Annotated in this window: 197 protein-coding genes, 1 tRNA gene, 4 pseudogenes and 1 other annotated feature (1 of these 203 cut by a window edge); of the genes and pseudogenes, 96 read left to right on the top strand and 106 right to left on the bottom strand. The window is 56.7% G+C overall.

The genetic code is table 11. From position 1 onward, the window contains the following. Positions 1–834: the 5' portion of a 5-dehydro-4-deoxy-D-glucuronate isomerase gene (gene kduI / locus ACQZ51_RS17430; protein ID WP_448779108.1), read on the bottom strand. It extends 9 nt beyond the left edge of the window; 834 of the gene's 843 nt are visible here — the first part of the coding sequence; it begins with the start codon at positions 832–834; its stop codon lies off the left edge, out of view. 289 nt (positions 835–1,123) lie between these two features. On the opposite strand from kduI, the gene ACQZ51_RS17425 reads away from it, so the two are divergent. Together ACQZ51_RS17425 and pbpC are read left to right on the top strand one after the other, a co-directional pair. After that, positions 1,124–6,571, top strand: a complete 5,448-nt coding sequence (locus tag ACQZ51_RS17425; RefSeq protein WP_448779106.1) for an alpha-2-macroglobulin family protein — start codon at positions 1,124–1,126, stop codon at positions 6,569–6,571. Continuing rightward, positions 6,568–8,649, top strand: a complete 2,082-nt coding sequence (gene pbpC, locus ACQZ51_RS17420; protein ID WP_448779105.1) for a penicillin-binding protein 1C — start codon at positions 6,568–6,570, stop codon at positions 8,647–8,649. Before ACQZ51_RS17425 ends, pbpC begins: the two co-directional genes overlap by 4 nt. Before the next feature lie 50 nt (positions 8,650–8,699). On the opposite strand, the gene ACQZ51_RS17415 is transcribed toward pbpC, so the two are convergent. The 4 genes from ACQZ51_RS17415 to ACQZ51_RS17400 all read right to left on the bottom strand — a co-directional run bounded on the left by ACQZ51_RS17415 (position 8,700) and on the right by ACQZ51_RS17400 (position 12,875). After that, the gene (locus ACQZ51_RS17415) at positions 8,700–9,452 is read right to left on the bottom strand and encodes an ABC transporter ATP-binding protein (RefSeq protein ID WP_448779104.1); all 753 of its coding nucleotides are present in this window, start codon (positions 9,450–9,452) and stop codon (positions 8,700–8,702) included. Continuing rightward, the gene (locus ACQZ51_RS17410; RefSeq protein ID WP_448779102.1) at positions 9,446–10,513 is read right to left on the bottom strand and encodes a FecCD family ABC transporter permease; all 1,068 of its coding nucleotides are present in this window, start codon (positions 10,511–10,513) and stop codon (positions 9,446–9,448) included. The genes ACQZ51_RS17415 and ACQZ51_RS17410 overlap by 7 nt, the downstream gene beginning before the upstream one ends. Then, positions 10,514–11,647: an ABC transporter substrate-binding protein gene (locus tag ACQZ51_RS17405; RefSeq protein ID WP_448779100.1), complete on the bottom strand. Its 1,134-nt coding sequence runs from the start codon at positions 11,645–11,647 to the stop codon at positions 10,514–10,516. Between the two features lie 94 nt (positions 11,648–11,741). Then, positions 11,742–12,875 carry an ABC transporter substrate-binding protein gene (locus tag ACQZ51_RS17400; RefSeq protein WP_448779098.1) on the bottom strand — a complete coding sequence of 378 codons (1,134 nt, stop codon included), beginning with the start codon at positions 12,873–12,875 and terminating at the stop codon, positions 11,742–11,744. Between the two features lie 107 nt (positions 12,876–12,982). Here ACQZ51_RS17400 and ACQZ51_RS17395 point away from each other — a divergent pair, with 107 nt between their 5' ends. Next, complete coding sequence (locus ACQZ51_RS17395; protein ID WP_448779097.1) at positions 12,983–13,795, top strand: class I SAM-dependent methyltransferase; 813 nt, start codon at positions 12,983–12,985, stop codon at positions 13,793–13,795. 538 nt (positions 13,796–14,333) lie between these two features. Here ACQZ51_RS17395 and ACQZ51_RS17390 read toward each other — a convergent pair. The 3 genes from ACQZ51_RS17390 to ACQZ51_RS17380 all read right to left on the bottom strand — a co-directional run bounded on the left by ACQZ51_RS17390 (position 14,334) and on the right by ACQZ51_RS17380 (position 17,763). Further along, positions 14,334–15,521: a Gfo/Idh/MocA family protein gene (locus ACQZ51_RS17390; protein ID WP_448779095.1), complete on the bottom strand. Its 1,188-nt coding sequence runs from the start codon at positions 15,519–15,521 to the stop codon at positions 14,334–14,336. 15 nt (positions 15,522–15,536) lie between these two features. Then, positions 15,537–16,592 (bottom strand): sugar phosphate isomerase/epimerase family protein, encoded by a 1,056-nt coding sequence (locus tag ACQZ51_RS17385; RefSeq protein ID WP_192066209.1) that lies wholly within the window; start codon positions 16,590–16,592, stop codon positions 15,537–15,539. Between the two features lie 100 nt (positions 16,593–16,692). After that, entirely contained in the window at positions 16,693–17,763 is a 1,071-nt protein-coding gene (locus tag ACQZ51_RS17380) for an NAD(P)-dependent alcohol dehydrogenase (protein ID WP_448779093.1), read from the bottom strand. 133 nt (positions 17,764–17,896) lie between these two features. Between ACQZ51_RS17380 and ACQZ51_RS17375 the strand changes: the two genes are divergently transcribed. Continuing rightward, entirely contained in the window at positions 17,897–18,589 is a 693-nt protein-coding gene (locus ACQZ51_RS17375) for a superoxide dismutase (RefSeq protein WP_448779091.1), read from the top strand. 56 nt (positions 18,590–18,645) lie between these two features. On the opposite strand, the gene ACQZ51_RS17370 is transcribed toward ACQZ51_RS17375, so the two are convergent. After that, on the bottom strand, positions 18,646–19,380 hold the full coding sequence (locus ACQZ51_RS17370) for a metallophosphoesterase family protein (protein ID WP_448779090.1): 735 nt from the start codon (positions 19,378–19,380) through the stop codon (positions 18,646–18,648). 163 nt (positions 19,381–19,543) lie between these two features. Between ACQZ51_RS17370 and alkB the strand changes: the two genes are divergently transcribed. Both alkB and ACQZ51_RS17360 read left to right on the top strand, forming a co-directional pair. Next, on the top strand, positions 19,544–20,197 hold the full coding sequence (gene alkB, locus ACQZ51_RS17365) for a DNA oxidative demethylase AlkB (RefSeq protein WP_448779227.1): 654 nt from the start codon (positions 19,544–19,546) through the stop codon (positions 20,195–20,197). Between the two features lie 171 nt (positions 20,198–20,368). Then, positions 20,369–22,099, top strand: a complete 1,731-nt coding sequence (locus ACQZ51_RS17360; RefSeq protein WP_448779088.1) for a chemotaxis protein — start codon at positions 20,369–20,371, stop codon at positions 22,097–22,099. A gap of 65 nt (positions 22,100–22,164) precedes the next feature. Here ACQZ51_RS17360 and ACQZ51_RS17355 read toward each other — a convergent pair whose 3' ends face one another. Further along, a complete protein-coding gene (locus tag ACQZ51_RS17355) occupies positions 22,165–23,790 on the bottom strand; it encodes an ABC-F family ATP-binding cassette domain-containing protein (RefSeq protein ID WP_448779086.1) in 1,626 nt (541 codons plus the stop codon). Between the two features lie 148 nt (positions 23,791–23,938). Between ACQZ51_RS17355 and ACQZ51_RS17350 the strand changes: the two genes are divergently transcribed. From ACQZ51_RS17350 to iolB, 5 genes are all read left to right on the top strand, one after another. Further along, positions 23,939–24,754 carry a MurR/RpiR family transcriptional regulator gene (locus ACQZ51_RS17350; RefSeq protein WP_448779084.1) on the top strand — a complete coding sequence of 272 codons (816 nt, stop codon included), beginning with the start codon at positions 23,939–23,941 and terminating at the stop codon, positions 24,752–24,754. A gap of 110 nt (positions 24,755–24,864) precedes the next feature. Next, positions 24,865–26,787 carry a bifunctional 5-dehydro-2-deoxygluconokinase/5-dehydro-2-deoxyphosphogluconate aldolase gene (locus ACQZ51_RS17345; RefSeq protein ID WP_448779083.1) on the top strand — a complete coding sequence of 641 codons (1,923 nt, stop codon included), beginning with the start codon at positions 24,865–24,867 and terminating at the stop codon, positions 26,785–26,787. Next, positions 26,784–28,625 carry a 3D-(3,5/4)-trihydroxycyclohexane-1,2-dione acylhydrolase (decyclizing) gene (gene iolD, locus ACQZ51_RS17340; RefSeq protein ID WP_448779081.1) on the top strand — a complete coding sequence of 614 codons (1,842 nt, stop codon included), beginning with the start codon at positions 26,784–26,786 and terminating at the stop codon, positions 28,623–28,625. Before ACQZ51_RS17345 ends, iolD begins: the two co-directional genes overlap by 4 nt. After that, positions 28,622–29,521, top strand: coding sequence for a myo-inosose-2 dehydratase (iolE, locus tag ACQZ51_RS17335; RefSeq protein ID WP_448779079.1), 900 nt, complete (start codon positions 28,622–28,624; stop codon positions 29,519–29,521). Before iolD ends, iolE begins: the two co-directional genes overlap by 4 nt. A gap of 15 nt (positions 29,522–29,536) precedes the next feature. Continuing rightward, positions 29,537–30,346, top strand: a complete 810-nt coding sequence (gene iolB, locus ACQZ51_RS17330) for a 5-deoxy-glucuronate isomerase (protein WP_448779077.1) — start codon at positions 29,537–29,539, stop codon at positions 30,344–30,346. 51 nt (positions 30,347–30,397) lie between these two features. Here the strand turns inward: iolB and ACQZ51_RS17325 are convergent, their stop codons facing one another. Then, positions 30,398–31,054, bottom strand: coding sequence for a peroxiredoxin (locus ACQZ51_RS17325; protein WP_448779075.1), 657 nt, complete (start codon positions 31,052–31,054; stop codon positions 30,398–30,400). A gap of 454 nt (positions 31,055–31,508) precedes the next feature. Between ACQZ51_RS17325 and ACQZ51_RS17320 the strand changes: the two genes are divergently transcribed. After that, positions 31,509–33,326: an ABC transporter ATP-binding protein gene (locus tag ACQZ51_RS17320; protein WP_448779073.1), complete on the top strand. Its 1,818-nt coding sequence runs from the start codon at positions 31,509–31,511 to the stop codon at positions 33,324–33,326. Positions 33,327–33,368: 42 nt separating this feature from the next. Here ACQZ51_RS17320 and ACQZ51_RS17315 read toward each other — a convergent pair. After that, positions 33,369–33,587, bottom strand: a pseudogene (locus ACQZ51_RS17315) (LLM class flavin-dependent oxidoreductase); the annotation flags it as partial. A 192-nt stretch (positions 33,588–33,779) separates the two neighbouring features. Here ACQZ51_RS17315 and ACQZ51_RS17310 point away from each other — a divergent pair. Next, positions 33,780–34,094 carry a hypothetical protein gene (locus ACQZ51_RS17310; RefSeq protein ID WP_448779071.1) on the top strand — a complete coding sequence of 105 codons (315 nt, stop codon included), beginning with the start codon at positions 33,780–33,782 and terminating at the stop codon, positions 34,092–34,094. A gap of 22 nt (positions 34,095–34,116) precedes the next feature. Continuing rightward, positions 34,117–34,458 (top strand): annotated as a pseudogene (locus tag ACQZ51_RS17305) (ATP-binding cassette domain-containing protein); the annotation flags it as partial. A gap of 44 nt (positions 34,459–34,502) precedes the next feature. On the opposite strand, the gene ACQZ51_RS17300 reads toward ACQZ51_RS17305, so the two are convergent. The 4 genes from ACQZ51_RS17300 to ACQZ51_RS17285 form a co-directional block, all read right to left on the bottom strand. Further along, positions 34,503–35,525, bottom strand: a complete 1,023-nt coding sequence (locus tag ACQZ51_RS17300; RefSeq protein ID WP_448779069.1) for an LLM class flavin-dependent oxidoreductase — start codon at positions 35,523–35,525, stop codon at positions 34,503–34,505. Positions 35,526–35,613: 88 nt separating this feature from the next. After that, entirely contained in the window at positions 35,614–36,699 is a 1,086-nt protein-coding gene (locus ACQZ51_RS17295) for a quaternary amine ABC transporter ATP-binding protein (RefSeq protein WP_448779067.1), read from the bottom strand. Further along, entirely contained in the window at positions 36,692–37,579 is an 888-nt protein-coding gene (locus ACQZ51_RS17290; RefSeq protein ID WP_448779065.1) for an ABC transporter permease, read from the bottom strand. Before ACQZ51_RS17290 ends, ACQZ51_RS17295 begins: the two co-directional genes overlap by 8 nt. A gap of 98 nt (positions 37,580–37,677) precedes the next feature. Further along, positions 37,678–38,679: an ABC transporter substrate-binding protein gene (locus ACQZ51_RS17285; RefSeq protein ID WP_448779063.1), complete on the bottom strand. Its 1,002-nt coding sequence runs from the start codon at positions 38,677–38,679 to the stop codon at positions 37,678–37,680. A gap of 348 nt (positions 38,680–39,027) precedes the next feature. On the opposite strand from ACQZ51_RS17285, the gene fba reads away from it, so the two are divergent. After that, complete coding sequence (gene fba / locus ACQZ51_RS17280; protein ID WP_448779061.1) at positions 39,028–40,092, top strand: class II fructose-bisphosphate aldolase; 1,065 nt, start codon at positions 39,028–39,030, stop codon at positions 40,090–40,092. Between the two features lie 348 nt (positions 40,093–40,440). On the opposite strand, the gene ACQZ51_RS17275 is transcribed toward fba, so the two are convergent. From ACQZ51_RS17275 to ACQZ51_RS17240, 8 genes are all read right to left on the bottom strand, one after another. Next, positions 40,441–42,162 (bottom strand): ABC transporter substrate-binding protein, encoded by a 1,722-nt coding sequence (locus ACQZ51_RS17275; RefSeq protein ID WP_448779059.1) that lies wholly within the window; start codon positions 42,160–42,162, stop codon positions 40,441–40,443. Between the two features lie 78 nt (positions 42,163–42,240). After that, complete coding sequence (locus ACQZ51_RS17270; protein ID WP_448779057.1) at positions 42,241–42,522, bottom strand: DUF2160 domain-containing protein; 282 nt, start codon at positions 42,520–42,522, stop codon at positions 42,241–42,243. A gap of 14 nt (positions 42,523–42,536) precedes the next feature. Further along, positions 42,537–43,355 carry a carbohydrate ABC transporter permease gene (locus ACQZ51_RS17265; RefSeq protein ID WP_409233748.1) on the bottom strand — a complete coding sequence of 273 codons (819 nt, stop codon included), beginning with the start codon at positions 43,353–43,355 and terminating at the stop codon, positions 42,537–42,539. Between the two features lie 14 nt (positions 43,356–43,369). Then, positions 43,370–44,236, bottom strand: coding sequence for a carbohydrate ABC transporter permease (locus tag ACQZ51_RS17260; protein WP_192066236.1), 867 nt, complete (start codon positions 44,234–44,236; stop codon positions 43,370–43,372). 2 nt (positions 44,237–44,238) lie between these two features. Then, the gene (locus ACQZ51_RS17255; protein ID WP_243257848.1) at positions 44,239–45,309 is read right to left on the bottom strand and encodes an ABC transporter ATP-binding protein; all 1,071 of its coding nucleotides are present in this window, start codon (positions 45,307–45,309) and stop codon (positions 44,239–44,241) included. A 12-nt stretch (positions 45,310–45,321) separates the two neighbouring features. Further along, positions 45,322–46,407, bottom strand: coding sequence for an ABC transporter ATP-binding protein (locus ACQZ51_RS17250; RefSeq protein WP_448779054.1), 1,086 nt, complete (start codon positions 46,405–46,407; stop codon positions 45,322–45,324). Between the two features lie 71 nt (positions 46,408–46,478). Next, positions 46,479–47,987: a glycerol-3-phosphate dehydrogenase gene (gene glpD, locus ACQZ51_RS17245; RefSeq protein WP_448779052.1), complete on the bottom strand. Its 1,509-nt coding sequence runs from the start codon at positions 47,985–47,987 to the stop codon at positions 46,479–46,481. Between the two features lie 103 nt (positions 47,988–48,090). Continuing rightward, the gene (locus ACQZ51_RS17240) at positions 48,091–48,870 is read right to left on the bottom strand and encodes a DeoR/GlpR family DNA-binding transcription regulator (RefSeq protein WP_448779050.1); all 780 of its coding nucleotides are present in this window, start codon (positions 48,868–48,870) and stop codon (positions 48,091–48,093) included. Positions 48,871–49,082: 212 nt separating this feature from the next. Between ACQZ51_RS17240 and ACQZ51_RS17235 the strand changes: the two genes are divergently transcribed. The 10 genes from ACQZ51_RS17235 to ACQZ51_RS17190 all read left to right on the top strand — a co-directional run bounded on the left by ACQZ51_RS17235 (position 49,083) and on the right by ACQZ51_RS17190 (position 60,157). Beyond that, positions 49,083–50,681 carry a peptide ABC transporter substrate-binding protein gene (locus ACQZ51_RS17235; RefSeq protein ID WP_448779048.1) on the top strand — a complete coding sequence of 533 codons (1,599 nt, stop codon included), beginning with the start codon at positions 49,083–49,085 and terminating at the stop codon, positions 50,679–50,681. 137 nt (positions 50,682–50,818) lie between these two features. Then, the gene (oppB, locus tag ACQZ51_RS17230) at positions 50,819–51,742 is read left to right on the top strand and encodes an oligopeptide ABC transporter permease OppB (protein WP_112501497.1); all 924 of its coding nucleotides are present in this window, start codon (positions 50,819–50,821) and stop codon (positions 51,740–51,742) included. After that, positions 51,735–52,865: an ABC transporter permease gene (locus ACQZ51_RS17225; RefSeq protein ID WP_448779045.1), complete on the top strand. Its 1,131-nt coding sequence runs from the start codon at positions 51,735–51,737 to the stop codon at positions 52,863–52,865. The genes oppB and ACQZ51_RS17225 overlap by 8 nt, the downstream gene beginning before the upstream one ends. A gap of 1 nt (position 52,866) precedes the next feature. After that, the gene (locus ACQZ51_RS17220) at positions 52,867–54,477 is read left to right on the top strand and encodes an ABC transporter ATP-binding protein (protein ID WP_448779043.1); all 1,611 of its coding nucleotides are present in this window, start codon (positions 52,867–52,869) and stop codon (positions 54,475–54,477) included. Positions 54,478–54,621: 144 nt separating this feature from the next. Further along, on the top strand, positions 54,622–54,921 hold the full coding sequence (locus tag ACQZ51_RS17215; protein ID WP_448779226.1) for a hypothetical protein: 300 nt from the start codon (positions 54,622–54,624) through the stop codon (positions 54,919–54,921). A gap of 122 nt (positions 54,922–55,043) precedes the next feature. Beyond that, positions 55,044–55,583, top strand: a complete 540-nt coding sequence (locus ACQZ51_RS17210) for a DUF4334 domain-containing protein (RefSeq protein WP_448779041.1) — start codon at positions 55,044–55,046, stop codon at positions 55,581–55,583. Positions 55,584–55,687: 104 nt separating this feature from the next. Beyond that, positions 55,688–55,939, top strand: coding sequence for a hypothetical protein (locus ACQZ51_RS17205; protein WP_448779039.1), 252 nt, complete (start codon positions 55,688–55,690; stop codon positions 55,937–55,939). Positions 55,940–56,035: 96 nt separating this feature from the next. After that, complete coding sequence (locus ACQZ51_RS17200) at positions 56,036–56,695, top strand: ABC transporter ATP-binding protein (protein ID WP_448779224.1); 660 nt, start codon at positions 56,036–56,038, stop codon at positions 56,693–56,695. Further along, positions 56,692–59,097 carry an FtsX-like permease family protein gene (locus ACQZ51_RS17195; protein WP_448779037.1) on the top strand — a complete coding sequence of 802 codons (2,406 nt, stop codon included), beginning with the start codon at positions 56,692–56,694 and terminating at the stop codon, positions 59,095–59,097. The genes ACQZ51_RS17200 and ACQZ51_RS17195 overlap by 4 nt, the downstream gene beginning before the upstream one ends. Further along, positions 59,087–60,157, top strand: a complete 1,071-nt coding sequence (locus ACQZ51_RS17190) for a lipocalin-like domain-containing protein (protein ID WP_448779035.1) — start codon at positions 59,087–59,089, stop codon at positions 60,155–60,157. The genes ACQZ51_RS17195 and ACQZ51_RS17190 overlap by 11 nt, the downstream gene beginning before the upstream one ends. A 19-nt stretch (positions 60,158–60,176) precedes the next feature. Here ACQZ51_RS17190 and ACQZ51_RS17185 read toward each other — a convergent pair whose 3' ends face one another. Continuing rightward, a complete protein-coding gene (locus tag ACQZ51_RS17185) occupies positions 60,177–60,872 on the bottom strand; it encodes a Crp/Fnr family transcriptional regulator (protein WP_448779033.1) in 696 nt (231 codons plus the stop codon). A gap of 64 nt (positions 60,873–60,936) precedes the next feature. Between ACQZ51_RS17185 and ACQZ51_RS17180 the strand changes: the two genes are divergently transcribed. The 3 genes from ACQZ51_RS17180 (at position 60,937) to treY (ending at position 64,524) form a co-directional block, all read left to right on the top strand. Continuing rightward, positions 60,937–61,251, top strand: a complete 315-nt coding sequence (locus ACQZ51_RS17180; RefSeq protein ID WP_448779031.1) for a DUF6894 family protein — start codon at positions 60,937–60,939, stop codon at positions 61,249–61,251. Between the two features lie 196 nt (positions 61,252–61,447). Continuing rightward, positions 61,448–61,957, top strand: a complete 510-nt coding sequence (locus ACQZ51_RS17175; protein ID WP_052496772.1) for an RNA polymerase sigma factor — start codon at positions 61,448–61,450, stop codon at positions 61,955–61,957. Between the two features lie 71 nt (positions 61,958–62,028). Beyond that, entirely contained in the window at positions 62,029–64,524 is a 2,496-nt protein-coding gene (treY, locus tag ACQZ51_RS17170; RefSeq protein ID WP_448779029.1) for a malto-oligosyltrehalose synthase, read from the top strand. 21 nt (positions 64,525–64,545) lie between these two features. Here treY and ACQZ51_RS17165 read toward each other — a convergent pair whose 3' ends face one another. After that, entirely contained in the window at positions 64,546–65,859 is a 1,314-nt protein-coding gene (locus ACQZ51_RS17165; protein ID WP_448779027.1) for an MFS transporter, read from the bottom strand. Between the two features lie 131 nt (positions 65,860–65,990). Here ACQZ51_RS17165 and ACQZ51_RS17160 point away from each other — a divergent pair, with 131 nt between their 5' ends. Both ACQZ51_RS17160 and ACQZ51_RS17155 read left to right on the top strand, forming a co-directional pair. Further along, positions 65,991–67,031 carry an SHOCT domain-containing protein gene (locus tag ACQZ51_RS17160; RefSeq protein ID WP_448779025.1) on the top strand — a complete coding sequence of 347 codons (1,041 nt, stop codon included), beginning with the start codon at positions 65,991–65,993 and terminating at the stop codon, positions 67,029–67,031. A gap of 425 nt (positions 67,032–67,456) precedes the next feature. Next, a complete protein-coding gene (locus ACQZ51_RS17155; protein WP_448779222.1) occupies positions 67,457–67,678 on the top strand; it encodes a glyoxalase superfamily protein in 222 nt (73 codons plus the stop codon). 112 nt (positions 67,679–67,790) lie between these two features. Here ACQZ51_RS17155 and ACQZ51_RS17150 read toward each other — a convergent pair whose 3' ends face one another. Further along, the gene (locus tag ACQZ51_RS17150; protein ID WP_448779023.1) at positions 67,791–68,684 is read right to left on the bottom strand and encodes an AraC family transcriptional regulator; all 894 of its coding nucleotides are present in this window, start codon (positions 68,682–68,684) and stop codon (positions 67,791–67,793) included. A gap of 91 nt (positions 68,685–68,775) precedes the next feature. On the opposite strand from ACQZ51_RS17150, the gene ACQZ51_RS17145 reads away from it, so the two are divergent. Further along, entirely contained in the window at positions 68,776–69,720 is a 945-nt protein-coding gene (locus ACQZ51_RS17145; protein ID WP_448779021.1) for an alpha/beta hydrolase family protein, read from the top strand. A gap of 329 nt (positions 69,721–70,049) precedes the next feature. Here ACQZ51_RS17145 and ACQZ51_RS17140 read toward each other — a convergent pair whose 3' ends face one another. Next, positions 70,050–70,979, bottom strand: coding sequence for a LysR family transcriptional regulator (locus ACQZ51_RS17140; protein WP_448779020.1), 930 nt, complete (start codon positions 70,977–70,979; stop codon positions 70,050–70,052). A gap of 117 nt (positions 70,980–71,096) precedes the next feature. Between ACQZ51_RS17140 and ACQZ51_RS17135 the strand changes: the two genes are divergently transcribed. The 3 genes from ACQZ51_RS17135 (at position 71,097) to ACQZ51_RS17125 (ending at position 73,720) form a co-directional block, all read left to right on the top strand. Then, the gene (locus ACQZ51_RS17135) at positions 71,097–71,963 is read left to right on the top strand and encodes an aldo/keto reductase family oxidoreductase (protein ID WP_448779018.1); all 867 of its coding nucleotides are present in this window, start codon (positions 71,097–71,099) and stop codon (positions 71,961–71,963) included. Between the two features lie 380 nt (positions 71,964–72,343). After that, positions 72,344–72,925: a DUF1349 domain-containing protein gene (locus ACQZ51_RS17130; RefSeq protein WP_448779016.1), complete on the top strand. Its 582-nt coding sequence runs from the start codon at positions 72,344–72,346 to the stop codon at positions 72,923–72,925. Between the two features lie 342 nt (positions 72,926–73,267). Further along, positions 73,268–73,720, top strand: coding sequence for a GNAT family N-acetyltransferase (locus tag ACQZ51_RS17125; protein ID WP_448779014.1), 453 nt, complete (start codon positions 73,268–73,270; stop codon positions 73,718–73,720). 124 nt (positions 73,721–73,844) lie between these two features. Here the strand turns inward: ACQZ51_RS17125 and ACQZ51_RS17120 are convergent, their stop codons facing one another. Continuing rightward, positions 73,845–74,564 carry a hypothetical protein gene (locus ACQZ51_RS17120; protein ID WP_448779012.1) on the bottom strand — a complete coding sequence of 240 codons (720 nt, stop codon included), beginning with the start codon at positions 74,562–74,564 and terminating at the stop codon, positions 73,845–73,847. A gap of 113 nt (positions 74,565–74,677) precedes the next feature. Continuing rightward, entirely contained in the window at positions 74,678–76,144 is a 1,467-nt protein-coding gene (locus tag ACQZ51_RS17115; RefSeq protein WP_448779010.1) for an amidohydrolase family protein, read from the bottom strand. Between the two features lie 455 nt (positions 76,145–76,599). Between ACQZ51_RS17115 and ACQZ51_RS17110 the strand changes: the two genes are divergently transcribed. After that, on the top strand, positions 76,600–78,258 hold the full coding sequence (locus ACQZ51_RS17110) for a sensor domain-containing diguanylate cyclase (protein ID WP_448779009.1): 1,659 nt from the start codon (positions 76,600–76,602) through the stop codon (positions 78,256–78,258). Between the two features lie 886 nt (positions 78,259–79,144). Beyond that, positions 79,145–80,371 (top strand): tyrosine-type recombinase/integrase, encoded by a 1,227-nt coding sequence (locus ACQZ51_RS17105; protein WP_448779008.1) that lies wholly within the window; start codon positions 79,145–79,147, stop codon positions 80,369–80,371. 234 nt (positions 80,372–80,605) lie between these two features. On the opposite strand, the pseudogene ACQZ51_RS17100 reads toward ACQZ51_RS17105, so the two are convergent. After that, a pseudogene (locus ACQZ51_RS17100) lies at positions 80,606–80,979 on the bottom strand (transposase); the annotation flags it as partial. A gap of 24 nt (positions 80,980–81,003) precedes the next feature. Between ACQZ51_RS17100 and ACQZ51_RS17095 the strand changes: the two are divergent. The 3 genes from ACQZ51_RS17095 to ACQZ51_RS17085 all read left to right on the top strand — a co-directional run bounded on the left by ACQZ51_RS17095 (position 81,004) and on the right by ACQZ51_RS17085 (position 86,687). After that, on the top strand, positions 81,004–81,378 hold the full coding sequence (locus ACQZ51_RS17095; protein WP_448779006.1) for a glutathione S-transferase C-terminal domain-containing protein: 375 nt from the start codon (positions 81,004–81,006) through the stop codon (positions 81,376–81,378). Continuing rightward, positions 81,375–81,971 (top strand): NADPH-dependent F420 reductase, encoded by a 597-nt coding sequence (locus ACQZ51_RS17090; RefSeq protein WP_448779004.1) that lies wholly within the window; start codon positions 81,375–81,377, stop codon positions 81,969–81,971. The genes ACQZ51_RS17095 and ACQZ51_RS17090 overlap by 4 nt, the downstream gene beginning before the upstream one ends. A 294-nt stretch (positions 81,972–82,265) precedes the next feature. Then, positions 82,266–86,687 carry a hypothetical protein gene (locus ACQZ51_RS17085; protein ID WP_448779003.1) on the top strand — a complete coding sequence of 1,474 codons (4,422 nt, stop codon included), beginning with the start codon at positions 82,266–82,268 and terminating at the stop codon, positions 86,685–86,687. Positions 86,688–86,899: 212 nt separating this feature from the next. Here the strand turns inward: ACQZ51_RS17085 and ACQZ51_RS17080 are convergent, their stop codons facing one another. The 8 genes from ACQZ51_RS17080 to scpA all read right to left on the bottom strand — a co-directional run bounded on the left by ACQZ51_RS17080 (position 86,900) and on the right by scpA (position 98,965). Further along, entirely contained in the window at positions 86,900–88,111 is a 1,212-nt protein-coding gene (locus ACQZ51_RS17080) for a GIY-YIG nuclease family protein (RefSeq protein WP_448779002.1), read from the bottom strand. After that, positions 88,111–90,213, bottom strand: coding sequence for a DEAD/DEAH box helicase (locus ACQZ51_RS17075; protein WP_448779001.1), 2,103 nt, complete (start codon positions 90,211–90,213; stop codon positions 88,111–88,113). Before ACQZ51_RS17075 ends, ACQZ51_RS17080 begins: the two co-directional genes overlap by 1 nt. Beyond that, positions 90,213–92,879, bottom strand: a complete 2,667-nt coding sequence (locus ACQZ51_RS17070) for a class I SAM-dependent DNA methyltransferase (protein WP_448779000.1) — start codon at positions 92,877–92,879, stop codon at positions 90,213–90,215. The genes ACQZ51_RS17075 and ACQZ51_RS17070 overlap by 1 nt, the downstream gene beginning before the upstream one ends. 42 nt (positions 92,880–92,921) lie before the next feature. Next, positions 92,922–93,917: a restriction endonuclease gene (locus ACQZ51_RS17065; protein WP_448778999.1), complete on the bottom strand. Its 996-nt coding sequence runs from the start codon at positions 93,915–93,917 to the stop codon at positions 92,922–92,924. Between the two features lie 329 nt (positions 93,918–94,246). Further along, positions 94,247–95,359 carry a tyrosine-type recombinase/integrase gene (locus ACQZ51_RS17060; protein ID WP_448778998.1) on the bottom strand — a complete coding sequence of 371 codons (1,113 nt, stop codon included), beginning with the start codon at positions 95,357–95,359 and terminating at the stop codon, positions 94,247–94,249. Positions 95,360–95,550: 191 nt separating this feature from the next. Next, the gene (locus ACQZ51_RS17055; RefSeq protein ID WP_448778996.1) at positions 95,551–96,009 is read right to left on the bottom strand and encodes a hypothetical protein; all 459 of its coding nucleotides are present in this window, start codon (positions 96,007–96,009) and stop codon (positions 95,551–95,553) included. A gap of 562 nt (positions 96,010–96,571) precedes the next feature. Then, positions 96,572–96,661: transfer RNA gene (locus ACQZ51_RS17050), tRNA-Ser, on the bottom strand. A 162-nt stretch (positions 96,662–96,823) separates the two neighbouring features. Beyond that, on the bottom strand, positions 96,824–98,965 hold the full coding sequence (gene scpA / locus ACQZ51_RS17045; RefSeq protein ID WP_448778994.1) for a methylmalonyl-CoA mutase: 2,142 nt from the start codon (positions 98,963–98,965) through the stop codon (positions 96,824–96,826). A 214-nt stretch (positions 98,966–99,179) separates the two neighbouring features. On the opposite strand from scpA, the gene ACQZ51_RS17040 reads away from it, so the two are divergent. Next, on the top strand, positions 99,180–99,803 hold the full coding sequence (locus ACQZ51_RS17040) for a nucleotidyltransferase family protein (RefSeq protein ID WP_448778992.1): 624 nt from the start codon (positions 99,180–99,182) through the stop codon (positions 99,801–99,803). Here the strand turns inward: ACQZ51_RS17040 and ACQZ51_RS17035 are convergent. Genes ACQZ51_RS17035 through ACQZ51_RS17025 form a run of 3 tightly spaced genes read right to left on the bottom strand, consistent with a single transcriptional unit; the run spans position 99,786 to position 101,453 of the window. Next, positions 99,786–100,490 carry an XdhC family protein gene (locus ACQZ51_RS17035; RefSeq protein ID WP_448778990.1) on the bottom strand — a complete coding sequence of 235 codons (705 nt, stop codon included), beginning with the start codon at positions 100,488–100,490 and terminating at the stop codon, positions 99,786–99,788. The genes ACQZ51_RS17040 and ACQZ51_RS17035 overlap by 18 nt on opposite strands. Next, a complete protein-coding gene (locus tag ACQZ51_RS17030) occupies positions 100,490–100,831 on the bottom strand; it encodes an XdhC family protein (protein WP_448778988.1) in 342 nt (113 codons plus the stop codon). Before ACQZ51_RS17030 ends, ACQZ51_RS17035 begins: the two co-directional genes overlap by 1 nt. Before the next feature lie 46 nt (positions 100,832–100,877). After that, on the bottom strand, positions 100,878–101,453 hold the full coding sequence (locus ACQZ51_RS17025) for a DUF6030 family protein (RefSeq protein ID WP_448778987.1): 576 nt from the start codon (positions 101,451–101,453) through the stop codon (positions 100,878–100,880). 184 nt (positions 101,454–101,637) lie between these two features. On the opposite strand from ACQZ51_RS17025, the gene paoA reads away from it, so the two are divergent. From paoA to ACQZ51_RS16995, 6 genes are all read left to right on the top strand, one after another. Beyond that, on the top strand, positions 101,638–102,273 hold the full coding sequence (paoA, locus tag ACQZ51_RS17020; RefSeq protein WP_243257878.1) for an aldehyde dehydrogenase iron-sulfur subunit PaoA: 636 nt from the start codon (positions 101,638–101,640) through the stop codon (positions 102,271–102,273). Further along, complete coding sequence (locus ACQZ51_RS17015; RefSeq protein WP_448778984.1) at positions 102,270–103,220, top strand: FAD binding domain-containing protein; 951 nt, start codon at positions 102,270–102,272, stop codon at positions 103,218–103,220. The genes paoA and ACQZ51_RS17015 overlap by 4 nt, the downstream gene beginning before the upstream one ends. Before the next feature lie 3 nt (positions 103,221–103,223). After that, positions 103,224–105,422, top strand: coding sequence for an aldehyde oxidoreductase molybdenum-binding subunit PaoC (gene paoC / locus ACQZ51_RS17010; RefSeq protein WP_448778982.1), 2,199 nt, complete (start codon positions 103,224–103,226; stop codon positions 105,420–105,422). A gap of 329 nt (positions 105,423–105,751) precedes the next feature. Then, positions 105,752–107,518 (top strand): sensor domain-containing phosphodiesterase, encoded by a 1,767-nt coding sequence (locus ACQZ51_RS17005; RefSeq protein ID WP_448778980.1) that lies wholly within the window; start codon positions 105,752–105,754, stop codon positions 107,516–107,518. Between the two features lie 50 nt (positions 107,519–107,568). Beyond that, positions 107,569–108,570, top strand: a complete 1,002-nt coding sequence (locus tag ACQZ51_RS17000; protein WP_448778978.1) for a diguanylate cyclase domain-containing protein — start codon at positions 107,569–107,571, stop codon at positions 108,568–108,570. Between the two features lie 114 nt (positions 108,571–108,684). Beyond that, positions 108,685–108,740 (top strand) — a sequence feature (sul1 is cis-regulatory element that is thought to sense ions involved in sulfur or methionine metabolism; They are found in Alphaproteobacteria). Between the two features lie 67 nt (positions 108,741–108,807). Further along, positions 108,808–110,274 carry a SulP family inorganic anion transporter gene (locus ACQZ51_RS16995; protein WP_448778976.1) on the top strand — a complete coding sequence of 489 codons (1,467 nt, stop codon included), beginning with the start codon at positions 108,808–108,810 and terminating at the stop codon, positions 110,272–110,274. A gap of 63 nt (positions 110,275–110,337) precedes the next feature. On the opposite strand, the gene ACQZ51_RS16990 is transcribed toward ACQZ51_RS16995, so the two are convergent. Next, on the bottom strand, positions 110,338–110,715 hold the full coding sequence (locus ACQZ51_RS16990; RefSeq protein ID WP_448778974.1) for a PH domain-containing protein: 378 nt from the start codon (positions 110,713–110,715) through the stop codon (positions 110,338–110,340). Between the two features lie 179 nt (positions 110,716–110,894). Between ACQZ51_RS16990 and treZ the strand changes: the two genes are divergently transcribed. Next, positions 110,895–112,673, top strand: coding sequence for a malto-oligosyltrehalose trehalohydrolase (gene treZ, locus ACQZ51_RS16985; protein WP_448779220.1), 1,779 nt, complete (start codon positions 110,895–110,897; stop codon positions 112,671–112,673). Between the two features lie 152 nt (positions 112,674–112,825). Continuing rightward, complete coding sequence (locus tag ACQZ51_RS16980; RefSeq protein WP_448778973.1) at positions 112,826–114,910, top strand: carboxy terminal-processing peptidase; 2,085 nt, start codon at positions 112,826–112,828, stop codon at positions 114,908–114,910. A 58-nt stretch (positions 114,911–114,968) separates the two neighbouring features. Here ACQZ51_RS16980 and ACQZ51_RS16975 read toward each other — a convergent pair whose 3' ends face one another. Beyond that, positions 114,969–115,436 (bottom strand): DUF3597 domain-containing protein, encoded by a 468-nt coding sequence (locus ACQZ51_RS16975; RefSeq protein ID WP_448778971.1) that lies wholly within the window; start codon positions 115,434–115,436, stop codon positions 114,969–114,971. A 225-nt stretch (positions 115,437–115,661) separates the two neighbouring features. Here ACQZ51_RS16975 and ACQZ51_RS16970 point away from each other — a divergent pair, with 225 nt between their 5' ends. Beyond that, positions 115,662–116,375 carry an outer membrane protein gene (locus ACQZ51_RS16970; RefSeq protein ID WP_448778969.1) on the top strand — a complete coding sequence of 238 codons (714 nt, stop codon included), beginning with the start codon at positions 115,662–115,664 and terminating at the stop codon, positions 116,373–116,375. Positions 116,376–116,502: 127 nt separating this feature from the next. Here the strand turns inward: ACQZ51_RS16970 and ACQZ51_RS16965 are convergent, their stop codons facing one another. The 5 genes from ACQZ51_RS16965 to ACQZ51_RS16945 all read right to left on the bottom strand — a co-directional run bounded on the left by ACQZ51_RS16965 (position 116,503) and on the right by ACQZ51_RS16945 (position 121,011). After that, positions 116,503–116,838: a hypothetical protein gene (locus ACQZ51_RS16965; protein WP_448778967.1), complete on the bottom strand. Its 336-nt coding sequence runs from the start codon at positions 116,836–116,838 to the stop codon at positions 116,503–116,505. Positions 116,839–116,938: 100 nt separating this feature from the next. Then, entirely contained in the window at positions 116,939–117,967 is a 1,029-nt protein-coding gene (locus ACQZ51_RS16960; protein ID WP_448778965.1) for a hydroxyacid dehydrogenase, read from the bottom strand. Positions 117,968–118,014: 47 nt separating this feature from the next. Continuing rightward, positions 118,015–118,656 (bottom strand): ThuA domain-containing protein, encoded by a 642-nt coding sequence (locus ACQZ51_RS16955; protein ID WP_448778963.1) that lies wholly within the window; start codon positions 118,654–118,656, stop codon positions 118,015–118,017. A gap of 17 nt (positions 118,657–118,673) precedes the next feature. Further along, a complete protein-coding gene (locus ACQZ51_RS16950) occupies positions 118,674–119,774 on the bottom strand; it encodes a Gfo/Idh/MocA family protein (RefSeq protein WP_448778961.1) in 1,101 nt (366 codons plus the stop codon). Between the two features lie 37 nt (positions 119,775–119,811). Further along, on the bottom strand, positions 119,812–121,011 hold the full coding sequence (locus ACQZ51_RS16945; protein WP_448778959.1) for an ROK family protein: 1,200 nt from the start codon (positions 121,009–121,011) through the stop codon (positions 119,812–119,814). Positions 121,012–121,244: 233 nt separating this feature from the next. Here ACQZ51_RS16945 and ACQZ51_RS16940 point away from each other — a divergent pair, with 233 nt between their 5' ends. The 4 genes from ACQZ51_RS16940 (at position 121,245) to ACQZ51_RS16925 (ending at position 125,451) form a co-directional block, all read left to right on the top strand. Then, positions 121,245–122,504, top strand: coding sequence for an ABC transporter substrate-binding protein (locus ACQZ51_RS16940; RefSeq protein ID WP_448779218.1), 1,260 nt, complete (start codon positions 121,245–121,247; stop codon positions 122,502–122,504). A 79-nt stretch (positions 122,505–122,583) separates the two neighbouring features. Further along, positions 122,584–123,522: a carbohydrate ABC transporter permease gene (locus ACQZ51_RS16935; protein WP_448778957.1), complete on the top strand. Its 939-nt coding sequence runs from the start codon at positions 122,584–122,586 to the stop codon at positions 123,520–123,522. Beyond that, positions 123,515–124,363 carry a carbohydrate ABC transporter permease gene (locus tag ACQZ51_RS16930; protein WP_448778956.1) on the top strand — a complete coding sequence of 283 codons (849 nt, stop codon included), beginning with the start codon at positions 123,515–123,517 and terminating at the stop codon, positions 124,361–124,363. Before ACQZ51_RS16935 ends, ACQZ51_RS16930 begins: the two co-directional genes overlap by 8 nt. Then, positions 124,249–125,451 (top strand): ABC transporter ATP-binding protein, encoded by a 1,203-nt coding sequence (locus tag ACQZ51_RS16925; RefSeq protein WP_448778954.1) that lies wholly within the window; start codon positions 124,249–124,251, stop codon positions 125,449–125,451. Before ACQZ51_RS16930 ends, ACQZ51_RS16925 begins: the two co-directional genes overlap by 115 nt. A gap of 63 nt (positions 125,452–125,514) precedes the next feature. Here the strand turns inward: ACQZ51_RS16925 and ACQZ51_RS16920 are convergent, their stop codons facing one another. Further along, positions 125,515–125,919: a host attachment family protein gene (locus tag ACQZ51_RS16920; protein ID WP_311272942.1), complete on the bottom strand. Its 405-nt coding sequence runs from the start codon at positions 125,917–125,919 to the stop codon at positions 125,515–125,517. 107 nt (positions 125,920–126,026) lie between these two features. After that, complete coding sequence (locus ACQZ51_RS16915; RefSeq protein WP_448778952.1) at positions 126,027–126,536, bottom strand: 2'-5' RNA ligase family protein; 510 nt, start codon at positions 126,534–126,536, stop codon at positions 126,027–126,029. Between the two features lie 206 nt (positions 126,537–126,742). Between ACQZ51_RS16915 and ACQZ51_RS16910 the strand changes: the two genes are divergently transcribed. The 5 genes from ACQZ51_RS16910 (at position 126,743) to ACQZ51_RS16890 (ending at position 131,939) form a co-directional block, all read left to right on the top strand. After that, a complete protein-coding gene (locus ACQZ51_RS16910; protein ID WP_448778950.1) occupies positions 126,743–128,272 on the top strand; it encodes an ABC transporter substrate-binding protein in 1,530 nt (509 codons plus the stop codon). A gap of 82 nt (positions 128,273–128,354) precedes the next feature. After that, entirely contained in the window at positions 128,355–129,296 is a 942-nt protein-coding gene (locus ACQZ51_RS16905; protein WP_042616974.1) for an ABC transporter permease, read from the top strand. 13 nt (positions 129,297–129,309) lie between these two features. After that, on the top strand, positions 129,310–130,188 hold the full coding sequence (locus ACQZ51_RS16900; RefSeq protein WP_448778948.1) for an ABC transporter permease: 879 nt from the start codon (positions 129,310–129,312) through the stop codon (positions 130,186–130,188). A 1-nt stretch (position 130,189) separates the two neighbouring features. Continuing rightward, positions 130,190–131,395, top strand: a complete 1,206-nt coding sequence (locus tag ACQZ51_RS16895) for an amidohydrolase/deacetylase family metallohydrolase (RefSeq protein ID WP_448778946.1) — start codon at positions 130,190–130,192, stop codon at positions 131,393–131,395. Positions 131,396–131,441: 46 nt separating this feature from the next. After that, a complete protein-coding gene (locus ACQZ51_RS16890; protein ID WP_448778944.1) occupies positions 131,442–131,939 on the top strand; it encodes a RidA family protein in 498 nt (165 codons plus the stop codon). Positions 131,940–131,948: 9 nt separating this feature from the next. Here ACQZ51_RS16890 and ACQZ51_RS16885 read toward each other — a convergent pair whose 3' ends face one another. After that, a complete protein-coding gene (locus tag ACQZ51_RS16885) occupies positions 131,949–132,782 on the bottom strand; it encodes an IclR family transcriptional regulator (RefSeq protein WP_448778942.1) in 834 nt (277 codons plus the stop codon). Between the two features lie 102 nt (positions 132,783–132,884). On the opposite strand from ACQZ51_RS16885, the gene ACQZ51_RS16880 reads away from it, so the two are divergent. The 7 genes from ACQZ51_RS16880 (at position 132,885) to ACQZ51_RS16850 (ending at position 143,241) form a co-directional block, all read left to right on the top strand. Then, positions 132,885–134,081, top strand: a complete 1,197-nt coding sequence (locus ACQZ51_RS16880; protein ID WP_448778941.1) for an aminotransferase class V-fold PLP-dependent enzyme — start codon at positions 132,885–132,887, stop codon at positions 134,079–134,081. Positions 134,082–134,121: 40 nt separating this feature from the next. After that, entirely contained in the window at positions 134,122–135,966 is a 1,845-nt protein-coding gene (locus ACQZ51_RS16875) for an ABC transporter ATP-binding protein (protein ID WP_448778940.1), read from the top strand. A gap of 294 nt (positions 135,967–136,260) precedes the next feature. Then, positions 136,261–138,087: an ABC transporter ATP-binding protein gene (locus ACQZ51_RS16870; protein WP_448778939.1), complete on the top strand. Its 1,827-nt coding sequence runs from the start codon at positions 136,261–136,263 to the stop codon at positions 138,085–138,087. A gap of 41 nt (positions 138,088–138,128) precedes the next feature. Beyond that, positions 138,129–139,661, top strand: coding sequence for an ABC transporter substrate-binding protein (locus ACQZ51_RS16865; protein WP_448778937.1), 1,533 nt, complete (start codon positions 138,129–138,131; stop codon positions 139,659–139,661). A gap of 60 nt (positions 139,662–139,721) precedes the next feature. After that, positions 139,722–140,645 (top strand): ABC transporter permease, encoded by a 924-nt coding sequence (locus ACQZ51_RS16860; RefSeq protein ID WP_448778936.1) that lies wholly within the window; start codon positions 139,722–139,724, stop codon positions 140,643–140,645. A gap of 5 nt (positions 140,646–140,650) precedes the next feature. After that, positions 140,651–141,499, top strand: a complete 849-nt coding sequence (locus ACQZ51_RS16855) for an ABC transporter permease (RefSeq protein WP_448778934.1) — start codon at positions 140,651–140,653, stop codon at positions 141,497–141,499. A gap of 5 nt (positions 141,500–141,504) precedes the next feature. Further along, on the top strand, positions 141,505–143,241 hold the full coding sequence (locus ACQZ51_RS16850) for a M14 family metallopeptidase (protein WP_448778933.1): 1,737 nt from the start codon (positions 141,505–141,507) through the stop codon (positions 143,239–143,241). A gap of 25 nt (positions 143,242–143,266) precedes the next feature. On the opposite strand, the gene ACQZ51_RS16845 is transcribed toward ACQZ51_RS16850, so the two are convergent. The 5 genes from ACQZ51_RS16845 to ACQZ51_RS16825 all read right to left on the bottom strand — a co-directional run bounded on the left by ACQZ51_RS16845 (position 143,267) and on the right by ACQZ51_RS16825 (position 148,684). Further along, the gene (locus ACQZ51_RS16845) at positions 143,267–144,187 is read right to left on the bottom strand and encodes an SMP-30/gluconolactonase/LRE family protein (RefSeq protein WP_448778931.1); all 921 of its coding nucleotides are present in this window, start codon (positions 144,185–144,187) and stop codon (positions 143,267–143,269) included. Positions 144,188–144,216: 29 nt separating this feature from the next. Then, on the bottom strand, positions 144,217–145,164 hold the full coding sequence (locus ACQZ51_RS16840) for an ABC transporter permease (RefSeq protein ID WP_448778929.1): 948 nt from the start codon (positions 145,162–145,164) through the stop codon (positions 144,217–144,219). Further along, a complete protein-coding gene (locus ACQZ51_RS16835) occupies positions 145,161–146,102 on the bottom strand; it encodes an ABC transporter permease (protein ID WP_448778927.1) in 942 nt (313 codons plus the stop codon). Before ACQZ51_RS16835 ends, ACQZ51_RS16840 begins: the two co-directional genes overlap by 4 nt. Beyond that, positions 146,099–147,562, bottom strand: a complete 1,464-nt coding sequence (locus ACQZ51_RS16830) for an ATP-binding cassette domain-containing protein (protein ID WP_448778926.1) — start codon at positions 147,560–147,562, stop codon at positions 146,099–146,101. Before ACQZ51_RS16830 ends, ACQZ51_RS16835 begins: the two co-directional genes overlap by 4 nt. A 105-nt stretch (positions 147,563–147,667) precedes the next feature. Then, entirely contained in the window at positions 147,668–148,684 is a 1,017-nt protein-coding gene (locus ACQZ51_RS16825; protein WP_448778924.1) for a substrate-binding domain-containing protein, read from the bottom strand. Positions 148,685–148,973: 289 nt separating this feature from the next. On the opposite strand from ACQZ51_RS16825, the gene ACQZ51_RS16820 reads away from it, so the two are divergent. Next, the gene (locus ACQZ51_RS16820; RefSeq protein WP_448778923.1) at positions 148,974–150,206 is read left to right on the top strand and encodes an ATP-binding protein; all 1,233 of its coding nucleotides are present in this window, start codon (positions 148,974–148,976) and stop codon (positions 150,204–150,206) included. Between the two features lies 1 nt (position 150,207). Continuing rightward, positions 150,208–150,930 (top strand): response regulator transcription factor, encoded by a 723-nt coding sequence (locus ACQZ51_RS16815; RefSeq protein WP_042617044.1) that lies wholly within the window; start codon positions 150,208–150,210, stop codon positions 150,928–150,930. A gap of 21 nt (positions 150,931–150,951) precedes the next feature. On the opposite strand, the gene ACQZ51_RS16810 is transcribed toward ACQZ51_RS16815, so the two are convergent. Next, the gene (locus ACQZ51_RS16810) at positions 150,952–151,836 is read right to left on the bottom strand and encodes a LysR substrate-binding domain-containing protein (protein WP_448778920.1); all 885 of its coding nucleotides are present in this window, start codon (positions 151,834–151,836) and stop codon (positions 150,952–150,954) included. Positions 151,837–151,943: 107 nt separating this feature from the next. Between ACQZ51_RS16810 and ACQZ51_RS16805 the strand changes: the two genes are divergently transcribed. Continuing rightward, positions 151,944–152,960 (top strand): YeiH family protein, encoded by a 1,017-nt coding sequence (locus ACQZ51_RS16805; protein WP_448778918.1) that lies wholly within the window; start codon positions 151,944–151,946, stop codon positions 152,958–152,960. A 42-nt stretch (positions 152,961–153,002) separates the two neighbouring features. On the opposite strand, the gene ACQZ51_RS16800 is transcribed toward ACQZ51_RS16805, so the two are convergent. The 3 genes from ACQZ51_RS16800 to ACQZ51_RS16790 are packed head-to-tail and all read right to left on the bottom strand — an operon-like array spanning position 153,003 to position 155,577. Continuing rightward, complete coding sequence (locus tag ACQZ51_RS16800) at positions 153,003–153,530, bottom strand: flavin reductase family protein (RefSeq protein WP_448778917.1); 528 nt, start codon at positions 153,528–153,530, stop codon at positions 153,003–153,005. Beyond that, a complete protein-coding gene (locus tag ACQZ51_RS16795) occupies positions 153,530–154,420 on the bottom strand; it encodes an aldo/keto reductase (RefSeq protein WP_448778915.1) in 891 nt (296 codons plus the stop codon). Before ACQZ51_RS16795 ends, ACQZ51_RS16800 begins: the two co-directional genes overlap by 1 nt. Further along, positions 154,420–155,577 (bottom strand): LLM class flavin-dependent oxidoreductase, encoded by a 1,158-nt coding sequence (locus tag ACQZ51_RS16790; RefSeq protein ID WP_448778914.1) that lies wholly within the window; start codon positions 155,575–155,577, stop codon positions 154,420–154,422. Before ACQZ51_RS16790 ends, ACQZ51_RS16795 begins: the two co-directional genes overlap by 1 nt. 101 nt (positions 155,578–155,678) lie before the next feature. Between ACQZ51_RS16790 and ACQZ51_RS16785 the strand changes: the two genes are divergently transcribed. The 7 genes from ACQZ51_RS16785 (at position 155,679) to ACQZ51_RS16755 (ending at position 163,487) form a co-directional block, all read left to right on the top strand. Continuing rightward, positions 155,679–156,383, top strand: coding sequence for a GntR family transcriptional regulator (locus tag ACQZ51_RS16785; protein ID WP_448778913.1), 705 nt, complete (start codon positions 155,679–155,681; stop codon positions 156,381–156,383). Between the two features lie 202 nt (positions 156,384–156,585). Continuing rightward, positions 156,586–157,659, top strand: coding sequence for an ABC transporter ATP-binding protein (locus tag ACQZ51_RS16780; RefSeq protein ID WP_448778911.1), 1,074 nt, complete (start codon positions 156,586–156,588; stop codon positions 157,657–157,659). A gap of 57 nt (positions 157,660–157,716) precedes the next feature. Then, positions 157,717–158,952, top strand: a complete 1,236-nt coding sequence (locus tag ACQZ51_RS16775) for an ABC transporter substrate-binding protein (protein ID WP_448778910.1) — start codon at positions 157,717–157,719, stop codon at positions 158,950–158,952. Positions 158,953–159,081: 129 nt separating this feature from the next. Continuing rightward, positions 159,082–160,026, top strand: a complete 945-nt coding sequence (locus ACQZ51_RS16770) for a carbohydrate ABC transporter permease (protein ID WP_448778908.1) — start codon at positions 159,082–159,084, stop codon at positions 160,024–160,026. Next, complete coding sequence (locus tag ACQZ51_RS16765) at positions 160,023–160,877, top strand: carbohydrate ABC transporter permease (protein WP_042618746.1); 855 nt, start codon at positions 160,023–160,025, stop codon at positions 160,875–160,877. The genes ACQZ51_RS16770 and ACQZ51_RS16765 overlap by 4 nt, the downstream gene beginning before the upstream one ends. A gap of 43 nt (positions 160,878–160,920) precedes the next feature. After that, the gene (locus ACQZ51_RS16760) at positions 160,921–162,912 is read left to right on the top strand and encodes an alpha-glucosidase (RefSeq protein ID WP_448778905.1); all 1,992 of its coding nucleotides are present in this window, start codon (positions 160,921–160,923) and stop codon (positions 162,910–162,912) included. A gap of 116 nt (positions 162,913–163,028) precedes the next feature. Further along, positions 163,029–163,487: a phage tail protein gene (locus tag ACQZ51_RS16755; protein ID WP_448778903.1), complete on the top strand. Its 459-nt coding sequence runs from the start codon at positions 163,029–163,031 to the stop codon at positions 163,485–163,487. Here ACQZ51_RS16755 and ACQZ51_RS16750 read toward each other — a convergent pair. The 10 genes from ACQZ51_RS16750 to ACQZ51_RS16705 all read right to left on the bottom strand — a co-directional run bounded on the left by ACQZ51_RS16750 (position 163,459) and on the right by ACQZ51_RS16705 (position 173,866). Then, the gene (locus ACQZ51_RS16750; protein WP_448778902.1) at positions 163,459–163,899 is read right to left on the bottom strand and encodes a hypothetical protein; all 441 of its coding nucleotides are present in this window, start codon (positions 163,897–163,899) and stop codon (positions 163,459–163,461) included. The genes ACQZ51_RS16755 and ACQZ51_RS16750 overlap by 29 nt on opposite strands. A 499-nt stretch (positions 163,900–164,398) precedes the next feature. Then, positions 164,399–165,262, bottom strand: a complete 864-nt coding sequence (locus ACQZ51_RS16745) for an SDR family oxidoreductase (protein WP_448778900.1) — start codon at positions 165,260–165,262, stop codon at positions 164,399–164,401. Positions 165,263–165,377: 115 nt separating this feature from the next. Continuing rightward, positions 165,378–166,103 carry an SDR family oxidoreductase gene (locus tag ACQZ51_RS16740; RefSeq protein WP_448778899.1) on the bottom strand — a complete coding sequence of 242 codons (726 nt, stop codon included), beginning with the start codon at positions 166,101–166,103 and terminating at the stop codon, positions 165,378–165,380. Between the two features lie 60 nt (positions 166,104–166,163). Beyond that, positions 166,164–167,780 carry an FGGY-family carbohydrate kinase gene (locus ACQZ51_RS16735; protein ID WP_448778897.1) on the bottom strand — a complete coding sequence of 539 codons (1,617 nt, stop codon included), beginning with the start codon at positions 167,778–167,780 and terminating at the stop codon, positions 166,164–166,166. A gap of 24 nt (positions 167,781–167,804) precedes the next feature. Beyond that, entirely contained in the window at positions 167,805–168,536 is a 732-nt protein-coding gene (locus tag ACQZ51_RS16730; RefSeq protein WP_448778895.1) for an SDR family oxidoreductase, read from the bottom strand. Positions 168,537–168,572: 36 nt separating this feature from the next. Then, positions 168,573–169,550 carry an ABC transporter permease gene (locus ACQZ51_RS16725; RefSeq protein WP_448778893.1) on the bottom strand — a complete coding sequence of 326 codons (978 nt, stop codon included), beginning with the start codon at positions 169,548–169,550 and terminating at the stop codon, positions 168,573–168,575. Continuing rightward, on the bottom strand, positions 169,540–171,042 hold the full coding sequence (locus ACQZ51_RS16720) for a sugar ABC transporter ATP-binding protein (protein WP_448778891.1): 1,503 nt from the start codon (positions 171,040–171,042) through the stop codon (positions 169,540–169,542). Before ACQZ51_RS16720 ends, ACQZ51_RS16725 begins: the two co-directional genes overlap by 11 nt. Positions 171,043–171,111: 69 nt before the next feature. Beyond that, positions 171,112–172,017: an ABC transporter substrate-binding protein gene (locus tag ACQZ51_RS16715; RefSeq protein WP_448778889.1), complete on the bottom strand. Its 906-nt coding sequence runs from the start codon at positions 172,015–172,017 to the stop codon at positions 171,112–171,114. A gap of 97 nt (positions 172,018–172,114) precedes the next feature. Beyond that, the gene (locus ACQZ51_RS16710; protein ID WP_448778887.1) at positions 172,115–172,996 is read right to left on the bottom strand and encodes a helix-turn-helix domain-containing protein; all 882 of its coding nucleotides are present in this window, start codon (positions 172,994–172,996) and stop codon (positions 172,115–172,117) included. 432 nt (positions 172,997–173,428) lie between these two features. Next, a complete protein-coding gene (locus ACQZ51_RS16705) occupies positions 173,429–173,866 on the bottom strand; it encodes an Lrp/AsnC family transcriptional regulator (RefSeq protein ID WP_448778885.1) in 438 nt (145 codons plus the stop codon). 126 nt (positions 173,867–173,992) lie between these two features. On the opposite strand from ACQZ51_RS16705, the gene rocF reads away from it, so the two are divergent. Then, positions 173,993–174,913, top strand: a complete 921-nt coding sequence (rocF, locus tag ACQZ51_RS16700; RefSeq protein WP_448778884.1) for an arginase — start codon at positions 173,993–173,995, stop codon at positions 174,911–174,913. 13 nt (positions 174,914–174,926) lie between these two features. Then, positions 174,927–175,988: an ornithine cyclodeaminase gene (locus ACQZ51_RS16695; protein WP_448778882.1), complete on the top strand. Its 1,062-nt coding sequence runs from the start codon at positions 174,927–174,929 to the stop codon at positions 175,986–175,988. Here ACQZ51_RS16695 and ACQZ51_RS16690 read toward each other — a convergent pair. After that, the gene (locus tag ACQZ51_RS16690) at positions 175,983–176,867 is read right to left on the bottom strand and encodes a DMT family transporter (protein WP_448778881.1); all 885 of its coding nucleotides are present in this window, start codon (positions 176,865–176,867) and stop codon (positions 175,983–175,985) included. The genes ACQZ51_RS16695 and ACQZ51_RS16690 overlap by 6 nt on opposite strands. Before the next feature lie 229 nt (positions 176,868–177,096). On the opposite strand from ACQZ51_RS16690, the gene ACQZ51_RS16685 reads away from it, so the two are divergent. The 3 genes from ACQZ51_RS16685 to ACQZ51_RS16675 all read left to right on the top strand — a co-directional run bounded on the left by ACQZ51_RS16685 (position 177,097) and on the right by ACQZ51_RS16675 (position 180,558). Beyond that, complete coding sequence (locus tag ACQZ51_RS16685) at positions 177,097–178,245, top strand: mandelate racemase family protein (protein WP_448778879.1); 1,149 nt, start codon at positions 177,097–177,099, stop codon at positions 178,243–178,245. Between the two features lie 8 nt (positions 178,246–178,253). Beyond that, entirely contained in the window at positions 178,254–178,880 is a 627-nt protein-coding gene (locus ACQZ51_RS16680; protein WP_448778878.1) for an SGNH/GDSL hydrolase family protein, read from the top strand. 79 nt (positions 178,881–178,959) lie between these two features. After that, positions 178,960–180,558, top strand: a complete 1,599-nt coding sequence (locus ACQZ51_RS16675) for an ABC transporter substrate-binding protein (RefSeq protein ID WP_448778877.1) — start codon at positions 178,960–178,962, stop codon at positions 180,556–180,558. 56 nt (positions 180,559–180,614) lie between these two features. Here the strand turns inward: ACQZ51_RS16675 and ACQZ51_RS16670 are convergent, their stop codons facing one another. The 5 genes from ACQZ51_RS16670 to ACQZ51_RS16650 all read right to left on the bottom strand — a co-directional run bounded on the left by ACQZ51_RS16670 (position 180,615) and on the right by ACQZ51_RS16650 (position 186,136). Further along, positions 180,615–181,442 (bottom strand): sugar phosphate isomerase/epimerase family protein, encoded by an 828-nt coding sequence (locus ACQZ51_RS16670; protein WP_448778875.1) that lies wholly within the window; start codon positions 181,440–181,442, stop codon positions 180,615–180,617. Then, positions 181,439–182,866 (bottom strand): mandelate racemase, encoded by a 1,428-nt coding sequence (locus tag ACQZ51_RS16665; RefSeq protein ID WP_448778873.1) that lies wholly within the window; start codon positions 182,864–182,866, stop codon positions 181,439–181,441. The genes ACQZ51_RS16670 and ACQZ51_RS16665 overlap by 4 nt, the downstream gene beginning before the upstream one ends. A gap of 1 nt (position 182,867) precedes the next feature. Beyond that, positions 182,868–184,031 (bottom strand): dihydrodipicolinate synthase family protein, encoded by a 1,164-nt coding sequence (locus ACQZ51_RS16660; protein ID WP_448778871.1) that lies wholly within the window; start codon positions 184,029–184,031, stop codon positions 182,868–182,870. A gap of 10 nt (positions 184,032–184,041) precedes the next feature. Next, the gene (locus ACQZ51_RS16655; RefSeq protein ID WP_448778869.1) at positions 184,042–185,184 is read right to left on the bottom strand and encodes a Gfo/Idh/MocA family protein; all 1,143 of its coding nucleotides are present in this window, start codon (positions 185,182–185,184) and stop codon (positions 184,042–184,044) included. A 247-nt stretch (positions 185,185–185,431) separates the two neighbouring features. Further along, positions 185,432–186,136 carry a TetR/AcrR family transcriptional regulator gene (locus ACQZ51_RS16650; protein WP_448778867.1) on the bottom strand — a complete coding sequence of 235 codons (705 nt, stop codon included), beginning with the start codon at positions 186,134–186,136 and terminating at the stop codon, positions 185,432–185,434. A gap of 121 nt (positions 186,137–186,257) precedes the next feature. On the opposite strand from ACQZ51_RS16650, the gene ACQZ51_RS16645 reads away from it, so the two are divergent. The 6 genes from ACQZ51_RS16645 to ACQZ51_RS16620 all read left to right on the top strand — a co-directional run bounded on the left by ACQZ51_RS16645 (position 186,258) and on the right by ACQZ51_RS16620 (position 192,563). Then, positions 186,258–187,547 (top strand): ABC transporter substrate-binding protein, encoded by a 1,290-nt coding sequence (locus ACQZ51_RS16645; protein ID WP_448778865.1) that lies wholly within the window; start codon positions 186,258–186,260, stop codon positions 187,545–187,547. Between the two features lie 81 nt (positions 187,548–187,628). Beyond that, positions 187,629–188,507 (top strand): carbohydrate ABC transporter permease, encoded by an 879-nt coding sequence (locus ACQZ51_RS16640; RefSeq protein ID WP_431768250.1) that lies wholly within the window; start codon positions 187,629–187,631, stop codon positions 188,505–188,507. Next, complete coding sequence (locus ACQZ51_RS16635) at positions 188,500–189,375, top strand: carbohydrate ABC transporter permease (protein WP_042618724.1); 876 nt, start codon at positions 188,500–188,502, stop codon at positions 189,373–189,375. The genes ACQZ51_RS16640 and ACQZ51_RS16635 overlap by 8 nt, the downstream gene beginning before the upstream one ends. 18 nt (positions 189,376–189,393) lie before the next feature. Beyond that, positions 189,394–190,407, top strand: a complete 1,014-nt coding sequence (locus ACQZ51_RS16630) for a Gfo/Idh/MocA family protein (protein ID WP_448778864.1) — start codon at positions 189,394–189,396, stop codon at positions 190,405–190,407. After that, entirely contained in the window at positions 190,400–191,467 is a 1,068-nt protein-coding gene (locus ACQZ51_RS16625) for a Gfo/Idh/MocA family protein (protein WP_448778863.1), read from the top strand. The genes ACQZ51_RS16630 and ACQZ51_RS16625 overlap by 8 nt, the downstream gene beginning before the upstream one ends. Before the next feature lie 19 nt (positions 191,468–191,486). Further along, the gene (locus ACQZ51_RS16620) at positions 191,487–192,563 is read left to right on the top strand and encodes an ABC transporter ATP-binding protein (protein WP_448778861.1); all 1,077 of its coding nucleotides are present in this window, start codon (positions 191,487–191,489) and stop codon (positions 192,561–192,563) included. 3 nt (positions 192,564–192,566) lie between these two features. On the opposite strand, the gene ACQZ51_RS16615 is transcribed toward ACQZ51_RS16620, so the two are convergent. Continuing rightward, complete coding sequence (locus tag ACQZ51_RS16615) at positions 192,567–193,679, bottom strand: PLP-dependent cysteine synthase family protein (protein WP_448779215.1); 1,113 nt, start codon at positions 193,677–193,679, stop codon at positions 192,567–192,569. A gap of 349 nt (positions 193,680–194,028) precedes the next feature. On the opposite strand from ACQZ51_RS16615, the gene ACQZ51_RS16610 reads away from it, so the two are divergent. The 4 genes from ACQZ51_RS16610 (at position 194,029) to arsB (ending at position 196,491) form a co-directional block, all read left to right on the top strand. Beyond that, positions 194,029–194,382: an ArsR/SmtB family transcription factor gene (locus tag ACQZ51_RS16610; protein WP_448778860.1), complete on the top strand. Its 354-nt coding sequence runs from the start codon at positions 194,029–194,031 to the stop codon at positions 194,380–194,382. Further along, entirely contained in the window at positions 194,379–194,906 is a 528-nt protein-coding gene (locus ACQZ51_RS16605) for an arsenate reductase ArsC (RefSeq protein ID WP_448778858.1), read from the top strand. The genes ACQZ51_RS16610 and ACQZ51_RS16605 overlap by 4 nt, the downstream gene beginning before the upstream one ends. Then, the gene (arsC, locus tag ACQZ51_RS16600) at positions 194,903–195,337 is read left to right on the top strand and encodes an arsenate reductase (glutaredoxin) (protein ID WP_448778856.1); all 435 of its coding nucleotides are present in this window, start codon (positions 194,903–194,905) and stop codon (positions 195,335–195,337) included. Before ACQZ51_RS16605 ends, arsC begins: the two co-directional genes overlap by 4 nt. Positions 195,338–195,420: 83 nt before the next feature. Beyond that, positions 195,421–196,491, top strand: a complete 1,071-nt coding sequence (arsB, locus tag ACQZ51_RS16595; protein WP_448778854.1) for an ACR3 family arsenite efflux transporter — start codon at positions 195,421–195,423, stop codon at positions 196,489–196,491. Between the two features lie 38 nt (positions 196,492–196,529). On the opposite strand, the gene arsH is transcribed toward arsB, so the two are convergent. The 11 genes from arsH to ACQZ51_RS16540 form a co-directional block, all read right to left on the bottom strand. After that, positions 196,530–197,237 carry an arsenical resistance protein ArsH gene (gene arsH / locus ACQZ51_RS16590; RefSeq protein WP_448778853.1) on the bottom strand — a complete coding sequence of 236 codons (708 nt, stop codon included), beginning with the start codon at positions 197,235–197,237 and terminating at the stop codon, positions 196,530–196,532. Between the two features lie 120 nt (positions 197,238–197,357). Beyond that, the gene (locus ACQZ51_RS16585; RefSeq protein ID WP_448778851.1) at positions 197,358–199,298 is read right to left on the bottom strand and encodes a methyl-accepting chemotaxis protein; all 1,941 of its coding nucleotides are present in this window, start codon (positions 199,296–199,298) and stop codon (positions 197,358–197,360) included. A 358-nt stretch (positions 199,299–199,656) separates the two neighbouring features. After that, on the bottom strand, positions 199,657–201,147 hold the full coding sequence (locus ACQZ51_RS16580; RefSeq protein WP_448778850.1) for an acetyl-CoA hydrolase/transferase family protein: 1,491 nt from the start codon (positions 201,145–201,147) through the stop codon (positions 199,657–199,659). A gap of 35 nt (positions 201,148–201,182) precedes the next feature. Then, positions 201,183–202,208: an alcohol dehydrogenase AdhP gene (adhP, locus tag ACQZ51_RS16575; protein ID WP_448778848.1), complete on the bottom strand. Its 1,026-nt coding sequence runs from the start codon at positions 202,206–202,208 to the stop codon at positions 201,183–201,185. Between the two features lie 176 nt (positions 202,209–202,384). Next, positions 202,385–203,461 carry a catalase family protein gene (locus ACQZ51_RS16570; RefSeq protein ID WP_448778847.1) on the bottom strand — a complete coding sequence of 359 codons (1,077 nt, stop codon included), beginning with the start codon at positions 203,459–203,461 and terminating at the stop codon, positions 202,385–202,387. 308 nt (positions 203,462–203,769) lie between these two features. Further along, positions 203,770–206,211, bottom strand: coding sequence for a methyl-accepting chemotaxis protein (locus tag ACQZ51_RS16565; RefSeq protein ID WP_448778845.1), 2,442 nt, complete (start codon positions 206,209–206,211; stop codon positions 203,770–203,772). A 233-nt stretch (positions 206,212–206,444) separates the two neighbouring features. Beyond that, positions 206,445–206,564, bottom strand: coding sequence for a DUF2474 family protein (locus tag ACQZ51_RS16560; RefSeq protein WP_448778843.1), 120 nt, complete (start codon positions 206,562–206,564; stop codon positions 206,445–206,447). Next, the gene (gene cydB / locus ACQZ51_RS16555) at positions 206,564–207,568 is read right to left on the bottom strand and encodes a cytochrome d ubiquinol oxidase subunit II (protein WP_448778841.1); all 1,005 of its coding nucleotides are present in this window, start codon (positions 207,566–207,568) and stop codon (positions 206,564–206,566) included. Before cydB ends, ACQZ51_RS16560 begins: the two co-directional genes overlap by 1 nt. After that, the gene (locus ACQZ51_RS16550) at positions 207,558–208,970 is read right to left on the bottom strand and encodes a cytochrome ubiquinol oxidase subunit I (protein ID WP_448778840.1); all 1,413 of its coding nucleotides are present in this window, start codon (positions 208,968–208,970) and stop codon (positions 207,558–207,560) included. The genes cydB and ACQZ51_RS16550 overlap by 11 nt, the downstream gene beginning before the upstream one ends. Positions 208,971–209,299: 329 nt before the next feature. Continuing rightward, positions 209,300–209,908, bottom strand: a complete 609-nt coding sequence (locus ACQZ51_RS16545) for a J domain-containing protein (protein WP_448778839.1) — start codon at positions 209,906–209,908, stop codon at positions 209,300–209,302. 285 nt (positions 209,909–210,193) lie between these two features. Further along, positions 210,194–210,826 carry a hypothetical protein gene (locus tag ACQZ51_RS16540; RefSeq protein ID WP_448779213.1) on the bottom strand — a complete coding sequence of 211 codons (633 nt, stop codon included), beginning with the start codon at positions 210,824–210,826 and terminating at the stop codon, positions 210,194–210,196. A 224-nt stretch (positions 210,827–211,050) separates the two neighbouring features. Between ACQZ51_RS16540 and ACQZ51_RS16535 the strand changes: the two genes are divergently transcribed. Continuing rightward, positions 211,051–211,407 carry a cupin domain-containing protein gene (locus ACQZ51_RS16535; protein ID WP_448778836.1) on the top strand — a complete coding sequence of 119 codons (357 nt, stop codon included), beginning with the start codon at positions 211,051–211,053 and terminating at the stop codon, positions 211,405–211,407. Here ACQZ51_RS16535 and ACQZ51_RS16530 read toward each other — a convergent pair. Beyond that, entirely contained in the window at positions 211,404–212,300 is an 897-nt protein-coding gene (locus tag ACQZ51_RS16530; RefSeq protein ID WP_448778834.1) for an AraC family transcriptional regulator, read from the bottom strand. The two genes, ACQZ51_RS16535 and ACQZ51_RS16530, sit on opposite strands and share 4 nt — an antisense overlap. Here ACQZ51_RS16530 and ACQZ51_RS16525 point away from each other — a divergent pair. Then, the gene (locus tag ACQZ51_RS16525) at positions 212,299–212,706 is read left to right on the top strand and encodes a DUF2000 family protein (protein ID WP_448778833.1); all 408 of its coding nucleotides are present in this window, start codon (positions 212,299–212,301) and stop codon (positions 212,704–212,706) included. The genes ACQZ51_RS16530 and ACQZ51_RS16525 overlap by 2 nt on opposite strands. A gap of 264 nt (positions 212,707–212,970) precedes the next feature. After that, positions 212,971–213,138, top strand: coding sequence for a hypothetical protein (locus ACQZ51_RS16520; RefSeq protein ID WP_448778831.1), 168 nt, complete (start codon positions 212,971–212,973; stop codon positions 213,136–213,138). 342 nt (positions 213,139–213,480) lie between these two features. Here the strand turns inward: ACQZ51_RS16520 and ACQZ51_RS16515 are convergent, their stop codons facing one another. The 15 genes from ACQZ51_RS16515 to ACQZ51_RS16445 all read right to left on the bottom strand — a co-directional run bounded on the left by ACQZ51_RS16515 (position 213,481) and on the right by ACQZ51_RS16445 (position 227,368). Beyond that, on the bottom strand, positions 213,481–214,305 hold the full coding sequence (locus ACQZ51_RS16515; RefSeq protein ID WP_448778829.1) for an alpha/beta hydrolase: 825 nt from the start codon (positions 214,303–214,305) through the stop codon (positions 213,481–213,483). 13 nt (positions 214,306–214,318) lie between these two features. Further along, positions 214,319–215,101 (bottom strand): SDR family NAD(P)-dependent oxidoreductase, encoded by a 783-nt coding sequence (locus tag ACQZ51_RS16510; RefSeq protein ID WP_448778828.1) that lies wholly within the window; start codon positions 215,099–215,101, stop codon positions 214,319–214,321. Between the two features lie 2 nt (positions 215,102–215,103). Further along, complete coding sequence (locus ACQZ51_RS16505; RefSeq protein WP_448778827.1) at positions 215,104–215,952, bottom strand: fumarylacetoacetate hydrolase family protein; 849 nt, start codon at positions 215,950–215,952, stop codon at positions 215,104–215,106. Then, on the bottom strand, positions 215,949–216,377 hold the full coding sequence (locus ACQZ51_RS16500; RefSeq protein ID WP_448778825.1) for a cupin domain-containing protein: 429 nt from the start codon (positions 216,375–216,377) through the stop codon (positions 215,949–215,951). Before ACQZ51_RS16500 ends, ACQZ51_RS16505 begins: the two co-directional genes overlap by 4 nt. Positions 216,378–216,404: 27 nt before the next feature. Continuing rightward, the gene (locus ACQZ51_RS16495) at positions 216,405–216,800 is read right to left on the bottom strand and encodes a RidA family protein (RefSeq protein ID WP_448779211.1); all 396 of its coding nucleotides are present in this window, start codon (positions 216,798–216,800) and stop codon (positions 216,405–216,407) included. Continuing rightward, positions 216,793–217,212, bottom strand: coding sequence for an acyl-CoA thioesterase (locus tag ACQZ51_RS16490; protein ID WP_448778824.1), 420 nt, complete (start codon positions 217,210–217,212; stop codon positions 216,793–216,795). The genes ACQZ51_RS16495 and ACQZ51_RS16490 overlap by 8 nt, the downstream gene beginning before the upstream one ends. 22 nt (positions 217,213–217,234) lie before the next feature. Next, positions 217,235–218,020, bottom strand: coding sequence for an SDR family NAD(P)-dependent oxidoreductase (locus ACQZ51_RS16485; RefSeq protein ID WP_448778822.1), 786 nt, complete (start codon positions 218,018–218,020; stop codon positions 217,235–217,237). Between the two features lie 7 nt (positions 218,021–218,027). Further along, positions 218,028–220,340 carry a bifunctional salicylyl-CoA 5-hydroxylase/oxidoreductase gene (locus tag ACQZ51_RS16480; protein WP_448778820.1) on the bottom strand — a complete coding sequence of 771 codons (2,313 nt, stop codon included), beginning with the start codon at positions 220,338–220,340 and terminating at the stop codon, positions 218,028–218,030. A 265-nt stretch (positions 220,341–220,605) separates the two neighbouring features. Continuing rightward, positions 220,606–221,121 carry a MarR family winged helix-turn-helix transcriptional regulator gene (locus tag ACQZ51_RS16475; RefSeq protein ID WP_448778818.1) on the bottom strand — a complete coding sequence of 172 codons (516 nt, stop codon included), beginning with the start codon at positions 221,119–221,121 and terminating at the stop codon, positions 220,606–220,608. Positions 221,122–221,124: 3 nt separating this feature from the next. Next, complete coding sequence (locus ACQZ51_RS16470) at positions 221,125–221,808, bottom strand: ABC transporter ATP-binding protein (RefSeq protein ID WP_448778816.1); 684 nt, start codon at positions 221,806–221,808, stop codon at positions 221,125–221,127. Next, positions 221,808–222,557, bottom strand: a complete 750-nt coding sequence (locus ACQZ51_RS16465; RefSeq protein WP_448778814.1) for an ABC transporter ATP-binding protein — start codon at positions 222,555–222,557, stop codon at positions 221,808–221,810. The genes ACQZ51_RS16470 and ACQZ51_RS16465 overlap by 1 nt, the downstream gene beginning before the upstream one ends. Beyond that, positions 222,550–223,536, bottom strand: coding sequence for a branched-chain amino acid ABC transporter permease (locus tag ACQZ51_RS16460; RefSeq protein ID WP_448778812.1), 987 nt, complete (start codon positions 223,534–223,536; stop codon positions 222,550–222,552). Before ACQZ51_RS16460 ends, ACQZ51_RS16465 begins: the two co-directional genes overlap by 8 nt. Next, positions 223,529–224,452 carry a branched-chain amino acid ABC transporter permease gene (locus ACQZ51_RS16455; protein WP_448778810.1) on the bottom strand — a complete coding sequence of 308 codons (924 nt, stop codon included), beginning with the start codon at positions 224,450–224,452 and terminating at the stop codon, positions 223,529–223,531. Before ACQZ51_RS16455 ends, ACQZ51_RS16460 begins: the two co-directional genes overlap by 8 nt. 9 nt (positions 224,453–224,461) lie before the next feature. Next, positions 224,462–225,598 carry an ABC transporter substrate-binding protein gene (locus ACQZ51_RS16450; RefSeq protein ID WP_448778808.1) on the bottom strand — a complete coding sequence of 379 codons (1,137 nt, stop codon included), beginning with the start codon at positions 225,596–225,598 and terminating at the stop codon, positions 224,462–224,464. A gap of 144 nt (positions 225,599–225,742) precedes the next feature. After that, positions 225,743–227,368 carry an AMP-binding protein gene (locus ACQZ51_RS16445; protein WP_448778806.1) on the bottom strand — a complete coding sequence of 542 codons (1,626 nt, stop codon included), beginning with the start codon at positions 227,366–227,368 and terminating at the stop codon, positions 225,743–225,745. A 256-nt stretch (positions 227,369–227,624) separates the two neighbouring features. Here ACQZ51_RS16445 and ACQZ51_RS16440 point away from each other — a divergent pair. Beyond that, a pseudogene (locus ACQZ51_RS16440) lies at positions 227,625–227,839 on the top strand (spermidine/putrescine ABC transporter substrate-binding protein PotF); the annotation flags it as partial. Between the two features lie 75 nt (positions 227,840–227,914). On the opposite strand, the gene ACQZ51_RS16435 reads toward ACQZ51_RS16440, so the two are convergent. Continuing rightward, complete coding sequence (locus ACQZ51_RS16435; RefSeq protein ID WP_448779209.1) at positions 227,915–228,820, bottom strand: LysR substrate-binding domain-containing protein; 906 nt, start codon at positions 228,818–228,820, stop codon at positions 227,915–227,917. Positions 228,821–228,985: 165 nt separating this feature from the next. Between ACQZ51_RS16435 and ACQZ51_RS16430 the strand changes: the two genes are divergently transcribed. Together ACQZ51_RS16430 and ACQZ51_RS16425 are read left to right on the top strand one after the other, a co-directional pair. Then, a complete protein-coding gene (locus tag ACQZ51_RS16430; RefSeq protein ID WP_448778804.1) occupies positions 228,986–229,765 on the top strand; it encodes an SDR family oxidoreductase in 780 nt (259 codons plus the stop codon). Positions 229,766–229,864: 99 nt separating this feature from the next. Beyond that, positions 229,865–230,194, top strand: a complete 330-nt coding sequence (locus ACQZ51_RS16425) for a nuclear transport factor 2 family protein (RefSeq protein ID WP_448778802.1) — start codon at positions 229,865–229,867, stop codon at positions 230,192–230,194. The last annotated feature ends 492 nt before the right edge of the window (positions 230,195–230,686 follow it).

The following is a 230,686-nucleotide window of genomic DNA, read 5'->3' as shown; positions in this document are numbered from 1 at the left end:
GTCATCCATGGTCACGAGATCGACGTCGGTATAATCGACATTGTCACCGGCCATCGCCCAGATGAAGGAATAATTCGCGGTTCCAGCACCCGAATGGATCGACCAACCCGGCGAAAGAGCCGCTTCTTCGTTCTTCATCACCAGATGGCGCGTCTCGTTCGGCTCACCGAGGAAGTGGAAGACGCGGGCTGTTTCAGGCAAGTCGAAATAGAGATAGGCTTCCATGCGTCGGTCGTGAATATGGCATGGCATCGTGTTCCAGACCGATCCCGGTGCAAGGCTGGTCATGCCAACCACCAGCTGGCAGGTCTTCACGCCTTCGGGGTGAATGAACTGAAAGATTGAGCGCTCATTGCTGGTGGCCTGTGAGCCGAGATCAACGCGCTTTGCCTCGTTGATGCTGATATGCTTTGCTGGATAAGCCGCATGCGCAGGCGCGCTCAGCAGGTAAAATTTCGCAGGCTCATCCGATGAGGCAGACGAAAACGATACTTTCGCGCCAAGTCCGGCATAGACCATGTCGCGGGTGCCGGTTTCGAATGCTGTGCCATCGACAGTCACAGTGCCCTTGCCGCCAATGTTGACGACGATCAGTTCGCGGCGGTCGAGGAAGGATTTCGTGCCCGTCGGCTTGATGGCCTCCAGCTCCAGAGCGCCAGACACAGGCACCGCGCCACCCACGATCATGCGGTCGTAATTCGTGTAGTGCAGTTGAACGGTGTCATTCACAAACAGCGGCGGCAACAGAAAGTTTTCGCGCAGCTCCTCGGTGCCGAATTTGGCCGCGGTCTTCGGGTCAATTGAGAAGCGGTTGGTATATTGTGTCTGGCTCATATCCTGCCCAATCATATTTCTTTGCAAGTCATCATATCTATATGGCATGACAAGCGCATGTCAATCGGCATCAATTCGTCCGGGATTGTGACGTCGTCTGCTTGAATACGCTTTCGCGCCAGATGTTGGGCCATTAATTTCTATAAGTCGTAATATGAGTTGAAAGGCAATGGCAGAAATCAAGCTGCGCTCTGCCCACGCCGCCCATTCTTCGTCATCACTTTGCGTTGACTTTCGCTTATAAATCCCCCCAGAGTCGGCGCGGTCATGCAGACCGGGGGAGGGACTGATGTCCATGCGTGGTGTTTTGAAAAGCCTGTTGTTCGTTGTCGCGGCATTGACCGTTCAACCGCTCGCAGCGCAGGAAGCGACGCGCAAGGTCATCACCACCCAAAACGGCGATTATTTCGGTTTCGATTTGCGCACGGAGCAGAATGTCTCCCTGCCGCAATGCGAAGACATCTGCATCAATGACACCTCCTGCAAGGCCTTCACTTATAATCCCAAGGTGCAATGGTGCTTCCTGAAATCGGATTTTAATCAGCTCAATGCGTTTCCCGGTGCCGTTGCCGGTAAAGTCGTAGAGGTGGCCAGCGAGCCCGATATCGGCGCGCCGCAGAAACTCTCCTTCATCGATGACAGCCTTTATCTGCAAGCAAGACGCCTGAAGGCTGGCCTGCCCGACGCCGTGGACGGTCAGGATGTTGAAAGCCTGCTTTCGCTCGCCCAACAACAATCCGATGCGGCCAATCTCATAGCTGCGACTGAAAATTTTAAGGCAGCGCTTGCGCTCGACCCTGAAGCTGGCGCGGTCTGGGCCGACTTTGCGCGCACAGCGGCCAAAGTCGAGAATGATTACGAAGTGTCGGGCCAAGCGGCTGCCGCTGCGCTCAACGCCTATTCGCTCAGCCGCACCGTGTCCGCACGGGTGGATGCTCTCAACACGCTCGCATTTGTGTTTGATAAGACGCAGAGCTACCGCGCCGCACTCAGCAGCTACAAGGCAAGCCTTGCGCTTTCCGATAATGCCCAGACCCGCGCCACCTATGCCGATTTGAAGACCCGTCAGGGCTTCCGCGTCATCAACAACACTGTCGATACCGATAGTGTCAGCCCGCGTGCCTGCATCCAGTTTTCTGAACCGCTCGTCAAACAGGGTGTGGATTATTCCTCCTTCGTCACGCTGGATGGCGCAGCCCCCAAGGCCATGGAAGCCAAGGGTTCCGAGATTTGTGTTGAGGGACTGACCCACGGCCAGCGCTACAAGATCGCCCTGCGTGCCGGTCTTCCGTCCTCGGTTGAAGAGCCGCTGGAAAAGCAGGTCGATCTCGACATTTACGTGCGCGACAGATCCGGCTCCGTGCGCTTTACGGGTGAGAATTTCGTGCTTCCCGGCACCGCCCGCCGTGGCATTCCGCTCGTGTCCGTCAATGTCACCAGCGCCAATCTCAAGCTTTACCGCGTGGGAGATCGCAACATCACCGCGCTGCTCAGCAATTCACAATTCCTAACGCAGATGGATGGCTACGGCGCGGACCGCATTGAAAGCGAAATCGGCGAACTCGTCTGGCAAGGCGGCATCGATATTCAGAACGAGCTGAACAAGGATGTCGTCACAAGCTTCCCGGTGGATGAAGCCTTGCCGCAACGCAAGCCCGGCATTTATGTTCTGACCGCCGTCCCCCCCACAACGCCGGGTGAGAACTGGGATTCACGCGCCACGCAATGGTTCCTGGTGTCCGATACCGGCATCACCACCTATGCCGGAACCGATGGCCTCAATGTCTTCGTGCGGGCCTTGAGCACCGCAAAGCCGCTTGAAGGCGTCGATCTTCAGCTTCTGGCCAAGAACAATGAAATTCTCGGGGTAGCCAAGACGGATGCGGATGGACGCGCCGTGTTTTCTGCGGGGCTCATGCGCGGAACGGCGGGTCAGGCACCTGCCATCATCACGGCGCGCAACGGTGCCGATGACTATGTGTTTCTGGATATGACCCGCGCCGGTTTCGACCTGTCGGACCGTGGCGTCACGGGCCGCGCCGCCCCCGGTGCGCTGGACGTGTTCAGCTGGACGGAACGCGGCATTTACCGCGCTGGCGAAACCGTGCACGCGGCAGCACTCGCGCGGGATATCGAAGGCAATGCGGTGGAGAACCTGCCGCTCACCTTCATTTTCTCCCGCCCGGATGGCGTGGAAGATCGTCGCTTCGTGCGCAATGGTGAGGCCTTGGGCGGCTACGCTGTGGACTTCGGTTTGCAGGACAGCGCCATGCGCGGCACCTGGACGGTGCGTGTTCACACGGACCCAAAAGCCGCCGCTATCAGCGAAAAATCCTTTCTGGTCGATGATTTCGTGCCGGATCGCACCGAATTCACGCTGACCAGCGACGCCATTGAGATCGATCCCGCCGCTGATACGGCTGTGAATGTCGATGGCCGCTATCTTTATGGCGCGCCTGCATCCGGCCTTGAGCTTGAGGGCGAGGTGGCCCTCAAGGCAACGCCCACACGCGCCGATTTCGAAGGCTATGTCTTCGGCTTGGCAGATGAGGATTCACAGGAAGAAAGCCGCACCACGCTGGATGCACTGCCGGTTCTGGATGAAGAGGGCAAGGCGACATTCGATGTGGCGCTTGGCGATCTTCCATCCACCACACAGTTTCTGTCCGCCAACATCACCGTGCGCATGCGAGAGGCCGGTGGCCGCGCCGTGGAGCGTTCGTTGACGCTGCCAGTGAAGTCTGAAACGTCGATGATCGGCATCAAGCCGCAATTCTCAGGCGATCTGGCAGAAAATTCCATTGGCCGTTTCCATGTGATTGGCTTGGCCGCCGATGGCACCAAACAGCCGATGAGCGGGCTGACTTGGAAGCTCATCAAGGTTGAGCGGAATTATCAGTGGTATCGTCAGGGCAGTTCATGGCGCTATGAGCCCGTCGTCTACACCAAGCAGGTTGAGACCGGCACGCTGTCGGTCGATGCCAATGGCGGCGAGATTTCCGTTCCCGCCACATGGGGCCGCTATCGTCTGGAGGTCGAATCCGCAGAGGCTGGTGGACCGACGTCGAGCGTGGAATTCGATGCCGGCTGGTTCGTCTCCGCAAGCTCGACAGAAACCCCAGACGCGCTGGAAATCGCACTCGACAAGCAAAGCTACAAAATTGGCGATACCGCCAAGTTACAGGTCACATCCCGCTATGCGGGCCAGTTGATGGTGGTATCAGGCTCTGAAAAGCTGATCGCCGTTCAGAATGTCGATATCGGAGAGAAGGGCGGCGAGGTCGAAATTCCCGTCACTGAAGCCTGGGGCGCTGGTTCCTATGTCACCGCCACCCTGTTTCGTCCCGGTGATGCGCAGGAAAGCCGCATGCCCATGCGCGCCATCGGCGTGAAGTGGCTTGCGGTCGATCCCGGCGAGCGTAAGCTCGGCATCGCATTGGATCTGCCCAAGCAGACCCTGCCGCGTCAGTCGCTGGAAATCCCCGTGCATGTGTCGGGCGCCGGTGCTGGCGACAAGGCCTATGTGACTGTCGCCGCTGTCGATGTCGGCATTCTCAATCTCACCCGTTACGAACCGCCCAAGCCGGATGAATGGTATTTTGGCCAGCGCCGTCTCGGCCTTGAAATCCGCGATATCTATGGCCGGTTGATCGATGGTTCGCTGGGTGCCACCGGGCGTCTCAGAACCGGTGGTGATGGTGGTCAGGTCGCCCTTCAGGGCAGCCCGCCCAAGGAAAAGCTCGTGGCCTTCTTTGCCGGTCCGGTTGAACTGGATGGCGATGGCAAGGCAACGATCCGCTTCGATATTCCGCAGTTCAACGGCACGGCCCGCGTCATGGCTGTGGCCTGGACCAAGACCGGCGTCGGCCATGCTGTGTCGGATGTCGTCATCCGTGACCCCGTTGTGATCACCGCCAGCGCGCCAAAATTCCTCAGCCCCGGCGATGTCTCGCAGATGCGCATCGATATCGCCAATACGGATGGTGAGGCGGGTGATTATACGCTCGGCATCGCCAGCAACATGGCGCTGACGGTCGATCAGGGTGAAGTCTCGCAGACGCTCGCCTTGCAAAAGGGCGGCAAGACATCGCTCACTGTTCCGTTGACCGGCGAAAATCCCGGCGATGGCGCCATCACCATCACGCTTGCCAATGCAAACGGCATGTCGCTGGAGCAGGTGTTGAACATTCCGGTGCGCCCTTCCGTGCTGCCGGTCACAACAAGGCGCAATATCAAGGTCGCGCCCAATAGCACCCTCACGGTGGATGGCGCATTGCTGGAAGACAGCATGCTGCTCGGCTCATCCGTCGCGGTCAACGTCACCCGTTCGCCAGCATTCGATGTGCCTGCATTGGTCATGATGCTCGACAAATACCCCTATGGCTGCGCCGAGCAGACCACCAGCCGCGCTTTGCCTCTGCTCTATGTCACGGAACTGATGAAGCAGCGCGGTGGTGCGGAGGATCCGGATCTGCGCAAGCGGGTGCAGGATGCCATCTATCGTGTGCTATCCTTCCAGTCTTCCTCGGGAAGCTTCGGCCTTTGGGCGCCGGGCGAGGGCGATCTATGGCTGGATTCCTACATCACGGACTTCCTGACCCGCGCCCGCGAGCAATCCTATGACGTGCCAGAGGCCGCGATGGTGCAGGCGCTGACAAACCTGCAAAATGGTCTGGCCTATGACAGCAACGTCAAGGATCGCGGCAACGAAATTGCTTACTCGCTCTATGTTCTCGCCCGCAACCGCAAGGCCGCCATCAACGATCTGCGCTATTATGCGGATACGGCTCTGAAGGATTTCCCGACCCCGCTTGCCAAGGCGCAGCTGGCCTCGGCGCTGTCGCTTTATGGAGATGCGGCGCGGTCCAAGGCCGTCTTCGGTGCGTCGCTTTCCATGGCGGCGGCCACCACAAAGGTCAGCCTTGCGCGGTCCGATTACGGCTCGGTGCTGCGCGATAGCGCAGCCTCGCTCGCCCTTGCTGCCGAAAGCCGCCCTGTGCCTGCGGTCGTGCCGCAACTGGCCAGTGCTGTTTCCAAGGCATGGGATGCAAAAGCCTATACCAGCACGCAGGAACAGGCATGGATGCTTCTGGCCGCACGCGCGCTGAAGGGCGAAGACAAGGACGTGAAGCTCGATATCAACGGTTCGCTGGAGACGGGCGGATATGCCAAGACCATCGTTGGCGATGATCTGCTGCAATCTCCGATCAAGATCACAAATGTGTCGAAAGATCCGGTCACTGCTGTCATCACCACGGTCGCTCCACCCGCCCAGCCGCTGCCTGCGGGTGGGGACGGTTTCGAGATCACCAAGACCTATTATTCGCTTGAGGGCGAAGAGGTTAATATCAGTGAAGCCACGCAGAACGAACGCTATGTGGTGGTTCTCTCGGTCACGCCCAAGCATGATTGGCAACAGCGCATCATGCTAACAGATCTTCTGCCCTCGGGCTTCGAGATCGATAATCCAAGCCTCGTCAACAGTGCCGCTTTGTCGAACTTCGACTGGTTGCCGGAAACCGAAGCCGCCCACACTGAATTCCGTTATGACCGTTTCGTCGCAGCTTTTGATCGCACGGCTGGCGAAAGCGGCGATATCACGCTCGCCTATGTGGTTCGTGCTGTCACACCTGGCACCTATGATAACCCGGCGGCATCGGTGGAAGATATGTATCGTCCGCAGTTTTCGGCCCGCACGGCAACCGGTCGCATGGAGGTCAGCGCGGCGCAGCAATGATCAGGTGGCGGGCATTCATTGGCGGGTTCGTGGTCGCAGCAGCCCTCACCGGCGCTGCGGTTTACGGGCTCGACCGTCTGGACCGCGCCTTTCCGCCACCTTTGCAAAACGCCCGCGTGGTCTCGCAGGAAGTGCTGGATAAGGACGGCAAGTTGCTTCGCGCTTTCGCCACGCCTGAGGGACGCTGGCGGCTCCACACAGCTGCCGCCGATGTCGATCCGCAATTTGTAAAAATGCTGGTTGCCTATGAGGACCAGCGATTCTTTGAGCATGGCGGCGTGGATTTTCAGGCGCTGGCACGCGCCGGTTGGCAGTTGCTCACCAATGGACGTATCGTCTCGGGCGCATCGACACTGTCCATGCAGGTGGCGCGGTTGATAGAGCCTCGGGCCGATCGTTCGCTCAGCGCCAAATTTCTCCAGATGGTGCGCGCTATCCAGATCGAGCGACGACTGACCAAGAGCCAAATTATCGACCTCTATCTCAACATCGCGCCCTATGGCGGCAATCTGGAAGGTGTCCGCGCTGCAAGCCTCGCCTGGTTTGGCAAGGAGCCGCGACGGCTTGAAACGGCAGAGGCTGCCCTTCTCGTCGCACTTCCGCAATTGCCGGAAAAGCGCCGGCCAGATCGTTACCCGCAGGCTGCAAAACAGGCGCGGGAGCGGGTGCTGCAACGCCTTGCCGTTTCCGAAGTTGTGGGAGAAGGCGAGGCGGCGCGGGCTTCTATCGCCGCCATTCCGGCAAGGCGCATAGACCTGCCGTCTTATGCTCCGCATCTCGCGCAAGCGGCCCGCGCCAAATTTCCAACCTCTGTCACCATCGGCTCGACGCTGCGTCTGCCCGTTCAGAAAGAGCTGGAAGATATGGCCCGCCGTTCGGCAGAAAAATTGGGCGACAGGGTTTCCGTGGCCATCGTTATGGCAGACAGCACGACGGGAGAGATCGTCGCCGAGGTCGGCTCTTCCGACTTTCTCGATAGTTCCCGCCGGGGCTGGGTGGAAATGTCCCGCGCCGTGCGCTCACCCGGCTCGACGCTGAAGCCCTTTATCTATGGCCTCGCCTTCGAGAACGGCCTCATCGCGCAGGAAACCGTCATTGAGGATCGCCCTGCGGATTTTTCCGGTTATCGACCGCGCAATTTCGACATGCAGTATCAGGGCGATGTCTCCATTCGCCAGGCCTTGCAACTGTCCCTCAATGTGCCCTCAGTGCGCCTGCTGGATGCCGTCAGCCCCTCCGCACTCATGGTCCGGTTTCGCCGCGCCTCGGTGAAGCTCACCCTGCCAAAGGCCGAGGCTCCGGGGCTGGCCATTGCGCTCGGCGGTGCCGGTCTTTCCCTTGTTGATCTCGTGCAGCTTTACGCAGCCCTTGCCAATGGCGGTCAGACGGTTGCGCTGGGGGATGGAATTCGCAGCGCGCCAGAGGTGCTGGATGGCGATCCGCTGTTTTCGAAGGCGGCCATCTGGAACATCACCGATATCCTCTCGGACGTTCTGCCGCCGCTTGGCATGAAGCAGCGCGGCATCGCCTATAAGACCGGCACAAGTTACGGCTATCGCGACGCATGGTCTGTGGGGTTTGATGGCCGTTATGTCATCGGCGTCTGGGCAGGGCGCGCCGATAATGGCTCGGTTCCGGGCCTTGCGGGCTATGTCTCAGCAGCGCCCATCCTGTTTGAAGCCTTTGCGAAATCCGGCGTCGCCATCACGCCCTTTCCCGCGCCACCATCTGGCAAAACCCGGCTCGCCTATCGTGATCTTCCCGCAAACCAGCGCCGCTTCAGCGTCACCAGCAGCGGACTTTTATCCACATCGAGGCGCGAAGCCTCGCCGCAAATCGTCTATCCCCCGGAAGGCGCGCGCATCGAGCTCACAAGCCAGAGCGGCAGCCTATCACCGCTGGTTCTGAAGCTGCAAGGAGGCCGTGCGCCATTCCATTGGCTGGCCAATGGCAAGCCGCTGCCAGAGCCCTCGCGCCGCCGAAGCTCCGAATGGCTGCCGGAGGGGCAGGGCTTTTCGACATTGACGGTTATCGATGCCGATGGGCGGGCGTCAAGCGTTCGCATTTTCGTGGAGTAGGGGACGCCGGTGACATGCCGCCCTGTTCGGCGGCACGTCCATTGTTCACTTCAAGCCGTGCCATCCACCAGAATGAATGGCTGTCCCTTGGAGCACATCTCGATGCGCGCTTCCACCCGGTAGATTCGACGCAGCATGTCGCTGGTGATGACATCGCCCGTGCGCCCACTCACCGCCATCGCGCCACCGGCAATGACGAGTGTGTGCTCGCAGTAGCGAAGCGCATGGTTCAGGTCATGCAGCGCAATCAGCACGATCATGCCGCGCTTGCGGGCAAGCTTGGTGATGAAATCGAGAACCTCCACCTGCCGGTGCAGGTCCAGCGCCGAAGTCGGCTCGTCCATCAGCAGCACTTCCGGCTTGCGCACCAGCGCCTGCGCCAGCGAAACCAGCTGGCGTTGACCGCCGGATAATTCCCCAAGGCCACGGAAGGCCAGCTCGCCGATGTTGAGAGCCTTCAAAATGGCGTCGATTTCTGCCAGCTCGTCATCATGCACCTTCCAGCTACTGCCCTGCTTGGCAGACAGAAGAATGGATTCGTAGACCGTCAGAACCGCATTGGCACCGGTATCCTGCGGCATATAGCAGATGGTGCGCGGACCTTTGTCCGTCTGCGACAGGGTCACGATGCCGGGGCCTTTGATGAGGCCCGCAATGCGCTTGAACAGCGTGGATTTTCCAGCCGCGTTGGGGCCGATCACGGCAGTCACGCTTCCGGCTTCCAGCATGTCCATGGTGACATCGGCCAGCACCGTGACGCGCCCGTATTTGGCGCCAACATCCTGAAGGGCAAGGGCTACCATGCGCGTCTCCTGTTGGAGAAGATGAGAACAAAGAAGAAGGGAACACCAACCAGTGCCGTGATGACGCCGATGGGCAGAATGGCGCCGGGGATCAGCACCTTGCTGACCACAGATGTGACCGAAAGTAGCAGCGCACCGCAAATGACCGAGCCGGGCAGGAAGAAGCGCTGGTCTTCACCCACCACCATGCGGGCAATATGCGGGCCGACAAGGCCGATAAAGCCGATGGTGCCGACAAACGACACGGGAATGGAGGCCAGCAGGCTGACAGTCAGCATGGTGTGCAGCCGCAGGCGGCGCACATTGATGCCCATGCTGGCGGCCTTGTCATCACCCAGACGCAGGGCTGTCAGTGCCCAGGCATTTTTCATGAACAGCGGAACGGTCAAAACCAGAATGGCGGCGGTCACATAGACCTTGGCCCATGTTGCCTTGGTGAGGCTCCCCATGGTCCAGAACACAACGGCGGCAAGCGCCTGTTCCGATGCCAGATATTCCAGCATGGAAAGAGCGGCGTTGAACGTAAAGACCAGCGCGATGCCCAAAAGCACGATGGTCTCCACGGTCACGCCGCGCATGGTCGACGCGAAGTGAATGAAGAGAGCCGCAACCATGGCCATAACGAAGGCGTTGATGGGCACCATATATTCGACCGCACCGGGAAAAAGCGCGACGCCACCAACCAGCGCAAGGGCGGCACCAAAGCTGGCAGCAGCTGAAATGCCCAGCGTAAACGGGCTGGCCAGCGGGTTGGCCAGAATGGTCTGCATCTGCGCGCCTGCGACTGAAAGCGATGCGCCAACGGTCACCGCCATCAGCGCAATCGGCATGCGAATGTCCCAGATCACGACGCGCAACTGGTTGGCAACGCCAGCGGGATCAAGGATCGCGCTGACGACTTGCGAGAGCGTATAGCGTGCCGGGCCAAGCGCCATATCCGTTGCAAGGCTGAGACAAAGAGCAACGACCAGTCCGATCAGTATCAGAATGCGCCGGGCAGCAAGGGCGCGATATTGCGCGCCACCTGTCTTCTCAGCCACGGTTTCCACGATGGATGCCATTTACTGTGCGCCTCCCAGTGAAACGAAATATCCCGGCTTGTAGGTCACGGGCAGGAATTTTTTGTGAAATTCCTCGAAGTTCTTTTCCGGGTCGAGGTCTGCGAATAGCTCAGGGTGGAACCATTTGGCAAATTGCTGGATAGGCGCGAATTCATAGGGCGCGCCATAAAACTGGTGCCACACGGCGTGGACATGGCCCTTCTTCACGGCATCCAGCTCTGAAAACGGGGTGCGTTCCATCAGCTTTGCCAGCCTCTGGCGCGAAAGCGCCATGTCGGCACCGCGCCCTGCCGGGACGAACTGGTTGATGTCGGATTCTGCCGCCCAGTTGGAGCCGGTCACGATGACATGCTCCGGGTTGGAGACAACAAGCTGCTCTGGGTTCAGATCGCCGAACGTTGTCTTGAAGACTTCGGAGCCGATGTTCTTTCCGCCGGCCTCATCGATCATCTTGCCGAAATTGGCCGGGCCGAATGTGCGGCAGCAGTTGTTTTCGCCTGATATGCCCGGTGCACGCTCGATGAAGACAACGGGGCGCTTCAGGTCTTTGACGGAAGCCAGCCGGTCGGTGACCAGCGCGATCTGGTCTTTGCGGTAGGCCAGGAATTCCTCCGCGCCGCGCTCGGCACCGAAGATCTGGCCGAGGGTGCGCACCGAGTTTTCGCTGTTCTTTTCAGGGTTGAGCCGGAAATCCAGATAGACGACCTTGATGCCCGCGGCTGCTGCCTTTTCTTCAAGGCCGCTTTCCTTGGCACCCTTTTCCGCTTCAAGATTGAGCGTCAGCACATCAGGCGAAAGCGCAATGGCTTTTTCCAGGCTGAAATCGCCCTGCGGAATATAGCCGAAGCGCGGCAGATCGGCGATCTGCGGGAACCGTTCGACAAAGGCCTTGTAGCTATCCGGGTCCTTGGTCAGAAAATCATCGCGCCAGCCGACAATGGTGTCGAACGTCTTGTCGCCCTTGAGCGCCGCAATAACGTGAATCTGCCGTGCTTCGCCAACAATAACGCGCTTGGCTGGCAGGTCGATATCGACCTTGCGACCGGCGGCGTCGATGATCTCTGCTGAGAGCCCAGGTGTTGCGATGAGCACGATAGCGAGGGCGGCGATCCGCTTGAAAATGTGGCGAGACACGTGAAAATTCCTTTTTCTCAATACGCAGATTGGCAAAGCCGGTTAACGGCTTTGCCAGATGTCAGGACAGCGCTCCCCCTTCGCCGCCCCTGTTTTACTTGTCGTCCTTCAGGGACACGAAATAGCCGGGCTTGTAATCAAGAGGCAGGAAGCGTGCGTGCAGCTCCTTGAAGGTTGCTTCAGGATCGAGATCCTTGAACAGCTCAGGGTGCAGCCACTTGGCAATTTCCTGAATGGCGACGAACTGGTACGGGTTGTTGTAGAACTGGTGCCAGATGGCGTGGACATTGTTGTCCTTGACCGCCTTGACGCCGGTAAAGGCCGGGCGCTTGGTCAGGTTTTCCAGCTTGCGGTGGGCTTCTTTCAGGTCCGCACCGTAGCCAACGCCCACCCAGTTTCCGCCGGGAACATAAGCATCCCATTTGCCGCCGGTCACGATGATCTGGTCAGGGTCGGATGCGATGACCTGCTCAGGATTGACAGTGCCGAATGTGCCAGGAATGATGTCTTTCGCCATGTTGATGCCACCGGCGATCTCGACCATCTTGCCGAAATTCTCGTTGCCGAAGGACATGCAGCAATCTTCGGAATAGCCACCCGCGCGCTCAACGAAGACGACGGGGCGCTTGGGATTTTCTTTTGCCAGAACGTCGGTGACGCGCTTGATGCTGTCTGCGCGGAACTTGATGAAGTCTTCAGCCACATCCGACTTGCCCATCAGCTCGCCCATGACGCGCATGCTTGGCTCTGTGTTTTCCATGGGCTTTTCACGGAAGTCGACGTAAACCAAGGGAATGCCGACCTTGCCAAGCTTTTCAATATAGCCGGCTTCTTCAGTTGCGGTCTTGGCATCGATGTTCATCAGAATGACATCGGGCTTCAGCGCAACGGCCTGTTCGATATCGAATGTGCCGTCCTTCATGCCACCGAATGTCGGCAGTTTGGCGATCTCTGGGTATTTTGCGAGATAGGCTTCGTAGGACTCAGGGTCTGCCTTCGGGAGGTCATCGCGCCAGCCAACAACGTGCTCGAAGGGGTTGTTCTTGTCCAGCGCTGCCAGGAAGTAGATCTGTCGTCCCTCGCCCAGAATGACGTGTTTTACCGGGACATTGACCTCGACATCGCGACCGGTCACATCCTTGATCGTCACCTTTTCGGCAAAGGCGGGCAGGACGGTTGAAACGAGAAGACCCATTGCAAGAATGGCGGATTTGCCTCTAATGCGCATCGAAATTGTTCTCCAGTAAGACTATTTGCGCTTTAAGATTTTATGATTGCAATAGTCAAGTTTTATCTTTTAGACAGTTTCTAAGGCAGAGATTCGGGAAGACGGAAATGATGACGGGCGCTAACAAATACGGTAACAATTTCAGTCTTCGCGATGAGATAAAGGCCTATTGGTCGCAGCGCGCCGCAACCTTCGATCTTTCTCCCGGCCATGAAATATTCTCCGAGGAAGAGCGGGCAGCATGGCACCGTCTGGTGGAAAAGCACCTCGGGCGCGGTGAGGGCAGAAGCGCGCTCGACCTTGCCTCCGGCACCGGCGTTATCTCGCATCTGATGGATGATCTGGGCTACCGCGTGACCGGGCTGGACTGGGCAGAACCCATGCTGGAACGCGCCAAGGCCAAAGCCGCAAGCCGCAACCGCACCATCACATTTCGCATGGGAGATGCGGAAAACACCATGGAGCCTGAGAACGCCCATGATGTCGTCATCAACCGCCATCTGGTCTGGACATTGGTGGACCCGCAGGCGGCGTTCAAGGAATGGCTGCGCGTGCTAAAGCCCGGCGGCAAGGTGCTGATCGTTGATGGGGATTTCGTCAATGTGAGCACGACCGAAAAGCTGCTGAAGACACTCGCCAACTGGCTGCAAAAATATGGTGTGTTGAAAGCCGATCCGTTGCATGCGACGGCAGAGATGATGGGTATTCACAACTCCATCCTGTCACGGGTCTATTTTTCCCAAGGGGCGCGGGCGGAAGCCGTTGCTGCCCTGTTGCGGGATGCCGGTTTCGAAAACATCGTGATCGACACCGATCTTCGTGCAATCCACAGAACCCAGGCTAAAAACTGGAATATGCTGAAAGCGGCAGCCAGAGGTATCCAGCATCGCTTCGCCATTTCGGCAAACAAGCCGGTCTGACCGGCAAGCGGGCAGAGTAAATGGTCACGCGGCACAGGAGCGCCCGTGATCTGCTTTCATCAAACCGGAAGAGCACACGCAAATGCGGTGATGTCTCTGGTCTGTATGGTAGTCTGGCGTCCGCATTTGCGTGGCCATTGCTCTTTTCGGTCTTTCAAATGTTGGACGACTGGACCGGGGCGTTAATGACCCGGTCCTGTCGCTTGTATCTCGTTCCAACAGGATCTTCGCCCCACATTCGAGACCCGGAATAGCATCTCGGTCGAGCAGTCCAACCCATTGGTTACCTCAATCGACGCTTTGTTTCCCGACCGCACGTTCCGGTCTGGCATCAGCGCGCCACTTCTCTCACCAACCGTGGCTCGCGATCCACCCCGGCTTTGAGAAGCTGGGAGATTTTAGGCTCGGGTCGGGGGAAGATTGAGAAACTTTTTTTCGTGTTTTTGTAGTTTTCGATCAAGCCATTGATTGGCCGAAGATTTTTTCATTCGGGGCAAAACGGCCGGAGTGCGCAACACCCCGACCCGTTCTCGCAAACCTAGAGTTTGACCCAGTTGCCGTTCTGCTTCGAAGAGGCGATGCAGGCCTCGACGAATGCCACGCCTTTGACGCCATCATCGATAGTCGGGTAATGCACGGCGCTATCCAGTGCCGTGCCGTCGCGACGCGCTTCGATAGCGTTGGCGGCTTCGGTGTAGATGGTGGCAAAGGCTTCGAGATAGCCTTCCGGGTGACCGGATGGAATGCGGCTGACGCGACCGGCTGCGGCACCGGCACCGGCACCACCACGGGTAATGAGCTGCTTTGGCTCACCCAGCTTTGTGAACCAGAGATAGTTCGGATCGGCCTGCGTCCACTCGATGCCGGCCTTGGTACCGTAGATACGCACTTTCAGGCCGTTCTCGTTGCCCACCGCCACCTGGCTGCACCACAGCAGACCCTTGGCAGGTGCTTTGCCTTCTGCTGCCTTGAAGCGCAGCATCACATGGGCATTGTCATCAAGACGACGGCCTTCCACGAAGGTGTGCACATCCGCAGCCAGCTCGTCGGCTTCAAGACCGGACATGAAGCAACCGAGATTATAGGCGTGTGTGCCGATATCCCCTGTTGATCCGCCCGCACCCGATTGCGCCGGGTCCGTGCGCCACACGGCCTGTTTGGCTCCGGTCTGTTCCACCGGTTCGGCCAGCCAATCTTGCGGATATTCCATCTGCACGAGGCGGATATCACCCAGCGCACCGGTTTCCACCAGCTCGCGGGCATGGCGTGCCATCGGGTAGCCGGTGTAGTTATGCGTGAGCACGAAGAGGGCGTCCGCCTTGTCGGCAACCGCCTTCAGCTTCTTTGCATCTTCCAGATTGGAAGTGAGAGGCTTGTCGCAGATGACATGGATGCCACGCTCCAGAAAGGCCTTGGCCGCCGGATAGTGCACATGGTTGGGCGTGACGATGGACACTGCTTGAATGCCATCGGGCCGCGCCGCTTCCTTTTCCGCCATCTCCTCGAACGAGCCGTAGCAGCGGTCCTCGTCCAGACCCAGTTCCAGACCTGATGCTTTGGACTTTTCAGGCGTGGAGGATAGAGCCCCCGCCACCAGTTCGAACCGGTTATCCAGCCGTGCCGCCATGCGGTGTACGCCCCCGATGAACGCGCCGGAGCCGCCGCCCACCATGCCCAGGCGAATGCGCGCATTGGCCTTGTCGGTCGTTTTTCCTTCGATCGTCATTGTGTCTCCTGCAAATTACGAGAGGCCGAGCATGCGGCGGTTGGCGGCATCGTCGGTGCCTGAAGAGGCGAAGTCATCGAATGCCTTTTCGGTGACGCGAATAATGTGCGCCTTGACGAATTCGGCACCCTCTGCTGCCCCGTCTTCCGGGTGTTTCAGCGCGCATTCCCACTCCACAACGGCCCAGCCGGAGAAGTCATTGGCGGTCATCTTGGAGAAGACAGCACCGAAATCCACCTGCCCATCGCCCAGCGAACGGAAGCGGCCAGCGCGGTTGACCCAACCCTGATATCCGCCATAAACGCCCTGACGGCCGGTCGGGTTGAACTCGGCATCCTTGACGTGGAACATCTTGATCCGGTCTTTGTAGATGTCGATATTGTCGAGATAATCCAGGCATTGCAGCACATAATGCGATGGATCATAGAGCATGTTGGCGCGGCTGTGGTTCTTCACGCGCTCCAGGAACATTTCGAACGTCACGCCGTCATGCAGATCCTCGCCCGGATGGATTTCGTAGCAGACGTCAACGCCTTGCTCATCGGCATAGTCGAGTATGGGCGTCCAGCGCTTGGCAAGCTCGTCAAAGGCGGCCTCGACCAGACCGGCGGGGCGCTGAGGCCACGGATAGATGAAGGGCCAAGCCAAGGCGCCGGAGAAGGTCGCATGGGCATCGATGCCCAGATTGCGCGATGCTTTCAGCGCCATTTTCACCTGCTCGACGGCCCATTCCTGACGCGCCTTGGGATTGCCGCGCACATGCGGTGCGGCAAAGCCATCGAAGGCTTCGTCATAGGCGGGGTGAACCGCTACCAGCTGACCTTGCAGGTGGGTGGAAAGCTCGGTGATCTCGACGCCATTCTGGCGGGCGACACCGGCCAGTTCGTCACAATAGTCTTTTGATTCCGCTGCTTTTTTAAGGTCAATCAACTGGCTGGCCCATGTGGGAACCTGCACGCCGAGATAGCCTTTTTCAGCCGCCCACTTGGTAATGCCGTCCCAGGTGTTGAAGGGGGCAGCATCGCCTGCGAACTGACCGAGGAATAGACCCGGCCCTTTGATCGTCTTCATGAATTCTTCCTCCTGCATCGATACAGTTGAACGGTTCAAGCCTCCGCCCGTCAACGGCGATCAAGCTAACCGCTGTTAAATTTCGTGCAACCCTGAATTCTCAGCCGGGCATGATAATTTGCATCTTGACCTCACCGGCGGGTGCCGAGGCGGCGATATCGAACGCCTTGATGCTGTCATTGAAGTCGAATGTGCGGGTAATCAGCGGCGCAACATCGATGGCACCGGATGCCAGCATATCGACGCAGCGGCCAAACACATTGGCGTAACGGAAGACATGCTCGACGCGGGCCTCACGAACCTGCGCCGCCACCATATCATAGGCCACGAGCTTGGTCGGCATTCCGACGAAAACGACGGTGCCAGCGGGGCGCAGCGCTTCAAACACCCGTGAAATTGCGGCTTCTGCGCCAGAGCATTCGAAAATCACATCGGCACCCCAGCCGGAGGTCGATTTCAGCACCTTCTCGGCGAGGTTTTCGTCGCGCACATTGACGGTTTCGACGGGGCCGAGGGAGCGGGCCATGTCGAGTTTCACAGGATCGACATCCGATACGATAACGCGCGCGCAACCGGCGGCAAGCGCTGCCAGCACGGTGACGAGGCCGATGGGGCCGGCACCGATAACGACGGCAATATCGCCCGGCTTGACCTTGGCCTGCGTTGCCGCCTGAACGCCAACGGCCAGCGGCTCCACCATTGCGCCCGCTGCAAAGGACACATTGTCAGGCAGTTTGAACGTATAGGCGGCGGGATGCACGACGGATGCTCTGAGCACACCATGCACGGGCGGCGTTGCCCAGAAACGCACGGCAGGATCGAGATTATAGTGGCCGATGCGGCTGGCGCGGCTGATGGGATCGGGAATGCCCGGCTCCATGCAAACGCGGTCGCCGACAGACAGGTTTGTCACGCCGGAACCCACCTCGGTCACCGTGCCGGAGGCCTCATGGCCGAGAATCATCGGCTCACGAACCACGAAATTGCCGATGGCACCGTGGGTGTAATAGTGCACGTCGCTGCCGCAGATGCCGACCGTGTGGATGGCAATGCGCACATCATGCGGGCCCACCTGTTCTTCCAGCGGGAAGGGCCGTAGCGAAAGCTTGCCCAACTCCTCGAGAACGAGCGCGCGCTCCTCACCCGTGCCCGATATTCCTTGCGACTGCATGCGGTCCTCCTCGACCTTAAACGTCCATTTGGGGTAACAAAACCGGGAACTGCATCAATAAGCAAGGTCGAAAAGAAACTTTTCCGACGCCTACCGGTTTGCCTGACTTGGATATCAACCGGGAGAATGAGACATGTTAATGACGAGACGCGCCGTTATGGCCGCCACAGCAGCAACCGCTGCCGCCGCCACGCTTTCCGCTCCATCCATTGCAAAGGCTGCACTTCCGCTGAAACAGCCAGCCTTGCCTTTTGCCGAAGACGCTCTCGCCCCGCATATCTCCGCCAAAACGATTTCGTTGCACTATGGTAAGCATCACAAGGCCTATTTCGACAAGTTGAACACGCTGGCAAAAGACACGCCCTATGCCGATATGGAATTGGAGCAGATCGTCAAAAGCTCAGCCGGTAAGGCTGCAGACAAGAAGATTTTCAACAATGCGGCACAGGCCTGGAACCACGTGGTTTACTGGGAGCAGTTTACTCCCGGCGGCCCGAACCGGCCTGAGGGCAAGGCCGCCGATGAGCTCAACGCCGCATTTGGCGATTACGGCAAATTCATTGAGAAAGCCGTTGCCACATCGGACGAGGTCTTCGGGACCGGTTGGGTATGGCTGACCCGCGATGATGGCAACAAGCTGGCGCTGGTGGGATATGAGGATGGCAACAACCCGGTAGCCGTTGGCCGCCCGGCCTATCTCGGCATCGATATCTGGGAACATGCCTATTATGTGGATTACGAAAATCGCAAGCCTGAACACATCAAGGCCATACTGGAAAATCTCGTAAACTGGCGCATCGTGGGCGAGAAGATTTCAGCCGCATGAGGCGCTGACTTCTCGGCAGGCATCGAGGGCGCGGTTACATCCGCGCCTTCCTTGTTTCAATCCGCATGCATGACGCTGATCGTGCCATCGCGCGCAAGCCTTGCGGCAGACAGCCGACCGGTCATGAAGGCGCCGGTATCGACATTCAGGCGGTTGTCTGAAAGGGCAACAGTTCGCACAGGCGTGTGACCATGAACGGTGAGAAACAGGTTGTCAGCGCCTGAACCGACCTGGTCTTTCGGTCGTATCCATAAAAGATGCTTGTCCTCCTGCCTTTGCAGGGGAACGCCGTTGACCACGCCTGCATGGACAAAGCAGAAGCCGGGAACGGCCAGAAGCGATGGCAAATCGGTGAGAAACGCCACATGGCTTGCCGGAATGGCCTCCTGCACCAGCGCCTTCAGCCTGCGCCGGTCTTCCGGCAGTTCCGAAATGCCATAGGAGCGCAAGGTTTCCACGCCGCCAAATTGCAGCCAGAGGTGATCCAGACGCGGATCATCGAGAAAGTCCAGCATCGTCGCTTCATGGTTGCCGGCCAGGCAGAAGCGTTCGATGTCGCACGTCATCGGTTTCATCAGCTCATCGATGACGCCGCGGGATTTCGGACCGCGATCAACATAGTCACCCAGCATCACGATCCACTTCGAACCATGCTGCTGGGCAGCATCCGTCAGGATCTTGTGTTGCAGCCGCTCCAATTGATCAAGGCAGCCATGCACATCACCAACCGCATAGATGACATCGGGCCTTTCGTGCGAAAACAGCTTCCGGCGCATTTCGGTGGCTGGCATGGTAAGCTAACGTCCTTGCGGTGACGGCTGGGTGCGAATATTAGGTGGTAGATATGAACCATTATGCTTAACGCCACATTACGATGACCAGGACGGGCGGTCGACCTTCAAGAGAAGCCTGATCGCGTGTCCAGACAGCAATAGCAACGAGCCAGCACCCATGATGGATGATCTGTTTGCAGCATTGGAGAATGAAAAGCCGTCTCGCGAGATGATGGCGGAGGGTGCGTGGCTGCTGCATCGGTCTGCTTCTAGCGTCGCGGGGCAATTGTTGCGGGATATCGACAGCATTTCTGCGGTAGCGCCCTTTCGGCACATGGTCACGCCAGGTGGTTTCTCCATGTCTGTCGCCATGACCAATTGTGGTGAGTTCGGCTGGGTGACGGACCGCAGGGGATATCGCTATCAGGCGACAGACCCTGAAAGCGCAAAGCCTTGGCCGGCAATGCCGCAGAGCTTTATGGCGCTTGCGCTGAGCGCGGCGACAGAAGCCGGATATCCTGATTTCGTGCCCAATGCCTGCCTGATCAATCGCTATGAGCCGGCTGCGAAAATGTCTTTGCATCAGGATAAGGACGAGAAGGATTTCAGCAATCCCATTGTTTCCGTATCCCTTGGCTTAGCCGCCACATTTCAGTTTGGCGGCCTCAACAGGGCTGATCCCGTGCGCAAATTCATTCTCAGCCATGGCGATGTGGTTGTCTGGGGTGGTCCGTCGCGGCTGTTTTTTCATGGCATCCTGCCGTTGAAAAAAGGGGTGCATGATGACGCGGGCTCTGTGCGCTATAATCTGACATTCCGATACGCTGCATCGTAATGCGCCTTTTCGCGCTTGCCGTTAACCAGCTGTAGTGACTCAACTGTTAACTGTGTTTGGTAATAGTGCGGCGTGGGGCCGATGGATTTACCTGTCGTTTCCTAAATCCGCTTAGCGTTCAACTATAACGCAAGATCGGAAACGACGATGAATACTTTGCATAAGCCTAACATGGCATATACACTTGATAAGCAAGGCGAACTCAGCGCCAAGCTGACAGCTGCGCATGCAAAGATCGAAAAGCGCTTTCTCGATGGTGGCGCGGTGCTCGTTTCCGTGATGGAGATACTGGGCAACCTCACAGGCATTCTCGACGGCATGACCGGCACGCTGAACGGCAAGTCCGTGGAGCACAATATCAAGGGTTTCCACAACACCATCAACGATCTTGCCCAATTGCCAAAGACCGAGGAAAACCGCCAGGCCGGGTTCCAGTCGTTGGCCGATATGTGTGCCTCAACGGGTGGCCATATCGATGATATCTCCGAAACCATTCGCTACCTCAAGACCTTTGCCATCACGGTGAAAATCACCGGTGCCGGTCTTTCCGAATTTGCCGGTTTTGCCGATGAAATCCGCGAGCGAATTCAATCCGGTGCCGATGAAGTGGGGCGCTTTGCCAAGAACCTTGGCGTCATGCGCATGCAATTGATCAAGGCGCTGTCGTTCTCTTCGGGAACGAAAGCGGATTTTGACGACACGATCCCGCAGATCATCAAGGGTCTCAACGAAAACTCCACCCGCATTGCCCAGCAGCAGCAGGAAATGGCCGATACCGCCGCGCAGGCCAAGAAAATCGCCCAGGCCATTCAGGGCAAGATCGGAACGGTTCTGTCTCTGTTGCAGATAGGCGATATCACGCGGCAGCGCATCGAGCACATCCAGAGCATGCTGGAAGCACTGGATGATTTTACCGCTTCGCCCGAAGGCAAGACGCTCGACCACAATGAAAATGTGATCCTGCGAGAAGCTGTGCTGCAAATGGCCAGCGCACAGATGGACGAAACGGCGTCCGACTTCCAGCGTGATTGCGCCAAGATTTTCACAAGCATTTCCAGCTTCGCCGATGATGCCGCACGCATTCTTTCCCTGCGCGATGAGCTTGTGGACAAGACCAAAAACAGCGACAGCAACGTGCTGGCACTGATGGAGCAGGGCATTACCGAAGCCTGCGATCTGGTGGCCCGTGTGCAGGAAAGCAGCGCTGAAGCCGACGAAGTTGTAGAATCGGTAACGAACAGCGCGCAGGAATTGTCGCGCGGCATCGAGATCCTGCGATCCATCAAGATCGACATTCATTACATGGCGTTGAACTCGAACCTTCGCTGCTCGAAACTGGGCGACGCTGGTCGCTCCGTTAACGTGGTTAGCGGTGAAATGCGCGTGTTTGCGGGCAAGCTGGAAACGCCAGCCGACGCCATTGTGGACGAACTGCATCGTGTTGAAACGACAACGAAGGAACTGGCCCAGCAGGGACGCGGGCTTTCCGGCGATCTGGCTGCCCCACTGAACGAAGCATTGTCGACCATTCGCGAGGCAAAGACGCAGATGGAATCCGGCATCGATGCGCTGGCTGAAGAAGGGCAGGCGGTGTTTAGCCGCATCAGTTCTGCCGTCGTCAGCCTCGATTTTGAAAGCGAACTGGGTGACACCTTTAAGCAATGCTGCGAGATCGCCGCGCAGATGCCGCAGGGCTTCAACGCCGATGTGTCTGGCTTTGCTGACAAGATCAACCCGTTTACGAGCCGAGTGTTCAAGCTTTACACCATGTCTCAGGAGCGCGATATTCACCTGCGCTTCCTGCCAGCCAACGCTTCTTCGTCCAGTTCAGCGCCTGCCGCTGCAAGCCATTCAACGGCCGCTGCCGACGATGATGACCTCTTTGCCGATGCGCTGTTCTAGGCCGGAAAGACTGAATTAAGCGGACGATTCCAGATCAAAGAAAATGCGGCCAAGGGCCGCATTTTTTATGCCTTGAGCAGGCCCGGTGCTTCTGCACCCGTGCGCTCCACATATTCCACATAGCCACCGCCATATTGGTGGATGCCCTCAGGTGTCAGTTCCAGCACGCGGTTGGAAAGGGCGGCCAGAAAGTGGCGATCATGCGAAACGAAGAGCATGGTGCCTTCATATTCGCTGAGCGCCTTGATCAGCATTTCCTTGGTGTCGAGGTCCAAGTGGTTGGTCGGTTCGTCCAGCACCAGGAAATTTGGTGGATCAAACAGCATGGCGGCCATGACGAGGCGCGCCTTTTCACCGCCGGAAAGAACGCGACATTTCTTCTCGACATCATCACCGGAAAAACCGAAGCAGCCTGAGAGCGCGCGGAGCGGAGCTTGGCCCGCCTTCGGGAAGCGCTGTTCCAGCCATTGCAGAATGGTCGCATCACCATCCAGCAGATCCATGGAATGCTGGGCGAAATAGCCGAGCTTGACGCTGGCACCGACATTGACAACGCCCGTGTCCGGTTCAGACGTGCCCGCAATCAGCTTGAGCAGGGTCGATTTACCCGCGCCATTGACGCCCATAATGCACCAGCGTTCCTTGCGGCGGATCATGAAATCCAGACCTTCATAGATCGTGCGCTGGCCATAGGCCTTGTGGACCTGCCTCAGCGAAACGACGTCTTCACCGGAGCGTGGTGGCGCCTGAAAATCGAATGCCACGGTCTGGCGGCGCTTGGGCGGCTCGACGCGATCGATCTTTTCGAGTTTCTTGACGCGGCTCTGCACCTGCGAGGCGTGAGACGCGCGAGCCTTGAAACGCTCGATGAACTTTATTTCCTTGGCAAGCATGGCCTGCTGGCGTTCGAATTGCGCCTGCTGCTGTTTTTCGTTCTGGGCGCGCTGCTGCTCGTAAAAGCCGTAATCGCCGGTGTAGCTGGTCAACGAACCCGCATCGATTTCAATGATCTTGTTGACGATGCGGTTCATGAATTCGCGGTCATGCGAGGTCATCAACAGCGCGCCATCATAGGTCTTCAGGAAGTTTTCAAGCCAGATCAGGCTTTCAATGTCCAAATGGTTGCTCGGTTCGTCGAGCAGCATGACGTCTGGGCGCATCAGGAGAATACGGGCGAGCGCCACGCGCATCTTCCAGCCGCCGGAGAGTTTGCCGACATCGCCGTCCATCATCTCCTGACTGAAGCTGAGGCCGGCCAAAACCTCGCGGGCGCGGCCTTCCAGCGAGTAGCCGTCAAGCTCCTCATAGCGCGCCTGCACCTCGCCGTAGCGTTCGATGATCTCGTCCATCTGGTCGAGTTGATCGGGATCGACCATGCGGGCTTCCAGCGCCCGAAGCTCTGTCGCAACCGCGCTGACGGGGCCTGCACCTTCCATGGCTTCGGCGACCGCGCTGCGGCCTGCCATTTCACCGACATCCTGATTGAAATAGCCGATGGTGACGTGCTTGTCTGAGGCGACCTGACCCTCATCCGGCATTTCCTGGCCGGTGATCATGCGAAACAGCGTCGTCTTGCCCGCGCCGTTGGGGCCGACCAGACCCACCTTTTCCCCGCGATTGAGTGCCGCCGACGCTTCGATGAAGAGGATGCGATGGCTGGCGGATTTGCTGATATTTTCGATGCGGATCATTGGATATAGCCGATAATTTGGAGGTTTGGCGGTCCCTATGCCATGCCGGGCCCGCAGTGTCACCCGATGAATCGTCTTGGAATACTTGTCAAATAATTTGGAATGGATATTCCATATCGCGGGTGGGGACAAAAGTGAGGAGAAGGCCATGGGCGAGAACACGCCTCCGGCAACAGTGGAAGCCTTTCAGGAGCGATTGCTTGACGTATCGGACAGCTTGCCGAAACGGCTGCGCCAATGCGCTGACTATGTTGCTGCCCATGCCGACCGCATAGCGGTATCGACGGTGGCGGAACTGGCGGAAGGGGCGGGAGTTCAGCCTTCAGCCATCATGCGTTTCAGCCAGATCATGGGTTTTTCCGGCTTTTCCGAAATGCAGCGGCTGTTTCGCGAGCATTATACCGGTGGCTGGCCGGACTATACGACACGGTTGAGCAATCTGCGCGATAATCATGAGGATAGCGGCTCGCTGCTTCTGGCCGAATTCGTGGAGGCAGGCCGCGCTTCGCTGGAAGGCGTGCTGAACACGGTCGATCCGCAGGAGTTCGAGACCGCGATCCGGGTTCTTTCAGAGGCAAACATCATCCATATCGTAGGGTTGCGGCGATCCTTCCCTGTTGCCAGCTATCTGGCCTATGCGTTTGAAAAAATGCGCGTGCCCGCCATGCTGCATGCCTCGGTGGGGCAATTGCACAGCGATAGCGCCATTCGCCCCGGCGACGTGGTTCTGGCGATTACCTTTTCGCCCTACTCGTCCGAGACCATGGAGCTGGTTTCATCCAGCCTTGCGCGGAACGTGCCCGTGGTGGCGCTGACCGACAGCAGCGTCAGCCCCATGCGGAAACTGGGCGCAACCATTCTCTCGGTGTCAGAGGTGGATTTCGGCGCATTCCGCTCGCTTTCGGCCACTTTATGCGTGGCAATTGCACTGGCGGTGGGCGTGGGAACACACCGCAAGGATTGAATATTTATGTTGAAATCAGCCAAAATGGAATTTATAGTCCAAAAATAGCATGAAATGGAATGATATTGGAGTGTCATTCCAGCGTCGCATAAACGCGAAGGAGGACGGTCGTGAAAAAGCTTGATCTGATTACGATCGGCCGCTCGTCGGTTGATCTTTATGGTGCCCAGGTGGGTGGCCGTCTGGAGGACATGTCCTCATTCAACAAATATATTGGCGGCTCCCCCACCAACATTGCGGCGGGCGCTGCGCGGCTGGGTTTGAAAACAGCCGTCATCACCCGCGTCGGCAACGAGCATATGGGTCGCTTCATTCGTGAGCAACTGGTGCGCGAAGGCGTGGATGTGAACGGCGTGGTGACGGATGCGGAGCGGCTGACCGCGCTGGTGCTGCTCGGCATTCGCGATCAATCCCAATTCCCGCTGATATTCTACCGCGAAAACTGCGCCGACATGGCGCTGTGCGAAGACGATATCGACCCCGATTTTATTGCCAGCGCGGAATGCATCTGCGCCACCGGCACGCATCTATCGCATCCGCGCACCGAAGCTGCCGTGTTGAAGGCGCTGCGTCTCGCGCGTGAAAACGGTGCGAAGACGGCGCTCGATATCGATTACAGGCCCAACCTTTGGGGCGTTGCGGGCCATGGCGATGGCGAAAGCCGTTTCGTGGAATCGGCCAAGGTCACGGCCAAGCTGCAATCCACGCTGCACTTTTTTGACCTGATTGTCGGGACGGAAGAAGAGTTTCACATTGCCGGTGGTTCCACCGATACGCTGGAAGCCTTGAAGGCCGTGCGCAAGGTTTCCAAGGCGACGCTTGTGTGCAAGCGCGGCCCCATGGGCGCGTCTGTCTTTACGGGTGATATTCCGGCAAGTCTTGATGATGGCCAGTCCGGTCAGGGTTTTCCGATCGAGGTGTTCAACGTGCTGGGTGCGGGCGATGGCTTCATGGCGGGCCTGTTCCGGGGTTGGTTGCGCGGTGAAGACTGGCCGACCACGCTGAAATACGCCAATGCCTGCGGCGCTTTCGCGGTATCTCGCCACGGCTGCACACCGGCTTACCCGAGTTGGGAAGAGCTACAATATTTCTTCCGCACCGGCATTAAAAACAAGGCGCTGCGCAAGGATGCGGCGCTGGAGCAGGTGCACTGGGCCACCAACCGCAAGGGTGACTGGAACACCATGCGCGTCTTTGCCTTCGACCACCGCATGCAGCTGGAGGCGATGGCCGATGAGGCGGGCGTTGACCACGCAAGGATTGGTGCTTTCAAGCAGCTGTGTCTGAAAGCGGCCCTTGAGGTGGCCGGAGAGGATGCGGGTTACGGCATCCTGTGCGACAGCCGCTTGGGGCGTGATGCGCTTTATGAGGCGAGTGGCACCAGGCTGTGGGTTGGCCGACCGGTGGAATGGCCGGGTTCGCGCCCGCTGACGCTGGAGCCGGAACTCGGGCTGGACTTTGGTGGCCTGAATGAATGGCCGGCGAACAATGTCGTCAAGGTTCTGTGCTTCTACCATCCAGATGATGCCGAGGAGCTGCGGAAAGAGCAGGAAGATACGGTGGTGCGGCTGGCCCAGGCGGCGCGGCGCAACCGGCTGGAACTGCTTCTTGAAATCATTCCGTCCAAGGTTGGCAATGTCGATGACACGACGACGGCGCGGATCATCGAGCGTTTCTACGAAATCGGCGTTTATCCCGACTGGTGGAAGCTGGAGCCGATGAAAAGCGAGGCGGCGTGGAAAGCCGCAACTGACGCCGTGGAGCGCAACGACCCTTACGTGCGGGGCATCGTGGTGCTAGGTCTGGATGCGCCGCAGGCGGAGCTGGAGGAGAGCTTCCGGCTGGCGGCAGGGTTTGATCTTGTGAAGGGCTTTGCGGTGGGGCGCACGATTTTTGCGGATGCGGCCCGCGCATGGCTTTCGGGCAAGATGAGCGATGAGGAGGCCGTTGCGCAGATGACGCAACGTTATAGCGCACTCTGCCAGAAATGGGATGAGGCGCGCGCCGCAAGCAACAAGGGAGGTGCAGCGTGACCACATACCGTTTGACAGCCGCGCAGGCGATGATGCGCTATCTGGCCGCGCAATTGAATGAGGATGGCGAAACCTATATTGCCGGTATCTGGGCGATTTTCGGCCATGGCAATGTGGCAGGCATTGGTGAGGCTCTCTATGGCATCCGCGATGAGCTGAAGACCTATCGCGGCCAGAACGAGCAGACCATGGCGCATTCCGCCATCGCTTACGCCAAGCAGCTTGGCCGTCGTCGTGCCATGGCTGTGACCTCATCCATCGGCCCCGGCGCGACGAATATGGTGACGGCCGCGGCCCTTGCCCATGTCAACCGTTTGCCGGTGCTGCTCATTCCCGGCGATGTCTTTGCCAATCGCGGCCCTGACCCGGTGTTGCAGCAGATCGAGGATTTCGGCGATGGCACTGTGTCCGCCAATGATTGCTTCAAGCCCGTCAGCCGTTATTTCGATCGCATCACCCGCCCTGAACAGCTTTTGACCGCGCTGCCGCGCGCCATGCGCACCATGACGGACCCGGCCGATTGCGGGCCTGTGACGCTGGCTTTCTGCCAGGATGTGCAGGCTGAGGCCTATGACTATCCGGCCAGTTTCTTTGAGAAAAAAGTCTGGCGCCAGCGCCGCCCCGAGCCTGACCATGCCGAGTTTGAAGAGGCGGTCGCGGCGCTGAAGGCTGCCAAGAACCCTGTCATCATTGCCGGTGGCGGCGTGCATTTTTCCGGTGCGACGGAAACGCTCAAGGCCTTTGCCGAGATGCATTCCATTCCCGTGATCGAGACGCAGGCTGGAAAATCTGCGCTGGCCTGGGACCATGCGCTCAATTTCGGCCCTGTCGGCGTGACAGGTGCAGACAGCGCCAATGCGATTGCCGAAAAGGCGGATCTCATTTTCGGTATCGGCACCCGCTTTCAGGACTTTACGACAGGCTCCTGGGCGCTGTTCAAGAACCCGCAACGTAAGCTTTTGGCGCTCAACGTGCAGGCCTATGACAGTGCCAAACATGATGCAATCAGCCTGACGGCGGATGCGAAGGTCGGGCTTGAGAAGCTTTCCAACGCTTTGGGAAGCCATCGTTTTGCGACGCCTGATACCGCGCTGAAACAGGCGTGGTTTGCGAAAGCCGATGCGGTGACGGCGGCACCTTCAGAGGCAGGGGCAGAGCCAAACAGCCTGCCGACGGACATGCAGGTTATTGGCGCGGTGCAGCGTGCTTCGCGTGACAATACGGTTGTCATGTGCGCGGCAGGCACCATGCCGGGTGAGTTGCACCAGCTGTGGAAGGCCAAGCTGCCGCTCTCCTACCATATGGAATACGGCTTTTCCTGCATGGGTTACGAGATTGCCGGTGGCCTTGGCATTGCGATGGCGCAGCCTGAGCGTGATGTGATCGTGATGGTGGGCGATGGTTCCTATATGATGGCCAATTCCGAACTTGCCACCGCCGTTGCCATGGGCGTGAAAATCACCGTCGTGATTACCGATAACCGTGGCTATGGCTGCATCAACCGGTTGCAGATGGGCACCGGCGGCGCGGAGTTCAACAATCTTTACGCCCACACCAACCACACAAACCCCATCGCCATTGATTTTACCAAGCACGCCGCCAGCATGGGCGCGGATGCGCACAAGGTAACGTCGATTGCAGAGCTTGAAACAGCGCTTGAGGCCGCCCGCGCGGCGACGGTGACAACCGTTATCGTGATCGACACGGACCCTTACCCGACACCCGAAGCGGGTGGGTACTGGTGGGATGTGGCGGTGCCGGAGGTTTCTGAGCGCAAGAATGTTAACGATGCACGCACAGCTTACGAAGCGGCGTTGAAGGAAAGGCAGTCATCATGATCCTCTACGGCACAAACCCCATTGCCTGGAGCAATGACGATGACCGCACGCTGGGCGCCCATATCAGCCTTGAGCAGTGCCTGGATGAGACCTCGAAGATCGGCTTCGATGGCATCGAGAAGGGCCACAAGTTTCCGCAGGAACCGAGTGCGCTGAAGGCGGTGCTTGAGCCGCGCAATCTGCGCTATGTTTCCGGCTGGCATTCGCTGAACCTTTTGACCAACTCCATCGAGGACGAGAAGGCTGCGATGCAGCCGGTGCTCGATCTTTTGAAGGCCATGGGCTGCAAGGTCATCATCGTCTGCGAAACATCGAATGCCATTCATGGTGACGATGAAAAGCCGGTGAATGACCGCCCAAAACTGGATGATGCTGACTGGAAGTCCTTTGGCGAAGGCGTGGAAGCACTGGCGAATTTTGCCGCCGATCAGGGCATTGCGCTGGTTTACCACCACCATATGGGCACCATCATCGAGAGCGAGGATGAGATCGACCGGCTGATGCAGCATACCGGCCCGCATGCCAAGCTGTTGCTGGACACCGGCCATTGCCTGTTTGGCGGTGGAAACCCTGAGCGCCTTGCGCAAAAGCATATGGGCCGCGTCGGGCATATCCACGCGAAGAACGTGCGGCCAGAGATTGCACGCCAGGTGCGCGACGAGAAGCTGTCCTTCCTCGAAGGCGTGCGGCGCGGCGTTTTCACCGTGCCGGGTGATGCCGAGGGCGGGGTGGATTTTCCGCCCGTTCTGAAAGTTGCCGCAGACCATGGTTACAGTGGCTGGCTGGTGATCGAGGCCGAGCAGGATCCTGATGTTCGCAACCCCTTCGAATATCAAAGCCTCGGGCTGAAATCGCTGCGGGCATTCGCCAAGGAAGCCGGGCTCGATAAAGCCTGAATGAGGAGATGAGTGATGGCAAATCTGCTGCGCAAGCCGACCGGCCAATCCGGCAAGGTCCATGATATCACGCCTGAAAGTGCGGAGTGGGGCTATGTCGGTTTCGGTCTCTACCGGTTGAAGCCGGGCGAGGTGGCCACGGAAGAAACCGGGGACAAGGAAGTCATTCTGGTTCTTGTCGAGGGCAAGGCGGAGGTCTCTAGCGAAGAGCAGAATTTCGGCGAGCTTGGCGACCGCATGAATGTGTTTGAGCGGAAGCCGCCGCATTGCGTCTATATTCCGGCTGGTTCTTCCTGGTCGGTGACGGCCACGAGCAATTGCACCATCGGTGTGTGCACGGCACCGGGCACGCCCGGGCGCAAGGCGCAGGTGATTGGCCCTGCCGGGATTTCGCTCAGCGAACGCGGCAAGGGTGCCAACACGCGGTATATTTTCCCGATTGCCATGGAAGACCGCGATGTGGCCGATAGCCTGCTGGTGACGGAAGTGTTCACGCCATCAGGCCACTGGTCATCCTACCCGCCGCACCGGCATGACGAAGACAATTATCCCGACATGACCTATCTGGAAGAGACCTACTATCACCGTCTCAATCCGGCGCAGGGTTTCGGCTTCCAGCGGGTCTTTACCGAAGACGGAACGCTGGACGAGACCATGGCGGTATCAGATGGAGACGTGGTGCTGGTGCCGAAAGGCCACCACCCCTGCGGCGCGCCCTATGGCTATGAGATGTATTATCTCAACGTGATGGCCGGACCGATGCGCAAATGGCGGTTCCAGAACCACCCCGATCATGACTGGATCTTCAAGCGCGATAATGGCTAGTCACAGCCAGTCTCGGGCCTGCCATATGGCAAGGCCCGAGGTCTCGGGAGATTAGGCTGGCTGCTTCGTCTTGCGCAGATAGGGCAGGACGGTGTCGAAAGAGCCGAAACGGGTGATCGCATCCTCGTTGGAAACGGCAGCGGTGATGATGACATCTTCGCCCTGTTTCCAGTTTGCCGGTGTGGCGACCTGATGTTTGGCGGTGAGCTGGATGGAGTCGATGGTGCGCAGGATTTCATCGAAATTGCGGCCCGTCGTCATCGGGTAGGTCAGGATCAGCTTCACCTTCTTGTCTGGACCGATGACATAGACCGAGCGAACCGTGGCGTTATCGGCAGGGGTGCGTCCCTCAGAACTGTCACCGGCATCATCCGGCAACATGTCATAGAGCTTGGCAACCTTGAGGTCCTTGTCGCCGATCAGGGGGTAGGCCACCTCGAAACCGGTTGCTGTCTGGATATCCTGCTTCCACTTGGCGTGGCTTTCGACCGGATCAACCGAGATGCCGATGACCTTGACGTTGCGCTTCCTGAACTCGCCGTCCAGACCCGCCATCGCGCCAAGCTCGGTGGTGCAGACGGGCGTAAAATTCTTCGGGTGCGAAAACAAAACCGCCCAGCTATCTCCGATCCATTCATGGAAATGGATGGCTCCTTGTGTGGTATCGGCGGTGAAGTCAGGGGCGGTCTGATTGATACGCAAGGTCATAGTATGCTCCGGTAAAGGGTGATGCGCTGATCTTCGCCTGTTGCAGAGTGAAAGTCGCCAAATATTCATCCAGAATATGGGCAATAGCGAGCAGATGTATTCGCTGAAGCCTCTCAGGCGGCAACCGTTTTCCGCGAAAGTCTTGTGGCAAGTTTGCCGCACTTGGAGGTTTATTCGACCATACCGCACAAAACCGGCTTGGCGTTTTCTTTTTGGTTGCATAGTATAGACGCATCAACGTGAACGAGGGAGGTATAGATGTCATATTTTTCAACCTCCCCGGTGGCTAGCGCCGCGCAGAGCTGACGCTCTCTCTTTTTCCGACAAAAGATCGCCACGTACCAACCGGTAGGCCGGTCATTTCTCACATTCGTCAGAATTTTTCGCGAGCCAATGCGCGCGAATTTCCCTTTCAAATCTCTCTCGGGACCGGTTTCGACCGGTGATGATCATCATGTCTTTTGGATTGAAATTGCGCCGCAGTGAGGCGTTTCGCAGCGTTTTTCGCTTCTGTTGGGGCCATTGGCGACAGCAACCCGGCCGCGTGGCCTTCATGCTGTGTGCCGTTCTGTTTTCGACACTGGCCGATGTTCTGACGCCCATGTTTGCGGGGCGTCTGGTGGATGCCGTCGTGTCCGGTTCGGCAAGCGATGTTGGTGCTTGGAACAATGCGATCTCGGCCTTCGGCTGGCTGATGGGGCTTGCCGTTTTAGCCGTGATCCTGCGGCACGCAACGTTTCTCACCATCATCAAATTCACGCTGAGATCTATGACGGATATTGCGGCGGGCTCGTTTCACCGCATCCAGCGGTTTTCGTCCGACTGGCACGCCAACAGCTTTGCGGGCTCCACCGTGCGCAAGGTGACGCGCGGCATGTGGGCACTGGATGTGCTGAATGACACGGTGTTCGTGGCGCTGTTTCCATCGATTGTCATGCTTGTTGGTACAACCGCGCTGATGACATGGTACTGGCCGATGATGGGCCTCTTGGTCGGCCTTGGCTCGTTGCTCTTCGTCATCATCACCATGTCCATGTCGCTTGGTTTCGTCGCGCCCATGGCAAGCCTTGCCAATAGCTGGGACACGCGTCTGGGCGGCTCGCTGGCCGATGCAGTCACCTGCAATGGCGTGGTGAAAGCCTTTGGCGCGGAAGAGCGTGAAGATGCGCGGCTGACCCGCGTGATGGGCAAATGGGAGGATCGTACACGGCGGACCTGGGTGCGTGGGACCATCAATGGCACACTTCAGGCTGGGCTGCTCAGCATCATGCGCGCTGGCGTCATCGGTCTTGCCCTGATGCTGTGGGCGAGCGGCAATGCCAATGCCGGTGATATCACCTTCGTGCTCACGTCCTTCTTCATTTTGCAGGGATATTTGCGGGAAATCGGCATGCATATACGCAATCTGCAACGGTCGGTGAACGACATGGAAGAGCTGGTCTCCATCCATTCGCAGCCGCTGGGCATCGATGACGTGGCTGATGCAAAGACACTGCGGATCGATGAGGGCAAGATCGAGTTCGAGCGGGTGAGCTTCCATTATGGCAAGCATCTGGCACCGCTCTACAAGGATTTTTCCGTCACCATCAAGCCGGGCGAACGGGTGGGGCTTGTGGGCCATTCCGGCTCTGGCAAGACCACATTCATCAAGCTCATCCAGCGGCTTCATGATGTGAGCGATGGGGTGATCCGCATTGACGGGCAGGATATTTCGCAGGTTTCGCAGACATCGCTGCGCCAGCAGATTGCCATCGTGCAGCAGGAGCCGATCCTGTTTCACCGGTCGCTGGCGGAAAACATCGCCTATGCAAAGCCGAACGCGACGCAGCGGGAGATTGAAAATGCGGCTCGGCTGGCCAGCGCCCATGGCTTCATCAGCGCCTTGCCCAAGGGTTATGGCACGCTGGTGGGGGAGCGAGGCGTGAAGCTTTCCGGCGGCGAGCGCCAGCGCATTGCCATTGCCCGGGCATTTCTGGCCGATGCGCCTGTTCTCATTCTGGATGAGGCGACATCAAGCCTGGATTCGGAATCGGAAATGCTGATCCAGACCGCGATGGAACGGTTGATGCAGGGGCGCACGACGCTTGTGGTCGCGCACCGCCTGTCCACGGTTCGGTCGCTGGACCGGTTGCTGGTGTTCAGCCACGGCAACATTGCGGAAGAGGGGACGCATGCCAGCCTCATCCAGAAAAAGGGTGGCATCTATCGCGGCCTGTTCGAGCGTCAGGCGCTGGAACTGACCAAGGGAATGGTGATGGATGTTGCCGAGTAAGCTTTGGTCCACGGCATTCTAACATGCCGTGGACCTGAACCATTAACGCCAGCCGAGTGCGGGCGCGACATGTTTCAGAATGGATTGAAGGACATGCACGTTGTATTCGACGCCCAGCTGGTTGGGGATTGTCAGTAGCAGCGTATCGGCCTCGGCAATGGCCTCATCCTTCTCCAGTTGCTTGATCAGCTGCTCCGGCTCTGCCGCATAGGAGCGCCCGAACACGGCGCGTGTTTGCGCATCGAGATAGCCGATGCTGTCGCCATGGTCGGCGTCGCTGGCCATATGGAACCGCCAGCCCCTCCCAAAAGACCAGTAGAAACTGTTCATAGATGCCACTAAAGGTTCTATCCTGCGAGGCCGAAAGATGCATTGATGCTTCGGATAACCGTGGGTCCCTTAAGCCAGTAAGCGAGGGACTTCTGCGCTGTATGCTGCCATCAGGGACGACTCATGCGTAAAATAAAGTTGATGTCCGATTACGGTTGCTGGTGCCTCTGGGATATGGATGAGCCGGACAATGTTAACCCAGACACATTGCAGATATCTGAAGGGTTGAAGCAGCAATTGCATCGTTGGGAACACGCATTTGATAAAACCCTAGATCCAACGGACCACACAAAAATCGGCTTCCACGACGAACGGAGATATAATGAGTTCTACGATTTAGGCTGGAAGTTATTTTTCCAACTGAAATCTGAACTACCCGGAGTGGAGTGGTGGTACCGCGATCGAAGATACAACGAACTTCTAGATCGCATGCCATAACGAGGGATAGTTGAGGGCGGGTTCCGGCGGAGAGCGCCAGCGCATTGCCATTGCGCGGGCATTTCTGGCCGATGCGCCAATTCTCATTCTGGATGAGGCGACATCAAGTCTGGATTCGGAATCGGAAATGCTGATCCAGACCGCGATGGAACGGTTGATGCAGGGGCGCACGACGCTTGTGGTCGCGCACCGCCTTTCCACGGTTCGGTCGCTGGACCGGCTGCTGGTGTTCAGCCACGGCAACATTGCGGAAGAGGGGACGCATGCCAGCCTCATCCAGAAAAAGGGTGGCATCTATCGCGGCCTGTTCGAGCGTCAGGCGCTGGAGCTGACCAAGGGATTGGTGATGGATGTTGCCGAATAAACATTGGCCCTCGGCATTCAGACTGGATGCCGAGGGCCTGAACATTACCGCCAGCCGAGTGCGGGCGCGACATGTTTCAGAATGGAATCGAGGACATGCACATTGTAATCGACGCCCAGCTGGTTGGGGATTGTGAGTAGCAGCGTATCGGCCTCGGCAATGGCCTCATCCTGCGCCAGTTGCTTGATCAGCTGCTCCGGTTCTGCCGCATAGGAGCGCCCGAATACGGCGCGTGTTTGCGCATCCAGATAGCCAATGCTGTCGCCATCCTTGCCGCTTCCACCGAAATAGGACCGGTCACGGTCATCCATCAGCGCGAAGATGCTGCGGCTGACGGACACACGAGGGGTGCGCGTGTGGCCCGCTTCCTTCCAGGCCTCACGATAAGCGCGGATCTGTGCCGCCTGCTGAATGTGGAATGGCTCGCCGGTCTCGTCGTTCTTCAGCGTCGAGCTTTGCAGGTTCATGCCGAGTTTTGCCGCCCAGACGGCGGTGGCGTTGGAACCGGCACCCCACCAGATGCGCTCGCGCAGGCCCTCCGAATGAGGTTCCAGACGCAGCAAGCCCGGCGGGTTGGGAAACATCGGGCGGGGATTGGGCTCCGCGAAGCCTTCGCCTTTCAGAACTTCCAGAAAGACTTCCGCACTGTTGCGGCCCATATCGGCATCATCTGAGCCTTCCTTCGGCTGATAACCGAAATAGCGCCAGCCTTCGATCACCTGTTCGGGAGACCCACGGCTGAGGCCAAGTTGGAGGCGACCGTCCGAAATGAGGTCGGCAGCACCTGCATCTTCCGCCATGTAAAGCGGATTTTCATAGCGCATGTCGATGACGCCGGTGCCGATTTCGATTTTGGTGGTGCGAGCACCTACTGCTGCCAGCAACGGGAAGGGCGAGGCAAGCTGGCGCGCAAAATGGTGCACCCGGTAATAGGCGCCATCGATCCCGATCTCTTCTGCGGCAACGGCCAGATCGATGGACTGGTGCAGCACATCCTTGGCGGTACGCGCCTGGGAATAAGCGCCCGGTCCCCAATGACCGAACGACAGAAAGCCAATCTTCTTCATGTTATATCACCTGGTCTGCATATGTTTCGTTGCCAAACATATAGTGCGCCGACCAGGGATTATATCGCCACGATTGTGAACAGTCTGTTCAGGCCTTGGCGCGGATGGCGCCCGCACCGTCATGCGCGGTGCCTTCAACCTGTACACCGACGATGGCGCTGGCGAGCTGACGGAAGCTCACATGGCCGACCGTCTCGCCTGAAGCATCGATGACTGTTACAGTTTCCTCATCGCTTTGCGCGAGCATGTGCATGGCGTTTTCGACATTGGTGCCAACCATGACCCTGCTGCGACTAGGCACAAAGCCAGGTGGAGGGGAAGACATGACAGCCTCGACGTTGATGACGCGGCCGCGGTTCACTTCCTTGACGAAGCTGGCGATATAATCATCTGCTGGACGCAGGACGATATCCTGGCTGTTTCCCTGTTGGATGACCTCGCCGTCCCGCAATATAGCGATCTGGTCGCCCAGACGAAGCGCCTCATCCAGATCATGGGTGATGAAGACGATGGTCTTCTTGATCTCCTTCTGGATATCCAGAAGCACCGTTTGCATGTCGGTGCGGATCAAAGGATCGAGCGCGGAAAAGGCCTCGTCCATCAACAGCACCGGCGCATCGTTGGAAAGGGCGCGCGCCAGCCCCACACGCTGCTGCATGCCGCCGGACAGCTGGTTGGGAAAGCGCTTTTCGAACCCTTTCAGCCCCACCCGCTCCAGCCAACGCATGGCGATATCGACGCTTTTTGCCCGCGCCATGCCCTGCACTTCGAGGCCGTAGAGCGTGTTATCCAGCACGTTGCGATGGGGCAGAAGCGCAAACTTCTGAAAGACCATGGCCGTCTGGTGGCGGCGAAAGGCCCGCAATTCGGTGGCATTCATCTTCACCACATCGACGCCATCGACCAGCACCTCGCCCGACGTCGGATCGATCAGCCGGTTGATGTGGCGGATCAGCGTGGATTTGCCCGAGCCGGACAGGCCCATGATAACCTGGATGCAGCCCGAGGGAATATCGATATTGATATCCCGCAAGCCAAGGACGTGGCCGTGCTTGTCGTTGAGCTCGGTTTTCGTCATGCCGGCGCTGACGGCCTCGATATGGGCATGGGGTGTGACGCCGAAAATCTTGTAGAGGTTTTTAATCGTGATGCCGCCAAAAGCCGTTTCAGCCATGGGCAATCTCCTGATGTTTCTGGAGCCTTTTGCCATAGGCCTGGCTGATGCGGTCAAAGATGATGGCGATGCCGACGATGGCCAAGCCATTGAAGATGCCCAGCGTGAAATACTGGTTTGCGATGGCTTTCAGAACCGGTTGGCCAAGCCCCTGCACGCCGATCATCGAGGCAATGACAACCATGGCGAGAGCCATCATGATGGTCTGGTTGATGCCAGCCATGATGGTTGGAAGCGCGAGCGGCAATTGAACCTTAAACAGCTTCTGCCAGCCGGATGAGCCGAAAGCGTCGGCCGCCTCCAGCACATCGCGGTCCACCAGCCGGATGCCGAGATTGGTCAGGCGGATCATCGGCGGAATGGCGTAGATGACCACGGCGATCAGCCCTGGAACGCGACCAATGCCGAGCAGCATGACGACCGGTATGAGGTAGACGAAGCTCGGCATGGTCTGCATGACGTCAAGTATGGGATTGACCACCCGCTGGACGCGATTGGAATGCGACATGGCGATGCCGAGGGGAAGACCGATGGCGATGGACAGAACCGTGCAGACGAAGATCATCGAGATCGTCCGCATCGTGTCCATCCACATATCGAAATAGCCGATGGCCAGAAGTGTGAAGAGACAGCCACCCACGATTTTAAGGCTGCGGCTACCGGCCCATGCAATGCCTAAAATGATAAGTATGATGACCGGCCAAGGTGTCTGCGTCATGAAACGCTCGGCCCAGATCAGAAATTGTTGCAGCGGTGAAAAAAAGCTTTCGATGCTGGCGCCCCAGGCGCGGGTGAACTCGCGAAAACCGTCATCGATCATCTTTTTCAGATTGCGAAGCGTTTCGTCATCCATATGCGGAAATTTGTAAAACCAGTCCATGCCTTTCCCCTGTTATCGCGGCGACATGCGACAGGATTTACCTGCCGCACGTCCATTTGCGTGGCTGCCGTCTTGTGTTCAGGCAGCAGGGAAAGCCGTCAGAGCGAAGCCTTGATCTTTTCCGCAGCGGCTGGAGACACCCATTTCGTCCAGATATCGGGGCTTTCCTTGAGGAAATGCTTGGCGCTGTCTTCGCCCGTCGCCTGGTTGTCCGTCATCCACGCCATCAGCTTGTTGACGGTGGCGTTGCTCCACTGGCGCTTGTTGAGGTAATCCATGATCTCAGGCCCTGCCTTTTCGGAAAAAGGCTTGGCGACCAGCGTCACGACTTTGTCCACCGGCCAGGCGTTGGGCTTGGGGTCTGGGCAATCGGCAACCGTGTTGCAGCGTTTCCATTCGGCTGGATCGGCAGCAACGCCCGCCTCAAGCTTTACCATTTCGTATTTACCGAGGAGGGCGGTTGGCGACCAGTAATAGCCGGCCCATGGCTGCTTGCGCTCGTAAGCCTTGGCAATCGAGCCATCGAGACCGGCCGCAGAGCCGCTATCGACGAGGGTAAAGCCAGCTTTTTCAGCTCCGTATGCCTTGAAAAGCTGGCCTGTGACAACCGTGCCGCCCCAGCCCTGCGGGCCGTTGACGATGGCGCCCTTGTCCGGATTTTCCGCATTCGGGAAAAGCTTAGGGTTCTTCATCAGGTCGCCGATAGTCTTGATCTCGGGATGTGCATCGGCCACGTATTTGGGTATCCACCAGCCCTGAATACCGCCATCCGGCAGGGCTGTTGCGGCAACGATAAGTTTGCCTTCATCCACGCCGCGCTTGACCACTTCCGGCAGCGTATCCGCCCAGGCTTCGGGCGCAATATCCGGCTGGCCCTTTTCGGCCATGGAGGTGATGGTTGGCACAGTGTCGCCAATGGTGATCTCGGCGCTGCAACCATAGCCTTCATTGAGAATGATTTTGTCGATGGCGGAGAGCACTTCAGCGCTCTGCCAGTTCATGCTGGCGATGGTTGGGCTTCCGCAACCGGCAGCGCTGGCGAAAGGCGCGGTTCCCAGCAAACCGAACACCAGACAGGTTGATGCAAGCAATGTCTTCATATCTGTTCCCTTTATTAGCGACGCTTTTAAAGGAGCAAGCCTGCCGCTTGGGGTTGCCCCTGTCTTTGTCTCTGCAAAGTTGAGCGGATGATGGCGTGAAGCCTTGCCGGGAACCTACGCGAAATGCGACGGAGATTGCCACAAGCACGACAGCTGAGGAGTTTTGACATTCTGGTAACTTTTTCAGCATTTTCGGATCAAGACAGCTAGATTACGAAGTCTTTGCTGACGGATGTCAAAAAAAGCTGGATAGTTGGTATTCCCATGCCAATAATAGCAATTGTCCGGATAGGACAGGATGGCGTTGAGGGATGTCGTCCTCAAGAGAACTCGTTTGGGGGAAACACCTTGGCTCGAATAACGCTCCGTCAATTGCTCGACCACGCTGCAGAACACGGCTATGGCGTGCCTGCCTTCAATATCAACAATATGGAGCAGGCGCTGGCCATTATGGACGCGGCGGATGCGACAAACTCTCCGGTCATCATGCAGGCATCACGCGGCGCGCGGGCCTATGCAAACGACATCATGCTCAAGCACATGATGGATGCCGTCGTGGAAATCTACCCACACATTCCCGTCTGCGTGCATCTGGACCATGGCAACGAGCCAGCCAGCTGCATGACCGCCATGCAGGCCGGGTTCACATCCGTGATGATGGACGGTTCGTTGAAGGCCGATGGCAAGACGCCGGGAGAATGGGACTATAATGTCGGCGTGACCCGTGAAGTGACGACGACAGCGCATTACGGCGGCATCTCCGTGGAAGGTGAACTGGGTGTTCTGGGATCGCTGGAAACCGGCATGGGCGAAGCCGAAGACGGCCACGGTGCCGAAGGCGTGCTTTCGCATGACCAGTTGCTGACGGACCCCGACGAAGCGGTGAAATTCGTGCGCGAAACCAAGGTGGATGCGCTGGCCGTTGCCATGGGCACCAGCCACGGAGCCTACAAGTTCACGCGCAAACCGGATGGTTCCGTTCTGGCGATGAACGTGATCGAGGCGATCCACAACAAGTTGCCGAACACGCATCTTGTCATGCACGGCTCATCGACCGTGCCGCAGGATTTGCAGGATATCATCAATGCCTATGGCGGCGCCATCAAACCGACATGGGGCGTTCCGATCGAGGAAATCCAGCGCGGTATCAAGAACGGCGTACGCAAGATCAACATCGACACGGACTGCCGCATGGCCATTACGGGCCAGATCCGCAAGGTTTTGGCGGACGACCCTTCCGAATTCGATTTGCGCAAATATCTCAAGCCCGCCCGTGATGCGATGACCAAGCTGTGCAAGGAGCGGTTCGAACTGTTCTGGACCGCAGGGCAGGCGTCGAAGATCACGCCTATTCCGCTGCGGGATATGGCCAAGCGTTATGCATCTGGGTCGCTGGATCCCGTGATTTCGTGAGTGTGTGATAGGGCGCGCATCGCTACGTGGTAACTGCTGCAAGCCTTATCCCTACCACCGTCATCCTCGGGCTTGTCCCGAGGATCTAACCACGGCTCGTCGTTTACGACAGTGGTGGTCTTATGAGGCAGATTGCGAAAAGCAAAAGCCGGAGGCGATGGATTCGCCTTCGGCTTTTGAGTTTTTGAAAGCCCACGTCGAAGTCTAATTGAACGGCAGCAGACCCTCGGGACAAGCCCGAGGGTTGACGGAGGTGGGATGGTTGGTTGAATGGTGGGCTGGTGGAGTTGGTGGCACAAAAAAACCGGGGGCAGCGAACCGCCCCCGGCATCATTCAATTCAGCAGACCTAGTTCTGCCAGCTCTTGACCAGTTCGTCGTAGTTGACGGTCATCGGCTTTTCTTTTTCGTTGGCGACCTTCATCTGGGGTGCAAGGTTGCCCTTAGAAACGGCGTCCTTGTTCCAGTATTCGAGATCGTGCTCTTCGGCGAGCTTCGGTCCGAATTCGCCCTGAACGCCAGCACGTTCCAGACGCTGCAAGACCTTTTCCTGTTCGGCGCAAAGCGAGTCCATCGCCGCCTGAGCTGTCTTTGCTCCGGAGGATGCATCACCAACGGCCTGCCACCACAGCTGTGCCAGCTTTGGATAATCAGGAACGTTGGTGCCGGTTGGGGACCATTGAACGCGAGCTGGCGAGCGATAGAACTCGATCAGGCCGCCGAGATCCTTGGCGCGCTTTGTGAAGCTTTCGTGGTTGATCGAGGATTCGCGGATGAGTGTCAGGCCGACATGGCTTTTCTTCAGGTCCACGGTCTTCGAGGTCACGAACTGCGCGTAGAGCCATGCGGCCTTGGCGCGATCGTCAGGGGTGGATTTCATCAATGTCCAGGAACCCACGTCCTGATAGCCGAGCTTCATGCCGTCCTTCCAGTAGACGCCATGCGGGGAGGGGGCCATGCGCCATTTCGGCGTGCCATCCTCGTTTACCACAGGCAGGCCCTTCTTGACCGCATCAGCCGTAAAGGCCGTGTACCAGAAGATCTGCTGGGCCACTTCGCCCTGCGCCGGAACGGGACCGGATTCGGAGAAGTTCATGCCTTGGGCTGCTGGAGGCGCATAAGCCTTCAACCAGTCGAGATATTTCTGGATGGCGTAGACGGACGCTGGTCCGTTGGTATCACCACCGCGTGCGACGCAAGAGCCGACCGGCTGGGACTTCTCGTTGACCTTGATGCCCCATTCATCGACCGGTAGGCCGTTTGGCAAGCCCTTGTCACCGTTGCCAGCCATGGAAAGCCAGGCATCGGTAAAGCGCCATCCAAGCGATGGGTCTTTCTTGCCATAGTCCATATGGCCATAGACCTTTTTGCCGTTGATTTCACGACCGGTAAAGAATTCGGCGATGTCTTCATAGGCAGACCAGTTGACGGGAACGCCAAGGTCGTAGCCATACTTGGCCTTGAAATCCGCCTTGTTCTTTTCATCGTTGAACCAATCATACCGGAACCAGTAAAGGTTGGCGAATTGCTGGTCCGGCAGCTGGTAAAGCTTTCCATCTGGCGCGGTGGTGAACTTCGTGCCGATGAAATCCTTCAGGTCGAGGCCGGGATTGGTGACGGCCTTGCCTTCATTCGCCATCCAGTCCGTCAGGTTGCGGGCCTGCTGGTAACGCCAGTGGGTGCCGATCAAGTCGCTGTCGTTGACGAAGGCGTCATAGATGTTTTCGCCAGACTGCATCTGCGTCTGGAGCTTTTCCACCACGTCACCTTCACCGATGAGGTCGTGGGTCAACTTGATGCCGGTGATCTCAGAGAAGGCCTTGGCCAGCACCTTGGATTCGTATTCATGCGTGGTGAGCGTTTCGGAAACGACCTTGATATCCATGCCGGCAAAAGGCTTTGCCGCATCGATAAACCATTGCATTTCCTTTTCCTGTTCAGCCCGGCTGAGGCTGGAGAGATCGCCGACTTCCTTGTCCAAGAAGGTCTTGGCCTCATTCATCCCGGCGTTGGCCACGCCGGTCAGTGCCAGCAGCGCGGCTGCCGTGGTTGCTAATAGATGCGCTCGCATAATCATCCTCCCAATGTTTACGATTGCTTGCAGTCCCATATCCGGGCGGTCCCTCCGCCCGGTATTTCCGTCGATGATCTATATGAGGCGGAACACGCCAATCGCATAGACAACCGAAAGAGCCAGTGCCCACCAAAGGCCGGGGCCGATAAGGCCGAGCCAACCAAGGTGGATGAATGCCGAGCCGAGCAGCGACACGAACAGCCGGTCGCCGCGCGTTGTCTCGAACCGCAGAATGCCGACGCGCGGATTGCCGCCGGGCGATATATATTCCCAAACGGCCATGCCGATCAGAAGCGCCAGAATGGTCAAGAAAAACAAAGCCGTGGGTAGCGTCCACGCCATCCAGGAAAAACTCATGGGCCTTCTCCTTGTTAGACGCGGCCGAGCGCAAAGCCCTTGGCGATGTAGTTTCTGACGAAATAGATGACGAGTGCGCCGGGTATGATGGTGAGCACACCCGCTGCGGCCAGCACGCCCCAATCCATGCCCGAGGCGGAAACCGTGCGTGTCATGGTGGCGGCAATCGGCTTTGCGGCCGTTGTCGTCAGCGTTCTTGCCAAAAGCAGTTCGACCCAAGAGAACATGAAGCAGAAGAAGGCTGCCACACCAATGCCGCTGGCGATGAGGGGCATGAAGATCTTCACGAAGAAGCGCGGGAAGGAATAACCGTCAATATAGGCGGTTTCATCGATTTCCTTCGGCACGCCGGACATGAAGCCTTCGAGAATCCAGACCGCCAGCGGAACGTTGAACAGGCAGTGGGCAATGGCCACAGCGATGTGCGTATCGATCAATCCGAATGCGGAATAGAGCTGGAAGAAGGGAAGCGCAAACACAGCGGGTGGTGCCATGCGGTTTGTCAGCAGCCAGAAGAACAGGTGCTTGTCGCCCAGGAAGCGATACCGCGAAAACGCGTAGGCTGCGGGCAGGGCGGCGGCGACAGAAATCACCGTGTTCATCGCCACGTAGATGATGGAGTTAATATAGCCATTATACCAGGCCGGATCGGTAAAGATGACGGTGTAGTTGCGCAGCGTCGGGTTCTGCGGCCAGAGCGAAAAGGCACCGAGAATCTCACCGTTTTCCTTGAAGCTCATATTCACGAGCCAATAGATGGGCAGCAGCAGAAACAGGATGTAGATCGTTGGGATCAGAAAGGAGAAGCGTGTAATGGACTTTGAATTGCTCATGATAATCTCCTTTCTCAAGCCTGTTCGTCGCTGTTGGTCATGACGGTGTAGAAGATCCAGGACAGGGCAAGGATAATCAGGAAGTAGATGATCGACATGGCCGCCGCTGGCCCCAGATCGAACTGACCGACCGCCATCTTCACGAGATCGATGGACAGGAAGGTGGTGGAATTGCCGGGGCCGCCGCCGGTGACCACGAAGGGTTCGGTGTAGATCATGAAGCTATCCATGAAGCGCAGCAGCACGGCGATGAGAAGCACGCGCTTCATTTTCGGCAACTGGATATAGCGGAAGACCGACCAGCGGGATGCGCCATCAATGCGCGCCGCCTGATAATAGGCATCCGGGATAGATACCAGACCGGCATAGCACAGCAGCACGACAAGGCTCGTCCAGTGCCAGACATCCATGATGATGACGGTTGCCCAGGCATCCACAGGGTCCTGCGTGTAGTTGTAATCGACGCCGAGCATGGAGAGGTAATGGCCGAGAAAGCCGATATCGACGCGCCCGAAGACCTGCCAGATGGTGCCGACAACGTTCCACGGAATGAGAAGCGGCAGGGCCATGAGCACGAGGCAGACGGGGACGCCAAGGCCGGTTTTGGGCATGTTCAGCGCAATCAGGATGCCGAGCGGAATCTGGATTGCCAGAATGACAAAGGAGAATATCAGGTTGCGCATCAACGCATCCCAGAAGCGGGGCGAATGCAGGATTTCCATGAACCAGTCGGTTCCGGCCCAGAAGAACTGGTTGTTTCCGAATGTGTCCTGAACCGAATAATTGACCACCGTCATCAGCGGGATGATGGCGGAAAAGGCAACGAGCACGAGGACGGGAATGAGCAGCAGCCATGCCTTGTTGTTGACTGTTTTTTCCATGGTCAGGCCTCCATGCCAACGCGCCAGCTATCGGCGTAGATGCCTATGGCCTTGGTATCGAAACTGACATGCGGTTCGGATGGAATATCGCCATCCTCAGGCACGACCACCGTCAAGGGATGGCCGGCAAAGCTTGCCCGCACGATTTTGTGGCGGCCGATATCTTCAACCTTGCTGATGGTGACGGGCATGCCTTCGCGGCCAAGCGTGATGAATTCAGGCCGGATGCCAAGCTCCGTGCGCGCACCGGCCTTGACGCCGGGTGCCGATGACAGAACCAGATTTTGATCGCCAATACGGGCCGTTGCACCATCCAGCGCCACCGGCATGAAGTTCATGCCCGGAGAGCCGATGAAATATCCGACAAAGGTGTGGCTGGGCCGCTCGAACAGCTCCGCAGGCGTGCCGATCTGCACGATCTGGCCATCATACATGACGACGACCTTGTCCGCAAAAGTCATGGCCTCGGTCTGGTCATGGGTGACATAGACCATGGTAAAGCCGAACTGCTTGTGAAGACGTTTCAGCTGCGAACGCAGAACCCATTTCATGTGCGGGTCGATGACCGTCAAGGGCTCGTCGAACAGAATGGCGTTCACGTCATCGCGCACAAGGCCGCGTCCCAGCGATATCTTCTGCTTCTGGTCGGCTGTCAGCCGATTGGCGCGGCGGGTTGCCATATCCTTGAGATCGATCATCTCGAGGATTTCGTTCACGCGACGACCGACATCGTTTTCCGGCACGCCGCGATTGCGCAGGGGAAATGCCAGATTGTCGTAAACGGTCATGGTGTCGTAAATGACCGGAAACTGGAACACCTGCGCGATGTTGCGCTGTTCCGTGGGTAGATTTGTGACGTCCTTGCCGTCAAACAGAATTCGACCATCGGACGGGTGGATCAGGCCGGAGATAATGTTGAGCAGAGTTGTCTTGCCGCAGCCGGAGGGGCCGAGCAGCGCGTAGGCGCCGCCATCGCTCCACTCATGGTCCACTTCCTTCAAGGCGTAATCATTGGCCGCCCGTGCCTTGGCGTTGTAGGCGTGGCGGATATGGTCGAGACTGATGCGTGCCATGGTCTCTTCTCCTCACGCGGCTGCTTGTTGCGGGGCGCCAAGGGAGCGCCCCGTTGCATCGAACGCCATCAGATGGCGGGTATCGAGGTAGACATCAATCTCGCGATCCGGCTCGATATCCAGAATGCCGCGTGTCAGCATGACCCAGCGGTTGCCCGCATAATTGAGATGGATAAAGCTCTCCGAACCTGCAATTTCCGAAATCAGCGTCTTCGCACCGAGCTTTGCAGTAGCGCCGTCATTGCTTGGTGCCGGGTAAAGATGGTGCGGGTGGAAGGCGAGCGTGACAGGACCTTCCGCTACATCAGACAGATGGGCCGGGACTGGAAAGGCAGCTTCGCCATTGTGAAGGAAGGACGCGCCGGAGCGGGTCAGCGGCAGGATGTTGAGCGGTGGATCGGCAAAGGTCTTTGCCGAGACAAGATCGACCGGGTTTCTGTAAAGATCAATAGTGCTGCCGAACTGGGCGACATGGCCCTGATGCATGGTCGCGGTATTGCCGCCCAGAAGCAGGGCCTCGGATGGCTCTGTCGTTGCGTAGACGAAGATCGCGCCGGATTCAGCGAATATCTTGGGCAGTTCCTCACGCAGCTCTTCGCGCAATTTGTAGTCAAGGTTGGCCAGCGGCTCATCGAGCAGAACGAGGCTGGCATTTTTAACGATGGCGCGGGCAAGGGCTGTGCGCTGCTGCTGGCCACCGGAGAGGTTGAGCGGCGTGCGGTCGAGATAGGGCGTCAGCCGCAGCATCTCGGCGGCGCGGCGCACCTCCCGGTCGATGGTCGCTGCGTCCTTCTTGGCAATGCGCATCGGGGAGGCGATGTTTTCATAAACGGTGAGCGCGGGATAATTGATGAACTGCTGGTAGACCATGGCCACGCTGCGGTCTTGCACGCGCTTGCCCGTCACATCCGCTCCATCAAACAGAAGCTGTCCCCCGGTCGGTCTGTCCAGACCAGCCATGAGCCGCATCAGCGATGTTTTTCCAGATAGCGTCGGCCCCAAGAGCACATTCAATGTGCCCCGCTTCAGGGTCAGATTTGTGGGGTGAATATGGTACTCACCACCCACCATCTTTGCGATATTGCGTAATTCCAGCATGCGTTCCCGAGGCCTCCCAACCTGCAAGATTCTGCTTCAATGTCAGTGTTTTATGCCCCTGCGGGCATGGTTCAGGCGGCGTTCGTTGCCATATAGTCGTTCAGTGCGGCAGCTTGCTCGCGAGAAAAATGCAGGCCCTGCTTGGTTCTGCGCCACAGCACATCTTCGCTGGTTCTGGCCCATTCCTGTTGCATCAGCCATTCGACTTCACGCTCGTAAAGATCGCCTCCGAAATGCTGGCCGAGCGCCTCCATGCTGGCCGCATTCCCGAGGATCGCGTGTGCTTTCGTTCCATAGAGACGCACCAGTCTGCGCGCCTGACGATCTGAAAGAAAGCTGTATTTTGCCTTGAGCTTATTTACCTCAGTCTCGTAGCCAGTGGCTGCGAAATCTCCACCCGGAAGCGAGCTTTTGCCCGTCCAAGGCTTGCCCTTGTCGCCAATGGCTTCCGCCACTTTTTCCAGCGCATGTTCGGCCAGACGGCGATAGGTGGTGAGCTTGCCGCCGAACACATTCAGAAGTGGTGCTGCACCATCGGTGCCCTCAAGCTTCAACACGTAATCGCGCGTGGCTTCCTGCGCACTGGATGCGCCATCATCAAACAGCGGACGCACTGCCGAATAGGTCCAGACGATGTCGTCCTTCGTGACAGGTTCAGCGAAATATTCGCTGGCGGCGTTGCAGAGGTAATCGGTTTCCTCGCCGCTGATCTTCACATCGGCAGGATCGCCTGTGTAGTCGCGGTCCGTGGTGCCGATCAGCGTGAAATCCGTTTCATAGGGAATGGCGAAGATGATGCGGTTGTCAGGGTTCTGGAAGAAATAGGCCCTGACATCGTTGAACTTCTTCTTAACGATGATGTGGCTGCCCTGAACCAGACGCACATTGTGAACCTGGTTCTTGCCCGCCGCATTGGACAGGACATTATCCACCCATGGGCCGGACGCGTTGACCAGCATGCGGGACTGAACAGTCTTGATCGCCCCGCTCGCCGTATCCTTCACGTCGATATTCCACAATCCGCCATCGCGGCGCACAGATGTAACCTTGGCGCGGCTCATGATATCCGCGCCCCGGTCTGCTGCATCACGCGCATTCAGCACGACGAGGCGGGCGTCATCCACCCAGCCATCGGAATATTCGAAGGCTTTGGTGAACAGCGGCTTCAGCGGCTTTCCAGCGGGATCGCGGCGCATGTCGAGAGATTTGGTAGGGGGCAACAGCTTGCGGCCGCCCAGATGGTCGTAGAGAAAAAGGCCGAGACGGATGAGCCATGCCGGGCGAATGCCGCCTTTGTGGAAAGGCAGAACGAAACGCATGGGCCAGATGATGTGTGGCGCCATGGCCCAGAGCACTTCGCGCTCCATCAAGGCCTCGCGCACCAGCCGGAACTCGTAATGTTCGAGATAACGAAGGCCGCCGTGAATGAGCTTGGTCGCGCCAGAAGACGTGCCGGAGGCGAAATCATTCATCTCGGCAAGCGTCACGGAATAGCCACGGCCCGCAGCGTCACGCGCGATTCCGCATCCATTGATGCCACCACCGATCACGAAAATATCGCGGACAGCGCTCTCAGTCACTGCATTCTCCCTGATGCGACTATGCGCCGCTTGTTCTCTTTAAATCCGAACTTAATCAGAGTTAAAATGAAAAGAAAGCGAATGTCAAACGAATGTTCGCAACTCAATTCGGCTTCGTTTGGTTTTCGGTTTCGATCAACCGGACGTCGTTTTCGCGACAGATGGCCTTGACCGATGCAGAGGGGCAGTGGTCTGTTATAAAGGTGTGAACCTGCGATAGATGGCCAATTCTGACGGGTGCCGTGCGGTCGAATTTGCTTGAATCCGATACGAGAATGACGTGCCGCGCATTGGCGATGATGGCCTGTGCGACTTTCACTTCCCGGAAGTCGTAATCCAGCAGTGCGCCGTCCTTGTCGATGGCGGAAACGCCGATGACGGCATAGTCCACCTTGAACTGGCGGATGAAATCAACAGCCGCCTCTCCCACGATGCCGCCATCGGTGCCGCGCACCACGCCACCGGCAATGACGACCTCGATGCCTGAGAATATTCTCAACCTGTTGGCAACGTTGATATTATTGGTAATCACCATCAGTTCCTGATGGTCCACCAAGGCTTCGCCAACGGCCTCCGTGGTGGTGCCGATATTGATGAAAAGCGATGATTTTGCCGGAATGAGTTCCGCTGCTGCGCGGCCTATCGCCTGTTTTTCAGTGGCCGCAATGGAGCGTCGCGCCTCATATTTCACGTTCTCCGTGCTGCTGGGAAAAATAGCGCCGCCGTGGATGCGCGTGAGCGCACGCGCCTCGCAAAGGTCGTTCAGATCCTTGCGGATTGTCTGCGCCGTCACCGAAAATCGTGACGCCAGATCATCCACGCTGACCTTGCCCTCGGATTTTGCAAGCTCGATGATATCAAGTTGGCGCGATGAGAACATCATGAAGGCTTCTACCCGGCAATATCGATAAAGTTTCGTTTTATTTCATTTTTTGAGAAAACGAAAGCGGGGGAGCGGGGCATTTCGCGCAGGTTTTCCACAATCTAAGGGGTTATAAACCCGTTAAATTGTCCGCCTGATAAATATTGGGGTTGCGCGTCAGGCGGATTTGTCATTGTTTGCGGGTTCTCACACTTTATGGGGAAATTAAAAAAATGAAATCTATAAAAACAACAACGCGGGCCGCACTCCTGCTAGGCTCGATCCTGATTGGCGCAACTCCTTCTCTCGCAGAAACCGTTCTGCACCGTGGCAATTCCGGCGAGCCGCAGACGCTCGATCAGGCCCAGACCTCCATCGACATTGAAGCCTTTATCTTGAAAGATCTCTATGAAGGCCTGACAATCTATGGCGCGGATGGCAAGATCATCCCCGGCGCGGCGGAAAGCTGGACGCTGTCTGACGATGGCACGGTTTACACATTCAAGCTGCGCGAAAACGCAAAATGGTCTGACGGCACGCCTGTGACCGCCGAGGACTTCGTGTTCTCCTACCAGCGTGTTGAGGATCCGAAGACAGCCGCGAAATACGCAAATATTCTCTACCCCATCAAGAATGCCGAAAAGATCAACAAGGGCGAAGCCAAGCCTGAAGAACTTGGCGTGAAGGCTGTTGACGCCAAGACGCTGGAAATCACACTTGAGCGTGCAACGCCGTTCCTGCTCGAACTGCTCGCGCACCAGACCGCACTCCCTGTTTCCAAGGCAAGCGTTGAGAAGAACGGCGCGGACTTCGTCAAGCCAGGCACGATGGTTTCGAACGGTGCCTATACGCTGCAGGCGCATGTTCCCAATGATAGCCTGACGGTTGTGAAAAACGCGAACCACTGGGACGCTGCGAACACCAAGATCGACAAGGTCATTTTCTACCCGATCGACGATCAGGCCGCTTCTGTGCGCCGTTTCGAAGCCAAGGAAATGGACCTCGCCTACAACTTCTCGGCTGATCAGTTGGATCGTCTGCGCAAGTCCTATGGCGAGCAGGTCCACGTTTCTCCGACGCTGGCGACCTATTACTACACCTTCGATACGCGTGAAGCGCCCTATAACGACGTTCGCGTTCGCCGCGCGCTCTCCATGGCCGTAGACCGTGACTTCCTTGCCAAGGAAATCTATAGCGGCTCGCAGTTGCCATCCTACTCCATGGTTCCGCCCGGCATGGGCAGCTATGGTGAGCCTGCCAAGGCAGACTTCGCCACACTTTCGCAGCTCGACCGTGAAGACGAAGCCGTGAAGCTGATGAAAGAAGCCGGTTATGGCGAAGGCGGCAAGCCGCTGTCCGTCGAAATTCGTTACAACACCAACCCCAACCATGAGCGCGTTGCGACTGCCGTTGCCGATATGTGGAAGACCACGTTTGGTGCCAATGTGTCGCTTGTGAACCTCGACGTTGCCTCGCACTATGGCTACCTGCAGGAAGGCGGCAAGTTTAACGTTGCCCGTGCCGGCTGGGTTGCCGACTATGCGGATGCGGAAAACTTCCTCAATCTGTCCGTGTCTTCCAACAAGACCTTCAACTACGCAAAATTCAACAATCCTGAATTCGATGCGTTGATGAAGAAGTCTTATGAAGAAAAAGACGCTGCTGCTCGCAACAAGATCCTGCACGAGGCAGAAACCATCCTGATGAGGGAGCAGCCAGTTGCGCCTTTCCTGACGCAGGCTGACCTTTGGCTGGTTTCGAACCGCGTCAAGGGCTGGAAGGACAATGCCAATAACGAGCACCTCAGCCGCTTCCTGAGCGTTTCCGAATAAGCAGTGCTGCCACGGTGGTTCTGAAACATGTCGCGCATCCTGCCTGCGCGACATGTTTTCAAGAACGGGTTATATCTGCGGCTGGGTGAAAATCCCGACGCATTTCGCCGCCGTGCCATGCCGGAGCCCGAATTATCATGATATCTTTCGTTCTGCGCCGTTTGGCGAGCGCCGTGCCGACGTTGTTTATCGTCGTCACGATTTCTTTTTTTCTGATGCGATTTGCCCCCGGCGGTCCGTTCAATCTTGAACGCCCTCTGCCACCGCAGACCATGGAAAACCTGATGAGAACCTATCATCTGGATGAACCATTGTGGCGTCAGTATCTGATCTACATGAAGAACGCCGTGACCGGCGATTTCGGCCCAAGCTACATCTATAAGGACAACACCGTTGCCCAATTGATTGGCAAGGGTCTTCCGTATTCGCTGGAGCTTGGTTTTTACGCGCTGCTGCTGGCCTTGATCGGCGGTGTGCTGGCCGGAACTTTTGCGGCGCTGAGGCAAAACAGCCTGTTCGACTTCTCGCTGATGTCCGTTTCCACGGTTGGCGTGACGGTGCCGAACTTCGTTGTTGCGCCGGTTCTGACGCTGGTCTTTGCAGTTCTGCTCGGTCTTCTGCCCGCCGGAAGTTGGGGTGATGGCTCGCTGCGCTATCTGCTCTTGCCGATGATTGCGCTGGCATTGCCGCAGTTGGCCGTGATTGCCCGCCTGACACGCGGCTCCATGATCGAGGCCTTGCGGATGGATCACATCCGCACCGCCAAGGCCTATGGCCTGCCCAGCCGCACAGTCGTTATCGTGCATGCGATGCGCGCGGCCATGCTGCCTGTGGTTTCCTATCTCGCGCCCTGCGCTGCCGCACTTCTGACCGGCTCCGCCGTGATCGAAACGATCTTCACCATTCCCGGTGTCGGGCGCTATTTCGTTCTCGGCGCTATCAATCGTGACTATACGCTTGTCATGGGAACCGTCGTTCTCATCGCGCTGTTCGTCATTGTTTTCAATCTGGTGGTCGATATTCTGTACGGCCTTCTTGATCCGAGGGTCAGACATGACTGATATCCCCGGCACAACAGCCGTTTCTCCTTCGGTGAAAAGCCGAAGCCTCTTCCAGCTCGCAACCATGCGTTTCCGGCGTAACACCGCTGCCATGGCCGGATCGGTCATGCTGGTGCTGATCACGCTGTTTTCGTTTCTGGGGCCGCAGTTCCTCACCCACACCTATGATCAGGTGTTCTCGTCCTATGTCTCGGTTCCACCAAGCCTTGAGGCGCGGCCTGATGCCGGCAGTCTCCAGGGCGTGATGGAGGGCGTGGCTGAGCGGGCACGGGTCGAGCTTCGGGAATTTGCTGTCGAAGGGCAGAAGTTTACCGCAACGGTGACCTCTTCAAACATGGTCGATCCACGCACGACACGTTATTTCGACCGCGCCAACGAGTTTGAAAACACAACGGTCGTTGCCACCGAAGACGATGGTCGCACGCTGAAAATCGAAGGCGATGTGAACCGCGAATATTTCTTCTTCGGCACAGACAGCAATGGCCGTGACCTTCTCGTTCGCGTCATGCTGGGCGGGCAGATCTCGATTGCGGTCGGCGTTCTTGCAAGCCTCGTGTCGCTCGGCATCGGCGTCGTCTATGGAGCGACAGCTGGCTATATTGGCGGACGTGTCGACAATGCGATGATGCGCTTTGTGGAAATCCTCTATTCGCTGCCCTTTGTGTTCCTCGTCGTTGTGTTGGTCGTGTTCTTCGGGCGAAGTTTCATTCTGATCTTCCTCGTCATTGGCGCGGTGGAATGGCTGGATATGGCGCGCATCGTGCGTGGCCAGACGCTGGCTCTGAAACGTCGTGAATTCGTGGGTGCCGCACAGGCGCTGGGCCTGACCGACTGGCAGATCATCCGCCGCCACATCATTCCCAACACCATCGGCCCTGTCGTTGTGTTTGTGACGGTTGTGGTGCCGAAGGTCATTCTTCTGGAAAGCTTCCTGTCGTTCCTCGGTCTTGGCGTTCAGGCACCGTTGACCAGCTGGGGCGCGCTGATTTCCGAAGGTGCGCAGAATATTCAGTCTGCCCCATGGCTGCTGATATTCCCGGCGACATTCTTCGTGCTGACGCTGTTTTCCTTGAACTTTGTGGGCGACGGGTTGCGTGACGCGCTCGACCCGAAGGATCGCTGATATGAATACGACATCTGACACCATTCTGACCGTGCGCGGTCTCAAAGTCGATTTCACAACGCCGGATGGCGATGTGAACGCCGTCAAGGGTATCGATCTCGATGTAAAAGCGGGTGAGACGCTGGCTGTGGTCGGTGAATCCGGCTCCGGCAAGAGCCAGACCATGATGGGCATCATGGGGCTGCTGGCGGCCAATGGTCGTGTGCAGGGTTCGGCCAAATATCGCGGTCGCGAGCTGGTTGGCCTTCCGGTTGATGAACTCAACGGTATCAGAGGCGCGAAGGTCACGATGATCTTCCAGGAGCCGATGACCTCGCTTGATCCACTTTACAAGATCGGCAAGCAGATTGCCGAGCCGATCATCCACCATCGCGGTTCCAGCAAGACGGAAGCGCGGGCGAGGGTGCTGGAATTGCTGAAACTGGTCGGTATTCCCGACCCTGAAAGACGCATCGACAGCTATCCGCATGAGCTTTCCGGTGGACAGCGCCAGCGCGTGATGATTGCCATGGCTCTGGCCAATGAGCCGGACCTGCTGATCGCGGATGAGCCGACAACGGCGCTCGATGTGACCATTCAGGCGCAGATCCTCGATCTGCTGAAATCCTTGCAGCAGCGTTTCGGCATGGCCGTTGTGCTGATTACCCATGATCTGGGCGTCGTGCGGCACTTTGCCGACCGTGTTGCTGTGATGCGGCGCGGCGAGATTGTGGAGACGGGAACGACGGAAGACATTTTCGAACGTCCACAGGCGGACTACACGAAGATGCTTCTGGATGCCGAACCCAGCGGCCACAAGCCGCCTGTTGGTGCGCAAGCACCTGTGGTTCTCTCCGGCCAGAATGTGACGGTGGATTACGAAATCCCCGGCGGCATCTTCACCAAGGCAAGCGCCTTCCGGGCTGTTGAAAGCGTCACCGTCAACCTGCGTCAGGGCCAGACCATCGGCATTGTCGGAGAATCCGGTTCCGGTAAATCCACGCTTGGGCGTGCCTTGCTGCGGCTGACCCCATCCACCGGGCGGCTGTTCTTCGGCAAGACGGAGATTTCGGGTCTCGACAGAAAAGCCATGCGGCCCATGCGCCGCCAGCTTCAGCTGGTGTTCCAGGACCCCTATGGGTCGCTGTCTCCACGCCAGACGGTGGGTGAAATCATCACCGAAGGTCTATACGTGCACGAACCGCAATTGAGCCGTGCCGAGCGCGACAAGCGGGCGATTGAGGCGCTGACGGAGGTTGGCCTCGACCCGGCAGCGCGCAATCGCTATCCGCACGAGTTTTCAGGCGGTCAGCGTCAGCGCATTGCCATTGCACGCGCGATTATCCTCAAGCCGGATGTGGTCATTCTGGATGAACCGACATCTGCGCTGGACCGTTCGGTGCAGGGGCAGGTCATCGATCTCTTGCGCGACCTCCAGACTGCGCATGGTCTTTCCTATATTTTCATCAGCCATGACCTGTCGGTCATCAAGGCGATCTCAGACTATGTGATCGTGATGAAAGACGGAAAGATCGTTGAAGAGGGTGAGACGGATGCGGTTTTCAACAACCCCGCCGCCGATTACACCCAAACGCTGATCCAGTCTGCTTTCACGGCGGATGCACCTGCTTGAGGATAGACCGGCTTCCGCCGGTCTATCTTTGCGGGTCAAGGAACAATTCGGTCACATCTGCGTTATTGCCTCGTGAAATTGATGTGCCAGCATAAGGCACCAGGAGGATATATGTTTAAATTGATTCAGGTGTCGGGTCTCGCGATGGTGATGGCTATGGCTGGCATGGCTACCACGGCCCCTGCCAATGCGCAGGACATGGAGCTCAGAATTGGCCGTGATGGCGTTCGCCCTGTCATTCGCGACCGCGACATCGACCGCCGTGGCCCACCGCCTCGCCGTGGATGCGGTGAACGCGAAGCCCGTGCCGCAGCCCGTGATTCCGGCTTGCGTGATCCGGAAATCGTGCGCGTAACGCCCCGTCGCGTTGTCGTGCAGGGCTTCACCCGTCGCGGCCCAAGCACGATTACCTTTGCAAATGAACGTGGTTGCCCGGAAATCTGAGCAAGGATCTTGCGTCGGCAATATGAAATGCAGGAACCCGCCTTGTGCGGGTTTTTTGTGCTTCATACACCCCAATAAAATATATTATTTGATTTGTGACCAAGCAAACCGGCGGGCGGAGCATGATTGAAAATATAATTGCGATGCGTGAGTCGAGTGCGGCGCAGGTGCTGGACTGTTTCGACGCGCTGCCGGTGGTCGATCTTTCGTTTATGGAAGGCCGCTGGAGAGGTTTTGAGATCAAAACCGGTCACAGGCTCGATGGTCTGCTGGAGCCGAGTGGATGGTATGGCAAGCTGTTTGTGAGCCCGGAGGCGGTGCACCCGCTTCTGTTCCGCACGCGCGACGGTAAAGGACTTTACGCCGTCGATCCTCTGCTTTTGCCCTTGGGATTGCCCTTCCCACGCTCTCAGGTGCTTGGCCTTGCCATGGCCCTTCTGCGGCCGGTGTTGCAGACCAGGTTGCCCAAGGCTCGACTTCGGATGGTCGAGTATCGCGGGCGCTTGACCGCCACCATGGCCTATGATGGAAAGCCGATCTTTGACCACTTCGCTCGGATCGATGACCGGCGGGTTTTGGGCATCATGGACCTCAAAGGCATGCCCGGCCCCTATGCATTTTGCCTGGAGCGGGACGATACGCCCATGGATGTGAGACTCTGACCATGAATGGAGGTCGCCACCGCGCATTCCCGGTAAGATAAAAAAGCCCGAAGGAACATCTCTGACATCGCAGCGTTTTCCTGTGCTTGCAAAAGGAGACTATTATGGCAGTGACCTATCACATTGGTGAACACGATGGCGGCTATGCTTACCGGCTTGGCGATGTTTGGTCGGAGACGTTTCCTGACCACGATTCTGCGCTGAAAGCGGCCAATGATGCTGCACGACGCCAGGAGCTTGGTGGCGAAGAGGCTGATATTTCCTTCCAGCTTGCGGATGGCACATGGCAGGAGCAGCACGTGAAGGGCGGCGACCGCCCGCAGGCCGATGTTGTCGATGATACCGACGAGAGGTAGAGCTACGCTGACCAGCGTGCCGACCCAGCGCAAGGCTGGTCCGTCGGCACGTGAAGGGTCTTGCGGTTCCGCACCTCAGGTGCAAGACTGGCCGCAATGATCCTGTCCCTGTCCAATATCCGTAAATCCTATGTCAGCCCCGAAGGCCCTATCGAGGTCTTGAAAGGCGTTGACCTCTCGGTTTCCAGCGGCGAGAGCGTCGCGCTGACTGGCGAGTCCGGCAGCGGCAAGAGTACCTTGCTGCATCTTGCTGGCGGCTTCGACAGGCCGGATGGCGGCACGATCACCATGAATGGCCGGGATATCACCGGACTGGACGAGCCCGACCGTGCGCTTTACCGGCGCAACGAGGTTGGGCTGATCTTTCAGCAATTCAACCTTATTCCATCGCTCAACGTGGAAGCCAATATCAGCTTTCATGCACGCCTTGCCGATCGGTTCGATGCGGCGTGGCAGGCGGAACTGGTGCAAAAGCTTGGGCTTGAGAGCCTGTTACAGCGTTATCCGGAGCAATTGTCCGGTGGCCAGCAGCAACGGGTGGCGGTTGCGCGCACATTGGCGGCAAAGCCAGCACTTGTGCTGGCAGACGAGCCGACTGGCAATCTGGACGAAGCCAGTGGTGATGCCGTTCTGGAGCTAATGCTTTCGCTCAGCAGGCAGGCCGGTTCAGCACTGTTGCTCGTGACCCATTCCATGCGGTTGGCAGACAAGCTGGACTCGAAGATCTTGCTGCGTGGCGGAAAAATCGCGATATGAGCCGGATTGCATTTTTCGCGCTCCTCTCGCACTGGCGTCACCGCCCGCTCCAACTCCTGACATTGATTTTAGGCATTGCGCTTGCAACAGCGCTCTGGTCTGGCGTGCAGGCTATCAATGCAGAGGCGCGGGCAAGCTATGCGCGTTCTGCCTCCATTCTCGAACAAAGCGGCCTTTCGCAGCTGACCACAAAAGACGGCACCGGCATTTCGCTTGCGACATTTGCGGCCTTGCGCCGAGCCGGGTGGAACGTTTCTCCCGTCATTGAGGGTGAAACCCGAATAGGCGGGGTGCGGATAAAACTCATCGGCATCGATGCCCTGACCATGCCGAGCGAAGGCCGCGTGGTTTCCATAACTGGATCGTCGGATCTGGTGGATTTTATGGCCGGGCAGGATGTGCTCATCGTTTCACCCGCGACAGCGGCGCGTCTTGGAAACCCTGAAGGGTTGCGCCTGCGCGTTTCCGGAACCATTCCCGATGGCGCAGCCTTTGCCGATATCAGTGTCTCCGACAGATTGCTCGCGAAGAACGGCCTGATCAGCCGGTTGGTTGTTGCGCCGGTGCAACTGCCCGGTTTGCAGCCGCTGGAAAGCCTCGCGCCCTATCTTGGTCTCCAGACGCCTGACCGGCCTGACATGGCGCGCCTGACGGACAGTTTCCATCTGAATTTGACCGCCTTCGGGTTTCTGGCCTTTATCGTCGGGCTGTTCATCGTTTACTCTGCGGCGGGGCTTTCCTTCGAGCAACGCCGCGCAACCTTCCGCACCCTTCGCTGTTTGGGCGTCTCGTTGCGGGGTCTCACCGTCATGCTGGTCGTTGAGATCATGGTCCTGGCCTTTATCTCAGGCGTGCTTGGCGTGGTGATTGGATATGTGATGGCATCCATGCTGTTGCCGGGTGTGGTTGCTACGTTGCGCGGTCTTTATGGCGCAGAGGTTTCCGGCACTCTTTCGCTGCGGCCGGAATGGTGGCTGGCGGGCATGGGCATGGCGCTGGCAGGCACGGCATTGTCATCTCTACAAAGCCTGTGGCGAGTGCGCACGATGCCCATTCTGGCATCATCGCAGCCACAGGCCTGGGGTCTGGCATCGGCAATGGCGCTGCGGTTTCAGTCTCTGGCGGGAGTCCTGTTGCTTCTTGTCAGTGCAGGCTTTGCCGTCGCAGGCTCTGGCCTCATATCGGGCTTTGTCGTTCTGGGTGCGCTTTTGCTGGGTTGCGCGCTGTTGCTTCCGCCCGTTCTCTCCATCTTCTTGCGATTAGTCGAGCGCCGGTCGCGGCACGCCATGACGCATTGGTTCTGGGCAGATACGCGTCTGCAACTGCCGGGTCTTTCGCTTGCGCTCATGGCGCTTCTTCTGGCGCTTTCTGCCAATGTCGGTGTGGGAACCATGGTCTCCAGCTTCCGCACCACATTTCTCGGCTGGCTGGACCAGCGGCTGGTTTCCGAGCTTTACGTGACAGCCCGCAATGAGGATGAGGCGACGAGGCTGAGGGCTTGGCTGCCGCTGCACGCCGATGCCGTGCTGCCCATCTGGAGCACGCGCGGCACGGTTCTGGGCGACGAGCTGGAAATTGCCGGGATTTCCGACCACGCCACCTATCGCGACCACTGGCCGTTGCTGGAGCATCAGCCCGACGTGTGGGACAGCGTGGCCGGGGGCCGGGGTGCGCTGATCAACGAACAGCTATGGCGCGAAAAGAAACTTCAGCCGGGGCAGGAGCTAACATTGCCGGGTGGATGGGTGGTGACGGTCGCCGGTGTCTATTCCGACTATGGAAATCCGAAGGGGCAGGTCATGGTGGGTGTGGATGCGCTCAGCCGACATTATCCTGACGTTTCGAAACTGCGATATGGCGTGCGCGTAGATCCGGCTCGGGTGCCGGATCTAAAACGGCAGCTTGTCGAGCAGTTTGGTCTTCCCGAAGCGGGTGTTATCGACCAAGTCTCACTCAAACAGCAATCACGGGCCGTGTTCGAGCAGACCTTCGTTGTGACTGGCGCGCTGAATGTGCTGACGCTGGGTGTTGCGGGCTTTGCGATGTTTGCCAGTCTGCTGACGCTTTCCACGTTGCGACTGCCGCAGCTTGCGCCCGTTTGGGCCATGGGGATACGCCGCAGAAACCTTGCCTTGCTGGAAGTGTTGAGAACATTTGCGCTGTGGTGCGTGACCTTCGTTGCCGCTATTCCCGTAGGCCTTGCGCTGGCATGGGTGCTACTGTCAGTCGTCAATGTCGAGGCCTTTGGCTGGAAATTGCCGATGATGATCTTTCCGTGGGATTGGCTGCGGCTGGCCGCGATTGCGCTTGTGGCGGCGATGCTTTCCGTGGCTGTGCCGGTCATCCGGCTGGCGACCATCAACCCTTCCGATCTGCTGCGGGTATTTGCCAATGAACGCTAGAATTCTGCGCGTTTTGATGATGCTGCTTGCACTGGCCTGTCTGCCGGGTGGCGCGCTTGCTCAAGGCTTCGCCGGGCTTGGGTCTGATGCACAAGGCTTTCAGGTGCCTGTGCGCGGAACGGCCTTGTCCTTCCCTAGGGATCATGGTCCTCACCCGGATTTTCGCATCGAATGGTGGTATGTTACCGCCAACCTTCAGACGGAGGATGGCACGCCGCTTGGCATACAATGGACGCTGTTTCGCTCGGCACTTGCGCCTGAGAACGCCCAAGGATGGGCCAGTCCGCAAATATGGATCGGCCATGCGGCGGCAACCACGGCTGTGCGTCATTATGTGGCGGAGCGACTGGGGAGAGGCGGTGTGGGCCAAGCAGGCGTGACTGCCACACCGTTTGAAGCCTGGATCGACGATTGGCAGATGAAGGCGCTGCCGAATGAAGGCCGCGACCGGTTGGACAGGCTGGAGCTTGGTGCGAAAGGCAATGATTTCGGCTACCAACTGACACTCGCAGCCAAGGGGCCACTCGTGGCGCAAGGCGACAAGGGTTATTCGGTCAAATCAGCATCCGGTCAGGCGAGCTACTATTACTCCCAGCCATTTTACGAAGTGACGGGAACGGTGACGCTGGATGGTGCGCCGGTTAAGGTTAGCGGCAAGGCGTGGCTGGACCGTGAATGGTCGTCCCAGCCGCTCGCATCTGACCAGACGGGATGGGACTGGTTTTCACTGCATTTGCCATCTGGCGAAAAACTCATGGCGTTCCGGCTGCGCGACGCTGGCGCGGGTTATACATCCGGCAACTGGATATCAGCGACAGGCGAAACGACGTCTCTGCTTCCGGGCGATGTAGTGCTGGAACCGCTCCGCACTGCTTCCGTGAATGGCAAGGACGTACCGGTCGTGTGGCGCGTGCGCGTGCCTGCCAAGGGGTTGGATATCACCACCCGTGCTTTGAACAATCAGGCATGGATGAGCACCTCGATGCCCTATTGGGAGGGCCCGATCAGCTTTGACGGGAGCGCAAAGGGCGTGGGCTATCTGGAAATGACCGGATACTGACGCAGGCCAAGGCGATGCCTTACCCTTGCTGTTGCGTGATGAGGCGCCGGTGCTCGGCTTCGGGTATGCCATAGGAATCACCAGCGGTTTCGAGCAAAGTGTTGCGGTTCTTGACTGTGATCATGCCGCGCTCTGCTTTGATGGCGAGATTTCCCTCCAGTTTGTGAAGCGCATCGGTGACGCTGGGCCGCCTGACGCCCAGCATGATGGCGAGGAAGTCATGCTTCAGAGGTAGCTCATCTCCCAACCGGTCCTGACACATGAGAAGCCAGCGCGCCAGCCGCTGTTCCACATCATACCGACCATCAGCCAAGGCTGTGGCCGCGATCTGGATCATGAAGACATGGGCGTATTTTTGCAGGTGCTCGCGCAGCGTGCGGCTGTCATTCATCAGCGCCCGCAAGTCAGGTGAGGGGATGCGCAGGGCTTCACCGCCAACCTGCATGAATGCCTTGTGCGGACTGGCGTCCACACCCATCAACACAGGAACGCCAGAACATCCCTCATGGCCGATGCAGCCGACTTCAATCGACTTTGAGGCAACCACTACCTCCGAAGAGAGGCCGCTTTCGAAGAAGTAGACATGGCTGATGGGCTCGTAGCTTTCGAATAGGGATTGTTCCTGGACGAGCGTTACCTTTTCCAGAAGCGGCTGAATGAGCGCGATGTCTTCCCGATTGAGGGTTTTAAGAAGGCCGTTGTTGGTCCAGGTCAAAGCGATACCCTTTCAAATGGTCTGTAACATGTGAGGCCTTCGAATGCCGGGCGGGAGGCCTGCGGTGTTTCTGGCTGTAAATTCTGTTGTGATGAAACTTTTGCAAGCGGCCTTGGTTCGGGAAGAACAGTGGAGAATTGCAATGAGATATTATTTTCACGTTCGCAGCCATGATGGGCTGGCAATCGACCCTGAAGGGGCTGAATTTGAGAGCCTGAACGCAGCATGTGATGAAGCCTTTCATTCCGCACGTGAAATCCTTGCCGATCGATTGCTCCGCGGGGAGGTGATCGATGGAGAGGTTTTCGAAATAACGATGGAAAACGGCGAGATCGTCCGAACTGTTCCCTTCAGGGACAGCGTAAAGTTCGAACCCTGAAAACCGCGGTTCTTGAAGCACCGTATTTCCCATGCGTCGGTCCTCTGCACTGTGCTGAACATTCGACCGATACGTGCCAGATGCCGAGAAAATCAAGCATATTAGCGCGAGCGTACGTTATCGTACCCAGAGCGCAGAAGCCGGAACGATGATGGTGGCAATGACTTGATCTCCCATGCACCAAGGGAGGTCGAGAATGTCAGCAGAGCAGAATATTCAGCAGGAAGTCATTGCCCTTATTCCAGCCCTTCACAGGTTCGGATCGAGATTTCACCGCAGCCAGACCGACGTCGAGGATCTTGTGCAGGAAACGCTTTTGAAAGCGCTACGCGCATTGCCATCCTATACACCAGGGACAAATCTGAAATCCTGGATGTTCACCATCATGCGTAATGCGCATCACACGGCCTATCAGAAAAACAAGCGTATCACAGTTGGTACCAACAATATGGAACACCTTATTCCGGCAGCGCCCTCGCCGCAGGAATGGGCAATTCGCAAGATCGAATATGACCGCGCACTTGCGGCAATGCCGGAGATTTACCGCGATGTCTTCCATCTCGTCATCGAGGATGGCGAAGCCTATGATGCGGCGGCGGACAAATGCGCGATTTCCGTCGGCACGGTCAAAAGCCGGGTGAACAGAGCCAAGCATTTTCTGGCCAACCACATGGGCGACACGATGTCGACTGCTGCGGCCATTTGATATTTCCCGGCTGAAATGTGGAACAAGTCTTGGCCGGTACAGTTCTCGCTCCTCTCCCACTGGAGCCTTACATGACCGTCCCGACTTCCACCTACCGCATTCAATTCCGCAACGGCATGAGTTTTGATCGCGCAGCGACGCTCGTGCCCTATCTCAAACAACTCGGCATCAGCCACCTCTATGCCTCACCCGTTTTTACGGCCACGGAAGGCTCCACCCACGGCTATGATGTTACCGACGCCAACGAGATCGACCCTGCCATTGGCGGTCGCGAAGGCTTCGACAGGCTGGTGCGGACGCTGAAATCAGCAGGTCTCGGCCTCATCCTCGACATCGTGCCCAACCACATGGCGTCATCGCTCGATAATCCATGGTGGAAAGACGTGATCGAACATGGTGAGGACAGCCGATATGCCCGACATTTCGACATTGACTGGTCGCGCCGCTTGACACTGCCGTTTCTGGGCGATGACTTTGACAAGGAGCTGGAGGCTGGCAAAATCAGCGTCAAGACCGACCTTGAGACGGGCAAACCCGCACTCTTTTACGAGGGTTCGTTCTATCCCCTGAACCCCGCTTCCTATGCCAATCAGGACGGTAGCATGCTTGAAACGATCAGCGCAGCTGCCATTGCTGAGCTGCATGAGCGCCAGCCTTACCGCCTCACATCCTGGCGGGATGCCAGCCGCGACCTGTCCTATCGCCGGTTTTTCGAGGTCGCGGGGTTGGTCGGCGTACGCGTGGAAGACCCCGACGTTTTCGACGACACCCATCGCCTCATTCTGGAGCTTGTGCGGGACGGCTCTGTAGATGGTTTGCGTGTGGACCATGTCGATGGTCTCGCCGACCCCAAAGCCTATCTGGAGCGTCTGCGCCGCGAAGCTGGTCCAGAGTGCCATATCACCGTTGAGAAGATCTTAGGCCCAGAGGAGCAGCTTCCCAAGGACTGGCCTGTCTTTGGCACGACCGGCTACGAGTTCATCGCGGCGCTGAGCAATCTGTTCGTCGCGAACGATAAGCTGGGCGAATTGCGCGCGGCCTATGAGGCATGTCTTGGCGAGCCCGTGGAAATGCCCAAGCGCTTGCGGGATGCCAAGCTTTTGATGGCGGAGCGAAATTTTGCCGGAGAGTTCAACCGGCTGCTTGAGATGGCGCGTGACCTGCTTGGCGCTGAACCGCATAACAGACAGCCCGATGACGAGAAGCTTCGGTCGGCGTTGCGAGAATTGTTGGTGGCCTTTCCGGTCTACAGAACCTATGGCACGCCGGATGGATTTCCCAATGAGAGCAAAGCGGTTCTGGATGATGTCGTTGAGACCATCAAAGCCGGTGCCCATGCGCCGGATGCCGATGCTCTCGCAAGCCTTGAGCGCTTGCTGAGCGAAGGGACGGGTGAAGTGGCGTGCGAATTCAGGACGCGCTTTCAGCAACTGACCGGCCCGCTGATGGCAAAATCGGTGGAAGACACGCTGTTTTACCGGCAGAACATGGCGCTTGCGCTGAATGAAGTGGGCGCTGAATCTCTGCAACACGCATTTTCCGTCAATCAGTTTCACGACGCAATGGCTGAGCGGCTTCGGCAGCAGCCGGATGCTCTCTCGGCCACATCAACCCATGATACGAAACGCGGCGAAGACGCCCGCGCGCGGCTTTACGCCATCACGGAGCAACCGGGCATATGGGCGAATGCCGTCAAGCGCTGGCAGGCCATGAATGCGCCTTTCGTGAAGACGCTGGACGATGGTCCAGCGCCCGAGCCTGCGGTGGAGTGGCTGATCTATCAGGCACTGGCCGGTGTCTGGCCTGTCGGGTTCGATTGGACGGATGAAAAAGCGCTGAAGGAACTGGAAGAACGCTTTCTGGCTTATCTTGAGAAGGCATTGCGTGAAGCCAAGCTTCGCACGGATTGGGGCGAGAACAACGGGGCCTATGAAAGTGCCGTTGCGGGCTATGTGCGCCAACTTCTTGCGCCGCAAAACAGCGCGTTTCTCAAGGACTTCAACGATACGCTGGAGCCTTTCGTCAAGGCGGGCCTTGCCAACAGTCTGGCGCAGACGCTGATAAAGTTGACCGCCCCGGGCATTCCAGACATCTATCAGGGCAGTGAAGGTTTCGACCTCAGCCTTGTGGACCCTGACAATAGGCGTATGCCGGACTACGACACTTTTCAGAAGCAGCTGGAGAGAGGCAGCCACCGCCACAGCTCAAGCCTTGAACTGAAACAGCATCTGATCGCCACCATATTGCCCATGCGCCAGAAAATGCCGCAACTGTTTGGTGCCGGCACCTATGTGCCATTGGTTGAACGGGGCGAAGGCGCTGGCCATTTTGTTGCCTTTGCACGGGTGAGCCCGGACGCGGCTCTCATCACCATTGCGCAACGCATGAAGATGGAGGCCGACGGCGATGGGAAGAGCTCCTATTCATCTGTCGAGATTGCGCTTCCGCCCGAACTTGCCAACCACACCTATGTGGACGTGCTAACCAAAGAAGAATGGCAGCTCGGCGAGACGATCACCCCCCCACAGGTCGCTGGCCTCGGTGTGGCATTGCTCAAAAAGCGATAGAATACGGGCAGACATCAGGCTCTATTCGAGGGCCTGATGTCTCGATTCTGCGTCGATCAGCCAGACGCTCGCGGCGGCAAGAACCAGCAAGCCAGAGATAAGCCCAAGGGCCAGCCCGAAATTCGAGACCATCAGCGGCGCAACGATAAGCGGTCCCAGCAATCCACCAAAGCGCGCCACGGCCCCGGCTGTGCCCATGCCCGTGGCACGAAGGGCAGTGGGGTATAGCTCTGGCGTGAATGCGTAAATCGCGCCCCAAGTGCCCAGCAGCGAAAAGCTGAGCAAAAGGCTCGCTGCAACCGCGATTTCAGCACTCTGGCCCAGTCCAAAAGCGAAGGTGCCGATAGCGCTGAGCAACAGGAAGCCGATCAGCGTGGGCTTGCGCCCCCATTTTTCCACGCCGTAAGCCGCAAGCGCATAGCCGGGCAACTGGGCAATAGCCAGATACACCAGAAAGACCTGACCACGCACGAAGCCGAAGCCATCTGCGGCCAGTTTGACCGGCAGATAAACGAACACGCCGTAATAAGACACCGAGATCAGCAGCCATGCCAGCATGAGGTAGAGCGTTCTGCGGCGCAAAGTGCTTGAAAACAAGTCAGCCAGCGCCGTGCGCTGCCGCGCCTGTGGGGCCAGCGGGGGTATTTCGTCCGTATTGCCATTGGTGTTCGCCACCCGTTGCAACACCTGCCGTGCTTCATCCGAGCGGCCCTTCTGATTGAGGTAGAAGGGCGATTCAGGCACATAAAGGCGCAACAGAATGCCGATGAGCGCCGGAAGACCGGTTACGAAGAAGATTGTTCTCCAGGCCTCTCCGCCCTGTGTGCCCGCCACAAGCGCCAGAAGCGCCAGCGCAACCGTGCCAATGGCCCAGCATCCTTCCAGAAGAACCAGCCAGCGTCCACGCCGGTCAGAAGGCAAAAATTCAGCCATCATCGCATAATCGACTGGCAACGTGCCCCCGACCCCGATACCCGTCAGAAAACGTGCGACAATCAACCATTGCAGATCTGGTGCGAAGGCTGAGGCCACGCCGCAAACCGCATCGAGAATGATGGCGATAAACAAAACCGGCCGCCGACCGATACGATCCGCCAACCGCCCAAACGCGAATGCGCCAACCAGCATGCCGAGGAAGAAAAATGTGCCCGTCTGCAAGGCTTGCGGAACGGTGACGCCGAAGCTCTTGGCAATGGACGGCGCGCTGAAGCCGATCGCCAGAACCTGCATGGCATCCGCTGCCCAGACAAGGCCAAAAATCGCAAAAAGCCGCTTTTGAAACGCGCCAACACCCGCAAGCTTGAGGCCATCCTCAACAGTAACAGACGATACCATAACACCCCCATGTCTTCGTACTGGCCGCACAAGGGTCAAGAGCCATATGCCCCGCTCTCAACACCTACAAGGGGTTCTGCCACGTCCGGCGCCTTATTCAAAGATGGCAACCGCAAATATTAATTAAGCGCTTGGCAAGAAAGAACTCTCGTGAGGACTTTCGTGTCCGGCGTGGCACAGGACCTATCAACCTTCGCTTCGAGATCGCGCGCCCACTTTTCAGCTTCAAGCTTTGTATCGAAAGATTTGCAACGAGGCTTCAACCGGCGACAACGCGCTTCTGCAACGCCTATCTTCATCGCCTCGCAAATGTAATAAGAAAATTCTTAACCAATGGAGCGCCGCTTGTGATCAGAGATACTCAGGAACAAAGCATTATCGATGGCTTATCCCAGCGACACGGCGTCAGCCAAGGCGTCATCGAGCATCTCACAATGGCGCTGATTGCAGGCAACACCAATCAGGCGCAGTTCAATCACTCCGAACTTGGCGGGATGGGACAGTGGTCGAATGGCGGCATGATCATGGTTGGTGACATGTTCAACAATGGTCTGAAGCACCGGGTCGATATGCTATGCTCCGAGATCGCCGACTATATAAGGTCGGGTAAGTTATCCGGCCCGAAACTAGATCGGCCTCATCAGTCTCAAAGCCAGGGAAACGGTAACAGCTTTTTCTACCAGTCAAGTTCGCAAAACAGCTCCTGGCCGCAACATCTCGGGCAGGCTTCGTCAACCGGTGCACAAAACAACCTTCGCTACGCGTTCTTTCCGTCGAGCCGCCGGTTGGCCATCGATGTGAACGGACAGATCACTGTTTACGATACTCAAGACCACAACATTGGCGGCTTTTCCCAGCAGCAGAGCGGCGACCAGTCATTAACCTTTACGTCTCAGCATGGTCTCGTCCGAGTGGCCGATCTCGACATCGTCCCCGCCGCCGATAGCCCGGAGACGCCTCAAGTCACACAGCGCGCGACGCCTTTGCAGGTGCAGCCAGCAGGAGTTCCGCCAATGACGCCTCCGGGCGCGAGCGTTGTTCCGGACCAGGCGGCTTTTCATCAAGACGATATCATCAGCAAAATCGAGCGGCTCGCTGGTCTGCGTACGAAAGGTATCATTTCGGACGAAGAATTTGCAGCCAAAAAGACGGAGTTGCTTGATCGGCTGTGAGGTCGGCAGAAAGGAAAACGCGCGGGTCGACTATTTGGAAGGATGGCGCTTTGTGGGAAGTGCCTGGGCTGTGGCGCTGAACAATGGCAGCCGATTGATCAAGCACTGACTAAAGTCCACGTCTTCGACCAAGGCTTAGCACTCAAGGTTCAATATGGCGGGTGGGAGGGTCCGCCATATTGGCCCGCGATACCTGCAAAATCATGGTTTCCCGTATGGCTCTGCTTCCATTCGGCAAAGTACGATACCCGAAGGTGTTCACGCGCGATACCAGGATCTCAAGGACCTTATTAGTTTCAAGCGATACGGGGGCGCGAGACTTCCCGATCGGGGCGCCTTTGAGGCTGGCTACTGTTTGCTTCCCGTTCGGCAAGTAATGATCTGATCCGATGAAAATCTTCCTGTACGGTAAGCCACCTTAGGAGATTTCCGATCTTGGGCAACCCTTCATAGGTGAAATCATCGCGTTGTCATCCTCGGGCACATATTATTCCATGACTGTCCGCTTCGATGAACCCGTCGACACGGTGACCTTCGACAGCTTTTCTAACATGCGCAGTGTTGTAAGAAGTGTGGTCTACCTCGACGGAAATTCTGTACGCAAGACATCAAACGGCACACTGCATCTGGTACTAAGCGCAATATGAGCCTCTGTGAGATGAAGGGTCACCTCCGACTTTTGCGGAGGCCAGTCACGGGTTGGGACGATACTGTTAAAAACCTCTAGGTTTTGTCCTCGGTCTTACTGATTAGGGATGCTCAGTCTGTTCGGGCGAAAGCGCCCGGCGTGACGCCTACATGCCGTGTGAATGCGACGTTGAAGGCGCTGGCCGAGGCATAACCGATCCGTGTTGCGATCTCGATGAGCGGCGCCTTGTGCTGCAGCAAGAGATCCTTTGCAAGCGCCATGCGCCAGCCCGTCACGTATTCCATCGGAGGGACGCCCACCTCTCTTCGGAAGCGGTCGAAGAACGCCGATCGAGACATTGCGGAGATCTCTGCCAGTTCCTCGACGGACACACCTCCGCTCGGGTCCTGATGAATGCGTCGCAGCGCTGGAGCTAAACGGATGTCGGAAAGGCCACGCAACAGGCCAGGAGATGTCTCTGCCCCTCCCGCACTGCGCAGCGCGTCGATGAAGAGAACTTCCAGCAACCGGCTCAATATCATGTCCCGCGCCGCAAGTCCGCCGACCATCTCAGTGTGTATCATCTTTACGAGATCTATCAGTCGGTGCTCGCTTTGGGCATGAACGATGTCAGGCAGCAGCGAGCTTAGCAACTGCTTGTCGTTCGCCAAAAAAGAGCAGTGACCCACCATGGCCGTGACATTGGCCGGTGCGTCCGGATCGCCGAGGCGGAACACGCCGGGGTTTGTCTCCAGCCGTCGCGGCAACGTGCCAGCGGGAGGAGGTTGAAGGCTGCTCATGGTGAATGCATGGATTTGCGGGACGAGAATGAAATGCCCTGGCTCAAGGAGGATCGGCGATCTGCCGGAGATCGTGAGGAGACAGCGTCCCTCCACAATCGCGCAATAGAACGGACTGCCAAGCTCACGACGCTCAACCCACCACGCCCCGCCCGCTGTCACCAGTTTGGCAATCGAAGGGACAGGCTTAAGCAACGAGATGATCTCTGCAAGCGGATCGGACATGTTTGGACTCTCACTAAACAGGTATGGACTTTCAGATATAGATAATCCTGCCTCGTTCGTCCATCTTGGTGGCGCACAAGGAGACCCATAGATGACAACGAACAATCTTATTGATATCGCACGCAACATCCCGACACCCGATGCGGCGCTCACAATAGCCTACTCACCGATCCGCCTTGACATGGTTGGGCAGCAGCCGTTGGAATTGCGTCTGACTGCACCAGCAGCCGGCGATCGCCTTCCCATCGTCATTCTGTCGCATGGGTTTGGGCCATCGTTCTACGTGCCGTCGAAGGACGGCTACGGGCACTTGGCGCAGTTCTGGGCGGAGCGCGGCTTTGCTGTTATCCAGCCCACTCACGCGAGCTCCCGCGTCGGCGGACTTCCTGCAGACGCCGAAGGCGCCCCCTTCTTCTGGCGAGAGCGAGTCGCGGAGATCAGGACAATCATCGACCGGCTGTCCGAAATCGAGGCGTGCGCCCCGGCCGTCTCTGGGCGGCTTGACCATAACCGCATCGCTGCGGCGGGCCATTCTTTCGGTGGCCACACGGTCAGCCTGCTCCTGGGCGCGCAACTCCATGAAGAGACGTTTTGCGATCCACGCATTAAGGCTGGGATTCTTCTAACCGCTCCCGGCAGAGGTGGAAAGGACTTGACGGAAGAGAACGCCGCGCGCTTCCCGTTCTTCGACCTTGACTTCTCACATCTGACGATGCCGACCCTGGTCATTTGCGGTGCAGACGACAATCCGCATTTTACGCCCCGTGGCCCGGAGTGGCACGCCGATGCCTACCATGACGGGATGGGCGCGCATGCGCTTCTCACGCTTCATGGCGTGGGCCACGGTCTTGGTGGCATCGCCGGCCTCGACGCCAAGGAGACCGAGGTCGAGGCTCCGGATGCGCTCGAGGCGACGAAGCGCATGACGCTGGCATGGTTGAGAACTGCGCTCAGTGATGACACCGGTGCTTGGCCGTCGGCATGTATGGCGTTGACGGGTCCGGCCAGCAGCCTCGGAAACATCGTTGAGAAATAAGGGGATAGTGTAAACCACGTGATCGGATTCGCTTCCGGCGCGTATCGATGTCATTAAGGGGGAGCTAGACGTTACTGCTTCGCTAGCTCTCCGCAGTCGCTTTCTGCGGAACAGCCTCACCCTGTGCATGGGATTTAAGTCAGGGCCGACGGTAGATTCAATCGATCGCTGCAACCTCCGAGGCCCACCGTCACATTCGGCTTCGCTCTGCCCAACACCGGACCTAGATCTCCTGTTGGGAATATGGCGTTAAGTGAACCTCTGGATGCCTGATGTGGCGTCAGAAGCTTCAATCGTGAGGCCAGCAAGAGGCGGTCTGTCGGTGATGCTCACGGGCCGAGCTGCAAGCCTTTCGCTGCATCTTTGTTTGATTGTCTCGCGAAATCGATAAATGCGCGCAAAGGCGCAGGCACAAGCCGCCGCCCAGAATAATAGAGAAACGGGCCGGAAAACCGCAGCCACCATTCTTCCATCACCGGCACGAGATCTCCTCGATCGAAGTGTGGCCTTAGCCAGTCCTCGAAGATATAAATCATGCCGGAACCGGCAATGGCTGCGTCGATGCCGAGATCGGTGCCGCCGCCGAACTGAACAATGAGGCTACCTTTAGGATTTATGACGACCTCTTCACCGTCGCGTTCGAATTCCCAGGAGGGAAGCGCGCGCCCCGAAAACCGGCCCAGAATACAATCATGCGAAAGCAGGTCTTGTGGATGTTCCGGTCGGCCCCTTCTTGCAAGGTAGCCCGACGACGCGGCAAGGGCGTAGAGCTGCTGGCGCGGGCCGATCGGCACAGCCACCATATCCTGCTCAAGCCTTTCGTCATAACGGATGCCAGCATCGCAGCCGCTCTTTATGATATCGACGAAATTCTCATCGGTCACGATTTCCAGCCTGATTTCCGGGTATGCAGCTAGGAACGGCGGCACGATCGCAGGCAGGACCAGCCTTGCCGCACTCATCGGAACATTGAGCCTGAGCTCCCCCGAGGTGCGGCCGCGGCTGCTTTTTACCTCAGCGAGAGCCGAGGCCACCTCCGCGAATGCGGGTCCGGTGCGCTCCAGCAAGAGACGTCCTGCATCCGTCAGGAGCACGCTCCGGGTGGTGCGGTTGAATAGTCGTACCCCGAGGTGTTCTTCCAGGCGTTTTACCGCATCGCTCAACGCCGAAGAACTGGCGCCACTTTCGCGTGCAGCCTGCCGAAAACCTTTGGATCGAGCCACTGATAGAAACGCATTCAGATCCGTAAAATCCACCACTCAGCTCTCCAGACGCTCGAAATGATTGTCCATCCTCACGGACAACCTGTCCGGATTATAGCTTCTTGTAGCCTGTATGCCATCTGTCTATTTTCGAAGAATTCAAGGAGATAGAACATGACTACGATTGCAACTTCAGGAACCTTCACGCTTGGCGACCATACGGTGCGCCGGCTCGGCTATGGCGCGATGCAGCTTGCGGGAAAGGGCGTTTTCGGACCTCCGCGCGATCGTCCCGAAGCCATAGCCGTCCTGCGCGAGGCGGTAGAAAGGGGAGTCAACCACATAGACACCAGCGATTTCTATGGCCCGCATATCACGAACAAGATCATCCGCGAAGCTTTGCATCCCTATGATAGCGACCTACTGATCGTCACCAAGGTCGGCGCGGCGAGAGGCGAGGACGCTTCGTGGTATCCGGCATTTTCGCGCGCGGAGTTGACACAAGCCGTTCATGACAACCTCCGCAATCTCGGGCTTGATGTTCTCGATGTTGTCAACCTGCGCGCTATGTTCGATGTGCACGGCCCCGCGGAAGGCTCATTGGACGAGCCACTGGAAGTTCTGGCAGGTCTAAAACAAAAGGGCCTTATCCGGCATATCGGACTGTCTAATGTCACAACGAAGCAAATCGAGGACGCCGGAAAGATCACCGACATCGTTTGCGTGCAGAACCAGTACAATCTTGCGCATCGGCAAGACGACGTTTTAATCGAGACGCTCGCCTCCCGAGGGGTCGCCTATGTGCCGTTCTTTCCTCTTGGCGGCTTTTCGCCGCTGCAATCCTCTGCTCTGTCTGACGTGGCCGCCCGGCTTAATGCTACGTCGATGCAGGTGGCGCTTGCCTGGCTTCTCCAGCGATCGCCGAACATTCTCTTGATCCCTGGCACGTCCTCACGAGGCCATCTGCGAGAGAACCTCGCAGCAGCCACGATAGAGCTACCATCAGATGCTTTGTCGGAGATGGATAAGGTTGCTGCCTAATGCCGAATGTAGAAAGCTATTGAGCCCGCCGATGGAGGTTGTCGGGCCATCTCCCCTCAAGAGCTAGCACCGTCGCTTTGGAGAGGGCGCCTTGGGAAATGCAGTCCTTGGGAGAGGTCTGCCTCAAGCCAGACGCAGCCTTGGCGGCAATGCGCCACTTGCGGACATTCGCTTTAATCGACCCACCATCCGACTTCGGGCCGAGAGCGGTCCGTCCGTTTTTCCGATTTTCGGGAGCGGCCTCGATGTCCGCAATGAAGGCGCCAAGCTGGAAGACGCCTTTCAGACCTTGCCTGTTGACAGCAATTGCGCTCTCTAGGAATTACCATATTACGAGAGATGCCGCTGAATAAGTCCGCTAGTTGTCATAGGAGACGCCCTTGCAGAGTCTTAAAAATGGACGGTGGCTTAATGAGCCCACAAAAGCAAATGCTTCGGATACCGAACTTTCCGTGACGACTGATGCCAACACGGATTTTTGGCGAGAGACCCACTATAGCTTTGTGCGCGACAGCGGCCACTTCTACGCATTCCAGACCGATTGCGATTTCACCGCCCAGGTTCGAGTCCAAGCACATTTTGAACATCTTTACGACCAGGCTGGTCTCATGGTCAGGCTCGATGAAAGACGGTGGGTCAAGACAGGAATCGAATTCTCGGACGGATACGGCTTGCTCGGCAGTGTGCTGACGGATGAAACCTCCGACTGGGCAACGGGGCGATATGACGGCAACACGTCAGATTTTTGGATAAGGGTGACCGTGCAGAGCGGCGTTCTAAGAATACAAGCTTCAGACGATGGGCAGACTTGGCCACTGGTCCGCCTCTGCCCATTCCCAGAAGCGGATCATTATCTGGTTGGCCCAATGTGCTGCACTCCCGAACGCGCTGGCTTAGAGGTAAGATTTAGTGAGTGGCAATTGGGGCGGGCCTTGGGCAAAGACCTCCACGACCTAACGTAGAGCACTTCATTTGGAACCCCAGCGTCTGCTTCTAGCGCAAAGAGCTACGAGCCGTTGTCGCAAACAACTGCGTATACGACCGGCAGCAAGACGCAAAACTGGCTTCAGAGTTTCAGACAGGATGCCCAGTTAGGGTCAAGTGCGGTCATCCTCGAAGGGTTCATGAAGGTTAGCTCCCGAATCAATGTGGTCATTGACCGTGTGCCGGAGGCGCCCTAAAAACCGGAAAACAGTGGGAGATTTATGCGCAGAGGCTTGTGATTCCGACGGCAGATAGCCGTTTCACCTGGCACCAGGAGCTGGTTGCCGGACCCTTCTGCATATCTATTCTTCGGAGTCCCCATGAAGAATCATGACGTCGTAATCCGACCCTATACGCCGAACAGCGATTTGAAGAAGCTGTCGCGCATCTGGCTCGATGCGTCTCTGTTGGCCCATCCTTTTATCGGTGAACAGCGCTTGCATAAGCAACGAGTGCTGATCGAAGATCAATATCTGCCTAATGCCGAGACGTGGATAGCGTGCATAGACAATCAACCCTGTGGGTTCATCAGTCTGCTCGATACGTTCGTTGGGGGGATTTTTGTTTCTCCTGACCGGCAGGGGCTTGGCATCGGACGTCGGCTTATCGCTCACGCACTGAACCGTAAAGGCGAGTTAGAGCTTGAGGTATACACCGACAACCGGCAGGCCATGGCTTTCTACATCGGGCTAGGTTTCCAGGAGCTGTCACGCCGTTCCCGCGATGATGAAGGCTACGCTTTTGAAAATGCGCGAATGCGGTTGATTGGTTAGTAGTACGTCGGGCGGCAAGAGCCGCCGCCCGACTGCCAGTTTGTCCAATGCGGTTTTGGCAGCAGTGCGGTAAGGGCGGTCATGTGGCAGCTAAGGTTCACTGGATTTGCCGATCACTCGTTGATCAAAACAGCATTGAAAATCCAACGACGGGGCCATGTTGGGTCACATTCCAGCGAAATTTACTGGCCCCTGTAAAGTCATCACCTTCATAATCTTGGTACAGAAGCCGATACCCGACCCTCATGATCGCCGGTTTACCGAACATGGATGTCCGATAGCCAAGATAAGTTTGCGCATTGACGCTGATTTTTGATCCGACATCGAACCCTCCCACGTCGACTTCAGAAAAGAGGTTCCATCGATCCGTGAGATCTGCATTCAATCTCAAACCGATGAACGGGTCGGTCCAGTCGGCGCTTTTCTTTGCGCGGATACCGAGAGCTGAAACATCCGCCTTGAGTTGCGTCCATCGCACACCAGCGGTTGGCTCGATGGTCAGCGTCCGTGGTTTGCCGAATACCGTATCACCACCAAGCTCTGTCTCGTAAGCCACGAAGAAAGCGCCTGTCGAGAGCGTAGTGGTTTTAATGCCTAGTCCTACCTCGTTTTCGAGGATGTGCTCTTCTTGGGTTGTTTTCACATGTTGGCCATCGAAATAGACGCCCCATCGATCATTTGTGATTTCGACATTACCCATGACTGCCAAGTCTAGATGGCCGAGAATTTCAGAAAACGGAATATCAACATCAGTATCGAAGCCGGCGAGCGACGCATTACCCTTCAGTGAGGCCGCCCAAGCATATGGACTGACGACGACTGTCCATTCCTTTTCGGGTGCCATTCGCAACTCATCGAAATCCCCGCTCCGAACAATTGTTGGCGTTAAGAGAAGAGTAGAAGCGCTGAGCGCGATGGTGAGATGATGTAGCGATTGATACACAGCGCAGCCCCCTGTCACTGTTGCAGTTCGTTTTTATAAAAACGGCCGTCCTTCATGATAATTTTGAAGTTCTGGACAGGATCGGCAACGATATCGATGTTTGTTGTCGGGTCGCCGTCCACAAGAAGGATGTCAGCAAAAGCGCCGGCCTCCAATACACCGATTTTACCGGGATATGGATTCCGCGGACCCGACATTGCCAGCAATTCTGCATTTGTGCTCGTGGCCATCTTCAGAATTTCAATTGGCGTGTACCACCGTTTCATCTTCGCTAGCTGTGCACCTTGGCGGCTCGTCAGTTTGGGTTCGAACAGTGTGTCCGTTCCCCAGGCAGTTTTGAGCTTATATTTCTTCGCGAAGCCGTACGCCGTATCGGTTCCCGCCGACATCTCAAGCTGCTTTGCTCTGTTGGGCGAGCCTTCCGGCTGAGGGTTCGCGTCCTCGTCGTCCAAAAATGGTTGTGAACTGAACCACGTACCCTTTTCCGCGAGGAGGGCGGCTGTCGCTTCGTCCATCAGTTGCCCGTGTTCCAGGCAGCGCACCCCACTGTTAATGGCCATTTGGATCGCCCGTGGCGTGTAAGCGTGAACCGTGACATAGGTACCCCAGTTTTCGGCAGCCTCCACCGCCGCTCTGAACTCGGGCTCCGTGTATTGACTGACATCCAGCGGGTCGTAGTTTGAGGCAATCCCGCCTCCTGCCGACAGCTTTATCTGGGAAGCCCCCAGCATCAGTTGCTCGCGGACGCGCTTGAGAACTTGATCGACACCATCGGCAATCATGCCGCCGCCCACCGCCTCGCCACGGCTCATTGGAGCATCATAGGCAGCGGGAACCTCGTAAGGGAAGCGGAAGTCACCATGCCCGGAAGTCTGGGAAATCATTGCCCCCGACGGCCAGATGCGCGGGCCGGAGACCAGCCCCGTATCGATTGCCCTTTTCAACCCGAAGACCGGGCCTGCCATATCCCGTACGCTGGTAAAGCCTCGGAGCAACGTTTTTTCTGCTTGATCTGCCGCGACCAGGTTGATGTACCCAACGTCGGCAGTCAGTAGCTGGTTCAGCCCGATGGCCGCCATCATCGCATGCCAGTGGTTGTCGATAAGACCCGGCATCAAAGTTCGGCCACCGCCATTGATAACCTGAATGCCTGTTTCAACCGAACTCGTGCTGGGACCGATGTGTTTGATCTTGTTACCTTCGACCAAAACAGTAAGGCCGTCGCGCAAGGTATCGGATTTTCCATCAAAAACCTTCACATTGGTGAAGGCGATGGGCTCGTAAGGAGCTGGAGGCGCGGTGGCGAACGCATTGGTCGGGATAAGTGGGAAGGCCGCCATTGCTGCAGCACCCGTTAAGAACGAACGACGCGAGACCTTCTGTGAGACGATCGCATTCACTCGTGCAAACGCTGGATGGTGGCAGAGGCAACCGAAATCTGACTGTTCTGTCACGGCGATTGGTTTGCATGAAAACACCATGTGGAGTCCTCCGGCAGCAATTTGCAGTGGAAAATAACACAGAAATTTGAAATGTCGAAAGCTATTTGCGAACAGATTTTAGCCTGCTCCGATCGCATTCAAGTCGCTACTACAAGGCACCACTGAGGGTTGCCGCAGCCCTGGCGGCAATGCGCCAAGACCAGATATTCGCTCCAATCTACGCACTGTCCGACTTGGGGCAGCAGGTAGAAGTCCGCTCTAAATTTTGCATCTACAAAAGAAGTCATTGATCAAAGGATAAGGAGGTTCAGGATAGGCCTTTGCAAATAGGAAATCCGTGCGCGGCGTCTGCCTGAAGCTTGTGCGCGTCGTTCGCCAAATTGCAGATGCTCACCTTGCTGCCCTTAACTGCATTAAAGGTATTTTACGCTATGCCAAAGCCTATGACATCGGGCGGTTTTTTAAAACATCTAACTGTATATCTGCTTCTGGTGATGTTTACCCAATTGGGGGCCAACGATGCCAGCGCAAGCGACAACACCAGCATTCGAACCTCATGCTGGGCCGTCGCCACGCTTTCGGAAGACATCGTCGCACTCGCTCGCGATGAACCCAGATGGAACTGCTCCGAGGCAGACCACCAATTCTCCATTGATGCCGAACGAGTGCTCCTCCGCTTCGACATCACACCCAGTCAAGAACTTCCTCGATATCTGCTTTCAAGGCGGAGCGCGCTTAAAGCGGTGCATCTGCTGGCCGTCGACGAGGACGGCGCGGTTCGGCAGACGTCCTTTCCTGCCGCCGCCTTGCACAGTTCCATGGCCGGCGGATACTTCAAGGCGGAACTACCAGACGTAACTAGAATGACTCGGCAGATCGTCGCTGTCGTTGATATGCCGAGCCACCGGATGACGTTGGAGAAAGCATTTCTTTCACCTGTTGACGCAGGCGCTAGCGTTGACGATCTTCGGCTCCTGCTGATCATAGGTGGGCTGGCCGGCATGCTCGTCATGCCGCTCGTCTTCAATGCGGCATTCTACCGAGCCCTGCGCGAAACGTTCGTTCTCTGGCACTCGGTCTTCACCTTTTCGCTGCTGACGACGATCTTCGTTACATCCGGTCTGTCGGTGGTGTTTTTCGATCCTCCGGCTATGGCGCTGAGTTGGATGACGACACTGATTTTCGGGATTACGATCAGCTCAGGCGCGATGTTCACCTACAGCTTCATCGAGCCGGGTAAGATGCATCCCCTCCTGCGGCGCCTTATACCCTATTGTGCTGCGTGGGCGCTTTTTCTAAGCGTCTTTCATGCGGCCTTTCCCTTCGTTGCTCGCCCGATCCAATCAACAGCTTATACGGGGGCATTTGCACCGGTTCTTGTTGTCTTCGTTTTCTCGATGATCGATTCATTGCGTCGGGGGAGCCGCGCGGCGAGGTTCCAGGCCATCGGATACACACCATTGGCGCTGGTCGGATTGATACGACTGGTGACCGGCTTGGCTCCGGGACTGAACAGCGCAGACGCCATGCTCCTCTTCTATTTCGGCTGCATGTTTGAAGTGCTTTTCACAACACTTGGGGTGGCGGAACGCTTCATGTCCATCAAGCAAGAGCGAGATGGCGCTCGCAACGAGGCCGATCTGCTTGAGCGCCTGTCTGAAACCGATCCGCTAACCGGGTTGCTCAACAGGCGGGCGATAGAGCGGCAGTTCGAGGGAGTTCTCGAGGAGAGTTTTACCGCACTCGCGGTCATCGACCTTGATCATTTCAAGGCGATCAATGATGGATACGGGCATAGCGTTGGCGATGAGGTGCTCAAGGCAGTCGCCGTCGCACTGAAGGCAGGCCCGAACGTGCGCGCCTACCGCCTTGGTGGCGAGGAGTTCCTGCTTCTCTTGCGAGGTCACGACGTGGATGCACAGGCGGAGTTTCGCCGCCAAGCAATCCCTGCGACCGTCGCCAATGCTGTTCCGGGTCTCTCAGGGCACGTGACTGCGAGCATGGGCATCACACCGATCTCTGGCGATGAAGGCTTCATGACATTGTATGAACGAGCGGACAAGCTTCTCTACGAAGCTAAGAGTGCGGGACGAAACACAACGCAAAGCACAATCCGAGTGACGCAGTCATTCAGCTCCATCCCGATAGATTAGGCGATAGTCGCCAGCCCCGAAACAGCACTGGCGGGCACCAGCTGAGATAGCCCCAAGAAGGCTTCAATGTAACTGGAGATCGCAGCCTGGCGCTGGCGACTACGAATCCGCACCCAAGACTGGAATCCTGTTTGGCTAATTGAATGGCCGCTTCGATGAGATTCAACAGAAGGCTGAAAGACGGATTGGAAGGCGCAAAACTGGCTTCAGAGTTTCAGGTGGGAAACGCGCTCAGGGCCAAAAAGCGATTTGGGCGGGAACGCGCTAAACAGCGGACATAACATTCCCAAATGAAGGGTGGCTGTTTACAAGCTTCTCTTGATCTACTGGGCCTTTCTGTATGCCTTATCGCATCACCGCGTGAGCCCTATCTAGGTAGTCGTCTGCAGTCCAAGCCCCTCCAGCTTACTCTGAAACTGTCGGGCTTAGACCATCCGATTGCCCAGTACCCGCGCTCCGCCAAGCCAAGATCGTTTCGAAGGTACTCGAATACTTCGCAGGGGCTCCACTCCTTTCCCTAGGAAAAAGGTACGCCATGATCTCGTAAAACCATTAGCTGTGACGCTTTCATTGCATTATCTGAAATAGGAAGGATGAAGTAATGGCCCTTCAACTTTTTCCGCCTCGTAAGGCGAGGAAATCAAACGATTTGCAAGTAATCTGGCGAAGAGTGATTACAACTTGGCGGAGAGGGTGGCCGCTTTTCGAAGCGACCCATCCAAACTCATTAAATCCCATATCGTATTGTAATTGCTGATTATTTCGTTGCCTTTTTGCTTGTCCACACGCCATCTAGTACCATCCCGTAACATTAAATCTCGGCTCTTGTGGCGGGCTGAGTGGCGGGCTAGGAAACCTTCATGAGGTGCATGAAGGAGAGTGAAACATGCTCAGCGATGCCAAGGCCCGGAAGCTGAAACCGGACGACAAACCCGTTTCGGACGGCACCATCACCGGGCTTTATCTCGTACCGGGCGGTAGCCCCGGCAACGGCAAATGGATCCTACGCTTTCTGTCTCCCACGACCGGCAAACGTCGTGAAATGGGGCTTGGAAGTTATCCAACCACATCAATCAGGGAGGCACGGACGAAGGCCTTCGACGCGCGGGGCGCTATTGATGGCGGCAACGACCCCCTGGAGGTCCGCCGAAAACAGGAGCGTGAGGCTGTGCGGCTTGCGACGGTTCCCACCTTCGCCGAAGCTGCACACCAGCACCACGCTGACAAGGCGGAAGGCTTTCGTAACAAGAAGCACAGGGATCAATGGATCAGCACACTTGAAAGGTTCATTTTCCCGAGGATTGGAAAGACACGCGTCAACGAGCTCGGCCCTGCCGACTTTGCAGCCTGCCTCAAGTCTATCTGGCTGGAAAAGCCGGAGACTGCATCGCGAGTGAAGCAGCGTTGTGATGCCGTGATGAACTGGGCAGCTGCGAACGGCTTTATCGTGGCAAGCCCCGTCGGCGTCGTTGACAAGATACTGCCCAAGCAGCCAGGCAAACGCGAACGGGTCCAGCACCAACCTGCGCTGCCATGGAAATCGCTGCCGACTTTCTTCAAAGAAGTCTTGCAAGTTGGCGAAACCAATATCACCCGCCAGATGCTGGAGCTCGTTATCCTGACCGCCTGCCGCTCCGGCGAGCTCCGGCACATGGAATGGCAAGAGATTGACTTCTCCAAAGCTATCTGGACGGTGCCTGCATCCAGGATGAAGGCTAAAGTTTCTCACCGCGTACCGCTTGGACCGCGAGCAGTCGAAATCCTTGAAGGACGGCTTGAGCAATCGAAACACGAGCTTGAGCAGTCGGAACACCGAGTAGGACTGGTGTTCCAGTCACGGACGAAGAAACCAGTTACCGACGTGGCTTTGACAAAATTTCTGCACGATAATGATATCGAAAGCGATACCCCTGGACGAAATGCGACCGCACACGGGTTCAGATCAAGCTTTCGCGACTGGGCATCCGAGAACGGTTACCCGCGTGACTTGGCCGAAAGGGCACTGGCCCACACGGTGAAGAATGCGGTTGAAGCTGCCTACCATCGAACCGATCTTCTGGACCAGCGCCGACCAATGATGCTGGACTGGGAGCGCTACTGCATTCACGGATAGCGGCAGCGGCTCTCGCAGCATCGCCAAACTAGGTATTGGCTGAACGCCGGCACTATGGAACTATCTCTCGCTCGGCGCGCTGACTATTCACCCGGCGCAAGACGACCGCGGTGCGCGAGAGGCTGGACAAGCTTCTGCTGGAAGCGGAAGCAGCCGCCGGCTCCGTATCCTGGAGAGTCAGATATCGTCTGGGTTGAGCCGACCTTGATCCCAGAGATCTAGAGCGCGTCCACTTTACTCGGGGTCATATCCGCACGATTTGAAGTAGTTTGTGCATTCTTGTGGTTCGAACAATGTGACGATCTGGCCAACGGTATTCCATAGGCCCTCGACCGTTCGCTCGGCTTTGGCGCGCAAGACAGCCTTGAGCTTGGCGAACGCCTTCTCTATGGGGTTTAAGTCCGGGCTGTAGGGAGGAAGGTAGAGTAACCGGCATCCCGCACCTTCGATTGCGTGCCTTACGCACTCCGCCTTAGTGCGGGTAGATTGTCCATGATGACGATGTCGCCCGGTGCCAAGGTTGGAATGAGAACCTGCTGCACATAGGCCTGGAATGCGATGCCGTTCATCGCACCGTCCGAGACCATGGGCGCGGTCATGCCGGATACCGATCAGGATTCGCAACCGACCAGGTGGCATATGAAGCGGCCGTCGGTGAAGTATTCGGCACGCTTGACTGGCTTGAGCAGCGTCTTTCCCGGCAACGCTATCTCGTAGGCGGTCAATTGACAGAAGCAGATATCCGGTTGTTTACCACGCTCGTGCGCTTTGACCCCGTCTATCACGGTCATTTCAAATGCAACCTCCGAGCTCTGGCCGATTATCCTGCGCTCTCGGCCTACACGCGTGATCTGTTCAACCACCCTGCGTTCCGAGACACCGTAGATTTCGATCACATCAAGGGACATTACTACGGTAGCCACCCTTGGCTAAACCCTAGCCGCATCGTTTCCGTAGGACCCGATTACGATTACGGTTTCCCCTCCGGACGAGAGACGTTAGCGTGAGCACGGTCGCAATAATTGGGTCTGGTAAAATCGGTTCTGCACTGGCAACACGCTTCTTCGCCGCAGGCCTCAACGCGATGATCACCAACAGCCGTGGCCCGGAATCGCTTGCTGATTTGACGGCAAAGTTTGGAAGCCTGATTGAAGCGGTGAAAGTTGGAGACGCTCTTCTCGCCGATATCGGCATTCTTGCGATGCATTTCGATGCGGTACAGAAGGCAGTTGGTGGGGTCGCAGACTGTGAGGGCCGGATCGTCGTGGACGCGACAAACGCCATCAATTTCCCAGAGTTTACAACTCTTGATCTTGGAGACAGGCTCTCAACTCAAGTGATCGCAGAAATGGCTCCCGGTGCTCGCGTTGTCAAAGCATTCAACACGCTTCAGGCGCACGTACTGACCGCTGATCCAGATGCTGGAATAGGTCGACGGGTTCTCTTTCTGAGCGGTGACTATGCGGATGGAAATCGGACGATTGGGGAGTTGATCTATCAAGTCGTTTTCTTCCCAATCGACCTCGGCGTCCTTACGACAGGCGCGCTGATGCAGCAATTCTCCGGACCGCTGGCAAAAATGAACCTTTTGAAGGATTGAATGGTCTTGAGAATTTACGGACTGTTACGCGCGCAGGTGTAGTTCTTGAACGGATGCGAACCTCTGACCCTTAGTTAAGTGGTTCTGTCCGTCTTAATTTTTCTAATATAGGCAACTACTTGCTGTTCGGAGTGGTCAGCTTGGGTCGGCGATCTCGGCAGCTTCGCGCCAATCTGCGCATTTCTTGACGGTAGGTCGAGGGTTCTGCTAGCCGATCGGAGGCGCGCCGCTGGTTGCAAACGAAGAAATCTATCTTATTGAAGTTGATAAAGTGTGTGCCAATTTTGGTGGTGCATGGGCTACACCGTTGATACTATCGCCCAACGGGTGTCGGGGGATATAGTGATTAGTAGCCAGTACGTTTCTTTGTCACGACGCTTTGTCGAAATCCATTCGGCGAACTTTGACGATGAGCCGGATAGTATTTGGGCTAGGCTCGCGACCCGAGAGACGGGGAACACGTGGGAAGAAATTCTGACGAACGATGTTTCCATTCTCCTTGGCACGGCTGGCTCAGGCAAAACAACTGAAGTTCGTCAGCAAGTGAAGCGCCTTATTGAGGCAAGACAAGACGCGTTTCTGATGCGCTTGGAGGCGCTACAAGAAGGGACCTTGGCGGGGTCATTCGACTTCGAATTGGAAAATCAAGACGAGCGGTTTGAAAAATGGAAGCGAACTAGAAAAGGCGGCTTTCTGTTTTTTGACGCTCTAGATGAGGCGCGGTTACCGTCTTCACGCAATGAAAGTGCGCTGGAAAAGGCACTCGATATTGTCTCACGAGAGGTCGGCAGACGACAGGGACCACTGCATGTTCTGGTTACCAGTCGCCCAAGCGAATGGCTTGGAGATGGTGATCTAAGACGTCTAATTCGTTTCATACGACAGACGAGAAATGCCGAACAGGACTCGCAAGCAGACGACCCTACCCACAAAATTTACCGCCTCGCACCGCTGGTGACTGGGGACATTGAGAAACTTGCTATTTCTCGCGATGTGAATCCCTCGGACTTTATCAACGCTGTGAATGCGCATCTTTCTGCCGGCCTAATCCAGCAACCGCTGGACGCGCATATATTCTTAGATGTTTGGAAAAAGGCCGTTAGTGAAGGCAGTTCCTCCGAGGAGGTCTTCAAATCAAGACTACAAGTCATGCGCGATTTGGTCACGTGGCGGCTGTTCGGGCGATCTGAAAGCACAGATCGCTTGAATGTTGACGTCAACCGAGCGCGCAAGGCCGCAGCGAAACTTGCAGCATTCGTGATTTTATCCGGTAAACAGGATTTTGCCGTTCTTCCGTTGTCGGCAGACGATGCCACGAATGCTGCAAATATCCTGTCCACGGATGCGGAAGCCTGGACCACTAACGAGGTGCGCCAACTGCTCGCCTGCGGACTATTTCAGCCATCTGTTGGGGGACGCATCAGGTTCGCGCATCGGGAGATACGGGATTTCCTCGCAGCTGAGCATTTCGACGAGAGCCTGCGAGCTAGAGCGCACTCCGAAAAGACAATCGCACCTCTTCTTGCCGAGGGACTAGGACGGCGATCGATCCCGCAGTCCACAGAGCACGTCATGGGCTGGTTGGCAGCCTTGAACAGCTCCGCAAAGGCTATTGTAGCAAACGTCAGACCTGCCCTACTCATAGAGACTGGGGATCCACAATCATTATCTGTCGGCGACAAGGAGATCGCACTGCGCAACTACGCGCGTTTCTACGACGACCTTCGCTACAGAGGTGAGTGGTTCTATCATGATGATCTTAAGCGCTTCTCACACCCTGATTTATGGCCGTTAGTCGATGAGCTCCTAGAAAAATCCAGATCACCTGAGCTGACCGAATTTTTGATTGATATGGCTAGATTTGGTCAAATGAAGCCGCTTGCTGCAAAACTAGCGGCTTATGTGAGGGATCCAGAAATTGGCTATCGCACCAAAGCAGAAGCGTGCGCTGCTCTGGATGAGATAGGGGATCAAACTTTCCGCGCTGATGTACTGGCAACAGCCCTGACCGCGAAGGCGCCAGATGCAGAAGATTCTGACGCTGCGCCGAACTGGAATATGTTCCAGTTAAAGGCGTTGAAGTACGGATTTGGCGCGGCCACTCTGCTCGACGGGATTAGCATTCTTTCGACAATTCAAAGAGAGCGCTCAAACTACTCATCCGCGACATCTCAGTATTTGATCGAAATATTTGAAGGCTTGCCGAAGTCGCAAAAGCAGACCTGGCTGTCAATTTTGCTGCGCTTTTCATTTTCAGGCCGTTCTGAAAACCGCTACCGAATGCCCAACGCTTCGGATCAGTACATAAGGTTTGTGCCTGCCATAATCTACCTAGCGTCGGAACTATTGGTTAATAAGGATATGCGTCCTGACGATGATGACTTGCTCAATGCCGTTGAGATCGCGATGGGCAAGGATAACAGGATCGACGTGTTCGGTCGCAAGGCTGTAACGAAGCAACTGGCGAATGGCCTGCGTGAACGACCCGTCGTCAAACACACTCTCGTTCAGCGAAGAGTGGCCCTTTTCTCTGACAGAGTTCAGCGGCACCGCGTCCCGTTCGGAGTGATCTACCCCTTAGAGTTTGCTGATAAAGAGGAAAATGGAGACGTCTTCGACCAGTCCGATGTGTCTTACTTCTGCGAGCTTGCGTCAAGGACTAACGATCAAAGTGAGCGGGCATTTCTACTCGACTTAGCCCAAAATATCCTGACCAAACTCCGGGGTACAGATCACAACAATGCGTTGTGTGTTCTCAAAAGGTATCTCAAGAAATACGGTGACGAGGACCAAAGGCGGCAATTCGGCGTCCATGGCTGGTTTCTTCAAACCAAATCACGCTTCTGGTATCAATATCGCTGCGAAACCCAAAGGTGGTTTCGGGGCAAGAAGGAAACCATTCAGGCGTGGAGAACAGCACGAAAAAATCGAAAGTGTGTCAAGAGCAGTCGAAAGGAAATTTCCGCAGGTAGGTTCGACAACAGCAATGCCATTTGGCTCTTTAACCGAGCTCCAGATGATCTTGGAAACGGGACGATCCGCGCGATCAACGAAGAATATGGGGCTGAGATCGCTAAAATTTTCAGCAATGGCTTGCGGCAATACTGGAAAATCAATGGTACGAGCTACGCTGAGCGGGGAACATACCTAGGCCACATAGGTCTAGCAGGCGTTAATCTCGATTACTCATTTGGCGAACTGCCTTCTAATGCTGACCTTGCGCGTAAGGCCTTCCGTTACGCTTTCCATGAATTGAACGGCTTTCCCCAATGGGTTGAAGAATTAGCAAACAATTTTCCAAGCCAATTTTGCTCTGAGGTCAAGTGTGCATTGCTGGAAGACTTCAACTCTGAGCGAGGTGACGATGATCACCACGTGTCGGATTGCATAAGCAAAATCGCCTACTCCGGTGTTCGAATTAGAAACCTAATGGCTCCGATGCTTCTGCGGATGTTGATGTGTGCTCTTCCAAGGAACCGTCGCGATAGAATGCTCTGCCTAGACATCATTGCTCGAGCGCCGACTGTCGAGCGAAGCCGCCTTTCTAGGTTTCTTGTCTCTGGGTATCGTGCGGCGATGTCCCGGTTTGATTTCCGAGAGGCATGGATGTGGCTCGATGGTCTAATGAATGCGAACTCAAGCGCCACTAAAAAGGTATTGATCTCGACTTTTGGCGATCTGCATAGCGCCGGGCAGAGCGCGCTTTTTTTCGAGTATTTGGGTCGCGAAGGAAACAAGCCTGCTCTGGACGAAAGTTTGGACCAAGTGCGAGGGGAATACAAGCAAGATGCAATTCTTCTAGAGTGGCTGGTTCAGGCATCATACTTGGCATGGCCGCCTGAGAGGGATGTGAAGCACGAGGGTTTCTACTCGCCAAGAAAAGAGGACCACGCCGAGAGCAACAGGCGGAACTACACCACTATTTTGGCAGCGTTTCAAACGCCCGATGTTGTCAGCGCATTTGAAAGATTGGCCAAGTCAAATGTGCTTTCAAGCTACCGAGACACTTTTTTGTATCAGATCGAGCTGATGAAACGAGGAGCCGGGAGAAGGCCCGAATTCTTACCTGCTGAGGCAATTCGGTTTCTTAACGATCAGTCCAAGCCACCGGCGACTGTGGAAGAGTTCAGGAAGCTTTGCCAAACCCATCTAAATACTCTCCTTGAGAGGCTGCACACTTCCGACGATGATGAAAGCGCATTCTTCCGGCGCGGCGAAGCGAAAGAAGGCGATCTTAGGAATTGGCTATCTGCTCGCCTGAGAGACGTAGGAGAGCGCTATTACACAGTTATCAGGGAACAAGAAGTCGCGGGTGAGAAACGACCCGACCTCAGGTTGCATTCGAGAGTAGACGCTTTGGGGAAGGTGTCCGTTGAGATCAAACTTGCGGATATGGATCATTGGTCAGGAGACCAGCTTGTCAACACTCCGGGTGAACAGCTTTCAAAGCAATATCTGTTTGAGCCTTCATCCCACACAGGGATCTATGTGCTCGTCAATGCTGCTCGTCCAAGAACAATCGAGAAAGACAAGACGACTAGGAAGATCAAAAGAAGCGCCTTCCAAAAGATTGTCGCTGGCAAAGCGGTGAACTTCGAAGAACTCGTGGCACTTGTGGGAGAGAAGTGTGCAGCAGTAAATAAAGGTCTCGCTGACGGCAAGATGTTGGTCGCAGTGACGCGCGACATTTCCGAGAAACCTTCTGAGACCCTGTGAGCGTGCGCTCCGAGGTGAATGTCCGCTTTCCGCCCTCTACGTTTCGTTGTTCGCATTGCAACGAGCGGCTGCTTTAAGACAGCTCGAGAGAGACGAACGACCATTTTGGCGGCGCGAGGCTGCCCCTTCCTCAACTCAACTTGGACCGGGTGCTAGCAGGAGCCAGGATAAGACGGCGAACGTGACCAGAACATTGACCAGCCAAACGAGAGTCACGAGGAGGCTAACTTCACAATCCTCTGTGTGTCGCGGTCATAGCGGTAGAGATGAAGCGTGCCTTCCTTAATCAGGTTGGCCGCTTGCGCGACATGTTCCGGCAGGACATAAAACCATTCGCGGGGTCTGATCCTTTTGCCGAAGCGATCCATGATAAAGAGCTCGCCGGGGCGGGCTGAATCAAAGAAGCGATGCAGAAGATTTTCTACCTTGGTGCGTGATAGGTTTTGCAGCTCAAATGTTGCAACAATCTCCACCGGAGACAGCAAGAAGGTTGGGTCATTGCGGGCATCTGCCACCCGCCGCTTCACATCTTGTGAGGTAACGCCGATCTTGTAGAGAAGGTTGCGCTCACGCTTGATTGCGGGATCTTCTGAAAGGCTGCGTGCCACATAGATTGTGCCCGAAAGTGAAACCTTGTCGGTCTCCCAATCGGGGTCAAGCGGTCCTAAGCCGAGGCGCTGGATGACGCGGGCGGTTCTGTCTTCTGTCAATGATTTTCGAAACGATGACATCAAGGGATCGCTCTCCATGCCATTGGAGAAAATCACCCGAAGGCGATGATCGCGCGCGCCGCCGCGCTGCGTGGTTTCGCTCTTTTCGGCAATATAGGCCAGAAGCCCGTTGCGGATGAAGAAATCACCTTCCACTGGCTCAATGATCGCCCATTTCTCAATCAACGTCGCCTCGCGCGCGCCGCTGTCCAGCCCCTGTTGCATTGTCTCAAACAGGGCAGAGAATTGCTCAAAATCCCGACAGGGAATGAAATCGGCGCGATGGTCCGGAAGCTGGCGTTCTGCTGCGGGGGTAACATGGCGAAGCTGAACAATGTCGGCTTGAATATCCAATGCGTCATCGGCAAAAATATCGTCAAGCGAATCGGGAACATCGTCGTTATCAATGTCGTCACGCCAAGAAATCGTCTCCTTGGCCGCTTTGAGCGTCAGTAGATCCAGCCGGTCCGCTTGCCGCACCTCATCGCTGGGGGCTTTTGCCAGACCCTCCCAGATGGTTCCCAGCCGCATTTCTTCGTGATTGGAGGCGTTGGCATCGGGCAGGCGGCCATGCTGCTCGTAAAAGCGCGTTACATCCTGCATGATGGATACGGTGCCATTGCCCTGAGACGTGGCTCTGATTTTAAGCGTCACGTTCAAGAGGCCAAATTCATCTGGCTCGTTGAAAATATCATCCAGCGTCGGGCGCGGCATCAGACAGACCCTTCACGCAGCGTTTGCGCTTTGCGGTTTTTCAGCCAGGCCAAAGCCTCGGCCATGCGCTTTTCCAGCGGGTCAGAGGCATGCACATTGGGCTCGTGCCCCTCTTGTGCCCGAAAGCGCTTGATGCGCGGCCACAGGGTGCGGGCTTCTTCCTCACTCATCTGCACCCGCATCGCAACCATGGCCGATTGAACCTGCGACAGAAGCGGTCCATCAAAGCTACGCGATGCCACCTCAAAGCATTCCTGAAAGGCATTGACGCTGTCAATCAGGTCAATATCCAGCTCACGCACGTTGATGAAGCGCCGCACCATGGCCAGTAGCGTGTTGGGTGCCAGCCTGTCATCCGTTTCGTCGTCAGCCGTAGGTTGAGCGGTGGTTGTCTGGGTCTCATCCGCACCGAGAAAGGGCGTGCCAGCCTCCGCAAAGCCGCGTTCGGCCTCGCGCCGGGCGAGGGTCAGAATGTTCATGCGGGCGGCGAGATTTTGCCGGATGGCTTCCGCCTCGTCGTCGCTGAGGTTTTCGTAGCGATGCTCGATAATGTCGGTCAGAAGCATCTGGGTGGCAACTTCGGGCGCTGTATCCGGGGCAATAACCCGCGCGTCCACCGCCTGACAGGCGGTTGCCATCAGATCGGCCATATCATTTTCGCAGATCTCGCGGGCGCGGTCTGTGGGTGGCTCCATCAGGCCCTTGATGCCAATGGTGATGGTGCCTTGGCCGTCATCGGCAATTGGTTCGCGAATGTCGCCATCTTCCCGGCGATAGAATTTGAAATTTGGAGCCAGAACCTGTTCCATCAAAAGCGAGCCGGATATGGCTTTGAGCATATCGTTCACGGCATCCTTGACGGCTGCTGTCTCCACGCCCGGCTCGGCCACTAGGTTGGTAAACTTGGTTTTGAGCTTGCCCGGCGCATCGCGGGTGGCACGGCCAATGATTTGCACAATTTCGGTCAGCGAGGCGCGATAGCCGATGGTCAGCGCATGTTCGCACCAAATCCAGTCAAACCCTTCCTTGGCCATGCCCAGCGCAATGATAATATCCACCTTGGCGCGGTCCGCCACATCATCGCGCTTGCCGTCTGCACCTCTGATTTCGCGGGAAAGAGCAGCCTTCACCCCTTCGCGTTCCGGGCCATCATTGACCAGATCGGCTACTTTCAAGATTCGACCGTCCGACGTCTGAATGAGGTCAAAACCAGTGCCGTCCTCAACGCCGATATGCGTGCCGATAAGCGACTGTATGTCGCCAACCTCACCAAATTTGTCGCCGTAAGCCTCAGCGCCGCCGCGATGCGGAATGTGAATAATGGTCTTGAGCCCTGTGTCGAGCACATCCGGCAGACCATTGAGATATCGCCCGCGATAAAAACTATAATTGACCCCAAGCGCCTTGAGATATTCATAGCCCTCAAGCTGCTCGTAATAGGAATAGGTGATGGTGGTAAAACGTGCCTCATCCTCCGGGCGCAGCACCGGCACCGCATCGCCGCGAAAATAAGAGCCGGTCATGGCCATCACATGGCTCTGCCCACGGGTGATGATCCGGCGCAAAATCTCGCCCAGACGGTTGTTGTCGGCAGCGGACACATGGTGAAATTCGTCAATGGCCAGAAACACCGCGTCAAACGCCTCAATGCCGTGGGCGGCCTCCACCGCTTCAAAGCCAAAGCGAAATGTGGCGTGGGTGCAGACCAGCACACGGGCATCAGACTGGATAAACTCGGCAAAAGCCTTCACCTTCTGCGCAACAGACCCTTCTTCGGTGCCGGAAAGGCAAAGGTTCCAGCGGTCTTCCACCTGCCAATCGGCATCAAATCCATAGGATTTCAAATCGGTGGAGCGAAACGAGCCGCCAATCGAGGTTTCCGGCACGCAGACAATGGTTTTGGCAAGGCCTTGCTGGTGCAGCTTATCCAGCGCCACAAACATCAAGGCGCGGCTTTTGCCTGCAGCAGGCGGCGCTTTTAGCAAAATGAACTGCGCACTGCGGGCGGCATAAACACGGGCCTGCATGGGCCGCTGCCCCAGCGCATTGGTGGCCTTGGATTTGCCCGTGGCGGCGTAAGCAACATTGACCATCTCAACCATTATTTCGCTACCTGCTTCACTTTGGCCGCATAGAGCTTGAACAGCTTTTCCAGCCGCTCGGTGTCATTGCGAAAGGGCCTGCCAATATACATGCTTTCCAAAAGCGCATCATTGTCGCGGTGGGCCGCGCGCAAATCCTCGGGCATTTTGTCCGGGTCATAGAGATCGGCAATGGTTTTGGGATAATGCTTATACCGGGTTTTCAAAATACGCCGGGCCGAGGCTGAAAGCTGCGCCAACTGTTCATCGGTAAATTTGGGTACGGGAAACGTGTTCCAGCCAAGGGTGTTCGAGTACTGAAAATCAGATTTTAATTTGCCGCAGACAGTATCCGCCCAAACCCAATGCATCCTGGATGATATAATAGAGATCAGCCATTCCTTTCCGTCGTGAATAGCGAAATTCTTGTTTGAAGTTACGGTGTCGTTGCGAACGATTTCAACAGGAAGATATTGCCTACTTTCGGAGGTGATGCTTGGAATTAGGATCGAATGATTATTTCCGATATTGAACTCTCTGAACTGATGAGGTCGATCAGCTAACCGATATCCGTCAGACATATTTAGTCGGTTGGTTCTGGTTAGCTCTATTCTATTTCTAATCCAACTAATTGATTTTGCTCGATCTAGATCTTCATCAGAGATCCATAGACAGAAGCGTTCTACCCCGTTGATCAATTCGTATGAACCGACGAATTTCTTAACAAATTCGTCTGCATCAGGTTCATGCTCGATGAGGTCATCATATTCGGATTTTGATAGGATCAAGCCGCCGCCGTCGACCGGTTTATTGCCATAAACCATTGTTGGGAGACCAAACATCTCCATTCGGGTCGGATGGACGTATATATTGGCACCGTCAATTAGATACGCATTTATATCGTCAGAATCATGCGCTAAGTCGTCGACAAATATCTTTTTGCAAGGGACATTTTTGCTCGTCAGGCCAACGATGGAGCATATTACAGCGGCGTTTGACGAGGCATTATTTCTCCACTTGAACTTTCTATGTGCAAAAAAAATCTCGACGCCATCCTTCATAATATGCGGCCATAAAATCGGTACCGATTGCCCTTGGCAGATTGAATTTGTCGAAACAAATGCCGATCTAGCCGAACGCAATCGAATATAATTGGCAGCGTTGAAAAACCACGCGCTCACAAAATCTAGTGATGCGAACTTGTCGACTTTCCCTTTGAATATATGGGCAAGATCTGATTTTTGTTCGTCGCTTTGATAGGTGGACCCCAAAAACGGCGGATTCCCGGCAATATAAACCTCTTCCCCCTCCACAGGTGGCGGGCACACTGCATCCCAATCCAGCCGCAAGGCGTTGCCGCAGGTGATGTGCCCACCATCGCGCAAGGGCAGCAGGGCAGGCATACGGCCAAACACGTCTGCAAAGCGGGCATTGGCCTGATATTCGGCAATAAACAGCGCAAGCTTTGCGGTTTCAGCGGCAAAATCGGTGATTTCAATGCCAAAAAACTGGTTGAGGCTGACCGATGAAAACAGCACGTTTTGCGGATTGTCTGTCAGCTCGCCCAGCCGTTTCAAAATGCGCAGTTCGCGCTCGCGCATCTGGCGATAGGCCACCACCAGAAAATTGCCAGAGCCGCAGGCGGGGTCAAACACCCGGATTTTGGACAGGCGGTGAAGCTGGGCTTCCAGCGCCGGTGGCTTGTCCCAAGCCTTGTCGATGGCGCTATCCAGATCATCCAGAAACAGCGGCCCCAGCACTTTCATGATGTTTGGCACCGAGGTGTAATGCATGCCCAGCTCGGAGCGGGCTTTGGCATCGGCAATGGACTGGATCATCGAGCCGAAAATATCCGGATTGATCAGCTTCCAATCCAGACCTGCGGCATCGCGCAAGTAACGAAACGAGATCGGATCGAAATTCGGCGCATCAATGGCATCGGCAAACAAGCCGCCGTTGACATATTTGAACTTTTCCGTCCAGGCGGGCAGATTTGGGCGCTGCCCTTCTGGCAGGTTCATGGCGCTAAATGCCGTTACTATCGTGTCGCGGGCATGTTCGCCCTTGTTGCCACCATAGGAAAACACGGCGTGCGAGAACTGATCATCGGGAAAAACGCCTACATCCTCGGAGAACAGGCAGAAAATCAGCCGTGTCATGAACAGGTTCATGGCATGACGCCGCTCTGGCCCGGCCCAATCAGGATTGGCTCTCAACAGCGCATCATAGAGCTTTGCCAGTTTGCCGGTGGCCTTGATGTCCACCGGGTTTTCTTCGGCAGCCCGGTAGCGCTCCTTGCCAGCGGCGGGCAGGAAAAAGGCGAACTGGGTACCGAGTTCTCCAAACGGACAATGCAGGGTTTCGCCGGATTTGGGGTGTTCGGCGGCAATCATCTCGCCATCGGTCGCAATCAAAATTGCAGGCTTGGCTTTGGCGTTGCGCTTGGAAGCGCGCAGTGCATCCAGCATCTGGGCCGCCATGCCCGGCAGGGCCGGGACATAGTGAAATTTTGCATTGAGCAGCACGCCGCCCGCAAGATCAGACTTATTGGTGGTACCGGCCCGCAACTTCGACACCGTTGCCTGCGCATTATCCGTGGCCTGCGCAAAGGAATAGCCGAACTCGCCCGGATCGAATTTTTCCTTGGCAATGACATCCAGGGCGTCGGCAATTTCGGTGGGGTTCATGGTGGCTTTATACTCATCAATGGCAGAAAATTGGCTTTATGCTCAGGCGGGCACAAAAATACGCTTTAGGGGCACCAGCTGCTGTGTTTGCAAATCCAGCTTTTCATATTGCTCAAGCAGGCTTTTCACCAGATCATCAAGATCCATCAATGCCAGCGGTATATTGGCGCGTTCTGCCTCATACCGCGCCTCGCGGGTAAAGCCGCCTGTGCTGACATAAAGGCCCTTATCCTGCGGATGCCGCCCACCCAGAAAGCTTCGCACATCGGGCGCGCCCATGGCTCCCTTGCGGTGCTTTACTTCCACCACAATGCGCGGAGATTCAAACCCGAAGCCGTCTGGAGAGGCGACAATATCCTTGCCCCGATCTGGCCCCGCCTCTGAAACGCGGGTCTTGTAACCCAGCGAGCGCAACACGCCAGCCACAAGCTCCTGCATCTCATCCCACGCCAGCGCGTTGACCCTATCCTTGATAAACTCATGGGCGCGGCTCTCCATGGACTGAAACAGATCATCCTCTGTCGCATCTGTGGATGCCGCGACTGTTTCAGCCTTTGCGGATTGGCCAGAGGTCATGGCCTTTCTAAGCTCGAGAGTAACGTCGTTTGAAATCCGAAACAGGGTAGAAATCGATCCAAGGCTGTTGCGGCTTTCCAGGGTCAGTAAATCACGGCTGACCTCTCCCTGCCAGCGCACGGGCCGAAACTGCGCATCGTCTGGATCAACGGAAGAATCGTAGCGATAGGGGCCTGCCACTTCGCCGATGAGATAGACCCGCTGCGATGGATTGTATGTGACGACCATATCGCCAACATCAATTTCATTCACGAACCGATGAAGCTGACCCGCAGCCATGGCTACGGATTGAAGTTTTGTCTCCGGCCATGCTGCAAGCACAAGATCAGAAATTGCCTTGCGCGTCTTAACGTTGGTGAGGTCTCCCACCTCATTCCAACCGATTGCTACTGCCGAATGCTCCTTAAACGCATCAAACAGCCGCCCATTACGCTCGGCCCGCACCATCCAAGACTTGCTCATACCCACCCCACTTTATGGGGGTCATGTATCCTTCAGGGATAATATGCGCGCAAGGGTTTTTTAGCTCAAACAGTGATTGAATCGCCTTTTGTGCGTTCAATCTGAAGACTGCGGAGAACTTAGCCGATACCTCTCAACGTGACGACGTTATCATCTGTTGCGCTCAAAAACCTCTATGGTCGATATTATGAGTTTTTCCATTTCAGGTCCGGCATTGCGGATCCGCTCGGCCAGTTCATACGCTGGCGGGTTTTAGTGTCTTTCGGGAATCGTGGCGATGACGGTAAACGTATGGCGGCAACAGTCTTGCCGCCATACGAATTTGACCGTCAGTTCCCATCTAGCTCCATCAGGAGGATCGTGCGCACGACATTCTGTGTTTTAAGGCTCGCCCTCTCGGCAAGCTCACCAATGTCGCGAGCTGTCGGATTGCGCTCTTTCTCTCGCATCTTGCGGAACAGCTCCTGCTTCACGTCAGGATCGACATCGCCGTAATACTTTGAGGTGGTGCTTATCTGCTCATGACCAAGGTTCTGGCTGAGCGCCTTCATGTCGCGCAATGACACGGCCCACTCATCGCAGAGTTTTGCAACGGTTGAGCGAACCGCGTGGGGCTTGAAATAAGGGACACCCGCGGCAGCGGCTGCCCGACGCAAGACCTGCCGAACGGGAGCCGCAGTCGTCAGAAATTCGAGCTCAATGCTCTGTCGGCCAACCCACGGCTTGAACGGTGCCGTCGGAAAGAGAGGGGCATCGTCCCCGGCACCCATGTTCCTCAGTTCTGCAATCCACTCAATGACGATGCTTTCAACGTCGTCACCCACTGGAAACCAGTCGACGAAACTCGTCTTGCTGAACTTGGTTTTCACCTCGCGTGCGTCTTGGAAAACCTGCTTGCGGTCGATATCGACATGTTTGAGGCGAAGTGAGATCAGCGCACCGTCGCGGACACCAAATAGGAAGAGCGCGGCCAGCATCGCACGGTTCCGCCGTTGTGCCGGCGCATCCGCCGGCATTTGCTCCAAGATGGTCCGGAGTTGATCCGCGCTGGGGACATACTTCTGGGCCGCTGCTCCTGCCAACTCGACGAGATGACGAGAGGGGTTGAAATGATTGTACAGCTGCCGGGTGATGGAGCGCCTGTAGCCCTCCTGATTGGAAAGCCACGAGAAGAAGGCCTTCAGGTTTCCAAAGGTGTGTACGATAGTCGAGGCGGACAGCCCCTCTTTGCCGATCTTGTCAACCGGGCCAATCAGCTCTTCTTTAAACTCTTCAATCATCCTGAGGGTAACGGCTCGAAAGTCCACTGAACCCGTGTGCTCCTCGAACTGCCAGATGTGACGGAGGATGTCGTTGACGGTCTTGGGATGAAACCCCTTACCGTGCCTCAGCTCGCCTTGATAGAGATAGACGATTGAGGCGTTAGTCTTTGATGCATTCATATTTCTATCTTTCGATTCAATGCGATCTATCGAGACCGCATGGGATTGCCTTGCCAAAGTGAATCCTAGGCTTGGGAATAATGTCTTTGGCGGAGCGAGCTCCATGGTTGGAAAATGGACTGGGTCCTGAGGCGGCCCCGGATTCGAGACCGCCCGATTTGCACAATCGCGGAGTGAACTAGCGAAACATATTAGTCGCGAGTCTCGCGTCCGGGATTGGCTTCACGAAGCTTTCGGATCGTATCGACCTCTTCACTACAAACGTATCTGTTTGCCGTCACTCCAGTTTCTGGGCAGGTGATGGATGCGCGGAAGACCCCGAGCGTCCGACCGGGATCGATCGAGATCTCGTCATTGATCAGTGAATGAGAGCCTTTGCAGCCAAAGCAGTTGACCATAAAAGGGGCAAGTGGCGCCCCGGAAGCCCGTTCTCTGCGACGAGCGTGAAAGGCGTTCAGGTCTTTGCCACGAAACAAACGTACGTCGCCGTCGACAAAACGCAGTCCCTCGGCGATCCAGTTCGTGAGCGTATTGCGTGAGATTTCATAGAGCTTGATGACATCATCGTTAGCGTAAAGCTGATGAACCCTAGCTTTCCTCTCACTCTGGAGATTACGACGCTTCTTGCGAGGAGAGGCGGACCCGGTCATTGGCCAGCCTCCTGGCGCGCAACCTCGAACGAGAGGATGTCACTCATCCTCCAACGCGTAGTGCCATTCAGGATTTTGATCGGCTTTGGGAAAGCCGGGTTTTGTTTGGTATGGCGCCAGACTGTCTGGATGCTGATCGAATAGCGGCGCGCGACAGCCTGGACAGAAAGATAGCATTCCTCTGCGTGCGCGCTGGTGGAGGCAGGAGCCTTACGCTTGCGAGGAGGGTCGGAGCATTCTGATGCAAGAGACTTTGAGGCGGGCTTAGTCGCTACGTCACTTGATGGAGTAGCTTCAGAAGTACCAAGGCCAGAGAAAAGGCCCAACTGCTTTATTGAAGACATAGAGATCCCTTTTGTGAGGATCCCGCACGTCTTGCGCAGAATTGTTGCTTAATGAATCTCATGTAATCGAATATCATAACGAATAGCAACCGGTCGATCTGATTTTTTCTTGGGGATTGTGGGAAAAAATAGAACGAAAATCACGTGGCGGGCTGACTGGCGGGCCAATTCCAGCTAGTCAAAAATTTCCATATAAATCAATGAGATAGCTAAGGTGATGGCGGAGAGGGTGGGATTTGAACCCACGATACCCTTGCAGGTATGCCGCATTTCGAGTGCGGTGCATTCGACCACTCTGCCACCTCTCCGCGGGCACGAACTGTAAGGTTCGTGCGGGCGTTCTCATAACCAGCAATCAGGGTGCTTGCAAGGGGTAAATGTCTGTTCGGTCTGTTGGTGGTCAAGTTTTTGTCGGTTTTGTGAAATAGTGTCCGGCGACCTTGTGTTGAGGGCCGCCGGGTGTGTGGGGTTCAGCTGTTGCGAAGCCGGCCTTGCATCAGGTCGATGACGGCACGGGCGGCTTCCAGCACGTTGGTGCCGGGGCCGAAGACGGCGGCTACGCCGTGGTCGAGAAGATATTGATAGTCTTGTCTCGGAACGACGCCGCCGACGATGACGATGACATTTTCCGCACCTTTTGCCTTGAGAGCCTCCACCAGTTGCGGGGCGAGCGTTTTGTGGCCGGCGGCCAGCGATGACATCCCGACGACATGCACCTTGTTCTTGACGGCCAGATCGGCCGCTTCGGCCGGTGTCTGGAACAAAGGACCGGCAATGACATCAAAGCCGATATCGCCGAAGGCTGAGGCGATGATTTTTGCGCCGCGATCATGCCCGTCCTGCCCGAGCTTGGCGACGAGCATTTTGGGCTTCCCGCCCACGACTGTGGCCAGTTCTCCCAACCGGGTGCAAAGGGTCATATATTCCGGATCGTTCTCGTAGGCTGCGCCATAGACATCATGAACGACTTCGGGAACAGCGGCGTGGTCGCCAAACACGCTGCGCATGGCGTCGGAAATTTCTCCGACCGTTGCACGGGCGCGGGCGGCGTCGATTGCGGCTTCCAGCAGGTTGCCCTTACCGGTTTGGGCAATCTGTGTGATCACTGAGAGTGTGGCCTCTACCGTTTGCGCATTGCGTTGACGGCGAACCGTTTCCAGACGCCTGATCTGTGCTGCGCGCACAGCGCTGTTGTCGATATCGAGAATGTCGATCGGGTCTTCGTTCTCCAACCGGTATTTGTTCACGCCAACGATGATTTCCTCCCCGCGATCCACGGCGGCCTGTCGCCTTGTCGCCGCTTCTTCGATCAGCCGTTTGGGAAGGCCGTCGTCCACAGCCTTGGTCATGCCGCCGAGCGCCTCGACCTCCTCCATCAGCGCCCATGCCTTTTCGGCAAGTTCGCTGGTCAGGCTTTCAACATAATAGGAGCCTGCTAGGGGGTCGACCACCTTCGTCACGCCGGTTTCGTGCTGCAGGATCAATTGCGTGTTGCGGGCGATGCGTGCTGAAAACTCGGTTGGCAATGCCATTGCTTCATCCAACGCATTGGTATGCAGCGATTGTGTTCCGCCCAGCACAGCCGACAGGGCTTCATAAGCCGTGCGGATGACGTTGTTGTAAGGATCCTGCTCCTGCAGGGATACGCCTGACGTCTGGCAATGGGTGCGCAGCATCAGCGATGCAGGTTTTCGCGGCTTGAATTCCTCCATGATGCGCGACCAGAGCAGACGGGCCGCGCGCAATTTTGCCGCTTCCATGAAAAAGTTCATGCCGATGGCGAAGAAGAACGAGAGACGCCCGGCGAAATCATCGACATTGAGGCCCTTGGCGATGGCGGCGCGCACATATTCCCGGCCATCCGCGAGGGTGAAGGCGAGTTCCTGAACGAGCGTCGCACCCGCCTCCTGCATGTGATAGCCGGAAATCGAGATCGAGTTGAAGCGCGGCATTTCGCGCGCGGTATATTCGATGATATCGGCAATGATGCGCATGGAGGGTTCTGGCGGGTAGATATAGGTGTTGCGCACCATGAATTCTTTGAGAATGTCGTTCTGGATCGTGCCGGAGAGATCCGAAATAGCGCAGCCTTGTTCTTCACCGGCAACGATGAAGCTTGCAAGAATGGGGATGACCGCGCCATTCATGGTCATGGAAACGGACATGTCCTTAAGCGGAATGCCATCAAAGAGGATTTTCATGTCCTCGACGCTATCGATGGCGACACCCGCCTTGCCGACATCGCCTTCAACGCGCTCATGGTCACTGTCATAACCGCGATGGGTGGCCAGATCGAACGCAACGGAAAGGCCCTTCTGGCCAGCGGCCAGATTGCGCTTGTAGAAGGCGTTCGATTCCTCCGCAGTCGAAAACCCGGCATATTGGCGGATTGTCCAGGGGCGCCCGGCATACATGGTGGCACGAGGTCCACGCACGAAGGGCTTGAAGCCCGGCAGGCTGTCGAGGTGGGGAATGGTCTTCGTGTCGTCTGCCGTATAGAGCGGCTTGACGTCTATCCCCTCAGGGGTATGCCAGACAAGGCTGTCGGGGGAGCGTTTGAGTTCCTTCTCAGCAAGTCCCTGCCAGTCCTGTAGCGTCTTGTCGCCTGACATACATCTCTCCTCTGCAACCAGTATCACCGTTTAGAGACGGCAATATTACCACCATCAATTGACGCAACCCGTCAGCGGCCACGTAGGACAATACTAGCCTGAACAGGTTACACAATCGCAACCATTGGGTAAGTCCGATTTTAGAATGGGTTGACCTCCCCGGTTTGGTGAGGCGGGTGAAGCCGTGTATGGGAAATGAAAAGGGGATTACTGAATGCGTGTTGCAATCGTTCTGCTCGCTGCCGGAATGTCCAGCCGCACAGCGCAAAGTGGCTCTCACAAACTCCTGGCGGAGTTTGATGGCATTCCCTTGCTGCGCCAGATGGCGATGGCCGCAAGGCAAAGCAACGCCGCCTCTGTGACGGTTGTCCTGGGGCACCGGCATGAGGAGCTTAGCGCTGTGCTTGATGGTCTTGATATAGCCCGGGTGGTCAACGCAAACCATGCGTCGGGGATGGCGAGTTCGATTGCGTCTGGGCTGTCGGTGCCGCAAGCCCAAGGCGCGGATGGGGTTATGGTGATGTTGGCCGACATGCCGAAAATTTCCAGCGAACACTTGAACCAGATGATCTCGACCTTCGAGCAAGCGGGAAGGCTTGCAATCGTGCGGGCTGTCGCTGACGGCAAGCCTGGTAACCCGGTTATCCTGCCACGCTCCATGTTTGACGATCTCAGCCGACTTGAAGGAGACGTCGGCGCACGTGGTCTTATCAAGGCATCCGGTCTTCAGATCATCGATGTGGAGCTGGGGTCGGCTGCCCTGATGGATGTGGATACGCCGGAGGCGATTGCAAGCGCTGGCGGCGTTCTGGCCAAGCCCTCAAGCGTTGCGCTTTGACAGGCTCTTGTCACCGAAGCGCATTGTGGAAATGATTTCGGCCAGGATTGAAACTGCGATTTCAGCGGGGCTGACTGCACCGATGTTCAAGCCTACCGGCCCGTGGATGCGCTGTAGGTCAGGCTCGTCAAAGCCCTGAGCGGCCAACCTTTTCAGCCGCGCCTCGTGCGTTTTTCGCCCACCAAGAGCGCCCACGTAAAAGCAACCTTTCCGGAGGGCATCCATCAAGGCGAAGTCATCGATCTTGGGATCATGGGTCAAGGCGACCACGGCCGTGTGCCGGTCAAGCGGTCGTGCCTGCAGCACATCTTCAGGCCAATCGGCAATGAGGTCGGTGCTGGCAAAGCGCTCAGGTGTGGCAAATGCCGTTCGCGGATCGATCACCACAACATCAAGGCCTGTCAGCTTTGCCATGTGCACCAGCGTCTGGCTGATATGGACTGCACCGATGATGACGACGCGGGGCGAGGGGACATAAACATTGATGAAATGATCGATGCCCTCAATCGTGATGCCAGAGGATTTCCGGGACTGGAGGGCGGTGGCAACGGCCTCACCCAGAGCACCGGATGGTATCGCTTCCGAGGCAATAACTTCGACGGTACCGCTTTGAAGATTGGTCACGGTGGCCACTGCCACGCGGTTGCTGCGCAAGGCGTTGAGGGTCTCAAGTGTTGCGGCATCCATTAGTGAAGTTTCTCCACATAGACTCGGATGCGGCCACCGCAGGATAACCCAACCGACCAGGCCGTCTGGTCCGCCACGCCGAAGTCGAGCATTCTGGGCTGTCCTTCCTCGATAACATCGAGTGCGGCGGAGATAACTGCACCCTCGACGCATCCGCCTGAAACAGACCCTTCGAAATGGCCGTCAGCGTCGATTACCAGGTGACTGCCGACCGGCCTTGGCGCCGAGCCCCAGGTTTCTATAACTGTTGCGATGGCGACTGATCGCCCTTGGGCTCGCCATTCCTGTGCATGGACCAACGGGTCATTGAGAGAATGGGTGTCTTTGCTGTCAACCGTCATCAGTTTTCCTGCCCCCGAAGTGGGCTTGCCATTTATCTCGAACGCTTCATTGCTCTGCCTTGTCTGGTTGCGGCTGTGGCGTCGTTCGGGTGCCGAACAGATTGTAACGGTTGGGATCACCCCGTTCCTGTCTGTATTTCAGCGTTGCCTCTCCGAAAGCGATCTCCATATCCAGCCCAGATGCCAGAACCATCTCTAAATCCTTTAGCGGCATATTCGTTCCGAGCAGTGAATAGACGATGTTGGCAGCGCGGGCGGCCAGCACCTGACGTGACAGGACGGAGCCGAAATTGAGCTTGATGCGGAAGTTGCTCCACACGCCCGGTTCCACGCCCCGGATTTGCAGAAAAAGCGATGGTTTATGGCCCGTCTCCGCATAGTCTATGACGTAGGTGCACTGCCATTCACCGGTGTCATACGCGGTGAACACGGGCTTTTCTGGCGACGAGAGGTCCGCAATGCCCAGGCACCGTTTTTCGTCGAAGCCAAAAAATGTCCTGACAGACGGGCTCCCCTGGACAGGGTGCCGTTGCGTCTTCGGCGATTGCGAGACGTGTAAAACCGTTGTGGGCCGCGTTTCAACGCCAAGCACAAACAGAGATATGATAGAGGCTAGAAGCATTTGATCTGAAGGCCATCCGTGTGAACAACAACTGTACCCCGCCGTAGCATATGCACAAGTGAAACGATGACCGCGGAGTGGCAGTCGCCAACGGTCTTAGGGTTCAACTTTTCGTTTGTCGATGGCACCTTTGCGCTTGGACGCAGTTAGCCTTGCACCTCAAGCCATCGAAAAGGAGCGGGCCGTGCTCGACAGCGTCCGACTGGAACTTTCCCGACGAAACTTACTTATCTCCTCTGCCGCGACGATAGCGGCCACCGGCGTCGTCAAGAGCGCGGCGGCGCAAACTGCGGGGAGCCCAATGACACAATCATCCGAAGTCTCACTGACCGTGAATGGTCAGAACCATGTTCTTGATATGGATAACCGAACCACCTTGCTGGATGCGCTGCGCGAGCATCTTCATCTGACCGGCACCAAAAAGGGTTGCGACCACGGCCAGTGTGGCGCGTGCACAGTTCTGGTGGATGGAAAGCGCATCAATTCCTGTCTTTCGCTCGCCGTCATGCATGATGGCGATGAGGTGACCACCATCGAGGGCCTTGGCCAGCCGGGTGATTTGCACCCCATGCAGGCGGCTTTTGTCAAGCATGATGGTTTTCAGTGCGGTTACTGTACGCCGGGCCAGATCTGTTCCTCCATCGCCGTGCTGGAAGAAATCAAGGCCAACATTCCAAGCCACGTGACCGGCGATCTGACAGCAAAGACTCAGCTGACAGCAGATGAAGTTCGCGAGCGCATGAGCGGCAATATCTGTCGATGCGGGGCCTACTCGAACATTCTCGATGCCATTTCAGAAGTGGGGGGAATAAACGCATGAAAGCTTTTACCTATGAGCGCGCCTCCTCTGTCGAAGCCGCAGCCAAAGCTGTCGCATCCAATCCCGGTGCCAAATTCATTGCGGGTGGCACAAACCTTCTCGACCTGATGAAGCTTGAGATCGAGACGCCGACCTATCTGATTGATGTGAACGGGCTCGAACTCGATAAGATCGAGGCAACTGCGGAGGGTGGCCTTCGCATCGGCGCACTGGTCAGAAACACAGATCTTGCAGCCGATGAAACGGTCCGCCGCGACTATGGCCTGCTTTCGCGGGCGCTGGTCTCTGGTGCATCCGGACAGTTGCGCAACAAGGCAACGACGGCTGGCAATCTCTTGCAGCGCACGCGCTGTCCTTACTTTTACGATACCAACCAGCCTTGCAACAAGCGCACGCCCGGAAGCGGCTGTTCCGCCATTGGCGGCTATACCCGTCAGCTTGCCGTTGTTGGCGTAAGCGATGCCTGCATAGCAACGCATCCCAGCGATATGGCCGTTGCCATGCGCGCCCTCGACGCAACAATCGAAACCGTGAAAGCCGATGGGTCTCGTCGCTCCATTCCGATTGCGGATTTCTACCGTCTGCCGGGCGACACGCCGCATATCGAGAACACGCTTGAAGCAGGTGAATTCATCACCTCGGTTGTGTTGCCTCCACCCATCGGCGGTAAGCAGATTTACCGCAAGGTACGTGACCGTGCATCATACGCATTCGCGCTGATTTCTGTCGGTGCGATAATTCAGTCGGATGGAACAGGACGGGTTGCGGTGGGCGGTGTGGCCCATAAGCCGTGGCGTGTCGAGGCGGCTGAAAGCCAGTTGGCGGAAGGCGCGCCTGCCGCGACACAAGCCATTCTGGCAGATGCACGTCCCACAGAAGAGAACCGGTTCAAGATCGATCTTGTCGAGCGCACGCTTGGCGCCGTCCTGTCCGAAGCAAGGGGTTGAGCGATGAAATTTGATACACCAGCAACCACCAATCCCATTGATCGCCTGAAAGTCGTCGGCCAGCCTATCCGGCGCATCGATGGTGAGCTTAAAACAACCGGAGGAGCGAAATACGCCTATGAGTGGCATGACGGCAACGTGCCCTATCTCTATGGATATCCGGTGCACTCGGCAATTTCGAAAGGGCGCATCAAGTCCTTCAACCTGTCGGCGGCAAAGGGTTCCGAGGGCGTTGTAAGCGTCGTGACGAGCCTTGATGTCGGCAAGCGGGAGAAGGGCGAATACAACACCGCCAACCTGTTCGGCGGCGATGTGATCGAACACTACCATCAGGCAATTGCCGTTGTTGTGGCGAAAACATTCGAGCAGGCACGTGCTGCTGCTGCCTTGGTCAAGGTTGATTACGCTGAGGAAAAGGGTGTTTTCGATCTTGAAGCCGAAAAGGGCAATTCCGAAAAACCTGATGAATCCCAAAAGCCGGATACATCAGTGGGCGACTTTATAGCTGCCTTCCAATCGGCTGCCATTACAATCGACGAGACCTATACGACGCCCGATCAGTCTCACGCGATGATGGAGCCGCACGCGTCCATCGCCGCCTGGAATGGCGACGAGGTGACAGTGTGGACGTCAAGCCAGATGATCGACTGGTGGCGTTCGGACTTGGCGACGACGCTCGGGGTCGACAAGGACAAGATCCACCTCATGTCGCCGTTTATCGGCGGCGGATTCGGCGGTAAGCTGTTCCTGCGCGCAGATGCGGTTCTGGCTGCTTTTGCGGCCAAGGCCGTAGGGCAGCCGGTGAAGGTGACATTGCCGCGCCCGATGATTGCGAACAACACAACGCACAGACCGGCAACCATCCAGCGCATCCGCATCGGTGCTGGCAGCGATGGTAAGATTACCGCCATTGGCCACGAAAGCTGGTCTGGCAACCTGCCTGACGGTGCGCCGGAAACAGCTGTGAACCAGACGAGGCTGCTTTACGCCGGTGCAAACCGAATGACGGCGATGCGTCTGGCGCAGCTGGATTTGCCTGAGGGTAACGCCATGCGGGCGCCGGGTGAAGCGCCGGGCTTGATGGCGCTCGAAATCGCAATTGATGAAATTGCCGAAAAGGTCGGGATGGATCCGGTCCAGTTCCGCATCGTCAATGACACGCAGGTCGATCCCGAAAACCCTGAACGGCCGTTCTCGCACCGGGACCTCATCGGTTGCATGAACACCGGTGCCGAGAAGTTTGGCTGGTCTGAACGTCCCAAGGTCGCGTCGCGCCGGGATGGGAAGTGGCTAATCGGCATGGGCGTTGCAGCGGCCTTCCGCGACAATCTCGTCCTGCCGTCTGCCGCACGGGTGAAACTCGGCTCTGACGGTATCGTGACGGTCGAAACCGACATGACGGATATCGGCACAGGCAGTTACACTATCATCGCCCAAACCGCTGCCGAGATGATGGGCGTGACAGTCGATAAGGTTGCCGTGCAACTGGGCGATTCACGCTTTCCGATTTCCGCCGGTTCAGGCGGTCAGTTCGGTGCAAACTCCTCGACGTCAGGCGTCTACGCAGCCTGTGTGAAGCTGCGCGAAGCGATTGCCCAAAAGCTCGGCTTCAATTCGGACGATGCGCTGTTCGAAGATGGCATGGTCAAGTCCGGCAATCGGGCTGTCCCTCTTTCAGAAGCTGCGGGCACGGACGGGCTGGTGGGTGAAGACACGATGGAGTGGGGTAATCTCACGAAAACCCATCAGCAATCGACATTCGGCGCCCATTTCGTGGAAGTCGGTGTTGATAGCGCCACGGGCGAAATCCGCATCCGCCGTATGCTGGCGGTGTGCGCCGCAGGCCGTATTCTCAATCCGATCACCGCGCGCAGTCAGGTCATTGGTGCCATGACCATGGGTGCTGGCGGTGCGCTGATGGAAGAGCTTGCGGTCGATACGCGCCGTGGTTTCTTCGTCAACCACGACCTTGCCGGATATGAGGTGCCCGTCCATGCGGACATTCCGCATCAGGAGGTCGTCTTCCTTGATGAGACCGACCCAATGTCTTCGCCCATGAAGGCAAAGGGTGTGGGTGAGTTGGGCCTTTGCGGGGTCTCGGCCGCAATCGCCAACGCGATCTACAACGCGACGGGCGTTCGTCTGCGCCATTACCCGATGACGTTGGATAAGCTGCTTTCCGGCCTACCCGAAGTGGCTTGAAACCACCACGTAAATGCGTGCCTCCCCGGTTCTATTTCGGGGAGGCATGCTGCGTTTCGAGACAATTAAACTTTCGAATATTATAAAAGATAATTTGCTAACCATTGCCGCAACTGCACCGCAGGGATTCACTTTTCATTCAATGATTAGGCGGAATGATCACCGATAGAATTGAATTCTTTGGGCATGATGCCCCAGTTTGTCCGATCCCGTCTATCCACGTCAACCGTGGATATAAGCGCCGACATGGCTGCACCAAAAAATGAACCGCCCCCCACATTGTGGCTGCGCACAAAGGTAGCGCACCAGTGTTGCCATGGATTTTTATCATGCAGAATGAGATCGCACGCCTATCAAGCCTCAAGAATCTGAGGTTGCTCGATACGCTCCCCAGCGAAAGTTTTGACCGCATCACCCGGCTGGCCGCCAGCATTTTCGGCCTCCCGATCGCTGCTGTGTCACTCACAGACATGCAACGGCAATGGTTCAAATCGAAGGTCGGCATCGACCATTTCGAGATACCGCGTCACAAGGCGCCCTGCGCGAATGTGGCTGAATCCTGCAAACTCGTCGTGATCGAAGACTTCACGCAGGATGAATACTATGTCGACAGTGTTCTCGGAAATGCGGGAATTCGCTTTTACGCAGGTGCGCCATTGGTCACACAGGATGGATTTGGCCTGGGTGCACTCTGCGTACTGGGAACCGAGCCACGCCAGGTCACCGATGCAGAAATGGCAACGCTGAAAGATCTCGCGGCCATGGTGATGGATCAGGTTGAGCTGACCCATGCCATGGGGCGCATCGAAGCATCGAGCGGTCTGCCGAACCGGTTTCAGCTTTCCAATGATCTGTCGGATGCGGTTCTGCGCGGCGATAGCGGTGAGCGCATCATCGTTCTGCTCGATCTGGCGCAGACGGAACAGTTCGAACGGATCTCGCGTGTGCTAGGCCCCTCCTATCTGGATGACGTCATTCAGGCCGTTTCGCTGCTTCTGCGCAAGCATGTCGGTGACGAGGGCGCCGCCTATCATGTCGGCCCCACACAGTTTGCGTTTTTCGCGCCTCATCATATGAGTGCTGATCGCTATGTTGAATTCCTCAAGACGATGCTTGGCGAAATTCAGGACTATAGCGACACGCAAATTTCGATGTCGCCGTCCATTGGCATGGTTGCCTACGACCCGCAGAGCATGCCGCCGGACGACATTCTGAGATCGTTGCAAAGCGCCATTCAGGACGCCCACCAGAGCCCGACGAAAATCGGCATGTTTTCACCAGCCATCGACTTGCGCCACAGACGCAACTTCCGCATCCTCAACGATTTTCAAACTGCATTGACGGCGCCCGACCAGCTTTCTCTGGTCTTTCAGCCCCGGCTGGATGTTGCGAGCGGTGATGTTCACAGTGCAGAGGTTTTGCTGCGGTGGAACCACCCGGTGCTTGGTCCGATATCACCTGTCGAATTCATTCCTGTGGTCGAGGCCTCCGCATCTGCACGAGAGCTGACGGACTGGGTCATAAACGAGACGCTTGTCACGCTTGCGGCTTGGGAGCGCAGAGGCCTTCGTTTCAGTGTGTCCCTCAATCTCTCGGCCCTCAACCTCGAAGAACAAGACTTTTATGAGCGGTTGATGTCCAAGCTTGCTTCGTTCGACATCAGTCCCACGCAGATCGAGCTGGAATTGACTGAAACCGTGATGATGAAAGAGACCGATGGTGCTTTTGAACTGTTGAACCAGTTGAAGGCAGCGGGCATCCGCCTTGCCATCGATGATTTCGGGACCGGCTATAGCAGCCTTGCCTATCTCCAGAAATTGCCGGCAGACATTGTGAAGATCGACCGTTCATTCGTCTCGGACATGGAGAATGGAAACCGTGAACGGGTTCTCGTGCGCTCCATGATCGATCTTTCGCACAGCCTGGGTTATCGCGTCGTTGCAGAAGGCGTTGAAACGCTGGAGGCAGCCGATTTGCTGGGTGTGATGGGGTGCGACGAGATTCAGGGTTACTGGCTCTCGCGGCCTGTTGGAAGCGAGCAACTGTTTGCGTGGTTGATGGAACGTCAGCGCCCGAAAGTGGCTGCCGCAGGATAGCATTGCATTCGTGTTTGTACTGTGTCCCGGAGCCAAAAGACGGTGGTGAAATGAAGCATATCCTGCAACGAATGGTCAGTGGCACTTATCAATCCGATGATGAATTCCTGATTCTGCTCGATTCCCTGCCGATACCGCTGTCATGGGCGTCCTTCCCCGAAGGACTGATCCGATTCAGCAACAGTGCATTCATAAAAATATTTGGCTACCCGAATGGTCATTTCGCCACCATCGAACAATGGTTCAGCGAAGTTTATGTCAACGAGAGCGAGAGTAAGGCCGCTTGCAGCATGTGGGCGAACTCCTTGATACCGGGGGCCGTAGGCATAACAGATATTGAGCCACACGAAACGCAGATACGGCACGCGAACGGAGCAGTTGTTCCGGTTCTACATCGTGGCATCGTCATGCACGAATTCGGCCTCGTCATAACCATGTTTGAAGATCTGACGAACCACAAGCTTGCGGAACACGCTTTGAGGCGCATCGCTTACGAAGACGCATTGACCGGTCTGGGCAACAGGCGGATGCTTGAGGAGCGCTGGAACGCGGAACTGTCGCAACGCGCTACATTCACCTCCAGCAAGCTGATCGCGGTTCTGATGATCGACCTCGATAAGTTCAAACCAATCAATGATTGTTTTGGACATGCGGCAGGCGATGAAGTCTTGAAAAGCGCGGCAAACCGCCTCCGTCAATCTGTCCGCTCTGATGATACCGTTGTTCGGATGGGAGGAGACGAGTTTGTTATCCTGCTGACCGATCTGGCATCCCAGGCCGATGCAGAAAAAATCTGCCGGAGGATAACAGAAGCCTTTGACGAGCCGTTTGTGGTCGCCGGCAGAAATGTCTGCGTTGGCGCAACGGTGGGAGCGAGCCTTTATCTGCACCATGGCAACGATATCGAAACGCTCCTGAGTGCGGCGGACCAGGCGCTTTACCGCATGAAGCGCGAGGGCAGACACAACTGGGCATGGTTCGACCAATCCTTTAAACCGGCGAACGAACAATTGTCCTTCGCACCTGCTGTCATGGAGGTGAGGAACGCTTGAGGAGGGTTGCATGGCCTTCCCGACATGCGGCCGCGCCCTGACGATCTGTCCATCAGACTGTTTCCAATTCGGGCTTGCATCGAGAGATTTATTCGGTATTTAGAACATACTCACCACGGACCCGGTGAAACTCCGGGTGGCTCTTCTGGCCGCCGATCCGCCAGATAACGCAAATACCGCATGCCCATTTTACGACCGCTAACGATGCGTGTCGGCATGCTTTGCGAGATATCACATATGCAACTTACATCTATCCGTCGGGATTGGTCCGCCAATCCCCTGCGTGAAATGCTAGCCGGGGCCGTCGCGACATTCGCGCTCATTCCGGAAGTCATCGCGTTTTCCTTCGTCGCTGGCGTCGATCCCCAAGTCGGCCTCTTCGCCTCCTTCGTTATTGGCATCGTCATCGCATTTTCCGGTGGTCGTCCTGCCATGATTTCGGCTGCTGCCGGTTCCGTTGCGCTGGTCGCGGCGCCACTAGTCCATCTGCACGGCTTGCCCTATCTTTTCGCTGCGGGTCTGCTTGCCGGTGCGTTTCAGATCATATTCGGATTGCTTCGGCTTGGCGTGTTGATGCGGTTCGTTTCGAAATCCGTTCGAACAGGCTTCGTCAACGCCTTGGCAATCCTCATCTTTGCTGCCCAGCTTCCGCACATTATTGGTGGGGATGTTCTGGCCTATGGCATGCTGGCGGCAGGGCTTGTGCTGATCTATCTCGTTCCCCGGCTGACAACGGCCGTGCCTTCGCCGCTGATCTGTATTCTGGTTCTGACAGGGGTATCCATTTTCCTGCAATTGCCGGTCATGACCGTCGCCGATCTCGGGAAACTGCCGGACAGCCTTCCGATGTTCGCATGGCCTCAGGTGCCGCTGACGCTTGAGACGTTGAAGATCATCGTCGGGCCAGCCCTTGCCATCGCCATGGTGGGCCTGCTGGAATCCATGATGACGGCGAGTGTGGTGGATGATCTCACCGGCACGCCAAGCTCCAAGAACCGGGAATGCACGGGTCTGGGCATCGCCAACACCGCCGCCAGCCTCTTCGGCGGCATTGCCGGTTGCGGCATGATCGGGCAGACCGTCAGCAACGTGAAATATGGCGGTCGCGGCAGGCTGTCCACATTGTTTGCGGGTGCATTTCTGCTGATCTTGATGGTCCTCCTTAAGCCTTGGGTGTCTCAGGTTCCGGTGGCGGCACTGGTTGCCATCATGGTGATGGTGTCTATCGATACGTTCGATTGGTCATCCGTCAAAACGCTGATCGTTCATCCGAAAATGTCGAGCGTGGTTATGGTCGTAACTGTCATTGTGACGGTTCTGAGCTCCAACCTCGCGCTGGGTGTCGCCGTCGGCGTTCTGCTGAGCGGCGTCTTCTTCACCTTCAAGGTTGCCAGACTGCTGCGCGTTGAAACCGCCAAGGACGAAACGGCGCAGCGCGTGACGTACCGGGTGTCGGGTCAGGTTTTCTTCGCCTCGGCCGATGTGTTCGTGGATGCCTTCGATATCGAGGAGGCAAACGAGATGTCGGTGCTGATCGATATTTCACAAGCCCATTTTTGGGATATTACCGCTGTTGCCGCGCTGGAAAAGGTGGTGGATCGCTACAAGCAGCATGACATTCCGGTCACGGTTGTCGGCGTCAACGAGGCCAGTGCCACCTTGATCGAAAGCCTCGGCAGTGGAGCGAGCCTCAAGGAAATCTGATTTCGATATCCTTCAACCCACCGCGCTTAAATCATGAGCGCGGTGGTCTCTGACATCAGTTCCTTATCGCAGAACGCCTGTCGCAAGTGCGCGCTGAATGCCCCGCACGTCCGTCCCCTTTTTCAGCGTCTTGCTGATTGGCGTGCTGGAGCCTGAAACCCAGATTTTCAGTTCTGAATCAAGATCGAAGGTTCCGGCAGTCTCGACGGAAAACCGTGTGATGGCGCGGTAGGGGATGGAGGTATAATCCACCTTGCTTCCGGTTATGCCCTGAATATCGACAAGGATAATCCGGTACTGGGTAAACACGAAGAAGTCGCGGATGACTTTGAACGCCAGTTGCGGCTCTTCTCCATCCACCAGCACGCCATCAAGGCGCTTGTTCAAATCCGAAGGATCCACGGTTGATCCGTGACCCAGTAACCCGTCGAATAGACCCATCTGCAATCATCCTTTTATGCTCAAGCCATGGAAATGGAGTTTATGAGCACTTTGTTCAATATGCGGGACGCAGAGGGTGCGAAAACGCTGCCCGTACGCTTTGCATGAAACCATTGGTGGCCGTTGGCGTTAGGCCAAGTCGTCGCTCCCGCTTCATTTCATCAGAGAGTCATTCATTGTTGTACGATTTCGATTTCGGCCCCTTGGTTCTGGAAGACGCAACCCTGTTTCGCCTTTGGGCGCCGCTGCAGCAATCCGTTGTGCTGAAGCTGGAGACCGGTGAGCAATATGACATGGAGCCTAAGGGCGATGGCTGGTTTCACCACACATTGCCGAGCGTCGGTGCGGGCACGCTCTACCGCTTCCAACTGGCTGACGGCCAGATAATACCGGATCCGGCATCGCGGTTTCAGCCTGAAGACGTGCACGGCCCCAGCGAAGTGGTTGATGTGACGAATTACGGCTGGAAAACCGAAAGCTGGAGCGGACGACCCTGGGAAGAGATGGTCATTTATGAGCTGCACCCGGGCACTTTCACGCAGGAGGGCAGCTTTCTCGCAGCTATCGAGAAGCTCGACCATCTGCGCCAACTCGGCATCACCGCCATTCAGCTGATGCCAACAGCCGATTTTCCCGGCAATTATGGATGGGGCTATGATGGCGTCATGCCCTATGCGCCCGAAAGCAGCTACGGCCGCCCGGAAGACCTGCTGGCATTCGTGGATGAAGCACATGCACGCGGCATCTGCGTTTTCATGGATGTGGTCTACAATCACTTCGGCCCAGACGGCAATTACATGCCCGCCGTGGCGCCGTTGTTTACCGAGCACCACTCATCTCCCTGGGGCATGGGCATCAATTATGACGATGAAGGCTCTGACCAGATCCGTGAATTTGTCATCCAGAACGCGATTTATTGGATAACGCAGTTTCGCATCGACGGGCTGAGGCTGGATGCCGTGCATCAGATCAAGGACGACAGCAGTGAGCACCTGATTGTCGAACTCGCACGGCGTGTTCGTGACGCTGCTGGCAGACGTCATGTTCATCTGATCGTCGAAAACGAAGATAATGACAGCGATCTGCTGGTACGCGGCGAAGACGGCCAGCCGAAGCACTTCACGGCGCAGTGGAACGATGATGTGCACCACGTTCTGCACGTTGCGGCCACCGACGAGACCTTCGGCTATTATCAGGAATATGTCGGTAATGACGACAATATTGGCCGGGCGCTGGCGCAGGGCTTCGTCTTTCAGGGCGAGCATATGCCCTATCGAGGCGAGGCACGTGGCAAGCCAAGCGAACACCTTTCACCGCTGGCCTTCATATCCTTCATTCAAAACCACGATCAGATCGGCAACCGTGCCAACGGCGACAGGATGGCGTCCTACATCGCTGCGGAACCCTTGAAGGCCATCGCTGCGATCTATCTTCTGGCACCACAGGTTCCGATGCTGTTCATGGGTGAGGAATGGGGAGCCAAGGAGCCCTTTCCCTATTTCTGTCAGTTCGATGAGGATCTGAATGAAAAGGTCCGCAAGGGCAGGCGCAAGGAAATGTCACGTCTGCCGGGCTTCGACGGCGACAATGTTCCCGACCCGACAGCGCGTTCGACCTTTCTGTCAGCCAAACTCGATTGGTCGAAGGCCGATGCTGCTGATGGCACCGAGATGCTCGCCTTTTACCGATCGCTGCTTGCGTTGCGCCACCAGCATATTGTGCCTTTGCTCGGCCATGGCGGTTTGAAGGGCGGCACCTTTGAGGCAAAGGGCAGTGCGGTGAAAGTGACATGGCAGATGGGTGAGACTGAGTTGGAGGTGTTGGCCAACCTTTCCCAAGACCCCTTAGCAATAGAAAACGGGCCGATCATAGGAGAACAGCTCTATGCATTCGGCGATGTTGAGGCGGATCGACTCGGCCCATGGTCCGTTCTGTGGCAATGTCGCCGCTTGAACTGACATACGCGCTTCATCTTGCCCCTCGAAAACGTCTGACAGACGCCGATCACGAGCAATTGCCTAAAATCATTATTTTGGGCGCGAGGTTCTTATCGTAATTGCCGCTGCGGTGCAGTATGACGGATGATGACAACGATGAGGAATGATGTCGCATGCGCATAAGGTACGGTCTCTTTTGGTTGGCATTTTCCATTGCGTCTTCTGCGCAGGCACAACAGCCGGCTTCACCGCCAGTGCTGGAACCCACTCAAGTTCAGGCCCAGGCGGCCAATCTGAGTGCGCAATTCCTTGGCCGTTACGCCTATAAGACCGTGCCGCTCGACGATACGCTGTCCACGCATATCATGTCGAAATTCATCAAGTCGCTTGATCCCGACCGGATGCTGTTCATGCAGAGCGATATTGACGGTTTCAACGCAGACAGCACGAAGATCGATGATGCGATCCTTAACGAAGATCTCGAAATACCGTTCTCGATCTTCAACAGCTACACGCGCCGTGTCGTGGATCGCATGACGTTTGCGCGCGCTGAACTAAAACAGAATTTCGATTTCACGGTGCGTGAAGAATACCCCATATCGCGCGAGGACGCGCCATGGGCCACGACGCAGCAACAGAGTGATGATCTCTGGCGCAAGCGCGTCAAGAGCGATTGGCTTCGCCTGAAACTGGCAGGCCAGGCCGATGCCGCAATTCGTGAGACGCTGGACAAGCGCTACAAGAACATTCTGGACCGGGTTTATCCGTACAAGAGCGACGATGTGTTCCAGTCCTTCATGGCGGCCTATACGACGTCTGTTGATCCGCACACGGATTACTTCAGCGCATCCGCTTCCGCAGAGTTCGACATTTCGATGAAGCTGTCGCTTGTCGGCATTGGCGCAGTGTTGCAGGAGCGGGATGGCTACACCACCATTCGCGAGCTGGTGGCCGGTGGGCCGGCACAGCTTTCTGCCAAGCTTGCGGTGGGAGATCGCATCGTTGGCGTAGGGCAGGGCGAGGATGGTCCGATCAAGGAAGTCGTCGGCACGCGCCTTGATGAGGTGGTGCAGATGATCCGCGGTGCAGTCGGCTCGGTCGTGCGTCTCGATATCTTGCCCGCGGAATCTGGCAGCAGTGGTGGCCACCGCGTCATCAGCCTTGTCAGAGACAAGGTCAGCCTTGAAAAGCAGGCGGCCAAGAAGACGATCCTGTCCGTCAAGAATGGCGATGCCACCTCAAAGATCGGCGTCATCACCCTTCCAACGTTTTACGAGGACTTCGAAGGCCGCCGTAAGGGTGACAAGGATTACCGCAGCGCCAGCCGCGACGTGGCCAAGTTGCTGGCTGAGCTGAAGCAGGACGATGTCTCCGGTGTGCTGTTCGATCTTCGCGACAATGGCGGCGGCTCGCTTGCCGAAGCCATTGACCTGACGGGTCTGTTCATCGGCAAAGGTCCGGTCGTTCAGCAGAAGGACGCTGAAGGGAATGTGAAGGTCGAGAGCGATGACATGACGGCGCCCGCCTGGAGCGGTCCTCTTGGCGTGTTGATCAATCGCGGTTCGGCCTCTGCGTCTGAAATCTTTGCAGCAGCCATTCAGGATTACGGACGCGGCATCATCATCGGCGAACCATCCTTCGGAAAAGGCACGGTCCAGACCGTTGTCGATCTGGACCGCGTTGCCCGCAACAGCAAGCCGGAACTTGGCCAGCTGAAACTGACCATAGCTCAGTTCTTCCGTGTTGATGGTGGCACAACACAGTTGCAGGGCGTGGTTCCGGATATCAACCTTCCGGGTTTTCTTGATCCGAAGGCAATCGGCGAATCCAGCTATGACAATGCTTTGCCGTGGACGAAGATCAAGCCAGCCAAATATGCCCTACAGGGTGACCCGGACAAGCTGTTGCCGACCTTGCAAGCAAAGCATGATGCGCGGATTAAGACCGATCAGGATTTCCAGCGGTTCGTTGAAGACATCGCCGATCTGAAGGCTGTGCGGGAAAAGAAGACCATTTCGCTCAATGAAGTCGAGCGCAGAGCCGAAATGGCTGAAACCGAAGCCAAGATGAAAGCGCGTGCCGAAAGCGGGACGGGCCTCGTTCGTGAAAACGATGACGGTCTTCAGGCCAATGAGCGTAGCATCACGGCAAACATCGCAATCGAAAACGCGCGAAAGAATGCAAAGGACGTGCTGCAAAACGAAGCAGCAGCCATTGTTGTCGATCTGGCTGAAGCGGTACCCGCCAAAACGCGATAAACGCTAAAAAGCCCCGAGGCTCATATGAGGCTCGGGGCTTCATTTCAAAATATCGATATTAATCGAGAAGGTCGGCTGGAACCTTGCCGCCGTTTTCGGACAGCTTCTTCATCAGCGCCTTGTGCAGCCATGTGTTCATCTCGGCAGAGCCATTAAGGTCTCCGGTATAACCGAGTTCCTGCGCCAGTTCCTTGCGCTCGGCAAGACTTGCATCCATGCCCAGCGCCTTCATCAGATCAACGATGGAGCGCTTCCATTCCAGCTTCTGCCCGCTGTTCTTGACGGCTGCATCGAGCTGCGCCGCTACGTCCACGGTCTCAGCGGTTGGTTGCGAAGGGCTCGCTGTCGCTGTGCCAGAAGTCTTCGGAACCTCGCCGCCGGTGCCGCCAATGGGTGGGGCCGTTGTTGCCGCAGGCTCAGGGATAGAGGATGGGGCAGGCGTTGGCTCCGCCGCACTGGGTGATGCCGGTGCCGCCGTTGCCGGGCCACCAAAAATCGCATCTCTGATTTTGCTGAAAATACTCATTTTTCTCTCCTTGCTGCGTTAGATCTCCCTCGACAAACGGCTGCGGAGTCCTTTGCGTTCCGGTGGAAAAAGAGAAAACCTATATTTGATGCGTTGCACGACGGCAACGCTTTCACAAAAGCCTTTATGAGCACCTGACAAATATCAAAAATTGTCTCGACAGTTTCGCGTGTCTGAGGCGATATGCGACTCATCGGCGGGGGCTGATCTTGAAAGGTCTTTTATATGTACCGCGCTATCAAAATTGCTGGCCTTCTGGGGCTTCTTGCGACATCCGCTCATTCAGCAGACATGGCCGTTCAGAGCGAGCCTGCTGTCGTTGCCAATCCAGGTGGCTTTTATCTGGGAACGCTGAGCAGCCTGACATTCCTTGACGACACCGGCTTTGCAACGGCTGGCGGCAGCGTCAGCACAGATTACGATCTCGGCTTCTACAGCGCCCTGCGTGCTGGCTACAGCTTCGGCACTTACGGTTTTGTTTCGCCACGTCTGGAATTGGAAGTTGGTTACGGCACAGCTGACGTGAATGAACACACTATTGGCGGCGTAAACTTCGGCAATGCTTCCTTCGGTGAAGCCCGTGCAATTCAGGGCTATGTCAACGGTTACCTCGATATTGAAACATCCACAGCCTTCACGCCATATTTCGGCGGTGGCGTTGGTGCGATGAATCTGGAACTGCACCGTCAGGGTGTTAACGGCATCGCGATGGATGATGACGATACGAAGTTTGCCTACCACCTCGACGCAGGCGTTGGCATCAAGCTCGACACGATCTCGTTTTTCCGCGACAGCTCGCTGTTCGCCAATACGACGTTCGATATCGGCTATCGCTACACAGCTGCTGACGATTTCGACTTCACTGGCACAGACGGCGTAACCTCCAGCACGGATTTCAGCAGCCATGCTGTTACCATGGGCTTTAGACGCCAGTTCTAAGAGCTGAAGATCAGCGCTTCCTGTCTTGGGCATTCAGTCTGAGGCAGGGCGCGATTTTAAGCGCGCAAGCCATATATCGACAAAAAGCCGGGCTATGACCCGGCTTTTTCTTGGCTATGGATATGAATTAGTTTGCGGGGCAGTTCGTGCTAGGCGCTGTGGCTGTGCCAGTGGTTGCAGGGCCGCCATTGGTCGTGCCCTCCGCCGTCTTGCCACCGCCGACGCAATTGGTGTTGTTGGTGTCGCCATTTGTGCCAGAACCGTTGCTGCCGGATGCAGAGCCGCTTCCACCTGCGCCTGCCCCATTGTTGGTGCCGCCGCTGTTTGAGCCATCAGATGCACTCGAACCGCTATTCGAACCAGCGCCGGAGCCCGAGCCGCCAGATCCAGAACCTGCGCCCTGCGCTACGGCGAGTGATGTGAAGCTGAGGGCAAAAACGGTTGCGATTAGATACTTTTTCATGGGTATTCCTCCACTGTTCTGTTTGTCTGCAAGACCCTAACCCTGTCAGTCAGGCAGAGTTCCCAGAAACTTGGAGTATTGATGGCTGATTATCCCGGCCTCAGGAAACGCTGACAGGTTTGGAGCGCAGCCTGCTGGCGGTGGCAGGGTCGGCGCGTCGGCACAGTTGCGGCGGTAGCCCTTTCATGATGAGTTCGGCATCCGAAACAGCCATGGAGCCGAGTTTGTAGAACGCATCGCGGGTGCCGCCGGTGCGGTGTGCAGAGAGCAGAAGGCCCGGAATGGACCTGACAGGGTCATCGGCCGCGACAGGTTCATCTGGAAAAACATCCGTTGCGGCGCGGATATGGCCTGACATTACCGCATCGAGCATGGCCGGGAAGTCCACGACGGCTGCACGGCTCATCAGCAGAAACGCCGAACCCGGCTGCATGGCGGCGAAATGATCCTTGCCGATAAAGCCCTGATTTTCGCTGGTCACGCTTGCGAAGACATAGACGACGCGCGATCGGGAAAACACCTCATCGAGACTGGCCGGAATACAGTCGAGACGCTCGATGATCTCGTTCGGAAGCCAGGGATCATAGACATGGACGGGGTTTTTGAAGGGGCGGGTCAGTTCGCGCAGTTCACGGCCAAGATCCCCAAAGCCGATGATGCCGATGGGGGCGCCAGCATATCGAAACGTGCCTTCGTTTCCAGCAAGGCCATAATCCTCAAAGCCATCGCGGAACTGCCGGTCGGCGATGGTAATGCCTCTGGCCAGATCGATTGCCATTCCAAGCGATGCTTCCGCCACCGGTGAGGAAAAGGCCGACGCCGGTGTGATCACCCAGATGCCGCGTTCGACACAGGCCTGATAATCGATATTGGGCAGAAAGTTCGATTCCACATTGATGATCGCCTTGAGCTTGGGTGCGCGCTCAAGGCGTTCTCTGGGCATGTCGGTCTGGCCGAAAATGAGAACCGTATCGGGAAGAAGGGCATCCACCTGTTCTGCAGGCATCTGCCGATCCTCGGAAATGACAAGTTCTCCCAGCTTCTCCAGGCGGGCGCGAACATCGGGCTCCATAATCAGATCCAGCGTTCTTGGCAGTGGATCGACCAGCACGATGTTGCGACCTGTCATGATACCTCCCTTAACGAGACGGCATCCCTATCCGTCTCTTGTCCTCGTTACCGTGCGGCCCAGTTGGCACCGCGACGGAAAATTTCCCGCATCTGCGGCACGGCGAATTCCTTCGCCACATGGCCGAGCGCCGAATAGAAGACGCGGCCCTTGCCGTAGTTTCGTTTCCACGCCACCGGCATCACCACGCCGTCAATCCACCAGGCGTGATCACCGGTAAATGTCGTCGTCGCCAACACCTCGTTGGATGGGTCGGTGTGCATATAATACTGCTCGGATGTATAAGGGAAGTCGGTGATGCCTTCCATGATCGGATCATCGGGCCGCGTGATGTTCACCGTATAGTCGATGATGTTGCCGGGATGCGCGACCCATTGCCCGCCAATCATGAACTGATACTCCACGCATTCGCGGAAACTGTCGCCCGCGCCACCGTGATAGCCCGCAATGCCGACGCCGTTTTCAACCGCTGCCGCGAGGTTCTTGATCTCTTCCTTCTCGATCTTCGACATGGTGACAATCGGCACCACAAGGCTCAAATCATGCACCGAAGGGTCCGCAAACGCTTCCGTGCTGTTTTCGACGTAAACCTTGAAACCTTCTTCCTCCAGCATATCCTTGATGATGACGGAGCATTCCTGCGGTTCGTGCCCGCTCCATCCGCCCCAAACAATCAGTGCTTCACGCATAGTCTTCCTCCTCAGGATTATTTGCCGATCTGGCCGTCAACCAGCGATTCATCCAGCGGCGCTGGACGTTCGACCGCCGTCGTGATGGAAATTGTGGTGCCGGTGTCGGATGCCGTCTGGAACGCTTCCATCACCTCCAGCACATGCAAGGCAAGATCGCCATTGGCGCGATTTTGCCGGTTGGAGCGAATGGCGTGCGCCATGTCTGCCACGCCGATGGAGCGATAATTGCCATCCGCATAGGGTGAGGACAGCTCCTGAACTTCGAACTCGCCGCCCTTCTTCAAAAGCTGCACCTCGCCACCGAAATGGTTGGGGTCAGGAACAATCAGTGTGCCTTCCGTGCCGTAGAGTTCCAGCGGCACGTGCTTGTGGCCCGCAACATCGAAGCTCATGCCGACCTGCACGACAGCGCCATTGGCGAATGCCAAGGCACCAGCCACATGCGTGGCAATCTGCACCGGTATCTTCTCACCATTGCGTTGTTCGCTGGTGATGAGACGTTCGGTTCTCGGCGAAAAGGCAAAGCCTGCGACCTTGGCAACGGGTCCGAAAAGATTGACCAGATCGGTAATGTAGTAAGGCCCCATATCCAGCATCGGCCCGCCGCCGACCTCGTAATAAAAGGCGGGGTTCGGGTGCCAGCGCTCGTGGCCGGGGCACATGAATGTTGCAGTTCCACCGACCGGTGTGCCGATAACGCCCTGGTCCATTAATGTGCGCGCTGTCTGGTGACCACCGCCAAGGAATGTGTCAGGTGCTGCGCCGATGCGCAGCTTGGCTGCTTTCGCCGCTTCTGCAAGGCGCTTGCCTTCTGCAAAATTGATGCCGAGCGGCTTTTCAGAATAGGTGTGCTTGCCAGCGTCAATCGCCCGCAAGGCCACCTCGACATGGGCCTTGGGAATCGTCAAATTGACGATGATCTCAATGTCAGGATCTGCAAACAGCTCATCCACGGATCGCGCAGCAACATTGAATTCCTCGGCTTTCGCCTTCGCCATCTCGGCATTCATGTCGGCCACGCCGCGAATGTCGAGAATGGGAAATGACGCCATGGCTTTTAAATATGCACCAGAAATATTGCCGCATCCGATGATGCCAATGCCGACTTTCTTCATGGTCTCTCTCCCGTCATGATATGAACCGGCTTCCTCCTCAGAAGGCCGGGCCTGTGGTGTTCCAAGGCGATTCGTATAGTTCGTAAAGGGCAACGGCGGCAGCGCCTTGCGCCCATAATTCATCGCTCGATTTATCGAAAACCAGTTCCGCCACGCCTTGCAGCGAAGGCGGAACGGAGGCCTCGAAGGCGGAGCGAATGCTGTCGATGAAAGGTGCGCCAAGCTCCAAGCTCGATCCAACGATGATGACACGTGGCGGCGCAAACAGGGTGACGATATTGGCAAGCGTAAGGCCAATGGCGGCACCGGCGCGCTCGGCTGCGGCGATCAATTCATTGTCCTGCGCCTGCACCAGTGTCTGCGCATGGACCATGCCGCGACCTAAGCGTATGGCCTCGGCAAAACGTCCATCGGCGGGCCGTGAGCCGAGAATGGCATTCTCTCCGGCCTGGCTGGCCAGCCGTACGGTTTTTTCCGGGCCAGCCACCAAGACGAGGTCTCCCAGATTATGGCTGAGGCCACCTGCGCCGCGAAACAGATCGTTTCGGTGCAAGACGCCAAGTCCCAACGTCTGCTCCAGCGAGATCAGGACCATGTCTTCCAGGTCCCGCGCCTTGCCAAACCAATGGTGGCCAAGGGTCACGGCATGGGCGTCGCTCTCGATAATGGTCGGCTTGCCAAAGCGCGATGTCATTTCTTCTGCGAAGTTTATGTTGGTTTCCCGCAGGACAGGGCTGGAGCGGATGTTGCCCGTGCGGTGCTCGATCACGCCGGGCAGGCCAAGGCAGACCATATCAACATCTTCCAGCGACAGACCTGCATCCACCACGCAGCGCCGCACGCCATCCTCGATCAGGTCAGCAATGACGCCAATCGGCTGGCGGTCTATGCGAATGGGCAGCGCCAGCGTCGAAAGAACGTTGCCGCAGAAATCCGTCACCACGAACATCATCCGGTTGGCAGCGATTTTCGCGCCGACGACCCGGGCCGCATCCGGGTTCAGTTCCAGCATGACGCGCGGACGACCGCGAGCACCTTCGGTTCTGATATCGCCCAGATGGCGCGATAGAATCAGCCCATCATCCAGAAGGGATGCGGTGATGGCCGAGACAGTTGTTGTGGATAGCTGGGTTCGCTCGCTGATTTCAACCCGCGAAATTGGCCCATGGCGACGGACTGTATCGAGCACATTCAGGCGATTGATCGCGCGCATCAATTCCGGGTCTGCGGTCTTCATGATTTCCAGTCGCGATCAAGGCAAGGCTAATGGCAATTACATCGGATTACGGATTTAATAGCCGAGCGATATGGGGGTGTGTCAAGCAAAAGCTGAAAATAACAGCAAATTGCCTTGACATTGAGCGGATCCTTATATGAATTAATCCGCATTGGGGAATAATTGGGAACGTCCCCGGGAGGAATACCATCATGACGCATAAGCACGCAGGCGCAAGCCTGAGCGGCAAGTGGATGTCGTTTGCCGCGACCACAGCCATCACTTTCCTGCTCGGTACCGCCAGCGCGTCTGCTGCGACGGTGGTCAAGTGGATGCATGTGGAGCTCGATCCGAAATCCGTGGCAGTCTGGGAGGAAATTGCCAAGGACTTCGAAAGCAAGCATCCCGATGTTGATGTTCAGTTGCAATTCCTGGAAAACGAGGCTTTCAAGGCAAAGCTGCCAACCTTGCTGCAATCCAACGACGTACCGGATTTCTTCTATAGCTGGGGCGGCGGCGTGCTGGAGGAGCAGTCCAAGACCGGCGCGTTGAAGGATCTTTCAGAGATATTCGATGCAGATGGCGGCAAGGTTCGCAATGCCTATAACCCAGCCTCCATTGAGGGTCTGTCCTTCGATGGCAAGGTCTGGGCCGTGCCTTATCGCGTCAGCCTCGTCAGCTTTTTCTACAATAAAGCCCTGTTTACCAAAGCGGGCGTGAAGGCCGAAGACATCAAGACCTGGGATGATCTGGGCAAAGCCGTCCAAACGATCAAGGCCGCGGGCATCGTTCCGATTGCCGGTGGCGGCGGTGAAAAGTGGCCAATCCATTTTTACTGGAGCTATCTCGTCATGCGCAATGGCGGGCAGGCGGTTTTTGAAGCGGCCAGTAAGGGTGAGGGCGAAGGCTTCATGGCCCCGGCCATGATCAAAGCCGGCGAGCAACTGGCAGAATTTGGCAAGCTTGAGCCGTTCCAGCCCGGCTATCTCGGCTCCACATGGCCGCAGGCGCTTGGCGTCTTCGGTGATGGCAAGGCTGCGATGATCCTTGGTTTCGACAACACCGAAGCCAACCAGCGCAAGAATGCCGGTGATGGCAAGGGCTTAGCATCTGACAATCTCGGTCGTTTTGCCTTTCCAGCCGTCGAAGGCGGTGCCGGAAAAGCCACTGATACGCTCGGCGGTTTGAATGGCTGGGCCGTGACCAAGAATGCGTCCAAGGAAGCCATTGAATTTGCCACCTTCCTGACCAACGCCGACAACGAAAAGAAGATGGCCAAGGCCGGTATGATCCTGCCTGTCGCCGTTGGCGCCAATGAGGCCGTAACCAACCCGCTGATGGCTGGTTCAGCCAAGCAGCTTTCCGAATCCACCTGGCATCAGAACTTCTTCGACCAGACGCTGGGCGCAGCCGTTGGTCGCGTCGTGAATGATGTGTCTGTCGAGATCGTATCCGGTCAGATGACATCGGAAGAAGGCGCGCAGCAGATTCAGGACGCCTTCGAGCTTCGCTGATCCCGCACAAACGCAAGGACGCCCCGGCCTCGTTTCGTCGAGGCGTCCTTCGACCCGCGCGACAATGAAAGCGGACATCATGACGAATGTTTCAATTCCATCAGCATCCTCGCTGGTGAATCCCGTTACCAAGCGAAAGCGCAAGCAAAGTTCTGTGGCCCACGACCGGGCGCTGACACTCCTGTTCTTTTTGCCCCCGGCGCTTCTTCTGTTCACGCTCTTCGTCATCCTGCCGATGAGCGAAGCCGCCTGGTACAGCCTTTATCGCTGGAATGGCTATGGCACGCCGACTGAGTTTGTCGGATTGATGAACTTTCAGGTTCTGTTCGGCAACGCAGCCTTTTCGCAGGCGCTGATCAACAATGCGCTGATCATCGTCATCTCCATCTGCATTCAGATCCCGCTTGCCATCTGGCTTGCCACCATGCTGGCGCATAAAATTCCGGGTGTCGTCGCCTTCCGGCTGGTGTTCTTCCTGCCCTATGTGCTGGCCGATGTGGCCGCCGGTCTGATCTGGCGCTTCGTTTATGACGGTGACTACGGCCTGTTTGCCGCCATTTCCAACTTCTTCGGCTTTGCCAACCCTTATGTTCTGGCCGACAAGGATGTCGCGATCTATGCGGTCCTTGCCGTCATCGTGTGGAAATATTTCGGCTTCCACATGATGCTGTTCATCGCAGGCCTCCAATCGGTCGACAAGAACGTGCTTGAAGCAGCAGAAATCGACGGCGCCACGGGCTGGCAGAAATTCCGCTACGTGACGTTGCCGATGCTGGGCTCAACGGTTCGCCTCTCCGTGTTCTTCGCGGTTATCGGCTCGCTGCAGCTGTTCGACATGATCATGCCGCTGACGGGCGGTGGCCCCTCCAACTCCACGCAAACCATGGTGACGTTCCTTTATACTTACGGCGTCATGCGCATGCAGGTGGGGCTTGGAAGTGCCGTGGGCGTCGTGCTGTTCATCATCTGCATCACGCTCGCCTTTGGCTACAAAAGGATATTCATGCGCCATGACTGATACATCCTCTTCCATCCGCGTCAGCATGAAGACACGACTTTACCTCTATGTCTCCCTCGGGCTCATCGCTGCGATCGTGCTGATTCCGCTTTTGACAACGGCACTTGGCGGCTTCAAGACGCTGGGTGATCTGCGCGTCAACCCCTTCGGCCTGCCCGATCAGTGGCAATGGTCGAACTATGGCGATATTCTTTTCGGCAAGCGATACTGGCTGCAGATCTTCAATTCGCTGGTCATCGCCGTACTCACCGTGTTTCTGACGCTGGTCGTCTCGGCCATGGCCGCCTTCACCTTTGCCCATGTGAAGTTCTTCGGCTCGAATTTCCTGCTCAACTACTTCCTGTTGGGCCTGATGTTTCCCGCCGCCACGGCCATCCTACCGCTATTTATCCGCATCCGCGATCTGGGGCTTCTCGATACCTACTGGGGTGTGGTCCTGCCGCAGGTGGCCTTTGGGCTTGGCATGAGTATTTTGCTGTTCCGCAACTATTTCAAAAACTTGCCGGAAGAGCTGTTTCAGGCCGCGTTTGTGGATGGCTGCGGATATCTCAAATTCTTCTGGTACATTTCCATGCCGCTTTCGCGGCCCATCATCGCAACCGTGGGCATCGTGTCTTTTGTCGGAAGCTGGAACAGCTACATCCTGCCGCTCATCATGCTCAACTCGGAATCCAAATATCCCTGGCCGCTGGGCATCATGGTCTACCGGGGCGAGTTCGGCACGGAATGGCAGCTGGTTCTGGCCTTTATCACCATGACGATCCTGCCCACGATCATCGTCTTTTTCCTTGCACAAAAACATATCATTGCGGGTCTTACGGCTGGCGCCGTCAAGTCCTGACACGGGAGCAGAACATGGCATCTGTCGAACTTAAAGATATCCGCAAGTCCTACGGCTCGCTGGGTGTCATCCACGGCATTTCGCTTGAAATAGCAGATGGCGAATTCATCGCGCTCGTCGGCCCGTCGGGTTGCGGCAAGTCCACCCTCTTGCGCATGATCGCGGGGCTTGAAGAGATTACCGATGGCGACATCATGATCGGCGGCAACATCGTCAATGAGATGACGCCGCGCGAGCGCAATATTGCGATGGTGTTCCAGTCTTACGCTCTGTACCCGCATATGACGGTCGCGGAAAATATGGGCTTCAACCTCAAGATTGCTGGACAGCCTAAATCGGTGATCGATGAACGGGTTGCAGAAGCCGCCCGCATGCTTGACCTGGCCAGCCTCATGGACCGCAAGCCATCTCAGCTCTCAGGCGGTCAGCGCCAGCGCGTAGCCATGGGGCGCGCCGTTGTGCGCAACCCGGCGGTGTTTCTGTTCGATGAACCGCTGTCGAACCTCGATGCCAAACTGCGTGTTCAGATGCGCAGCGAAATCAAGACCTTGCATCAAAAGGTCGGAACAACATCCATCTATGTGACGCATGACCAGATCGAGGCGATGACGCTGGCAGATCGTGTCGTGGTGCTCAACCAAGGCCGCATAGAACAGCAGGGCACGCCGCTTGAGCTCTACAAGACACCGGCAAATCTCTTCGTCGCAGCTTTCATCGGGTCGCCAGCCATGAATTTGATCGAGTGCATCGTTGATGGCGAAGACGGGGTTCCCGCCGCCCGCCTTGATGACGGCACCGCCATCAGCATCTCGCGAGACCGCAAGGTCAAGCGAGGTCAATCCGTCACGATCGGGCTTCGTCCTGAACATTTCGCTGTTGATGGAAGTGGCGATGTGGCGGTGGAGGGCAGAACGCTTCTGGTTGAGCCGACGGGCGCACAAACCCACGTCATTTTCGATCTTGCCGGACACCATGTGACTGCCGTGGTGGATGGTGAGCAGCCTGTGAAAACCAACGCGCCGTTTGCAGCCCGCATCAGCCGCGAGCGGGTGCATGTGTTTGACAGAGCGTCCGGGCTGGCACTCTGACACCAGGCACAAGGCATAAAAAAAGGGAGCGACTGATTTCGCTCCCTTTTCACGCTATGCTGCTTAAGCAGCAGCAAGCGCTTTTTCGATATCCTGAATGGAATGACCTGTCAGGTCCTTGTCGAGTTCGCCGAGGAGAATGTCGGACAGGGATTTGTGATATCCCTTGCGCATCTCACCCAGCGTGCGCGGTGCCGCAATCACGATCAGGCCCTTGATGTTGCCGCCCAGAACTTGCTTGTTGAGCAGTTCAGTAACACCGGCGCTGAAGCCGTCTTCGTCCTGCTGGCTGTCATCAGGGTTGGCAGAGCTGCTGGAGTGGCGTGCACCGGACGGAATTTTGGAATCGTCAACCTCTGCACTCGGCATCGCCTTCAGCTTCACATTCTGCGCGTCGCCTTCGTTCTTGAAAAGGCTCAGCTTTGCGCCATCTGCTACGGCGACGACAGTATGCTGTGGAATATCCATGATCTTCTCCCAAATTGGCATTCAAAGTAAGGTCATGTCAGACCTTGTCTCGTTTGATTAACTGGTTGGGAGACAATCCGTTCCTTAAGATCGAGTTGGCGCCTGTGTTACGGCGTGAAAGGCTGTGAGGCAAAATGGTCCCATGGGCCGCCCATGTACCGCCAGAGATCAAGCCCAACAATCTCGATGGCGTTAGGACGAAACTCGGCGACGAGGCCTTTATATGTCGCGTCAGCTTCCGCTCGTGAGACCTTGTTCTGGATCGTGATGTGCGGCTGCCATTTCTGCATATCCTGCCCACCCAGCCACGGCCTCAAAACCTGCTTCAGACGCGCATGGATATCCAGCAATTCGGGGCTGGTAATTGTAAACGCGACGCCCGCGCCAAGATGACGGATAGCGCTGACATCAGCTGTTATTGAACCGCGTGCTGCGACGTCCTTGAGGTCCTCGATGATTTTATCGGCGTATTCGCCGGGCAATCGGTGAAACATCGTCAGGTGGGCGCGCAGGAAATTCCGATCCGGCGGGAAATGCTTTCGGCGCAAATCATCGAAAGGTTGAAGGTCTGCATCCGCAATTTTGGCCGTCAGAATAAGCGGATCTAGTGTCTTCATGGATGAGGTCCTCGGCACTCCCAAAGCGATACGACCAGACTAACCATTGCGCGGAAGATTGGAAGGGAGGCCGTTCCCTGGGGCGCAGCGGCGGTTACATTTCAATCTTGTCATTAACGCGATTGACACCCCCGATCATTTCGATATTCTGTTATAAAGTCTTAAATAACATAATAATGGAACAATCAAAAAACCGGGAGCTTCGCATGAAACTCAAGCTAGCATTTCTGATGGCCACGGCGCTTGTCGCGGCACCTTCGCTTCTTGTCGCCCAGGAAAAGGGTGGTGTGATCAATGTCGCCACGATTGGCGAGCCGCCAACCCTTGACCCGATGGCATCGACTGCGGATCTGGTTGGTATCGTCACACAGCATATTTTCGAGACGCTTTACACATTCGACAAGGACTGGAAGCCGACGCCGCTGCTGGCTGAAAGCCTGCCGGAGATCAGCGCAGATGGTAAAATCTATGCCATCAAGCTTCGCTCAGGCATCAAGTTTCATGATGATTCCGACATGGCCTCTGACGATGTCGTTGCCTCGCTCAATCGCTGGATCAAGATTGCGTCTCGCGGCAAGCAGGCGGCATCCTTCATCGACAAGATGGAGGCGACGGACCCCTCGACGGTGACGATCACGCTGAAGCAGCCCTATGCGCCGCTGGTTTCGCTGCTCGCCTTCAACAACTCTGCAGCCATTGTTCTGCCCGCTGAAAAGCAGGATGAGCCCATGAAGGAGTTCATCGGCACTGGTCCTTATATGCTGAAAGAGCGTAAGGCAGACCAATATATCCAGCTTGCCCGCTTTGATGGTTACACGCCACGTTCCGGCGAAAGCAATGGTTACGGCGGCGCACGCCACCAGTATCTCGATGAAATCCGGTTCGTGCCGGTGCCGGATGCCAATACCCGCGTCGAGGCGGCAGTTTCCGGCCAGTATGACTATATTGACAGTCTCCCAGTCGAATCTTTCGACAAGATCAAGTCTTCTACACTGACTGAGCCAGTGGTCCTGAAGCCCTTCGGTTATCCCGTCTTCGTGTTCAACACGGCAGAGGGCGTTGCCAAGGATGTTGCCATGCGCAAGGCCATACGCCAGGCGCTCAGCATGGAAGACATGATGGCAGCTGCCTTCGGAAGCACGGATTTCTATGCGCTGGACGGTGATATCTATCCCAAGCCTTTCGTCTGGAACACGGATGCGGGCGTTGAAGGCAGCTATAATCTGGCCGACCCCGAAGGCGCTGCCGAGGCGGCTAAGGCTGCGGGTTACGACGGCGAAAAGCCGATCCGCATCCTGACGAGCCGTCAATACGAGTTCCATTACAAGATGGCGCAGGTCGCCGCTGAATATCTGAAACTTGCCGGTTTCAAGGTGGACATGCAGGTGGTGGACTGGGCAACGCTGACGCAGCGCCGTGCCGACAAGGCGCTATGGGATATCTACATCACCCACAGCCCGTTTCTGCCTGAACCGGCGCTGATCGGATCGCTTGCTCCAACCTCGCCCGGCTGGTGGGATACGCCACTGCGCAAGCAGACCGTCGAGGCGTTTTCCGCCGAGTCCGATCTGCAAAAGCGGGTTGCTCTATGGGCGGATGTTCAAAAGGCCATGTATGCGGAAATTCCCTACATGAAGATCGGCGATTTCAACGGCCTGACCGCCAAGGCGAAAAAGGTCGAGGGTGTCGATCCGGCTCCATGGCCGTATTTCTGGAATGCTTCCATCAAAAAGTAACGTGTTTTCGATGGCCGGATGCCACGTCACGCGGCTCCGGTTTCGGCAATGTTTCTGATCTGGAGCATGAAGAGAGACAGATATGATCCGTTATATTCTCCAGCGCCTGTTTGGCATGATTGTCGTGATGTTCCTCGTCGTGACCATAGTCTTCGTCATTGTGCGCGTTACGCCGGGTGATCCGGCTGCCGTCATGCTCGGCCCGGATGCCTCCGCTCAGGACATTGCTGATTTGCGGATGCGGCTGGGGCTGGATCAGTCCCTCGTCGTTCAATATTTCATCTATATCGGGCAGATGCTGAAGGGAGATCTTGGTCAATCGATCTTCCTGAACATGCCCGTCACATCGGCTCTTTTGGCGCGTGCGGAACCGACGTTCTTTCTGACACTGTTCTCGCTCCTGATCGCCAGCGTCATCGCCTTGCCGATCGGCATCTACGCGGCCTATCGCCGTGGGTCCTTTGTCGATCAGGCCGCAACGACGATTGCCATGCTGGCCGCCAGCATACCCAGCTTCTGGCTCGGCCTCATTCTCATGCAGTTCTTTTCCGTTAAGCTGAACCTGTTTCCGGTTTCCGGCTATGGTGGGCCGGGCTCCAGCTTTATGGAGCGCATGTACCACCTGACACTGCCAGCCTTTGCACTCGGCATCGTTTCATCCGCGCTCATCCTGCGCTTTACCCGCGCCTCCATGCTGGATGTGCTGGGTGATGACTATATCCGCACAGCCCGGGCCAAGGGGCTGATAGAGCGCCGCGTCATCCTCAAGCACGCCTTGAAGAATGCGCTCATTCCGATCCTCACTGTCATCGGCTTGACCGCTGCCGTGCTGATTTCGGGTGCGGTCGTGACCGAGACGGTGTTTGGTCTTCCAGGCGTTGGAAGTCTGGTCGTGTCAGCGGTGCTGCGACGGGATTATCCGGTCATCCAGGGCGCCCTGCTGGTTATCGCGGCGCTCTATGTCTTCATCAATTTTGCGATCGATATGCTGTATCTGGCGATCGATCCGCGCGTTCGTTATTAAGGGGGCGCGACGGATGGTCGATATCACAGCAACCACGCCAAAGCCTGCCGCAAGCGAAGGTTCGAAATTCCTGCGCCGCTTCTTAAAGCGCAAGACGGTGGCCTTTGGCCTTATCATTCTCGTGGTCTTTGTTCTTCTGGCGGCACTCGCGCCCTGGATCGCGCCTTACTCACCGTCGAAGCTTTCTATCGTCAACAGGCTCAAACCACCCAGTGATGTATTCTGGTTCGGCACCGATGAATTCGGCCGTGACGTCTTCTCGCGCACGATTTATTCGGCTCGTTTGTCTCTGCTGATCGGGGCGTCCGTTGTGGTCCTGTCGGCATTGATCGGCGTCACCCTCGGTCTGCTCGCGGGTTTCTTCAAACGGCTCGATACGCCGATTGCCCGTCTGATCGATGCCATGATGGCGTTTCCTGATATTCTTCTCGCTATCGCGTTGGTTGCCGCACTCGGACCTTCGCTCACCACCGTCATCGTGGCACTGTCCATTGTGTATTCGCCGCGTCTTGCGCGCATTGTGCGGGCCTCGACGCTGGTCATCCGCGAATTGCCTTATGTGGAGGCGGCGCAGGCGCTTGGCATATCCACGTTCCACATCATGACGCGGCATGTCCTGCGCAACCTTCTGTCGCCCATCCTTGTGCAGGCCACCTTCCTGTTTGCCAGCGCCATGCTAGCCGAGGCTGGCCTTTCCTTTCTTGGGCTCGGTGTCAGCCCGGAAATTCCAACTTGGGGAACCATGATCGCCAGCGGCCGCCAATATATCGGTCAGGCCGACTGGATGACCTACTTCCCCGGCTTTGCCATCATTCTTTCCGTGCTGTCGCTGCAAATGGTGGGCGATGGCTTGCGGGATATGCTCGATCCAAGACTGCGAAGGGATTTGTAATATGACCGGGGAAAACGCGAAACCGCTCCTCCTCACCAACGTCAAGCCCATGGCTTTTGGCGAAACCGCACAGACAGGCACGACCGATATTCTGGTCGGTGGTGACGGCAAGATCGCCGCCATCGGTCAGTCCATCGCCGCCCCGGCAGACGCCACGCGCGTTGATGGCAAGGGCGCCTGGATTTCCCCCGGCTGGGTGGATCTGCATGTCCACATCTGGCATGGCGGCACGGATATTTCGATCCGCCCGTCTGAGTGTGGTGCAGAGCGCGGCGTAACAACGCTTGTTGACGCAGGCTCTGCGGGCGAAGCCAACTTCCATGGTTTCCGCGAATATATCATCGAGCCATCAAAAGAGCGGATCAAGGCCTTCCTCAATCTGGGTTCGATTGGCCTTGTTGCCTGCAATCGCGTCGCTGAACTGCGCGATATCAGGGACATCGACCTTGATCGCATCCTGGAATGCTACGCCGAAAACAGCGAGCATATCGTTGGTCTGAAGGTGCGCGCCAGCCACGTCATCACCGGCTCCTGGGGCGTGACGCCGGTCAAGCTTGGCAAGAAGATCGCCAAAATCCTGAAAATACCGATGATGGTGCATGTGGGCGAGCCCCCCGCGCTCTATGACGAGGTGCTGGAAATCCTCGGCCCGGGTGATGTCGTAACCCATTGCTTCAATGGCAAGGCGGGCTCATCGATTATGGAAGATGAGGACCTGTTCAATCTCGCTGAACGTTGCGCGTCCGAGGGCGTGCGGCTCGATATCGGCCATGGCGGCGCGTCGTTTTCGTTCAAGGTGGCGGAAGCTGCGATTGCCCGTGGTTTGCTGCCACACTCCATTTCCACTGATCTGCATGGCCATTCCATGAACTTCCCGGTCTGGGATCTGGCAACGACGATGTCGAAGCTCATGGCTGTCGGCATGCCCTTTGACAAGGTGGTCAATGCCGTGACCCACGCCCCGGCAGAGGTCATCAAGCTCGACATGCAAAACCGTCTGTCGGTGGGTGCCCGTGCCGATTTCACCATTTTCGACGTCGTAGATTCAGATCTGGAAGCGACGGATTCCAATGGCGACGTCTCGCAATTGAACCAGCTTTTCGAACCGCGCTTCGCCGTTATCGGCTCGGAAGCCATTGCGGCAAGCCGTTACATTCCGCGCGCCCGCAAACTGGTCCGCCACAGCCACGGTTATTCCTACCGATGATGCTGTCCGCCATGAACACAAGATTTCGCATGACACAGGAGTTTGCGTGACCCAGTCCCCGATTAAATCCGAAGCGAAGGCTGATACGCCCTATCATCGGCTGGCTGCACTCGGCATCGAACTGCCACCGCCAGCGCCACCCATCGCCAATTTCGTGACGCATGTCATTGAAGGCAATGTGCTGTATCTGTCCGGCCAGGGCCCGCGCGAAGCCGATGGCTTCTTGCACACCGGAAAAGTCGGGACGGATGTCTCGACGGAAAAGGCCTATGCCGATGCGCAGCTGACCGGCATCAACCTGCTGGCCGTGATGCACGACGCGCTGGGAGACCTTGCCCGGATCCGGCGGGTGGTGAAGCTGCTGGGCATGGTCAATGCCGCGCCTGATTTTCTGGATCACCCGCAGGTCATCAACGGCTGCTCCGATCTTTTTAATGCCGTGTTCGGCGAGGCGGGCCAGCACGCCCGCTCTGCGGTCGGCTTTGGCTCGCTTCCCGGCAATATCACGGTCGAGATCGAAGCCATCGTGGCGCTTCACGCATAAAGGAGACGGTCAGTGGTTGCGCCAGCCCATCAGCTTTTCGATCCTCGCTGCCGACGCCTTGACGCGGTCGGCATAGCCGGACTTGTCGGCCAGCACCTTCTGCTCGGGAAGCACGATGGAAATCGTCGCAACGCAATCGCCTCTGTTATCGACAATCGGAGAGGCGATACACGCCACCGAGTAATCGGACTCACCGGCCTGAACGGACAGTCGCTCCTCAAAGGCTTTGGCGGCAGCATCGGACAAGGTCGTCGCATCCACCGTGGCGCGACCGGTCGGCGAAATACGCGCGCCGCGCTTGAACAGTTCGATACGCTCTTCTTCCGGCATATGGCCGACAAGAAGACGACCGGACGCCGTCCAGTTGAGAGGAACGCGGGTGCCGACGCGGGATGCGACCTGAAAATGGCTTGGGCCATCGGCCATCGCCAGAACGAGCATATGCTCGGCGTCGCGGCCGCAAACCTGAACAGTTTCGCCCGCCTCGCGACAAAGATCGTGCATTTCGTGGGTGGCAACGCTCATGAAATCCAGCGAACGCGCATAGGCAAGGCCATAGTGATAGAGCCGGGCGCCAAGCCAGATCAGGCCATCTGCGTTGCGGGCCAGCATGTTCTTTTCGACCAGATCATCAATGATCACATAGACGGTGGAAAGCGGAGCCTTGACGGCCTTGGCAATCGCATAGGCGCCTGCGGGGGCTCCCGTTTCGTAGAGATAATCGATGATCTGCAAGGCGCGGTCCATGCCGCTCACCCGCGAGCGGCGGGCCTTGCCCTCATTTTCAACCACAGATGCCTCGTCGGAAAGAGCCTCCGATGATGTCTTCAAATCCAAAATCACGCTCCTGCGTCCTAAAGAACCTATTTCATTACTATGGCATAGGCATGAGCAGGGCAACTGAAATCAAAGCTGGGCTGACCGGCCCAAAGACTGGAGAGTAACATGTCCGACGATATTCGCGCCAAACTCGGCCTGCGCCCCGTAATCAACGTATCCGGTACGATGACCAGTCTCGGTGCCTCGATTGTGGTGCCGGAAGCGATCGCCGCGATGGCAGCCATTCTGCCGCAGTTCGTTGAAATCAACGATCTGCAACGCAAGGCAAGCGTCATCATCTCACGGCTAACGGGTGGCGAGGCAGGCTTCGTCACCGCGTCCTGCTCTTCCGGCATCAGCCTTGCCGTGGCGGCGACCATCACCGGACCGGACCTGCTGGCCATCGAACATCTGCCGCAAACGTCTACGGACAAGAACGAGGTTCTGGTGCAGATGGGCCATATGGTCAGCTATGGCGCACCTGTGGATCAGTCCATTCGGCTGGCCGGTGGCAAGGTGGTGATGGTGGGGCAGGCGACGTCTGCGCATCGCTATCACATGGAAAACGCGATCACAGACAAGACGGCATGTGCTGTCTATGTCGTGTCTCACCATGTGGTCGATTACGGTCTGTTGAACCTTAGAGAATTCGTAGAGATCGCCCATGCGAAAAGCGTCCCGGTTATCGTTGATGCGGCATCTGAATATGATCTGAAGCTGTTTCTGGCGCAGGGTGCCGATATCGTCCTTTATTCCGGTCACAAGTTCCTCGGCGGCCCGACGTCTGGCATCGTCGCTGGCAGGAAAGACCTGGTGCGCAACGCTTTCCTTCAGAACATGGGCATCGGCCGTGGCATGAAGGTGGGCAAGGAAAGCATCTACGGCGTCATGGCTGCGCTGGAAGCCTGGGAAAAGCGGGACCACGCTGGTATCCGTGAGCGGGAAACCAGCTATCTGAACCTGTGGAAGGAGACGCTTGCGAACCGGCCCGGCGTGACCGCCTTGATCGAGCCCGACCCGACCAACAACCCACTCGACCGGATGCGCGTGATCATCTCCCCGCAAGAAGCGCACGTTACCGCATGGGATCTCGCTGCTGCATTGAGGCAGGGACCAAAGCCGATCATCGTGCGTGACCATGAGGTCGAGCATCACTACTTCTATCTCGATCCGTGCAACCTGCATCCGGGGCAGGAGACCATCGTGGCATCGAGACTGGCCGAAGAACTCGATAAGGCCCGCGCCTCCAACGAAATCATCGCCACACCCATCGAGGATCTCTCCCGCCACCGTTTCGATGGCGCTTTGCGCTGGCCTGATTGAGCAGCCGACACCGCAGAAGACTGGAAATAAGGGAACGATCATGACCATTCTTGCTCAGACCACGCCAATTGCGCCGCAAACGACCGACCCGATTTTATCGATCGAGAACTTGAGGACGTCCTTCGTGGTCGATGGCAAGTGGAAGCCTGTCGTTCGAGATATCTCCTTTACGGTGGCACCCGGTGAGACAGTGGCGATTGTTGGTGAGAGCGGATCTGGAAAATCCGTCACATCGCTCTCGATCATGCGTCTGTTGCAGCCCGATACCAGCCGCATTGAGGGCAAGGTCATGTTGGGCGGTCGCAATCTTCTGGCCTTGCCGGAACATGAGATGCGCAAGGTGCGCGGCAATGAGGTGGCGATGATCTTTCAGGAGCCGATGACGAGCCTCAATCCGCTTTTCACCATCGGCGACCAGATATCCGAAGCACTTCTGTGTCACGAGCCGATGAGCAAGCGCGAGGCAAAGGCCGAGACTATCCGCATTCTCGAAAAAGTGCGCATTCCCTCAGCCGCCTCCCGTTTCGATGAATATCCGCATCGTTTTTCCGGCGGCATGAGGCAGCGGGTGATGATTGCCATGGCGCTGGCCACAAAGCCCAAGCTGCTGATCGCTGACGAACCGACGACGGCGCTCGACGTGACGATCCAAGGGCAGATCCTCGATCTCATCAAAACCTTGCAGGAAGAGGAAGGCACGTCTGTTCTTTTCATCACCCACGATATGGGCGTCGTAGCCGAAATCGCGGATCGTACCGTCGTCATGTATCAGGGGGAGCAGGTGGAAACCGGCGCCACCGCAGATATCTTCCATCGCGGCCAACACCCTTATACGCGGGCGTTACTGTCGGCGGTGCCAGTTCTGGGTTCCATGCAGGACTACCAAAGACCGCGCCGCTTCCCAGTGGTCGATGTCCTCACCGGGGAATCCGACATTCCGGTGGAAGTTGGCGATACGGTTGCAAAAGGCCAGCCGGTGCTGCAGGTGAAGAACCTCACCAAGCATTTCGACATCCATTCAGGTCTGTTCGGGTCCATTGCCGGTCGTGTTCATGCCGTGGAAAACGTGTCGTTTGATCTGCATGCCGGTGAAACCCTTTCACTCGTCGGAGAGTCCGGCTGCGGCAAATCCACCACGGGGCGCGCCATCATGCGGCTGATTGAGCCCGGCAGCGGTTCTGTGATGGTTGAAGGGCGCGAAGTGCTGACCCAGGACAAGAAGGCGATGCGCGAAATGCGCAAATCCGTCCAGATGATCTTTCAGGATCCTTTCGCCTCGCTCAATCCGCGCATGACGGTTGGCGCTGCCATTGCCGAACCGTTCCTTGAGCACAGGATGGGGGACAAGAAACAGGCGAAAGATGTGGTTGCCGATATGCTCGTTAAGGTGGGCCTGACACCAGACATGGCCAAACGCTATCCACACGAATTCTCTGGCGGTCAGCGCCAGCGTGTCTGCATTGCCCGTGCGTTAGCTCTTCAGCCAAAGGTGATCGTGGCGGATGAGAGCGTGTCGGCGCTCGATGTTTCCATCAAGGCGCAGGTCATCAACCTCATGCTGGATTTGCAGGAAAAGCTCGATCTCGCCTTCCTTTTCATCTCGCATGATATGGCCGTGGTCGAGCGCGTCAGCCACCGGGTGGCGGTGATGTATCTGGGGGCAATCGTCGAAATCGGACCCCGAGTTGCGGTCTTCGGAAACCCGCAGCATCCCTATACAAAGCGCCTTATGGCGGCAGTGCCCGTCCCAGATCCGGACCGGCGCAGGGTCAAAAGCGCTGATCCCGCCCAAGAGCTGAAAAGTCCAATACGGCCGGTTGATTACGAGATTGTCCCGCCACGGTTTCGAGAAGTTTCGCCGGGCCATCTCGTCGCGGAGACCTGACCGCATCTGGCAACAGGCGTCCAATTTATCTGCATAGTCGATGTCTTATCGCGCAGATCAACCTCGTCACTCGGTTCGTTGCTTGCTCGTTGTTCAAATGCACAATTGTTAGGCGATGATAGAATATTGTTCAACAGTCTAGACACGATTGTCCTACTTTGGTAGCCTGTATTAGCAATCAGATCTGTTTGATGGCGGGGAGGAGGGACGTGCGAGCTTTGCTTGCCACCTTGTGTTTTGCTCGCGATGCCAACGGCTCTGGATGAGACAGAACATGCCGCCGGAGACGCAGACATGACGAACGCATCGGACAGCCCAACCGCTCTTCTCTCCGTTGAAGGATTAAGCGTCGAGTTTGGATCCAGCCGGGTTGTTGATGACCTCTCCTTTTCTGTCGCCCCCGGAAAAACTGTCGCCGTGGTGGGAGAGTCCGGTTCCGGCAAATCCGTGACATCGCTTTCGACCATGCGTCTTGCTGATATGATGGGTGCGAAGTTTCCGAACGGGCGCATCATGTTTGGCGGTCGCGATCTGCTCAAAGTTTCGCAAAAGGACATGCGCTCCATTCGTGGCAAAGATATCGCCATGATTTTTCAGGAGCCGATGACATCGCTCAATCCGGTCTTCACCATCGGTGATCAGATTTGCGAAGTGCTTATCCTGCATGAGAAAATGACGAAGGCCGCCGCGATGGAAGAGGCGCGCAGGCTGCTTGATATGGTGCGTTTGCCAGATGCCGCAGCGCTTCTCGGTCGCTACCCGCACCAGCTTTCAGGCGGAATGCGCCAGCGTGTGATGATTGCCATGGCGCTGGCCTGCCGGCCGAAGCTTCTGATTGCGGACGAGCCGACAACCGCTCTCGATGTGACCATTCAGGCGCAAATCCTCAACATCATGCGCGATCTGCAAAAAGAGCTCGGCATGGGCATGATCTTCATTACCCATGATATGGGCGTCGTCGCCGAAATGGCCGATGACGTCGTTGTCATGTGGAAGGGCAAGAAGGTGGAGGAGGGTCCGGTCGGGCAAATCTTCGCCAACCCGCAGCATCCCTACACCCGCATGCTTCTCTCTGCCGTTCCACGCCTTGGCAGCATGCAGGGAGAGGATTTTCCAAAGCGCACCCCGCTGACGGTTCTGGAGAATGGAAAACCCAAGATTATCGGTGAGGAGCGGGTGCAGGATACCGCGACCTATGGGAACACGCCTCTGCTCTCCGTGAAGGATCTCATGGTCCGGTTCGATGTGCGCAGGAACCTGTTCGGCAAGGCCACGCACCGCTTGAGCGCGGTCCAGAAGGTCAGTTTCGATATCCACCCCGGCGAGACTTTGGCGCTGGTGGGCGAGTCCGGCTCTGGAAAATCCACCATTGGCCGCACCATCCAGCAGCTTCAATCATCAATGGGTGGAGAAATCGCCTTTGAGGGGCGGCCCTTTTCGGCCATGTCCGCAGCGGAACGGTTCCGCATGCGCCAGCAGGTGCAATATATCTTTCAGGATCCGTTCGCCTCTCTCGACCCGCGCAAGACGGTTGGTTTTTCAATTGCCGAGCCCATCAACACCCATAGCCTTATCTCTGACCGAAAAGCGGTTCGCCGCCGTGTGGATGAGCTGCTGGAGCGTGTCGGTTTGAACTCTGCGGTAGCAGAACGCTACCCGCACGAATTTTCCGGCGGCCAGCGCCAGCGCGTCTGCATCGCGCGGGCTTTGGCGTCTGATCCCAAGCTCATCATCGCAGATGAGGCACTTTCGGCGCTAGACGTTTCCATTCAGGCGCAGATCATCAACCTGTTCATGGATTTGCAGGCGGAGCGCGGCCTTTCCTACCTGTTCATCAGCCACGATATGGCCGTCGTTGAAAAGATCAGCCACCGCGTGGCTGTCCTCTATCTTGGGCAGGTCGTGGAGCTTGGCAGTCGTCGGCAGGTGTTTGAAACGCCGGGGCATGACTACACACGCAAATTGCTGTCATCCGTTCCAGTCGCGGACCCGACGGCTGTGCGACATACGGCACTGATCGAGGGTGAAATTCCCAACCCCGTTCGGCGCGTCGGCGATGAGCCAAAAATACTCATCCATGAGGAAATCAATCCGGGTCATTTTGTTGCAAAAACGGCCTGAAAAACAGCGAAAAATCGCATCCATCTGAGAGGAACAGATCAATGACTACAATAAAGAGCGGACTGACGGCCTTCGTGGCGCTGGCATTGTCAAGCGTGGCATTTGCCGCAACGCCGGCATTTGCAGCCGGTAAAATGACAATTTCCTCGCCGCAGGATCCCGGCAGCTGGGATCCGATCGATACGTTTCTGGTTCAGTGGGCCGCCGTTGCGACCAATATTTTCGACGGCCTGACCTATCGCGGCCCGGACTTGAAGCTGGTGCCCGGTTTGGCTGAATCCTGGGAAGAACTGGACGAAGGCAAGCGCATCCGCTTCAAGCTGCGCCAGAATGTGAAGTTCCACAATGGCGAGCCCTTCAATGCGCAGGCCGTCAAGTTTACCTTTGATCGCCTGCTTGGCGAACAGGGTGCCAAGGGACCGCAGCGGTCCAACTATACGGCCATCGAGAGCGTCGAGATTATCGATGACAACACGGTCGATATGAAGCTGAAGGCACCCGATCCGGTTCTGCTGACCAAGCTTGCCGGATATGGCGCGATGATCGTGCCGCCGAAATACATTCAGGAAAAGGGTGAGGACAACTTCAACACCAATCCGGTTGGCACTGGCGCGTTCAAATTCGTGTCCTATGCGCCGAAGGTGAATATCAAGCTCGAAGCAAACGCCGATTACTGGGGCGGCGCGCCAAAGCTGTCCGAACTCGACTACCGCTTCATCTCGGAGCCTGCGACAGCCGTTGCCGAGCTTCAGGCTGGCCGCGTTGATCTGGTCATTCCGCCAACCATTCCGATTGGCATGTTGCCGGTCATTCAGGGCGATTCCAATCTGGAAATCGTCAGTGTTCCCGGCCCGACTGTGGATGCGCTGCGCTTCAACACCCGCGATGGCATCACCAAGGACCCGAAAGTTCGCAAGGCGATCATCATGGCGGTGGATCGCGCTACCATCGTCAAATCCATCCTGGCAGGTCAGGGTTCTGAAATCGCAAGCTTCCAGGGCGAGCTTTCATTTGGCTACGACGCGGACCTCAAGCCTCTGCCCTATGATCCTGAAGGTGCGAAAAAGCTTCTCGCTGAGGCAGGCGTAAAGCCGGGCTCTACCGTTCAGATCGATATTCGCGGCAATGACGCGACGATGAACGAAGTGACGCAGGTTATCGCCAGCTACCTACAGATGGTCGGCATCACAGCGACCATTAAGCCATATGAAACCAATGTTCTGCTCAACGACATCATCCCGCAGGGCAAGACCGGCGCGATGTTCCAGCAGAAATGGGGTGGCTGGACATTCGATTACGATAACACCGCCTATTCCATGTACCACTCCGGCGAAAAGTGGAATCCTTACGAGAAGGATGAGTCGCTGGACAAGTTGCTGGAATCCCAGCGTCCGCTGACAGACCGCGCAGAGCGTGAGCGTATCCTGAAGGAAGTTGGCAAATACACAGCTGAAAAGGCGCTGGAACTGCCGCTTTATAACACGAACGCGATCTATGGCGTGAGCAAGAAGGTCAAGAACTTCGTTGCCGCACCGGATAACCGCCTGAAGCTCACTGACGTCACCGTTGAGTAATCAGCATTTGACGCCGCTCCACAGGGGCGGCGTCACCATCCTCAATTCAAGGAAAAGAACGTGGCCGGTTTCCTCATCAAGCGATTGTTGCAGGCGTTTTTCGTCGTCATCGCCATCACGCTGCTCGTCTCCTTTGCCATTCGCCTGACCGGCGATCCAGCTGTGACCATGTTTCAGGGCGGCGGCAGCATGACGGAAGAGGATCTTGCGCGCATCCGCGTGGCGCTCGGCACCGACCAGCCGTTTTTCGTCCAATATTGGAACTTCCTCAAAGGCCTTGTGACCTTTGATCTCGGGAAAAGCTTCGTTGGCGGCACGCCCGTCTCGCGGCTGATTGGCGATGCACTGCCCGCCACATTGATGCTCGCCTTCATTTCTATGGTTGTATCCATCGCGCTGTCGATCCCGCTCGGCATCAAGGCGGCGACTTCAAAAGGCAAAGGCGTGGATCAGGCCATCCGCATCTTCTCGCTGCTTGGCCTGTCATTCCCCAATTTCTGGCTAGCACTCATGCTGGTTCTCTTGTTTTCGATCACGTTGGGCTGGTTGCCGCCAAGCGGCATGGGCGGCTTTGTGAGTTACATCATGCCTGCGCTGACCATGGGCGTTATTCTGACGGCCACGAATGTGCGCCTCGTTCGCACGGCCATGCTCGATACCTTACAGTCTCAATACATCATGGTTGCGCGCGCCAAGGGCCTCAGCGAAAGCAAGGTGCTCTACAAGCACGCGCTGCGCAACTGCGCCATTCCGCTCATCACCTATTTCGGCCTTCAGTTTGGCGGATTGCTGGGCGGTATCGTGGTGATCGAACGGGTGTTCAACTGGCCCGGCATGGGCTCGCTTGCATTCGATGCTGTCGGCGCGCGCGATTACCCCGTGTTGCAGGCCGTCATCACTGTGCTGTCACTGATGATCGTCGGCATCAATCTTCTGGTCGATATTGCTTACGGGCTCGTCGATCCCCGTATCCGCACGGAGTAACCCACATGGCTGCCAAAACTTTTCGCCAGTCGCGCTTTTACAGCCTCGAGTTCATTCTCGGTGCCACGCTGACGGTTATTATCTGCGCTGCCGTGCTCCTGTCCGATGTGCTTTTTCCCGGTGGAGCAGAAAAGATCGATCTGATGGCACGGCTTGCCAAACCCTTCGCAAGCGGCGCACATCCTTTCGGCACAGATCCGCTGGGGCGCGATGTGCTGGCGCGTGTTGTGGCAGGCGGAAAAATCTCTCTTTTGGTCGGCTTCACATCGGTCATCGGTGCCGTTGTGTTTGGCGTTCTGATGGGCCTGATCGCGGGTTACTATCGCGGTTTCTGGGATATGGTGGTCATGCGCTTTGCCGATATCCAGCTCGCCATGCCTTTCATTCTTCTCGCCATCACCTTCATTGCCATTGTCGGCGGCAGCCTCACCAACACGATTATCTTGCTGATCGTTTCTCAGTGGGTGCAATATGCGCGTCTGGTGCGCGGTTCTGTTCTGACACTGCGTGAGCGCGAATTCATCCTGTCGGCGCGGGCTATCGGCGTGAAGGACTGGCGTATCATTTTCCAGCACCTGCTACCGAACCTCGTTGGTCCGGTCATCGTGCTGATGACCTTGAACGTTGCCAACAATATTCTGCTGGAAAGCAGCCTCACATTCCTCGGCATGGGCGTTGATCCAACGATACCAAGCTGGGGCGGCATGCTGGCGGATGGCCGTACCTATCTGCAAATCGCATGGTGGGTCAGCGTATTTCCGGGTCTTGCAATTCTGCTCACCGTGCTCGGCCTCAATCTTTTGGGTGATTGGCTTCGCGACAGCCTTGATCCGACCGGCAGAACAGCAAGGTAGACATCATGACGCAGATTTTCAGCCAGACGTTTGTGAGTACTCTGGATGAGTTGGTACGGCGGGCAATCCCCGGTCAGTCTCTCGAGGCATGGACGTTTGACGATGCGAGAAGCCGCCGAGATGCAGAACGGCGCTTGGCAGATAAAGGCGTGACGGCGCACATCCGAAGCGCTTACAAGCCTTTGCTTCACGCCTTTCTCGAAGAGATCGATTTAGCGGGTGTTGATCATATCAGGATCAGCTATCCCGTTCACGCCGCCGCTCCTTCCAATCGTTTCCGGCTCGAAGCCTATCCGCTTGCGGCGCTTGTCGGACAGGCTGAAATCGAATTTGTGCCGCGTGAAGACGATGGTTTCTTCTATGAGGTGGCTCTGAGCCGCGGTGGAGAAACCGAGGCTTTGAAAGTCTTCGCGCCCAACCGCGTGCATGTGGATGTCGTTGGCGAAACCAATGTGTCGCCAACCGGTTGGCTGCGGCGTGATAGCGATGAGGCTGGCGAGCGGCTGGAAACGGATTATGAGCGCCTGTTTTCATACGCAATCCAGGCCGTTGCCGAGCATGATTGGGGTCAGGACGAGCCCTATTTCGAAGAGCTGAATATTCGCGTTCTCTTTCCGTGCGAAGATCAGCCGCTTGCCATTGGCGATGAAGTCATCAGCCTGCGTGAGGCGCTGCATGAGGATTTTTATTTCTCCCTGCTTGAATTCTTCCAGAAGAAATCGGGCCGCCCGCTGGGTGATCGTGGACTGAAGCCGGGCCAGATTGTTCCTGAGGTCATCGGCAGTGCGGGTGAGATTTCCGTTCTGGTCGAAGAGAGGCCACTCTGCACCGGCTTCATCGGAGCAGCTGATCAGATGATCGATGCGGCCGCAGCACCTCTTTCGGCAGAACAGATATCGCGCCTACTGACCGAAGTCGGCGGAGAAGAGTTTACCGCCCATGCGCGTTCCGGGCGGCAGGTTTCGGCGCGCTATATCAGGGGAAGCGATCCTGCCGTGATGATCAGCGGCGGCCAACACCCGAATGAGACGACGGGCATTGTCGGTGCACTGCGTGCAGCGCGTGAATTGCAAAAGCGGGCAGGCGCGCATTTCACCATCTCGCCGCTTGAAAATCCTGACGGTTATGCCATCCACCAGCGGCTTCGCGTGGATAATCCAAGGCACATGCACCACGCGGCGCGCTACACTGCCCTGGGTGACGATCTCGAATATCGGACATCAGAAAATTCAGGAGCGCATCTCAACGAGAAGGCCATTCGCTTTGCAGCGCAGGAATTGAGCGGTGCCACCCTGCATGTTAACCTGCATGGCTACCCATCTCATGAATGGACGCGCCCGCTCTCAGGTTATGTACCTCGTAATTTTGCCATGTGGACACTGCCAAAGGGCTTTTTCCTGGTTATGAGGCACCATCCCAAATGGGCCGAACAAGCCGAGATTTTGCTCGATAAGGTGACGCGCCATCTGGGTAAGATACCAGGCCTGCTGGAGTATAATGACCGCCAGATTGCGCTTTACGAAACCCACGCGGGCGAAACCGGCTTTCGTCTCATCAACGGGTTTCCATGCCTGTCTTCCGTGGATGATCGCCACACAGTTCCCATGACGCTCATCACCGAATACCCCGATGAAACCATCTATGGGGATGATTTCATTGCCGGCCACACGGCGCAGATGCAGACCGTGATATCCGCTTATGAGGCATGGCAGGAGATCGTGGCACTACGGCCAAGCGTGTAAGCCACGCTTTGCCGCTCCACGCGTTTCAAGGATATTGCGCGCCCGCTGTCGATACGTAGATCGAATAAAGCGACTTCGAGGCAGTGATGAACAGTCGGTTTTTGCGCTGCCCGCCGAAGGTGAGGTTTGCGACCGTTTGCGGGACTTTGATCTTTCCGAGCAACGTGCCGTCAGGCGAAAAGCAGTGAACGCCGTCTCCGGCGCTTGTCCAGATATTGCCCGCAATATCAAGGCGCAGACCATCCGGCAGGCCGGCATCAACGCTGCAGAAATCCCGCCCGCCTGTCAGGCGTTTGTCATCGACCACATCGAAAACCCTGATGTTGCGTGGTCTGGTGATATCGTGGCTGGACGAGGAATCGGCGATGTAGAGCTTTGTCTCATCGGGCGAAAAAGCAAGCCCATTGGGCTGGCCGAAGTCGTCGACCATGATCTCGACGTCGCCGCTTGAAGGATCGATGCGGTAGACATTTCGGGTTTCCTGCTCGGGCTCGGATTTGTAACCTTCGTAGTCCGAGAGAATGCCGTATGTCGGGTCGGTGAACCAGATGCTGCCATCCGAGCGGACCACGACATCATTGGGTGAGTTCAGCCGTTTGCCGCGATAGCGATCGCCTAGCACTGTGATCGTTCCGTCGATCTCCGTGCGGCTGACACGTCTGGTGCCGTGTTCGCAGGTCACGAGCCTGCCCTGTCGATCACGGGTGTTGCCATTTGCGAAATTCGATGGCTGCCTGAACACGGAAACGCCGTTTTCCGGCACCCAGCGCATGATCCGCTGGTTGGGAATATCGCTCCACAACAGGCAATTCAGATCTGAAAACCAGACCGGACCTTCTGCCCAGCGGCAGCCGGCATAAAGTTCCTCAAGCTCTGCATTCCCGGCAATCAGATGGCGGAAACGTTCGTCGAGAATTTCATAGAGGGGAGATGTGTCTTTCGTCATGGGCGTAATCCGAAACTTGAGGTTCGCGTTCAACGGAGCTTTTTCGGCCCGCTTGCTAGAAGAATGACGGAAATGATGATGAGGCCGGTCAGGATGAGGCGAATGCCTGCGCCGAAACCGTAGGTGTTGAGCATGGACACCACCAGAAACATGAAGAGCGAGGCGCCCCAGATGCCAGGTACGTTGGAGTCACCACCCGCCACCGCCGTGCCGCCAATGACCACCACTGCTATCGACATCAACAGATATTCGGCACCCATGTTGAGCGCGGCCCCGCCGGAGAAACTTGCCAGCAGATAGCCCGCGATCGCGGCCAAAACGGCGCACAGCACATAGGTGATGAAACGGGTGCCATCCACGGGAATGCCGGTCATTCGGGCTGCGAACGTGCTTTGGCCAATGGCCGAGATCCACCGCCCGTAAAAGCTGAGGTCGAGAAGAACCCATGCGATACCCGAAAGCAGCAGGGCGACGAGTGCGACATTGGGAATGCCGAGCGTGCTGGATATGGCGAAATCGGCCAGCATTTGCGGTGGTTTGATGCGGAGGCCGCGATTGCTCCATATGGCGATGGATTGCACGATGAAGCTCATCGACAGGGTGGCGATGATGGGCGGAATGCGCAGTAGCTTGATGAGAGCATAATTGCCGATACCAATGGCAATGCCGATGCCGATCGCCACCAGCAGGCCGGGCAGGATCATGGCATCCGATACATCCATGAACTTCAGCGCAATGGTGCCCGAAAGCGTCATGGTCGCGGGAACGCAAAGATCGATATTGCCCGGGCCGAGCGTGATGACGAACATCTGGCCGATACCGACGATGACCGAAAAGGCTGCAAAGGTCAGTGCCGCATGCGACAGGCCGAAGGAGCTGGCACCGCCGGTAAACAGCACCGTGATGATCCACACCGCAATGGTGGCGACGAAGGACCATATCCACGGTTTCTTCGAAAACTTCTGCAAGGCAATCATTGGTTTTTCTCCCGCTTTTCGAGGCGGTTCAGCAATAGCCTCAGGCCGAGAACGACGATGAGGATGGCCCCCTGCGCGCCAATCTGCCAATCGGGAGAAATGCGCATGAAGGACAGGAACGAGCCAGCCAAGGTCAGTGTCAGCGCGCCGATGACTGCGCCGATGGGCGACACGCGGCCGCCGACGAATTCCCCTCCGCCAAGGATGACACCGGCAATGGATAGCAGCGTGTAACGCAGGGCGATATTGGCATCTGCAGATGTTGTCAGCCCGACAAGCGCAATACCCGCCAACACTGCAAAGAAACCGGCAAGCGCAAAGGTGGCGGCACGAATGCCGATGACGGACCAGCCGGAGCGCTCCACGGAGCGGAAGTTACCACCAACGCCGCGCATCAAGACACCGAAGGACGAGCGCATGACGATATAATGCGCGATGGCCGCGATGATGATGCTGGCAACGATGGCCATCGGCAAGAATGCTGGCTTGGCGGTCATGATGGCGCGGACCCACCCGGGGGCGGCACCGCCGGGTGATGGCAGCAGCAGCACCGCAAGTCCGCCCCACACGAAGCTCATGCCGAGCGTGACGACGATGGATGGTAGCGTGCGGATATGGATCAGCGCACCCATCGCCGCATAGACCGCAATCGCTGCTGCAAAAATCAGAATGCCAATCAGCGGTGAGCTTTGCAGGTAGGTGGCGGTGACGCAAGCGCAGAAGCTGACAAATGTTCCCATGGAAAGATCAAGATCATTGACCGACATGATCAGCATCTGGGCAATGGTTGCCAGCGCAATGGGAACTGCGAGATTGAACAGCAGGTTGAGGCCCGTATAACTCATGGTCCGCGGCTGCATGTAGAACACGGCCAACAGAAGTACAGCCAGCGAGGCTGCGGGAATGATGAGGCGCAAGGCGTTGGTCGAGAGTTTCATGCGTGTGCGTCTCCGGAAAAAGATGCAGCAAGCACTGCCTGTTCGTTGATCTCATCGCCTTTGAGTTCAGCCTGAATGCTGCCCTCGCGGAACACATAGACCCGGTCGCAAAGACGGATTTCATCCATTTCCGTTGAGTACCAGATGAAGGTCCGCCCGTTCGCAGCTTCGGCGCGCAAGATGTCATAGACCTCCTGCTTGGTGCCGATATCGACGCCGCGCATGGGATCATCCATCAAAACCGTTGCAGCGGTTGTGGCAAGAGCGCGAGCAAACAGCACCTTTTGCTGGTTGCCGCCGGACAGCGAAAGGATCTTGTTGTCGACATCAGGCGTGCGGATTTCGATCCGCTTTTTCCAACTTTCGCCGAGCGCATCTTCTTTTGCGCGGTTCACCAGACCTGCTGGCGAAAAGTCGCGCAGCGAGGCGATGCTGAGGTTTTTCAGAATGCTCCACAGGGGGAAGGTGCCGTTCAGACTTCTGTCACCGGCCACGAAGGCGATATCCTGATGGCGCGTGGGAAACCAGTTGCTGTTGCGCGATGTGTAAAGGTCCAGCAGCGCTTCCGTCTGGCCATGCCCACCAAGACCGGCCAGCCCGATAATCTCGCCCTTATAGGCTTCGAACGGATAGCCCTGGCCTTGTCTCGGCGGCATGGACAGAACCTTTGGCCCGAATGTGCGGGTAGATTGGCGATGCCCATCCTGTTCCTTCATCACGCTGCCCATGGCCTCGACCAGCGTCTTGTTGGTGAACTCCGCAGCGGGCCGGTTGGCAACAACCTTGCCATCCTTCATCACCACCACGCGTGTGGCAGTCGACAGGATCTCTCCGAGGATGTGAGAAATAAGCAGCACCGCGCCGCCTGCGCGAACGAAACGGCGGACATAATCCATCAACTGCTCGGCCAGACCCGCATCCAGAGATGATGTCGGCTCGTCCAGAATGACGAGCTTTGGTTCTTCGTTCACGCCGGCAAAGTTGATTGCAATTTCCACCATCTGCCGCTCGGCGATGGAAAGGTCCGAAATGGTCAAGTCGCAGTCGATGCCATGGTTGGGAAATATGTCGTCCAGCTTGGTGCGGATCAGGGTCAGCGCTCGGCTGCGCCAGTTCCGGCCCTTCATGTCCGTGTGCATGATGCGCACGTTTTCGTTGATCGCTAAGTTCGGGCAAAGCGACAGCTCCTGGAACACACAGCGCACGCCGCTTGCACGCGCAGCCGCAATTCCGTAGCTGCTGGGCTTGCCACCGTAGGAAACCGAACCCTCATGTGGGGTCAGTCCACCGTTGATGACGTTGACGATGGTGGATTTTCCGGCACCATTGTGCCCGACAAGGCCAAGACATTCGCCTGAGCGGATGACGAGATCGGCACCATCCAGCGCCTTGACGGCACCGAACACCACTTTAACGCCGCGTGCCGCGACCACTTCTTCAGTTGAGTCGAATTCATTCATTAGCCGTTACGCCATATTTTGCAGCCGCTGCCACAGCCTCGCATCCACCGCAGCGCCGATTTCAGCGCTGCGGTGTGTTTGTGCTCGAAGGTGAAAACCGCCCGCTTACTTTGCGGCAGAGATAGCCTTCTGTGCGTCTTCAAGGCTGTATTCGACGTTGGCGACGCCACCCTTCTGGGTGCCCTTGAGATTGTCCTCAAGGTTGGCCTGATCGATCCGCAGGAACGGCACGGTCAGTTCCTTCTTCACGTCCTTGCCATCGAGGATTTGCTGCGCGACCCAGAAAGCCAGCGTGGAAACGCCAGGTGCAATGGAAACCGACATGGTTTCATAGCCGCTGGCATCCTTCTGCTGCTTCCACCACTGCAATTCATCCTCGCGGTTGCCCATGACGATGGTCGGTGTTGCGCGCTTGGCGGCGGCAAAAGCCTGAGCTGCGCCATAACCGTCGCCACCCTGTGTCACCACAGCGGCAACTTCGGGAAGACTTGGCAGGATACCGGCGACAGCGCGCTGGGCCACATCCTGCGCCCAGTCACCGTTGACGGAACCGACGATCTTGAACTGGGTGTTCTTGGCAACGCCTGCGGCAATACCCGCATGGATTTCATCATCGACGGACACGCCGGCGAGGCCACGGATTTCCAGCAGATTGCCACCCTTCGGCATCTTCTTGGCGAGATAATCGATCTGGCTTTCGCCCATCGCCTTGAAGTCCACCGCGATGCGCCATGCGCAGGGTTCGGTCACAATGCCGTCGAACGAGACGACGATGATGCCTGCGTCACAGGCTTCCTTCACCGCGCCGTTGAGGGCTGTTGGTGAAGCGGCGTTGATGACGATGGCATCATAGCCCTGCAGGATGAGGTTTTGGATTTGTGCCGCCTGCTCGGTGGCCTGATTTTCCGCAGTCGTGAATGGATCGGCAGCAGCAACAGTGCCTGCTTTCACGGCGTCTTTAGTAATCTTGTCCCAGCTTGTCAGCATGGCCTGGCGCCAGGAGTTGCCAGCGTAATTGTTCGAAAGCGCGATTTTCTTGGCGGATGTATCCGCATGCGCGGTGATCGGCAGTGCTGCAAACGCGACTGCGACCGATGCCAGAAGCATCTTCTTGATAGCCATTGATTTTCCTCCCTAGTGGCCCACCCGTTCCCGGGAAAAGAAACCTCCGTGATGCCTCCTCGACATCATCTGAGATTTCCGTTGCGCTGAGGCTCCATTCCCCAGTACATGGTCAACATGAACGGGAAAGCCCTTGTTGTATAGGCTGATCCCGGCAATCTGGTTGCGGGTTCCCGCAGAATATCTGCGGGTTTATGCAGGACGCAGGCGTTGCCACGGTGCAGAATGGCATCCGGTTCGTGCAAACGCCACGGAACCCTGTTGCAGACGCTTGGGAGGGCGTCGGCCAATGCTCGATACACCAAGATCTTCGCTGTTTCATCACTATATGGGAATTTCCAGACTGCTCGCGGGCCAGCTCGAATTCAATTCGATCATTCAGGCCGTCGCGACTGAAATTACCCATATCATTCCCCATGATCATCTTGATGTCTGCATCAAGCTCATCGATGGCAAGTTCCACATCGCCTATGAGAGCGGCATGGACAGCGCCTGGAGCCAGCAGCCGCCAGCGCTCCTGACGGGGAGTCCTATCCGGTCGCTGTTGTCTGGAGAGGTCGATTTTCTGCTGAGTGGCGATGCCTGCTCAGATCCTAGATTTCATTTCGAAGGCGCATTTTCCAGTCCGATCATAGAGCTTGGGCTTCACAGCCGCCTGCATGTTCCCATGAAGGTTCATGGCGATATCATCGGGGCCTTGAGTTGTTCCTCTCTGGAGGCCAATGCCTATACGATGGAGGATGTCGCCAATGCCCGCGCGGTGGCCGATCTTCTCGCGCCCTATTTCTTCGCCATCCGAGCAGCCGATCAGGCCAAGCGATCTGCAATCGTGGAAGCCGAAGCCCATGCCCGCGAAGAAGGCTTGCGGCTGGGCGCGCTGAAGCTGACCCAGGCGCTGGAAGCGGAGCGGCAGCGTATCGGCATGGACCTTCATGATCAGACGTTGGCCGATTTGACGCGGCTTGCGCGCCGCATCGAGCAGATGACGCATCTGGCCGAGCTATCAGGCGAAATGCTGGAGCCGCTGGTGCGAAGCCTTCAGCACTCCATGCAGGATTTGCGGCAGATCATCGAGGAGGCGAAACCCTCGATCCTGCACCTGTTTGGCGTCGTCCAGGCGATAGAGAACGATCTGGAACGATCGGTGCGCGATAGCGGTCTGGCTATCATCACCACGGTGACGGATGATACCGAGGGCCGGGTCGAGGCGTTGGAGCAAACGGTGGCCATATCGCTGTTTCGCATTGTTCAGGAGGCCGTCAACAATGCGATCCGCCACGGGCAACCGCAAAAGATCCATGTCCATATGGGCCATGTCGATGGGCGGCTTCGTGTAACGATCAGCGATGATGGAAGCGGGTTCGGCAAGCACACATCCAGCCACGGCCTCGGCATCGGCAATATGAAAACCCGCGCGCGCCTGATTTCCGCCCGCTTTGAAATGGGTCACAACCGGCATGGTCCGGGAACCTATGTCAGCATTACGCTCGCTGATACGGCTCAGAACATGGGAGACCTGTGAGATGGAAGTCCTGATCGTGGAAGACGACGTTCTTCATCGCTCCTACCTCAACGAGGCGGTGCGCGCAGCACTTCCAGAATGCAATCATGTCATCGAAGCGGAAAATGGTAGGGCTGGCGAAAAGCTGGCGCGTGAAAATCGGTCAGAGCATATCGTCATGGATCTGCAAATGGCAGAGCGCAATGGCATTGAAGCTGCCCGCACCATCTGGAAAGAGCGCCCCGATACGCGCATTCTGTTCTGGTCGAACTACTCGGACGAAGCCTATGTGCGTGGCGTTTCGCGCATCGTGCCGGAAGGTGCCGCTTATGGCTATGTGCTGAAGTCTGCCTCGGACGATCGTCTTCGGCTCGCATTGCGCAGCATTTTCATTGAGTCCCAATGCGTGATCGACCGCGAAGTGCGCGGAATGCAGGAAAAGAGCCTGGGGCGCGTGCGTGGTGTCAGTGATTCCGAATATGAAATTCTTGTCGATGTCGCGCTGGGCCTTACCGATAAGACGATTGCACGCCGCCGTAACCTGTCGCTCAGAAGCGTTCAGAACCGCCTTCAAAGCCTGTATGAGAAGCTGAATGTCTACCAGACAGCAGGCGAGGGTGAGCCGGATGGCCAATATAATCTGCGCAGCCGGGCCGTTACCGTCGCATTTCTTCGGAAGCTGCTGAATTACAGCGCGCTGGAACGCGCAGAACAGGAGCTTGCCACATGGTTAGGCGGGCGGTGATCTCGGCTGCCGTCGTCTGAGTCAAGTATCCTGATGACAGATCTCAAGAAGCGTGAGTGCGGCCTTGCTGGCATGACGCTCCTTGTGTCTGAGCAGACGGAACTCGCGGGCAGGTGCGGGAAAGTCCACCTCACATAGGCGACCGCTCTCAATATATTGCTCTGCCGCAAGGCGCGATACGGTGGCGGCACCGCTGCCGGTCAGCAATGCGCAGAGGATGGATTCATTCGACGGCAGCACTAGAACGATATCGAGTGTGCCCGCCTTGATACCCAGATCATTCAGGGCTTCTTCAAATGCAGACCGTGTGCCGGAGCCGACTTCGCGCATGACCCAACGCCCGGACCTGATATCATCGACATCGAGGGCCTTTTTCCCCGCCCAGGGATGGGATGGACCAACGACGACGACCAGTTCATCATGGGCCACAATGGAGGCCGCAAGTGCTGGCTCATCCAGTTCGCCTTCCACAAAGCCAATATCCGCTTCTCCGCTGATAACCGCGTCTGCGACGGTGCGTGTATTGCCGATTGTCAGTTGTAACTCTATTCCGGGAAACCTGTTGTGAAACTCCATCAGGCGCGGTGGCAACCAGTAGCTTGCGATGGTTTGGCTGGCGAAGACATTCAATGAGCCCCGTTGCAGACTGCCGAGTTCGCTCAGAATAAGCTCCACAGATTGCGACCGGGCCAGAAGCTTGCGTGCCTCCTCAAGGAAAATGCGCCCCGCATCGGTCAGTTCGATGCGCCGGCCAATGCGATGGAAAAGCTCGACACCGTAATGCTGCTCAAGGCTGCGAATTGAGGCGCTGACCGCCGACGGCGTCAGATTGATGGCCGCAGCAGCCTTCGTCAGGTGCTCACGCTCTGCGACGGCAACGAAAATTGCGAGTTGTTCGAATGTCATGGGAAATCGTTCTGTTTTACCGAATGAAACGTAGAAATTTATTCGATGGAAGTAAACTAAATTAGATGAAATGAACTGTCTCAGTGTAGCAGTCGAGACAGACCATCGTGAATTTTTTCCAGCCTCGTAAGATCATTCCCGGCCTCATGATATGTGTCATGGTGGCGGGTGCAGCCTACCTTTTGGGGCGCATCCAGCACGCTTTGTTTGGGGCAGGCTTTCTGGAGCCCTTGGTCTTTGCCATCATCATTGGCATCATCATCCGCACAATGCTGTCTGAAAAAGCGTCATGGCGTCCCGGCATCAGTTTCAGCTCAAAGACATTGCTTGAGATAGCCATTGTTCTCCTTGGTGCGTCCATCAGCTTTGCAACCATCAAAAACGCCGGTCTTACTCTGATCATTTCTGTAGCGGCCATCGTCACCTTGTCGATCTATGTGAGCTTTGCCGTTGCCCGCTTGCTCGGCCTTTCGCCTCGGCTTGCAATGCTGATTGCCTGTGGAAATTCCATCTGCGGCAATTCGGCGATTGTGGCCGTGGCTCCGGTTATCGAAGCGAATTCCGATGAAGTTGCCTCCGCTCTGGCTTTCACTGCAGTTCTTGGCGTTGCCTCTGTTCTCCTTCTGCCGCTTCTCTATGTCTATGCAGGCCTTGGTGCTGCCCAATATGGTGCCATTGCTGGCCTGACCGTCTATGCCGTTCCGCAGGTTCTGGCCGCCGCCGCACCCGCCGGTCTGATTGCGGTTCAGACCGGAACCGTCATCAAACTTCTGCGGGTTCTCATGCTTGGGCCGGTCATTTTCACCCTTGGCATTTTGAATGGCAGGGCGGCCCGGCGTGAGGGGCGCACGACCTCCCGCAGTCATCTGGTGCCCTGGTTCATCATTGGTTTCATGGTTGTCGTGGTTATCAGGTCTCTCGGTCTTATCCCGCCAAACCTTGTGGATATGCTGCTTGCCATATCGAGCGGATTTACAGTGGTTGCCATGGCTGGCCTTGGCCTGTCTGTCGATATCCGCACGGTGGCCAGTGCTGGCGGGCGCGTCATCCTTGCCTCAACGATTTCACTGCTGCTGCTGATAGCGGTCAGTTATTTCGTCGTGATTGAGGCGCTGCACCCTTAAGTCAAAGAAGAGGCCGCCGCCTTCACGACGTGCGGCTCTGTCTTAGGAAACGGCAGAAAAACGGCCCATGGCTCCGCGTGCAAAGCAAAGCGGCTCTCCGTCGCGGTGGGCTGCGCGCAGGACGCGGCCTAGCAGGATGGAATGATCACCACCATCATAGACCGATGCCCGCTCGCATTCGAAACGGCTGAGCGTGCCGGGGATAATGGGAACCCCCTCGGCGTTCGTTTCCCAAGCCAACTCTTCGAAGGCAAGACCACCACGGGTGAAACGGGTGCACAGTTCGCCCTGGTCCGCAGCAAGCACGTGGATTGCAAAATGCATCGCGCCAGCGAAGAGATCATGCCGCGACGACGTCTTGGCTGGAGACCACAGGACCAGAGGCGGATCTAACGAAACAGACGAAAAGCTGTTCACTGTCATTCCGATCGGCCCGTCGGGCGTCTGGGCGGTGACGACGGTAATGCCTGTCGGAAAGTTACCAAGCGCAGTGCGGAAGCTGCGCGTATTGTCAGCATCCGGCACGAACCTGTGTTCATCCGCGGAAAGAGTGCTGTCGAGCGATGTCATCACGGCACCTCATGGCCTTTTGCCAGCGTGTAGAGTTCAAACCACATCTGACGGTCCATCACCACTTTGCCAGCCTGTGAAATCGAGGCGATGCGTTGCAGGTTGTTGGTACCCAGCACCGGAAGGATTTTTGCAGGATGCCGCAGCAGCCAGGCAATGGCCACGGCTGCGCTGTCGACGCCCTGATCACCTGCAATTTTGGCCATCGCATCGGCGAGTGCGCCGCCTGCGGTCATCAACGCGCCGCCACCCAGCGGTGACCAAGCCATAACGGCAAGGTTGCGTTCCTGAAGATAGGCAAGATCACCATTGGTAAAGGCGGATGTTTCGCCAAGGCTGAGCTCGATCTGGTTGGTCACCAGTTCGTTTTCCATATGGGTCTGCAACAGGGAGAAATCCCAGGGGCGGAAGTTTGAAACGCCGACGCTGCGGACTTTTCCAGACGCCACCAACTCATCGAGAGCGGCGCCTGTTTCGTCAGGATCCATCATCGGATCGGGCCGGTGGATCAGCAAGAGATCGATATGGTCGGTTGCCATGTCGCGCAGGGAGGCCTCGACGGATGCGTTGATATGCTCTGCGCTCGTGTCATAATGTTTGACGCGGGCAGCCGAATGACGGCCTGCCGGAGCGACGATGCCGCATTTGGTAACGATCTCGACCTTGTCGCGCAGCGAGGGTGAAGCCTTGAATGCTTCGCCGAGGATGGCCTCAGCCGTATAGCCGCCATAGATATCGGCCTGGTCTAGCGTCGTAATGCCTTGTGCGAGGCAAGCCTCGATCTTGGCCTGAACGTGGCGCGCAGAGGTATCCGTGTCATCGCCGACACGCCACATGCCGTAAACGATGCGGCTCAAAGAAAGGTCGGGTGTGAGTTCGATGCGGTCCATTAGTGGCGTTCTCCAATTCCAAGGGGTGTCGCAGGTGTTTCTGCCGGTACGCGCCCGTGGACGTGGGGCAGTGAGCAGGTTTTAAGCTGCGGCAGGACCTTGCGACCGAAATGATCTGCTTCTTCCAGATGCGGGTAGCCCGAAAAGATAAAGGCACGAATGCCCATCTTTTGATAATCTTCAAGTGCGCTCATGACCTGATCTGTCGATCCGACCAATGCGGCCCCGCAGCCAGAACGCGCGCGTCCTATTCCCGTCCAAAGGTTTGGCTCGATATAGCCGAATTTGTCTGCCAGTTCACGGGCCTTTGCCTGATGGGCAACGCCGAGAGATATGCTGTCATGAGCGCGGTTGCGAATGAGCTGGCCATATTCATCATCGAGCTTCGAAACGAGATGTTCGGCATATTCCTTCGCTTCGATTTCGGTGTCGCGAACGATCATATGAACGCGCAGACCGTAATCAAGCGTTCTGCCATGCGCTCCGGCGCGCGCGTGGACGGCCCGCATGCGTTCTGACAGCTGGTCCTTCGTTTCGGGCCACATCAGATAGACGTCACATTGTGCGCCGCAGAGTTCCAGCGCATCGGGTGAGTAGCCGCCGAAATAGAGCAGCGGACCACCATTTTGCTGGTAGGGGCGGGCCGGCTCGGTCGACACACCTTTGAACTGATAGATTTCGCCATCATGGTCGATTGTTTCACGCGTCCATGCCTGGCGCAGGATTTCCACCACCTCGTGGCTGCGGCGATAGCGGTAGGCGCTGTCTGCCACTTCGCCGGGGAAATCGGAGCTGATGACGTTGAGCGTCAGTCGGCCCTTGAGCATGTGGTCGAGCGTGGCAACAGTGCGGGCCAGCATGATCGGCTGCATTTCGCCGCAGCGTATCGCCGCCAGAAAATTGATCTTGTCGGTGATGGGCGCGCAGCCCGCAACGAAGCTCAACGTATCCTGCCCGACCTGATAGGACGATGGGCACAAAACATTGCGAAAGCCGAGATCTTCAGCTTTCCTGACGATGGAGGAGCAATGATCCCAGCTGGAGCGCAGTGAACCGTCGGGAACGCCGAGATAGGCGTAATCATCGGAGCAGAGAGCTGAAAACCAGGACACTTCGGCTGCATCAAGATCTGCAGACGTTACAGGCACAATCGTCATGAAATCCTCCTCACAGGACGTTGCCCAATTAACTAACATCAGGTATTTAGTAAATCAATAATGTATCAATTATTTCTGCCGGATGCCGGGAGTGCTTGAAAATGCGGAGTTCTAAGGGAAGTCTGCCTGTGTATCTCCAGATCGCTGAGACACTTGTGCGAGACATAACGGCAGGCCGACTGATCGACGGAGAGAAGCTTCCGCCGGAGCGCGATATGGCGAACACGTTGGGAATAGCGGTCGGAACCCTGCGAAAGACGCTTGCTGAACTTCATAGTCGCGGCCTGCTTGAGCGTATTCAGGGCTCGGGCAATTATATCCGGGCGGTCACCGATCCCAAGAGCGTCTATGCCATGTTCCGCCTGGAGCTGATCACGGGCGGGGGTTTTCCAACGGCGGAAATCCTAAGCGTCAGTCGCGAACTCAAGCCGAAAGAACTGCCGCCTTTTGGAACCTCCAGCGAAGCGCACCGCATTCGCCGCCTCAGACGCATCGCAGGCCAGGCCGCCGCCATTGAGGAGATATGGCTCGATGGCTCCTTTATCGACACCGTCGCTGCCGACGACCTGTCTGAGTCTCTTTATCTCTACTACCGCACGCGCCTGGGATTGTGGATTGCGAAAGCCGAAGATCACATCGATCTTGGCTTTGTGCCCGACTGGTCGCCCGATGCCTTCGGCCCGAAATCCGGCGCGCCGGTTCCGCATGTTCTCAGGGTCAGTTCATCTCATGAGGGGATAACGGCGGAGGTCTCGCACACATGGTATGACCCCTTTGTTGCCCGCTATGTCAATCGGCTGAGATAGGTTTCGATATTGCTTATAGAAGAAATCGGAAATCAATTTGCCTCATTTGGGGATTTAAATTAGTCGAAAATTATCGTGGAAAATCAAAGCTTAAATTTTAATTTCAAATGAAATAAATTAAATTGATACACTATTGATTTCCGTCAATCCTGACGTATGCTTCTTCGCAAGAGGAGCCCCGGCGAGGGTTGGGTGATTAGGAATGGCATCAGTTACGCTTACCAAGCTCGAGAAGAGTTATGGCGCATTGCGCATCGTCAAAGGTATTGATCTCAATATCAACGACGGGGAGTTCGTTGTTTTTGTTGGGCCTTCCGGCTGTGGTAAATCCACGACCTTGCGCATGGTCGCAGGTCTGGAGACGATCACCGGCGGTGAGGTGAAGATCGGTGATCGCGTCGTGAACCGTCTGGCTCCGCGTGAGCGCGACATTGCGATGGTTTTCCAGGATTACGCGCTATACCCGCATAAGACCGTGCGCGAAAATATGGGTTTCAGCCTGAAGGTGCGTGGCATTGCAGCCGGTGAGGCCGCAACGCGGGTCAATGAAGCCGCCGAAATGCTCGGTATTTCCCATTTGCTGGATCGGCGCCCCGGCCAGCTTTCTGGCGGCCAGCGCCAGCGTGTGGCCATGGGTCGCGCGATCGTGCGTCGTCCGCAGGTGTTTTTGTTCGATGAGCCGCTATCGAACCTCGATGCCAAATTGCGTGGCCAAGTCCGCACCGAAATCAAGAAGCTGCATCAGCAGCTTGGAACGACGATCATCTATGTGACGCATGATCAGGTTGAGGCGATGACGCTGGCGGATCGTATCGTGATCCTGAAGGGCGGTGAGATCGAGCAGGTCGGAACACCGGATGAGGTCTATAATCATCCAGCCAGCGTGTTCGTCGGCGGCTTCGTTGGTTCGCCCGCCATGAATTTCGCCAAGGCACGCGTGGATGGTGGCAATCTGGTGTTTGTGAATGGTGACCGCATTCCGGTTACGGCGCTTCGGACCCCAGGTCACGCGGGCGCGGTCGAGGGACGAAATGTCATCGTCGGCATTCGCCCTGAACATTTCCGGGTGGACGCATCGGATATAGCGCTGACCTGTCAGGTTCAGGTCGTGGAACCTCTCGGTTCCGATACGCTGATCCATTTTGCAGTAGGCGAGGAAACTTTGACGGCGCGTATGCCGCCGGAAACGCAAATCCGCGCTGGCGACACGCTGAAAATCGGGGTCGATCCCGCAAAAATTCATCTTTTCGACGCGCAAACGGAACGCGCAGTCTAAGCTTGAATACCATGCGGGGAGGACCGCATGATCAAAAACATCAAACGGGAGGGTAAAATGACTTTGACAAAACTGACCGGCGCCTTGTTCTGCGGCACGATGCTGGCTTTCGCCATGCCAGCTGCGGCTGAGACGACATTGAGCGTCTATATATCGAGCCAGCACCAGCCACAGGTATGGCGTCAGGCGCTCGACAAATATGAAGCGTCCAATCCTGATGTGAAGGTCAAGATTGAAACCGGTGGCAATACATCGGAAGCGCAGGCGCAATATCTGAATACGGTCATGTCCGCGAAGGATACGTCGCTGGACGTGCTGATCCTTGACGTTGTCCGTCCAGCCCAATTTGCCGCGGCTGGCTGGACAAGCGATTTTGCCAATAAGGACATGTCGTCATATCTGCCCGCCTATGCAGGTGCCAATACGGTGGATGGAAAAGTCATCGCGCTGCCAGCCTTCGCTGACTCGCAGTTTCTTTATTATCGCAAGGATTTGCTGGATAAATACGGCATTCAGCCGCCTACAACCTGGGATGAGTTGAAGGCTGCAACCAAGAAAATTTCTGAAGGGGAAGGCAATACAAATCTCCAGGGACTTTCCTTCCAGGGCAAAGCCATCGAAGGCGCTGTGTGCACCTTCCTTCTGCCTTACTGGAGCCAGGGCAAGAACCTCACCGAGAACGGTCGCCTGACCTTCGACCGGGACGCGGCGATCAAGTCGCTGAGCCTCTGGAAGAGTTTTGTCGATGAAGGCGTTTCAAAGAAGAATATTGCCGAAGTTGGCACGGATGATACCCGCAAGGAATTCCAGGCCGGAAACGCTATCTTCGCGGTCAACTGGTCCTATGCCTGGGCGCAGGCTCAAGGCAAGGAATCCGCAGTTGTTGGCAAGGTCGGCGTTGCGCGTCTGCCAGCGGTTACCGGTGGCGAGCAGGCAACATGCCTTGGTGGCTGGGAATGGGGCGTTTCGGCCTATTCCAAGAACCAGGATGAAGCCAAGAAGCTGGTGGAATATCTTTCATCTCAAGATGTTTCCAAGTTCATGGCCGTCAATGGCTCGCTGCTGCCGACCTATGCCGGTCTCTACAAGGACGCGGATGTTCTGAAAAGCGCGCCATGGTTTGGAGATGCCCTTAAGGTGGTCGAAACCGCTAAGCCACGCCCTGTGACCCCACGTTATAACGAGGTCAGCGAAGTCATTCGCACCACAGTCAACTCCGTTCTGGCGGGCGTTTCCACCCCAGAGCAGGGCGCGGACCAGATTGAAGCACGTCTGAAGCGCATTTTGCGATAAGAGACAGTGCAATGTCTGACGTCCCCCTTTCCAGTTTCGGCAGGGGGACGTTTTTTAGAAGAATGGTGCGACCGCCGCTGGCGACGCTTTATCTCGCCACCAGGCCACACAATGTCTCGGAACAAAGCCATGGCAACGACATCATCAACCAAAACGGCAGATCATGAGTCCGCGCCACCGCCCGGCTGGACGCGGTTGCTGGACCTCAGCGATCGCTCTCTGGCCGTCTTGCTTCTGGCACCGGCTGCACTGCTGTTGGCGCTGATCATTGTCTATCCGGTTTGTCGTTTGATCTATACGAGCTTTTTCAGCCTGTCCCTGACGTCAGGTTTGCCCGCAGCTTTCGTAGGTTTTGAAAACTACGAATTGATGATTGAAGATCCGGTGTTTTGGGAAACAACCTGGAACACCGTTCTCATCACGCTCATCACCGTGCCGGGTGCTTTGTTGGTGGGACTTGGTCTAGCACTCATGGCAAATCTGCCATTCGCTATGCAGTGGCCAGTGCGTCTCTCCCTTTTGATACCCTGGGCGCTGCCCCTATCATTTGCGGGCCTGATCTTCGCCTGGTTCTTCCATTCGGAATATGGTGTCGTCAATGATGTGCTGAACAGGTTCGGCTTTGAAGGCATCATCTGGTTCAATTCGCCCAATTGGGCTTTCGCGGCCATTTGCCTGACTATCATCTGGAAGACCTCGTCCTTCATGGCGCTGATTATTCTGGCGGGCCTGCAAACCATTCCGCGTTCGCTTTACGAAGCTGCCGATGTGGACGGTGCGGGCCGGTTGCGACAGTTCTTCGAGATTACCCTGCCGCTGCTGAAGCCTTCAATTGTCGTGGCACTCATCTTCCGCACCATCACCGCCCTGCAGACCTTCGATATTCCCTACATGATGACAGGTGGCGGGCCGGGCACGTCTACCGCAACGCTTGCGATGTATATCCACCAGAACACCGTATCGTTTCTTGATCTGGGTTACGGCTCGGCGCTGGCCGTTGTTATGTTCGCGCTGTCCATGTGCGTGACAGCCGTTTATCTGCGCATGATCCGGACCAAGGAGTCGTCCTCATGAGTGCCACAACTCCATCAGGTCCAATGTCGTTTCTGTCTGGAAAGCCGCTGCGCTTCATCGCCGCTGGCATATTGTTGATCAACGGCCTGTTTCCGGCACTGTGGATCCTCTTCACATCCTTGAAGACGGAAGCGGAGCTGACGGCAAAGCCGATTACCTGGATTCCGCACGCGCCCACGCTGCAAAATTACATGCAGGCATTTTCCGACCAGCCGCTGCATATCTTCCTGTTCAACAGCTTCATGGTCGCGCTGCTGTCGACAGCGCTTACCCTGCTCGTTTCCGTTCTGGCGGCCTATGCGCTGGCGCGGCTGAACCTTGCCTATCGCGGATTGATCCTGTCGCTGATCATTGCCGTGTCTACTTTTCCGCTCGTCACGCTTCTGGTTCCGCTTTTTGAAATCATGCGCGCGCTCAACCTTCTCAACAGCTGGACCGCTCTGGTTTTGCCATACACGGTGCTGAGCCTGCCAGTCTGCACGTTGATGCTGGTCTCATTCTTTGAAGGCATTCCGCGCGATCTTGAAAATGCCGCCATGATTGACGGATGCACGCGGATGGGGGCTTTGTTCAAGGTGGTGGTGCCGCTTTGCGCACCCGGCGTCTTTACCGCTGGCATCCTTGCCTTCGTCAACGCCTGGGACGAGTTTTTGCTGGCCCTGTCGTTCAACTCCAACCCATCCCTGCGCACGTTGCCGGTGGGCATCCAGCTTTATCAGGGCGAATTCGCGTTCCCCTGGCCCGTCATTTCCGCTGCCCTCGTCGTCGGCATCGTGCCGGTCGCCATTCTCATCGTCATCTTCCAGGAACGTGTCGTTTCAGGCCTGACGGCAGGTGGCATTAAGGGTTGAGCGCGGCAGAAACGCGGGATCGCAAGATTTTCAAGGTAGCACGATGAAACTCGAACAGACACAAACTGGCTTCACGCTCTCGCTGAACGGGCGGGTCATTCTGGAGCACAGTGATGCATCGCCAGCCATCTTTGTCGGTTATGGCCAAGAGCGGATGGACATGTATCGCGGCAATTTCGAGATCGAAGACTATGTGATCGAGCGCCGCCCGCTCTCCCACGCTGAGATCGATGGTGACAGGATTTCGCTCTCCGACGTAGCAGGGCAGCCGCCGCGTCTTATCCTGACTCTTGCTGAAGATGCCATTAAGTTTGATGCGCCCGATCCTAATCTCAATCGCCTATGGATCCGCATAAAAGCCGATGACGACGAGCATGTCTGGGGCGGCGGCGAGCAGATGTCCTATTTCGACATGCGTGGCCGCCGTTTTCCGCTATGGACATCGGAACCTGGCGTGGGGCGCGACCCTACAAGCGAAATCACATTCAAGGCCAACGTCAAGGACAAGGCTGGCGGCGATTACTACAACACCAACTATCCACAGCCGACCTATGTCTCGTCTGCGCTCTATGCGCTGCATGTGGAGACGACGGCGTATTCCGTTTTCGATTTTCGACAGAAGGCTTTTCACGAGATCGAGGTTTGGGCCATTCCCGAAAGGCTTGAGCTTTTCGCTGCCCCAACATTCGTGGAATTGGTCGAAGTTCTCTCATCGCGCTTCGGGCGCCAGCCTCCGCTGCCGGAATGGGTCTACAATGGTGCTATTATCGGTCTCAAAGACGGCGCAAATTCCTTCACCCGGCTTAAGACAATACGCAGCGCAGGCGTCCAAGTGTCCGCCCTCTGGTGTGAAGACTGGGTCGGCCTGAGGCCGACCACCTTTGGTGCCCGATTGTTCTGGGACTGGCAGGCGAATGAGGCCAGATATCCAGGCCTCAAAGACAAGATTGCTGAATTGAGCGAAGGCGGCATCCGCTTCTTGGGCTACGTTAATCCATATCTTTGCGCCGATGGTCCGCTCTTCAAGTTCGCTGATGAGGCCGGTTACTTCGCCACTGACAGTGCCGGACAGACCGCACTGGTTGATTTTGGCGAATTTGATTGCGGCGTGGTTGATTTCACCAATGAGGCGGCAGCTGAGTGGTTTGCTGAAGAGATCATTGGCAAGAATATGCTGGACTACGGCCTATCTGGCTGGATGGCGGATTTTGGCGAGTATCTGCCAATCGATATTACACTATCGAATGGCATCGACGCCAAGCTGATGCACAACGCTTGGCCGACATTGTGGGCCGAAGTGAATGCCAGAGCCGTCGCCTCGCGCGGCAAGACAGGTGATGCCCTGTTCTTCATGCGGGCAGGGTTCACGGGCGTGCAGCAACATTGCCCGCTTCTATGGGGCGGCGACCAATCCGTGGACTTTTCCCGGCACGATGGCCTCGTCACGGTCATATCTGGCGCGCTGTCTTCAGGCCTTCTTGGCAATGCCTATCACCACTCGGATATTGGCGGTTACACCAGCCTGTTCGGGAATGTGCGGACACCAGAGCTGATGATGCGTTGGGCCGAAATGGCGGCATTCACGCCCGTCATGCGCACGCATGAGGGAAACCGCCCGCGTGAGAATATTCAGATCGACCAAGACGCTGAAGTCCTGTCGCATTTTGCCCGCATGACCCGGATCTATCGACACCTCGCGCCCTATCTGAAGTCTTTGTCCGCGCAGGCCGTTGAACGTGGTTTACCCGTCCAGCGGCCCCTCTTCCTGCACTATCAGAATGATCGGCGGACCTATACGATTCAGGACGCGTATCTCTATGGCGCCGACATGCTTGTCGCTCCGGTTTGGGAGGCCTCTAAAGACACTCGCTTCGTTTACTTGCCGCAGGGTGACCGTTGGGTCCATGTCTGGACAGGTGAATGTTTTGTGGGCGGCACAGAGGTGCAGATCGCCGCGCCACTGGGAAGTCCCCCGGTATTTTATCGGGAAGGCTGCAAGGACGAGCCGCTCTTCGCGGGTCTTCGCGATATCTGAGCTGTCATTTGCGGCTATTCTTCAAAAATCCGTAAAAGGTCTCGATTTCAGCATGCACTATCAAATATTATAAAGCCCGTTATGTATCCCCTAGGTTGTGGTGGTTTACTGAGGCAATGCGCCGAAAGCGCCTGGTGTCTGAAAGTAAGCAACTTTTAACATTGCATGCCTCGCATGCAGAAGGGGAACAAATGACATTGTTGAAAACTTCGCTTCGGAGCGTGGTCAGCGGATTGGCGAGCCTGGGAATGGTAAGCGGTTGGGGTGCCGCTCTCGGAGTTGCCGCGATCGCCACCGCAACGCCAGGCGCCGCTTGCAATTCAGAACCCTATATTGGCTCCATATGCACATTTGCATTTGACTGGTGCCCACGAGGATACATGCAGGCCGATGGTCGACAGTTGGCCGTCAGGGAATATACGGCTCTGTTCGGTACGATTGGCTTCACGTATGGCGGAGATAACACGAACAATTTCCGTCTTCCGGATCTACTAGGTCGCACGGTCATCGCCCCTGCGATGTCCGTCCGCCTGAGAGGACCGATCCTTAGATCCCGAAATAGTAGTTGGTTGTAACGTTGATGGGGACGATGACTACCTCGTCTATTTCCGCACCGGTTACGGGTCTGTAATCACCGCGTTCATTTAGGTCATTGCTCCAGTAGGCAACAGGAGACGCGTTCCTTTCGTCGGATCCAAAAACCATTTCATCGGGATGGGAATCTTGCGTTTTTACTGTGAAGACGAACTCCTTGCCAGTCTCGAACTCGGTCCCGCCTTGAAAATCGAAGCTGGCGGCATAAGCCTCCGACGTTGTCAGCGGAACATTGACATTCGAACACGCATTTGAAAGCACGAAAGCCACTTGCGTACTTGCTGCTATCGCCAGAGTCGCCAACGACAAAAGATACAACCCGCGACGTGTTGGGATTTTTACGCAAACGAAAAAAGCTGACAACAAGGCAAGACAACGAGCTGCCAAAGACATACGTTTGGCCTATTTAGCGGCGGCGAAGGCGAGCATTCGCCGTAATATTGATTGATCCAGACCATTGGTTTTTGCAATTAATAGATGAAATATTGGATGATTTGGCGTTACCTTGGGGTGCAAATCAATTTGCTTCCAGTGCAGCCTATTATCAACGCAGGGTAGCGCTTGAAATTTCCTTTCGCGATGTCGCGGATTCGCAGCGTGCTGCTCGATTTATTGGGTGAATTACAGAGGATTGAGCATCCGAAGAGATGCTTTGATGATGGCGCCTGGCCTGGGCGGCGGCGCTATTCTTTGCCAAATTGTTCGCCATTTTGAGCGTCGGCGGGTGGTGGCCCGCCCCATCAAATGGGGCAGGCTTGCCTCTATCTGCTTTACTTAGAGATTCACACGAGAGGCCGACAGAGGAAACTAGCGTCGCACATTGCTATTGGAAACAACGATTTAAATTAATTCTACATTTTCGATAAGAAAAAGGAATCTTTCCGCTGTTACGTTAGATCATGATCTCGCCGCCGGTTACTGGAACCACAGCGCCTGTCATGTAGCTACCCAGACTAGAAGCCAGCAGAACATAGGCACCAGCGAGTTCAGCAGGTTGTCCTGCGCGCTCCATCAGCGTGTTAGCACCAAAGCTCGCCGTCTTTTCCGCTGGCATGGTTGATGGAATGAGCGGTGTCCAGATAGGTCCCGGCGCCACTGCGTTCACCCGGATGCCCTTGTCTGCAACCATTGCCGCGAGGCCAGCGGTGAAATTGGAGATTGCACCTTTCGTGGAGGCATAGGCGAGTAGATTAGGGGAGGGCTGACGCGACTGGATCGACGTCGTGTTGATGATCGCGCTGCCTGCTCTCATCAATGGCACTGCGGCCTTGGCGAGGAAAAAAGGAGCATAGATGTTGGTGCGGTATGTTTCATCCCATTCCTCGGCAGTGATATCTTCAATCGAGGCATAGGTGCGCTGGAAGGCTGCATTGTTGACGAGAATATCGATGGCACCGAGCTTTTCGACGGCTTCGGCAACGAGTGATTTGCAATGTGCTTCAGTCTTTATGTCGCCAGGAACGAGGATTGCCTTGCGCCCAGCTTCTCCGATCCACTTGGCTGTATCTTGGGCGTCCTCGTGCTCATTAAGATAAGAAACCAGAATGTGTGCGCCTTCGCGGGCAAATGCAATGGCAACGGCTTTGCCGATTCCTGAGTCCGCGCCTGTGATCAACGCGACCTTGCCTGCGAGGAGCCCGTTACCACGATACGACTCTTCACCGTGATCGGGCTTCGGGCTCATTTGCGCGGTTGTTCCGGGTGGCTCCTGCTTCTGGTCAGCGTAGGGCGGCGTTGGGTAATTTGTGTCGGCCATGATATGTCCAATCTGTTGCTTGCGGGAAATGGATTCCCTTCGCTAACAGCTGGTGGCCTGATCTGTTCCCCGAAAATTGACCTTTCCGCGTCCCTGACAGAGTGCATTCAAGCCGTTAGACTGCCAGAAAGCCGCCATCCACAGGCAGCACAGCGCCTGAGATCATTTTACTGTCATCCGACAAAAGCAGGGCGATGCTTTGCGCCACTTCCTCGGCCTCAGCAAAGCGGTTGAGAGGGTGGCGAACCATCATGGGGGCGCTTTTTTCAGCATCGCTCCATGCTGCTGCAGCCAGTTCCGTGAGGGTAATGGTCGGTGCGACGGCATTGACCCTGATGCCGTGGGGGCCAAGCTCCTTGGCCAGAACCCGCGTTGCGCCCTCAAGTCCAGCCTTTGAGGCTGCGTAGCAGAGATGATCCTGAAAACCACGATGCCCTGCAATGGAGGTGATGTTGACGATGGCGCCACCACCACCGGCGGCGATGCGTGCGCGTGCGAATTCCTGCGATGTAATGAGTGCTGCGCGTAGATTGATGGCGAGGACCGCCTCATAGCCATCTTCTGTCATATCCAGGACGCTTTCGAGAACATTGGTTCCGGCACTGTTGATGAGGTAGTCACAGGTTCCGGCCTCCCGCATGGCCGAACGTGCGCTGGCAGCATCTGCAAGATCCACGCGGATGGAGCGCCCGCCAATCTCTGCTCGCAACTCGTCGAGATCGGATTGAGTGCGGCTGAGAGCCACGACCTCTGCGCCACGCTCAGCCATCAAAAGCGCGCAGGCGCGCCCGATGCCTTTGCCCGCGCCGGTGATGATGACGGATTTGCCTGAGAATTGCATGATAGCCTCATATGTCTGGCGTGGAGCCGGTGGTGGTGATGCGAAATGCCGCCTTTGCGGTCAGGCTATTTCTTCCATGGAATGGCGGATTTGGCGTGCCACTGTCTGGAGCGACATGAAGGCCGCGTAACGTGTCTCATGCAAAGCTGCGACTGTTTGATCCGGATCGCAGCGCATCGCCACACGCGACATTGCGGGCATCGCGGTTTGAAGATCGTCGTAAAGCCCTGCCGCGACAGATGCGAGGATGGCAGAACCCAGCAGAACCGGCTCTTCGCATTCCGTGATTTCGACAGGGTAGCCGGTGGTATCTGCCAGCAATTGACGCGTGAGCGGGTGAGAGCCTGCACCGCCGCTGACGCTGATGGTTGATATCGGCGCGCCATGCGTCGCCTGGGTTTCGATGATCTGCCGCAGCCCGTAGCCCAGGCTGCATATCCCGGCGGTATAAAGCGCAATAAGCGACTCCGGGCCGGTTTCCATTCCCTGTCCCATGATGACAGCGCGGGCATGGGGATCCGCAAAGGGCGCACGATTGCCGAGAAATTCAGGGACGACATGGAGATGATCGGCAAGGCGAACCGCTTTCGCTGATGTAGAAGCGTGCTCCAGCGCCTGGTCTGCCAGCCATTGCGGCAGTGATTTTCCGGCGGTGGCCGCAAGCTGCGCTGCCTCATCGGTCGATGGGTGCAGTTGCACCAACTGGTCGATGGCGGCTCCGGCAGCCGACTGGCCGCCCTCGTTCAGCCACGCGCCCGGCACCATGGCAGAATAGTATGGACCCCATACACCCGGCACGAAAACCGGCTTTTCCGTCGTTGTCATGGTGCAGGATGACGTGCCGAAGACGTAACCAAGGCAATTTCGGGCGTCTCCACCGGCTGCGACCGTGCCGACACCACCGGCATGTGCATCGATCAGGCCGGCAGCAACGGCGGTGCCTGCTGCCAAGCCCATGACTTGTGCTACCAACGCAGTCAGCCCGGTTCCAAGAGCGGTGCCCGGCTCGACCACACTTTGGCCAATCCTCGAAAAATTCTGATCGGCCAGATCTCCCAACCCGATCTGGCGGAAATAATCAGCGTCCCATCGCGCCTCATGGGCGAGATAGGTCCACTTGCAGGTTACGGTGCAACTGGAACGATCCAATGCGCCGGTAGCTTTCCAGGTCAGAAAATCTGCCAGATCGAAGAAATGCTCTGCTCGCGCATAGATCTCCGGTCTGTTTTCCTTCAGCCAGAGCAGTTTCGGCGTCTGCATTTCCGGAGAGATGCGACCGCCCACATATTTCAGAACGTCATGTCCCTGTTTGTTGATGCGGTCAGCCTGTTCGACCGCTCGGTGATCCATCCACACGATGATATCCCGTTCAGGGTGGGCGGGATCACCCACGGGCAAGGTCTCTTCGCCAGCGCCACGCACAACGAGTGAACAGGTCGCGTCAAAACCTATGCCTGCCACATGGGCGGGGTCTATACCCGCGTGCGAAACGCTTTCGCGCACGGCTTCGCAGACGGCATGCCAAACCTGCTCGCTGCATTGTTCGACAATGCCGCCATCTTCGCGATGCATGGAGATGGGCCGCTTCGCGACGGCCAGCAGCTGACCTGAGGTATCAAAGACACCCGCTCGCGCAGAGCCGGTTCCAACATCAACGCCGATCAGATACTGAGCCATCTATTTTCTCCTGCCTGCCTTGTCTTAAACGCGGTCGAAGCTTGTCGGCAAGACCAGCATGTCACGGATGGTGACGGTGCGTTTGCGTGTCAGCATGTAGACGATGGCGTCGGCAACTTCGCTCGGGTCGATCAAGGCACCGGCCTCTTTTGCCTTGCGCAGGTTTTCTTCTGGCCAGTCTGCCAGAAGAGCTGAAACGACAGGGCCGGGCGATACCTGGCCGACACGCACGCCGTGCGGAATCATCTGGCGGCGCATTGTCTGGACAAAGCAGGTGATGGCCCATTTGGACGCCGCGTAGACCGGCTCCCAATAGGTTGGATAGTGGCCCGCGATGGAGCATGTGACGATGATATCGCCGGTTTTGCGCTCACTCATATGCGGAACAACGGCATGCACGTTTTTCATGACTGCGTTGACGTTGAGGTTAAGCATCTTGTCGATGGCATCAGGGTTGGTTTCCGTTAGGTCACCACCGATATAGGTCCCGGCATTGCAATACAGGATGTCGATATGGTCGACCTTCTGTAGAATTTCAGGGATCATCGCATTGCAGCTATCGGCATCCAACAGGTTGGTCACCTGCGGAATGGCCTTTTCGCCCAGTTTTGCGGCCAGTTCGGCCAGAGCTTTTTCATTCCAGTCCACCATCACAACGGTGGCACCCTGTTCCAGCAATGCTTCGGTGGTTGCGAGGCCAATTCCCGATGCCGCTCCGGTGATAACGGCGATCTTGCCTTGCAGTGATTCAGACATGGTATTCTCCTGTTTTTTTGAAAATGTTCAATGATTTCAGCGCCATTCGCGCCCGATATAGATGGCCAGCAGGATGATGCCGCCCTTGATCACGTCTTGCAGATACGGGTTAATGCCCATGAGGTTCAGCCCGTTGTTGAGAATGCCGAGCAGGATGGCGCCGATCAGAGTGCCAAGGATGAGGCCGCGTCCGCCTGCAATCGCAGTGCCACCAAGCACCACCGCTGCAATGGCATCCAGCTCGAAGCCCACACCGGCATTTGGCTGGCCGCTCATCAACCGACCGATGAGAATGATGGCTGCAAGCGCCGATGTGAAACCGGCAATGCCGTAGACGGCGAGTTTCACCCGCTGCGTCTTCACGCCGGAAAGGCGTGCGGCGTTTTCGTTGCCACCCAGCGCGTAGACATGGCGACCGAAGGCGGTGCGCTGGAGAAGCACCCAGGCGAAGGCATATGTCACGACCATGATGATGACGGGCACAGGCACAAAACCTGCGCGACCGACGCCGAACCAAGAAATCCAGCTCGGAATGCCGCTGATCGGATAGCCGCCCGAATAGATCAGCCCCAGCCCGCGCGCCATGCCCATGGTTGCCAGTGTTACGATGATGGCGGGCATCTTACCCCAAGCGACGAGAGCTCCGTTCAGCAAGCCAATTGCGATGCCGATGGAGAGGCCAATTCCCAGTGCCGCGATGGCTGGAATGCCCATTTTTACCATCATGCCCGCACACAGCGTGCCGACAAGGGCCATGACCGCTCCGACCGAAAGATCGATGCCGCCGGTGAGGATCACAAAGGTCATGCCGACCGCGAGGATGCCGACGATGGACACCTGGCGCAGGACGTTCATGATATTGTTCAGGGTGAAGAAATTATCGCTCGCCAGCCCCATGATGATGGAGACAACAATGAGCCCGACAAGGGGCAGAGCGAGAGGCGTTTGCAGCAGGCGTCCAAGGGTCAGGCCGTTGGATCTCGTTGCTGTGTCGGTGTTTGCGTCAGGCAACATGTTCAACTCTCCCGGTGGTCGCATGGGTCATGATTGTTTCGGAATTCACAAGGTCGCCCTCGACCGTCGCCACGATGCCGCCTGAGCGGAAGACGCAGACCCGGTCTGACATGCCGATAATTTCGGGCAGTTCGGATGAGATCATGATGATCGAGTAGCCCTGTTCGGTGAACTGGCGCATCAGGGCATAGATTTCAGCTTTGGCGCCCACATCAATGCCGCGCGTTGGTTCATCGAAGATCAGCACCCGCATATCGTGGTTGAGCCACCTGGCAATCACGACCTTTTGCTGGTTGCCTCCGGACAGGGTATCGACGCGGGCGTCTGGGCCTTGCGCCTTGACGCGGACCTGATCCATGGCGTCCTGCGTATCGCGACGTTCTTTTTTCAGATCGATGAACCAGTGGTTCTTGCGATACTTCTTGTAGTTGTTGAGCGAGATGTTCTGGAGGATGGAAAAGCTGGTGATTAGACCCTCATCCTTGCGGCTTTCGGGTAGTAGGCCGACGCCACTGGCCAAGCCGTCATCGGGGCCAGAATATCGCTTTTCGATGCCATCCATCTTGAGCTTGCGGCGCGCGAAGGAATGCGCCCCGAGCATGGCGAGCACAGTCTCCGTCCGCCCCGAGCCGACGAGACCGGCGAAGCCCAATATCTCGCCTTTTCTCAAGGAGAACCGCGAGATCGGGCCGCCCTTCTTGAGTTGCAGTTCTTCCACTTCGATCACGATGGGCGCGCTACTTGTCGTGCCGGTCTTGGGTGGAAAATTATTCTCTATCCGTCGCCCCACCATCATCTCGACAAGGCGGTCATTGTCCACATCGGACACGAGGCAGGATGCGATGAATTCTCCATCGCGCAGCACGGTGATGCGGTCGCAGATTTCAAAGATTTCTTCCAGATGATGCGAGATGAAAATGATCGCGACGCCCTGACTGCGCAAAGTGCGCATCACATTGAACAGGTGTTCGGTCTCTGACGGTGTCAGCGTTGCCGTCGGCTCATCCAAGACCAGAATGCGGGCATTGAGGGAGAGTGCCTTGGCAATCTCGACAAACTGCTGCTCTGCGACAGACAGGCGGTGGACCGGCACATCAAGAGGCACATCGACTGCCAATTGGCGCATGATTTCGGCTGCGCGAATGCGCATGGCTTTTCTATCCAGAAGGCCGATTGGTCCGCGCAACTCTCTGGCGAGGAACATGTTTTCGACAGCATTGAGATAGGGTATCAGGCTAAATTCCTGAAAGACGATGCCTATTCCAGCGGCTATGGCCTCATCGTAATTGGCAAACTGATGCTCTTTTCCTTCAATCAGGATCGCGCCGTCCGTCGGCTTTATGATGCCGCAGAGAATTTTCATCAGCGTCGACTTGCCAGCGCCGTTTTCGCCAAGAAGTGCGTGAACTTCTCCTGCGCGCGCTGTCAGATCGACGCCACGCAGGACTTCGATCTGGCCAAAGCTTTTTCTGATCCCTTTGAGTTCAAGCATTCTGCTCTCCTCGGTCGTTGAAAAATCCTGCACCCACATCGCCGCGGGTGCAGGTTAGCTAGCGGCTCTTTACCAGCTGAATTCAGCGGCGTTCTTGCTGTCCACAACGCGCACGTCGATCGGCACTTCCTTCGGCACGACAACGGCACCCCACTTCTGGGCAAGCGCCATGGCAAGGCCAACACGAACCTGGTCACGCGGGAACTGGGCCGTCGTCTCGATGAAGTTGGTGCCATCGGCAATGGCCTTGACCGCTTCTGGTGCGCCATCGACAGAGGTCAGCTTGATATCTCGACCGGAACCCTGGATGGCTGCAAGTGCACCCATGGCACCACCGTCATTCACCGAGAAGATACCGGCGAGATTTGGATGGGACTGGATCATGTTTTCAACGACACCGAGCGCGACCGAGCGATCCTGCCTGCCATTCTGGGTGTCAACCAGCTTGATTTCCTTGAACTCACCAAGGGCGGCCTTGCAGCCCTCGACGCGCTGCAAGATCGGCACAACGGGAATGCCGTCCAGAATGGCTACTTCACCCTTGCCGCCGAGCGCCTCGCCCAGATGCTTGCAGGAGAGATATCCGGCATCGCGGTTCTTGGAGCCGACGAAGGTATCGACCGGGCCATTGGCATTGGCATCGATAGCAACCACGATGACGCCTGCCGCCTTGGCAGCGTGAACAGCGGCTTCGATGCCGGCTGAATCCGTTGGGTTCAACAGCAGGATATCGATTTTCTGCTGAAGCATGTCTTCAACATCGGAAACCTGCTTTGCAACATCATGAGCCGCGTCTGTGACGATCACGTCTGCACCGATGCTGGCTGCGGCCTCTTTCAAGGCTTCCTGCATCGAGACGAAGTAAGGATTGTTCAATTCCTGGAATGTCATTCCGATCTTGAGTTTTTCCTGGGCGAGTGCGGGTGTGATGCACAAAGCCAGTGCGGCGGTGGCCGAAAGAAGCATCTTTTTCATCTAGGTTCCTCCCTTATGGATGAATGCAGGCATAGCTGCGCGTTTCCAGACAGCAGACCGCTGCCCGAATGGTTTAAAGTCAGATTGTCAGGCTCGATCAGTCCGCCATCATGAACGCCTTTTGCGCCGTGAATGTCGTGCGGAACTGGGATGGAGACATTCCCTTCAACTTCAGGAAATGCCTGTTGAAATTGGACAGGTTTGAAAACCCTACTTCGTAGCAAACTTCTGCGACATTGACGTCGAGGTCCGCCAAAAGCATCTTGCAGGCAAGGTCGATGCGCATCTGGTTGCGGTAGCGAACCAGCGTCGTGCCGGTGTGGCGCTTGAAGGCCCGCGAAAATGTGCTCGGGCTTTGGCCGAACATTTCCGCAAGCTCGCTTTCCTCAACCTGATCGGTCAGGTTCTCGCGCAAGTGAGACAAGGCACGGTTGATACCGCTGTCTTCAGTGCTTGTCAGATCAAGCTGGAAGCTGAGGCTCGCAAGCACCTCGTGATCCCCCTCCGCGAGACGGTCGAGAATTTCCCAGAACAGGGCAAGGCGTTTCAGGCCCTGTGCTTCCAGCAGTTTTTCGATGATAGGGCGCACGGCCGCGCTGGTTGCATCGTCGAACAGCAATCCGCGACGGCTGCGATCCAGAAGCGGGCGGACCGCTTCCATCTCTGGCATGGATGCGCAGGCACCTTCGATGAAGGCTTCAGGGAACTGGATGACGAGCGAACGGGCCGGGACGATCTCGCCCTCTTCAATATCGCTGATCCAGTTCTGTGGAAGGTTGGGACCGGTCATGATGAGCTGACCCGGGCTGAATGTGCCGACGAAATCACCGAGGTAAAACGTGCCGGATGTCGCTACCACAAGGTGGATTTCATATTCGGGATGGTAATGCCAGCGCACCGTGCGGAACGGGTAGCCATGCGTCCAGGCTGCGAAAGACTCGCCCTTGCGGATATGGACCAGTTCAAGATCGGGTTGCATGGATACTCTCTCCCTCAAACGCTACATCCCCTTAAGGGCTGGCCATTGGCTCCTCTCCAACTGACCTCGAACGTTGGCCGGAGCATCCAGTGTTCAGCCCGATCATTCCACATCATTGCGGAGAAATTGCTGATACTTTTTTGTCGTCACGCCATGGGGTGCTGTATTAGGCCAAACTTGTACAGGAAGGAGACTTCACAAGTTTGGCATATTTTTGCGCCGCAGCGCAGCAAATTGTCGCTGATCTGAAACAATTAAGCCAAAGGTTGAGGTTTCATGCGATGATCGCGCCCGCTGGTAGCGCTTTCAACCCTTATACTTTTCAGGCATCCTGACGTCTCTATGGTATCGGTTAAATGAGTGAATCCAGTACCATAAGTTGATAGAGCCAAAGACCGTAAGAGAGGACCGAGGGGAACGCTTATGGCTTTGCTACAGCCGCGCCTTTGTCGAGCGTGAGGTGGACAGAAGAAGGCTGGTTTCGCTGCCGGTAATGCCCGGTACCAGACGGATGCGGCGCAGAATGGAATCGAAATCGCTGAGCGTCGGCGCGCTCAGTTCAACGATCAGGTCCCATCTGCCATTGGTCGAATGGATCTCGGATATCTCCGGAAATCCGCCAAGGGCACGGATCACCCTGTCCGTCACATGCCCCTCGATCTCGATCATCATGATGCCGCGCACGGTTGCCGCTGCCGCATCGGCCCGCAGAACGACGGTGTAACCGACAATCGTGCCGCTGGCCTCCAGCCGTTCTATCCGTGCCCGTACCGTGGCGCGGGATGTCTCTGTTTCCAGCGCGAGATCAGAGATGCTGCGTCGCCCGTTGTGACGCAGAAGCGTGATCAGTTTCGTGTCCAGTTGATCCATTGTGCCACTTTGCAAACTCGATTGATCGAATTGGTAGGAAGTGAAATCAGTTTTGCCAATATGCATTGTTCATATTGCCATCGTCAAATGGTTCAATTTCATGAGTTCAAAGCGAGGGAGACGCTCATGGAATGCAGGTTGATTGGGGTGCCCTTGCAGATTGGTGCCGGACATCTGGGGTGCGAGATGGGACCAAGCGCGCTGCGCATAGCGGGCCTGAAAACCGCGCTGGAAGATTTGGGCCATGGGGTGGTTGATCTAGGCAACATCACGCCCGCACCACTTCGTGAGTTTGCCCATCCCAACAGCGCCGTTCATCACCTGTCGGAAACGGTCGCCTGGACAGAGGCATTGACGGAAATCGCCTACCGCGAAAGCGAAAACGCGATGCCAATTTTTCTGGGCGGCGATCATGCGATTTCAGCAGGCAGCGTGACAGGTGTGGCCCGGCGTGCCGCAGAGGTGGGCAGGCCACTCTTCGTTCTTTGGCTGGATGCCCACACGGATTATCACACCTTGGAAACCACCCGCAGTGGAAACCTGCACGGAACCCCGGTGGCATATTATAGCGGGCGCGAAGGCTTTGAAGGTTATTTTCCCAAGGTTTCGCATCCCGTCAGCCCCGAAAACATCTGCATGATCGGTATTCGCAGTGTCGATCCGGCTGAAAGCGCCGCACTCGGTGAAACCGGTGTGACCATTTATGACATGCGAATGATCGATGAACACGGCGTTGGCGTGTTGTTGCGCTCGTTTTTGCAGCGTGTAGAGGCGGCGAATGGTTTGCTGCATGTCAGCCTTGATGTCGATTTCCTCGATCCGTCGATTGCGCCTGCGGTGGGTACCACTGTGCCGGGAGGCGCGACGTTCCGTGAAGCGCATCTGGTGATGGAAATGCTCTGCGACAGCGGCCTGGTTTCAAGCCTCGATCTTGTCGAGCTCAACCCGTTTCTGGATGAGCGTGGCCGCACTGCGCGCCTTATGGTTGACCTGACCGCAAGCCTGATGGGCAAGCGCGTGCTGGACCGACCGACGAGAGCAGGCTGAGGAGGGCTGGATCATGGTATTACCAAACCTCAATATCGTCCCCTTCATCAGTGTCGATAACATGATGAAGCTGGTCCTGAACGTCGGCATCGACATATTTCTGTCTGAGCTTGCCGATACGTTGGAAGAGGATTTCAGGCGCTGGGAGCAGTTCGACAAAACGCCCCGCATCGCGTCCCATTCCATGGAAGGTGTCATCGAGTTGATGCCGACCAGCGACGGACAGCTCTACGGTTTCAAATACGTCAATGGACACCCCAAGAACACCAAACAAGGTCGCCAGACCGTGACGGCATTCGGTGTCTTGTCTGACGTGGGCAACGGCTATCCGATGTTGATCTCTGAAATGACGATTTTAACAGCCCTGCGGACTGCCGCGACATCGGCACTTGCTGCGAAATACCTTGCGCGCAAAAACGCACGCTCAATGGCCATTATCGGCAATGGTGCACAGAGCGAGTTTCAGGCACGCGCCTTCAAGGCCATCATGGGTGTCGACCATCTCAGGCTTTTTGACGTGGATATTGAGGCAAGCATCAAATGCCAGCGCAATCTTCAGGGCTCCGGCTTCACGATTACGATCTGCGAGAGCGCGGAGGACGCGGTTGAGGGCGCCGACATCATCACGACCGTTACCGCCGACAAGCAATATGCAACCATCCTGACGGACAACATGGTTGGCCCCGGCGTTCACATCAATGCGGTGGGCGGTGACTGTCCCGGCAAGACCGAATTGCATAGGGATATTCTGCTTCGCTCAGGAATTTTCGTGGAGTACCCGCCGCAAACCCGCATCGAGGGCGAAATTCAGCAGTTGCCTGCGGATTACCCTGTCACGGAGCTTTGGGAAGTGATTGCAGGCAGCAAACCTGGGCGCGAGGGCGACGGACAGATTACCCTCTTCGATAGTGTGGGCTTTGCAATCGAAGACTTTTCCGCCCTGCGCTATGTCAGGTCTAAGCTCGCTTCCACAGGTTTTTTCGACGAGCTGGACCTGCTGGCGGACCCGGATGAGCCGAAGGATCTGTTCGGGATGCTGTTGCGCTGTGAGGCCAAAGCCCGCCAAGTTCTATAGCGACAGTCTCTTGTTCCGGCGGGCAACCATTTGTTCCCGCCAGATTGTGAAGAGGCCGGCTGCGATGACGATGATTGCGCCCACAATCATGTGGGCGTTCAACACCTCTCCGTAGAGGCTCACGCCCATGATGGAGACCAGCACGAGCTGGTAATAGGAAAATGGCTGCACTGTCGCGGCATCGGCCAGCTCGAAGGCTTTGATGAGCAGGTAGTGCCCGCTCATGCCCGTGATACACAGGGCCAGCATCCAGACCCAATCGGCTGGCGCCATTGTAACCCAATAAAACGGCCCAATGAGTGTCAGCGCCAATGCGCCTGGCACGCCGGTGTAGAAGAAGCTGGTCATGGCGGTGTCGGTGCGGCTGGCAAGGCGTGTTAGCACGCTGTACAGCGCGGACAGCAATGCGGCAGCAAAGGTTATCAGCAAAGCCGGGTCAAAACCGCTCTCATCCGGTTTGAGGATGATCAACACGCCGAGAAAACCAACCAGAATGGCCGACCATCGCCGCCAGCCGACATGTTCACCCAGAATCGGGACAGACAACGCCGCGACAAAGAGCGGTGCTGCGGCGAAAATAGAATGGGTATGTGCCAGCCCGACGATGGAAAATGAAAAGATCGCGAGAACAATCTGCACCGCAAGCAAGACACCGCGGCTGGATTGAAGCCAGAAACGCTGAGTGGTGGCCGTTTTGCGAAGCCCTGCCTGTGATCTTAGCGCGAGGATGATCACGAAAATCGCAAAAGCCCAATAGCGCAGCATGGCGACGAGGACGGGCGGATAGGCCGAGCCGAGGTGCTTTGAAATGCCATCCTGTGCGGCAAAAATGGTGAAGGCCGCAAGCGCGTATAAATAACCGGCAGATTGGGAGGGCATGGAGGGCTCTGTTATTGTGCAGGTGACTGCTGGAAAGACGCAAGCGTTACTAAAGTTTCGCTCAAGACACAAACGCACAAGGCAACGGATCGATCCTTTCGCGGATTGCTGGCTGCTGCCCTCATGCGAAAAAGACAACATGTCATACATGTTTGACAAATAGTTGCATATCTGTCTAATAGGATGCAAATATAGTGTCGGTGGCCGCCGGGCTGCAGAGGGAGGACAGATGATTATTACCGACGTGGACGTGCGGGTGTTCAAAACCACTACGCGTCGCCATTCCGATAGTGCCGGCCACGCGCATCCGGGTCCGGCGCATCAGGTTGAGCAGGCCATGCTGACAATCCGCACGGAAGATGGTCAGGAAGGGCATTCCTTTACCGCACCGGAAATTGTTCGCCCCCATCTCATCGAAAAATTTGTCAAAAAGGTTCTTATCGGCGCCGATCACCGCGATCGCGAACGGCTGTGGCAAGACCTCGCGCATTGGCAAAGGGGATCTGCTGCGCAATTGACTGACCGCACGCTGGCTGTTGTTGACTGCGCCCTGTGGGATCTGGCAGGCCGTTCGCTCAACCAACCTGTATACAAGTTGATCGGTGGCTATCGTGACAAGGTGCTCGCCTATGGCTCGATCATGTGTGGGGACGAGCTTGAAGGTGGTCTTGCGACCCCTGAAGATTACGGGCGCTTTGCTGAAACGCTCGTCAAGCGCGGTTATAAGGGGATCAAGCTGCACACGTGGATGCCACCTGTCAGTTGGGCGCCGGATGTCAAGATGGATATCAAGGCCTGTTCTGCCGTTCGCGAAGCGGTGGGTCCCGATATCCATTTGATGATCGATGCCTTCCATTGGTATTCCCGGACCGATGCGCTGGCTTTGGGGCGTGGTCTGGAAAAGCTGGATTTTGACTGGATCGAGGAACCGATGGATGAGCAGTCCATGTCATCCTACAAATGGCTGGCGGATAATCTCGATATTCCGGTCGTCGGACCTGAAAGTGCGGCTGGAAAGCACTGGCACCGGGCTGAATGGTTGAAGGCGGGTGCCTGCGATATCTTGAGAACCGGCGTCAATGATGTTGGGGGTATAACGCCTGCCCTGAAGACCATGCACCTTGCGGAAGCCTTTGGCGTGGAATGTGAAGTGCATGGCAACACGGCCATGAATTTGCACGTGGTGGCCGCGACCAAGAATTGCCGCTGGTATGAGCGTGGGCTGCTGCATCCTTTCCTCGAATATGATGATGGCTTCGATTATCTGAAATCCCTGTCCGACCCGATGGACGCAGATGGCTACGTGCATGTGCCTGATCGTCCGGGTCTGGGAGAGGACATCGATTTCAACTTCATCGAAAACAATCGCGTCCGGTGAGGCCAGAGATGAAGACGATCCTTGCCTTCGGCGATAGCCTGACCTGGGGTGCAGACCCGGCGACCGGATTGCGCCATCCGCGTGAGTTCCGCTGGCCGGAGGTGCTGGAGGCGGGTCTTGAAGGCAAGGCGCATGTCATTGCTGAGGGGCTTGGCGGGCGCACAACCTGTTACGATGACAATGCCGGGCCTGCCTGCCGAAATGGTGCCAAGGCGCTGGAGGTATCGCTTGCTTCCCACATGCCGCTTGACCTCGTCATCATCATGCTGGGGACGAATGACCTCAAGCCTGTGCATGGGGGCGTGGCCGAAACGGCGGTGTCTGGCATGCGGCGTTTGGCCCAGATCGTCGAGACTTTTCCCTACAAGCCTCGGTCATTCCGGCCGAGCCTCTTGATCGTCGCGCCCCCTGCCTGCGTGGCGGGGCCGACGGGTGCGCCCGCCGCAGGTCGGCGCATCTCGGAGTCTCGGCGCCTGTCGCCCCTCTACGAAAAGCTGGCGGAAGAGGTGAATTGTGCATTTTTTGATGCTGGCACCGTTGCCAGCGCGTCATCCATTGATGGCGTGCATCTGGAGGGTGAGGCGACTGCCAATATGGGACGTGCGCTGGTGGCGCCCGTTTTAGCCATTCTTTAATGATCAGCGTCGTCGCAGAGGAGTGCCGATCTGGTCTTGAGTTAATGCCGTCATGGATGAGCGGCCAATGGGAGGAAACATGAGACATTTCTTTGCAACAGTAGCAGTGGGTGCTTTGTTGATCGGCGCCATGCCGCTTGATGCTTTCGCCGAGACGCCGAAAGACCAACTGGTCGTTGCGACCACGATGAGCAATATTCTGACGCTCGACCCCGCAGCGATTACCGGCCGCGAGACCGTGCAGGTCTTGAACAATGTCTACGACACGCTGGTTACGCTGTCGGATAAGGACCGAAGCATCCAGCCCCGCTTGGCGGAACGTTGGGAGATTGCGGATGACCGCAAATCCATCACCTTCCATCTGCGAAAAGATGTCAGCTTCGCATCCGGCAATCCGGTAACGGCGCAGGATGTGGTGTGGAGCCTGAAGCGCCTTCTGGTCCGCAATCTGGCGCAGTCGTCCTTTCTGAAGACGCGCGGCTACAAGCTGGAGGAAGCGGATACGCTTTTCGTGGCCAAGGATGAGCATACCTTCGTTCTCAACCTGCCAAAGCCGGATGATCCAAATCTGTTGCTGATGATCCTTGGTCAGAATGGTCCCGGAACGATCATCGATAGCAAGACAGCGATGGAGCATGAAAAAGACGGTGATATGGGTGCCGCATGGCTGACCTTGAATTCGGCGGGTTCCGGTCCATTCAAGCTCGGTCAATGGAAGTCCAACGAATTCATCATCCTGACCCGCAACGATGACTTCTGGGGCGAAAAGCCCGCGATGAAGCGCGTCCTGATGCGCCATCTGCCTGAATCCCAATCGCAGCGCCTGATGCTTGAAAAAGGCGACATCGATGTTGCCTATTCCTTGCAGGCACCGGACCTGACGTCGCTTCAGGCAGACAAGGCAATTGCCATCGAATCCACGCCTGGTTCAGGCTTTTACTATCTCGGCGTTTCGATGAAAGACGAGCGATATGCCAACAAGAATGTCCGCGAGGCGCTGCGTTATCTGATCGATTACGATGGGCTGGATAAGGCCGTCATGCCTTTCTATGGAAAGTTGCACCAACGCCCCATCAGCACCGGCGTTCTGGGCGCATTGCCGGATCAGGGCTTCAAGCTCGATATTCCCAAGGCAAAAGCGTTGCTGGCGGAGGCTGGTTACCCCGAGGGTTTCAAAACCACCCTGCGCGTTCTCTCCGAAGACCCGTTCATGAAAGCCGCGACGGCAATCCAGAACACATTGGCGCAGGCGGGCATTCAGGCCGAGCTGATCAGCGGTTCCGGCGACCAGATTTATGGCGCGATGCGCGAACGTAAATTCGAGCTTCTGGTTGGTCGTGGCGGCGGTGGTCAGCAACCGCATCCGGACAACAATTTGCGCTCCCTTGCCTACAATCCCAACAATGCCGATGAGGCCAAGCTCACCAACTACCAGAGCTGGCGCACAAGCTTCTTCGATGAGAAGCTGAACGCGATGATCGAAGCGGCGCTGGTGGAGCGCGACCCCGCCAAGCAGGCCAAGGCCTATGAAGATATCCAAGCCTATATGAATGACGCGGTTCTCTCGATCCAGCCATTCTCCGAGGTGGTGGATACAGCCGCCTATCGCAGTGATGTCAAAGGCATGATCGTCAGCCCCTGGTATTCGCGTTTTGAAGGCGTCAGCAAGGAACGCTGATCGGCATATGCGTCATCCCCTGCCGTTGCGGGGGATGACGTTGCAATGCGAATGCTTCAGACCTGACACACCGACGCGTATCGCTCGACCACCGTCGAGAGCACCTCGTTTATGGGCCTGGCGTTCCAGTTGTAGGAGAAAATCTCCACCTCCTGTGGGCCGAAGAAACCGGCCTGTTCGATCATGCGGCGAAAGCCTTTGAGATCGATCACGCCGTCGCCCATCATGCCACGATCATTGAGAGGATCGGTGGTTGGCACCAGCCAGTCGCAAATGTGGTGCGCAAGGATCTGGCCGTTGCGACCAGCGCGGGCCACCTGTTCTTCAAGCTCCGGGTCCCACCAGACGTGGTAGACATCAATGGCAACGCCCGTGCCAGCGCCCAGTCTGTCGCAGAGATCAAGCGATTGTTTCAGTGTGTTGAAGCAGGCGCGGTCGGCAGCATAGAACGGGTGAAGCGGCTCTATGGCGAGCGGAATGCCCGCTTGCCTCGCATAGGGCAAAAGCTCGGCCATACCGTCTTCCACCATCTGTCGGGCGCCTTCAATGTCCTTGGAGCCTGTGGGTAAACCGCCGACAACAAGAACAAGGCAATCGGCCTTCAGGGCTGCCGCTTCATCGACGGCGCGTTTGTTGTCGTCAATAGCGTCGCGGCGGCCTTTTGCATCCGTTGCCGGGAAAAAGCCACCTCGGCAAAGGCCACTCAGGCTGATGCCGTTTTGCTCAACGATGCGCGCTGCTTCCGCAAGGCCAACGCCGTGGACCTGATCTCTCCATGGCGAAATGGTGGTAATGCCATGGGCAAGGCAGGCGTCCACCAAGGTGCCGAACGCACCTCCCTGTTTGATGGTAGCGAAATTGATTGAAAGACCTTCAAGGCTCATATGGTCTTCTCCCCGGATTGAAGCGATTGAAATGTTGCCTGTGCTGCGGATTGCGCTACGCCGAGGCCCTTGGCGGCAAGCACTGTTCCAAGCGAAAGCGCACCCTTTGCGATGTGCAGCCGCGCGCGCCCGTCATGATTTGCATAGAGATCGCCATGCGCGGAAAGCCATGCGGCATTTTCAGTGTCCGAGGCTCCCTGCATGCCATCGACATAATGGTGGCCATTGCGCTCGATATGGCCAAGGCCGATCAGCGCCGAAAGCGCCAGATCCTGCTGCACCGCGATGCCCGCCTGTGTCGTCAAATCTTCCGCCGACATGAAGTAGCCACCCGCCGTTTCCGCATTCCATTGTTCCACACGCATTCTGTTGAGAAGGGAACGGTAGAAGCCCTTGCAGGATTTGGAGGATACGCCGAGATATCCTTGTGCCTTGGCCTCAAGAAACGCATCCTTGGTGCCATCTGACTCGTCGATCTCAAGCGCAATGCGTCTGGCCAATGTCTTGACCGGCTTTGACAGTGCAACGGTTCGAATGATCGGCTGCTCGATGAACAGAAGCGACTGACGCAATCGCTGAAGGGCCGGTTCCGCTTCGATGCGGTCCATCAGTCCGATGACGGCTGCCTCATCCGCAAACTGCTCGTTGCCATCCAATGTGACCTTGTAGGTTGGCAGGCGGTCGAGAACGGCTGCGATCTGGATCAGACGTTGTGTGTCTTCCAGCGGTCTGCCAGATAGTTTCAGTTTGAAATAGCGGACGCCATAGGTCTCGATTTCTTCGCTCAGACATTCCGGCAAGCCATCATTGCGGCGGGAGTTTACGTCTGACGGCGTCAACGCGTCGACATAGCCCACCGTGTGGCGAAGATGGATCGTCTTTTGCGGCTGCAACCGGCTGAGGAAGCCCGACACATCGAAGCCAGCGAGATCCGGCGTTGTTGATGTGTCGATGTCGGGCAAATTGATGCGGATGGCATCCGCAATCGCCAGATCGTGCAAACGGCAGAGACCATCCAAAATCGCGCGGTCTACCAATGCCAGGCCGAAGGATGCAATCAACCCGTTCAGACCTTCCGCCGATGCCTGCTCATGCTGCTGTGGCTCAAGCGTTGCGTGAAGGCTGAAGGCGGTGGCGGCTGCTGCCTCTTTCGCAAGCTGTGCCGCTATATGCACGGAGCGGCGCAATTGCTGCTCATTGTCGGCGTTGCTGAGGTCGGCGTTCTTGTCGAACCATTTCGGCACCATCAACTCGGCGGCATATCCTGTGGCCGTCCTCCCGCCTTCATCCTCTATGATGACGGAAAGGAATATCTGGGCCGCCTCCGTTACTGTTGCTGCGCCAAAGCGAAAGGGCATGCGCATGCTCAAACGCCGCTCAAAGATTGCGACGTCCTTGACTTTCAAAACGGGTGCGCCAGCCATTTCAATGCACGCCCCTGACAGAAAGCAGGTTTTTCATGCGTCTCGTCGCATCATCCGGGTCTGCCAAAACATTGGCCTTGTCTGCCAAGCGGAAAAGCTCAGCAAGATGTTGCGTGGAACGGGTGCTTTCCTGCCCGCCGATCATGGTGAAATGATCCTGCAGGCCGTTCAGATAGGCCAGAAATACAACGCCTGTCTTATAGAAGCGGGTCGGGGCTTTGAAGATGTGGCGGGACAGTGCGACGGTTGGTTCGAGAACCTTGTAGAAATCGGCGGTGTCGCCCTGCTTTAAACTGGCCAAAGCCTTGGATGCGGCAGGCGCAATCGCGTCGAAAATGCCCAGCAGCGCATCGGAATGGCAGTGCTCATCACCGGCTATCAGTTCCGCGTAGTTGAAGTCATCGCCTGTGTACATGCGCACACCGGCGGGCAGGCGGCGACGCATGGCGATTTCTTTTTCTTTTGACAGAAGCGAAATCTTGATGCCATCGATCTTGTCGGCGTTTGCTGCCAACATATCAAGGCAGGTATCCATGGCCGCCATATGGTCGCTTGCGCCCCAATAGCCCTCAAGCGCCGGGTCAAACATTTCACCCAGCCAGTGAATGATGACTTTGTCGTTGGCATGGGCCAGAACACGGGCATATGTTTCCAGATAATCATCCGGCGATTTTGCATTGGCGGTCAGTGCACGGCTTGCCATCAAGATCACGCGCCCGCCTTCGCCCTGAACAAAATCCAATTGTTCCAGATAGGCGTCAATGATCTGGTTGAGGCTATCGTGCGTGCCGATCAGATGGTCTGTTCCCACGCCGCAGGCAATCAGCGCATCCCTGCGGGTCGCGGCTTCTTTCAGCGATCGGGAAATGAGTTCCTGCGCCTGCGGCCAGCCAAGCCCCATGCCGCGCTGCGCGGTATCCATGGCTTCAGCAACGCCAAGGCCCAGATCCCAGAGGCGATGGCGAAAGCGTAAGGTTCCCTCCCAATCGATAGCGGGCGTCAGCCACGGGTCATTGTCTGCGAAAGGGTCGGCCACGACGTGGGCGGCGGCATAGGCCACGCGGTTGAAATCGGAGGGTTGACGTTTTTCCAGCGCAATCGGAGTGCCGCTGAGTGTGTAGGTTTCAATCGAGCGGTCGTCTCTCGGTAGTTTGAGCTCGGTCATGTCTGCCTCCTCAAACGATTGCGGGAACGTCGAGCCAGCGGCGCTCCTTCCAGGATTTCAGGCCAAGCTCGGCCAGTTGCACGCCCTTGACACCCTCCATCAACCCGTAAGGCCATGGTTCATCACCGGCCAGATGGCGCACGAACATCTCCCACTGCGCCTTGAAGCCATTGTCGTAAACCACATTGTCAGGCACTTCCTGCCAGGTCTTGTAGAAATCGATGGTTTGCGGCTGGTCGGGGTTCCAGACCGGCTTTGGCGTGTTGGTGCGATGTTGCGTCCAGCATTTTGTAAGTCCCGCTACCGCCGAGCCATGCGTGCCATCCACCTGGAATGTGACAAGATCATCGCGCCGAACGCGCACTGCCCAGGATGAGTTGATATGGGCAATCACGCCGCCCTCCAGCTCGAACGTGGCATAAGCGGCGTCATCTGCATCGGCCACATAAGCGTTGCCTTGCTCATCAAAACGCTGCGGAATGTGGGTCGCGCCAAGGCAGCTGACGGCTTTGACCTCGCCAAAAAGATTGTCGAGCACATAACGCCAGTGGCAGAGCATATCGAGAATAATGCCGCCGCCATCCTTCTGGCGGTAGTTCCAGGAGGGGCGCTGGGCTGGCTGCCAATCGCCTTCGAAAACCCAATAGCCAAACTCGCCGCGCACCGACAGAATTTTACCGAAAAAGCCGCTGTCGCGCAGCATGGCAAGCTTGCGCAGGCCCGGCAGGAACAGCTTGTCCTGAACAACTCCGTGCTTGATGCCAGCGTTTTCTGCCAGTCTAGCGACGGCAAGTGCCTCATCCATGTTGTCGGAAATCGGCTTTTCGCAATAGACATTCTTGCCAGCCTTGATGGCCTTGGTCAGCAGGCTTCCGCGCATCTGCGTCGTGCCTGCGTCGAAAAACAGTGTGTCATCGGGGTTTGCGAGAGCGGCATCAATGTTCGTCGTCCAGCGCGCCACATTATGTTTGCGGGCAATCTCTTCGATTTTTGAGCCATTGCGACCCACAAGGATGGGATCGAGCATGACCTTCTCGCCGCTCTTCAATGTCACGCCACCCTGATCGCGAATAGCAAGAACAGAGCGAACGAGGTGCTGATTATATCCCATACGGCCGGTAATGCCGTGCATGATGACGCCGATACGCTGCATGAAATTTTCCTCCCAAGGCGCCTCACTCCCGTTAAGGCGCAGTCTTCAGTTTTTCAAAACTTGTAACCAGTTGGTTATTTGTGGTTGGGAAACGGTATTTCTGTCAAGAAGATTTTCATGTGAAAAATCACGGCTTAAATCATCCGAGCGGTTCACCTGATGGCTGCCAGCGTCTTCTACCTAATCTCCATTTCGCACGTGCGAAGTATGGAGCGTTTGTTCTTGCTTGGAAAATTTGGTTGGCCGTTCAAAATGGCCGCAGTGCAGCAATGACCGTATTAACGATATGCTGTCCCCAACGCTCCAGCTCGGCAGGTGCCGCAAGATCGCGCTGAAAGATCGTAGACAGCGTGAACCGGTTGGAAAGGTAGAAAAAGCCGAGCGAGGCAATTGTCAGATAGACATCGACCGGGTCCAGTCCGGCGCGAAAATCGCCGGTCTTTTCACCGCGCAGCAGCACGTCCTTCAGCTCGGAAATGAAATTGGAGTGCATTTCAGGAATGCTGGCAGATTGACGCAAGTATCTGGCCTGATTAAGATTTTCTGTTGCCAGAATGCTCAGAAATTCCGGGTGATCGAGAAAATAATGCCAGGTGAAGAGGGCAAGCTCGCGCAGGCCATCAACCGGCTGTTTGCGCGCAAGGTCCAGCCGGTGTTCGGCATTGCGAATGTGTTGATAGGCATCTTCGAGCACCGCCAGATAGAGCGCGTCCTTGTCACCGAAATAGTGGTAGATCATGCGTTTGTTGGTGCCAGCACGTCTGGCCACCACGTCAATCCGCGCCCCGGCAAGGCCCTTGGCGGCAACCTCGCGGCGGGCGGCTTCGAGAATGGCCGCACGGGTGCGTTCCGGGTTTCGTGATTGAACGGCCGGTTTTCGTGTGGTCACACGCTTCTTCTTTTCCGCCGCGTCGGTCACGTTTTCTGAAACGATTTTTTTGCCTTCATCCATTTTTAGTGACCGCTTGACAACGCTGTTGAACAGTGTTCCCATGTAACCAGATAGTTATAAAACGGCAAGCGCTGTTTATCAGCATCATTTAATTTGGCAGTCAATTAGGGAGGAGTTGCCAATGTCCATGATGATTCAAAGACGTGCGGTTTTGACCGCGGGTCTGGCCGCACTGTCGCTCGCGACAGTGGGTGGGGGATCTGCATTTGCGCAGGCGGCGCGCATTCGCCTGCTCTGGTGGGGATCACAAGAGCGTGCGGACCGCACGAACAAGGCGATAGCCGCCTTCAAACAGGTCAAACCCGATCTCGATATTGCCGGTGAGTTTGCGGGCTGGTCGGATTATTGGCCGCGCCTTGCCACGCAGGTCGCCGGCCGCAATGCGCCTGACCTCATTCAGATGGATTACCGCTATATTTTCGAATATGCGCGGCGCGGTGCTCTTGCGCCGCTCGATGAGTATCTCGGCAAGGGTTTGAAGATCGATGATTTCGGTGCGCCGAACATCGATTCAGGCCGTGTCGATGGCAAGCTTTACGGCATCAATCTCGGCGTGAATTCAAGCGCGGTATTTTTTGATGCGGCAGGCTGGGAGAAAACGGGTGCCAAGCCGCCATCAGCGGGGCAAACCTGGGAGGAGTTTGCAAAGAATGCGGTCGAGTTCGGCAAAAACAAACCGAAGCCCGGCTATTATGCCACGGCTGATGCGAGTGGCGTTGAGCCAAGCTTTGAAAACTGGCTGAGACAGAACAAGAAATCTCTTTTCAGCGAAGAGGGCGGCATTGGCTATAATGCAAAGGATGCAACGCAATGGTTTGCGATGTGGGCGGATATGCGCGAGGCCGGTGCCTGCGTTCCTGCCGATATTCAGGCGCTTGACCAGCTGAACATTGAAAGCAATCCGCTGACGACTGGCAAGGCGGCAACGGCATTTGCGCATTCCAACCAGTTCGTTGGCTATCAGACGGTCAACAAGGCGAAATTGTCTATCACATCATACCCGAAGGTTTCCAAGGATACGCCATCAGGCCACTACCTCAAACCTTCCATGTTGATGAGTGTGGCCAATGGCAGCGCTGGCATTGCGGCGGCGGTTGATTTCATCAACTTCCTCGTGGCTGTGCCTCAAGGCGTTGATATTCTGGGCGTCGAGCGTGGTGTTCCAGCCTCTGCATCCATGCGCGAGCAACTGAGCCCGAAGCTCAACGATGTCAGCAAGGCGATGGTGGAATATATCGCCGAAGTCACGCCAAATGTCGGGCCGCTGCCGCCAGCACCGCCTCCGGGCGCCGGTGAGTTTGCTTTTGTTCTCAAGCGCACCTCGGAAGAGGTCGCGTTCGGCAAGATCACGCCGGAACAGGGCGGGGAGAAGCTCGTCAAGGAAGCGGAAACCGTTATCAAGCGGAAGTAAACACTCATGACGTTCCAATCCGATACGATCCAGAGGGAGGGCCGCGCTGCGGCTCTCCCAAGGCAAGGCCGTGTGCGCAAGATGTTCGACCGCAATGTTCACGCCTATGTCTTTCTGCTGCCGTGGTTGATCGGCTTTTTCGGGCTGACGCTCGGTCCGGCGCTGGCTTCGCTCTACCTGTCTTTCACCAATTACGATCTGCTGCAATCGCCCGATTGGGTCGGTGCGGCCAACTATGTGCGGATCGCCACAGCGGACCCGAAATTTGCCGCTGCAATGACGGTGACCTTTACCTACGTCATTCTCTCCGTACCGCTGAAGCTGATTTTCGCGCTGATGGTTGCGATGGCCTTCAATCGCGGCATCAAGGGCCTGACAATGTATCGCGCGGTCTTTTACCTGCCGTCGTTGCTGGGATCGAGTGTTGCCATTGCCGTTCTGTGGCGCCAGCTGTTCGCGTCCGATGGCCTGGTCAATATGGTGCTGTGGCAGCTCTTCGGCTTTGAAGGCCCAAGCTGGATTTCAAACCCGAACTACTCCATCTACACGTTGGTCATTCTGTCTGTCTGGCAGTTCGGCTCGCCGATGATCATCTTCCTCGCCGGTCTTCGTCAGATACCGCAGGATATGTATGAGGCAGCGGATATGGATGGAGCTGGCAAGGCGCGTCAGTTCTTCCGCATAACCCTGCCGCTGCTGACGCCGGTCATCTTCTTCAATGCGGTGATCCAGACCATCGATGCCTTCAAGGCCTTCACGCCAGCCTTCATCATATCGGATGGCTCCGGTGGTCCCATCAACTCGACGCTGTTTTACACGCTCTATCTCTATCAGGAAGCCTTCGGTTTCTTCCGCATGGGCTATGCCTCCGCACTGGCGTGGATACTGGTTATCATCATTTCGCTCTTTACCGCCTTCTCGTTTCTGAGCGCGCGATATTGGGTGCATTACGATGACTGATGCCGTCTCATCATTACGTCCCGGCCAAGGGGTGAACCGTCCGCTATGGAAATCGGCGCTGCTGCACATGGTGCTGATCGCCGCATCCATTGCCATGATGTATCCGATCCTGTGGATGATATCAGGCTCGTTCCGCCCGCAGGATGAGCTGTTCGGTTCGTCGTCGCTCATTCCCTCGGCAGTGGATCTGGGCGGCTATGTCAGAGGCTGGACCGGCCTTCAGGTGTCTTTCGGAAAGTTCTTCTGGAATTCGTTCTTCATTTCGGTGCTTGCCACCATTGGCAACGTGGCGGGGTGCTCGCTGGCGGCTTTTGCCTTTGCGCGTCTCCGTTTCGGCGGTCGGAATTTTTGGTTCGCGCTGATGCTGGGCACGCTGATGTTGCCCTACCATGTGGTCCTCATTCCGCAATATATCCTGTTTTTGGAAATGGGGTGGGTGAACACGTCTCTGCCGCTGATCGTGCCGAAGTATCTGGCGACAGATGCGTTCTTCATTTTCCTGATGGTGCAGTTCTTCCGGGGTATTCCGCGCGAACTGGATGAGGCAGCGGTTATGGATGGGTGCAGCCCCTTCCGCATCTATTGGAAGATCATGCTGCCGCTCTCTTCACCTGTGTTGGCAACCGCCGCGATCTTCTCCTTCATCTGGACCTGGGATGATTTCTTCGGGCCGCTCATCTACCTCAACGATATCAACACTTACACCGTGCAGCTCGGTCTTCGCTCCTTCGTGGACAGTACCGGAAGCTCGGACTGGACGGCGCTATTTGCCATGTCGAACCTCTCGCTCGTTCCCGTTTTTCTCTTTTTCCTATTCTTCCAGCGCCTCCTGATCGAGGGCATCGCCACAACCGGCATGAAACGCTGAAACATCAAGGCTTGGATAATGAAACCCGTTCGATTTGCGACTATCGGTATCAACCACAATCACATTTTCGGTCAGACGAACTGCCTGCTTGCCGCAGGCGCAGAGCATGTCGGCTTTCACGCCATCGAGGATCATCTCGCCAAGGAATACTCGGAAGCCTTTAGCGGCGTGCCGCGCGTTGATGATAAACGCCGGTTGCTGGATGATCCCTCCATCGATCTCATCATCACCGCTGCCATTCCCGATGAGCGCGCGCCGCTTGCCATTGAAGCTATGCGCGCAGGCAAGGATGTGATGACGGACAAGCCGGGCATGGTCTCATTTGCCCAGCTGGATGAGGTCAAACGCGTACAGGCCGAGACAGGTCGCATTTTTTCGGTGCTCTATTCCGAACATTTCGAAAACCGTGCGACAGTGAAAGCGGGCGAACTGATCGCCGCTGGCGCTATCGGCAAGGTGGTCTCAACGGCCGGTTTCGGGCCGCACCGCCTGCGTGCGCCAACACGACCCGCATGGTTTTTCGAGCGCGCACGTTATGGCGGCATTCTGGTGGATATTGCCTCGCACCAGTGCGAGCAGTTCCTGTTTTTCACCAATTCCATGACGGCGGACATTCTCTCGGCAAAGGTCTCAAACCGCGCCAACCCGCAATGGCCGGGATTGCAGGATAGCGGAGATATTCATCTTTGCACCGATGATGCCGACGGTTTTATCCGCGTCGACTGGTTCACGCCGGATGGTCTGCCCAGCTGGGGAGACGGGCGGCTTTTCATCACGGGTACGGAAGGCGCTATCGAGATACGCAAGAATGTCGATATTGCCGGGCGCGAGGGCGGCGATCACCTCTTCCTCACAGACAAGGCAGGCGTGACACATATCGATTGCGCCGATGTGCCATTGCCTTACGGGCCACAGCTTCTATCCGATATTCGCAACCGCACCGAAACCGCCATGCCGCAGGCCCGCTGCTTCGCGGCCATGGAAATTGCACTGAAAGCGCAGCAGATTGCGGAGGGCCACAAGCATGGCTAAGCGGTATAAAGTCTGCATCATCGGTTGCGGCATCGGTCGATCCCATATCGCCGAGGGCTATGCCATGCACCCGGATAAATATGAGGTTACTGTCCTTTGCGATCTGGATGAGGCGCGGCTGAATGCGGTGGCGGATGAGTTCAATGTAGTCGGTCGCACAACGTCCTCGGATGAGCTGATGGCCATGCCGGATATCGACATCATCGATATCTGCACGCCGCCCGCCATCCACACCAAGCTTGTTCTTCAGGCGCTTGCCTGCGGCAAAAATGTCGTTTGCGAAAAGCCGTTGACCGGCTCACTTGCAGAACTGGACGAGGTTGTGGCGGCAGAGAAGAGCGCCAAAGGCATGTTGATGCCTATCTACCAGTATCGATATGGCGATGGCGTTCAACAGGCGCGGCGCATCATTGAAAGCGGTCTGGCGGGCAAGCCCTACGTCGGTACCGCAGAAACCCTGTGGAACCGGGGTGCTGATTATTATGACAACCCATGGCGCGGGCGTTGGGCAACGGAATTGGGCGGCGTGTTGATGACACACGCCATCCATCTCCACGATATGCTGACCTATCTCATGGGCCCGGTTGACCGTGTGTTTGCCCGCGCGGCGACCCGCGTCAACGCAATAGAGGTTGAGGATTGCGTATCCGCCAGCCTGTTGATGAAGAACGGTGCGCTGGTATCGCTAACGACAACGCTCGGCTCCCAAGAGGAAATCAGCCGTTTGCGTCTGGCCTACGAACATGTGACGTTTGAGAGCAACCACTCGGCCTATTCACCGGGTGACGGTCCCTGGCGGATCATTCCCGCCAATGAGGAGGTCGGGGCCAAGATCGAGGCTCTGATAAGCGACCTGCCGCCCGTTGGCCGCCGGTTCGATGGGCAGATGGCCGCTTTCTACGAAAGCCTGGAAAAGGGCGAAAAGCCGCCGGTGACAACTGATGATGCGCGTGGTTCGCTGGAGCTGATCGCAGCGATCTATCACTCCAATGACACCAATTCTGACGTTGCCCTGCCGATCACAAAGGGCCACCCGAAATACATCAGCTGGCGACCTTAGGTCTGTCGGGAGGAATGATATGGCAAGCAGCATCACACTTGAAAAAATCGTCAAACGCTTTGGCGCTTTCCCTGTCGTGCACGGCATCGACCTTCAGATAGAGCCTGGCGAGTTCACGGTTTTCGTCGGCCCGTCCGGTTGCGGAAAATCGACATTGTTGCGGATGATCGCTGGACTGGAGGAAATATCCGAAGGCGATCTCAGCATTGATGGGGAGCGCGTCAATGAGACCGCCGCTTCCAAGCGTGGCATCGCCATGGTGTTTCAGTCCTATGCGCTCTACCCGCATATGAGCGTTTACAAGAACCTCGCTTTCGGATTGGAAACGGCGGGCTACAAGAAGCCTGAGATCGAGGCGCGGGTGAAAAAGGCAGCGGATATTCTGCAAATCAACCCGTTGCTGCAGCGCAAGCCCAAGGCCCTGTCGGGCGGGCAGCGCCAGCGCGTTGCCATTGGCCGCGCCATTGTGCGCGAGCCGAAGATCTTCCTGTTCGACGAACCCTTGTCCAACCTGGATGCGGAGCTGCGCGTTCAGATGCGTGTCGAAATCGCCAAGCTTCACCAGACGCTTGGCAGCACCATGATCTATGTGACGCATGATCAGGTGGAGGCCATGACCATGGCCGACAAGATCGTTGTGTTGAAAGAAGGCCGCATCATGCAGGTCGGGCGGCCGCTCGATCTTTATAACCATCCTGCAAACCAGTTCGTTGCCGGCTTTATCGGCTCGCCGAAGATGAATTTTCTGGCAGCGAAAATGGTCGCATCGGACACCTCACGCCGCACGGTCGAGATCGCCGGACAGCAGATTACGCTTGATCGCCCGCTGGAGGCGGCAGATGGCGAAGCCCTGACGCTTGGTATCCGCCCAGAACATATTCAGGCGCAGGAGCAATCCGCGAGCCTCGGGCAGGGGAGCATCCAGCTCGTGGAGCATCTGGGTGGTTCAACGGTACTCTACACAACCACGGCAGATGGGCAGCCGGTGACAGTCTTGCTGGAAGGGCAGAAGCAGTTGCGCATGGGGCAAACCGTTCCGCTCTCCTTCAGTCTGGCCAATGCCCATGTTTTCGGTGCGGATGGTCGCAGGGTCTAGGCCTCAAGGCTTGGCGGCATTTGCGATGATGCCAGCCTCGAAGCCTTTGAACTCACCGCTGTCGATGAAGGTTTCCAGAATGTCGCGATAGGGCGTGATGTCGATCTCGTTTTTCGCCAGCCATTCGGGATTGTAATAGGTGGCCGCGTAGCGGTCACCACTGTCGCAGATCAGCGATACCAGTGAGCCTTCTCGGCCTTCTTTCATCATCGCCGCTGCAATCCAGCAGGTGCCAAAGAAATTGGTGCCGGTCGAGCCACCGACGCGGCGAAACAGCCGGTCCGACAGCACGTGCATGGCGGCGATGGAGGCGGCGTCCGGTATCTTGATCATGTGGTCAATGACGCCGGGAATGAAGGACGGTTCCACACGGGGGCGTCCAACACCTTCGATGCGCGATGGCGTTGAGCAGGTCACGTCACGGTTGCCGGACATATAGGATGCGTAGAATGCAGAATGTTCCACATCGACAACGCACAGGCGCGTGCGCAGATTGCGGTAGCGAATGAAACGGCCAATCGTGGCCGAAGTGCCGCCCGTTCCCGCATTCACCACCACCCATGCAGGCTCCGGGTGCTCTTCGCTTTTCATCTGCTCAAAAATGGAATCGGCAATATTGTTGTTGCCGCGCCAGTCGGTCGCTCTTTCGGCATTGGTAAACTGATCGAGATAATGCCCGCCCGTCTCGGCGGCCAGCGTTTCGGCCACTGTATAAACTTCCGATGGTTTGTCTACGAAGTGGCACTTCCCGCCAAAACGTTGGATAGCCTCGACCTTCTGCGGACTTGTCGAGTGCGGCATGACAGCGATGAACGGCAGATCCAGAAGATGCGCAAAATAAGCCTCGCTGACAGCGGTAGAGCCTGAAGAAGCCTCGACCAGCGTCGTTCCCTGCGCAATCTTTCCATTGCAAATGCCGTAAAGAAAGAGCGAGCGCGCCAGGCGGTGCTTCAGGCTGCCTGTCGGATGCGTGGACTCGTCCTTCAGATAGATCGAGATGCCGCGCAGGCCCTTGAAAGCAGGCTTGACGAGGTGTGTATCTGCCGAGCGACGCCCATCGCCCTCAAGAATGCCAATGGCACGACGTGCCCAGTCGCGGTTCTCGCAGGCTGGCAATGGCGTGAGGGGCGGAGCGGATAGGCACTGCGGCGTCGGCCCATCATTCACTTGAGAAATCTCTTGGTGCTGGACTGTATGGGTATCACTGATCTGATGAATGCCTGCCACGTTGTTTTATCTCTTTAATAGTTGAAAATCAGAATTGATTTCTAAATAATACTATTAGCGTAGAATGTCATGCGCATAAAGCTAAAATATTTAGAACGGGAGGCGCGTCTCGCTGGCCTTGCTGATGGTGCGCAATGTGGCATCGGCATGAAGAATGTCCTCGTATTGCATCTTCGCTATTTCGAGGCCCACTCACCCTGACGGTTGACTTAATCCATAATTCCAATAATCTGGATATATGGATCAGGAATACGCTATACTCACCCTCGCAGCGCTTGCTCAGCCGACCCGGCTCGAGACATTTCGCCTTCTCGTTGCCCATGAACCGGAAGGCATGGCTGCCGGGGATATTGCCCGTGCTCTCGCCGTTCCACAAAACACAATGTCAGCCCATCTCAACATATTGTCACGGGCCGGTCTCGTGTCATCGCAGCGTAAAAGTCGCGTCATAGTTTATCGCGCGGAGATGGAAACGTTGCGGACGCTGACTTTGTTTCTTCTGAAAGATTGCTGCGGCGGAAATGCAGAACTTTGCGCACCATTGATTGCTGAATTGACCCCATGCTGCCCCAAGGAAAAGGTGCCTTCATGACTGATAAAACGTTCAATGTTCTGTTTCTGTGCACGGGGAATTCCGCGCGTTCCATTCTGGCAGAAAGTGTCCTGAGAAAGGACGGAGCGGGTAAATTCAATTCCCACTCTGCCGGCAGCCAGCCCAAGGGCGAGGTGAACCCTGTCGCACTCGAAGTGCTTGCAGGCCATAAATATCCAACAGACGGCCTCCATTCCAAAAGTTGGGACGAACTCGCCGTTGCTGGCGCCCCGCAGTTCGATTTTATTTTCACGGTCTGCGACAATGCGGCTGGCGAATCCTGCCCTGTCTGGCCGGGACAGCCAATGACCGCCCATTGGGGTATCGAAGATCCAGCATCCGTTGAAGGCACCGACGCTGAAAAGCGCATCGCGTTTACGACAGCACTTCGCTACATGAAGCTTCGTATTGCAGCTTTTGCAGCCCTTCCGCTGGAAAGCCTTGAAAAGATGAGCCTCTCCACAAAGTTGAATGAAATCGGGCAGCTTGAAGGCTCGACCAGCAAAAGGCCTGATGTTGTATGAGCCATTCCATCGATATCGTTATCTACCACAACCCGCATTGCGGAACGTCGCGCAATACCCTGGCGATGATCCGCAATGCGGGCATTGAGCCCCATGTCATCGAGTATCTCAAGACGCCGCCGTCCCGCGAACTTTTGGAACAGTTGATTGCCCGCATGGGCATCTCTGCCCGCGAGCTGCTGCGCGAAAAGGGAACGCCATATCAAGAGTTGGGCCTTGAAGATCAGGCTTTGTCGGATGCGCAGCTGGTTGATGCCATGATGGAGCACCCCATCCTCATCAATCGCCCTATCGTTGTCACGCCTGTTGGTGTCAAGCTTTGCCGTCCTTCTGAGGCTGTGCTGGATATTTTGCCGGTTGAGCAGAGGGCGGCTTTTACCAAGGAAGACGGCGAAGTCGTTGTGGATGATGCGGGCTGCCGCGTCATCTGACCTGAACCTGCAAATCCTCATTCCTATCACCCCGGTCTTCGCCCAAGGCCGGGGAAAGTGTTTCTTTGCCAAGGAGAACGCAAATGCGTCCCGCAGAACCAATCTTACGCCTGTCCTTCCTCGATCGGTACCTCACGGTCTGGATTTTTGCCGCCATGGGGCTTGGCGTGTTGCTCGGCTCTGTTTTTACTAGACTGCCAGCGGCGCTTGAGAGCTTGTCTGTCGGCACAACCAACATTCCGATTGCCATCGGCCTCATCCTGATGATGTATCCGCCGCTGGCAAAAGTCCGGTTCGAGGAACTGCCGCAGGTCTTTGCCGATAAGCGCGTTTTGATGATTTCGCTGCTGCAAAACTGGATCATCGGCCCCGTGCTGATGTTTGTGCTGGCGATCATTTTTCTGCGGGATTACCCGGAATATATGACCGGCCTCATCCTTATCGGCCTTGCGCGCTGCATTGCCATGGTTCTGGTCTGGAACCAGCTTGCCAAGGGCGATAACCAGTATGTCGCGGGCCTCGTTGCGTTCAACTCCATCTTCCAGATTCTGTTTTTCAGCGTCTATGCCTGGTTTTTCCTGAGCTTTCTGCCGCCACTGTTTGGATTGGAAGGAAGCGTTATTGACGTTTCATTCTGGACAATTGCGGAAGCGGTGCTGATCTATCTCGGCATTCCGTTTCTCGCGGGCTATCTCTCACGCCGTGTTCTGACCGCCACCAAGGGACGTGACTGGTACGAGACTGTCTTCCTGCCGAAAATCAGCCCGCTCACACTCGCCGCACTGCTGTTTACCATTGTCGCCATGTTCAGCCTCAAGGGCGGGGACGTGGTGCGCCTGCCGGGTGATGTGGTGATGATCGCCATTCCGCTGACGATCTACTTCCTCATCATGTTCCTTGTCAGCTTCTGGATGGCGAAGTCCGTTGGCACCGACTATCCTCGCACCACGGCGGTCGCGTTCACGGCGGCTGGTAACAACTTCGAGCTTGCCATTGCGGTTGCCATTGCCGCCTTCGGACTGGCATCCCCGGTCGCATTTGCCGCGGTCATTGGGCCACTGGTCGAGGTTCCCGTGCTGATCTTGCTGGTGCAGATGGCGCTCTGGATGGGCCGCAAGTATTTTGCAAAGTCAGCCGGAAATCCGGCTGAGTAAAAAGTGTAGTGAGGCGCGGTGGCGCCGCTCGCCGCCCTTTATATTGATTTCAAATCCACGCGCTGTTCCAGCTTTGCGGCATCTTCTTTCCGCTCACTGTAACGGTCCGTCAGATAGTCGGACGCATCGCGCGTCAGCAGGGTGAACTTGACGAGTTCCTCGCAGACATCGACGACGCGATCATAGTAGGCGGATGGCTTCATGCGTCCGTCCTCGCCGAATTCCTGCCAGGCCTTTGCGACAGAAGACTGGTTTGGAATGGTAATCATGCGCATCCAGCGGCCGAGAATGCGCAACTGATTGACGGCGTTGAAGGACTGAGAGCCGCCACACACCTGCATGACCGCTAGTGTCTTGCCCTGTGTCGGGCGGACGGAGCCGGTTGTCAGCGGGAACCAGTCGATCTGCGCCTTCATGATGCCGGTCATTGCGCCGTGGCGTTCGGGGCTGACCCAGAGATGGCCCTCGGACCATAAAGACAGCTCCCGCAATTCTTGAACCTTAGCGTCGGTGTCAGGCGCACCATCGGGAAGGGGAAGCCCTTCGGGGTTGAAGATCCTGACCTCGCAGCCGAAATGTTCGAGCAGGCGTGCGGATTCTTCGGCCAGCAGACGGCTGAACGAGACCTTACGCAGTGATCCATACAGAATGAGAATGCGTGGCTTGTGTTGTGAGAAGGCTGGCCGAAGGGCATCCAGATCCGGCTGGCGGATGAAATCGAGTGAGGCTTCGGGAATATCGGCCATGTAAGCTCCGTTGACATCGTGATGGGTTAGGCCCGTCTCAAGATGCTGAGGGATAACAAAAAACGGGACCGGTTGAAACCGGTCCCGCTGTTTTAAGGGTTCAAATGCTGGAAGCGAGTATCAAAACTCCTCCCAGCTTTCGGCTGCAGCTGCACCGCCACCGCCGAGGCCGACTGCACCGGCCACCTTGGCCATCATGCGGCGCGCTGGCGATGCCACAGGCTTGTGGTCAGCTTTCGCAGCAACCGGTCTGCCCTGTGCGACAGGACCGTCCGAGCCGACGCGGAAGCCCGCAATGATTTCCCGCAGCCTTTGAACTTCGCTGGCGAGCGTTGCGCTAGCGGCTGTGGATTCTTCCACCATGGCTGCGTTTTGCTGGGTGACCTGGTCCATCTGGTTGACGGCGGTATTGACCTCATGCAGACCAACCGACTGCTCCTTGGCAGAGGTCGCGATAGCGTCCAGCTGGGTGTTGATGGTGACAACCTGTTCTTCGATCACCTTCAATGCCAGACCGGTTTCCTGAACCAGCTTCACGCCGGTGCTGACCTCTTCGCTGGAGTTGCGGATCAGTTCCTTGATTTCCTTGGCTGCCTGGGCAGAACGTTGCGCAAGTTCACGCACTTCCTGCGCAACAACCGCAAAGCCCTTACCGGCTTCACCGGCACGTGCAGCTTCCACGCCCGCATTCAGAGCCAGCAGATTGGTCTGGAACGCGATCTCGTCAATTACACCGATGATGTTGGAGATCTGGTTCGAAGACTGTTCGATGCGCTGCATCGCGGTTACGGCGTTCGATACAACTTCACCAGAGCGGCTCGCCGATTTGTTGGCTTCGATGGCGACATGGCGGGCTTCCTGCGTGCGCTGGGAAGAATTCGCCACATTGGTGGTGATCTGATCCAGTGCAGCAGCGGTTTCTTCCAGAGATGCTGCCTGCTGTTCCGTGCGCTTGGAAAGGTCTTCAGCGCTGCGGCTGATTTCGCGCGCGCCGCTGTCGATAGAGCCGGTGGCCTGGGAAACAGACCGCAAGCTATCGGCAAGCTGACCGACGGCATCGTTGAAGTCAGACCGCAGCGTTTCGAAGTCACTGGCAAAAGGCTCGCTCAGGCGGAATGTCAGGTCGCCGCTGGAGAGGTGCTTCAGGCCTTCACCAAGACCGGAAGTTGCCTGTGCCATCTGCTGTGCGCGCTGACGATCAACCTCGGCAACCCGGGCACGTTCCGCTTCACTGGCGCTGCGACCAGAAGCGGCCTCTTGCTCAAGCTGCAAAGCACGCAAGCCATTGTCTTTGAAGATCTGTACGGCCTTGGCCATGGTGCCGACTTCATCGCGGCGATCTGTACCCTCGACGGTGGGGGAAAAGTCACCATTGGCAAGCACACCCATGGTGGTGACCATGTTCTGGATAGGCTTGACCAGCCATGCACGGATGGCAACGAAGCCGAGTACCAGTACAGCGACCATACCCAGAACAACGGCACCCAACGTGACGACGAAGGTTTGATGCGAGGCGTCGGTCAGCTCGCTGCTTTGTTTGTCTGACGAGTCAACGATAACATTCGTTAGCTCAGTAAAACGGAGCGAAATGGTTGAGAAGCTCTGTTCACACGCAAGAGAGCCTTTCTGCGAAGCCTCGACCTCCTGCTCGGTCGTTGCTGCGGCGCCAGCAGCGATGGATGGTCCGCAAACATCCCGGAATAGTTTCAACACGTCCGACTTGATGAGCGGCAGTTCTGCTTTCTCCGGAAGCGCTGCTATGGCCGTATCCATGGATTTGACGAAGCTCGCTTCGGCGTCCTTCAGATTCTTCTGGGCGGTGGTGTTGTGATCCGGTGTCCGTGACAGCAACAATTCGGCGAACGAGGCGCGAAATGCCTGCAGGGCACGGTTGGCACGCGCCATGTACAGCGCTGATCTTGATTCACTTGCCAGTAGTTCGTTGTAGCTTGCGTCGATCTTCTTGATCTGCTGGCCAGAATAGAATGCCATTCCCAGAGAGAACAAGCCGAATGCGGCCATGATGATGAGGAACTTTCCTATGATAGAGATATGCTTCACTTGCCACTCCAGGGAATCTATTGTTGATCCTGCGTCGCCGAAAGCAAATCATTCACCAGGCCGACTATGTCCGATCTTGTCCAGGCCAAATCTATTGTTGCGCCATCATGACTGAATCGTTATGTTGGTTAATAAGAGGCCAGAGTGATTTATAATATGTGAATATTATCACGTCATTGGGCAGATATTGCTCATTCATGACCAATATTGCCAGTCTTCAGTTTCTTGATGCAGTTCCGCGCCCAGAAAAATGGTTTAAAACTGATCTTTTGTAAGACTAAACTCGACCTGCTTCCTCAGCATTAAGCAAGCAGAGGTATTGCGAGATCAGGACTCTAAGGCCGGGCACCAAAGACCATCAGGCCTGCATATTGCCTGTGGCCAGACTTCTGATGTGCCACGAAAGAGCTTCTTCCAGAAGGTGCGGCGTATGACCGCCGCGCTGTGTCGCGCGCGCCAGATAGTCTTGAAGCATATCTCGGAAGGATGGGTGCACGCAGTTGGCAATGATCACCGCCGCTCTTTCGCGGGGTGCCAATTCGCGCAAATCTGCAAGGCCGTTTTCCGTCACGATGATATCGACATCGTGTTCTGTATGATCGACATGGCTGACCATGGGAACCACGGAGGAAATTCTTCCGCCCTTGGCCAGCGACTTGGTGACGAAGATGGAAAGGTAGGCATTTCGCGCAAAATCGCCTGAGCCGCCAATGCCGTTCATCATGTGCGTGCCATTCACGTGGCTGGAGTTCACATTGCCGTAAATGTCCACCTCCAGCGCCGTGTTGATGCCGATGATGCCGAGGCGACGAATGACCTCGGGGTGATTGGAAATCTCTTGAGGGCGCAGCACGAGCTTGTGCTTATACCTGTCAAACGCTCCAAAAACGCGTTCGGCGCACTCCGCTGAAAGGGTGATGGAGGAGCCGGAGGCAAAATCGAGTTTGCCAGCATCAAACAGATCGAATGTACTGTCCTGCAAAACCTCGCTGTACATTTTGAGGCCATTGAAGGGGCTGTTCTTTAGTCCTGAAAGAACCGAGTTGGCAATTGTGCCAATGCCCGCCTGCAGCGGTTGCAGACCAAGGTTCAGGCGCCCGACGGATACCTCGTTTTCCAGAAAGCTGATGAGATGGCTGGCAATCGCCGCCGTGTCCGCATCCGGGGCTTCGACCGTGGAGAAGCTGTCCTTCTGCTCGGTGACAACGATGGCGGCAATCTTGTCTGGATCGATGGGTATATAGGGCAGGCCGACGCGACTGTTGCAGTCAAGAACAGGAATCGGCTCGCGCATGGGGCGTTTGGTCGGGATATAGACATCGTGCAACCCTTCGAGTTCGAGGGGTTGGCTCAGATTGATTTCGATAATGATCTTCCTGGCAAGAATGGCGAAGCTCGCTGAGTTGCCGATTGACGTGGAGGGCACGATGCCGCCATCCTCGGTGATCGCCGTAGCCTCGATCACCGCATAATCGATCGGGCCGAGCTGGTTTGATCTGATGTGTTCGACGGTTTCAGACAGGTGCTGATCGACGAACATCACCTCACCACGATTGATGGCAGCGCGAAGGGTCGTGTCGACTTGAAACGGCATTCTGCGGGCAAGAATCTTGGCCTCTGTCAGCATCCGGTCAATACCATGGCCCAGAGACGCACCCGTAATCAACGTGATCTGGAAAGGGTCTGTCTTTGCCCGTTCGACCATGGCGATTGGGACGGCTTTGGCGTCTCCTGCCTTGGTGAACCCGCTCATGCCGATGACCATGCCATCCTTGATGAGTGCCGCGGCAGCCTGGGGTGTTGTGATTTTATCGATCAATGATGGTCGACGGATGCGCGTCTCGATCATGTTGGCTCCATGATGATAAGGTTGGTTATTCCGGCCTATTGCAGGTCAAGCACGATCCGGCCATCAATGCCGCCTTCTTCCATGCGGGCGAAGATTGCGTTGATGTTTTCAAGCTTGTCCCAGGAGAAATGCGCCGCAACGGCACCATCACCGGCAAAGCCGAGCGCTTCCTCAAGATCCTGCCGGGTGCCAACGATCGAGCCTCGGACGGTGATCCGTTTCAGGACCGTATCGAAGATCGGCATCGCGAATTTGCCCGGTGGCAGGCCGACCAGTGCCATGGTGCCATGCGAGCGCAACGCTCCGAAAGCCTGCTCGAACGCAGTCGGAGAGACCGCCGTGACCAGAACACCATGGACGCCGCCGATTTGCTTCTGCAACTCCGCCGCGGGGTCGGTCTCCCGGGCATTGATGACGATCTCGGCGCCGAGTTTCGTGGCAAGGGCCAATTTATCGGCGTGAACATCAATTGCCGCAACATGCATGCCCATCGCCTTTGCATATTGCACTGCCATATGGCCCAGCCCACCGACGCCCGATATGGCGACCCATTCGCCCGGTTTGACTTCGGTTTCCTTCAGCCCCTTATAGACGGTTACACCTGCGCACAGGATGGGCGCTGCCGGACCCCATTCCAGACTGTCCGGCAGGCGGCCAACATAGTTTGGATCAGCGAGTGCATATTCAGCAAAACTTCCATTGACCGAATAACCAGTGTTTTGCTGAGATCCGCAAAGCGTTTCCCAACCGGTTCTGCAGTGCGGGCAATAGCCACAGGCTGTGTGCAGCCACGGCACGCCGACCCTGTCACCTTCCTTGATGCGTTTCACGTCACGCCCGACGCCAACGACGGTGCCGACGCCTTCATGGCCGGGAATGAAAGGTACGGTCGGCTTGACCGGCCAATCGCCTTTGATGGCATGGAGGTCCGTGTGGCAGACGCCGGTTGCAGCCATCTTGACCAGTATCTGGTCGGGGCGCGGTTCCGGCACCGGTATTTGCTCGATCATGAGAGGTTTGCCAAACTCGCGGAGAACGGCAGCTTTCATCAATTTTGTCATCGGCTAGCTCCTGAGGTTTATCCTCAGCTAGCACGCGCTCCAGCATGCTGGATTGATTTCAATCAAGCCTGAGAGTGGTGCGCGGAGGGGCGTTGCACGGTTCAGGCTCTGATATTTCAGGAAAAACCGGGCACCATTGCGATGAGTGGTGCCCGGCAACCGGATTTAAGCAGGAGCTATTGCTGCGGCTCGTGGATTGGGCATTTGTTGAAGCCAGCGCGAAAATTCGCTGAATGCTCATATGGAATTTTGCGGGCGCGGTTGATATTGCCGAGTGGTTGATGCGCCGCGAGCCCGGTCCAGACACTGAACCGCATCTCTTCATTGACCTTCTGCACCTGCTCGTCGCTCCAACTGTCTTGCGGAGCGGCGGTTATCGTTGCCACGGTGACGAAAGGAGCGTCATCCTGATCCCATTCCACGGTTGGATTTTCGATGGGCTGTGCCTTGACGTCGCGACAGAGCTGGACCTGAAATTCCCACTCGCCTTGTATCGTCTGCATCTCCCCTTGCACGGTCTCTCTGATCGCATCTTCACGCACGCTCGTATCGATCTCCCTGCCGGTGAGTTCGGTGAAGTCTGGAGAGACTGGCTTGAGGCTGAATTTCGCAACATACTCGCCATAGCGAAATGGCGTGACGCTGAAATAGGTCTCGCCGAGAGGATCGATGTTGGGTGCGCCGCCGAGGGACTGGACCGTTGAACTTGTGACGCCAACGGCCTCAAGCGCGTTGTTGACGGTCTGTAGAACGCTCGACATCACCGTCTTCGTTCCTTCCATCTTGTCCGTCGTCTTTGCCAGCAATTTCAGGCTTCCAAGAAATTTGTCAGCGGTCTTGGCTTGAAACACTGGCCCATTGACCATGACGAAGTCCTGCGTTCGCCCAGCCGCATCCGGCAGGCGTTCGCCGTCTACGCCCACCACCTTAATGGCAAGGCCACGGGGCAGGGCGATCGCGTCGGGAAGAATGTCGCCCGCATTTGTTGAAAGGCGCATGAACACGGTGTAGGTGCCGGGTTGAGCGAAAAGACCCTGGGCCAGCTCAGGAGGCAGTCCATCCTTGACCTGCAATGTGCCCTGAAGAATGCCATGAGCCTTGGCATGCACTGAGCGAACCGCGTGACCATAGTCATTTGCGGTGGTGTTGAGAATCTTGTCAAAGGTTTCGTTCAGACCCTGGATGGTTTCCTGCTCATCGGGCTGTATTGTTTCGAGATCGGGCGAGTAACGGATTGGCGCTGAGATCGGCATGCTGAACTCCTGTAAACGAACAGGAAAAGCTGGACTGTGCCCAATAGTTCCGTGGCAGGGCACACTCTGCGAAAGAGACTTTACAAGAGACGAAGATGGCATCCCGATTTACGAGACACCATGCAGTACACGATCCTGCGTTGGGAATGGGAAGCTTCAGCCAGTGAGGCGCTGTTACCAGAAACTCAGACGTAAGCGGCCGTCATCGCTGATGGAGGCGTAGATAGCGCAAGCGAAGATCGTGCGTTTAAGCGCAGACCATAAAAGGCCTGCGCTTTATAAGAAGCCGTTGTCATTAAAGGCCAGACTTATGCCGCGGCCCGCATCCGAGCGCCGCTTGAGCGCCTGGTCGCGAACTGGCCTACCATCTGGGCCAGCATTTCAGTTTCATGCACCAGGGTTTGCGATGCAGCTGTGGTCTCCTCGACCATGGCTGCGTTCTGTTGCGTCACCTTGTCCATCTCGTCACCAGCATTGGAAACTTCCCGTAGACTTACGGACTGTTCTCTGGCCGCCATCGCAATCTTATCGATGATGGAACTGATACCGCCGACCTGCTCACAAATGTCCTTGAGTGAGATGCCGGTTTCGTCAACTAGCTTGACGCCTGCAGCGACCTGCGTTGTCGATGTTGAAATCAATCCCTTGATTTCGCGCGCGGCATTGGCAGATCTTTGTGCAAGCTCGCGCACTTCCTGTGCAACGACGGCAAAGCCCTTGCCTGCATCCCCGGCACGCGCCGCCTCAACACCTGCATTGAGTGCAAGCAAGTTGGTCTGAAATGCGATTTCGTCGATAACGCCGATGATGTTGCCGATTTTTGCCGATGAATCCTGAATTTCGCTCATCGCGCTGATGGCGCGTTCTACAACGGCTCCGCCACCTTCCGCGTTTGTCTTGGCCAGCGCGACAGTCTTCTGGGCGTGGTCTGCGCCATCCGCAGTGCTCGTGATGCCGTTCGAGACCTCACCCAAGGCGGCAACTGTTTCTTCGAGAGAGGCGGCCTGCTGTTCTGTGCGGCGCGCAAGATCGTTGGATGCGCTCGATATTTCGGACAGGCCAGACCGGATCGTTCCGACGCTGACGATGACCGCGTCAATTGCCTCTTCCAGGGTGGAAACGGCGCTGTTGAAGTGCGTTCTGATGCGCTCGTAGCGGGAATCGACCGCTCCGATGCGCGCCGTCAGGTCACCCTTGGACAGGGCGTCCAGACCGGTGGAAATTTGCCCGAAGGCATGCTCCATCGCCTGGGCTTCCGTCACGCGCTCGGCTTCGCGTTCATGCCGCAGAATTTCCGCCTGCTGCCTTCCGCGGTCCGCCTCTGCTTCGGCATTGATGCGTGCACGGTCGTTCTGCTGAAACACCTGCAATGCGCCGATCATCTCACCGATTTCGTTGTCGGTTTTTGCAAGCTCCAGATGCGTATCCGTTTCTCCCTTTGCCAGACGCGCCATTGCCTGCGCAACCTGCACCATAGGCCGGGCCACGGAGCGGACCATAAAGAAAGCAATGGCCATCGCCAGAACGAAGCTGAACAGACCGGCGCTCCACATCCAGGACGTGCCCTGATTACCCTGGAGTTCTGATTTGGATGCAATTTCGCCTGCAATTGCGACAATACCGTCCGTGACGCTTTGTGATGTCGAAACGACCAGCGAGGCCTGCTGATCGAAGGATGCGAGGTTCGTCTTCATCGCTTCGAACGTCTGGCCCAGTTGGGCGAGACTGGCTGTCATGTCATTTCCGGAGATCTTCGCCAGCATGGCACCCAAGCCTGCTGCTTTCTTCAGATTTGCGGTGACGATGGCGTCAGCTTCAGCGGAGGGTAGGAGATGATATCGTTCGACTTGAACCAGAATATCTTTCAAGACATTGCTGAAGTTGCGTGCAGTGCCTGAAATGATACGCGCCTTGGAGCGAGCCGTATCTTTTTCGCTTTTGGCGGCCAGCTCTTTTTCTGCCGACAGCCGTAGCACCTCTTCTAGCTTCTGAGAGGTGGTTGAAATCTGCGCGAAGAGCCCGAGTTCCTGTGTCGCGGAGAGAGCTGCGCCATTGTCTTTGGAAATGGCCGCCTCAATCTCCGTGAAGGTATTTTCCAGGCTGCTGACGATGGGCTGGATGTCAGGTGTTCCGCCCAGCTTGACCACTTCCATCAAGCCAGCCTGTGCACGAGCCATCGGCTCTGCGATCTGATCGGCCGATATCGCTCCACCCTGGGCGGATGCTTTTACCAGCGCGAGTTCGACGGCATTGATACCTTCCCTGAAACTGCCAGTGTTCTGGATGAGGATACGGATCGTGTTCAGGCTAATCAGGGCGTTGTTGGAATTGGTCTCGGCCTGGTTGGCGACGTCAAGGGCGCTTTTTTCAGCCTGATCAGCCAGGGTAACCATGCTTCCGGTCGCTTCACGCAATGCGGCGCCGGCTTTCTGGACAGCATCCTGAGAGGTTGCGAGAGACCTGACGGCATTCGACATCATCGAGATGCCATTTGAAAGTTCCGCACTTTCCTCTTTTGACAATGTCAGAGAATTGAGTGTCGCTTGCGCCATCTGAAGGGCGCTGGCGGCTTGATCAATGCGCTCGGGCTCTTTGCTGATGAGATATTGGATGATGGCACCTTCAGCCTTGTTGGCGCCAATCAGGACCTTCGACGTATCCACAGTTTGAGACACGGCACCTGTCAGGCTACCAATTCCACGGATCCCGACACTTGCAACAAGCACGACCGAAACGAGCAATAAAGCCATCCCGCTCGCTGTTCTGAAACCGATTGACTTCAGCTTCTGAGATAATTTCACTTTCCAATTCCCCCCGCAGCGTAACACCGCCCACGCATTGCAACGACGCTAGGGGAAATGAATAAAAAACTGCTTAAGTCGGGCGAAGTCATTTGAAACGTTGGCGTGTCGATTGCGCGGGTTGGCGGAGTTTGATTGTCGCGCTCGTGGTCGAGAATGCAACTCCGCCGAAGGTGTCGGCACTACGGGCTCGATCCCAAAATCATCAGGCGGATTGCATATGCGACAACCGAAAGAGCAAGCACGCTCGCAATCCAGATGCCGACGAACCACAACAACCGCCTGGAGAGAGGCTGCTGCATCAGTGATATCCTTCCTCTGGATCAATTTTGCCGCGAAAGACCCAATAGGCGTAACCTGTATAGGCAAGGATGATCGGGATGAGCACGCTTGCACCCACGAGCAGGAATGCCAGAGAGCTTTCCGGCGCCGCCGCTTCCCAGATCGTCAGCGCGCCGGGCACGATATAGGGATAAAAGCTGATCCCAAGACCTGCAAAACAGATGACGAAAATGCCAAGGGCGGCCAGAAATGGCTGAAGATGCTTGTCACGCGCCAATCCATTCCAGAGAGCGGCAGCGCAGAGCAAGACCAGCAGCGGCACAAAGGCTGAGAACAACGCCGTGGGCCAAACGAACCAACGCTCGAAATAAACGCGGTCGATAAAGGGCGTCCAGAGGCTGACAACGCCGATGATCGCAAGCGTTGCCACAGCAGCCACCTTGGAAATTGTGCGCGCTTTTGCCTGCAACTCGCCCACTGTCTTCAGGTTGAGCCATGTCGCGCCGAGCAATGCATAGCCGATGACCACAGCCAGACCTGTTGTAATACTGAAAGGTGTCAGCCAGTCCCACCACCCGCCGGAATAGGCGCGGTTGGTGATCTGGATGCCTTGAACCAGCGCGCCGAGAGCGATGCCCTGCATCATGGCAGCAATGGTAGAGCCTATGCAAAAGCCCCAATCCCACCAGATGCTGCCACGTGTTGTGCGCCAGCGGAACTCGAAGGCGACACCACGGAAAATCAGCCCCAGCAACATGAGGATGATCGGCATGTAAAGGGCAGGCAATACCGTTGCATAGGCAACGGGAAAGACCGCCATCAACCCGCCGCCGCCCAACACCAGCCACGTTTCGTTTCCATCCCAGACCGGGGCGATGGAATTTGTCATGACGTCCCGGTCATGCCTCTTGCGGAAAAACGGGAACAGGATGCCGATGCCGAGATCGAAACCATCGAGGATGACATAGGCCAGCACCGCAAATGCGATGATGGCAGCCCAGATAAATGCAAGATCAAACATCATGATGCCCTCCTGAAAGGCTCTGCGCCGGACCGGGTGTTATCCCGGCCGTACGGGTCGGGGCGTGATCCAATTCGTGATCCTCATCCAGCACAGGTGTGCGTCGCATCAGTCGCAGCAGATAAAATACGCCTGCACCGAACACCAGGAAATAGACGATAATGAATGCAAGGAGCGATGCGCCAACGGCCGGTGCATCGATGGGCGACAAGCTGTCGGATGTCCGCAACAGGCCGTAGACCGTGTATGGTTGGCGACCCACCTCTGTGGTGTACCAGCCCGCCAGCACGGCGATGAAGCCTGATGGACCCATGAGAAGGGAGGCTCTGTGAAGCAGGCGATTGTCATAAAGACAGTCTTTCCACCGCGCCCAGAGCGACCAGAGGCCAACAAGCAGCATCAGCATTCCAAGCCCAACCATGACCCGGAAGGTGATGAAGGGGATCAGTGCCTTGGGGCGATCGTTTTTATTCCACTCTTTCAACCCCTTGATCTCGCCGTCCAGCGAATGGGTGAGGATCAATGAGCCAAGCTTTGGTATCTCGAGCGCGTATTTGGTGACTTCGGCCTCGTCATCGGGAATTCCGAAGAGAATGAGCGGCGCACCACTGTGGGTGTCGTAATGTCCTTCCATCGCAGCGATTTTCGCTGGCTGATGTTCCAGTGTGTTGATGCCGTGCAGATCGCCCACGAATATCTGGATGGGGGTGACGAGAGCTGCCATCCACATGGCCATGGAAAACATAACACGCGCCTGCCGGTTGCTCTTGTCTCGCAAGAGGTGATAGGCGCCGACAGCGCCAACCCCGAAGGCCGTCGTCAAAAAGGCGGCCAGCACGGTGTGAACGAGGCGATAAGGAAAGGACGGGTTGAAGATGATCTTCCACCAGTCGGCGGGCATAAATTGTCCGTTTTCACCAATGGTAAAACCCTGAGGCGTCTGCATCCAGCTGTTGGCCGACAATATCCACGTTGCTGATATGAGAGTGCCGACGGCCACCATGCCGACGGCGAACATGTGAAGGCGATCGCCAACACGTTTGCGCCCAAACAAAGCGATACCCAGAAATCCGGCCTCAAGAAAGAAAGCGGTTAGAACTTCATAGCCCATGAGCGGCCCGATGACCGGCCCGACCTTGTCGGAAAACACGGCCCAGTTGGTACCGAACTGGTAGCTCATGACGATACCGGAAACGACGCCCATGCCAAAGGTGATGGCAAATATGGGTTTCCAAAACTCGAATAGTTTCAAGTAAACGGGATCGCGCTTCCACAGCCAGAGCGCATTGAGAACGGCGAGGTAACTGGCGGTGCCAATTGAGAAGGCCGGGAAGATGAAGTGGAATGAAACTGTAAACGCAAACTGTATGCGCGCCAGAAGCTCCGCGCTGAAACCATCAAACAATTTGACCTCCATCAAGGAATGATCTTGATTTCCGTTTTACTCCTGTTTGTGCCGGTAACCCCATGCCAAATTACCGCGTGCCAAAACATCACACGTGGCGTTCTGACGCTCCTGTCATGGATCTACGATCAGCGAGGAAGTTCACCGAACTCGATGCGGGTGAGGAGCGTCGACGTGATGGTGTTATGGTGAGGGGCTTGTCGGTCGGAAAAGATCGTCAGCGCTGCCAATCTCGAAACGTCTTGAGCGGACTGTTTACCTGAAGCCCAGACTATCAGCGCGGGTTTAAAGTCAGCCGGAAAAGCCGCCAGCGGTTTGGCGGCTCACCTTCAACAGAAACCGTTCAGCTTGAGGATTTTGTGCGCATCAATCGAGGCGCGGAGCTTGTCTTCGGAATTGCGATCGCCGTCATTTGCGTCTGGATGGTGCATCTTGAGACACTGCTTATAGCGTGCCCTGATTTCCTCCGGCGTTGCATCTTCCGGCAGCCCAAGCGTCTCGAAGGCCTTGGCTTCAAGCACCTTGAGTTTGCGCCGCTGCAAATCCGCAGTCTGCGCCTGGCGCAAGGCAGCGCTTTTGCGGGCGTTCATGGCCTTTGCAGAACCGGACCGCTCCGTGCGGGGGAGTGGAATTTCGGTAGCTTTGGGCGCGCCAACACCAGCCGTTTGGCGGCTGCCCTCTGCCGCTTCACGCTGATAGCGCGCAGTGACGGGGTCGGAGAGGTTTGGCGAGAAATTATAACCCTTGTTATATTCCCGTACATGCTCGGTACAAAACAGCAGGTATAGGCCTTCACCATCGCGCCCAACGGGTGCACGCAGCGTGCCACCCTTGTCGCAACCATCCCACTGGCATTTCGGCCCATTGGGTTCGCTTTGCGGAACAGGTTTTTTGCGGGGCGACCGCAGCCCTACGAATATCTTTGAATCAGATGACATGCGCTCCTTATAGGTAGTCATCTTCTCGGCGGCAAGGATACAACAGAGCCTCTTACAGACAATAATAGCAACGCAGATTTGGCACGACCTTTTCTGTGAACTGCGCCGCCCAAACACCGTTGGTTTTTCGCTACTGGGCGGCGGACTTCTTTCCTGCCGTATGCCAGTCTTTGTCATGGGATCGACGGTGCCAAGAGGTTCATCGCGCGGAAGGATTTCGGCTGGCCTACAAGTGCGCGTGCAATGCCCGTACGTTTCGCCATGCGGCCCGGCAGGTGCCGCTTTTCAACGAAGCAATCCGTCGACGTCGAACTCGTCCCAGCCGCCCAGCTTCGAGACGGCGTCTTTGGAGCTGTCCTCTGACGTTGCAGGACGTTTAGCAGCTTTCTTTTTAAGCGAACGGGTCAGCTTCGCCTGATAGGCAGCCCGCTGCCGTTTTTCTGCTTTCGCCTCTGCATCCTCAACCCGCCACTCTTCTACGGCACCACGGTCGAGAAGGTCTTCCACCACCTTAGGGTCGAAGACATGGAATGTAATCTGGCGGGCGCGTCCGTTCAGTCTGACGGTGCGCGTGCCAGCGCTTGGCAGACGACCATCGGCAAGCCACCGATGCCGCTCGCTGGTCTTGATGGTCAGGATGTCCTCGATTTCGCGCGGGATGACAGGCATTGCAACGGCCTCCATCACAACCCTCGCAGCAACGGCTGCAGCTGCGTTGAAGGCAGTCTTTTCAGCCGCTGCCATCGCCAGTGTCAGATCGACGCCTTCCAGCGATATCGATTTTTTCAAGCTGGAGGGCAGCCTTGCCTGTATTTCCTGAAGAATGCCCTTTGCACGAACAGCCGACCCCATTGTTACGGCGGCCGGCAAGGTCCATGTCCTGATCAGTTCTATCCCATTTTTTTCACGCTTCGGCATGCCGCACAGATGGTGATTTAGCGCTCTCAAGTCAACGTGCCGGTTGGGCTGCTGTCAACGTGCATCCTTGCGATGATGATGGCGCGATCCGGGTAGGGCTCAATCGACCATTGCACGATCGTTCAATACCCGGCGCGATGCCTTGTGTAGCGGTTGTGCTGACGGGCCTTCACCAAAACTTTCCTTCTTCGCGGCCGCAGTGAAACACAAAACAGGATACTCAAATGAAAGCCATCAATCTTCACGAGAAACTCGGTCTGTTTTCAACACATTGGGACCCGCATGTGGTTGCAGACTACAATGAAAACGACGTGATGGTCGTCCGTTTCAAGGGCGAATACCCGTTCCACAAGCATGATACGACGGATGATTTCTTCCTCGTGTTGGAGGGAGAGATGGAACTCGACATCGAGGGGGAGCCGTCTCGAACCGTAAAGGCTGGCGAAATGATCGTCGTTCCCAAGGGCGTTGTTCACCGCCCGCGGGCTAAGAACGAGGTAAAGGTTCTTCTGATCGAGCCGAAGGGCGAGCCAAACTCAGGCGATTCCGAACGGGCGCCAGCGCTCAAGCCCCGCCTCTAGGACCGGCTTGCCACGCGCATGGCCAGCCAACGCCCCGGCGTCATGCCGAAGGTTTTGCGGAAGTGGCGGGTAAAGTGGGCTTGGTCAGCAAAGCCTGCCTCTGCCGCTGACTGAGCCAAACCTTTTCCATTTGCCATAGACCCTTTCGCTAGTTCGAGCTTGCGCATGATGAGGTACCGATGCGGGCTGGTTCCCAGCAACTGCCGGAACTGCCGGGCCAGCTCGTAACGATCCAGTCCACAGACCGTCTCCAGCTCTTCGGAGCGTATGGTTTCGCTCCGGTGGCCTTCAATGAAGTCACGGGCACGCAGCACAGCAGACCGCGCCGACTTGGCGATTGTCTTGGGTGGCGCACCTGCGTGACGCGAAAGGCCCGATGAGAGCCGCATCACGACATCGTCCATGATCAGGTCGCTGGGTTCTTCGCTCAGATCGGCAAGAATCTCTGCCAGTGCCTGCCAGAGGCCGCTATCGGCAACAACAGGGTTGGCAACGAATGGAAGGGCGTGGCGGTAGCCATCGACGGCGCCAATGACGTCGGGCGGCAAATAGATCATGCGATAGATCAACCCATCCTCGGTACCTGCTGCACCATCATGTAGCTCATCGGGATGCAGCACGATCACGTTTCCGGGGCTGCTGAAACGCTCGGTGCCGCGATAGCGGAAGGTCTGTACGCCGTGGAGTGTCAGCCCTAACGCGTAGGTGTCGTGGCGATGGGGCGAAAATGCATTGCCATGAAACCGCGCTTCGATCCGCTCTACACCATGTGAGGGCGCGGCGACACGCATACCGTCAGCAAATGCGACTTTGCACGAACGTTCAAGACCGCCCCCATTGCTCGGAGCTAGGTCTTCCTGGCCCTCAATACCCTGAATGGAGTTCAACCGCATGTTTGACACCAAGATTGCAATCGTTATCCGCGATGACCTCGCAACGTGGCAGAAGCTGAACGTCACCGCTTTCCTGACAAGCGGCATCGTCGCGCAGACACCAGCCATCATCGGCGAACCATATCGGGATGCAGTTGGTAATGTCTACAATCCCATGACGATCCAGCCAATCGTGGTCCTGGCAGCAGATCAGGATACGCTACGCACTGTTCATAAGCGGTCGCTTGACCGTCAGGTTACAGCCTCGGCTTATATCGAGGAGATGTTTTCAACAGGGCACGACGCCGCCAACAGGGAGGTGTTCGCCAAGTTCGGCCCAGACCATTCGAAACTGGTAGGACTGGCACTGAGAGCCGAAAAGAAGGTCGTCGACAAAATCGTAAAGGGCGCAAAAATGCATCCCTGACATCGGTATGACCGGTAGGCGCTATCAGGACGATACGGCAAGATTGTTGATGCCGTCTTTCTCTCAGTTTCCTCTGAGACGACAGGCCGAAAGTGTAAACCACTTCTGGTAGAGCCGGCTGGTATTGGGCCAGCTTTTGGGTTCGCCGCGGGCAAACCATCAGATTAGAGACGCAGCCGACATCATTTTATTTTATAAATTCGTAGGCTAAGCGGAACCTAAATCGACAGTTATAGTTTCGGATGCGGGAACAGGGATATTTCAATGACAGAGCAATCGCATCAACTGTCGCGTTATCTGAGCGACGGCATGATCAGGCAGGCCATCAGGCAAAGTCGAGTCAAGGATTTGCCGTGCAATGACGATGGAATGAGCAGACTTCTGGAAACTTTACTGGCCGCAGAGCGCAGCGAAAAGAAGCGCCGCCCCTGACCTCTGTGCATGCAAGAATGCGTCGTTGACCTTAAGGGCCGTCAAAGGAAATGACCAAAGTACTGACCGCACGCCTGTCGTCCCTTGGCCGTTCTCATGATATGGTACGTGCCAGTCCCGGCATCCAAGGTCGGGCCACGCTGTTGGGTAATCTGCCTTCCTCCCTTAAGTCCGCGGACCAACGTTAGATGTTGGCCAACGCAACGAATATGCGCATCCGATGAGTAAACCCGCGGCCGGCGGCCGGCCGTTCAACGCAGCGGGGAGGGGCATCGTCGCTTCTCCAAATTGACACTGTGCTATACCACGGAGCAGCACCCATTGCTGCCTAACCAGCTAAACTCAACTAAAAAGCGCATGCGTTAGCGGGTGGTGGGAATCGGTCAGTCCATCGATGACATTAAAATGGTGCCGATCCGGTTCTACTACCACTTCAGTTTCCGCCCCGAGGCCGAGCCAGATATTTGCCAGAAGTGCATTTTGCCGAAGGAATTCGGACGTTTCACGTTCCCCTGCCCAGCAGACAAGGCGTGTATCGTGCAAAGGCTCGAGAAGCGCGGGGCTCTCGCGGGCAGCCTCTGCTGCATCGATGGCAAGAGTCGTATTGCGCTTTGTCCAGATCATCGGTCTTAGATCATGGATACCAGAGATCGACACAGTCTTTTCAATGCGGTTAGAAATGACAGGTGCCAAAGGCGTGGTGGTGGTGATCATCCTTGTAACCAGATGTCCGCCTGCCGAGTGGCCGACAAGACGGATAGGTCCCTGCACGCGTTCGGCTGCCGCTGAAACGGCTTTGCCGATGGCGCGGGTTATGTCGGCAATTCTCGCCTGCGGCGCCAACGTATAGCTCGGCACGGCAAAAGCGTAGTTGTGTGCGAGAGGACCGGCCGACAGATGAGACCAAAAACTCTTATCAAGGTTCATCCAGAACCCGCCGTGTACGAAAATGACAAGTCCATCCGGTTTTGCGTCGGGCAGAAAAAGGTCGAAGCGTTCTCGCTCGGCTTCACCGTAGGCAAGATCCAGTTGAGCTCGGCCCGCCGAGGCCAAATGCTCACGCGCCTGTTGCGCCGGCTCGATCCAAACGCTTGGCCAGTCCTCTGACTTGGGTATATTGGCCGCGTTATCGTATACCCAGGTCCAGTCCTTCACTTTGTAGCGCATTGTCTTGTCCCCCTCAGGTTTCAAAAATGCCAGTCTCAGTCGCTACCCGGCGATATGCAGAGCCGGCCGTAAAGCCTCCATCAATGACGAAGTCCTCGCCGGTGATGAAGCTGGATGCGTCGGAGGCCAGAAACAGCACGAGTTCGGCAATCTCCTCCGGTTTTCCGCTGCGCTTCATCGGAGTCATCTCGATCATCGGCTTCAAATGCGGGCTGCTGGCGTTGAGGCCGGTGACGACGAGGCCAGGGCAGACGGCATTGACGCGTATGTTCTTCGAAACCAGCTCCATAGCCGCACTGCGGGTCAGACCACGCAGGCCCCACTTGCTGGCGGTATATGCCGGGTCGTAATGGCCGGAAAAGCCGCTATTGGAGGAAATGTTGATGATGGAGCCGCCACCGCTTCCCGCCATGCATTCGGTTACCGCCTGAATGCCGAGGAATGCGCCCGTCAGGTTCACCTTCAGCACGCGTTCCCATGCTTCCAGACCAGTTGTGGCAACTGTCGAACGATTGATGATACCCGCATTATTCACAAGAATGTCGATGCGGCCTTTCCACTCTGTAGCGAGAGCAACCACGCCCGCCCAGCTTGCGGGATCGGTCACATCCAGATGGACGAAGCGGGCTTCGAACCCGTCATCCTGCAAGCTCTGAGCCAAGGTGCGGCCTTCGTCTGCCAGAACATCGGCAATGATAACGGCAGCGCCCTTGGACGCGAACAGCCGTGCCTCGGCTTCGCCCTGTCCGCGCGCGCCGCCGGTAACGATGGCCAGACGGCCTTTGAGATCGCTCATGGTTATGCCCTCGCGCCTATGGTCGTCTGACGCTGTTCGCCCAGACCTTCGATACCCAGTGTCATGACTTGACCCACTTGGAGGAAGACCGGCGTTGGCCTGATACCCATGCCAACGCCCGGCGGTGTGCCGGTTGCGATCACATCACCCGGCATCAGCGTCATGAACTGGCTGATGTAACTCACAAGATGCGCCACACCGAAAATCATGGTGGAGGTGTTGCCGGTCTGGCGGCGCTGACCATCGACATCAAGCCAGAGCGACAGGTTCTGCGGATCTGCAACCTCGTCTCGCGTGACAAGCCAGGGACCAATCGGCCCGAACGTATCGTGGCTCTTGCCCTTGGTCCATTGCCCGCCGCGCTCCGACTGGAAGGCACGCTCGGAGACGTCGTTGACCACGCAGTAGCCAGCGACATGCGCCAGCGCGTCGGCCTCGCTGACATGTTTGGCGCGTTTGCCAATCACCACGCCAAGCTCGACCTCCCAGTCGGTCTTGGTGGAAGTGCGGGGAATCTCGACATCGTCATTGGGGCCGACAACGGCGGTCGTTGCCTTCATGAAGAGGATCGGCTCGGGCGGCGGCTCTTTACCGGTCTCTTTGGCATGGTCGGCATAATTCAGGCCGACGCAGATGAACTTGCCGACATTGCCGACACAGGCGCCGATACGTTCAGCTGAGACAACCGGCAGGCTTATCGGATCTACCCTACGAATGCGGTCAAGAGCCTCGTCCCCCAGCGTCTCACCGGCGATATCACCAACGATGCCGGATAGATCGCGTAACGTCCCGTCTTCAGCCAGAAGTGCGGGCTTTTCAGCGCCGAGCGCCCCAAGTCTCAATAGTTTCATTCTGCTCTCCTAAAGCCGACCAGAACGCTGTCATCGACATCGGGCAGATTGACCACGATGTTGTCGGGCGTGCGGGTCGTCAGCCAGACCAGTTCTTCAGTGGTGGACATGTTGACCTCGATATGCGGCCAGTGGGGCGGGACGAAGATGAAGTCACCCTCTTCCATGTCGAGATATTCCTGCCAGTTGTCACCAAAATAGATGCGAGCCTTGCCCTTCAGCACATATCCGCCGGTCTCGGCCTCTCCGTGATGGTGAGGGTAGGAGCGATAGCCCGGATCATTGGAAACTTTGCCGAACCAGATTTTGGTGGCGGGCGTATGCTGCGGGCTAACGCCTGAAATGCGAACGCAACCGCCGGACTGTCCGGTTCCTGTATCTTCCTGCCCCTTGCGCGTAATCACGGGCATGACTTTGCTGGTCATAAATGTCTCCTCCTCTTTCACGTTAAATCAGTCCGGCACGACAGCGAGCGACTGGATTTCGATCTTGGCGCGATCCTCCATCAGCGCGACCACCTGTACGGCGGCCATGGGCGGAAAATGGCGCCCTATGATCTCGCGGTAGACCGCGCCGATTTCTCGCATGCGGGATTTGTAGGCTTCACGATCGGTGAAATACCATGTCATCTGAATGATGTGTTCAGGCTTGGCCTTGGCAGCGTCCAACACGCTGACGATGTTCAAAAGCGTCTGGCGGACCTGATCGACAAAGTCATCGGAATGGAACTGGCAGTGGGCATCCCAGCCGATCTGACCGCCGACCTGAACGATGCGTCCGCGGGCACTGATGCCGTTCGAATAACCGATGGGCTTTGCCCATCCATCCGGTTGGATGATTTCATGCATCATGTCTTGGCTCCAGATAACGTGTCAGGCCTGCGCGAATATCGTCGGGCCAGGGGTGGGATTTATGGTCTGTAAGGGATGTCATCACGATGCGCTGGCGCACAGTCCAGATGATGTCGCCGCGCACCGTGACGATAGTTTCCAGATCGAGCGAGGCGCGACCGATGGAGCGCACATGCACGGCGAAATCGAGCACATCGCCGTAGACCGCGGGCTTCTTGAATTCTAGGTTCATGGTCACGGTCGGCAAGCCCAGCTTGCGATCGAACATGATTTCTTTCCATGTTACGCCAAAGGAGGCGAACATCGCTTCGTTGACGTCGACCAGCATGGATAGATAGGCTGGATGGTAGGCGATTCCGGTCAGGTCGCAATCGCCAAAACGCATTGGTTTTGATAGTGTAAAGGGCATGTGTTTTTCTCGCTTTTCTTGCTCAGCCAACCATGACTTCGCCGCCGGCAACCGCAATGGCCTGTCCGGTGATGGAGCCCGCACCTGGCGAGGCCAGCCACAACACGGTGTCGGCCACTTCCTGCGGCCGGATCAGGCGTGCCTGCGGGTTAGACTTGGTGAATTCAGCCAAAGCCTCATCGCGGCTGCGACCGGTCTTTTCCATGATTGTATCCAGCGAACGCTGGATGATTGGGGTGTCGGTAAAACCGGGGCATACGGCGTTGACGGTCACGCCCTTTTTCGCCAGTTCCAGCGCGAGCGCCCGCGTCATGCCGATGACGCCATGCTTGGCGGCGCAGTAAGCAGAGACATAGGCATAACCCGTCAACCCCGCCGTCGATGCGATGTTGACGATGCGGGCACCGGCACCATGCGCCTTGAGATCGGCAAGTGCGGCCTGTGTCACGTTGAACACGCCGGTGAGATCGACTGAGATCACGTGGCTCCACATATCGAGCGTGGTCTTCTCGAACGACGCACTCGGTGCTTCACCAGCATTATTGACCAGAATGGTGATAGACCCGAATGTCTTTCGTGCTGCTTCCAGTCCTTTGGCAATCGCGTCCGGCTGGGTGACGTCGAAGCCGTCAAGCACCAGGCAGTTGCCACCAATGGTAGCGGCCACATCTTCCAGCGGCTGGCGGCGGCGACCGGCAAGCGTAACCTTGGCCCCGGCCTTTGCCAACGTCGTGGCAATGGCCGCGCCGATTCCGCTTCCGGCTCCGGTCACCACCGCGTGGTGGCCTTCGAGGGGCTGCGTTACCATGGCAGCCTCACTTTATCGCCGCCGCGCGGTCGAGATTGGCTTCGAATTGCGCTTTGGCAGACATGTATTGCTTCGGCCACACCATGGATTTCAGACCAATCTTGGCGGCCTCGTGGAGAGCCCAAGACGGATCGGCAAGATGCGGACGGGCGACGGCGCACAGATCGGCACGGCCCGCCGAGATGATCGAATTAGCGTGGTCGGCTTCCGAAATCGCACCGACGGCGATGGTCGGAATGCCGATTTCGTTGCGAATCTTGTCCGAGAACGGCGTCTGGAACAGGCGGCCATAAACAGGCTTTTCTTCCTTGGACACCTGACCCGATGAGCAATCTATGAGATCAGCGCCTGCATCCTTGAACATCTGGGCATAGATGGCCGCATCCTCCGGCGTGTTACCGCCCTCGGCCCAGTCATGGCAGGATAAACGGACCGAGATAGGCTTGTTTTCAGGCCACTGTTCACGAACAGCCGCAAACACCTCTAGCGGATAGCGCGCCATGTTTTCGTGGCTGCCACCGTATTCGTCTGTCCGCAAATTCGTGAGTGGAGACAAGAAGCTGGATAGCAGATAGCCGTGAGCGCAATGCAGTTCCAGCCAGTCGGCGCCGGTTTCAGCCGCTCGCCTGGTGGCGGCAACGAAATCAGCCTTGACGCGAACCATATCGGTCCGGTCCATTGCCTTGGGCAAGACGCTGTGCTTCAGATAAGGCAATGCTGACGCCGAGAACAAGGGCCACGCACCCTCTTCAAGTGGCTGATCTATGCCTTCCCAAGCGAGCTTCGTGGCACCCTTGCGTCCGGCATGGCCTAACTGAATGCCAACCTTCGCAGCGCTGTTGGCGTGGGCAAAATCCACGAACCGTTTCCAGCCCACGATCTGTTCGTCGTTCCATAGCCCCAGGCAGCCGGGGGTGATGCGGGCATCGGGTGATACGCAGGTCATTTCGGCGAAGACGAGACCTGCTCCACCCATGGCGCGCGCGCCCAGATGGACCATGTGGAAATCACCCAGCATACCATCGGTCGCGGAATACATCGCCATGGGTGACACAACGATACGGTTGGCAAGCTTGGTACCGCGCAGTGTATAGGGCGTGAACATCGGCGGAACGCAGCGCTCATTATCCTTCACCTGAAGGCCCGATTGCTGGGCAAACCAGTGTTCGTAGCCTTCCAGCCAATCCTTGTCGCGCAGGCGTAGGTTTTCGTGGCTGATGCGCTGGGAGCGGGTCAGCATGGAATACATGAACTGTTCTGGCGGCAGTGTATCGGCATAACGCTGGCCCACCACCTCGAACCATTCCATGGCGTTGCGCGCCGCATTCTGGATGCGGGCAACATCGACGCGGCGAATGTCCTCATAGGTCTTGAGAACATCGAGAATGCTCTCCTTGCCGTGACCGGCCTTGTTAAACTGGTTGGCAAGCTCGATAGCATCGTCAATCGCAAGCTTGGTGCCGGAACCAATGGCGAAATGGGCGGTGTGGGCGGCGTCGCCCATCAAAACGACATGGGAATTGCCGTTGAAATGGCTCCATTTGCCACAGATCAAACGGGTGAAATTGAGCCAAGCACTACCACGCATATGGCGCGCATTGGTCATGAGTTCCGAACCATCAAGGGTTTCGGCAAAAAGGTCCTGGCAGAAATCGACGGATTGCTGCTGGTCCATCTGACCCAGACCATGGGCCTGATAGGCATCTTCCGTCGTCTCGACGATGAAAGTCGAGGTGTTCTCGTCGAACTTGTAGATATGCGCCTGAAACCAGCCATGGTCCGTTTTGCGAAAATCGAAAGTGAAGGCATCGAACAGCTTGTTGGTGCCAAGCCAGATATAACGGTTTGGCCGCACCACCATATCCGGTTGGAATATCTCTGTGTATTTGTTGCGTATTTTCGAGTTCAAGCCATCCGATACGATCAAGAGGTCAGCGTCGGGGTATTGCAGATCGCTCTCGACTTCGGTCTCGAATGTCAGCTCTACCCCAAGCGCTTCGCAGCGCGATTGCAAAATATTGAGCAGCTTCTTGCGGCCAATACCAACAAAACCGTGGCCTGTCGTGCGCTGGCGCGTTCCTTTGAACAGCACCTCGATATCATCCCAGTGATTAAACGCCTGCTGGATCTCGTCAGCGCTTTCCTTATCCCAAACCTGCATGGATGCCATTGTCTGGTCTGAAAAAACGACGCCCCAACCGAATGTGTCATAGGGACGATTGCGCTCCACGACGGTGACGTGATGTTCGGGATGAAGCTTCTTCATCAAAAGAGCGAAATACAGCCCTGCAGGGCCTCCGCCGACACAAACGATACGCATTGTCGTTCCCTCCACTTTAGGGGCGTAATCGCCGCCACGAATTTATTTTAAGATTAAAATATTAAGGCCGGAGAATTTGTCAACTGGTAAAACGTCAGAGCTTACTTTGCGTTAGCCGATCATACGGGAGTGTCTTGGTGTCTGGTGTTTCGGGGAGAAATACAGATCAATTCTGAGCGAGCCAAAACAGGCCGCTTCCTGCGGAACGCAATGCGTCCTCGCAGATCTCATGTCTCCGCCGGGTTCTTCAGAATGGGCGTGCCTGCTACTCGAAGGCGCTGCCCGAAAGATGATTGCTGGCGGATGCCTTCACAGCACCGATCTCAGCCCATAAGGAAGAGATCATCGCTTCATCGACATCGGCCATGATATCGCGCAGCCAGCCTTCGTGGGCAGCGGCCATGGCAATAAAAAGGTCGTTTCCGGCCGGTGTTAGCTTGGCGACAGTGACGCGTCGATCGCCGTCCGGCGTGACTCGCTGCACGAAACCATCAGTCTCGAGTCTCTCTACTAGACCAGTCACGTTGCCATTGGTGACCATGGTGCGTTTGGAGAGCTCTCCCAAGCGCAAACCATCCTTTTCCCGATATAATTGTGCCATCAGGTCGAATTGTGGAAGCGTGGCACTGAACTCCGAGCGAAGACGGCGGCGGATTTCGTTGGTTATGAGCTTGGTGGTGGACAGCATGCGCAGCCACAGGCGGGTCTCCGGCTTGTTGCGACCATTTGGGCCATGCACGATCATTTCGAGATCGGCGCTTGCTACCGCTTCTGCTTCCATTGCCTATACCCCGAGATATCGATCCTGCAGGTCAGACGTGAGTTCGCCTGGCACCCCAGACCATGCACTGCGGCCATTTTCTAGAATGACGCAGCGATCCGCAACCGGCAAAAGCTCTGATAGCGTCTTGTCCACCACTAGGATCGACAATCCATCGGCTTTCAGCAGCTTGATCGCCTTCCAGATGTCCTGGCGTATAACAGGGGCAAGGCCTTCGGTCGCCTCGTCGAGAATCAGCAGGCGCGGGTTGGTCATTAGCGCGCGACCGATAGCCAGCATCTGCTGCTCCCCTCCCGACAAGGATTTGGCCATCTGGGTGTGGCGTTCCTGCAGCCGAGGGAAGAGCTCGTTGACACGTTCCAGTGTCCATCTGCCGGGACGGGCAGCCGCGACAAGGTTTTCATAAACCGTCAGGTTCGGGAAACAGCGGCGGCCTTCCGGCACCAGACCAATACCGAGCCTGGCCACACGATGCGACGCCAGACTGTCGGTTGACGTGCCATCGAAAATGACACGACCTGTCTTGGCCGGCATGAGGTTGCAGATTGACTTGATCGTCGTTGATTTCCCCATTCCATTACGGCCCATTAAAGCGACGACCTCGCCCTCCGCCATCTGGAATGCGACGCCAAACAGCGCCTGACTGCTACCGTAGTAGGTGGTGATATCCTGAACATCCAGCAGCATCAGGGGTGATCTCCTAGATAAGCGGTGCGTACTGTGGGATCGCGACGGATCTCTTCAACTGTCCCAGTTGCGATGACCCGGCCATAGACCAGCACCGAGATACGGTCAGCGAGTGCGAAGACGGCATCCATATCGTGCTCGACGAGCAGGATAGGAGCTTCCTGGCGCAACGTATCTAGAAATCGGGTCAGCGATTTCGAGCCTTCAGGCCCCATGCCCGCCATCGGCTCGTCCAGCAGGAATGCCTTCGAACCCAACGCAAGCGCCATGGCGATTTCAAGCTGTCTGCGTTCGCCATGGGAGAGTTCTGCGGACGGAATGCGCGCACGTGCGCTTAGCCCGACGCGATCCAGCATTGCCATCGCCGCGTCTATCAACGTCTTGTCCGCCATGACTGGCTTAAAGAAGCGGAAGCTGGAACCCTGCCGGGCCTGGACCGCCAGCATGACATTGCGCAGAGCCGAAAACTCTGGAGCAAGCGACGAGACCTGAAAGGTACGCCCGAGGCCGATACGGGCGCGTTCTGCTACACCAAGGCTGCTAATATCGTGACCGGCAAAGCGGATTGAGCCGCTATCCTGTCTGAGGGTGCCGCAGATCTGGTGGATCAGTGTCGATTTCCCCGCGCCATTCGGTCCGATTAGCGCATGAATCTCGCCTGGGCGGAGATCGATCGTAACACCGTCGGTCGCTCTGAGCGCACCAAAGTTCTTGACGAGGTTCGAAATTTCGAGGACGGGCTCAACCATGTCTGGCCTTTCCGGCAAGAAGCCCGAGCAATCCCCCACGGGCAAACAGCACGACGCCGAGGAGGATCAGTCCGAGGAAGAACTGCCAGCGCTCTGTGAGGCCGCCCAGCGCATATTCGAAGACGACGTAAAGTGCAGCACCAGCAAGTGGGCCGAACAATCTGCCCGTACCGCCGAGAATGATCAGCACGATCAGTTCCCCTGACATATGCCAGGACAACATGGACGGGCTGACGAAGCGGTTCAGATCGGCAAACAACGCGCCGGCCAGCCCGGTGATCATTGCGGAGATTGCAAAACCGGTAAGACGGATACGGTATGGATTGATGCCGACCGTTGCGACGCGCACGTCATTCTGTCGCGCAGATTGCAAGGCAGCGCCAAACCGCGAAGCGCGGATCAGTGCAAATAGCCCGATCACGGCCAGCAGCATCACATAACAGATCAGGAAATAGTTCAGCGGTCGCATGGTCATGACGCCAGGCAGCTGATTACGGACTGTCATCGAAAGCCCATCTTCACCGCCATAGGCTGGCCAGGAGATAGCGAAATAATAGACCATCTGCGCGAATGCGAGCGTAATCATGATAAAATAAACGCCTGATGTGCGCAGGCTTATTGCGCCGATCGCCAGGCCGACCAGCCCCGCGACCGCGACCGCGACGATCCAGACGATCCACATCTGGTTGGTGCCCGAAAGGCCGAACAGGAGTGGGTCGCCAGAGAAACTATGGCTTGCGAGAATCCCCGCCGCATAACCACCGATGCCGAAGAAGGCAGCATGGCCGAAAGAGATCAGGCCGCCCAGGCCAAGTGCCAGATTGAGACCCGTTGCCGCCAGCGCCAGTATGGCTATACGGGTTGCGAGGGTGATGTAGAAGGGCTGGCCAAACGCATTTGCCGCAAACGGTACGGCGAGCAGCAAGGAGGCCAGAATGAGATTGATGAGGTTTTCGCGATTTAGGATCATGTCACGCATGCGCCGCCGGAAAGAGGCCACGTGGCTTTACGGCAAGGATGAACGCCATCACCACGTAGATCAGCATCGACGCGGCTGCGGCGCCAATCATGCCCGCCTGAGCAGGTTCTACGAAGAGCGCCATCAGCTTGGGAAGCAAGAAACGACCCATCGTATCGACAACGCCGACCAATAATGCACCCAAAAGCGCACCTTTGATCGAGCCTATACCACCGATGACGATGACAACGAAGGCGAGGATAAGGACCGGTTCGCCCATTCCGACCTGAACCGATTGTAAAGCGCCCACCATGGCACCGGCCAAACCCGCAAGCGCTGCACCAAGAGCGAAAACGACGGTGTAGAGCGAACGGATATCGACACCGAGCGCGCCGATCATCTCACGATCGCTCTCTCCTGCACGGATACGCATGCCAAGACGAGTCTTTGAGATCAACATATAAAGACCGAAGGCAACAGCGGCACCGGCTGCGATGACCGCAAGGCGATAGAGCGGATATTGCGCACCACCGGGCAGGCTGACGGCACCCTGCAGAAGAGGCGGGATATCGAGATAAAGCGGGAAGGAACCGAAGATCCAGCGCGTTCCTTCGGAAAATATCAGGATCAGCGCGAATGTGGCGAGCACCTGATCGAGGTGATCGCTGCCATAAAGTCTGCGGATCACGATGAACTCAATGATTGCGCCCGCCGCAGCGGCGCAGACCAAGCTGGCTATCAAACCGATCCAGAATGAGCCGGTCCACGCCGCAACGGTGGCGCATGCGAATGCACCAACCATGTAGAGTGAGCCGTGAGCAAGGTTGATCAACCCCATGACGCCGAAGATCAGCGTCAGCCCGGCAGCCATGAGAAACAACATGACGCCGAGCTGGAGGCCATTGAGCAACTGCTCGAGAGCAAGTGCGATGGTCATGTGCTACCCTTAGATCTTGCAGTCTTTAGCGTAAGCATCGCCATGATCGGTGAAGATTTTTTCGACCGTCTTATTGGTAAGAACGCCATCAAGCTTCACCACTTCCGTGAGGTAGATGTCCTGGATGGGATGCTGGTTGGTGTTGAACTTGAACTTTCCGCGCGGCGACTGGATGTCGGCCTTCTTGAGTTCGGCACCGAATGCCTTGGCATCCTTGACGCTCGCCTTGGAGGCTGCCGACAGGATGAGCTGAGCCGCATCATAGGCCTGGACGGCATAGATCGACGGAAGACGGTTATATTCCTTCTTGAAATCAGTCACGAACTTCTTGTTGGCCGGGTTGTCCAAATCCTGCACCCATTGCCCGGATGCCTTCGCGCCGAGAGCGGCATCGCCGATTGCCGGCAGAACATCCTGACTGAAGGAAAAACCCGGGCCCATGACCGGTATCTTGACGCCAGACTGGGCGAACTGCTTCATGAACGCGATGCCCATGCCGCCCGGCAGGAAGGTGAAGATGCCATCGGCGCCGGATGCGCGCATCTGAGCGATTTCAGCCGCATAGTCAGTCTGGCCAACTTGCGTGTAGACTTCTGCTGCCAGTTCGCCTTTGTAATAACGCTTGAAACCGGTCAGAGCATCCTTGCCGGCCGGATAGTTCGGCGCCAGGATGAACATCTTCTTGTAGCCCTTGTTAGCGTATTCGCCCATGGCTTCATGAAGATTATCATTCTGGTAGGCAGCATTGAAATAGAGCGCATTGCAGTTTTTGCCAGCAAGTGCTGCCGGGGCTGCGTTGGTTGAAACGTAAAACTTGCCTTGCGCTACTGCACCCGGAACGACAGCCATCAAAAGGTTCGACCAGACGATGCCAGTCAGCACGTCGACCTCGTCGCTTTGAATCATCTTGTCGGCAATCTGCACAGCCAGTTCAGGCTTCTGCGCATCGTCCTCTGTAACGACGGTGATCTCCTTATTGCCGGAATTCTTGATCGCCAGCATGAAGCCGTCGCGAGTATCGATTCCGAGGCCGGCGCCTCCACCAGAAAGCGTGGTGATCAGGCCGATCTTGAGCGGCTCGGCAACAGCCAGGCCAGATGTGCCGATGCTTAGCGCCATGGTGGCTGCAGCAAGTATTTTCTTCATGTGATTGAATCCCCGTTTATTGTTGTGTAGTTCCCAGATTCCAGCGGTGGACGAGATTTCCACCGAAGGTCTTATTACCTTCCACATTTGCGTCGAAGTTTTTATCTCAAATGCGTGCCAAAGTCCGCCTTTTGTGCAGTATGGTTACGCTGACAAATTCTGCTTCAGCCTGAAGCGCTGGATTTTGCCAGATTCCGTCTTCGGAAGACCTTCGGTGAAGATAATCGAGCGCGGATATTTGTAAGGTGCAATCACTGCTTTGACGTGATCTTGCAGGGTCTTGACCATCAGTTCGCTAGGCTCCGTCCCTTTGGCTAGCACGACATGTGCCTCAACGATCGTTCCGCGTGCCTCATCCGATGCGCCGATCACTGCGCATTCGAGCACCGCCTCGTGTTTGAGCAACGCTGCTTCCACTTCCGGACCTGCAATGTTGTAGCCAGCCGAAACGATCATGTCATCTGAGCGTGCGGCAAAGTGGAAATAGCCCTCTTCATCCTGAATGAAGCTGTCGCCGGTCAAATTCCAGCCGTTGCGTACGTAGTCCTTCTGTCGGTCGTCGGCGAGATAGCGGCAGCCGATCGGGCCCTTAACCGCCAAGCGGCCCACCGTTCCTCGCGGCACTTCGTTCATGTCCTCATCGACAATAATCGCCTCATAACCCGTCAGCGGCTTTCCGGTGCAGGAAGGCTTGGTGTCCCCGATGCGGTTGGAGATGAAGATATGAAGCATCTCGGTGGCGCCGATACCGTCGATGATCGGCTTGCCGGTCTTGCGGACCCATTCCTCGAATACAGGGCCAGGCAATGTTTCACCGGCAGACACCGCAATGCGCAGCGAGGAGAGATCAGCACCACCATCCATCGCAGCCATCATTGCCCGGTAAGCCGTAGGCGCAGTGCAACTGATGGTCGCCTTGTAGGTTTCGATGATTTCGATCATCTTCGCCGGGGTCGCGCTTTCTAGCAACGTTGCCGCCGCGCCGAAACGCAGTGGGAAGATGGCCAGGCCGCCTAGTCCGAAGGTGAAGGCGAGCGGCGGCGATCCGACGAAGACGTCATCCGGCTTCACATCAAGCACTTCCTTGGCAAATGTGTCGGCGATGATTAGCAGATCGCGATGGAAATGCATCGTGGCTTTCGGAATACCTGTCGATCCGGATGTGAAACCGAGCAATGCCACATCGTCTCGGCCGGTCTTGACGGCTTGATAGAGTACAGATTTGCCGAGCGCGATGCGATCCAGTTCCGCGTCGTGATTGGCCGTACCGTCAAAACCGACCACCAGAGTCGGATATTTGCTATCCTTGGCTGCGGTGACCATTTCTTCCATCAACCGGGTATCGCACAGGCAAAGCTGGATTTCGGCCTTTTCGATGGTCTTGATCAACTCGCCAGCGCGCAGCATCGGCATAGTGTTCACGACGATCAGGCCGGCCTTGGTTGCGGCCAACCAGCAGGCGACCATGGCCGGATTGTTCGCGGAGCGGATCAGCACACGATTGCCGGGCCTCAGACCATAATCCTCGGTCAGTGCCAGCGCGATCCGGTTGGTCCAGTCGGACAGTTCTTTATAGGTCCGGCGCCGACCGTTGCCAATCAGGGCGGTATTGTCTCCAAAGCCGCGCTCGACCATACGGTCGGTCAGTTCAACACCAGCGTTAAGCCACTCCGGATAATCGAAGCCTTCCAGCTTGATTTCCGGCCATTGGTCAGCCGGCGGCAGATTATCGCGCGCAAATGTATCTTGATGGCCTGTCGGTCCGAGCATTTTTAGTTCCCATTTTTATCTCGTGGCTTTGTGCCTTTCATGCAGAATTGCACCGCAAAGTTCAGCTTGCAAGAGAGAAACTTGAAGTTTGTAATATTTTTGCAAAAGCGGCTTGTGGAGCGATTTTAGGTGTCGCGAGCGGTTCGTTCATGGTCCCCCGCTTCCTAGGTTATGAATCAAACTAGGAGCGACCAGTCGCTCCGGGTTATTTTGAGTTCTAGGGTAAGGGTAAGGCTTTGGCGTACGCGATCATCAATACCAGATGAAGCCTGAAGTCATTGCCAAGGCCTCCAACTGAGTCAGAGACGCCAATGGAAATCTCGCATCGCAAACGTTCGTGGATAAGGATGTCCGTGAGCCTTCGTTTATCCGCGGGATGCTGTGCTTTACAAGCTCTTCACGATCTCACTTTATGATCAGAAGCAGCAGAGAGTTCTAAACAGGCTTTGGACGGGCTTGTTTCGCTCCTAAGAGCTGACGTCAGCGTCAAATATTGTCGGAAACGTGCGGCGCATCGATCATCGTGTGGTGAGATGCGCCGCGGCTCTACCTGGCTTGAGCCGCAGCATGAACCCGGGCCAATGCCAGAAATGCCTTCACGCCCGCCGACAGGTTGCGGCGTCCGGGATAGTAGAGGCAAAGTCCTGGGAAGGGTGGTGTCCAGTCATTCAGGATGCGTACGAGGCGACCTTCTTCAATGTCGGCCAGAACGCTTTGCTCCATAAAGAAACCGATGCCTGTGTCCTCCAGGACCGCCACTCTAGCAAGGCTTGCTTCATCCAGGATGATTTGCCCGCGAACATCGATTTGTGCCGTCTCTCCGTCCTTCTCGAAACGCCATCTGAAGACTGCCCCATCTGGCAATCGTACGCGAATACATTGATGATTGAGAAGATCTGGCGGCACTAAAGGGATGCCGTTCTTTTCGAGATATCCGGGTGACGCAACAACGGCATATCGCTGCTGGCGTCCCAGGGCGACTGTAATCATATCGGTGGGGACGAGGCCCGCAACGCGGACGCCGATGTCGAAACCGTCAGCCACGATATCAACCAGTCTACCCTCGGTCACAATATCAACGACCATGTCAGGGTAGCGGCGAAGAAAATCCAGAACGAGCGGTGAAATGATCTCTCGCGCTGCGAAAGGTGCTGCGTTGATCCGTATCGTGCCAGACGGCGTGTCGCGCTCTGACCGGACCGCTTCAAGCGCGCCTTGAATGTCCTGGAGGGCAGGGCCAACCTGTTCCACAAAGAGCCGCCCGGCGCCTGTCAGAGATACACTGCGGGTCGTTCGATTGAAAAGGCGGACACCAAGATTGCCTTCCAACTTACTAATGGCAAGGCTAAGCGCAGTCGTTGACATGTTGAGATCAATGGCTGCCGCACGAAACGTTCCTTTCCGTGCGATTGCGATGACCGCATTGAGTTCCGTCAATCCCGCCTTTTCCATTGTCCCGACTTTCGTCATTCCTCATCCCGCTTTGTCCCACTTATTATTATAATTGTCGAATGCTAAGTCTCCTCATGAAGATAACAACAGCGAGGAGACAGACATGTCGAGCCACAATACGCGAAGCCTGGACCCGATCGACGGCGCTACAGAGAGGGCATTCTGATGGACAATTTTCTCAATCTGAAAGACAAGCGCGTTCTCATCACTGCGGGCACGAAAGGAACTGGCAGAGCCACTGTCGATCTGTTTCGTGATCTGGGAGCTCAGGTCATGGCGACGGCACGTTCTAGACCGGAAGGCTTCCCGGAGGACCACTTCTTTGCATGCGATCTGACGACTGCCGATGGCGCTTTGGCTGTATCAAATGCGGTTCGAGAGCGCTTGGGAGGGGTCGACGCCATCGTGCACATGTTAGGTGGCTCGTCGTCCCCCGCTGGAGGCTTTGCGGCACAGGGTGATGACCATTGGGATGCCGAGATGAATCTGAACCTGTTTCCGGCCGTCCGCCTCGATAGGGAGCTCGTGCCCGACATGGTTGCTCAGGGTAGTGGCGTTGTCATCCACGTTACCTCTATTCAGCGGGTCCTTCCTCTGCCGGAATCAACGACCGCCTATGCGGCAGCGAAAGCTGCTCTTTCCACCTACAGCAAGTCGTTGTCCAAGGAGGTCTCGCCCAAAGGTGTACGCGTGGTGCGCGTCTCTCCGGGCTGGATCGAGACACAAGCGTCCGTTCGCTTGGTTGAGCGTTTGGCCGAGCAGGCCGGTGGCGATTACGAAGCCGGCAGGAAGATCATCATGGACGGACTTGGCGGTATTCCACTTGGGCGGCCTTCAAAACCGGAAGAAGTCGCGAACCTGATCGCCTTCCTCGCGTCTGACCGTGCCGCATCGATAACTGGCACCGAATACATCATCGACGGTGGAACTGTGCCGACGGTTTGAGCACCACCTGCCAGAGCTCACAGACCAGCTGAATGCGCATGTGGTCCACCTCGCAGAACCATCCCTCGACATCCAATGAAGTCAATAAGGAGACTGACTATGACTATCGCACTGCCAAAGGCAATCGCATCCTATTTTGAAGCAGACAAGAATGGCGACACCGACGGCGTTTCCAAGTGCTTCGTCGAGACCGCATTCGTGAAGGACGAAGGCAAAACCCATCTGGGCCGGGACGAAATTCGTCACTGGAAAAGCAGTTCGTCAAAGCAGTACGAATATACTGTCGAGCCGTTCAAAATCGCAACGGAGGGCAACCGGACAGTGGTGACAAGCCATTTGACCGGCAATTTTCCTGGCAGCCCGGTCGACCTGCGCTACTTTTTCGTTCTCGATGGCGACTTGATCCAGGAGCTGGAAATCAAGCCATAGCGCAAAGGAATAGAGATCAGCACGGAAGACTCGACACTGGCTCACCTCCGGAGGGTGACATTCATCCTCCGGGTATCCATTCAATCGGCGTCTCTCTGTGTCCACAATCTCACGAGACTGGGTGAAGCGAAGGAGGCGCAATGGCCTGCAAATCGGAGGGATTTGTGGGGCCGAAACTATCCACACCGCGGAAAACCGAAAATACCCCTTTCTAACCAATCACTTAGTGTTTTTCTGTATTTTCTGTCGCGGGTGCTGTTGACTATATCAGGGGTGTAGTTCTATAACCCGCTCACTGACGAGGGCGGCGGCGCCGCTAGCGACGATGTCCTTCGTTCTAGAGAAAACCTGGAATTGACCGAGAGGTTTGGTTCTGATGATTGAGACTTTCGAGTTTTGGTTTGATGGTTTTGACACGAATGTGTGTCTGTTTTTTGACAATTGAATATGGAAGAAAGAGAAACGTGGGCGGCGAGGCTTGCGGGACGGGTA

The sequence above is a fragment of the Agrobacterium sp. CG674 genome (genome assembly GCF_053521645.1).
The sequence above is the reverse complement of the archived record's forward strand: the minus strand, read 5'-3'. Positions and strand labels throughout refer to the sequence as shown.

Excerpts from the sequence above, each read along its gene's own strand:
- ACQZ51_RS16960 (WP_448778965.1), bottom strand. The coding sequence starts at position 117,967 with ATGACAGGTCGCAACATCGTGCTGGTCGATCCACTGCCAAGAACGCTG.
- ACQZ51_RS16875 (WP_448778940.1), top strand. The coding sequence starts at position 134,122 with ATGACCATTCTTGCTCAGACCACGCCAATTGCGCCGCAAACGACCGAC.
- ACQZ51_RS16660 (WP_448778871.1), bottom strand. The coding sequence starts at position 184,031 with ATGACCGAGCTCAAACTACCGAGAGACGACCGCTCGATTGAAACCTAC.
- ACQZ51_RS17075 (WP_448779001.1), bottom strand. The coding sequence starts at position 90,213 with ATGGTTGAGATGGTCAATGTTGCTTACGCCGCCACGGGCAAATCCAAG.
- ACQZ51_RS16725 (WP_448778893.1), bottom strand. The coding sequence starts at position 169,550 with ATGTTGCCTGACGCAAACACCGACACAGCAACGAGATCCAACGGCCTG.
- alkB (WP_448779227.1), top strand. The coding sequence starts at position 19,544 with ATGGATGATCTGTTTGCAGCATTGGAGAATGAAAAGCCGTCTCGCGAG.
- ACQZ51_RS16975 (WP_448778971.1), bottom strand. The coding sequence starts at position 115,436 with ATGAGTATTTTCAGCAAAATCAGAGATGCGATTTTTGGTGGCCCGGCA.
- ACQZ51_RS17320 (WP_448779073.1), top strand. The coding sequence starts at position 31,509 with ATGTCTTTTGGATTGAAATTGCGCCGCAGTGAGGCGTTTCGCAGCGTT.
- ACQZ51_RS16925 (WP_448778954.1), top strand. The coding sequence starts at position 124,249 with ATGGCAGCTGGTTCTGGCCTTTATCACCATGACGATCCTGCCCACGAT.
- ACQZ51_RS17005 (WP_448778980.1), top strand. The coding sequence starts at position 105,752 with ATGCAGAATGAGATCGCACGCCTATCAAGCCTCAAGAATCTGAGGTTG.
- ACQZ51_RS17375 (WP_448779091.1), top strand. The coding sequence starts at position 17,897 with ATGTTAATGACGAGACGCGCCGTTATGGCCGCCACAGCAGCAACCGCT.
- ACQZ51_RS17040 (WP_448778992.1), top strand. The coding sequence starts at position 99,180 with ATGCGTGTTGCAATCGTTCTGCTCGCTGCCGGAATGTCCAGCCGCACA.
- ACQZ51_RS17240 (WP_448779050.1), bottom strand. The coding sequence starts at position 48,870 with ATGATGTTCTCATCGCGCCAACTTGATATCATCGAGCTTGCAAAATCC.
- ACQZ51_RS17270 (WP_448779057.1), bottom strand. The coding sequence starts at position 42,522 with ATGAGTTTTTCCTGGATGGCGTGGACGCTACCCACGGCTTTGTTTTTC.
- ACQZ51_RS16680 (WP_448778878.1), top strand. The coding sequence starts at position 178,254 with ATGAAGACGATCCTTGCCTTCGGCGATAGCCTGACCTGGGGTGCAGAC.
- ACQZ51_RS17215 (WP_448779226.1), top strand. The coding sequence starts at position 54,622 with ATGGTGATGGCTATGGCTGGCATGGCTACCACGGCCCCTGCCAATGCG.
- ACQZ51_RS16830 (WP_448778926.1), bottom strand. The coding sequence starts at position 147,562 with ATGAATGAATTCGACTCAACTGAAGAAGTGGTCGCGGCACGCGGCGTT.
- ACQZ51_RS17385 (WP_192066209.1), bottom strand. The coding sequence starts at position 16,592 with ATGAAGACGATCAAAGGGCCGGGTCTATTCCTCGGTCAGTTCGCAGGC.
- ACQZ51_RS16835 (WP_448778927.1), bottom strand. The coding sequence starts at position 146,102 with ATGAAACTCTCGACCAACGCCTTGCGCCTCATCATTCCCGCAGCCTCG.
- ACQZ51_RS17290 (WP_448779065.1), bottom strand. The coding sequence starts at position 37,579 with ATGGACTGGTTTTACAAATTTCCGCATATGGATGACGAAACGCTTCGC.
- ACQZ51_RS16785 (WP_448778913.1), top strand. The coding sequence starts at position 155,679 with ATGCGGAGTTCTAAGGGAAGTCTGCCTGTGTATCTCCAGATCGCTGAG.
- ACQZ51_RS16535 (WP_448778836.1), top strand. The coding sequence starts at position 211,051 with ATGAAAGCCATCAATCTTCACGAGAAACTCGGTCTGTTTTCAACACAT.
- ACQZ51_RS16525 (WP_448778833.1), top strand. The coding sequence starts at position 212,299 with ATGTTTGACACCAAGATTGCAATCGTTATCCGCGATGACCTCGCAACG.
- ACQZ51_RS16795 (WP_448778915.1), bottom strand. The coding sequence starts at position 154,420 with ATGGACCGCATCGAACTCACACCCGACCTTTCTTTGAGCCGCATCGTT.
- oppB (WP_112501497.1), top strand. The coding sequence starts at position 50,819 with ATGATATCTTTCGTTCTGCGCCGTTTGGCGAGCGCCGTGCCGACGTTG.
- ACQZ51_RS16745 (WP_448778900.1), bottom strand. The coding sequence starts at position 165,262 with ATGGCCGACACAAATTACCCAACGCCGCCCTACGCTGACCAGAAGCAG.
- ACQZ51_RS16980 (WP_448778973.1), top strand. The coding sequence starts at position 112,826 with ATGCGCATAAGGTACGGTCTCTTTTGGTTGGCATTTTCCATTGCGTCT.
- ACQZ51_RS16915 (WP_448778952.1), bottom strand. The coding sequence starts at position 126,536 with ATGAAGACACTAGATCCGCTTATTCTGACGGCCAAAATTGCGGATGCA.
- ACQZ51_RS16870 (WP_448778939.1), top strand. The coding sequence starts at position 136,261 with ATGACGAACGCATCGGACAGCCCAACCGCTCTTCTCTCCGTTGAAGGA.
- ACQZ51_RS16765 (WP_042618746.1), top strand. The coding sequence starts at position 160,023 with ATGAGTGCCACAACTCCATCAGGTCCAATGTCGTTTCTGTCTGGAAAG.
- ACQZ51_RS17085 (WP_448779003.1), top strand. The coding sequence starts at position 82,266 with ATGGGCTACACCGTTGATACTATCGCCCAACGGGTGTCGGGGGATATA.
- ACQZ51_RS17410 (WP_448779102.1), bottom strand. The coding sequence starts at position 10,513 with ATGGCATCCATCGTGGAAACCGTGGCTGAGAAGACAGGTGGCGCGCAA.
- ACQZ51_RS16995 (WP_448778976.1), top strand. The coding sequence starts at position 108,808 with ATGCAACTTACATCTATCCGTCGGGATTGGTCCGCCAATCCCCTGCGT.
- ACQZ51_RS17115 (WP_448779010.1), bottom strand. The coding sequence starts at position 76,144 with ATGGTGTTTTCATGCAAACCAATCGCCGTGACAGAACAGTCAGATTTC.
- ACQZ51_RS17070 (WP_448779000.1), bottom strand. The coding sequence starts at position 92,879 with ATGAACCCCACCGAAATTGCCGACGCCCTGGATGTCATTGCCAAGGAA.
- ACQZ51_RS16895 (WP_448778946.1), top strand. The coding sequence starts at position 130,190 with ATGACCGGGGAAAACGCGAAACCGCTCCTCCTCACCAACGTCAAGCCC.
- ACQZ51_RS17015 (WP_448778984.1), top strand. The coding sequence starts at position 102,270 with ATGAAAGCTTTTACCTATGAGCGCGCCTCCTCTGTCGAAGCCGCAGCC.
- ACQZ51_RS16825 (WP_448778924.1), bottom strand. The coding sequence starts at position 148,684 with ATGGCTATCAAGAAGATGCTTCTGGCATCGGTCGCAGTCGCGTTTGCA.
- ACQZ51_RS17065 (WP_448778999.1), bottom strand. The coding sequence starts at position 93,917 with ATGAGCAAGTCTTGGATGGTGCGGGCCGAGCGTAATGGGCGGCTGTTT.
- ACQZ51_RS16780 (WP_448778911.1), top strand. The coding sequence starts at position 156,586 with ATGGCATCAGTTACGCTTACCAAGCTCGAGAAGAGTTATGGCGCATTG.
- ACQZ51_RS16690 (WP_448778881.1), bottom strand. The coding sequence starts at position 176,867 with ATGCCCTCCCAATCTGCCGGTTATTTATACGCGCTTGCGGCCTTCACC.
- ACQZ51_RS16905 (WP_042616974.1), top strand. The coding sequence starts at position 128,355 with ATGATCCGTTATATTCTCCAGCGCCTGTTTGGCATGATTGTCGTGATG.
- ACQZ51_RS17395 (WP_448779097.1), top strand. The coding sequence starts at position 12,983 with ATGATGACGGGCGCTAACAAATACGGTAACAATTTCAGTCTTCGCGAT.
- ACQZ51_RS16645 (WP_448778865.1), top strand. The coding sequence starts at position 186,258 with ATGTCCATGATGATTCAAAGACGTGCGGTTTTGACCGCGGGTCTGGCC.
- ACQZ51_RS17000 (WP_448778978.1), top strand. The coding sequence starts at position 107,569 with ATGAAGCATATCCTGCAACGAATGGTCAGTGGCACTTATCAATCCGAT.
- ACQZ51_RS16850 (WP_448778933.1), top strand. The coding sequence starts at position 141,505 with ATGACGCAGATTTTCAGCCAGACGTTTGTGAGTACTCTGGATGAGTTG.
- cydB (WP_448778841.1), bottom strand. The coding sequence starts at position 207,568 with ATGATGTTTGATCTTGCATTTATCTGGGCTGCCATCATCGCATTTGCG.
- treY (WP_448779029.1), top strand. The coding sequence starts at position 62,029 with ATGACCGTCCCGACTTCCACCTACCGCATTCAATTCCGCAACGGCATG.
- ACQZ51_RS16760 (WP_448778905.1), top strand. The coding sequence starts at position 160,921 with ATGAAACTCGAACAGACACAAACTGGCTTCACGCTCTCGCTGAACGGG.
- ACQZ51_RS16485 (WP_448778822.1), bottom strand. The coding sequence starts at position 218,020 with ATGGTAACGCAGCCCCTCGAAGGCCACCACGCGGTGGTGACCGGAGCC.
- iolE (WP_448779079.1), top strand. The coding sequence starts at position 28,622 with ATGATCCTCTACGGCACAAACCCCATTGCCTGGAGCAATGACGATGAC.
- ACQZ51_RS16545 (WP_448778839.1), bottom strand. The coding sequence starts at position 209,908 with ATGTCATCTGATTCAAAGATATTCGTAGGGCTGCGGTCGCCCCGCAAA.
- ACQZ51_RS16475 (WP_448778818.1), bottom strand. The coding sequence starts at position 221,121 with ATGGAAGCAGAAGCGGTAGCAAGCGCCGATCTCGAAATGATCGTGCAT.
- ACQZ51_RS17205 (WP_448779039.1), top strand. The coding sequence starts at position 55,688 with ATGGCAGTGACCTATCACATTGGTGAACACGATGGCGGCTATGCTTAC.
- ACQZ51_RS16715 (WP_448778889.1), bottom strand. The coding sequence starts at position 172,017 with ATGAAAAAGATGCTTCTTTCGGCCACCGCCGCACTGGCTTTGTGCATC.
- ACQZ51_RS16490 (WP_448778824.1), bottom strand. The coding sequence starts at position 217,212 with ATGCCCTTTACACTATCAAAACCAATGCGTTTTGGCGATTGCGACCTG.
- ACQZ51_RS16630 (WP_448778864.1), top strand. The coding sequence starts at position 189,394 with ATGAAACCCGTTCGATTTGCGACTATCGGTATCAACCACAATCACATT.
- ACQZ51_RS16855 (WP_448778934.1), top strand. The coding sequence starts at position 140,651 with ATGGCTGCCAAAACTTTTCGCCAGTCGCGCTTTTACAGCCTCGAGTTC.
- ACQZ51_RS16560 (WP_448778843.1), bottom strand. The coding sequence starts at position 206,564 with ATGCAGCAGCCTCTCTCCAGGCGGTTGTTGTGGTTCGTCGGCATCTGG.
- ACQZ51_RS16520 (WP_448778831.1), top strand. The coding sequence starts at position 212,971 with ATGACAGAGCAATCGCATCAACTGTCGCGTTATCTGAGCGACGGCATG.
- ACQZ51_RS16965 (WP_448778967.1), bottom strand. The coding sequence starts at position 116,838 with ATGAAAAAGTATCTAATCGCAACCGTTTTTGCCCTCAGCTTCACATCA.
- ACQZ51_RS17390 (WP_448779095.1), bottom strand. The coding sequence starts at position 15,521 with ATGACGATCGAAGGAAAAACGACCGACAAGGCCAATGCGCGCATTCGC.
- ACQZ51_RS16940 (WP_448779218.1), top strand. The coding sequence starts at position 121,245 with ATGTCGTTTGCCGCGACCACAGCCATCACTTTCCTGCTCGGTACCGCC.
- ACQZ51_RS17035 (WP_448778990.1), bottom strand. The coding sequence starts at position 100,490 with ATGGATGCCGCAACACTTGAGACCCTCAACGCCTTGCGCAGCAACCGC.
- ACQZ51_RS17285 (WP_448779063.1), bottom strand. The coding sequence starts at position 38,679 with ATGAAGACATTGCTTGCATCAACCTGTCTGGTGTTCGGTTTGCTGGGA.
- ACQZ51_RS16605 (WP_448778858.1), top strand. The coding sequence starts at position 194,379 with ATGACTGATAAAACGTTCAATGTTCTGTTTCTGTGCACGGGGAATTCC.
- ACQZ51_RS17350 (WP_448779084.1), top strand. The coding sequence starts at position 23,939 with ATGGGCGAGAACACGCCTCCGGCAACAGTGGAAGCCTTTCAGGAGCGA.
- ACQZ51_RS17265 (WP_409233748.1), bottom strand. The coding sequence starts at position 43,355 with ATGAGCAATTCAAAGTCCATTACACGCTTCTCCTTTCTGATCCCAACG.
- ACQZ51_RS17360 (WP_448779088.1), top strand. The coding sequence starts at position 20,369 with ATGGCATATACACTTGATAAGCAAGGCGAACTCAGCGCCAAGCTGACA.
- ACQZ51_RS17190 (WP_448779035.1), top strand. The coding sequence starts at position 59,087 with ATGAACGCTAGAATTCTGCGCGTTTTGATGATGCTGCTTGCACTGGCC.
- scpA (WP_448778994.1), bottom strand. The coding sequence starts at position 98,965 with ATGTCAGGCGACAAGACGCTACAGGACTGGCAGGGACTTGCTGAGAAG.
- ACQZ51_RS17400 (WP_448779098.1), bottom strand. The coding sequence starts at position 12,875 with ATGCGCATTAGAGGCAAATCCGCCATTCTTGCAATGGGTCTTCTCGTT.
- ACQZ51_RS16610 (WP_448778860.1), top strand. The coding sequence starts at position 194,029 with ATGGATCAGGAATACGCTATACTCACCCTCGCAGCGCTTGCTCAGCCG.
- ACQZ51_RS17055 (WP_448778996.1), bottom strand. The coding sequence starts at position 96,009 with ATGACCGGGTCCGCCTCTCCTCGCAAGAAGCGTCGTAATCTCCAGAGT.
- ACQZ51_RS17380 (WP_448779093.1), bottom strand. The coding sequence starts at position 17,763 with ATGCAGTCGCAAGGAATATCGGGCACGGGTGAGGAGCGCGCGCTCGTT.
- ACQZ51_RS16635 (WP_042618724.1), top strand. The coding sequence starts at position 188,500 with ATGACTGATGCCGTCTCATCATTACGTCCCGGCCAAGGGGTGAACCGT.
- adhP (WP_448778848.1), bottom strand. The coding sequence starts at position 202,208 with ATGACAAAATTGATGAAAGCTGCCGTTCTCCGCGAGTTTGGCAAACCT.
- ACQZ51_RS16665 (WP_448778873.1), bottom strand. The coding sequence starts at position 182,866 with ATGGCTGGCGCACCCGTTTTGAAAGTCAAGGACGTCGCAATCTTTGAG.
- ACQZ51_RS16435 (WP_448779209.1), bottom strand. The coding sequence starts at position 228,820 with ATGGAAAAGGCGGGATTGACGGAACTCAATGCGGTCATCGCAATCGCA.
- ACQZ51_RS17355 (WP_448779086.1), bottom strand. The coding sequence starts at position 23,790 with ATGATCCGCATCGAAAATATCAGCAAATCCGCCAGCCATCGCATCCTC.
- ACQZ51_RS17120 (WP_448779012.1), bottom strand. The coding sequence starts at position 74,564 with ATGGCACCCGAAAAGGAATGGACAGTCGTCGTCAGTCCATATGCTTGG.
- ACQZ51_RS16705 (WP_448778885.1), bottom strand. The coding sequence starts at position 173,866 with ATGGATCAACTGGACACGAAACTGATCACGCTTCTGCGTCACAACGGG.
- ACQZ51_RS16950 (WP_448778961.1), bottom strand. The coding sequence starts at position 119,774 with ATGAAGAAAGTCGGCATTGGCATCATCGGATGCGGCAATATTTCTGGT.
- ACQZ51_RS16910 (WP_448778950.1), top strand. The coding sequence starts at position 126,743 with ATGAAACTCAAGCTAGCATTTCTGATGGCCACGGCGCTTGTCGCGGCA.
- ACQZ51_RS16970 (WP_448778969.1), top strand. The coding sequence starts at position 115,662 with ATGTACCGCGCTATCAAAATTGCTGGCCTTCTGGGGCTTCTTGCGACA.
- pbpC (WP_448779105.1), top strand. The coding sequence starts at position 6,568 with ATGATCAGGTGGCGGGCATTCATTGGCGGGTTCGTGGTCGCAGCAGCC.
- ACQZ51_RS16755 (WP_448778903.1), top strand. The coding sequence starts at position 163,029 with ATGCGCCGAAAGCGCCTGGTGTCTGAAAGTAAGCAACTTTTAACATTG.
- ACQZ51_RS17370 (WP_448779090.1), bottom strand. The coding sequence starts at position 19,380 with ATGCCAGCCACCGAAATGCGCCGGAAGCTGTTTTCGCACGAAAGGCCC.
- ACQZ51_RS16450 (WP_448778808.1), bottom strand. The coding sequence starts at position 225,598 with ATGAAGAAAATACTTGCTGCAGCCACCATGGCGCTAAGCATCGGCACA.
- ACQZ51_RS16955 (WP_448778963.1), bottom strand. The coding sequence starts at position 118,656 with ATGCGTGAAGCACTGATTGTTTGGGGCGGATGGAGCGGGCACGAACCG.
- ACQZ51_RS16515 (WP_448778829.1), bottom strand. The coding sequence starts at position 214,305 with ATGCGCTACAAAGTGAAGGACTGGACCTGGGTATACGATAACGCGGCC.
- ACQZ51_RS16730 (WP_448778895.1), bottom strand. The coding sequence starts at position 168,536 with ATGTCTGAATCACTGCAAGGCAAGATCGCCGTTATCACCGGAGCGGCA.
- ACQZ51_RS16465 (WP_448778814.1), bottom strand. The coding sequence starts at position 222,557 with ATGGTTGAGCCCGTCCTCGAAATTTCGAACCTCGTCAAGAACTTTGGT.
- ACQZ51_RS17295 (WP_448779067.1), bottom strand. The coding sequence starts at position 36,699 with ATGGCTGAAACGGCTTTTGGCGGCATCACGATTAAAAACCTCTACAAG.
- ACQZ51_RS17310 (WP_448779071.1), top strand. The coding sequence starts at position 33,780 with ATGCGTAAAATAAAGTTGATGTCCGATTACGGTTGCTGGTGCCTCTGG.
- ACQZ51_RS16640 (WP_431768250.1), top strand. The coding sequence starts at position 187,629 with ATGTTCGACCGCAATGTTCACGCCTATGTCTTTCTGCTGCCGTGGTTG.
- ACQZ51_RS16470 (WP_448778816.1), bottom strand. The coding sequence starts at position 221,808 with ATGCTGCTGGATGTTCAGGATATCACCACCTACTACGGTAGCAGTCAG.
- ACQZ51_RS16800 (WP_448778917.1), bottom strand. The coding sequence starts at position 153,530 with ATGACATCGCTCGACAGCACTCTTTCCGCGGATGAACACAGGTTCGTG.
- ACQZ51_RS16500 (WP_448778825.1), bottom strand. The coding sequence starts at position 216,377 with ATGACCAGCAAAGTCATGCCCGTGATTACGCGCAAGGGGCAGGAAGAT.
- ACQZ51_RS16820 (WP_448778923.1), top strand. The coding sequence starts at position 148,974 with ATGCTCGATACACCAAGATCTTCGCTGTTTCATCACTATATGGGAATT.
- ACQZ51_RS16845 (WP_448778931.1), bottom strand. The coding sequence starts at position 144,187 with ATGACGAAAGACACATCTCCCCTCTATGAAATTCTCGACGAACGTTTC.
- ACQZ51_RS17105 (WP_448779008.1), top strand. The coding sequence starts at position 79,145 with ATGCTCAGCGATGCCAAGGCCCGGAAGCTGAAACCGGACGACAAACCC.
- ACQZ51_RS17145 (WP_448779021.1), top strand. The coding sequence starts at position 68,776 with ATGACAACGAACAATCTTATTGATATCGCACGCAACATCCCGACACCC.
- ACQZ51_RS16740 (WP_448778899.1), bottom strand. The coding sequence starts at position 166,103 with ATGCAATTCTCAGGCAAATCCGTCATCATCACCGGCGCGGGCAAAGGC.
- ACQZ51_RS17425 (WP_448779106.1), top strand. The coding sequence starts at position 1,124 with ATGTCCATGCGTGGTGTTTTGAAAAGCCTGTTGTTCGTTGTCGCGGCA.
- ACQZ51_RS17255 (WP_243257848.1), bottom strand. The coding sequence starts at position 45,309 with ATGGCACGCATCAGTCTCGACCATATCCGCCACGCCTACAACGCCAAG.
- ACQZ51_RS17250 (WP_448779054.1), bottom strand. The coding sequence starts at position 46,407 with ATGCTGGAATTACGCAATATCGCAAAGATGGTGGGTGGTGAGTACCAT.
- ACQZ51_RS16865 (WP_448778937.1), top strand. The coding sequence starts at position 138,129 with ATGACTACAATAAAGAGCGGACTGACGGCCTTCGTGGCGCTGGCATTG.
- ACQZ51_RS17125 (WP_448779014.1), top strand. The coding sequence starts at position 73,268 with ATGAAGAATCATGACGTCGTAATCCGACCCTATACGCCGAACAGCGAT.
- ACQZ51_RS16540 (WP_448779213.1), bottom strand. The coding sequence starts at position 210,826 with ATGCCGAAGCGTGAAAAAAATGGGATAGAACTGATCAGGACATGGACC.
- ACQZ51_RS17110 (WP_448779009.1), top strand. The coding sequence starts at position 76,600 with ATGTTTACCCAATTGGGGGCCAACGATGCCAGCGCAAGCGACAACACC.
- ACQZ51_RS16580 (WP_448778850.1), bottom strand. The coding sequence starts at position 201,147 with ATGATCGAGACGCGCATCCGTCGACCATCATTGATCGATAAAATCACA.
- ACQZ51_RS16655 (WP_448778869.1), bottom strand. The coding sequence starts at position 185,184 with ATGCAGCGTATCGGCGTCATCATGCACGGCATTACCGGCCGTATGGGA.
- arsH (WP_448778853.1), bottom strand. The coding sequence starts at position 197,237 with ATGGCCGATATTCCCGAAGCCTCACTCGATTTCATCCGCCAGCCGGAT.
- ACQZ51_RS16685 (WP_448778879.1), top strand. The coding sequence starts at position 177,097 with ATGATTATTACCGACGTGGACGTGCGGGTGTTCAAAACCACTACGCGT.
- ACQZ51_RS16710 (WP_448778887.1), bottom strand. The coding sequence starts at position 172,996 with ATGCAACCCGATCTTGAACTGGTCCATATCCGCAAGGGCGAGTCTTTC.
- ACQZ51_RS16720 (WP_448778891.1), bottom strand. The coding sequence starts at position 171,042 with ATGCTTGAACTCAAAGGGATCAGAAAAAGCTTTGGCCAGATCGAAGTC.
- ACQZ51_RS17150 (WP_448779023.1), bottom strand. The coding sequence starts at position 68,684 with ATGTCCGATCCGCTTGCAGAGATCATCTCGTTGCTTAAGCCTGTCCCT.
- ACQZ51_RS16530 (WP_448778834.1), bottom strand. The coding sequence starts at position 212,300 with ATGCGGTTGAACTCCATTCAGGGTATTGAGGGCCAGGAAGACCTAGCT.
- ACQZ51_RS17260 (WP_192066236.1), bottom strand. The coding sequence starts at position 44,236 with ATGGAAAAAACAGTCAACAACAAGGCATGGCTGCTGCTCATTCCCGTC.
- ACQZ51_RS17415 (WP_448779104.1), bottom strand. The coding sequence starts at position 9,452 with ATGGTAGCCCTTGCCCTTCAGGATGTTGGCGCCAAATACGGGCGCGTC.
- ACQZ51_RS16650 (WP_448778867.1), bottom strand. The coding sequence starts at position 186,136 with ATGGATGAAGGCAAAAAAATCGTTTCAGAAAACGTGACCGACGCGGCG.
- ACQZ51_RS17210 (WP_448779041.1), top strand. The coding sequence starts at position 55,044 with ATGATTGAAAATATAATTGCGATGCGTGAGTCGAGTGCGGCGCAGGTG.
- ACQZ51_RS16430 (WP_448778804.1), top strand. The coding sequence starts at position 228,986 with ATGGACAATTTTCTCAATCTGAAAGACAAGCGCGTTCTCATCACTGCG.
- ACQZ51_RS16620 (WP_448778861.1), top strand. The coding sequence starts at position 191,487 with ATGGCAAGCAGCATCACACTTGAAAAAATCGTCAAACGCTTTGGCGCT.
- ACQZ51_RS16945 (WP_448778959.1), bottom strand. The coding sequence starts at position 121,011 with ATGAAGACCGCAGACCCGGAATTGATGCGCGCGATCAATCGCCTGAAT.
- ACQZ51_RS17200 (WP_448779224.1), top strand. The coding sequence starts at position 56,036 with ATGATCCTGTCCCTGTCCAATATCCGTAAATCCTATGTCAGCCCCGAA.
- arsC (WP_448778856.1), top strand. The coding sequence starts at position 194,903 with ATGAGCCATTCCATCGATATCGTTATCTACCACAACCCGCATTGCGGA.
- ACQZ51_RS17175 (WP_052496772.1), top strand. The coding sequence starts at position 61,448 with ATGTCAGCAGAGCAGAATATTCAGCAGGAAGTCATTGCCCTTATTCCA.
- ACQZ51_RS16670 (WP_448778875.1), bottom strand. The coding sequence starts at position 181,442 with ATGAGCCTTGAAGGTCTTTCAATCAATTTCGCTACCATCAAACAGGGA.
- ACQZ51_RS17220 (WP_448779043.1), top strand. The coding sequence starts at position 52,867 with ATGAATACGACATCTGACACCATTCTGACCGTGCGCGGTCTCAAAGTC.
- ACQZ51_RS16935 (WP_448778957.1), top strand. The coding sequence starts at position 122,584 with ATGACGAATGTTTCAATTCCATCAGCATCCTCGCTGGTGAATCCCGTT.
- ACQZ51_RS17030 (WP_448778988.1), bottom strand. The coding sequence starts at position 100,831 with ATGACGGTTGACAGCAAAGACACCCATTCTCTCAATGACCCGTTGGTC.
- ACQZ51_RS16445 (WP_448778806.1), bottom strand. The coding sequence starts at position 227,368 with ATGCTCGGACCGACAGGCCATCAAGATACATTTGCGCGCGATAATCTG.
- ACQZ51_RS17300 (WP_448779069.1), bottom strand. The coding sequence starts at position 35,525 with ATGAAGAAGATTGGCTTTCTGTCGTTCGGTCATTGGGGACCGGGCGCT.
- ACQZ51_RS16510 (WP_448778828.1), bottom strand. The coding sequence starts at position 215,101 with ATGAGCGATCTCAAAGGCCGTCTGGCCATCGTTACCGGCGGCGCGCGC.
- ACQZ51_RS16505 (WP_448778827.1), bottom strand. The coding sequence starts at position 215,952 with ATGAAACTATTGAGACTTGGGGCGCTCGGCGCTGAAAAGCCCGCACTT.
- paoC (WP_448778982.1), top strand. The coding sequence starts at position 103,224 with ATGAAATTTGATACACCAGCAACCACCAATCCCATTGATCGCCTGAAA.
- ACQZ51_RS17225 (WP_448779045.1), top strand. The coding sequence starts at position 51,735 with ATGACTGATATCCCCGGCACAACAGCCGTTTCTCCTTCGGTGAAAAGC.
- ACQZ51_RS17165 (WP_448779027.1), bottom strand. The coding sequence starts at position 65,859 with ATGGTATCGTCTGTTACTGTTGAGGATGGCCTCAAGCTTGCGGGTGTT.
- ACQZ51_RS16455 (WP_448778810.1), bottom strand. The coding sequence starts at position 224,452 with ATGACCATCGCACTTGCTCTCGAGCAGTTGCTCAATGGCCTCCAGCTC.
- ACQZ51_RS16565 (WP_448778845.1), bottom strand. The coding sequence starts at position 206,211 with ATGGCTTTATTGCTCGTTTCGGTCGTGCTTGTTGCAAGTGTCGGGATC.
- ACQZ51_RS16735 (WP_448778897.1), bottom strand. The coding sequence starts at position 167,780 with ATGGCTCAGTATCTGATCGGCGTTGATGTTGGAACCGGCTCTGCGCGA.
- ACQZ51_RS16425 (WP_448778802.1), top strand. The coding sequence starts at position 229,865 with ATGACTATCGCACTGCCAAAGGCAATCGCATCCTATTTTGAAGCAGAC.
- ACQZ51_RS16480 (WP_448778820.1), bottom strand. The coding sequence starts at position 220,340 with ATGCGTATCGTTTGTGTCGGCGGAGGCCCTGCAGGGCTGTATTTCGCT.
- ACQZ51_RS16460 (WP_448778812.1), bottom strand. The coding sequence starts at position 223,536 with ATGCGTGACATGATCCTAAATCGCGAAAACCTCATCAATCTCATTCTG.
- ACQZ51_RS16775 (WP_448778910.1), top strand. The coding sequence starts at position 157,717 with ATGACTTTGACAAAACTGACCGGCGCCTTGTTCTGCGGCACGATGCTG.
- ACQZ51_RS16810 (WP_448778920.1), bottom strand. The coding sequence starts at position 151,836 with ATGACATTCGAACAACTCGCAATTTTCGTTGCCGTCGCAGAGCGTGAG.
- ACQZ51_RS17080 (WP_448779002.1), bottom strand. The coding sequence starts at position 88,111 with ATGCCGCGCCCGACGCTGGATGATATTTTCAACGAGCCAGATGAATTT.
- ACQZ51_RS16930 (WP_448778956.1), top strand. The coding sequence starts at position 123,515 with ATGACTGATACATCCTCTTCCATCCGCGTCAGCATGAAGACACGACTT.
- ACQZ51_RS17135 (WP_448779018.1), top strand. The coding sequence starts at position 71,097 with ATGACTACGATTGCAACTTCAGGAACCTTCACGCTTGGCGACCATACG.
- ACQZ51_RS17275 (WP_448779059.1), bottom strand. The coding sequence starts at position 42,162 with ATGCGAGCGCATCTATTAGCAACCACGGCAGCCGCGCTGCTGGCACTG.
- ACQZ51_RS17235 (WP_448779048.1), top strand. The coding sequence starts at position 49,083 with ATGAAATCTATAAAAACAACAACGCGGGCCGCACTCCTGCTAGGCTCG.
- ACQZ51_RS16625 (WP_448778863.1), top strand. The coding sequence starts at position 190,400 with ATGGCTAAGCGGTATAAAGTCTGCATCATCGGTTGCGGCATCGGTCGA.
- ACQZ51_RS16990 (WP_448778974.1), bottom strand. The coding sequence starts at position 110,715 with ATGGGTCTATTCGACGGGTTACTGGGTCACGGATCAACCGTGGATCCT.
- ACQZ51_RS17060 (WP_448778998.1), bottom strand. The coding sequence starts at position 95,359 with ATGAATGCATCAAAGACTAACGCCTCAATCGTCTATCTCTATCAAGGC.
- ACQZ51_RS17025 (WP_448778987.1), bottom strand. The coding sequence starts at position 101,453 with ATGCTTCTAGCCTCTATCATATCTCTGTTTGTGCTTGGCGTTGAAACG.
- ACQZ51_RS16900 (WP_448778948.1), top strand. The coding sequence starts at position 129,310 with ATGGTCGATATCACAGCAACCACGCCAAAGCCTGCCGCAAGCGAAGGT.
- ACQZ51_RS16920 (WP_311272942.1), bottom strand. The coding sequence starts at position 125,919 with ATGGATATTCCACAGCATACTGTCGTCGCCGTAGCAGATGGCGCAAAG.
- ACQZ51_RS17195 (WP_448779037.1), top strand. The coding sequence starts at position 56,692 with ATGAGCCGGATTGCATTTTTCGCGCTCCTCTCGCACTGGCGTCACCGC.
- ACQZ51_RS16495 (WP_448779211.1), bottom strand. The coding sequence starts at position 216,800 with ATGCATGAAATCATCCAACCGGATGGATGGGCAAAGCCCATCGGTTAT.
- rocF (WP_448778884.1), top strand. The coding sequence starts at position 173,993 with ATGGAATGCAGGTTGATTGGGGTGCCCTTGCAGATTGGTGCCGGACAT.
- arsB (WP_448778854.1), top strand. The coding sequence starts at position 195,421 with ATGCGTCCCGCAGAACCAATCTTACGCCTGTCCTTCCTCGATCGGTAC.
- ACQZ51_RS16840 (WP_448778929.1), bottom strand. The coding sequence starts at position 145,164 with ATGATTGCCTTGCAGAAGTTTTCGAAGAAACCGTGGATATGGTCCTTC.
- ACQZ51_RS17325 (WP_448779075.1), bottom strand. The coding sequence starts at position 31,054 with ATGACCTTGCGTATCAATCAGACCGCCCCTGACTTCACCGCCGATACC.
- iolB (WP_448779077.1), top strand. The coding sequence starts at position 29,537 with ATGGCAAATCTGCTGCGCAAGCCGACCGGCCAATCCGGCAAGGTCCAT.
- ACQZ51_RS16570 (WP_448778847.1), bottom strand. The coding sequence starts at position 203,461 with ATGCCGATCTCAGCGCCAATCCGTTACTCGCCCGATCTCGAAACAATA.
- ACQZ51_RS16770 (WP_448778908.1), top strand. The coding sequence starts at position 159,082 with ATGGCAACGACATCATCAACCAAAACGGCAGATCATGAGTCCGCGCCA.
- ACQZ51_RS16790 (WP_448778914.1), bottom strand. The coding sequence starts at position 155,577 with ATGACGATTGTGCCTGTAACGTCTGCAGATCTTGATGCAGCCGAAGTG.
- ACQZ51_RS16750 (WP_448778902.1), bottom strand. The coding sequence starts at position 163,899 with ATGTCTTTGGCAGCTCGTTGTCTTGCCTTGTTGTCAGCTTTTTTCGTT.
- ACQZ51_RS16880 (WP_448778941.1), top strand. The coding sequence starts at position 132,885 with ATGTCCGACGATATTCGCGCCAAACTCGGCCTGCGCCCCGTAATCAAC.
- ACQZ51_RS16675 (WP_448778877.1), top strand. The coding sequence starts at position 178,960 with ATGAGACATTTCTTTGCAACAGTAGCAGTGGGTGCTTTGTTGATCGGC.
- ACQZ51_RS16695 (WP_448778882.1), top strand. The coding sequence starts at position 174,927 with ATGGTATTACCAAACCTCAATATCGTCCCCTTCATCAGTGTCGATAAC.
- ACQZ51_RS16815 (WP_042617044.1), top strand. The coding sequence starts at position 150,208 with ATGGAAGTCCTGATCGTGGAAGACGACGTTCTTCATCGCTCCTACCTC.